Origin of the sequence: Bacillus paranthracis, from assembly GCF_001883995.1 — a bacterium.
Classification (GTDB): domain Bacteria; phylum Bacillota; class Bacilli; order Bacillales; family Bacillaceae_G; genus Bacillus_A; species Bacillus_A paranthracis.
In genome coordinates, this window is sequence record NZ_MACE01000018.1 from 345,107 (window position 1) to 575,792 (window position 230,686).

The 230,686-nt window shown below is 36.0% G+C and carries 266 protein-coding genes, 1 tRNA gene, 2 pseudogenes, 3 riboswitches and 1 other annotated feature (2 of these 273 cut by a window edge); of the genes and pseudogenes, 66 read left to right on the top strand and 203 right to left on the bottom strand.

Annotation, left to right across the window (positions count from 1 at the left end; genetic code table 11):
• From BAQ46_RS07870 to BAQ46_RS07880, 3 genes are all read right to left on the bottom strand, one after another.
• Positions 1-734 carry the 5' portion of an NAD(P)-dependent oxidoreductase gene (locus BAQ46_RS07870; RefSeq protein ID WP_000681095.1) on the bottom strand. The gene continues 145 nt to the left of window position 1, outside the view, so only the first 734 of its 879 coding nucleotides appear in the window; it begins with the start codon at positions 732-734; its stop codon lies off the left edge, out of view.
• 4 nt (positions 735-738) lie between these two features.
• Complete coding sequence (locus BAQ46_RS07875) at positions 739-1,875, bottom strand: serine hydrolase (RefSeq protein WP_071741823.1); 1,137 nt, start codon at positions 1,873-1,875, stop codon at positions 739-741.
• Positions 1,876-1,965: 90 nt separating this feature from the next.
• Positions 1,966-3,258 (bottom strand): GGDEF domain-containing protein, encoded by a 1,293-nt coding sequence (locus BAQ46_RS07880; RefSeq protein WP_001023204.1) that lies wholly within the window; start codon positions 3,256-3,258, stop codon positions 1,966-1,968.
• A 332-nt stretch (positions 3,259-3,590) separates the two neighbouring features.
• Between BAQ46_RS07880 and BAQ46_RS07885 the strand changes: the two genes are divergently transcribed.
• From BAQ46_RS07885 to BAQ46_RS07895, 3 genes are all read left to right on the top strand, one after another.
• Complete coding sequence (locus BAQ46_RS07885) at positions 3,591-4,208, top strand: nitroreductase family protein (protein ID WP_000180604.1); 618 nt, start codon at positions 3,591-3,593, stop codon at positions 4,206-4,208.
• Between the two features lie 289 nt (positions 4,209-4,497).
• Complete coding sequence (locus BAQ46_RS07890) at positions 4,498-4,716, top strand: hypothetical protein (protein WP_000100487.1); 219 nt, start codon at positions 4,498-4,500, stop codon at positions 4,714-4,716.
• A 196-nt stretch (positions 4,717-4,912) separates the two neighbouring features.
• Positions 4,913-5,284 carry a DUF3915 family protein gene (locus BAQ46_RS07895; protein WP_000468014.1) on the top strand — a complete coding sequence of 124 codons (372 nt, stop codon included), beginning with the start codon at positions 4,913-4,915 and terminating at the stop codon, positions 5,282-5,284.
• A gap of 97 nt (positions 5,285-5,381) precedes the next feature.
• On the opposite strand, the gene ptsP is transcribed toward BAQ46_RS07895, so the two are convergent.
• From ptsP to glcT, 4 genes are all read right to left on the bottom strand, one after another.
• Positions 5,382-7,094: a phosphoenolpyruvate--protein phosphotransferase gene (gene ptsP, locus BAQ46_RS07900; protein WP_000174221.1), complete on the bottom strand. Its 1,713-nt coding sequence runs from the start codon at positions 7,092-7,094 to the stop codon at positions 5,382-5,384.
• Positions 7,094-7,357 carry a phosphocarrier protein HPr gene (ptsH, locus tag BAQ46_RS07905; protein WP_000411079.1) on the bottom strand — a complete coding sequence of 88 codons (264 nt, stop codon included), beginning with the start codon at positions 7,355-7,357 and terminating at the stop codon, positions 7,094-7,096. Before ptsH ends, ptsP begins: the two co-directional genes overlap by 1 nt.
• A gap of 136 nt (positions 7,358-7,493) precedes the next feature.
• The gene (gene ptsG / locus BAQ46_RS07910) at positions 7,494-9,557 is read right to left on the bottom strand and encodes a PTS glucose transporter subunit IIABC (RefSeq protein ID WP_071741824.1); all 2,064 of its coding nucleotides are present in this window, start codon (positions 9,555-9,557) and stop codon (positions 7,494-7,496) included.
• 339 nt (positions 9,558-9,896) lie between these two features.
• Positions 9,897-10,745, bottom strand: a complete 849-nt coding sequence (gene glcT, locus BAQ46_RS07915; RefSeq protein WP_000073863.1) for a glucose PTS transporter transcription antiterminator GlcT — start codon at positions 10,743-10,745, stop codon at positions 9,897-9,899.
• A 165-nt stretch (positions 10,746-10,910) separates the two neighbouring features.
• Here glcT and BAQ46_RS07920 point away from each other — a divergent pair, with 165 nt between their 5' ends.
• Positions 10,911-11,717, top strand: a complete 807-nt coding sequence (locus BAQ46_RS07920; protein WP_000594235.1) for a Cof-type HAD-IIB family hydrolase — start codon at positions 10,911-10,913, stop codon at positions 11,715-11,717.
• A 70-nt stretch (positions 11,718-11,787) separates the two neighbouring features.
• Here BAQ46_RS07920 and BAQ46_RS07925 read toward each other — a convergent pair whose 3' ends face one another.
• From BAQ46_RS07925 to BAQ46_RS07955, 6 genes are all read right to left on the bottom strand, one after another.
• Positions 11,788-12,519 carry a GntR family transcriptional regulator gene (locus tag BAQ46_RS07925; RefSeq protein WP_012644586.1) on the bottom strand — a complete coding sequence of 244 codons (732 nt, stop codon included), beginning with the start codon at positions 12,517-12,519 and terminating at the stop codon, positions 11,788-11,790.
• The gene (gene nagB, locus BAQ46_RS07930) at positions 12,449-13,237 is read right to left on the bottom strand and encodes a glucosamine-6-phosphate deaminase (protein WP_071741825.1); all 789 of its coding nucleotides are present in this window, start codon (positions 13,235-13,237) and stop codon (positions 12,449-12,451) included. The genes BAQ46_RS07925 and nagB overlap by 71 nt, the downstream gene beginning before the upstream one ends.
• 4 nt (positions 13,238-13,241) lie before the next feature.
• Complete coding sequence (gene nagA / locus BAQ46_RS07935; protein ID WP_001983978.1) at positions 13,242-14,384, bottom strand: N-acetylglucosamine-6-phosphate deacetylase; 1,143 nt, start codon at positions 14,382-14,384, stop codon at positions 13,242-13,244.
• 208 nt (positions 14,385-14,592) lie between these two features.
• The gene (locus BAQ46_RS07940; protein ID WP_061132239.1) at positions 14,593-15,495 is read right to left on the bottom strand and encodes a ComEC/Rec2 family competence protein; all 903 of its coding nucleotides are present in this window, start codon (positions 15,493-15,495) and stop codon (positions 14,593-14,595) included.
• A gap of 78 nt (positions 15,496-15,573) precedes the next feature.
• A complete protein-coding gene (scpB, locus tag BAQ46_RS07945; protein ID WP_000376222.1) occupies positions 15,574-16,146 on the bottom strand; it encodes a segregation/condensation protein ScpB in 573 nt (190 codons plus the stop codon).
• A gap of 158 nt (positions 16,147-16,304) precedes the next feature.
• The gene (locus BAQ46_RS07955) at positions 16,305-17,048 is read right to left on the bottom strand and encodes a segregation/condensation protein A (protein ID WP_001199760.1); all 744 of its coding nucleotides are present in this window, start codon (positions 17,046-17,048) and stop codon (positions 16,305-16,307) included.
• A gap of 169 nt (positions 17,049-17,217) precedes the next feature.
• Here BAQ46_RS07955 and BAQ46_RS07960 point away from each other — a divergent pair, with 169 nt between their 5' ends.
• The gene (locus BAQ46_RS07960) at positions 17,218-17,313 is read left to right on the top strand and encodes a YjcZ family sporulation protein (RefSeq protein WP_000510194.1); all 96 of its coding nucleotides are present in this window, start codon (positions 17,218-17,220) and stop codon (positions 17,311-17,313) included.
• A gap of 98 nt (positions 17,314-17,411) precedes the next feature.
• Positions 17,412-17,930: a DUF309 domain-containing protein gene (locus BAQ46_RS07965; protein ID WP_000283586.1), complete on the top strand. Its 519-nt coding sequence runs from the start codon at positions 17,412-17,414 to the stop codon at positions 17,928-17,930.
• Positions 17,931-17,950: 20 nt separating this feature from the next.
• Here the strand turns inward: BAQ46_RS07965 and ribT are convergent, their stop codons facing one another.
• From ribT to BAQ46_RS07980, 3 genes are all read right to left on the bottom strand, one after another.
• On the bottom strand, positions 17,951-18,319 hold the full coding sequence (gene ribT, locus BAQ46_RS07970) for a GNAT family N-acetyltransferase RibT (RefSeq protein WP_000908397.1): 369 nt from the start codon (positions 18,317-18,319) through the stop codon (positions 17,951-17,953).
• Between the two features lie 68 nt (positions 18,320-18,387).
• Positions 18,388-18,570 carry a hypothetical protein gene (locus tag BAQ46_RS31030; protein ID WP_002028396.1) on the bottom strand — a complete coding sequence of 61 codons (183 nt, stop codon included), beginning with the start codon at positions 18,568-18,570 and terminating at the stop codon, positions 18,388-18,390.
• A 213-nt stretch (positions 18,571-18,783) separates the two neighbouring features.
• On the bottom strand, positions 18,784-19,221 hold the full coding sequence (locus BAQ46_RS07980) for a peptidylprolyl isomerase (protein WP_000853792.1): 438 nt from the start codon (positions 19,219-19,221) through the stop codon (positions 18,784-18,786).
• A gap of 187 nt (positions 19,222-19,408) precedes the next feature.
• On the opposite strand from BAQ46_RS07980, the gene BAQ46_RS07985 reads away from it, so the two are divergent.
• A complete protein-coding gene (locus BAQ46_RS07985) occupies positions 19,409-20,275 on the top strand; it encodes a DUF1002 domain-containing protein (RefSeq protein WP_000850502.1) in 867 nt (288 codons plus the stop codon).
• 30 nt (positions 20,276-20,305) lie between these two features.
• Here BAQ46_RS07985 and BAQ46_RS07990 read toward each other — a convergent pair whose 3' ends face one another.
• The 14 genes from BAQ46_RS07990 to dacF all read right to left on the bottom strand — a co-directional run bounded on the left by BAQ46_RS07990 (position 20,306) and on the right by dacF (position 30,928).
• On the bottom strand, positions 20,306-21,109 hold the full coding sequence (locus tag BAQ46_RS07990; protein ID WP_002022291.1) for a Cof-type HAD-IIB family hydrolase: 804 nt from the start codon (positions 21,107-21,109) through the stop codon (positions 20,306-20,308).
• Between the two features lie 96 nt (positions 21,110-21,205).
• Positions 21,206-22,678 (bottom strand): spore germination protein SpoVAF, encoded by a 1,473-nt coding sequence (spoVAF, locus tag BAQ46_RS07995; protein WP_000165582.1) that lies wholly within the window; start codon positions 22,676-22,678, stop codon positions 21,206-21,208.
• Positions 22,665-23,234: a stage V sporulation protein SpoVABEA gene (spoVAEA, locus tag BAQ46_RS08000; RefSeq protein WP_001254415.1), complete on the bottom strand. Its 570-nt coding sequence runs from the start codon at positions 23,232-23,234 to the stop codon at positions 22,665-22,667. Before spoVAEA ends, spoVAF begins: the two co-directional genes overlap by 14 nt.
• A 5-nt stretch (positions 23,235-23,239) precedes the next feature.
• Positions 23,240-23,590, bottom strand: coding sequence for a stage V sporulation protein AE (gene spoVAE, locus BAQ46_RS08005; protein WP_000384637.1), 351 nt, complete (start codon positions 23,588-23,590; stop codon positions 23,240-23,242).
• Positions 23,591-23,593: 3 nt separating this feature from the next.
• Positions 23,594-24,610 carry a stage V sporulation protein AD gene (gene spoVAD, locus BAQ46_RS08010; RefSeq protein WP_001241148.1) on the bottom strand — a complete coding sequence of 339 codons (1,017 nt, stop codon included), beginning with the start codon at positions 24,608-24,610 and terminating at the stop codon, positions 23,594-23,596.
• Positions 24,611-24,623: 13 nt separating this feature from the next.
• On the bottom strand, positions 24,624-25,082 hold the full coding sequence (spoVAC, locus tag BAQ46_RS08015; RefSeq protein ID WP_000147735.1) for a stage V sporulation protein AC: 459 nt from the start codon (positions 25,080-25,082) through the stop codon (positions 24,624-24,626).
• A 14-nt stretch (positions 25,083-25,096) separates the two neighbouring features.
• On the bottom strand, positions 25,097-25,513 hold the full coding sequence (gene spoVAB / locus BAQ46_RS08020; RefSeq protein WP_061132237.1) for a stage V sporulation protein SpoVAB: 417 nt from the start codon (positions 25,511-25,513) through the stop codon (positions 25,097-25,099).
• The gene (gene spoVAA, locus BAQ46_RS08025; RefSeq protein WP_000438355.1) at positions 25,506-26,126 is read right to left on the bottom strand and encodes a stage V sporulation protein SpoVAA; all 621 of its coding nucleotides are present in this window, start codon (positions 26,124-26,126) and stop codon (positions 25,506-25,508) included. The genes spoVAB and spoVAA overlap by 8 nt, the downstream gene beginning before the upstream one ends.
• A gap of 116 nt (positions 26,127-26,242) precedes the next feature.
• Positions 26,243-26,341 carry a methionine/alanine import family NSS transporter small subunit gene (locus BAQ46_RS08030; protein ID WP_000016826.1) on the bottom strand — a complete coding sequence of 33 codons (99 nt, stop codon included), beginning with the start codon at positions 26,339-26,341 and terminating at the stop codon, positions 26,243-26,245.
• Complete coding sequence (locus tag BAQ46_RS08035) at positions 26,341-27,867, bottom strand: sodium-dependent transporter (RefSeq protein ID WP_000450064.1); 1,527 nt, start codon at positions 27,865-27,867, stop codon at positions 26,341-26,343. The genes BAQ46_RS08030 and BAQ46_RS08035 overlap by 1 nt, the downstream gene beginning before the upstream one ends.
• Before the next feature lie 137 nt (positions 27,868-28,004).
• Positions 28,005-28,763 carry an RNA polymerase sporulation sigma factor SigF gene (gene sigF, locus BAQ46_RS08040; RefSeq protein ID WP_000350729.1) on the bottom strand — a complete coding sequence of 253 codons (759 nt, stop codon included), beginning with the start codon at positions 28,761-28,763 and terminating at the stop codon, positions 28,005-28,007.
• 12 nt (positions 28,764-28,775) lie between these two features.
• Positions 28,776-29,216, bottom strand: a complete 441-nt coding sequence (gene spoIIAB, locus BAQ46_RS08045; protein WP_001243400.1) for an anti-sigma F factor — start codon at positions 29,214-29,216, stop codon at positions 28,776-28,778.
• Complete coding sequence (spoIIAA, locus tag BAQ46_RS08050) at positions 29,217-29,567, bottom strand: anti-sigma F factor antagonist (RefSeq protein WP_000059133.1); 351 nt, start codon at positions 29,565-29,567, stop codon at positions 29,217-29,219.
• 170 nt (positions 29,568-29,737) lie between these two features.
• Positions 29,738-30,928, bottom strand: a complete 1,191-nt coding sequence (gene dacF / locus BAQ46_RS08055; RefSeq protein WP_000831986.1) for a serine-type D-Ala-D-Ala carboxypeptidase DacF — start codon at positions 30,926-30,928, stop codon at positions 29,738-29,740.
• A gap of 166 nt (positions 30,929-31,094) precedes the next feature.
• Between dacF and BAQ46_RS08065 the strand changes: the two genes are divergently transcribed.
• The 4 genes from BAQ46_RS08065 to BAQ46_RS08080 are packed head-to-tail and all read left to right on the top strand — an operon-like array spanning position 31,095 to position 34,492.
• On the top strand, positions 31,095-31,514 hold the full coding sequence (locus tag BAQ46_RS08065) for a GntR family transcriptional regulator (protein ID WP_000548033.1): 420 nt from the start codon (positions 31,095-31,097) through the stop codon (positions 31,512-31,514).
• A complete protein-coding gene (locus tag BAQ46_RS08070) occupies positions 31,480-32,361 on the top strand; it encodes an ABC transporter ATP-binding protein (RefSeq protein WP_000922153.1) in 882 nt (293 codons plus the stop codon). The genes BAQ46_RS08065 and BAQ46_RS08070 overlap by 35 nt, the downstream gene beginning before the upstream one ends.
• Positions 32,351-33,415 (top strand): ABC transporter permease subunit, encoded by a 1,065-nt coding sequence (locus BAQ46_RS08075; RefSeq protein WP_061132236.1) that lies wholly within the window; start codon positions 32,351-32,353, stop codon positions 33,413-33,415. Before BAQ46_RS08070 ends, BAQ46_RS08075 begins: the two co-directional genes overlap by 11 nt.
• Before the next feature lie 12 nt (positions 33,416-33,427).
• Positions 33,428-34,492 (top strand): ABC transporter permease, encoded by a 1,065-nt coding sequence (locus BAQ46_RS08080; RefSeq protein ID WP_071741826.1) that lies wholly within the window; start codon positions 33,428-33,430, stop codon positions 34,490-34,492.
• A 24-nt stretch (positions 34,493-34,516) separates the two neighbouring features.
• Here the strand turns inward: BAQ46_RS08080 and BAQ46_RS08085 are convergent, their stop codons facing one another.
• Both BAQ46_RS08085 and BAQ46_RS08095 read right to left on the bottom strand, forming a co-directional pair.
• Entirely contained in the window at positions 34,517-35,062 is a 546-nt protein-coding gene (locus tag BAQ46_RS08085) for a hypothetical protein (protein WP_000820919.1), read from the bottom strand.
• Between the two features lie 102 nt (positions 35,063-35,164).
• Positions 35,165-35,584, bottom strand: coding sequence for a MarR family winged helix-turn-helix transcriptional regulator (locus BAQ46_RS08095; protein ID WP_001003315.1), 420 nt, complete (start codon positions 35,582-35,584; stop codon positions 35,165-35,167).
• A gap of 158 nt (positions 35,585-35,742) precedes the next feature.
• Here BAQ46_RS08095 and BAQ46_RS08100 point away from each other — a divergent pair, with 158 nt between their 5' ends.
• Positions 35,743-36,414 (top strand): SIMPL domain-containing protein, encoded by a 672-nt coding sequence (locus BAQ46_RS08100; protein ID WP_001161455.1) that lies wholly within the window; start codon positions 35,743-35,745, stop codon positions 36,412-36,414.
• Positions 36,415-36,548: 134 nt separating this feature from the next.
• Entirely contained in the window at positions 36,549-37,838 is a 1,290-nt protein-coding gene (locus tag BAQ46_RS08105) for an NCS2 family permease (protein WP_071741827.1), read from the top strand.
• 35 nt (positions 37,839-37,873) lie between these two features.
• On the opposite strand, the gene corA is transcribed toward BAQ46_RS08105, so the two are convergent.
• The 9 genes from corA to spoIIM all read right to left on the bottom strand — a co-directional run bounded on the left by corA (position 37,874) and on the right by spoIIM (position 45,951).
• A complete protein-coding gene (gene corA, locus BAQ46_RS08110) occupies positions 37,874-38,836 on the bottom strand; it encodes a magnesium/cobalt transporter CorA (protein WP_033674161.1) in 963 nt (320 codons plus the stop codon).
• 62 nt (positions 38,837-38,898) lie between these two features.
• A complete protein-coding gene (locus BAQ46_RS08115; RefSeq protein ID WP_061132235.1) occupies positions 38,899-40,203 on the bottom strand; it encodes a pyrimidine-nucleoside phosphorylase in 1,305 nt (434 codons plus the stop codon).
• 7 nt (positions 40,204-40,210) lie between these two features.
• Positions 40,211-41,032: a purine-nucleoside phosphorylase gene (locus BAQ46_RS08120; protein WP_001078446.1), complete on the bottom strand. Its 822-nt coding sequence runs from the start codon at positions 41,030-41,032 to the stop codon at positions 40,211-40,213.
• A 12-nt stretch (positions 41,033-41,044) separates the two neighbouring features.
• Positions 41,045-42,229: a phosphopentomutase gene (gene deoB, locus BAQ46_RS08125; RefSeq protein WP_001046082.1), complete on the bottom strand. Its 1,185-nt coding sequence runs from the start codon at positions 42,227-42,229 to the stop codon at positions 41,045-41,047.
• Positions 42,230-42,653: 424 nt separating this feature from the next.
• On the bottom strand, positions 42,654-43,397 hold the full coding sequence (locus BAQ46_RS08130; RefSeq protein ID WP_001993299.1) for a FixH family protein: 744 nt from the start codon (positions 43,395-43,397) through the stop codon (positions 42,654-42,656).
• A 143-nt stretch (positions 43,398-43,540) separates the two neighbouring features.
• Entirely contained in the window at positions 43,541-44,431 is an 891-nt protein-coding gene (gene xerD / locus BAQ46_RS08135; protein ID WP_000390084.1) for a site-specific tyrosine recombinase XerD, read from the bottom strand.
• A gap of 6 nt (positions 44,432-44,437) precedes the next feature.
• Positions 44,438-44,668: a YqzK family protein gene (locus BAQ46_RS08140; protein ID WP_001250432.1), complete on the bottom strand. Its 231-nt coding sequence runs from the start codon at positions 44,666-44,668 to the stop codon at positions 44,438-44,440.
• Positions 44,669-44,771: 103 nt separating this feature from the next.
• Positions 44,772-45,227, bottom strand: a complete 456-nt coding sequence (gene fur, locus BAQ46_RS08145) for a ferric iron uptake transcriptional regulator (protein WP_000392655.1) — start codon at positions 45,225-45,227, stop codon at positions 44,772-44,774.
• A 106-nt stretch (positions 45,228-45,333) separates the two neighbouring features.
• Positions 45,334-45,951, bottom strand: coding sequence for a stage II sporulation protein M (gene spoIIM / locus BAQ46_RS08150; protein ID WP_223290733.1), 618 nt, complete (start codon positions 45,949-45,951; stop codon positions 45,334-45,336).
• A gap of 155 nt (positions 45,952-46,106) precedes the next feature.
• On the opposite strand from spoIIM, the gene BAQ46_RS08155 reads away from it, so the two are divergent.
• A complete protein-coding gene (locus BAQ46_RS08155; protein ID WP_000803491.1) occupies positions 46,107-46,658 on the top strand; it encodes a GNAT family N-acetyltransferase in 552 nt (183 codons plus the stop codon).
• A gap of 23 nt (positions 46,659-46,681) precedes the next feature.
• On the opposite strand, the gene BAQ46_RS08160 is transcribed toward BAQ46_RS08155, so the two are convergent.
• Positions 46,682-47,221 (bottom strand): NUDIX hydrolase, encoded by a 540-nt coding sequence (locus tag BAQ46_RS08160; RefSeq protein ID WP_000067038.1) that lies wholly within the window; start codon positions 47,219-47,221, stop codon positions 46,682-46,684.
• 74 nt (positions 47,222-47,295) lie between these two features.
• Here BAQ46_RS08160 and mciZ point away from each other — a divergent pair, with 74 nt between their 5' ends.
• Together mciZ and lolS are read left to right on the top strand one after the other, a co-directional pair.
• Complete coding sequence (gene mciZ / locus BAQ46_RS08165) at positions 47,296-47,424, top strand: Z-ring formation inhibitor MciZ (RefSeq protein ID WP_000870299.1); 129 nt, start codon at positions 47,296-47,298, stop codon at positions 47,422-47,424.
• Between the two features lie 53 nt (positions 47,425-47,477).
• Positions 47,478-48,392 (top strand): aldo/keto reductase, encoded by a 915-nt coding sequence (gene lolS, locus BAQ46_RS08170; protein WP_000747198.1) that lies wholly within the window; start codon positions 47,478-47,480, stop codon positions 48,390-48,392.
• 29 nt (positions 48,393-48,421) lie between these two features.
• Here lolS and BAQ46_RS08175 read toward each other — a convergent pair whose 3' ends face one another.
• The 3 genes from BAQ46_RS08175 to BAQ46_RS08185 form a co-directional block, all read right to left on the bottom strand.
• Entirely contained in the window at positions 48,422-49,249 is an 828-nt protein-coding gene (locus BAQ46_RS08175) for an aldo/keto reductase (RefSeq protein ID WP_000547999.1), read from the bottom strand.
• A 132-nt stretch (positions 49,250-49,381) separates the two neighbouring features.
• On the bottom strand, positions 49,382-49,903 hold the full coding sequence (locus BAQ46_RS08180) for a GrpB family protein (RefSeq protein ID WP_001227170.1): 522 nt from the start codon (positions 49,901-49,903) through the stop codon (positions 49,382-49,384).
• Positions 49,904-49,971: 68 nt separating this feature from the next.
• Positions 49,972-50,235, bottom strand: a complete 264-nt coding sequence (locus BAQ46_RS08185; protein ID WP_000727549.1) for a YqkE family protein — start codon at positions 50,233-50,235, stop codon at positions 49,972-49,974.
• Between the two features lie 201 nt (positions 50,236-50,436).
• Here BAQ46_RS08185 and BAQ46_RS08190 point away from each other — a divergent pair, with 201 nt between their 5' ends.
• Positions 50,437-52,026, top strand: coding sequence for a bifunctional metallophosphatase/5'-nucleotidase (locus BAQ46_RS08190; protein ID WP_000265584.1), 1,590 nt, complete (start codon positions 50,437-50,439; stop codon positions 52,024-52,026).
• Positions 52,027-52,149: 123 nt separating this feature from the next.
• Here BAQ46_RS08190 and BAQ46_RS08195 read toward each other — a convergent pair whose 3' ends face one another.
• On the bottom strand, positions 52,150-52,626 hold the full coding sequence (locus BAQ46_RS08195; protein WP_000151910.1) for a ribbon-helix-helix domain-containing protein: 477 nt from the start codon (positions 52,624-52,626) through the stop codon (positions 52,150-52,152).
• A gap of 121 nt (positions 52,627-52,747) precedes the next feature.
• On the opposite strand from BAQ46_RS08195, the gene BAQ46_RS08200 reads away from it, so the two are divergent.
• Together BAQ46_RS08200 and BAQ46_RS08205 are read left to right on the top strand one after the other, a co-directional pair.
• Entirely contained in the window at positions 52,748-53,746 is a 999-nt protein-coding gene (locus BAQ46_RS08200) for an alpha/beta fold hydrolase (RefSeq protein ID WP_000898953.1), read from the top strand.
• A 131-nt stretch (positions 53,747-53,877) separates the two neighbouring features.
• On the top strand, positions 53,878-55,197 hold the full coding sequence (locus tag BAQ46_RS08205) for a Na+/H+ antiporter family protein (RefSeq protein WP_000994774.1): 1,320 nt from the start codon (positions 53,878-53,880) through the stop codon (positions 55,195-55,197).
• 23 nt (positions 55,198-55,220) lie between these two features.
• Here the strand turns inward: BAQ46_RS08205 and BAQ46_RS08210 are convergent, their stop codons facing one another.
• Together BAQ46_RS08210 and BAQ46_RS08215 are read right to left on the bottom strand one after the other, a co-directional pair.
• Positions 55,221-56,084 (bottom strand): LacI family DNA-binding transcriptional regulator, encoded by an 864-nt coding sequence (locus BAQ46_RS08210; RefSeq protein ID WP_000201356.1) that lies wholly within the window; start codon positions 56,082-56,084, stop codon positions 55,221-55,223.
• 102 nt (positions 56,085-56,186) lie between these two features.
• Positions 56,187-56,666 carry a GNAT family N-acetyltransferase gene (locus tag BAQ46_RS08215; protein ID WP_000233414.1) on the bottom strand — a complete coding sequence of 160 codons (480 nt, stop codon included), beginning with the start codon at positions 56,664-56,666 and terminating at the stop codon, positions 56,187-56,189.
• 81 nt (positions 56,667-56,747) lie between these two features.
• On the opposite strand from BAQ46_RS08215, the gene BAQ46_RS08220 reads away from it, so the two are divergent.
• Positions 56,748-57,671: an alpha/beta hydrolase gene (locus tag BAQ46_RS08220; RefSeq protein WP_000819219.1), complete on the top strand. Its 924-nt coding sequence runs from the start codon at positions 56,748-56,750 to the stop codon at positions 57,669-57,671.
• Between the two features lie 10 nt (positions 57,672-57,681).
• Here BAQ46_RS08220 and BAQ46_RS08225 read toward each other — a convergent pair whose 3' ends face one another.
• Complete coding sequence (locus BAQ46_RS08225) at positions 57,682-57,927, bottom strand: DUF2552 family protein (RefSeq protein WP_061132231.1); 246 nt, start codon at positions 57,925-57,927, stop codon at positions 57,682-57,684.
• A 139-nt stretch (positions 57,928-58,066) separates the two neighbouring features.
• On the opposite strand from BAQ46_RS08225, the gene BAQ46_RS30020 reads away from it, so the two are divergent.
• From BAQ46_RS30020 to ribH, 5 genes are all read left to right on the top strand, one after another.
• Positions 58,067-58,273 (top strand): CDGSH iron-sulfur domain-containing protein, encoded by a 207-nt coding sequence (locus tag BAQ46_RS30020; protein WP_001151582.1) that lies wholly within the window; start codon positions 58,067-58,069, stop codon positions 58,271-58,273.
• A gap of 190 nt (positions 58,274-58,463) precedes the next feature.
• A riboswitch (FMN riboswitch) is annotated at positions 58,464-58,607 on the top strand.
• A gap of 311 nt (positions 58,608-58,918) precedes the next feature.
• Positions 58,919-60,031 carry a bifunctional diaminohydroxyphosphoribosylaminopyrimidine deaminase/5-amino-6-(5-phosphoribosylamino)uracil reductase RibD gene (gene ribD, locus BAQ46_RS08235; RefSeq protein ID WP_061132230.1) on the top strand — a complete coding sequence of 371 codons (1,113 nt, stop codon included), beginning with the start codon at positions 58,919-58,921 and terminating at the stop codon, positions 60,029-60,031.
• Positions 60,013-60,657, top strand: a complete 645-nt coding sequence (gene ribE / locus BAQ46_RS08240; RefSeq protein WP_000493917.1) for a riboflavin synthase subunit alpha — start codon at positions 60,013-60,015, stop codon at positions 60,655-60,657. Before ribD ends, ribE begins: the two co-directional genes overlap by 19 nt.
• Positions 60,658-60,669: 12 nt before the next feature.
• Positions 60,670-61,863 (top strand): bifunctional 3,4-dihydroxy-2-butanone 4-phosphate synthase/GTP cyclohydrolase II, encoded by a 1,194-nt coding sequence (ribBA, locus tag BAQ46_RS08245; protein ID WP_071741828.1) that lies wholly within the window; start codon positions 60,670-60,672, stop codon positions 61,861-61,863.
• A gap of 18 nt (positions 61,864-61,881) precedes the next feature.
• Entirely contained in the window at positions 61,882-62,343 is a 462-nt protein-coding gene (ribH, locus tag BAQ46_RS08250; protein WP_000230889.1) for a 6,7-dimethyl-8-ribityllumazine synthase, read from the top strand.
• A 24-nt stretch (positions 62,344-62,367) separates the two neighbouring features.
• Here the strand turns inward: ribH and BAQ46_RS08255 are convergent, their stop codons facing one another.
• The 8 genes from BAQ46_RS08255 to BAQ46_RS08290 form a co-directional block, all read right to left on the bottom strand.
• Positions 62,368-62,688: a hypothetical protein gene (locus BAQ46_RS08255; protein WP_000549777.1), complete on the bottom strand. Its 321-nt coding sequence runs from the start codon at positions 62,686-62,688 to the stop codon at positions 62,368-62,370.
• A 181-nt stretch (positions 62,689-62,869) separates the two neighbouring features.
• Positions 62,870-63,868, bottom strand: coding sequence for a biotin synthase (gene bioB, locus BAQ46_RS08260; protein ID WP_000815866.1), 999 nt, complete (start codon positions 63,866-63,868; stop codon positions 62,870-62,872).
• Position 63,869: 1 nt separating this feature from the next.
• Positions 63,870-64,679: a malonyl-ACP O-methyltransferase BioC gene (bioC, locus tag BAQ46_RS08265; RefSeq protein ID WP_000608932.1), complete on the bottom strand. Its 810-nt coding sequence runs from the start codon at positions 64,677-64,679 to the stop codon at positions 63,870-63,872.
• Entirely contained in the window at positions 64,672-65,385 is a 714-nt protein-coding gene (locus BAQ46_RS08270; RefSeq protein ID WP_000661275.1) for an alpha/beta fold hydrolase, read from the bottom strand. Before BAQ46_RS08270 ends, bioC begins: the two co-directional genes overlap by 8 nt.
• Entirely contained in the window at positions 65,382-66,569 is a 1,188-nt protein-coding gene (bioF, locus tag BAQ46_RS08275; RefSeq protein WP_001077309.1) for an 8-amino-7-oxononanoate synthase, read from the bottom strand. Before bioF ends, BAQ46_RS08270 begins: the two co-directional genes overlap by 4 nt.
• Positions 66,535-67,263 (bottom strand): ATP-dependent dethiobiotin synthetase BioD, encoded by a 729-nt coding sequence (gene bioD / locus BAQ46_RS08280; RefSeq protein WP_000012488.1) that lies wholly within the window; start codon positions 67,261-67,263, stop codon positions 66,535-66,537. The genes bioF and bioD overlap by 35 nt, the downstream gene beginning before the upstream one ends.
• Complete coding sequence (gene bioA, locus BAQ46_RS08285) at positions 67,263-68,651, bottom strand: adenosylmethionine--8-amino-7-oxononanoate transaminase (protein WP_061132226.1); 1,389 nt, start codon at positions 68,649-68,651, stop codon at positions 67,263-67,265. Before bioA ends, bioD begins: the two co-directional genes overlap by 1 nt.
• Positions 68,652-68,773: 122 nt before the next feature.
• On the bottom strand, positions 68,774-69,130 hold the full coding sequence (locus BAQ46_RS08290) for a hypothetical protein (protein WP_000726889.1): 357 nt from the start codon (positions 69,128-69,130) through the stop codon (positions 68,774-68,776).
• 141 nt (positions 69,131-69,271) lie between these two features.
• Positions 69,272-69,492 (top strand) — a binding site (T-box leader).
• 277 nt (positions 69,493-69,769) lie between these two features.
• On the opposite strand from BAQ46_RS08290, the gene nhaC reads away from it, so the two are divergent.
• Positions 69,770-71,143: a Na+/H+ antiporter NhaC gene (nhaC, locus tag BAQ46_RS08295; RefSeq protein WP_000253748.1), complete on the top strand. Its 1,374-nt coding sequence runs from the start codon at positions 69,770-69,772 to the stop codon at positions 71,141-71,143.
• A 49-nt stretch (positions 71,144-71,192) separates the two neighbouring features.
• Here nhaC and cpdB read toward each other — a convergent pair whose 3' ends face one another.
• Positions 71,193-73,535 (bottom strand): bifunctional 2',3'-cyclic-nucleotide 2'-phosphodiesterase/3'-nucleotidase, encoded by a 2,343-nt coding sequence (gene cpdB / locus BAQ46_RS08300; protein WP_071741829.1) that lies wholly within the window; start codon positions 73,533-73,535, stop codon positions 71,193-71,195.
• A gap of 365 nt (positions 73,536-73,900) precedes the next feature.
• On the opposite strand from cpdB, the gene BAQ46_RS08305 reads away from it, so the two are divergent.
• Together BAQ46_RS08305 and BAQ46_RS08310 are read left to right on the top strand one after the other, a co-directional pair.
• Entirely contained in the window at positions 73,901-74,680 is a 780-nt protein-coding gene (locus BAQ46_RS08305) for a GDSL-type esterase/lipase family protein (RefSeq protein WP_071741830.1), read from the top strand.
• 72 nt (positions 74,681-74,752) lie between these two features.
• A complete protein-coding gene (locus tag BAQ46_RS08310; protein ID WP_000445819.1) occupies positions 74,753-75,199 on the top strand; it encodes a MarR family winged helix-turn-helix transcriptional regulator in 447 nt (148 codons plus the stop codon).
• Between the two features lie 24 nt (positions 75,200-75,223).
• On the opposite strand, the gene BAQ46_RS08315 is transcribed toward BAQ46_RS08310, so the two are convergent.
• The 7 genes from BAQ46_RS08315 to argC all read right to left on the bottom strand — a co-directional run bounded on the left by BAQ46_RS08315 (position 75,224) and on the right by argC (position 81,389).
• On the bottom strand, positions 75,224-75,421 hold the full coding sequence (locus tag BAQ46_RS08315) for a hypothetical protein (RefSeq protein ID WP_000291952.1): 198 nt from the start codon (positions 75,419-75,421) through the stop codon (positions 75,224-75,226).
• 58 nt (positions 75,422-75,479) lie between these two features.
• A complete protein-coding gene (locus BAQ46_RS08320) occupies positions 75,480-76,040 on the bottom strand; it encodes a DUF2062 domain-containing protein (protein ID WP_002028428.1) in 561 nt (186 codons plus the stop codon).
• A 177-nt stretch (positions 76,041-76,217) separates the two neighbouring features.
• Positions 76,218-77,168 (bottom strand): ornithine carbamoyltransferase, encoded by a 951-nt coding sequence (gene argF / locus BAQ46_RS08325; RefSeq protein WP_000108891.1) that lies wholly within the window; start codon positions 77,166-77,168, stop codon positions 76,218-76,220.
• A gap of 12 nt (positions 77,169-77,180) precedes the next feature.
• Positions 77,181-78,341, bottom strand: a complete 1,161-nt coding sequence (gene argD, locus BAQ46_RS08330; RefSeq protein WP_061132222.1) for an acetylornithine transaminase — start codon at positions 78,339-78,341, stop codon at positions 77,181-77,183.
• Complete coding sequence (gene argB, locus BAQ46_RS08335) at positions 78,338-79,105, bottom strand: acetylglutamate kinase (RefSeq protein WP_001286784.1); 768 nt, start codon at positions 79,103-79,105, stop codon at positions 78,338-78,340. The genes argD and argB overlap by 4 nt, the downstream gene beginning before the upstream one ends.
• An 11-nt stretch (positions 79,106-79,116) precedes the next feature.
• Complete coding sequence (gene argJ, locus BAQ46_RS08340) at positions 79,117-80,340, bottom strand: bifunctional glutamate N-acetyltransferase/amino-acid acetyltransferase ArgJ (protein WP_061132221.1); 1,224 nt, start codon at positions 80,338-80,340, stop codon at positions 79,117-79,119.
• Between the two features lie 11 nt (positions 80,341-80,351).
• Positions 80,352-81,389: an N-acetyl-gamma-glutamyl-phosphate reductase gene (gene argC, locus BAQ46_RS08345; RefSeq protein ID WP_071741831.1), complete on the bottom strand. Its 1,038-nt coding sequence runs from the start codon at positions 81,387-81,389 to the stop codon at positions 80,352-80,354.
• Positions 81,390-81,612: 223 nt separating this feature from the next.
• Between argC and BAQ46_RS08350 the strand changes: the two genes are divergently transcribed.
• Positions 81,613-81,798, top strand: a complete 186-nt coding sequence (locus tag BAQ46_RS08350) for a YqzH family protein (RefSeq protein ID WP_001003229.1) — start codon at positions 81,613-81,615, stop codon at positions 81,796-81,798.
• Between the two features lie 29 nt (positions 81,799-81,827).
• Here the strand turns inward: BAQ46_RS08350 and BAQ46_RS08355 are convergent, their stop codons facing one another.
• Entirely contained in the window at positions 81,828-82,622 is a 795-nt protein-coding gene (locus tag BAQ46_RS08355; RefSeq protein WP_000147804.1) for an SDR family oxidoreductase, read from the bottom strand.
• A gap of 9 nt (positions 82,623-82,631) precedes the next feature.
• A complete protein-coding gene (locus tag BAQ46_RS08360) occupies positions 82,632-83,585 on the bottom strand; it encodes an MBL fold metallo-hydrolase (protein WP_071741832.1) in 954 nt (317 codons plus the stop codon).
• A 165-nt stretch (positions 83,586-83,750) separates the two neighbouring features.
• On the opposite strand from BAQ46_RS08360, the gene proI reads away from it, so the two are divergent.
• Positions 83,751-84,590 carry a pyrroline-5-carboxylate reductase ProI gene (gene proI, locus BAQ46_RS08365; RefSeq protein WP_000027256.1) on the top strand — a complete coding sequence of 280 codons (840 nt, stop codon included), beginning with the start codon at positions 83,751-83,753 and terminating at the stop codon, positions 84,588-84,590.
• A 52-nt stretch (positions 84,591-84,642) separates the two neighbouring features.
• Here proI and sdaAA read toward each other — a convergent pair whose 3' ends face one another.
• The 4 genes from sdaAA to rnz form a co-directional block, all read right to left on the bottom strand.
• The gene (gene sdaAA, locus BAQ46_RS08370) at positions 84,643-85,521 is read right to left on the bottom strand and encodes an L-serine ammonia-lyase, iron-sulfur-dependent, subunit alpha (RefSeq protein WP_000489462.1); all 879 of its coding nucleotides are present in this window, start codon (positions 85,519-85,521) and stop codon (positions 84,643-84,645) included.
• 18 nt (positions 85,522-85,539) lie between these two features.
• Positions 85,540-86,199, bottom strand: a complete 660-nt coding sequence (gene sdaAB, locus BAQ46_RS08375; protein WP_000877446.1) for an L-serine ammonia-lyase, iron-sulfur-dependent subunit beta — start codon at positions 86,197-86,199, stop codon at positions 85,540-85,542.
• A gap of 45 nt (positions 86,200-86,244) precedes the next feature.
• Complete coding sequence (locus BAQ46_RS30410) at positions 86,245-86,382, bottom strand: hypothetical protein (protein WP_154214285.1); 138 nt, start codon at positions 86,380-86,382, stop codon at positions 86,245-86,247.
• 560 nt (positions 86,383-86,942) lie between these two features.
• A complete protein-coding gene (gene rnz / locus BAQ46_RS08385; RefSeq protein WP_000397443.1) occupies positions 86,943-87,866 on the bottom strand; it encodes a ribonuclease Z in 924 nt (307 codons plus the stop codon).
• 189 nt (positions 87,867-88,055) lie between these two features.
• Between rnz and BAQ46_RS08390 the strand changes: the two genes are divergently transcribed.
• Entirely contained in the window at positions 88,056-88,307 is a 252-nt protein-coding gene (locus BAQ46_RS08390) for a DUF3932 family protein (RefSeq protein ID WP_000656490.1), read from the top strand.
• A 32-nt stretch (positions 88,308-88,339) separates the two neighbouring features.
• Here BAQ46_RS08390 and BAQ46_RS31525 read toward each other — a convergent pair.
• A pseudogene (locus tag BAQ46_RS31525) lies at positions 88,340-88,489 on the bottom strand (DNA polymerase IV); the annotation flags it as partial.
• Between the two features lie 42 nt (positions 88,490-88,531).
• Positions 88,532-89,770, bottom strand: coding sequence for a DNA polymerase IV (locus tag BAQ46_RS08400; RefSeq protein WP_001208839.1), 1,239 nt, complete (start codon positions 89,768-89,770; stop codon positions 88,532-88,534).
• A gap of 144 nt (positions 89,771-89,914) precedes the next feature.
• Between BAQ46_RS08400 and BAQ46_RS08405 the strand changes: the two genes are divergently transcribed.
• Positions 89,915-90,115 (top strand): hypothetical protein, encoded by a 201-nt coding sequence (locus tag BAQ46_RS08405; protein WP_000842869.1) that lies wholly within the window; start codon positions 89,915-89,917, stop codon positions 90,113-90,115.
• 43 nt (positions 90,116-90,158) lie between these two features.
• Here the strand turns inward: BAQ46_RS08405 and BAQ46_RS08410 are convergent, their stop codons facing one another.
• Complete coding sequence (locus BAQ46_RS08410) at positions 90,159-91,277, bottom strand: tripeptidase T (protein WP_071741833.1); 1,119 nt, start codon at positions 91,275-91,277, stop codon at positions 90,159-90,161.
• A 127-nt stretch (positions 91,278-91,404) separates the two neighbouring features.
• Entirely contained in the window at positions 91,405-91,950 is a 546-nt protein-coding gene (locus BAQ46_RS08415) for a GNAT family N-acetyltransferase (protein WP_001993297.1), read from the bottom strand.
• Positions 91,951-92,140: 190 nt separating this feature from the next.
• On the opposite strand from BAQ46_RS08415, the gene prli42 reads away from it, so the two are divergent.
• The gene (gene prli42, locus BAQ46_RS30370) at positions 92,141-92,233 is read left to right on the top strand and encodes a stressosome-associated protein Prli42 (RefSeq protein ID WP_000549038.1); all 93 of its coding nucleotides are present in this window, start codon (positions 92,141-92,143) and stop codon (positions 92,231-92,233) included.
• Between the two features lie 72 nt (positions 92,234-92,305).
• Here prli42 and BAQ46_RS08425 read toward each other — a convergent pair whose 3' ends face one another.
• From BAQ46_RS08425 to BAQ46_RS08530, 19 genes are all read right to left on the bottom strand, one after another.
• The gene (locus tag BAQ46_RS08425; protein ID WP_000281163.1) at positions 92,306-92,545 is read right to left on the bottom strand and encodes a DUF3894 domain-containing protein; all 240 of its coding nucleotides are present in this window, start codon (positions 92,543-92,545) and stop codon (positions 92,306-92,308) included.
• A 66-nt stretch (positions 92,546-92,611) separates the two neighbouring features.
• On the bottom strand, positions 92,612-93,172 hold the full coding sequence (locus tag BAQ46_RS08430; protein ID WP_001146559.1) for a L,D-transpeptidase: 561 nt from the start codon (positions 93,170-93,172) through the stop codon (positions 92,612-92,614).
• A 16-nt stretch (positions 93,173-93,188) separates the two neighbouring features.
• Positions 93,189-94,157 (bottom strand): aromatic acid exporter family protein, encoded by a 969-nt coding sequence (locus BAQ46_RS08435; RefSeq protein WP_000472680.1) that lies wholly within the window; start codon positions 94,155-94,157, stop codon positions 93,189-93,191.
• Positions 94,158-94,257: 100 nt separating this feature from the next.
• A complete protein-coding gene (locus BAQ46_RS08440; protein WP_000590218.1) occupies positions 94,258-94,980 on the bottom strand; it encodes an amino acid ABC transporter ATP-binding protein in 723 nt (240 codons plus the stop codon).
• Entirely contained in the window at positions 94,973-95,632 is a 660-nt protein-coding gene (locus BAQ46_RS08445; protein WP_001046921.1) for an amino acid ABC transporter permease, read from the bottom strand. The genes BAQ46_RS08440 and BAQ46_RS08445 overlap by 8 nt, the downstream gene beginning before the upstream one ends.
• A 36-nt stretch (positions 95,633-95,668) precedes the next feature.
• Positions 95,669-96,448 (bottom strand): transporter substrate-binding domain-containing protein, encoded by a 780-nt coding sequence (locus tag BAQ46_RS08450; protein ID WP_000735471.1) that lies wholly within the window; start codon positions 96,446-96,448, stop codon positions 95,669-95,671.
• Positions 96,449-96,743: 295 nt separating this feature from the next.
• Positions 96,744-97,157: a BrxA/BrxB family bacilliredoxin gene (locus BAQ46_RS08460; RefSeq protein WP_001998211.1), complete on the bottom strand. Its 414-nt coding sequence runs from the start codon at positions 97,155-97,157 to the stop codon at positions 96,744-96,746.
• A gap of 143 nt (positions 97,158-97,300) precedes the next feature.
• A complete protein-coding gene (locus tag BAQ46_RS08465; protein WP_000366594.1) occupies positions 97,301-97,708 on the bottom strand; it encodes a YjdF family protein in 408 nt (135 codons plus the stop codon).
• Between the two features lie 120 nt (positions 97,709-97,828).
• Positions 97,829-98,293 (bottom strand): NUDIX hydrolase, encoded by a 465-nt coding sequence (locus BAQ46_RS08470; RefSeq protein WP_014481752.1) that lies wholly within the window; start codon positions 98,291-98,293, stop codon positions 97,829-97,831.
• A 69-nt stretch (positions 98,294-98,362) separates the two neighbouring features.
• Positions 98,363-99,067 (bottom strand): DUF421 domain-containing protein, encoded by a 705-nt coding sequence (locus BAQ46_RS08475; RefSeq protein WP_000550968.1) that lies wholly within the window; start codon positions 99,065-99,067, stop codon positions 98,363-98,365.
• 105 nt (positions 99,068-99,172) lie between these two features.
• Positions 99,173-100,351 carry an FtsW/RodA/SpoVE family cell cycle protein gene (locus tag BAQ46_RS08480; RefSeq protein WP_000831200.1) on the bottom strand — a complete coding sequence of 393 codons (1,179 nt, stop codon included), beginning with the start codon at positions 100,349-100,351 and terminating at the stop codon, positions 99,173-99,175.
• A 341-nt stretch (positions 100,352-100,692) separates the two neighbouring features.
• Positions 100,693-102,012, bottom strand: coding sequence for a dihydrolipoamide acetyltransferase family protein (locus BAQ46_RS08490; RefSeq protein ID WP_000257652.1), 1,320 nt, complete (start codon positions 102,010-102,012; stop codon positions 100,693-100,695).
• Positions 102,013-102,027: 15 nt separating this feature from the next.
• Positions 102,028-103,011 (bottom strand): 3-methyl-2-oxobutanoate dehydrogenase subunit beta, encoded by a 984-nt coding sequence (bfmBAB, locus tag BAQ46_RS08495; RefSeq protein WP_000290076.1) that lies wholly within the window; start codon positions 103,009-103,011, stop codon positions 102,028-102,030.
• A gap of 13 nt (positions 103,012-103,024) precedes the next feature.
• Positions 103,025-104,026, bottom strand: a complete 1,002-nt coding sequence (gene bfmBAA, locus BAQ46_RS08500) for a 3-methyl-2-oxobutanoate dehydrogenase subunit alpha (RefSeq protein ID WP_000852555.1) — start codon at positions 104,024-104,026, stop codon at positions 103,025-103,027.
• 27 nt (positions 104,027-104,053) lie between these two features.
• Positions 104,054-105,475, bottom strand: coding sequence for a dihydrolipoyl dehydrogenase (gene lpdA, locus BAQ46_RS08505; protein ID WP_001051291.1), 1,422 nt, complete (start codon positions 105,473-105,475; stop codon positions 104,054-104,056).
• 4 nt (positions 105,476-105,479) lie between these two features.
• Positions 105,480-106,583 (bottom strand): butyrate kinase, encoded by a 1,104-nt coding sequence (buk, locus tag BAQ46_RS08510; protein WP_000115774.1) that lies wholly within the window; start codon positions 106,581-106,583, stop codon positions 105,480-105,482.
• An 87-nt stretch (positions 106,584-106,670) separates the two neighbouring features.
• Positions 106,671-107,771, bottom strand: coding sequence for a leucine dehydrogenase (locus tag BAQ46_RS08515; RefSeq protein ID WP_001162675.1), 1,101 nt, complete (start codon positions 107,769-107,771; stop codon positions 106,671-106,673).
• Between the two features lie 34 nt (positions 107,772-107,805).
• Entirely contained in the window at positions 107,806-108,705 is a 900-nt protein-coding gene (gene yqiS / locus BAQ46_RS08520) for a phosphate butyryltransferase (protein ID WP_000763079.1), read from the bottom strand.
• Between the two features lie 195 nt (positions 108,706-108,900).
• Positions 108,901-110,973, bottom strand: a complete 2,073-nt coding sequence (locus tag BAQ46_RS08530) for a sigma-54 interaction domain-containing protein (RefSeq protein ID WP_000811008.1) — start codon at positions 110,971-110,973, stop codon at positions 108,901-108,903.
• A 136-nt stretch (positions 110,974-111,109) separates the two neighbouring features.
• Between BAQ46_RS08530 and BAQ46_RS08535 the strand changes: the two genes are divergently transcribed.
• Positions 111,110-111,343 carry a DUF2627 domain-containing protein gene (locus BAQ46_RS08535; RefSeq protein WP_001190187.1) on the top strand — a complete coding sequence of 78 codons (234 nt, stop codon included), beginning with the start codon at positions 111,110-111,112 and terminating at the stop codon, positions 111,341-111,343.
• 49 nt (positions 111,344-111,392) lie between these two features.
• Here BAQ46_RS08535 and BAQ46_RS08540 read toward each other — a convergent pair whose 3' ends face one another.
• Positions 111,393-112,121, bottom strand: coding sequence for a glycerophosphodiester phosphodiesterase (locus BAQ46_RS08540; protein WP_000172565.1), 729 nt, complete (start codon positions 112,119-112,121; stop codon positions 111,393-111,395).
• 50 nt (positions 112,122-112,171) lie between these two features.
• On the opposite strand from BAQ46_RS08540, the gene BAQ46_RS08545 reads away from it, so the two are divergent.
• Entirely contained in the window at positions 112,172-112,318 is a 147-nt protein-coding gene (locus tag BAQ46_RS08545; RefSeq protein WP_001247671.1) for a YycC family protein, read from the top strand.
• A 253-nt stretch (positions 112,319-112,571) separates the two neighbouring features.
• On the opposite strand, the gene spo0A is transcribed toward BAQ46_RS08545, so the two are convergent.
• The 14 genes from spo0A to accB all read right to left on the bottom strand — a co-directional run bounded on the left by spo0A (position 112,572) and on the right by accB (position 127,098).
• Positions 112,572-113,366 carry a sporulation transcription factor Spo0A gene (gene spo0A / locus BAQ46_RS08550; protein WP_014297988.1) on the bottom strand — a complete coding sequence of 265 codons (795 nt, stop codon included), beginning with the start codon at positions 113,364-113,366 and terminating at the stop codon, positions 112,572-112,574.
• A gap of 287 nt (positions 113,367-113,653) precedes the next feature.
• A complete protein-coding gene (gene spoIVB, locus BAQ46_RS08560) occupies positions 113,654-114,952 on the bottom strand; it encodes a SpoIVB peptidase (RefSeq protein ID WP_061132215.1) in 1,299 nt (432 codons plus the stop codon).
• Positions 114,953-115,070: 118 nt separating this feature from the next.
• Complete coding sequence (gene recN, locus BAQ46_RS08565) at positions 115,071-116,810, bottom strand: DNA repair protein RecN (protein ID WP_000947749.1); 1,740 nt, start codon at positions 116,808-116,810, stop codon at positions 115,071-115,073.
• A gap of 266 nt (positions 116,811-117,076) precedes the next feature.
• Positions 117,077-117,526: an arginine repressor ArgR gene (gene argR / locus BAQ46_RS08570; RefSeq protein WP_001032581.1), complete on the bottom strand. Its 450-nt coding sequence runs from the start codon at positions 117,524-117,526 to the stop codon at positions 117,077-117,079.
• A gap of 142 nt (positions 117,527-117,668) precedes the next feature.
• Complete coding sequence (locus tag BAQ46_RS08575) at positions 117,669-118,508, bottom strand: TlyA family rRNA (cytidine-2'-O)-methyltransferase (RefSeq protein WP_001274742.1); 840 nt, start codon at positions 118,506-118,508, stop codon at positions 117,669-117,671.
• A 3-nt stretch (positions 118,509-118,511) separates the two neighbouring features.
• The gene (dxs, locus tag BAQ46_RS08580; protein ID WP_061132214.1) at positions 118,512-120,404 is read right to left on the bottom strand and encodes a 1-deoxy-D-xylulose-5-phosphate synthase; all 1,893 of its coding nucleotides are present in this window, start codon (positions 120,402-120,404) and stop codon (positions 118,512-118,514) included.
• A gap of 302 nt (positions 120,405-120,706) precedes the next feature.
• Positions 120,707-121,597: a (2E,6E)-farnesyl diphosphate synthase gene (ispA, locus tag BAQ46_RS08585; RefSeq protein ID WP_000150360.1), complete on the bottom strand. Its 891-nt coding sequence runs from the start codon at positions 121,595-121,597 to the stop codon at positions 120,707-120,709.
• A complete protein-coding gene (gene xseB, locus BAQ46_RS08590; RefSeq protein WP_000428423.1) occupies positions 121,597-121,827 on the bottom strand; it encodes an exodeoxyribonuclease VII small subunit in 231 nt (76 codons plus the stop codon). The genes ispA and xseB overlap by 1 nt, the downstream gene beginning before the upstream one ends.
• Positions 121,817-123,175, bottom strand: a complete 1,359-nt coding sequence (xseA, locus tag BAQ46_RS08595; RefSeq protein WP_000415266.1) for an exodeoxyribonuclease VII large subunit — start codon at positions 123,173-123,175, stop codon at positions 121,817-121,819. The genes xseB and xseA overlap by 11 nt, the downstream gene beginning before the upstream one ends.
• 26 nt (positions 123,176-123,201) lie before the next feature.
• The gene (gene folD / locus BAQ46_RS08600; protein WP_000226726.1) at positions 123,202-124,062 is read right to left on the bottom strand and encodes a bifunctional methylenetetrahydrofolate dehydrogenase/methenyltetrahydrofolate cyclohydrolase FolD; all 861 of its coding nucleotides are present in this window, start codon (positions 124,060-124,062) and stop codon (positions 123,202-123,204) included.
• Positions 124,063-124,085: 23 nt separating this feature from the next.
• Positions 124,086-124,478, bottom strand: a complete 393-nt coding sequence (gene nusB, locus BAQ46_RS08605) for a N utilization substance protein NusB (RefSeq protein WP_000830249.1) — start codon at positions 124,476-124,478, stop codon at positions 124,086-124,088.
• A 347-nt stretch (positions 124,479-124,825) separates the two neighbouring features.
• Entirely contained in the window at positions 124,826-125,218 is a 393-nt protein-coding gene (locus BAQ46_RS08610) for an Asp23/Gls24 family envelope stress response protein (RefSeq protein WP_000807630.1), read from the bottom strand.
• Positions 125,219-125,240: 22 nt separating this feature from the next.
• On the bottom strand, positions 125,241-126,593 hold the full coding sequence (accC, locus tag BAQ46_RS08615) for an acetyl-CoA carboxylase biotin carboxylase subunit (RefSeq protein WP_000592876.1): 1,353 nt from the start codon (positions 126,591-126,593) through the stop codon (positions 125,241-125,243).
• 16 nt (positions 126,594-126,609) lie between these two features.
• Complete coding sequence (gene accB / locus BAQ46_RS08620) at positions 126,610-127,098, bottom strand: acetyl-CoA carboxylase biotin carboxyl carrier protein (protein WP_061132213.1); 489 nt, start codon at positions 127,096-127,098, stop codon at positions 126,610-126,612.
• A gap of 469 nt (positions 127,099-127,567) precedes the next feature.
• Between accB and BAQ46_RS08625 the strand changes: the two genes are divergently transcribed.
• On the top strand, positions 127,568-127,756 hold the full coding sequence (locus tag BAQ46_RS08625; RefSeq protein ID WP_002081027.1) for a hypothetical protein: 189 nt from the start codon (positions 127,568-127,570) through the stop codon (positions 127,754-127,756).
• 98 nt (positions 127,757-127,854) lie between these two features.
• Here the strand turns inward: BAQ46_RS08625 and BAQ46_RS08630 are convergent, their stop codons facing one another.
• The 9 genes from BAQ46_RS08630 to BAQ46_RS08670 are packed head-to-tail and all read right to left on the bottom strand — an operon-like array spanning position 127,855 to position 133,377.
• Positions 127,855-128,511 carry a SpoIIIAH-like family protein gene (locus tag BAQ46_RS08630; RefSeq protein ID WP_000914701.1) on the bottom strand — a complete coding sequence of 219 codons (657 nt, stop codon included), beginning with the start codon at positions 128,509-128,511 and terminating at the stop codon, positions 127,855-127,857.
• A gap of 15 nt (positions 128,512-128,526) precedes the next feature.
• Complete coding sequence (spoIIIAG, locus tag BAQ46_RS08635) at positions 128,527-129,189, bottom strand: stage III sporulation protein AG (RefSeq protein WP_000368876.1); 663 nt, start codon at positions 129,187-129,189, stop codon at positions 128,527-128,529.
• Positions 129,179-129,811, bottom strand: coding sequence for a stage III sporulation protein AF (gene spoIIIAF / locus BAQ46_RS08640; protein WP_001161050.1), 633 nt, complete (start codon positions 129,809-129,811; stop codon positions 129,179-129,181). The genes spoIIIAG and spoIIIAF overlap by 11 nt, the downstream gene beginning before the upstream one ends.
• Positions 129,812-129,823: 12 nt before the next feature.
• Positions 129,824-130,996: a stage III sporulation protein AE gene (gene spoIIIAE, locus BAQ46_RS08645; RefSeq protein ID WP_000943695.1), complete on the bottom strand. Its 1,173-nt coding sequence runs from the start codon at positions 130,994-130,996 to the stop codon at positions 129,824-129,826.
• 10 nt (positions 130,997-131,006) lie between these two features.
• Positions 131,007-131,390 (bottom strand): stage III sporulation protein AD, encoded by a 384-nt coding sequence (gene spoIIIAD, locus BAQ46_RS08650; RefSeq protein ID WP_077317075.1) that lies wholly within the window; start codon positions 131,388-131,390, stop codon positions 131,007-131,009.
• Positions 131,391-131,413: 23 nt separating this feature from the next.
• A complete protein-coding gene (gene spoIIIAC, locus BAQ46_RS08655; RefSeq protein WP_000020914.1) occupies positions 131,414-131,617 on the bottom strand; it encodes a stage III sporulation protein AC in 204 nt (67 codons plus the stop codon).
• Between the two features lie 14 nt (positions 131,618-131,631).
• Positions 131,632-132,147 (bottom strand): stage III sporulation protein SpoIIIAB, encoded by a 516-nt coding sequence (gene spoIIIAB / locus BAQ46_RS08660; RefSeq protein ID WP_000238697.1) that lies wholly within the window; start codon positions 132,145-132,147, stop codon positions 131,632-131,634.
• Positions 132,141-133,067, bottom strand: coding sequence for a stage III sporulation protein AA (gene spoIIIAA / locus BAQ46_RS08665; protein WP_000665885.1), 927 nt, complete (start codon positions 133,065-133,067; stop codon positions 132,141-132,143). Before spoIIIAA ends, spoIIIAB begins: the two co-directional genes overlap by 7 nt.
• Positions 133,068-133,095: 28 nt before the next feature.
• Positions 133,096-133,377: a YqhV family protein gene (locus BAQ46_RS08670; RefSeq protein ID WP_000816054.1), complete on the bottom strand. Its 282-nt coding sequence runs from the start codon at positions 133,375-133,377 to the stop codon at positions 133,096-133,098.
• A 186-nt stretch (positions 133,378-133,563) separates the two neighbouring features.
• Between BAQ46_RS08670 and BAQ46_RS08675 the strand changes: the two genes are divergently transcribed.
• Positions 133,564-134,142 carry a GNAT family N-acetyltransferase gene (locus tag BAQ46_RS08675; protein WP_001190073.1) on the top strand — a complete coding sequence of 193 codons (579 nt, stop codon included), beginning with the start codon at positions 133,564-133,566 and terminating at the stop codon, positions 134,140-134,142.
• Complete coding sequence (locus BAQ46_RS08680; protein WP_000645558.1) at positions 134,123-134,443, top strand: hypothetical protein; 321 nt, start codon at positions 134,123-134,125, stop codon at positions 134,441-134,443. Before BAQ46_RS08675 ends, BAQ46_RS08680 begins: the two co-directional genes overlap by 20 nt.
• A 34-nt stretch (positions 134,444-134,477) precedes the next feature.
• Here the strand turns inward: BAQ46_RS08680 and efp are convergent, their stop codons facing one another.
• The 4 genes from efp to BAQ46_RS08700 are packed head-to-tail and all read right to left on the bottom strand — an operon-like array spanning position 134,478 to position 137,104.
• Positions 134,478-135,035 carry an elongation factor P gene (efp, locus tag BAQ46_RS08685; protein WP_000626512.1) on the bottom strand — a complete coding sequence of 186 codons (558 nt, stop codon included), beginning with the start codon at positions 135,033-135,035 and terminating at the stop codon, positions 134,478-134,480.
• Positions 135,036-135,056: 21 nt separating this feature from the next.
• A complete protein-coding gene (gene pepQ, locus BAQ46_RS08690; protein ID WP_000411051.1) occupies positions 135,057-136,118 on the bottom strand; it encodes a Xaa-Pro dipeptidase in 1,062 nt (353 codons plus the stop codon).
• Positions 136,119-136,122: 4 nt separating this feature from the next.
• Positions 136,123-136,563, bottom strand: a complete 441-nt coding sequence (gene aroQ / locus BAQ46_RS08695) for a type II 3-dehydroquinate dehydratase (protein WP_000757087.1) — start codon at positions 136,561-136,563, stop codon at positions 136,123-136,125.
• 52 nt (positions 136,564-136,615) lie between these two features.
• A complete protein-coding gene (locus BAQ46_RS08700) occupies positions 136,616-137,104 on the bottom strand; it encodes a YqhR family membrane protein (protein WP_000076575.1) in 489 nt (162 codons plus the stop codon).
• A gap of 244 nt (positions 137,105-137,348) precedes the next feature.
• Here BAQ46_RS08700 and BAQ46_RS08705 point away from each other — a divergent pair, with 244 nt between their 5' ends.
• Together BAQ46_RS08705 and BAQ46_RS08710 are read left to right on the top strand one after the other, a co-directional pair.
• Positions 137,349-138,269 carry a DUF1385 domain-containing protein gene (locus tag BAQ46_RS08705; protein WP_000797107.1) on the top strand — a complete coding sequence of 307 codons (921 nt, stop codon included), beginning with the start codon at positions 137,349-137,351 and terminating at the stop codon, positions 138,267-138,269.
• A gap of 79 nt (positions 138,270-138,348) precedes the next feature.
• Positions 138,349-138,750 carry an SA1362 family protein gene (locus tag BAQ46_RS08710; RefSeq protein WP_001014446.1) on the top strand — a complete coding sequence of 134 codons (402 nt, stop codon included), beginning with the start codon at positions 138,349-138,351 and terminating at the stop codon, positions 138,748-138,750.
• Here BAQ46_RS08710 and BAQ46_RS08715 read toward each other — a convergent pair.
• From BAQ46_RS08715 to splB, 3 genes are all read right to left on the bottom strand, one after another.
• Positions 138,747-139,409 carry an HAD family hydrolase gene (locus BAQ46_RS08715; protein ID WP_071741834.1) on the bottom strand — a complete coding sequence of 221 codons (663 nt, stop codon included), beginning with the start codon at positions 139,407-139,409 and terminating at the stop codon, positions 138,747-138,749. The genes BAQ46_RS08710 and BAQ46_RS08715 overlap by 4 nt on opposite strands.
• A gap of 53 nt (positions 139,410-139,462) precedes the next feature.
• Positions 139,463-139,891, bottom strand: a complete 429-nt coding sequence (gene mntR, locus BAQ46_RS08720) for a transcriptional regulator MntR (protein WP_001143073.1) — start codon at positions 139,889-139,891, stop codon at positions 139,463-139,465.
• A 144-nt stretch (positions 139,892-140,035) separates the two neighbouring features.
• The gene (splB, locus tag BAQ46_RS08725; RefSeq protein ID WP_000802120.1) at positions 140,036-141,061 is read right to left on the bottom strand and encodes a spore photoproduct lyase; all 1,026 of its coding nucleotides are present in this window, start codon (positions 141,059-141,061) and stop codon (positions 140,036-140,038) included.
• Positions 141,062-141,332: 271 nt separating this feature from the next.
• On the opposite strand from splB, the gene BAQ46_RS08730 reads away from it, so the two are divergent.
• Positions 141,333-142,175 carry a hypothetical protein gene (locus BAQ46_RS08730; RefSeq protein WP_061132211.1) on the top strand — a complete coding sequence of 281 codons (843 nt, stop codon included), beginning with the start codon at positions 141,333-141,335 and terminating at the stop codon, positions 142,173-142,175.
• Between the two features lie 28 nt (positions 142,176-142,203).
• Here the strand turns inward: BAQ46_RS08730 and BAQ46_RS08735 are convergent, their stop codons facing one another.
• The gene (locus BAQ46_RS08735; protein WP_000514079.1) at positions 142,204-143,040 is read right to left on the bottom strand and encodes a lipoate--protein ligase family protein; all 837 of its coding nucleotides are present in this window, start codon (positions 143,038-143,040) and stop codon (positions 142,204-142,206) included.
• A 170-nt stretch (positions 143,041-143,210) separates the two neighbouring features.
• Here BAQ46_RS08735 and BAQ46_RS08740 point away from each other — a divergent pair, with 170 nt between their 5' ends.
• The 6 genes from BAQ46_RS08740 (at position 143,211) to BAQ46_RS08765 (ending at position 146,495) form a co-directional block, all read left to right on the top strand.
• On the top strand, positions 143,211-143,594 hold the full coding sequence (locus BAQ46_RS08740; RefSeq protein ID WP_000108655.1) for a rhodanese-like domain-containing protein: 384 nt from the start codon (positions 143,211-143,213) through the stop codon (positions 143,592-143,594).
• Positions 143,595-143,846: 252 nt separating this feature from the next.
• The gene (locus BAQ46_RS08745; protein ID WP_061132210.1) at positions 143,847-144,824 is read left to right on the top strand and encodes a LacI family DNA-binding transcriptional regulator; all 978 of its coding nucleotides are present in this window, start codon (positions 143,847-143,849) and stop codon (positions 144,822-144,824) included.
• 96 nt (positions 144,825-144,920) lie between these two features.
• Entirely contained in the window at positions 144,921-145,502 is a 582-nt protein-coding gene (locus BAQ46_RS08750; RefSeq protein ID WP_061132209.1) for a TetR/AcrR family transcriptional regulator, read from the top strand.
• Positions 145,503-145,573: 71 nt separating this feature from the next.
• Complete coding sequence (locus BAQ46_RS08755; protein ID WP_044793815.1) at positions 145,574-145,906, top strand: DMT family transporter; 333 nt, start codon at positions 145,574-145,576, stop codon at positions 145,904-145,906.
• Position 145,907: 1 nt separating this feature from the next.
• Positions 145,908-146,222 carry a DMT family transporter gene (locus BAQ46_RS08760; protein ID WP_000312623.1) on the top strand — a complete coding sequence of 105 codons (315 nt, stop codon included), beginning with the start codon at positions 145,908-145,910 and terminating at the stop codon, positions 146,220-146,222.
• A 15-nt stretch (positions 146,223-146,237) separates the two neighbouring features.
• Positions 146,238-146,495, top strand: coding sequence for a DUF3975 family protein (locus tag BAQ46_RS08765; RefSeq protein WP_000265386.1), 258 nt, complete (start codon positions 146,238-146,240; stop codon positions 146,493-146,495).
• A 16-nt stretch (positions 146,496-146,511) separates the two neighbouring features.
• Here the strand turns inward: BAQ46_RS08765 and BAQ46_RS08770 are convergent, their stop codons facing one another.
• The 12 genes from BAQ46_RS08770 to gcvT form a co-directional block, all read right to left on the bottom strand.
• The gene (locus BAQ46_RS08770; protein ID WP_001998230.1) at positions 146,512-146,700 is read right to left on the bottom strand and encodes a hypothetical protein; all 189 of its coding nucleotides are present in this window, start codon (positions 146,698-146,700) and stop codon (positions 146,512-146,514) included.
• Between the two features lie 400 nt (positions 146,701-147,100).
• Positions 147,101-147,694, bottom strand: a complete 594-nt coding sequence (locus BAQ46_RS08780) for an ABC-2 transporter permease (protein ID WP_000811438.1) — start codon at positions 147,692-147,694, stop codon at positions 147,101-147,103.
• A 13-nt stretch (positions 147,695-147,707) separates the two neighbouring features.
• A complete protein-coding gene (locus BAQ46_RS08785) occupies positions 147,708-148,331 on the bottom strand; it encodes an ABC-2 transporter permease (protein ID WP_000595360.1) in 624 nt (207 codons plus the stop codon).
• 69 nt (positions 148,332-148,400) lie between these two features.
• Positions 148,401-149,033, bottom strand: a complete 633-nt coding sequence (locus BAQ46_RS08790; protein WP_001186581.1) for an ABC-2 transporter permease — start codon at positions 149,031-149,033, stop codon at positions 148,401-148,403.
• Between the two features lie 14 nt (positions 149,034-149,047).
• A complete protein-coding gene (locus BAQ46_RS08795; RefSeq protein WP_001249552.1) occupies positions 149,048-149,716 on the bottom strand; it encodes an ABC-2 transporter permease in 669 nt (222 codons plus the stop codon).
• Positions 149,697-150,569, bottom strand: coding sequence for an ABC transporter ATP-binding protein (locus BAQ46_RS08800; protein WP_000891296.1), 873 nt, complete (start codon positions 150,567-150,569; stop codon positions 149,697-149,699). The genes BAQ46_RS08795 and BAQ46_RS08800 overlap by 20 nt, the downstream gene beginning before the upstream one ends.
• Before the next feature lie 3 nt (positions 150,570-150,572).
• The gene (locus BAQ46_RS08805) at positions 150,573-150,947 is read right to left on the bottom strand and encodes a GntR family transcriptional regulator (protein WP_001021352.1); all 375 of its coding nucleotides are present in this window, start codon (positions 150,945-150,947) and stop codon (positions 150,573-150,575) included.
• 116 nt (positions 150,948-151,063) lie between these two features.
• Positions 151,064-151,255, bottom strand: a complete 192-nt coding sequence (locus tag BAQ46_RS08810; protein WP_000535935.1) for a hypothetical protein — start codon at positions 151,253-151,255, stop codon at positions 151,064-151,066.
• Between the two features lie 70 nt (positions 151,256-151,325).
• Positions 151,326-151,529, bottom strand: a complete 204-nt coding sequence (locus BAQ46_RS08815) for a DUF3929 family protein (protein WP_000262495.1) — start codon at positions 151,527-151,529, stop codon at positions 151,326-151,328.
• A 361-nt stretch (positions 151,530-151,890) separates the two neighbouring features.
• Positions 151,891-153,366, bottom strand: a complete 1,476-nt coding sequence (gcvPB, locus tag BAQ46_RS08820) for an aminomethyl-transferring glycine dehydrogenase subunit 2 (RefSeq protein ID WP_000795699.1) — start codon at positions 153,364-153,366, stop codon at positions 151,891-151,893.
• Positions 153,363-154,706: an aminomethyl-transferring glycine dehydrogenase subunit 1 gene (gene gcvPA, locus BAQ46_RS08825; protein WP_000903231.1), complete on the bottom strand. Its 1,344-nt coding sequence runs from the start codon at positions 154,704-154,706 to the stop codon at positions 153,363-153,365. Before gcvPA ends, gcvPB begins: the two co-directional genes overlap by 4 nt.
• Positions 154,707-154,726: 20 nt before the next feature.
• Positions 154,727-155,827, bottom strand: coding sequence for a glycine cleavage system aminomethyltransferase GcvT (gene gcvT, locus BAQ46_RS08830; RefSeq protein WP_061132208.1), 1,101 nt, complete (start codon positions 155,825-155,827; stop codon positions 154,727-154,729).
• Positions 155,828-156,218: 391 nt separating this feature from the next.
• Between gcvT and BAQ46_RS08835 the strand changes: the two genes are divergently transcribed.
• Positions 156,219-157,901: a DEAD/DEAH box helicase gene (locus BAQ46_RS08835; protein WP_001100025.1), complete on the top strand. Its 1,683-nt coding sequence runs from the start codon at positions 156,219-156,221 to the stop codon at positions 157,899-157,901.
• Complete coding sequence (locus BAQ46_RS08840; RefSeq protein ID WP_071741835.1) at positions 157,888-158,682, top strand: YqhG family protein; 795 nt, start codon at positions 157,888-157,890, stop codon at positions 158,680-158,682. The genes BAQ46_RS08835 and BAQ46_RS08840 overlap by 14 nt, the downstream gene beginning before the upstream one ends.
• A 63-nt stretch (positions 158,683-158,745) precedes the next feature.
• On the opposite strand, the pseudogene BAQ46_RS31655 reads toward BAQ46_RS08840, so the two are convergent.
• The 3 genes and pseudogenes from BAQ46_RS31655 to BAQ46_RS08860 all read right to left on the bottom strand — a co-directional run.
• A pseudogene (locus BAQ46_RS31655) lies at positions 158,746-158,960 on the bottom strand (IS3 family transposase); the annotation flags it as partial.
• A 450-nt stretch (positions 158,961-159,410) separates the two neighbouring features.
• The gene (locus tag BAQ46_RS08855; protein WP_000946274.1) at positions 159,411-159,818 is read right to left on the bottom strand and encodes a hypothetical protein; all 408 of its coding nucleotides are present in this window, start codon (positions 159,816-159,818) and stop codon (positions 159,411-159,413) included.
• A 138-nt stretch (positions 159,819-159,956) separates the two neighbouring features.
• Complete coding sequence (locus BAQ46_RS08860; RefSeq protein ID WP_000032699.1) at positions 159,957-160,184, bottom strand: hypothetical protein; 228 nt, start codon at positions 160,182-160,184, stop codon at positions 159,957-159,959.
• 73 nt (positions 160,185-160,257) lie between these two features.
• Between BAQ46_RS08860 and BAQ46_RS08865 the strand changes: the two genes are divergently transcribed.
• Together BAQ46_RS08865 and BAQ46_RS08870 are read left to right on the top strand one after the other, a co-directional pair.
• Entirely contained in the window at positions 160,258-160,374 is a 117-nt protein-coding gene (locus tag BAQ46_RS08865) for a GTP pyrophosphokinase (RefSeq protein ID WP_071727059.1), read from the top strand.
• A 140-nt stretch (positions 160,375-160,514) separates the two neighbouring features.
• A complete protein-coding gene (locus tag BAQ46_RS08870; protein ID WP_001073109.1) occupies positions 160,515-161,147 on the top strand; it encodes a VC0807 family protein in 633 nt (210 codons plus the stop codon).
• A gap of 67 nt (positions 161,148-161,214) precedes the next feature.
• Here BAQ46_RS08870 and BAQ46_RS08875 read toward each other — a convergent pair whose 3' ends face one another.
• From BAQ46_RS08875 to comGA, 10 genes are all read right to left on the bottom strand, one after another.
• Complete coding sequence (locus tag BAQ46_RS08875) at positions 161,215-161,415, bottom strand: YqzE family protein (RefSeq protein WP_000106079.1); 201 nt, start codon at positions 161,413-161,415, stop codon at positions 161,215-161,217.
• A 38-nt stretch (positions 161,416-161,453) separates the two neighbouring features.
• The gene (gene aroK / locus BAQ46_RS08880) at positions 161,454-161,951 is read right to left on the bottom strand and encodes a shikimate kinase AroK (RefSeq protein ID WP_000836626.1); all 498 of its coding nucleotides are present in this window, start codon (positions 161,949-161,951) and stop codon (positions 161,454-161,456) included.
• A 119-nt stretch (positions 161,952-162,070) separates the two neighbouring features.
• Positions 162,071-162,721: a 2OG-Fe(II) oxygenase gene (locus BAQ46_RS08885; protein WP_061132206.1), complete on the bottom strand. Its 651-nt coding sequence runs from the start codon at positions 162,719-162,721 to the stop codon at positions 162,071-162,073.
• Positions 162,722-162,896: 175 nt separating this feature from the next.
• Positions 162,897-163,268: a competence type IV pilus minor pilin ComGG gene (gene comGG, locus BAQ46_RS08890; protein ID WP_061132205.1), complete on the bottom strand. Its 372-nt coding sequence runs from the start codon at positions 163,266-163,268 to the stop codon at positions 162,897-162,899.
• Positions 163,265-163,735: a competence type IV pilus minor pilin ComGF gene (comGF, locus tag BAQ46_RS08895; protein WP_000923058.1), complete on the bottom strand. Its 471-nt coding sequence runs from the start codon at positions 163,733-163,735 to the stop codon at positions 163,265-163,267. The genes comGG and comGF overlap by 4 nt, the downstream gene beginning before the upstream one ends.
• Entirely contained in the window at positions 163,705-164,007 is a 303-nt protein-coding gene (gene comGE, locus BAQ46_RS08900; RefSeq protein ID WP_000829518.1) for a competence type IV pilus minor pilin ComGE, read from the bottom strand. The genes comGF and comGE overlap by 31 nt, the downstream gene beginning before the upstream one ends.
• Positions 164,000-164,455 (bottom strand): comG operon protein ComGD, encoded by a 456-nt coding sequence (comGD, locus tag BAQ46_RS08905; RefSeq protein ID WP_000810398.1) that lies wholly within the window; start codon positions 164,453-164,455, stop codon positions 164,000-164,002. Before comGD ends, comGE begins: the two co-directional genes overlap by 8 nt.
• Entirely contained in the window at positions 164,452-164,751 is a 300-nt protein-coding gene (gene comGC / locus BAQ46_RS08910; RefSeq protein WP_071741836.1) for a comG operon protein ComGC, read from the bottom strand. Before comGC ends, comGD begins: the two co-directional genes overlap by 4 nt.
• A gap of 11 nt (positions 164,752-164,762) precedes the next feature.
• Positions 164,763-165,794 (bottom strand): competence type IV pilus assembly protein ComGB, encoded by a 1,032-nt coding sequence (gene comGB / locus BAQ46_RS08915; RefSeq protein WP_061132157.1) that lies wholly within the window; start codon positions 165,792-165,794, stop codon positions 164,763-164,765.
• Positions 165,787-166,830, bottom strand: coding sequence for a competence protein ComGA (gene comGA / locus BAQ46_RS08920; protein ID WP_001013206.1), 1,044 nt, complete (start codon positions 166,828-166,830; stop codon positions 165,787-165,789). Before comGA ends, comGB begins: the two co-directional genes overlap by 8 nt.
• A gap of 205 nt (positions 166,831-167,035) precedes the next feature.
• Here comGA and BAQ46_RS08925 point away from each other — a divergent pair, with 205 nt between their 5' ends.
• From BAQ46_RS08925 to BAQ46_RS08935, 3 genes are all read left to right on the top strand, one after another.
• Entirely contained in the window at positions 167,036-167,731 is a 696-nt protein-coding gene (locus tag BAQ46_RS08925; RefSeq protein WP_000434103.1) for a helix-turn-helix transcriptional regulator, read from the top strand.
• Positions 167,732-167,856: 125 nt separating this feature from the next.
• On the top strand, positions 167,857-168,099 hold the full coding sequence (locus BAQ46_RS08930; RefSeq protein ID WP_000440714.1) for a DUF2626 domain-containing protein: 243 nt from the start codon (positions 167,857-167,859) through the stop codon (positions 168,097-168,099).
• A gap of 107 nt (positions 168,100-168,206) precedes the next feature.
• On the top strand, positions 168,207-169,601 hold the full coding sequence (locus tag BAQ46_RS08935; RefSeq protein ID WP_001094339.1) for an L-cystine transporter: 1,395 nt from the start codon (positions 168,207-168,209) through the stop codon (positions 169,599-169,601).
• A gap of 174 nt (positions 169,602-169,775) precedes the next feature.
• Here the strand turns inward: BAQ46_RS08935 and BAQ46_RS08940 are convergent, their stop codons facing one another.
• Positions 169,776-170,183 (bottom strand): hypothetical protein, encoded by a 408-nt coding sequence (locus tag BAQ46_RS08940; protein ID WP_000877912.1) that lies wholly within the window; start codon positions 170,181-170,183, stop codon positions 169,776-169,778.
• Between the two features lie 87 nt (positions 170,184-170,270).
• Positions 170,271-170,486 carry a DUF3912 family protein gene (locus BAQ46_RS08945; protein WP_001008331.1) on the bottom strand — a complete coding sequence of 72 codons (216 nt, stop codon included), beginning with the start codon at positions 170,484-170,486 and terminating at the stop codon, positions 170,271-170,273.
• Positions 170,487-170,740: 254 nt separating this feature from the next.
• On the opposite strand from BAQ46_RS08945, the gene BAQ46_RS08950 reads away from it, so the two are divergent.
• Positions 170,741-171,052: a hypothetical protein gene (locus tag BAQ46_RS08950; protein WP_001093243.1), complete on the top strand. Its 312-nt coding sequence runs from the start codon at positions 170,741-170,743 to the stop codon at positions 171,050-171,052.
• 36 nt (positions 171,053-171,088) lie between these two features.
• Here the strand turns inward: BAQ46_RS08950 and BAQ46_RS08955 are convergent, their stop codons facing one another.
• The 5 genes from BAQ46_RS08955 to BAQ46_RS08975 form a co-directional block, all read right to left on the bottom strand.
• Positions 171,089-171,577, bottom strand: a complete 489-nt coding sequence (locus BAQ46_RS08955) for a hypothetical protein (RefSeq protein WP_000764271.1) — start codon at positions 171,575-171,577, stop codon at positions 171,089-171,091.
• A gap of 147 nt (positions 171,578-171,724) precedes the next feature.
• Complete coding sequence (locus BAQ46_RS08960; protein WP_000817964.1) at positions 171,725-171,985, bottom strand: DUF3966 domain-containing protein; 261 nt, start codon at positions 171,983-171,985, stop codon at positions 171,725-171,727.
• 96 nt (positions 171,986-172,081) lie between these two features.
• Positions 172,082-173,140 (bottom strand): undecaprenyldiphospho-muramoylpentapeptide beta-N-acetylglucosaminyltransferase, encoded by a 1,059-nt coding sequence (gene murG, locus BAQ46_RS08965; RefSeq protein WP_071741837.1) that lies wholly within the window; start codon positions 173,138-173,140, stop codon positions 172,082-172,084.
• An 18-nt stretch (positions 173,141-173,158) separates the two neighbouring features.
• The gene (gene metH, locus BAQ46_RS08970) at positions 173,159-176,557 is read right to left on the bottom strand and encodes a methionine synthase (protein WP_071741838.1); all 3,399 of its coding nucleotides are present in this window, start codon (positions 176,555-176,557) and stop codon (positions 173,159-173,161) included.
• The gene (locus BAQ46_RS08975; RefSeq protein WP_000770344.1) at positions 176,557-178,389 is read right to left on the bottom strand and encodes a bifunctional homocysteine S-methyltransferase/methylenetetrahydrofolate reductase; all 1,833 of its coding nucleotides are present in this window, start codon (positions 178,387-178,389) and stop codon (positions 176,557-176,559) included. Before BAQ46_RS08975 ends, metH begins: the two co-directional genes overlap by 1 nt.
• Before the next feature lie 70 nt (positions 178,390-178,459).
• Positions 178,460-178,569, bottom strand: a riboswitch (SAM riboswitch).
• A 203-nt stretch (positions 178,570-178,772) separates the two neighbouring features.
• Positions 178,773-178,882: riboswitch (SAM riboswitch) on the top strand.
• A 93-nt stretch (positions 178,883-178,975) separates the two neighbouring features.
• Here BAQ46_RS08975 and metI point away from each other — a divergent pair.
• The 4 genes from metI (at position 178,976) to BAQ46_RS08995 (ending at position 182,613) form a co-directional block, all read left to right on the top strand.
• Positions 178,976-180,088, top strand: coding sequence for a cystathionine gamma-synthase/O-acetylhomoserine thiolyase (gene metI, locus BAQ46_RS08980; RefSeq protein ID WP_000103875.1), 1,113 nt, complete (start codon positions 178,976-178,978; stop codon positions 180,086-180,088).
• Positions 180,085-181,218, top strand: coding sequence for a cystathionine beta-lyase (metC, locus tag BAQ46_RS08985; RefSeq protein ID WP_071741839.1), 1,134 nt, complete (start codon positions 180,085-180,087; stop codon positions 181,216-181,218). The genes metI and metC overlap by 4 nt, the downstream gene beginning before the upstream one ends.
• Positions 181,219-181,376: 158 nt before the next feature.
• The gene (locus BAQ46_RS08990; RefSeq protein ID WP_000379161.1) at positions 181,377-181,889 is read left to right on the top strand and encodes a cysteine hydrolase family protein; all 513 of its coding nucleotides are present in this window, start codon (positions 181,377-181,379) and stop codon (positions 181,887-181,889) included.
• Positions 181,890-182,322: 433 nt separating this feature from the next.
• Complete coding sequence (locus BAQ46_RS08995) at positions 182,323-182,613, top strand: ArsR/SmtB family transcription factor (protein ID WP_000894375.1); 291 nt, start codon at positions 182,323-182,325, stop codon at positions 182,611-182,613.
• Between the two features lie 143 nt (positions 182,614-182,756).
• On the opposite strand, the gene BAQ46_RS09000 is transcribed toward BAQ46_RS08995, so the two are convergent.
• Both BAQ46_RS09000 and BAQ46_RS09005 read right to left on the bottom strand, forming a co-directional pair.
• A complete protein-coding gene (locus tag BAQ46_RS09000) occupies positions 182,757-183,869 on the bottom strand; it encodes a class I SAM-dependent methyltransferase (RefSeq protein WP_071741840.1) in 1,113 nt (370 codons plus the stop codon).
• 9 nt (positions 183,870-183,878) lie between these two features.
• On the bottom strand, positions 183,879-184,508 hold the full coding sequence (locus tag BAQ46_RS09005) for an MBL fold metallo-hydrolase (RefSeq protein ID WP_000871248.1): 630 nt from the start codon (positions 184,506-184,508) through the stop codon (positions 183,879-183,881).
• Positions 184,509-184,678: 170 nt separating this feature from the next.
• Between BAQ46_RS09005 and BAQ46_RS09010 the strand changes: the two genes are divergently transcribed.
• Entirely contained in the window at positions 184,679-184,852 is a 174-nt protein-coding gene (locus BAQ46_RS09010) for a DUF2759 domain-containing protein (protein ID WP_000524853.1), read from the top strand.
• Positions 184,853-184,932: 80 nt separating this feature from the next.
• Here the strand turns inward: BAQ46_RS09010 and glcK are convergent, their stop codons facing one another.
• The 14 genes from glcK to BAQ46_RS09080 form a co-directional block, all read right to left on the bottom strand.
• Positions 184,933-185,916 carry a glucokinase gene (gene glcK, locus BAQ46_RS09015; RefSeq protein WP_061132152.1) on the bottom strand — a complete coding sequence of 328 codons (984 nt, stop codon included), beginning with the start codon at positions 185,914-185,916 and terminating at the stop codon, positions 184,933-184,935.
• Positions 185,917-185,935: 19 nt separating this feature from the next.
• The gene (locus BAQ46_RS09020; protein WP_000949156.1) at positions 185,936-186,136 is read right to left on the bottom strand and encodes a YqgQ family protein; all 201 of its coding nucleotides are present in this window, start codon (positions 186,134-186,136) and stop codon (positions 185,936-185,938) included.
• Between the two features lie 103 nt (positions 186,137-186,239).
• Positions 186,240-186,818, bottom strand: coding sequence for a 5-formyltetrahydrofolate cyclo-ligase (locus BAQ46_RS09025; RefSeq protein ID WP_061132151.1), 579 nt, complete (start codon positions 186,816-186,818; stop codon positions 186,240-186,242).
• Between the two features lie 104 nt (positions 186,819-186,922).
• A complete protein-coding gene (gene rpmG / locus BAQ46_RS09030; protein ID WP_001265616.1) occupies positions 186,923-187,072 on the bottom strand; it encodes a 50S ribosomal protein L33 in 150 nt (49 codons plus the stop codon).
• Between the two features lie 69 nt (positions 187,073-187,141).
• The gene (locus BAQ46_RS09035; RefSeq protein ID WP_071741841.1) at positions 187,142-189,496 is read right to left on the bottom strand and encodes a sugar phosphate nucleotidyltransferase; all 2,355 of its coding nucleotides are present in this window, start codon (positions 189,494-189,496) and stop codon (positions 187,142-187,144) included.
• A gap of 379 nt (positions 189,497-189,875) precedes the next feature.
• The gene (phoU, locus tag BAQ46_RS09040; RefSeq protein ID WP_061132149.1) at positions 189,876-190,532 is read right to left on the bottom strand and encodes a phosphate signaling complex protein PhoU; all 657 of its coding nucleotides are present in this window, start codon (positions 190,530-190,532) and stop codon (positions 189,876-189,878) included.
• Positions 190,533-190,696: 164 nt separating this feature from the next.
• A complete protein-coding gene (gene pstB / locus BAQ46_RS09045; protein WP_000226683.1) occupies positions 190,697-191,512 on the bottom strand; it encodes a phosphate ABC transporter ATP-binding protein in 816 nt (271 codons plus the stop codon).
• 28 nt (positions 191,513-191,540) lie between these two features.
• Positions 191,541-192,407 carry a phosphate ABC transporter permease PstA gene (gene pstA / locus BAQ46_RS09050; RefSeq protein WP_001242539.1) on the bottom strand — a complete coding sequence of 289 codons (867 nt, stop codon included), beginning with the start codon at positions 192,405-192,407 and terminating at the stop codon, positions 191,541-191,543.
• A 1-nt stretch (position 192,408) separates the two neighbouring features.
• A complete protein-coding gene (gene pstC / locus BAQ46_RS09055; RefSeq protein WP_000323875.1) occupies positions 192,409-193,359 on the bottom strand; it encodes a phosphate ABC transporter permease subunit PstC in 951 nt (316 codons plus the stop codon).
• A gap of 27 nt (positions 193,360-193,386) precedes the next feature.
• Positions 193,387-194,304: a phosphate ABC transporter substrate-binding protein PhoX gene (gene phoX, locus BAQ46_RS09060; protein WP_000871259.1), complete on the bottom strand. Its 918-nt coding sequence runs from the start codon at positions 194,302-194,304 to the stop codon at positions 193,387-193,389.
• 322 nt (positions 194,305-194,626) lie between these two features.
• Positions 194,627-196,750, bottom strand: a complete 2,124-nt coding sequence (locus BAQ46_RS09065; protein ID WP_071741842.1) for a peptidoglycan D,D-transpeptidase FtsI family protein — start codon at positions 196,748-196,750, stop codon at positions 194,627-194,629.
• 109 nt (positions 196,751-196,859) lie between these two features.
• A complete protein-coding gene (locus BAQ46_RS09070; protein ID WP_071741843.1) occupies positions 196,860-198,137 on the bottom strand; it encodes an MFS transporter in 1,278 nt (425 codons plus the stop codon).
• Between the two features lie 116 nt (positions 198,138-198,253).
• Positions 198,254-198,865: a superoxide dismutase [Mn] gene (gene sodA, locus BAQ46_RS09075; RefSeq protein ID WP_001052031.1), complete on the bottom strand. Its 612-nt coding sequence runs from the start codon at positions 198,863-198,865 to the stop codon at positions 198,254-198,256.
• Between the two features lie 221 nt (positions 198,866-199,086).
• Positions 199,087-199,160, bottom strand: a tRNA-Ile gene (locus BAQ46_RS09080).
• 242 nt (positions 199,161-199,402) lie between these two features.
• Here BAQ46_RS09080 and BAQ46_RS09085 point away from each other — a divergent pair.
• From BAQ46_RS09085 to ispG, 3 genes are all read left to right on the top strand, one after another.
• The gene (locus BAQ46_RS09085; protein ID WP_071741844.1) at positions 199,403-200,167 is read left to right on the top strand and encodes a DUF1189 domain-containing protein; all 765 of its coding nucleotides are present in this window, start codon (positions 199,403-199,405) and stop codon (positions 200,165-200,167) included.
• A gap of 53 nt (positions 200,168-200,220) precedes the next feature.
• Positions 200,221-200,586 carry a hypothetical protein gene (locus BAQ46_RS09090; protein WP_000825406.1) on the top strand — a complete coding sequence of 122 codons (366 nt, stop codon included), beginning with the start codon at positions 200,221-200,223 and terminating at the stop codon, positions 200,584-200,586.
• A 164-nt stretch (positions 200,587-200,750) separates the two neighbouring features.
• The gene (ispG, locus tag BAQ46_RS09095) at positions 200,751-201,854 is read left to right on the top strand and encodes a flavodoxin-dependent (E)-4-hydroxy-3-methylbut-2-enyl-diphosphate synthase (protein ID WP_011040674.1); all 1,104 of its coding nucleotides are present in this window, start codon (positions 200,751-200,753) and stop codon (positions 201,852-201,854) included.
• Positions 201,855-201,934: 80 nt separating this feature from the next.
• Here ispG and BAQ46_RS09100 read toward each other — a convergent pair whose 3' ends face one another.
• From BAQ46_RS09100 to BAQ46_RS09115, 4 genes are all read right to left on the bottom strand, one after another.
• Positions 201,935-202,348, bottom strand: a complete 414-nt coding sequence (locus BAQ46_RS09100; protein WP_001054512.1) for a Fur family transcriptional regulator — start codon at positions 202,346-202,348, stop codon at positions 201,935-201,937.
• 13 nt (positions 202,349-202,361) lie between these two features.
• Positions 202,362-203,195 (bottom strand): metal ABC transporter permease, encoded by an 834-nt coding sequence (locus tag BAQ46_RS09105; RefSeq protein WP_071741845.1) that lies wholly within the window; start codon positions 203,193-203,195, stop codon positions 202,362-202,364.
• Complete coding sequence (locus BAQ46_RS09110; RefSeq protein ID WP_001059652.1) at positions 203,195-203,965, bottom strand: metal ABC transporter ATP-binding protein; 771 nt, start codon at positions 203,963-203,965, stop codon at positions 203,195-203,197. Before BAQ46_RS09110 ends, BAQ46_RS09105 begins: the two co-directional genes overlap by 1 nt.
• 180 nt (positions 203,966-204,145) lie before the next feature.
• On the bottom strand, positions 204,146-205,024 hold the full coding sequence (locus tag BAQ46_RS09115) for a YitT family protein (RefSeq protein ID WP_000435966.1): 879 nt from the start codon (positions 205,022-205,024) through the stop codon (positions 204,146-204,148).
• Positions 205,025-205,174: 150 nt separating this feature from the next.
• On the opposite strand from BAQ46_RS09115, the gene BAQ46_RS09120 reads away from it, so the two are divergent.
• The gene (locus BAQ46_RS09120) at positions 205,175-205,429 is read left to right on the top strand and encodes a DUF2624 domain-containing protein (RefSeq protein WP_001048963.1); all 255 of its coding nucleotides are present in this window, start codon (positions 205,175-205,177) and stop codon (positions 205,427-205,429) included.
• A 26-nt stretch (positions 205,430-205,455) separates the two neighbouring features.
• Here BAQ46_RS09120 and BAQ46_RS09125 read toward each other — a convergent pair whose 3' ends face one another.
• Entirely contained in the window at positions 205,456-206,352 is an 897-nt protein-coding gene (locus BAQ46_RS09125; RefSeq protein ID WP_000912469.1) for a deoxyribonuclease IV, read from the bottom strand.
• A 230-nt stretch (positions 206,353-206,582) separates the two neighbouring features.
• Positions 206,583-207,893, bottom strand: a complete 1,311-nt coding sequence (locus BAQ46_RS09130) for a DEAD/DEAH box helicase (protein ID WP_000194027.1) — start codon at positions 207,891-207,893, stop codon at positions 206,583-206,585.
• A 180-nt stretch (positions 207,894-208,073) separates the two neighbouring features.
• Between BAQ46_RS09130 and vrrA the strand changes: the two genes are divergently transcribed.
• Positions 208,074-208,811, top strand: coding sequence for a VrrA/YqfQ family protein (gene vrrA / locus BAQ46_RS09135; RefSeq protein WP_071741846.1), 738 nt, complete (start codon positions 208,074-208,076; stop codon positions 208,809-208,811).
• 89 nt (positions 208,812-208,900) lie between these two features.
• Positions 208,901-209,851 carry a 4-hydroxy-3-methylbut-2-enyl diphosphate reductase gene (locus BAQ46_RS09140; protein ID WP_000706669.1) on the top strand — a complete coding sequence of 317 codons (951 nt, stop codon included), beginning with the start codon at positions 208,901-208,903 and terminating at the stop codon, positions 209,849-209,851.
• 41 nt (positions 209,852-209,892) lie between these two features.
• On the opposite strand, the gene BAQ46_RS09145 is transcribed toward BAQ46_RS09140, so the two are convergent.
• The 23 genes from BAQ46_RS09145 to prmA form a co-directional block, all read right to left on the bottom strand.
• The gene (locus tag BAQ46_RS09145; protein ID WP_000036211.1) at positions 209,893-211,014 is read right to left on the bottom strand and encodes a Nif3-like dinuclear metal center hexameric protein; all 1,122 of its coding nucleotides are present in this window, start codon (positions 211,012-211,014) and stop codon (positions 209,893-209,895) included.
• On the bottom strand, positions 211,011-211,718 hold the full coding sequence (locus tag BAQ46_RS09150) for a tRNA (adenine(22)-N(1))-methyltransferase (protein WP_001006536.1): 708 nt from the start codon (positions 211,716-211,718) through the stop codon (positions 211,011-211,013). The genes BAQ46_RS09145 and BAQ46_RS09150 overlap by 4 nt, the downstream gene beginning before the upstream one ends.
• Before the next feature lie 165 nt (positions 211,719-211,883).
• Entirely contained in the window at positions 211,884-212,240 is a 357-nt protein-coding gene (gene cccA / locus BAQ46_RS09155) for a cytochrome c550 (protein ID WP_000828145.1), read from the bottom strand.
• 385 nt (positions 212,241-212,625) lie between these two features.
• Positions 212,626-213,753 (bottom strand): RNA polymerase sigma factor RpoD, encoded by a 1,128-nt coding sequence (rpoD, locus tag BAQ46_RS09160; RefSeq protein WP_000764060.1) that lies wholly within the window; start codon positions 213,751-213,753, stop codon positions 212,626-212,628.
• 59 nt (positions 213,754-213,812) lie between these two features.
• A complete protein-coding gene (gene dnaG, locus BAQ46_RS09165) occupies positions 213,813-215,609 on the bottom strand; it encodes a DNA primase (RefSeq protein WP_000528216.1) in 1,797 nt (598 codons plus the stop codon).
• 672 nt (positions 215,610-216,281) lie between these two features.
• Positions 216,282-216,425, bottom strand: coding sequence for a hypothetical protein (locus BAQ46_RS30415; RefSeq protein ID WP_154644226.1), 144 nt, complete (start codon positions 216,423-216,425; stop codon positions 216,282-216,284).
• 35 nt (positions 216,426-216,460) lie between these two features.
• Complete coding sequence (locus BAQ46_RS09180; protein ID WP_000368943.1) at positions 216,461-217,273, bottom strand: pyruvate, water dikinase regulatory protein; 813 nt, start codon at positions 217,271-217,273, stop codon at positions 216,461-216,463.
• A gap of 29 nt (positions 217,274-217,302) precedes the next feature.
• On the bottom strand, positions 217,303-217,935 hold the full coding sequence (gene ccpN, locus BAQ46_RS09185; protein ID WP_000583759.1) for a transcriptional regulator CcpN: 633 nt from the start codon (positions 217,933-217,935) through the stop codon (positions 217,303-217,305).
• 107 nt (positions 217,936-218,042) lie between these two features.
• Positions 218,043-218,789 carry a DNA repair protein RecO gene (gene recO / locus BAQ46_RS09190; RefSeq protein ID WP_000487010.1) on the bottom strand — a complete coding sequence of 249 codons (747 nt, stop codon included), beginning with the start codon at positions 218,787-218,789 and terminating at the stop codon, positions 218,043-218,045.
• A 33-nt stretch (positions 218,790-218,822) separates the two neighbouring features.
• Complete coding sequence (locus tag BAQ46_RS09195; protein ID WP_000883924.1) at positions 218,823-218,966, bottom strand: YqzL family protein; 144 nt, start codon at positions 218,964-218,966, stop codon at positions 218,823-218,825.
• A 176-nt stretch (positions 218,967-219,142) separates the two neighbouring features.
• Positions 219,143-220,048 carry a GTPase Era gene (gene era, locus BAQ46_RS09200; RefSeq protein WP_001080241.1) on the bottom strand — a complete coding sequence of 302 codons (906 nt, stop codon included), beginning with the start codon at positions 220,046-220,048 and terminating at the stop codon, positions 219,143-219,145.
• Positions 220,041-220,439: a cytidine deaminase gene (locus BAQ46_RS09205; protein ID WP_001014347.1), complete on the bottom strand. Its 399-nt coding sequence runs from the start codon at positions 220,437-220,439 to the stop codon at positions 220,041-220,043. Before BAQ46_RS09205 ends, era begins: the two co-directional genes overlap by 8 nt.
• A gap of 99 nt (positions 220,440-220,538) precedes the next feature.
• Positions 220,539-220,892, bottom strand: a complete 354-nt coding sequence (locus BAQ46_RS09210; RefSeq protein WP_000715482.1) for a diacylglycerol kinase family protein — start codon at positions 220,890-220,892, stop codon at positions 220,539-220,541.
• Entirely contained in the window at positions 220,889-221,359 is a 471-nt protein-coding gene (ybeY, locus tag BAQ46_RS09215) for an rRNA maturation RNase YbeY (RefSeq protein ID WP_000054692.1), read from the bottom strand. The genes BAQ46_RS09210 and ybeY overlap by 4 nt, the downstream gene beginning before the upstream one ends.
• Complete coding sequence (locus tag BAQ46_RS09220; protein WP_000946450.1) at positions 221,356-223,500, bottom strand: HD family phosphohydrolase; 2,145 nt, start codon at positions 223,498-223,500, stop codon at positions 221,356-221,358. Before BAQ46_RS09220 ends, ybeY begins: the two co-directional genes overlap by 4 nt.
• 193 nt (positions 223,501-223,693) lie before the next feature.
• Complete coding sequence (locus BAQ46_RS09225; RefSeq protein ID WP_000840516.1) at positions 223,694-224,653, bottom strand: PhoH family protein; 960 nt, start codon at positions 224,651-224,653, stop codon at positions 223,694-223,696.
• A 3-nt stretch (positions 224,654-224,656) separates the two neighbouring features.
• Positions 224,657-225,856 carry a sporulation protein YqfD gene (gene yqfD, locus BAQ46_RS09230; protein WP_000792485.1) on the bottom strand — a complete coding sequence of 400 codons (1,200 nt, stop codon included), beginning with the start codon at positions 225,854-225,856 and terminating at the stop codon, positions 224,657-224,659.
• A 296-nt stretch (positions 225,857-226,152) separates the two neighbouring features.
• Positions 226,153-226,446: a sporulation protein YqfC gene (gene yqfC, locus BAQ46_RS09240; RefSeq protein WP_000732266.1), complete on the bottom strand. Its 294-nt coding sequence runs from the start codon at positions 226,444-226,446 to the stop codon at positions 226,153-226,155.
• A gap of 107 nt (positions 226,447-226,553) precedes the next feature.
• Positions 226,554-226,997: a GatB/YqeY domain-containing protein gene (locus BAQ46_RS09245; RefSeq protein ID WP_000054571.1), complete on the bottom strand. Its 444-nt coding sequence runs from the start codon at positions 226,995-226,997 to the stop codon at positions 226,554-226,556.
• 15 nt (positions 226,998-227,012) lie between these two features.
• Positions 227,013-227,186 carry a 30S ribosomal protein S21 gene (gene rpsU / locus BAQ46_RS09250; RefSeq protein WP_000048061.1) on the bottom strand — a complete coding sequence of 58 codons (174 nt, stop codon included), beginning with the start codon at positions 227,184-227,186 and terminating at the stop codon, positions 227,013-227,015.
• A 394-nt stretch (positions 227,187-227,580) separates the two neighbouring features.
• Positions 227,581-228,933: a tRNA (N(6)-L-threonylcarbamoyladenosine(37)-C(2))-methylthiotransferase MtaB gene (gene mtaB, locus BAQ46_RS09255; protein WP_000108677.1), complete on the bottom strand. Its 1,353-nt coding sequence runs from the start codon at positions 228,931-228,933 to the stop codon at positions 227,581-227,583.
• 6 nt (positions 228,934-228,939) lie between these two features.
• A complete protein-coding gene (locus BAQ46_RS09260; protein WP_001190152.1) occupies positions 228,940-229,689 on the bottom strand; it encodes a 16S rRNA (uracil(1498)-N(3))-methyltransferase in 750 nt (249 codons plus the stop codon).
• 144 nt (positions 229,690-229,833) lie between these two features.
• On the bottom strand, positions 229,834-230,686 hold the 3' portion of the coding sequence (prmA, locus tag BAQ46_RS09265; RefSeq protein WP_000872108.1) for a 50S ribosomal protein L11 methyltransferase. The gene runs 86 nt beyond the window's last position; 853 of the gene's 939 nt are visible here — the last part of the coding sequence; its start codon lies beyond the right edge, outside the window — the gene reads right to left on this strand; its stop codon occupies positions 229,834-229,836.

Genomic DNA, 230,686 nt, shown 5'->3' on the forward strand with positions numbered 1-230,686 from the left:
ATATCTTTCATAAAATGCTTTACATAAAAACCTGGTTCAAAATCTCCCTTTAACATTCGAGGAGCTAAATTACTTAATGACCAGCTACCTGCTGCTCCCGTTGAAATACTCTCCAATACTTTATCAGGATCTAATCCAGCCTTTTTTGCATAAGCAACAGCTTCACATACTCCAATCATATTAGAAGCAATCGCAATTTGATTGCACATTTTTGTATGTTGTCCACTTCCAGCAGGCCCTTGCAACTGAATATTTGTTCCTAGTTTTTCAAATAACGGTAAACATCTATCATATATTTCTTTCTCTCCACCGACCATAATTGCGAGTCTTGCTTCTTTCGCACCAACGTCTCCTCCAGATACAGGTGCATCTAACGTATATACATTCTTACTTTTACCGGCTTCATTAATACGTTTTGCCAATGTTGGTGTAGATGTCGTGAAATCAATTGCGATCGTACCTTCATTTGCATTCTCCAAAATTCCATCTATCCCAAAGTACACTTCTTCTACATCATGTGGATACCCAACCATAGTCATTACAACATCAACTTGCTTTACTAACTCTTTCGGTGTATCACACCAATTTGCACCATCTTGTACTAAAGAGTCTGTTTTCGATTTTGTTCTATTATATACATATACTGTATGACCGTCTTGCATGAAATGACGCACCATACTTTTTCCCATTACACCAATACCAATGAAACCAATTGATACATTTTTATGTTTCATTTTCTCATCCCCTTTGTTCTAATAAATCACTTACCATCTTTCGGAAATCTTTATTGAAGTCATCATCCATACTATTTTTCACATTTGAAAATAAAATAACAAAAGTCCCTTTTTCTTTATTAAAATTATTGAAAGTGTTCCAACCAGATAGTACACCATGATTATGAAAATAATCCGGATATATGTAAAAACTAAATGCATATTTTCGTTCTGGTGAAGGTGAAAACATCGCTTGTATACTTTGTTCAGAAAGAAGTTTTCCATTTATAATTGCTTCGTCTAATTTCTTCATATCTCCAACTGTCGTATACATCTCACCACAACCATATAGCCAATCTATGCCTACCTTCTGCGCTGGTACAAGCTCTTGATTTTTTTTCACATAACCCTTTGTAAAATTTTTATCTCCAGGTACCATATTTCCCATACCAGATTCATACATATCTGCTTTTGTAAATATATTTTCTTTTATATAATCTCCTAAAGTTTTTTTCGATATATGTTCTATTATATAGGCAAGCACCATATAATTATAATCTGTATATCTCCAACCTGTTCCTGCAGGAAATTCTAAATTTTGACGTCCAATCCAATTAATTAACTGTAAACGGGAAGCAGCATTAACATTGCCTTTTGCGTGTTCAGGTAAACCAGAGGTATGCGTTAATAAATGATATAACGTAATATTTTTATTCTCCGGAAATGAAGGAATATATTTATTTACATTATCTTGAATATTTAGCTTACCTTGATCCTGCAGTTGTAAAATAGATGTAGCCACAACTGTTTTCGTAATAGAACCGATACGATATTTTGTGTGAGGCGTATTTTCTATTTTATTTTGAACATCAGCATACCCATATCCTTTATTCAATATAACATGCTCTTTATCTGTTACCAAAACTGTTCCATTGAATTGCTTTCCGACTAAATATTGATCTAATTTTTGAGATATGCTAGCGTAATCAATTTGCTTTTCTTTTTCTTCTTCTATATTCTCTTGTACTTCTGATTCAACAGCAGGATTCACCTTAGTTGTTAATTCTTTATTTTCCTTTATATTAGAATTATAGAGAAAATAGTATACTCCTCCACAAACTAAAGCACATATTGAAACTATCATCATTATTTTTTTTATCATTTTGTTCCTCCATAATTCCTTCGTTCAAAATCCCCCCTACACTCTATTATCAAGTAATAAAAAAAAATCGCAACAATTTGTTGCGAAAAATCACTTTTTTTCTTTTCTATATACACACACTTGATTTTTCCCATTTTTTTTCGCTTCATATAATGCAATATCCGCTCGTTGCATTAATTCTTCTCTTGTAATCCCTTTTTCATATAATGCAACTCCAAAGCTCGCTGTTAATTTCGAAATTCCTGAGAATTGCTTTGTTTCAATGAAAAATCGTAATGATTCCGCAACTTGAAATGCTTCTTTTTCTACTGTATTCGTTACTAAAATAATAAATTCTTCTCCTCCCCACCTAGCAAATACATGTTGCTGCTCCACTTTAGATTTCATGAGCTCTGCAAGCTCAATTAATGCTAAGTCACCAAAATCATGGCCATACGTGTCATTTACTGCTTTAAAATTATCTATATCAAATAAAATAAGTGCTATGTTTTCATTATTACGCATCGCATTATCCCATTCTGCCTCGAGTATTTGTTGGAATTTCAAACGATTATAAATCTCTGTTAACGAATCTATCATAGCAAGTCTTTCTTGTTCTTGATAGATTTCATCTAATTCGGTAATCTCTGTACACTTCACAATAAATCTTGATAAATCTTCTGGCAATGGTGTCGCACGCAATAAAAAAGTTGACACTTCCCCTTCATAGTTGGACATCTTAATTCTTCTATCGTATGATAATGTATCATCTAACCATGTTATATCATGAGTTGTTGAATAGTATCCATTTTCTCTAATAAGATGTTCAGCAAATACTAAATGTTGCTCACGATAAGCAAACAAATTTTCATATCCGAAAAACTCTAAAAAATTTGTATTACAATCAACAATCTCATCGTCTTCTACTATAAATAATAGATCATTTCGAAAATCAAACATCGTTTGAAGTAGTTCTTGTTGCAAACTTACTTGCCGCACTAAAGAAAGCTGATATAAACTTTTATTTACTTCCTCTAACACCATTTGCGGAGTCACAGGGGCTATCACAATATTACGTATTCCTAACGTAAGCACCTCTGCAAACTCGCTTGTTATTTGTTGATCCCAAATGACAATAAATGTACTCTGTGGATTATACATATTCTTTATATATTTTATTTGAGAAAAATCTGTTACATACATAATTACAATATGTGGTTTAGTCCTCTGAAATAATACTTCTCCTTCTTCAAAACTATTTGCTATAAACATACATTTTGGATGGATATTTTCTATCGTTTGTTGATGTGTGCATCCATTTTCTATATAAAGGACATTTAACTGAAGATCTTGTAATACATTTTGGAAAACCGTATTCTCTAATAAAAAATGTAGTATGTTCATCACTAGTCTTCACTCACTTCATATATCTTGTTCTACAGAATTCCTCACAAACATTTTATAAAAAACTGTTCTCTAAAAACTTTAATGAGTGAGGGATACATGTTAACAAGCTAATTGAGAATGTTATCTTTGCTTTTTCACTCTATAAATTCCTTTTTTAGTGTATGATTATAGGAATTGTATCGTTTGTATGAATGCCCTAGCTTCCGCTTGAAAACTTGACAATTAAAATAAAGATATTATATTCTTAAATTCGATAACTTACAAAATGTAAGTAGAATATATTACATGTATTTTTTTCATAATTTGATATGTAATTTGGAGGATATATAATGACAAACGAAAACTTTTTTAATGTTTTATATGAACGCACATCTACACGTGCATTCAACCCAGAGAAAGAAATTTCATCTACAGAGTTACACGAGATTTTAAAGGGAGCTGCTCAAGCACCTTCCGCTTGGAATTTACAGCATTGGAAATTCCTTGTATTCCAAGGTGAAGATGTACAGAAACGATTACATCCAATTGCTTATAACCAACAACAAATTCTTGATGCTTCTGCTGTAGTCGCTATTTTAGGTGATTTAGAAGCTTATAAAAACGTTGAACCCGTTTATGGTCCAATTGTAGAACAAGGATTTATGAAAGAAGAAGCAAAAGAACGCTTAGCTAAAAATATTGAGTCTGCATATGCCCGTGAGCAATTCCCAAGAGATGCAGCCTTTTCAAATGCATCTTTAGCAGCAATGCAACTTATGCTTGCAGCTAAAGCAACTGGCTGGGATACTTGTGCGATTGGTGGTTTCAACCCACAAGCACTTACAGAAGAATTCAATGTTTCATCTCGCTACGTACCAATTATGCTTATTACAATTGGGGAATCAACTTTAAAAGGCCATCCTGCACCACGAATGAGCGTAGAACAAGTGAGTGAATGGGCAAAATAATAAAGCGAAACTTGAATCAGTGTGAGGGTCTTACTGCCCTTTCATACGAATAAAAAAGAAACGAAGGTAATTTCATTACCTTCGTTTCTTTTTTATTCTGTCACACATCCGTAATACTAAAATGTATGATTCGACATCCACACATAAAAAACAGTAAATTTCATGCTATTCACATACATATAAATGACGTTTCGTGTCGAATTTTGTTAAAGCATCGAAATATAACCGTGTGTTTTTGTTACAATTATGATACAATGATAACAAATAGATAACAAGAGAGGGATTTTCATTGAGTTCATACGGAAGCTTTATTGCACTTTTATGTTACATAGTAACTGTACTGCTTCTATATTTTATTGGCGATGCTGCAAATATTTCAGTTTTACAATTTCCAAAAGAAGAAGCATTCCAATTAGAATCAGAAAAACATACTGCACGATCCATTGTACCGCTACTGTTAGCTCTTCCTGTATATATCATCGTTTTATATAAAAGCAAAAAAGTGTAAAGGCTACCTATTTCATTCATTTCGGTGGTCTTTACACTTTTTTGTGATATCTATCCTATTTTAAACATCATTCCGTAATAAACACCCAGCTAGTCTTTTAAAATGAGAAATTCCCCTAGAAAAAATTCCACTCTCTGTCCAGTCACTCACTACCGAACTTACATAGATTATAAGTGTGAAGGGGGTGATGAGGATTATGTTTGGATCATTTGGATGCTGTGATAACTTTAGAGACTGTCATCATCATGAAAGAGAGTGCAGACATCATGAGAAAGAGAAAGAGAAAGAAGTAGTTAGACCACAACAACCAGCTGTATGTAACGTACTTGCTAGCATTTCAGTTGGAACAGAGCTTTCTCTATTAAGCGTTAAAGGTGTTGGATCTTTCAACAATGTAATTTTTGAAGGTTTCTGTAACGGTGTTGCTCTTTTCTCTGCTTTAGCTCGTAATAACAATGACAAAGATAACAAAGATAACAATAAAGACGATAAGCACAATCAAAACCGAAATACTTTTACTGGTATTTTACGTGTATGCCCAGCTGATATCGTTGCTATCGCTATCTAATTTTGTTCCTTATCTTCAAAAGTAAGAAAATAAGTTTTACTTTTCTCATAGAAAAAACCTGAGACCGATTTCAAATCGACTCAGGTTTTTTTATTGATTATATACTTTTAACTAGTTCAACAACTTCTTCAGCAGTTGACATCATTAATGCTTTTTCTGCTAATGTTTCCATTTCTGCTTTTGACAACTTGCTTAGTTGTGTTCTTGCAGGAAGAATAGATGTTGCACTCATACTGAACTCATCTAAACCTAATCCTAATAATAATGGGATCGCAAGTGAATCTCCCGCCATCTCACCACACATACCAGCCCATTTGCCTTCTTTATGAGCAGCATCGATAACCATTTTTACAAGACGTAAAATAGATGGGTTATATGGTTGGTATAAGTAAGATACTTGTTCGTTCATACGGTCTGCAGCCATTGTGTATTGAATTAAGTCGTTTGTTCCGATAGAGAAGAAATCAACTTCTTTTGCAAATTGATCTGCTAATACTGCTGAAGCTGGGATTTCAACCATCATACCAACTTCAATAGAATCAGAAACAGTTGTACCCGCTTCTACAAGTTTTGCTTTCTCTTCTAATAAGATCGCTTTCGCTTGACGGAACTCATCAAGAGTTGCAATCATTGGGAACATAATTTTTAAGTTACCGTATACGCTAGCACGAAGTAATGCACGAAGTTGTGTACGGAACACATCTTGCTCATCAAGACATAAGCGAATTGCACGGTATCCTAAGAATGGGTTCATTTCTTTTGGTAAATGTAAGTATGGAAGCTCTTTATCTCCACCGATGTCAAGTGTACGAACAACAACAGGTTGACCTTCTTTTACACCTTCAAGAACTGCTTTATACGCTTCGAACTGCTCTTCTTCTGTTGGAAGATTGTCACGGCCCATGTATAAGAATTCTGTACGGTATAAACCAACGCCTTCTCCGCCATTATCGATAATACCTTGTACATCATTTGGTGTTCCGATATTTGCAACAAGCTCAACGTGATGTCCATCACTTGTTACAGTAGCTTGATCTTTTAATTTTGCCCATTCAGCTTTTTGCTCTTCAAATTTCGCTTTCTTTTCTTCAAACGAGCGAAGAGTTTCTTCTGATGGATTAACAATTACTTCTCCATCTAAACCATCGATGATTACGATATCGCCGTTTTGGATTTTCTCCATAACAACTTTCGTACCAACAACAGCTGGAATTTCCATAGAGCGAGCCATAATTGCAGAGTGAGATGTACGTCCACCGATATCAGTTGTAAAACCTTTTGCATACTTACGGTTTAACTGAGCTGTATCAGATGGTGTTAAATCTTCAGCAATAATGATTACTTCTTCAGAAATTGTACCAGGATTTGAGAAGTTAATGCCTAGTAAATGTGCAAGAACACGTTTTGTTACGTCACGAATGTCCGCAGCACGTTCTTTCATATATTCGTTATCCATGTTTTCAAACATAGAAATAAACATTGATGCAACTTCATCCATTGCAAATTCAGCATTTACTTTTTCACTATTTACTTTATCTTTTACTGGGTTTACTAGTTCTGGATCATTTAACACTAATAAATGTGCTTCAAAGATCGCAGCTTTGTCAGCACCTAGCTCAGCAAAAGCGTGGTCTTTAATAGCTTCTAATTCAGTTTTTGCTTTCTCAAGCGCAGCTTCTAAGCGTGCAATTTCTGCAGCTTCGTTTGTAATTGATTTCTTTTCGATGTTAAATTCAGGATTTTCAAGTCTGAAAGCCTTTGCAATAGCAATCCCACTTGATGCAGCGATCCCTTGAATGTTAAGAGTCATTATTCTCCTAATCCTTCGTTTTTCATAGTTTCTTCGATAGCTGCTAGTGCTTGAGCTGCATCATCACCATTTGCAGTGATTTTAATTTCCGCGCCTTGTTGAATACCTAAAGACATAACGCCCATGATTGATTTTAAGTTAACGTTCTTTCCGTTATACTCTAAGTTAATGTCAGAACCAAATTTGCTTGCAGTGTTTACAAGTAGAGTTGCTGGACGAGCATGAATTCCTGAGTCGCTAGTTACTTTAAAGATTTTTTCCATGATAATTTATCTCCTTTAAATTACAGTATTTTTTTAGTTGTATAGACGTGAGTACTACATCATCTATTGTATATAATAGGCGATGTTCGGTCAACCACATCACCTATTATAATTATAAACATTTTGCGTCAAATTCCTACTGAATGTCAATAATAGCGTTTTCGCCCTTCTTAACATTTCCATCTTTTTTCAATTCGACTTGCTGCCCTTGCTGTAAATTCGTAAATACAATTGGTGTAATGATAGATGGTGCATTTTCTTTTACAAATGCAAGATCTACTTTTAATAATGGTTGTCCTTGTTTCACTTTGTCACCTTGCGCTACAAGTGCTTCAAAACCTTCACCATTTAATTTTACAGTATCAATACCGAAGTGGATTAAAATTTCTTTTCCACCTTCAGATTGAATACCAATTGCATGCTTTGTAGGGAATACGTTGACAATTTCACCATTAACTGGAGAAACTACTGTTCCTTCTGTTGGCTCAATTGCAAATCCATCTCCCATCATTTTTCCTGAGAATACTTGATCCGGCACTTCTGTAATAGGTAGGATTTTCCCTTCAATTGGTGAAACGATTGTTTCGTTTTCATCAACTTTTTGAGGAGCTTCTTCTACTTTTACAGGCTCTGCTTTTTCAACATGAGGTGTACGACCTGACATAATATCATGAATTTGTGATTTTAATGTGTCAGATTTCGGTCCAAAAATAGCTTGAATGTTATTTCCAACTTCAAGTACACCAGCTGCTCCAAGTTCTTTCAAGCGATCTTTATTTACATTCTTTTGTTCGTTAACTTGAACACGTAAACGAGTAATACAAGCGTCTAAAGAAGCAATGTTTTCTTTACCACCAAATGCTACTAATACTTCACGAGGAAGTTCACCAGCTTCTGCTTTTCCTGTACCTTCATTCCCATTTGCAACTTCACGGCCAGGTGTTTTTAAATCCCATTTACGGATTGCAAATCGGAATCCGAAGTAGTAAATAACCGCTAGTACAAGACCAACAATAATTACCCACCACCATGCCGTACGGCCTGGTAGTACACCGAATAATAGGAAGTCGATTAAACCACCAGAGAATGTCATACCAATTTTAACACCTAAAATTTGCATTGTCATAAATGATAGACCAGCGAATACAGCGTGAATTCCGAATAATACTGGTGCTACGAATAAGAATGAAAATTCAAGTGGCTCTGTAATACCTGTTAAGAAAGATGTTAATGCAGCAGAACCTAAAATACCAGCTGCTAATTTTTTATTTTCTGGACGTGCTTCATGGTACATTGCTAAAGCTGCCGCTGGAAGACCGAACATCATGAACGGATACTTACCAGTTGTAAATGTACCTGCTGTTAATTCTACACCGTCTTTTAACTGTGCCATAAAGATTTTTTGGTCACCACGAATTAATTCGCCAGCCGCATTTGTATACTGACCGAATTCGAACCAGAACGGTGAATAGAAAATGTGATGTAATCCAAATGGAATTAGTGAACGTTCAATTAAACCGAAAATAAATGCTGCTAACGTTCTATTTGCATCAATCATTTGATGTGAGAACGTGTTTAAGCCACCTTGAATGTATGGCCAAACGAAGCACATGATAATACCTACTATTAAAGAGAATGTTGCAGTTGCGATCGGTACGAAACGCTTACCTGCAAAGAAACCTAAGTATGATGGTAATTCAATGTTGAAGTATTTATTATAGCAATATGCCGCTACTATCCCGACGATAATACCACCAAACACTCCAGTTTGTAGCGTTGGAATTCCTAATACGTTTGCATACGCTGGATCTGCAAATCCAACTTTTACTGGGTCTGCTCCAGAACTTGTTACTTTCACTAGCTTATCTACTTCTAAGAACACACTCATCGTTTTGTTCATAATTAAGTAGCCAACGAATGCTGCTAAACCAGCTACTCCGTCTCCACCAGCTAAGCCAATTGCTACCCCAACTGCGAATAGTAATGCAAGGTTAGCGAAAATAATATCACCAGATTGTTCCATAATTTTTGCTACCATTACGAACCAATCTGCTTTTAAAGCAGGAATAACATTTGTTAACTGTGGATTTTGAAATGCATTACCAAATCCAAGTAAAATACCTGCTGCCGGTAAAATCGCTACTGGAAGCATAAGCGCTTTTCCGACTTTTTGAAGAACACCAAAGATCTTCTTAAACATGGAAACCCTTCCTCTCTTATCTATATTGATACCTTCCGACAAACGCCAAAAAGGCATGAGGAAAAAAAGATAGAACGATAGCTATACAAAGGGTAGTATATCCCTTTCTCTAGCTTACATTCCTTACTTTTCTCCACTCATGCCTGATCGAATCAGTAACACGTGTCAAAAATAGGTTTACGTATAAGTTCACTATAATTAAGGCAAACGTTTTCGTTTTATACCTTAATGTGTTTGTCGAAATTTGTATAACTTTGCAATAGTTATTATACATAACTATTGTAAGCGATTCAATGATTTTTTTTAACGTTTTCATTTTCGACAAAAATATATGTCATTTTACACATGCTCTGCCTTCACTAAGCGCTGCAGGTGCATCGTTAAATATATACTCTCTGCTTCATAAACAGGAAGTTGCAATTCTTTTTGCATAACCTTAACTAGCTTCCAAGCTAAATTATAACAGACAGGATATTCCGCCTTTAATAAATCAGCAAAACTTTGCGATTCCTCTACTTTTTCTCCTTTTTTCACCCTCTCAATAGCATATTGAAGATGACGAATAAGGCGTAAATAGTGAATACTTTCTTGGTCTAATGTAATTTGTAAGTTCGTCTCAATTAAAGATACAAGCTGTGCGATGAGACGGGAGTTTTGATTAACTGAAGATAAATCTGAATTTGTAAGTGAACTGTAAATATGCAGTGCAATAAACCCGATTTCTCCTTCTGGCAATGTAATTTGCAAACGAGAATTTAAAAGGTTTACAACACCTTCAGCAATTTTATATTCCTCTGGATAGAGCATTTTCGTTTCAACTAAAAAAGGATTATCAATTGTAAACCCTTGTTTTAAACGCTTAATTGCAAAAGAAATATGATCTGTTAAAGCGATATGAATATGTTCATTCAATGGGGATTTTGCTTTTTCTTGAATATAGAACATAATATCATTCATTAATTCAATTAATTTTTCACTCACATGCGGAACTAGCAGTTTGTATTGTTCACGATCACGTTCATTTTTTAGAACAAACATTTTTTCAATTTGTTCTTGCTCCAATACATCTTTCGCTTTTTTCCCAAATCCAATTCCTTTACCAATCACTACTACTTCCTCATGTTCAGGATGGCTAGCAATGATGACATTATTATTTAAAACTTTTTTAATTTCTAGATAATTACTCATATAACACCACCCTCGTACTTAAATAGCCTGCTTTTATGTTACAGAATATTCTTCTTTGTCGTCAATGTAAAACATCTACCATTTCATAAAAATTCATTTTTTAGACATGTTTATATATGATGCGTATAATGTAAGAGCAACTGTACATAGAAAGGAGATAACAACATGATTAAAATGTTTGTAAGTGATATCGACGGTACAATGATGCAACACGGAGGTTTAATTGACGAACAGGATATTGTAGCACTTCGTAGTCTTGCTGAACAAAATGTGATTCTTTGTTTCGCTTCTGGCCGACTTGATAATGAAATTGCAGACTTAATGAAAGCTGTAAATACAAATTTCCACCGCATTAGTGTTAATGGTGTTTTTGTATATACAAATGAAAATAAGCAGCTATTATCTGCAACTTTTGATTCCAGCATTCTTCCTGAATTGTTACACATGACGAATGAAGATCCTTATTTCCGTTATGTTAGTGATGAACATAATTACTACATTGAAGAAAAAACACCGTTTATTCACGAACTTGAGCAACAAGTAACGATGACTTCTGTCGAAGAACCAAATTTATTACAGAAAATAGATGATACAATTTTCCCGAATAAAATTTCTGTCGGTGGCACAAAGGAGAGCTTACAACTCCTTCAGAAAAAAATTGATGAAAAATTTCATGGAAAAGTTAGTACGTTCATTTCAGCAGAACAATGCTTAGATGTAATGCCACCTAATATTAGTAAAGGTTCTGCTATTTCTGTTTTATTAAAAGAGTTTCAATTACAACCAGAGGAAGTTGCTTGCATAGGGGATTCTTATAATGATATTCCAATGTTTGCTCTAACTCCTCACAGTTTTGCTATGGCTCAAGCAGATGACGCAGTAAAAGAACACGCTCACTATGTAGTAAATACAGTTAAAGATGCTGTTAACCACGTAATTGCTCATAATAAAAATACGACTCACTCCTTGTAAGGATGAGTCGTATTTTTTCTTTACATGTTAAACAATTTGACATTTACTGTACTTCACAAACTGAAATATATTATTTGTTACGTGCGATGTTTGTAATAAACTTATAACGATCTCCACGATAAATACATTTCACATACTCTAACGGTACTTCACCTTCTGAATATGACCATTGACGCATGACAAGCACTGGCGCCTTTTTAGGAATATGCAGATGTTCCGCTTCATTATCCGTTGCAATTGAAGCTTCAATTGATTGAGTAGCGCTAACAAGTTTGAAGCCCAGTTTTTTCTCTAAATGTTCATATAAAGATTGTTGCAATATTTCTTCGTTAATATCTTTTACAAGAGCTGGCGACAAATATGTCGTCTCAAAAGCAATCGGTTCATCGTCAGCTAAGCGAATACGCCTCACTTCATAAACCGACTCTCCCTCCTGTATTCTCAGCCGGTCTGCTATTTTCACAGTAGCTGGAACTAGGCGGAAACTTAATAATTGACTACTTGGGTTCATCCCACGAGAAATCATATCTTCCGTGAATCCTGTCATTCCTTGCAGTTTTTGTTCCACTTTCGGAAGTTGGACAAACGTACCGATTCCACGTTTCCGATATAAATAACCTTGTTCCACTAAATTATTAATCGCCTGTCTGATTGTCATACGACTCACTTCGAACTTATCGCAAAGTTCATTCTCAGATGGGATTTTATCTCCCGGCTTCCATTCGCCGTCCTCAATTAGCTGTTTCACCCACTCTTGAATCTGATAATAGATCGGAAATGGTGAATACTTGTCGATGTTCATCAGCAATCGCCTCACTGCATAAAGATAGAGCTTCTTGATCAGCGATTACGGTTACATTCGGATGACGTTGTAAAACTGTAGCAGGACACGCTTCACTATATGCACCTTGCAATAATTCTTTAACAGCTTCTGCCTTTTTAGAACCCATAGCAACAAGTAGAATTTGTTTCGCTTTCATAATGCTTCCAATTCCCATTGTAATTGCATGAGTTGGCACATCTTCTTCTTTTTCGAAGAAGCGAAGGTTTGCTTGGCGTGTAGATTCTGTTAATTCAACAATGTTTGTTGGAGAATTAAACGGTGTTCCTGGTTCGTTAAATCCGATGTGACCGTTTTCACCGATTCCAAGAATCTGTAGGTCAACTGGGTTAGCAACTAGAATGCCCTCGTAACGTTTGCACTCTTCCTCTAAATCACTTGCCATCCCGTTTGGTACATAAGTTTGTTTAAATGGAAGATGATCAAACAACTGTTCTTGCATGAAATAGTGATAGCTGTTTTTATCTTCATGTGGTAAATTTACGTACTCATCTAAGTTTACAGTGGTTACACGGCTTGTATCAAGTTTATTTTTTCGCATTTCTGCATAAATACCTAATGGAGAGCTTCCTGTAGCCATTCCTAATGTTGGATTTTCTTTTGTTTTTACAACTTCTTCAATTAATTTATAACCTGCTTCTGCTAGTTCTTCTGGAGTTTTTACAACAAGAATATTCATTTCATTACTTCCCTTCCTTCATATGAATTCCTAAACGAACCGTATCATATACATGTAAATCTTCATTCATCACAACAAAGTCTGCATCTTTTCCTACCGCTAATGCACCTTTATTATTTAATCCAAACTCTTCTGCTTGGTTCACTGATGTCATTAGTACTGCATCTTCGATTGAACAACCTGTAAATTCAATTACATTTCGGAAAGCTTGATCCATTTTTAGAATACTACCAGCTAACGTTCCATCTTCTAATCGAGCACTACCATCTTTTACATGTACTGGCTGTCCGCCAAGCTCATATAATCCATCTTCAAGACCTTTTGCACGCATTGCGTCAGTAATAACACTTACTTTTTTCGGTCCTTTTAATTTATATGCTAATTTCACCATATCTGGGTGAATGTGAATACCATCTGTAATTACTTCAACCATTACATCTGGATTTAATAACACATGACCAACAACTCCTGGTTCACGGTGATGTAATCCACGCATTTGATTGTATAAATGCGTTGCATGTGTAATGTTTCTATTTTTTAGTTGCGCATCAATTGCATCTGTATGCCCCATTGTGCCGACAACACCAGTTTCAGCAAGATACTGCTCAAACTCTAACGCTCCTTCTTCTTCAGGTGCGTATGTTACTAATTTAATTAAATTTCCGCTTGCTTCCTGCCATTGTTTAAATTGTTCAATATTCGCAGGAACAATATGTTCAAGTGGTTGTGCACCTGCACGTTTTTTTGAAACATACGGTCCTTCTAAGTGAATATATTCGAAATGCGCTCCTTTTTCTTTCGCTTCCTTCGCAGCATGTAGTGCTGCTTCAATTGCTTCTGGAGCTTGTGTCATTGTTGTTGGGAAGTAAGTTGTAACTCCTTCTTTTAACATTTCTTTCCCTAGAGTTACTAACCCATCGCTATTTGCATCCATCGCATCAATATCGTATCCACCATGAATATGAACATCAATCATACCTGGAATCACAATTTTCCCTGCCGCATCTAAAACAGTTTCATTTTCTTGTGATACATATTGAGCCATCAAACCAATTTCTTTAATTGTTTCTGCGTAACGAATAAATCCGTTTTCTACTACTTCTTGACCTGTATAAATTTTGGCATTGATGACAACTTGCGTTTTCATTTTCATCGATCCTTTCCCATGAAATACCTACTTGTTATTATTACCTTATTCGCCTAATTCCATCTTAATATATGCACGAGTAGTTGTCTATACATTCTAATGAAATTTCCTCTTTGCTTAACAAAAAGGAAGCTTAGTACGTCTCTCGCAATTATAATATATGTTATTCATTTTTTCCAAAAAGGAACTATATCATCTAACGTATGAATCACTTAAGTAATGGCATTAATCCGCTAGACCCTATTGTAATATGTTCGCCGTCTGTTTCTATTTCTACCGTACGTCTATTTGTTCCATACATCATTATACCACGCCGTTTTAATCGTCTCACTACACTTTGATGCGGATGCCCATACGGATTTTTGCTACCATAAGAAAGAATCGCGAACTGTGGTTCTACCTTCTTTATAAACCTTTCACTTGTTGAAGTATATGAGCCATGATGTCCCACCTTTAGCACATCTGCATGTACATCAAATTGCTTTAATATTTCAGTTTCCGTCCGCACATCAGCATCACCCATTAGTAAAAAATCTGCCTTACCATACCGAACCTTTAATACAATTGAAGATTCATTATTTTCATCTTTGGACTTCCCATTGTTTAATACTTGTATGGAAACATGCGGATCTAGCGGTATGTATTGGCCCTCTTTTACTGAAATGAAAGGGATTCCCCTTTTCTTTATATGATTTCGATACGTATGATAAGTGAGAGAACTATATGTTTTTCCACTATCTAATATAAGTGATACCGGCATTTGCTCTACAATCGGAATGAGCCCTCCAATATGATCCATATCAGGATGAGTACTGACGATAGCATCTAAATGGTTAATTCCTTTTTCAATTAGCTTTTGGATGATAACCTCACCAGCTTCATAAGGTCCTCCATCAATTAACATCGTTTGTCCATTTGGCAATATAATAAGTGTTGCATCACCTTGCCCAACTTTTAAGAAACTCACTTTCATTTTACCAAAATGTTGCCGCTGCATATGTAAAGGAGACGCGGTATGAATAGACATCATATACCTTTTTGCCGATGCACTATTTAAAGAAAAGCATAACAAAACAGAAACTAATAATAAAATACTTCGTATACCTCTCATAACTCGTCTCCTTTTTTCAATTAGTATGGCACGGTATATAATTGATATACAAAAAAAGCTTAGCAAAATGCTAAGCTTTTATTTCGATATCTCTTGTAAAGAACCAAAGAATAAATCCGCTTCATTCATTTGTTCGTTTTCTTCAGAAAGCGGAGGTAAATCATCTAATGTTTTTAATCCAAATGTGTCTAAAAATTCTTTCGTCGTTCCATATAAAATCGGACGCCCAGGTCCTTCTGCTCTTCCCATTTCTTTTATAAGTAAGTGTGATACTAACGTTTGTAACGCCTTATCGGTTTTTACTCCTCTAATCTCTTCCATTTCTGTTCTTGTAATGGGTTGACGATATGCAACAATTGCTAACGTTTCTAGCGCAGCCTGAGAGAGTGAAGCAGCTGTTGGGATATCTATTAGTTTTTGATAGTACGACGCATGTTCTTTCTTTGTAGCAAAACGATATACTTTTGCATACTGTACAATTTGCAAACCTCGGTGTGCACCTTCACATTCTTTTTGCATTTCTTCTAAAATATCGATTACTTCGTTTCCTTCAATTTCAAGGACTTTTGCTATTTGTTCAGGAGAAATCCCTTCATCACCAGAAACAAATAAAAGCCCTTCAATGATTGATTTCTGTTCTGTTCTATCCATCTTACGAGCTCCTTCCTCCTATTTTCTCCATAAAAATACACATCAAAAAACCGAATCACAATCAATGCGTTCGGTTCAATATTTTTTCTCTTGTTCCAAACGATACATTCAAACCTAGCATGAGATATACTATTTCTATCCCATTTTCCATACTAACTCTATGCAGATTTAGTATAGCTTGATACGAAAATTTCATCAAAATTATGTTCTTGTTCAATTACGATTTGTTGATTTTTCATAAGCTCAAGAACCGCTAAAAATGTTACAACCATTATTTCCCGTTCATCATCAACAAACAAATCATAAAAACTTTGACGACCACCTTGTATTTCTAACAGCTTTAAAATATCCGTCATACGCTGTTCAATTGGTATTTCTTGACGAGTAATACGTGTTGTCACAGGTTTCTTTGCTTTTTTACGGCGCATTAATTTTTGAAATGCCGCTAGCATATCATATAACGTAACATCAAGAGGCAAGCTTGTCTCCTCTTCTTGTTGCAACGATGTAAAATCAATTGGCGGACGTGTATATAGCTGTGCTCTTTCTTGTTCTCTTTCTTTTAGTTCAGTAGCAACTTGCTTATATTTCTTATATTCAATTAACCTCTCCATCAATTCTTGACGAGGATCATCTATAAAGTCATCACCGTTATCAAGTACATCTTCTTCATGTTTCGGCAACAACATTTTACTTTTAATTTGTAATAACGTTGCAGCCATTACTAAATACTCACTTGCAACATCTAATTGTAGTTCTTTCATCGTATGAACATAAGATAAATATTGCTCTGTAATTTCCGCTACAGGAATATTATATATATCAATTTCATAACGATGTATTAAATGTAACAATAAATCTAAAGGCCCTTCAAAAGCCTCTACTTTAAAATTATACTGCACAAAGCATCCCACCACATTTTTTCTATAACAACATAAGTATAGAGCATACTCATGTTCTATCCAACCTTTTTAAGAAATTTAATTAAAAATAGACCTATGCCTATGGCATCATGCCCACCACTTCATATGATAACAGTGTAGTAAGAACAATGTAGGAGGTCAAAAAACTATGGGTCACGTTGATTGTGGTTTTAGCGGTGGGTTCGCATTACTTGTTGTATTGTTTATTTTACTCATTATTGTAGGGGCAGCTTGCTTCTGCTAATATGAACAATAACGACTAGGGAGAAATTCCCTAGTCGTTTATTGTTCATATTTCTATGATAAACTTATACTTATAACCGTTAGATAGGGGCGAAGAAAATGTATCCTACGGAATACATACAGTTTTTAATTCATTTTCACGGAGATTATGATTATTTTGAATGCCACGAAATACTGGAAGAATATTGGAAAACAAAACCGAGAGGAAATCGGGATCATTATTTAGTCGGCCTCATTCAAATTGCAGTTTCTTTATACCATCACAGACGCTCTAACTGGAATGGCGCAGAGAAGATGATGAAAAGCGCCATAACGATTTTAGAAAAAAACAGTGCACATTTACTTCGTTTAGGAATAAATGAGGCACAACTTCTGTTCTTACTCAAAGATAAATTGCAATCTATCCAGAAAAAAGAAAGTTTTACACCGTTATTTTTACCATTGTCGGATACAACATTAGAAAAGTACTGCATAGAATTATGTCAGAAACAAAACCTTCCTTGGAAAGACGTGAATGCTACTTCTAATGAATTTATAATACATAAGCACACATTACGTGATCGAACAGAAGTCATCGCTGAACGAAACGAACAATTACAAAAAAGAAAGCAGAGATAATAAACTACTTATCTCTGCTTTCACGAATGTATATTTTGTTCAAGCCCTTTACACTTTTTGCAAAAACTTGCTGTTTGCTCATTTCCGCAAATTGTAAATTCAAGAAATTTACTCTTTAACTCTTGAACCATCTTCGTCCCAATACCCATATGACGGTGAGATGGATTCACACTCAAATGCTGAATTTCCAAAACTTGATTCTCTTTTTTTACAATCCCCATTATCCCAACAAAATCTTCGTTTTGTTTCCACAAATACAATTGCCAATCATCCTTTGCTTCATAATCTTTCATAGTCAATTGTAATGTTTTCACATCTTTTTCAGTTGGCATAAATGAAAGAAGCCCCATTGCAATCTTTTCATAACTTTTTTTAAAACGAATTAACATAACCCTTATCCCTTCTTACAAAAGTTACAAACTATTAAATCCCCTCAATCACTCTTTTCATATCACATTCATTTTACAATATTTTCAACAGAGTGAGAAGAGCTTAAAACAACTTGATAATCATACAAAGCGAAAAGAAGAAAGTCAAATATACATTTCATTACTATTTTTGTTAAGTAGATAAAAGAAGAAACACTGTTATATGAAAGTGAAAAGAAACATCCACCGCTCATTATCACTTCACTATTCATCACCTTAGAGCAGATGAATTCTAGCAAAATGAATGTAATAAACAACTTTTATTGAAATGTGTAATCTACTGTATTCTATGTAATTTGTTAATATTTTGTTCTCATAAGCGACTTATTTTCACTACAATCACATTACTACTTGTATCATGTACCGTAAACGAAATACCCATTCCTATTAAAAAAAGAGAGCAATAGCTCTCTTTTCTCATTCACTTATTCTTCCCAAACTTTAACTTCTTTCATTACATCACCTTGACGCATGTTTAATACTGTTTCAATACCGCTTGTTACTTTACCGAATACAGTATGTACACCATCTAAGTGTGGCTGTGGCTCATGAACGATAAAGAATTGGCTACCGCCTGTGTTACGGCCAGCATGAGCCATAGAAAGTGATCCTACAAGGTGTCTATGAGGATTTCCATCAGTTTCACATGGGATAGAGTAACCTGGGCCACCCGCACCTGTTCCTGTTGGGTCTCCACCTTGGCTTACGAAGCCAGGAATAACGCGGTGGAATGTCACACCATCATAAAATCCTTGCTCTGCTAGTTTTTTAAAGTTTTCTACTGTTTTTGGTGCCTCTTCTGGGAAAAATTCCAAATCGATTTTTTCACCATTTTCCATTACTATGTATCCTAAAGTTTTCATACGTATATGTCTCCTTTCAACTATCTCAGCACTATATTACCACATTCATGACTAGAAACAAAAAGAATCCGACAATCTACATACTTCTTTTTTGAAATGTGGAAAAAGCTAGGTGACAAATAAGAAATATATACTATAATAACTGTGTTGCCCGAAAATTTTAGAAAGAGAAAGGGAGCGATTTTTCGTGAAAACGAAATTACTAGCTCTGCTATTAGCTGTAGCAGTATTTATTATGCCAACAGCTTCGTTTGCAGACATCATCGAAGGAGAATCAATTGTTACACTAGGAGAAAACTTGTCTGAACAACAAAAACAAGATCTGTTAAAAGAAATGAAAGCACCAAAAGATGCTACAATTATTACTGTGTCTAATGCGGAAGAACATAAATTTCTAGAAGGGATTGTTCCAAAAGCGCAAATTGGTACGAGAGCAATTTCCTCTTCTATGATCACATACACAAAGCCAGGTTCTGGTCTCATTGTACGTTCAAAAAACATTAATTCAATAACAGATGCAATGTACACAAACGCACTTATTACAGCAGGTGTGAAAGATGCAGAAATTCAAATTACTGCACCATTTAAAGTTTCTGGAACTGCTGCTTTAACTGGTTTAATGAAAGCCTATGAGACAACATCAAACAAAGCAATTCCTGAGGAAGTAAAAAAAGTAGCCAATGAAGAAATGGTGCAAACATCCCAGCTTGGCGATAAAATTGGTGAAGAAAAAGCAGTTCAACTTGTTGCGAAAATTAAAGAAGAAATTGCGAAAGAGCAGCCAAAAACGACTGAAGATTTACGTTCATTAATTAAAAAAATTGCGGATCAACTTGGTATTACATTAACGGATGAACAGTTAGATAACTTAGTTGCTCTATTTGATAAAATGAAAAATCTTAACATTGATTGGAATCAAGTTGGCAGTCAGTTAAATAAAGCAAAAGAACACGTTTCTGCCTTTTTAGGATCTGAAGAAGGGCAAAGTTTCCTAGATAAAGTGAAAGATTTCTTCTCAAGTATCATTGATTTTGTTAAATCGTTATTCAAGTAAAAAGAAGCTCGCTAGTAGCGAGCTTCTTTTTTATACAAGTAACGGCAATTTCATAATAGCTTCTTCAACCGAACGAACAATATGATTCGCTTTCTCCTTCACATATGGATGAGCATGGTGCAGAGTAAATGAATGCGGGGTTACTTCAAACATAGAAATATCATTGAAAGAATCTCCAATGCATGCAACTTCATTTGCTTCAATTTGCAAATGTTCCATTAGTCGTCTTAAAGCACTCCCTTTACTTACTCCCCTTGGCATAATGTCAACATAGCGTTTACCAGACATAAAAACTTCCGCTTCATTCTGAAATGTATCTCGTAATTCTTGATCTAATGCTTCAATTGTCTCTTCTTCCCCAAAAACAAACAATTTCGCAGGATGTACAGTTTTACCAAATTCCTCTTCTAACGCTTCAATTTCAGCGATATGCACGCCCATATACGCTTCAAAATTATGGTGATGTTCATTCTTCCTTTTTGTATATCGCTGCTCATTTGCACAAACAATATCCGCTAGTCCTTTTTTATGTATATATCGATATATTTCCTGGGCAACCGTATTTTCAAAACTCGATTCATAAAACAAATTCCCATCCGGAAGTAACATTGTCGCTCCATTTAAGCCAGTTGTGTAATATGGGAATTCAAACCTATTTACGACTTCATCAATTCGATGAGTAAAGCGGCCTGAGGCAAAACAAATATTTGTCCCTTTTTCAGCTAACCAACAAATTGCACGTTCATCTTCTTTTTGCATATGATTTACATTGTAAACGAGCGTGTCGTCTAAATCACTTACAAATAATTTAATCATGTCCTCTTCCCCTTCCATACACAATATCTACTCTAAGTGTACACAAAAAATGTTTGATTTTTGTTAAAAAACAATAAATTTTTGCTAAAAAAATAAACGGGTGTATAATCCCGTTTATTTTTGTCTTTTTACATTTTGAGGTCTTACAATACTTGGTCGTACTTTTAAACTAGACATCGTCGGACGGAGTAGAATTTTTGTTAATGCGCCCCAATCAAATGGTAAAAACGGCCATAAATAAGGGGTTTGCAAACTTTTTATAGACGTTAAAAATAAAATCAATATCGTCATACCAATTACAAAGCCCATCTCATGGAAGAGACCTGTTAAAATAATAACAAATAATTTTCCAACCTTATTCCCTAGCCCTAATTCATAGCTCGGTGTTGCATAAGCACCGATCATAGAAACTGCTACATACAAAATAACTTCTGGTACAAACAAACCTACATCGATTGCTATTTGACCAATTAATATGGCAGAAATTAATCCTGCTGCTGACGATAACGGCGTTGGAGTATGAATGGCTGCCATCCTTAAAAATTCAAGTCCTACTTCTGCCATTATCACCTGTAATAAAATTGGTAAATGTGTCATCTTAGTCGGTCCAATAAAAGCAAGATTTTCTGGTAAAAGAGTTGGATCAAATACAAACACTAACCAAAACGGTAGTAAAAACAAGGAGAATAAAACACCTAAAAAGCGTACCCAACGTAAAAATGTTCCGACAGCTGGATTTTGTCTAAACTCTTCTGCATGCTGTAAATGATGAAAATATGTTGTTGGCGTAATCATAGCACTCGGTGATGTATCAACTAGTACTAGAACATGTCCTTCTAATAAATGATTTGCTGCTACATCCGGTCTTTCTGTATATCGAATAAGCGGGAATGGATTATAGCTTTGCTTTACAACAAATTCTTCCACTGTTTTATCCGCCATCGTAATGCCATCGACATCGATGTTATTTAATTCTTGTTTTATAATCTTTACTAAATCTGGATTTGCAACATCTTGTACATATGTAATACAAATATCCGTTTGCGATCGATCCCCTACTCGAATAATTTCATTTCGAAGACGTGGATCTCGAATTCTTCTACGAATTAACGCTGTATTTACAACGATATTTTCAACAAATCCATCCCTCGCACCGCGTACTACTTTTTCAGTATCTGGCTCTGTCGGTGTTCGTCCTGGATAGCTACGAACATCTATCACGAACGCTTCTGTTTCGCCTTCCACAAATATAACAATAAGCCCTGATAACGCTTGAAGCATTACTTCATCCATCGTTTTCACTTTACTTACTTGCTGATGAATTAAACGATTCTCTAAAAGCTTTACAGTATCTTCTTCAACATCCCTTATTTCATTCGTATCCACAGCTTCTTCTAAAATAGGAATAATATAATTTGTATCACAAAGTCCATTTACGAATAACACTGCAATTTCTTTATTCAAAATTTGAAATTTACGAATACCAACATCAAATGTGACGCCTAATCCAGCCGTTTGTTTTAAATAATTTTCATTGTCACTTATGAAAGTTGAAATCGGAATATCTATTTTTTTAGGCTTCGTCATAAAATCCACTCCTTTCCAAAATTAACTGAATTGCTTTTTTCGTAATTGGTGAGCCTCTCTCCCATTCATCGTTTCCACACATCTTACCAATATCACCCACACCAACAATGACGGGAACATTCAAATCATCTAAACAATAAATTGTATCTCCGCTAATTCTGCCAATTTCACCATCTGGAAGTCCAAATTTATCAACACCATATTCCGTTAAATTCCCGTTCCGATCTACACTTACATCTACACGTGCCCATTCCCAATGGTGTGTATTAGACGCTACTGCCAAAATCCCAAGTACATCAATTTGTTTATGCGTGGCTACATATTTTAAAGCTTTTTCACCAGATCCTTCTCCAATAAATCCACTGTCATCAAACATGACAAATACAGGGTCATATGGCGTTTGCATAATAAGCTCAACAACTTTCTTCCCTGTCAATTTGGTTGGATTACTTTGTGATGCTGAAATACACCTTCCCCCAAATTCCTTCGTTAAAAGCTCAATTGTTCGCTTTGCATATTCATCTCCATCTGTGACCAAAACAACCCTTCGTCTCATTTGATTTATCCTTTCGGTTTACATATAAGTGCTACAAAAAATGAAAATAATATTGCTGCTGAAATACCTGCAGACGTTAAACTAAACATACCCATACCAATCCCTATATATCCGTGTTTCTCTGCAGCATGCATTGCCCCGTGTAATAGGGAATGTCCAAAACTTGTAATAGGAACTGTCGCCCCAGCACCAGCAAACTTTATAAGCTTATCGTACAATCCGAATCCATCTAAAACTGCTCCTATCACTACAAAGGTAGCCATTAAATGGGCTGGTGTTAACTTTGCGAAATCTAACAATACTTGCCCAACTACACAAATAGCGCCTCCTACAAGAAATGCATATATATAATCCACAATTCACTCTCCCTTCACTCTCTCAAATACGACACCATGTGCAATTGTTGGAATTGTTTCTTTTTGCTGCATCATCATCGGGCTTAATAACGCACCAGTAGCAACGACAAAAATTCGTTGTAAATTCCCTTTTTGCATCTCGCTTAATAAATGACCATATGTGACAACAGCTGAACAAGCACAACCACTACCACCAGCAAATACTTCTTCTTGACCGGGATCATAAATCATTAATCCGCAATCGTTATATATATGCCCAATATCATAACCTTCTTCCAGTAACAGTTGTTTCGCAATTGGTGTCCCAATAGCTGATAAATCACCGGTAACAATCAAATCGTAATCGGCTGCACTTCTCTTCAAATCCTCAAAATGTTGCTGAATTGTATGAGCTGCAGCAGGTGCCATCGCCGATCCCATATCTAAAGGGTTCGCAATTCCTAAATCTTGCACTTTTCCAATCGTAGCCGCCTTGATTTTAATGGCACTTTTTTCTTTACTAATTAATATGGATCCCGCACCTGTAACAGTGGAATTTGCTGTTCCTGGTTTTTGTCCCCCATACTCTGTTGGATAACGAAACTGTCTTTCAGCTGTTGCATTATGACTACTTACCGTCGCTAAAACACGATTTGCGAATCCGCCATCTATAAAGGCTGATCCGACCGCTAAAGTCTCCATCGAGGTCGCACAAGCACTAAACATGCCTAAAAAGGGAATTCCCCACTTACGCGCAACGTAATTTGCTGTTACTGTTTGATTTAATAAGTCACCCGCTAAAAAGAAATCAATTTGTGATGTTTCTACATTTGCTTTTTGCATGACTTGTTGAATAGAATCTGACATTAATCTTCGTTCCGCAAGCTCCCAGTTTTCCTCTCCGCAATGTAAATCATCATATGAAATATCAAATTCCTTTCCAAGAGGGCCTTCAGCTTCTTTTGGACCGACGGCAGTACCGGTTGCATTCACATAAATATCATTTTGAAATACCCACGTTTGTTTTCCTGTCAACCTCATACTAGCCCCTCCTTTAAGACATAAAAATTTTAAAAGTATATCTTATTAACCCAATAATGTACGCACCGACAACACCAAAAACGATTACACTTCCCGCTAGCTTAAACATGTTTGTAGCAACCCCAAGTACAATTCCTTCACTCTTATGCTCTAGCGCAGCACTTGCCATAGAATTCGCAAATCCCGTAACAGGTACGGCCGAACCTGCTCCAGCAAATTGACCGATTTTATCATATACACCACAACCTGTTAAAATCGCCGATAATAGTACAAGAGTTGCGACTGTTGGATTCCCTGCCTCTTGTTCACTAAAATGAAAATAATGTATATAAAATTTCATCAATACTTCTCCGATTGTACAAATGAATCCACCTACAAAAAATGCCTTAACACAATTTATAAAATAATTTGGCTTCGGATGGTATTCCTTCACTTTATTTACGTAATCGTCCTTTAGTTTTCGCCCTGTCATTTATATATTGCCTCCTACTTTACGAAATAAATCCAGTGAAACAACGAGCCTATTACTTTTCCAAATACAAGAGCAACGAGTAAAACAACAATCTTCCCCTCTACCCCTACTCGTTTCGCTAAAATAGGTAGAACATTTAACACTTCCGTTAATGCGGCAGCGAGCATTCCAATGAATGTACCACAAAATATTCCTAATATAACAAGCCAATATTGCGATGTTTGAAATGTAATGTTTTTCAAACTACACCAAGCTCCTGTTAATGTACCTGCAATAACTGCCCACTCAAAATATTGAATGTGCTTTCCACTTCTCGTTAATTGAGCTAGACGAGGGATTATACCAAGTACAGCTAAAAACGCAACATATCCGCTACCTACAGCAATTCCTCCTGCTAAAGCAATTAAAATAACGAATCCAGACTCAATCATCGGTAAGTTGTTTCATATTATCCTTGTTTTCATGAACAATTACATATTGGTCAAGTGATTGCTGGTATTGGAACATCTCCACTTCTAACGGACTCGGCTCTTCATTAATACGCTTTTGAAATACATGATTAAAAAATAAAACCATGCCTAGCCCAAGACCTAATGAATAAGGAATTTGAAATAAAAGTGGTTGCGCCTTAAATTCTCCCGTAATCATGTAATATAACCGTTGGTGCACTTGTTGCATGCTTACATCTTCATGAAAATATATGATGGCAAGAGCTGCTCCAATGAAAAGTAACAACCATACAAGTCCGAAAAAAATCGGATGTACTTTCTTTTTTTCATATATAATTTCAACAAGAGTTTGTCCAGAACCGAGTAAATTAATTTGTATATGAGCGGTTTTTCGCCTAATAATCTCAATTATTTTCATAACATCAATTACAACATGCGTTTTATCACGCGCTGTAATTTTATAAATTACCTCATCCTGTAACGACTGAACTACTGCAGCATCTCCGGCAAGTTGAGCAACATCTCCCAGCTTTACTTCATACGTAGGAGAAACTTTTAATCGATTACGCATTTTAATATAAATTGTTTGTTCCAATTTCCATTCACCTCTTCACTCTTCCTCGTAGTTGTAGTATGGTTATTCAATTTTTTTCTAATACAATTTTTTCATAAAAAAACATCTGTACCATTTCGGTACAGATGTTTTTTAGTTTATGCTTTTTTCTTAAATAAATTTGCAATGCTTAATGCGAGCCCTCCCCAAATGACTACTATTCCAATAACCATCATCATAATCGCTGATCCACTCATTATGAAACACCTCGATCTTTCCATTCTTTTTCAAGCTTAGCAGAATCTGAATGTATTTGTGCATTCCATTTCTTTAAACTAATGATTAGCGCAATGATAAGGAACGCTGCTGCAATTGACCAACCATATGTTACGACAAACTCCGTTGGGTAACCTCCATAGTTCTTTTTAATATTTTGGATTGTACCATCAATTAACATGTACCCTAACATAAGCGGAGTAATAACGAGTAAACTCACTCTCCAAAACGTCCCTAACTTAATATCAGATACGAAGTTTGCGTGATTTTGATAAACTGGTAAACGACGTAAAATGAGTCCTATCGTAACTACTTCCGCTAGAGCAATTGTAATTAATCCGAAGTTATTAGCGAAGTAATCCACAACATCTAGGAACATAAGCCCGCCACGTGTCGCAAAAACGAGAGAAACGAGTACGAGAAGCGTCCCCATAATTCCAATTGTTTTTTGGCGACTTAAGCTGAACTTTTCAGATACAGCAGCAAAACATACTTCCGCAAGCGAGATGAGGGATGTAATTCCGGCAACCGTTAATGATAAGAAAAATAATACGCCAAATAAAGGTGACATCGGTAATTCATTAATAATTTGCGGGAATACTACGAACGCAAGCCCTACACCAGCACTTGCCACTTTATCAACTGGTACTCCCATATTATTTGCCATAAATCCAAGAGCCGCAAAGACCCCAATCCCTGCTAATAATTCAAATCCTGAGTTTGCAAATCCAGTAATAAAGGCATTATTTGTTGTATCTGAGTTTTTCGGTAAATAACTAGAATACGTAATCATAATTCCAAATGCTAAAGATAAGCTAAAGAAGATTTGACCGTAAGCAGCAAGCCATACTTTTCCGTCAAAAATACGACTCCAATCTGGTTTAAAGAATGCATCTAATCCTTGCATTGCACCTTCCATCGTCACTGCACGAACTACGATAATAAGGAACATAACAACTAGTAAAGGGATGAAAATACGGTTCACAACTTCGATTCCTTTTTTAACTCCTTTAAAAGCAACACCAAGCACAATAATCCAAACGAGAGCTAGTGGAATTAATACTTCCGGTACGAGCCCTCCAAACTGTCCCGGTTTATCTGCAACATGTAAATACTCTTTAAATAAAAATGATTCCGTATCTTTCCCCCATGCGCCAGTAATTGCAAAATACGTATATGAAATAGACCAAGCAATAATTACTGCATAATATGTTGAAACGATAAATGTTACACACATTTGCCACCAACCGATAAATTCAGCACGCGGATGAATACGGAAGAACGTAAGTGGTGCTGAACCACGGTGACGGTGCCCAAGAGCAAATTCAAACGCCAATAATGAAATACCAGTCGTTAATAATGCGAATAAGTACGGTAAAAAGAATGCGCCTCCCCCATTTTCATACGCCGTATAAGGAAAACGCCATATGTTTCCTAATCCAACGGCAGAGCCGACCGCTGCAAAAATGAATCCAGCCCTCGTTCCCCATTGTTGCCTCGTTTCCATATTTCCTTCCCCCTTTGTGACAAGTTCATAATTGGATTATATTTTAAATTTACTAAATTATCAATAAATTCTGTTAATTTTTAAGAAAGTTTACAATCTCCTCCTATTAAAGTCATAAAAAAAGATCGAATAGATAACTATTCATCTATTCGATCTTTCATCTGTTTTAATATTTTCTTTTCAAGTCTTGAAACTTGCACTTGCGAAATACCTATTCGCTCTGCTACTTCTGATTGAGTTTGGTCTTTATAATAGCGTAAATATACAATTAAACGCTCTCTCTCATCTAATTCTCTAATTGCTTCTTTTAAAGCAATTTTATCAAACCATTTCGTTTCAGATTGATCTGCAATTTGATCTAAAATAGTAATTGGATCTCCGTCGTTTTCATACACCGTTTCATGTATGGATGAAGGGGCACGACTTGCTTCTTGCGCCAGAACCACTTCCTCTGGCGTTAGTTCTAACGCTTCAGCTACTTCATTAATCGTTGGAGCCCTTCCGAATTCTTTCGAAAGCTCATCTCTCATCTTTCGAATTTTGTTTCCTGTTTCTTTTAAAGACCTACTTACTTTCACTGATCCATCATCACGTAAAAATCGTTGTATTTCGCCAATAATCATGGGAACTGCATATGTTGAAAATTTCACGTCGAAAGATAAATCAAATTTATCTACCGATTTTAAGAGTCCAATACATCCAATTTGAAACAAATCGTCTGGTTCGTATCCGCGATTAAGAAAACGTTGCACAACCGACCATACGAGACGCATATTACTTTGAACAATTGTATCTCTTGCTTGTTGATCTCCATCTTGACTTTTTTGAATTAACGCTTTTAGCTCGTGGTCCTTTAACTGAGGTTTCTTCTTCTCATTTTTGACCTCTATGTCCATAGGCTATTCTCCTTAATTGCATAGAGCGTTACTATTTGATAAGTATTTTGTCAAATGGATTGTTGTCCCGAAAGATTCGTTTGAAATAACTTCTACTTCATCCATAAAATTTTCCATGATAGTAAATCCCATTCCGGAACGCTCTAATTCAGGTTTAGTTGTAAAAAGGGGTTGTCTCGCTTCATCTAAATTAAAGATGCCAATCCCTTCATCTCGAATCGTGAGTTTCACCATTGCTTCTTCCAAAATTACAGAAATATAAACAACACCTTCTGCATTTCCTTCGTACCCATGAATAATTGCATTCGTAACCGCTTCTGACACAACTGTTTTAATCTCTGTAAGTTCTTCCATCGTAGGATCTAGTTGTGCAATGAAAGCAGCTACTGTAACGCGAGCGAACGATTCATTTTGACTTAACGCTGAAAATTGAAGGTTCATTTCATTTCTCATTTATGCCACCCCCAACGTCGCGAGCGCATGCGCTTCACTTTCTTCTAAGCGAACAATTTTAAATAAGCCCGACATTTCAAATAAACGTTTAACAGGCGGTGAAATTGCACAAACAACCATTTCTCCACCTAATCCCTTTACATGCTTATATCGGCCTAATATAACACCTAAACCAGAACTATCCATAAACGATAAGTTCTCTAGGCTCAAAACAATATGATGAACACCATGTGTCTCAATCATATCTGTTACTTTCGTTCGCAACTCTTCAGCAGTATGATGATCTAATTCACCCGCTAGCCTCACACATAGGACGTCACGTTTTACTTCTAATTGCATGGAAAGACTCACACGATTTCCTCCTTATGCTCAAACTTTACTCATTTACATACATAAAGATTTTCGTGATACAACATAAGAATCCTTCCTACTGACAAAAGAAGAACTATTTCGCCATAAAGTGAAACCATTCAGCAATTATTTACTTACATACGAATAGAAAAGCGGCAAAATATTTGCCGCTATTTTGATGTTGAAAACATCCCAAAACTTCTTTTAAATAACTCCCACCAGCTCGCTGCAGCAACATCTTCTTTTGCTACAATTGTTTGTTTTAATAAAACATCTTGATCTTTTTTTATAACAAGTGTACCAAGCGCATCGCCCTTTTTAATCGGCGCTTTCACTTTCTTTTCAGCAATTACTTCTTGCTTTACCTTGTCCATATTTTCGCCCTTCTTCATAAGAAGAGATACATTATCTGACGCAACTAAATCTACTTTTTCTTTTTTCCCTTTTCCTACTTGGACAGTCTTAATTTTTTCGCCTCGTGTATACAATTTCTTTGTCATATATTGACCAAATGCGTAGTCAAGAAGCTTCGTTACTTGATTGTTCCGTTCTTTCGATGTAGGTGCTCCCATAACAACTGAAATAACACGCATCCCATTCTTTTCAGCCGATGCTGTTAAACAATATTTTGCTTCTGTCGTAAAGCCCGTTTTTACACCATCTACTCCAGGATAAAAACGCACTAACTTATTCGTATTAACGAGCCAAAACTTCTTATCCGTATCTTCACGTAAATAGTCTTCGTATTTTCCTGTGTATTTGCGAATAAGTGGGTACTTCATCAATTCTTTCGCCATTATAGCCATATCATTTGCTGTGGAATAATGATCTTTAGCCGGAAGACCTGTCGGATTTTGAAAATGAGTATTTTTCAGTCCTAAATCTTTCGCTTTTTTGTTCATCATATTTACAAAACCTTCTTCTGAACCAGCGATATGCTCTGCTACTGCAACAGACGCATCATTTCCAGATGCAATTGCAATACCCTTTAGCATTTCATTTACGGTCATCTCTTCTCCAGGCTCTAAAAAGATTTGTGATCCACCCATTGAAGCTGCATGCTCACTTGCTCTCACTTTATCGGTCAGTTTTAGTTTTCCTTTTTCAACTTGTTCCATAATTAATAGCATTGTCATAATCTTCGTCATACTAGCAGGCGGTAATTTCTCATTTGGATTTTTATCAAACAAAACTTTACCTGTATCTTGTTCAATTACGATTGCTGACGACGCTTGTTCTGCTAACTTCGGCGTTGTTTCTTCTGTTTTATCCTGCTTCGTCTTCTCAGATTGTGCGAAACTAACTGAAGTACCAGAAAGCAATAACATGAAACAAACAAGTATTCCAAAAACTCGCTTCATGACTAACCCTCCATTCTATATCAAACCTATTTTTTCCAATTCACTGTTTTTTAATACCATATTTTTCTAACATTTTCAGTTGACAAACAAATTCATCACCTTTATTGTATTAAGTGTATTACTCGAAATAGTACACTTAATACAAGTTAGAAAGGAGACATTGCTCTTGCATATTCAACTTGATCCAAGAAGCAACACTCCGATATGGGAACAAATTGTTCAAAATATAAAAGAACTCGTATTAAAGAACATGTTAGCTCCAAGTGACAAACTACCTTCTGTACGAGAACTCGCTTCTTTACTCGTTATAAATCCAAATACAGTGAGTAAAGCGTATCAAGAGTTAGAGCGACAAGGGATTATTGAAACATTACGAGGAAAAGGAACATTTGTATCCCAATCGATTACTCCAACATTAGACGAAAGGAAAATCGCTATGGTTGAAAAGCAATTTCATCAATTACTATTAGAAGCCTCTTATCTTGGTGTTACGAAAGATAAAATTCATGATTGGATAGATTCATACTATAAAGAGATTGGAGGAAATGCGGATGCTGAAAGTGACAAGCTTGAAGAAAACAATTGATAATCAAACGATTTTAGATGATGTTTCTTTCACATTGCAAAGAGGGAGTATCATCGGATTACTCGGAAGAAACGGTGCGGGGAAAACAACTTTATTACGAACGATGGTCGGCATTTTAGACCCTGATGAAGGGACTGTTACATATGAAGATACAAACGTTCATCAGTGTCCTGAAATAAAGCAAAAAATCGTATATGTTCCGGATTCTACTAACATATTGAACGGATATACGGTAAAAGAAATTGTAAAGTTTTACAAAGAGGTTTATACCGCATTTGATGAAGCATATTTCTATGAACTGTTAGAACGTTTTAACTTACCAAACAAAAGAATTCGTAGTTACTCAAAAGGAATGAAAGCACTGCTCGCCATCATTTTAGCTGTTTCTACAAAAGCAGAATATATCATTTTAGATGAACCGACAAATGGACTTGATCCTATCGTGAAAAGGCAAATTTTACAGTTTCTCGTTGGAGAAGTTGCAGAAAAAGAGATTACCATTTTCATCTCCACTCACCATTTAGATGAAGTGGAACAAATTGCAGATACAATCATTATATTAAAAGGCCATACTATTTCGTCTATTACATCACTAGACGATGCCAAATCACGATTTGCTAAAATCCAAGTAGCTTATGAACGTTCACTACCTCAAAAACTAGAAAACTTAAGCAATATTAAAATATTAAATCAAACAGGAAAAGTATATACAATCTTAATCGAGGGAAATGTAGCTACAACACTGGAAAAGTTTTATAAAGAACAACCACTGCTCATTGAAGAATTAACAATGTCGCTTGAAGATGTCTTCGTTACGACACTGGAGGAGGATGGGTATGTTTCATAAGGCGTTATGGATGTGGAATTGGAAGCGCGGGAAATATGCTGTGTTACTATTCTTCTTTAGTTCGTTTTACTTGTTACCTTTTGGCTACTATAAAAGTGCTCAGCAACAACTTGATGCGTATTATGAATTACAAGAAAAGGGGAAACAGTATTATTATTTTTATATTTTTTCTTCAGGAGAAAGTAATAGTTTTTGGTTAACTATTCTTATTATCGCTTTAGCCTGCTTATTGATAGGATGGGAACGCAGCTACCAATCTAATACACTACTTATGACATTGCCATTTAAAAGAAAAGATGTTTTCTTATCAAAATGGGCTTTCGGTTCATTTTGTATTGTGGGCTCATTACTTATCAATTGGGTTCTTATGTATGTTATTTATAGAACAACGATTCATTTTGATTATCAATCTTTTAGTCCGTTTCATCGATACTTTCTTTATGCGATAGTTTCTTATGTTGCAGTCTATACAGCTTCCTTATGTATCGGTACTTTTACTGGAAGCATCGTTTCGCAGATTATTTTTTGTGTTCCATGGTTACTAGCAGGGGTTACATTTATTACATTACTATACACTTTTACAACTAACCATTTATACGCTGCAAATATTAAAAATGAAAACTTATATCGACAACTTTATGAAATCAATCAAAAAACAAATACAGCTGCACCAATTAGTCATTTTTCTATCAATTATTACTATGATCCGGAATCCCGTAAGATCGAGAACAATCCAACTGCTTTAAGAGATCCAGCATCTCATATATATTATTCAGCAAAATCAATGTTAGTTCCGATTTTTTATACATTAGTTTACTTACTACTTGGAACATATTTATATACAAGATCACCAAATGAAAACACTCAGAAGATATTTATGTTCCAAAAGAGTTTACCGATATGGATATGGGGCTCAACCATTTACTTTGCATTACTAGGCGGCTATAAAATAAACCATTTTAATTTCCTACCTAGTTACTATGTCGGTTTGTTTCTAACCGGAATCATTACTTATGTTATATTATCACGCCTAACAAATTATAAAGTTTTTTAAAGGAGAGATCCTATGTTTCAAAAAGCACTGTGGCTAAGAACGTATCAACAAAGTAAATATGTTGTATGGTTATTTTGGCTCGTCAGCTTCTATACTTTGTCATATCAATACTATATGACTTCTATTCAAGAGCAACAATTTCTAAATGACAATAAAAAGTGGAACTATGTATATCATTACCATTTTGATTTAACACTTCTAGATTCTGTTCTGCTGTTAGGTAGTGTACTTATCGTTCTAGCTTGTACGTTAATTGGATGGGAAAGACAAAATAACGCTAGCGACTTGTTATGGTCTATGCCCTTTAAACGTTCGCACCTTTATATAACAAAGTGGTTATTTGGAATCTGTAATATCGTCGCAGTTGTCATTTTAAACTGGGGGCTATTTGCTATTATGAAAAAGTTAACTTTTCATAATAAATATCAAGTATTCTCTCCCTTTCATAGTTATTTTATATACATGTTAATTGTATTAATCGCTATTTATACAATTACCTTATGTGTAGGTACAATTACAGGGAATATTATATCGCAAGGATTTCTCACTACAACTATATTAATCTTTCCAGCTTTACTTCCATCACTTATCTCCGGAGTCATTGCTGTTCACTCAAACACTGAATTTCATGAAGACAACAGCCTTATACATGATGTGATGGAAAACATACGTATCTCTAGCCCAGCAGAAGATTTTCGTATTTACTTTAATTATGATCCACAGAGCGCTTATACTGATCAAAATGGAGTACGTCATAACGAACCAAACTTTACAAAGATTCCACCGGCAAAAACATTGATTGGACCTATTGCACATATTATTCTTTTATTACCACTCGGTATATATTTATATGCCTGTTCAATCAATGAGCGAAATGGTAACTATCTATTATATCCAAAGTTACAAAAGTTAGTAATGGCATGCGCTATTTTCTTTGGTGGGATTGTTGGAGGTTTAATACTAAGTCGAGCGCACTCATTGTCCAGCTTTTACATCGGATTTTTAGTAACTAGTTTCATTACGTATTTCTTCCTACCTAAAATATTAAAATGGAAAGTCTCTTGGAATTTTAAATAAAATAGCCTCCTCTCGATGAGGAGGTTATTTCACATTTTCTCTTCTTTTCCCATACTCTTTTTCTTGTTTCGTTCCAAACCCGTCACCATTTGCGACAATTTGATCTGTTGGAGCAACTATACTTTCAGCAATTCTCCATTCTCCACCTTGTTGAATAAACACTTGCATAAAATAATTCATTCCATTTAATTGATACGGATTTTCTTTTTTTACTTCATAACGCGCTGCAACATAATACACTTGCACATTCTCAGCCTCAAACTTAGAAATATATTGTGATAATCTCGGGATGTACTGTGATGCTTTCTGAAGTGGAAGTTGTTTTACTTTTACAAGAGAAGATTTCGTTACATTGCTTATCGTATCTTCATGCCGAATGTTATCACTGTGATGAAATAAAATAGCATTCTGCATAGAGCGAATCCATAGTTTTGAATATAAAACAGGTTGCTTATTTGAAATATGTTGTAATTCTTTTTGAACGACTTGAAGAGGTGTTGCGGCATCCGCGAATTGATGAAAGCAGAAAAAACTTCCAATCATAATGAAAAGCGTACAAATACGTTTCATTATTTTTCACTCCGATTCTTTTTAATTAAAGTATTGGAGTTTCAAAATGTTTTTATTCAAAAGAAAAAGGATAGGAAAGCTGTCGCTCCCTATCCTCATTTATTATAATACGCGGCCAAATAGCTCTAACACCATTTCTATTTCTTGGTCGCTCCAACCTTTAAATCTCTCTTTATAATATTCTTTTCGTACAGCTTCTAGTTTTTCAGTTACTTCTCTTCCGTGTTCTGTAATTTCTAAGTACACGATACGACGATCTGAATTAGAACGTTTTCTTTCTACTAATCCTTTTCGTACAAGACGATCTGTAACAGCAGTAATATGACTGGAGGTTACGTTTACTTCACTCGCAATTTGCGAAGCCATCTGTGGACTGTTTAAAAATAACGCGCGTAATACAGAAAATTCATTATATGGCATATGTTCTGCAAAACGTGTATTAATATCATTTTGTAATAAACGTATCATCTTTCGAAATGATCCGGATAACTCTAAAATCAGTGTTTCTCTTTTTTCGTTCACTAGCCTCGTCCCTTTTTTATCATATTTACACATATTATAATCTATAAATACCCTCGTTGTATATGCTTTCTTTCTTTAACATTCCCATTTATGTAACTTTTTCATACAAATTTCTTTTTTGTTCACACATATACATATAAAAAGGATGGTGATGGAAGATGCAAGGTGGAATGAATCCTTATTTACACAATGTACGCACAGCTAATACTGGTAAAGAAGCGACTATTACTGTACAAGGTGAGGGTGTTGTCAAAGCGAAACCAAATGTTGTTATACTAACACTTGGCATTCGAACTGATAGTAAAAATGTGAAACAAGCGCAAGAAGAAAATGCAGTACAATCAAAACAATTGCTGGATGCACTTAAACAGCTTGGTATCGCTGATAAAGATATAGAAACGATTTCTTATACGATCACTCCTCAATACGAGTATGTAAATGATAAAGCATTACTACAAGGATATCGGGTGGAACATTTGTATGAAATTACCGTTTTAAATGTACAAAAAGCAGGGGAAGTATATGATATAGCCGTTTCAAATGGAGCAAACGTAGCAAAAGGTTTACGGTTTCGAATATCTCACCCAAATAAATATTATGAGCAAGCTCTCATTCAAGCTCTGCAACAAGCTGTAGAAAAAGCTCGTGCTATTGCGAGTACATACAATTTAAACATTAATCCTGTTCCACTCTCATTCGTTGAAGAATCTGCTCAATTACCAAGGGAAGTCGCGTCCTATGCTACTTTACATGCACAAGCGTCTCCTCCCATTCAATCGGGAGAATTAGAAATCATTTCTACAATACGGGCGATTTTTACGTATTTATAAATAATTTCATTTATAAGTAAACGTTATCATTTTCCTTGTTGTAAAAACATGATGTTCTGATATAATAAAGGACGGTGAGCTCTTACGAAAGAGATATCACGGGTGGGAGAGGGATATGAAAAAGAAGGTTTAACATGAAAGGAATACTTGAAAGAACATTTAAATTAGGTTTACACGAAACATCACCAAAACAAGAAGTTTTAGCTGGAGTTACGTCATTTTTTACGATCGTATATATTATGATTGTAAATGCATCCATTTTATCCGATGCTGGCATTCCTCTTGAAGCTGGAATTTTAGCAACTGTTTTCAGTTCATTTGTCGGATGTCTGCTCATGGCATTTTGGGCAAATGCACCTGCTATTCTTGTCCCTGGTATGGGTGTAAATGCATTCTTCACGTACACTGCTGTCCATACGCTCGGATTAGCTTGGCAGGAAGCATTAGCAGCTGTCTTCATCTCTGGTATTATTTTTGCAATTGCTGCGTTTACACCAATCGCTCGCGTGCTTTCAGTATCGATTCCAAAGTCACTAAAGGAAGCTATCACTGTCGGCATCGGATTATTTTTAGCATTTATCGGATTGCAAAAAGGTGGTTTAGTCGTTTCGAATCCAAATACTGCTGTTGCAATGGGTAAATTAAGTAGCCCTGTCGTTCTTGCGACCGTGCTTACTCTTATCGTTGCACTCGTATTATTTATTCGTAACGTACGTGGAAACTTTTTATGGACGATTGCAATAGGAACTGGTATTGCATGGCTGTTTGGCCTTGTTGATACAAGTCAAATCGGAAATAGTTCATTCTCATTCGCTAATTACGGCGATGTGTTTGGGGCTATGTCATTTGGCAAACTTTCTTCCTTACCATTTTGGATTGCAACATTCTCCTTAAGCATGGTGCTTATTTTTGAGAACATGGGACTTCTGCACGGTTTATTAGAAGATGACCGTAAATTCCCACGTGCTTACCAAGCCAATGCAATTTCAGCAATGACATGTGGTCTATTTGGCACAAGCCCTACCGTATCAACAGTAGAGAGTGCCGCAGGTATTACTGCAGGCGGAAAGACAGGTCTGACGTCTATCGTTACAGGGTTGTTATTCTTTGCATCACTGTTTGCACTTCCGTTTGTCAAACTAATTCCTGATAGTGCCATTGCACCAATCTTAATTATTATTGGCGGCCTGATGATTACAAGCATTCAACAAATTCCTCTGAACGATTTTTCAGAAGGATTTCCAGCATTCTTAATTATCGTCATGATCCCGCTCACATATAGTATCGCTGATGGCATTGCGTTCGGATTTATTGCTTATCCTATCTTAAAAGTTGCTCTTGGAAAGCGTAAAGAAGTCGCACCGTCTATGTATATCATTACATGCTTATTCTTAGCCATGTTCGTATTACATGCTATTGGTTAAGTAAAAACACCGAGGAATTTTCCCTCGGTGTTTTTTTATTTAAACCATCCTTTTTTATAAAACCAAGCCATCATGCCGCCGCCAATTAGTGCCATAATAAGTAAACAAATAAAATAACTATATTGTCCACCAAGCTCTGGCATATGCGTAAAGTTCATTCCATATACTCCCGCAATAAATGTTAATGGCATGAAAATAGTCGAGAATACAGTTAGTGTTTTCATAATGTTATTCATATGATGCGAGTTTAATGAAAAATAGCTATCTCGAATATCTGCTGTTAACTCCCGGCTTGCTTCAATCATTTCGGTCAATTTAAGCAAATGATCATGTATATCTTTAAAATAAATTTCATGATCACTTATACCGTAAAAACGAGTCGAATTTAAAATACGATACAATAAATCACGCATCGGAATAATTGTACGTCTTAACTTCGATAAATCTGCACGTATATCAAATACTTCTTCTAGTACACTTCCTGCCGTTTCACCCGTTAAATTATCATCAATTGCATTTAAATGATCCTCAATGTAATATACAGGCGCAAAATAGTCATCTACAATTTGATCGATAATTGTATGCGCTACGTGCAGGGGACTATTTTTAATACGCTTCTTTTCTCCAAGCGTTTTCCATACTCTTTCAATTGCATTGTTATGAGAAAAGTGGAAAGAAACAATATAACGATCACTAATAAATAAATCAATCTCGTGAGGTTCTAATCCATCCTCACCAAATGCATGAAGAACTAAAAAGTTATATCCATCATAAAAATCAACTTTTGGCCTCTGTACATATTCTATGCAGTCTTCAATTGCAAGGGGATGGAACTTAAAATAATCTTGCAAAATGTATGTATACTCTTCTTTCGTTGGCTTATATAAATCTAGCCAATACCATACAATATGGTCTTTCTTTGTTTCCTCTAGCGAAACATCATATAATACTTCATCTGTTTTTGTTATTGCACAAATTCTAATCATATTTTCACCCATTATTATTATAAACAAAAAATAGTAAAAAAAGCCAAGGAGAAACACTCCCTGGCCCTTCTTTATTATTCAGTAACGATGCCGTGCACTAATGTTGGTGCATCTACATGCTCTTTAGAGATCTTCATGTTCTCATAAATTTTTGCTTTTACGTCTTCTACATTTTCACGGTTTGCGTAAATGGTAACAAGGGATTCACCTTTTTTCACGCTGTCCCCTACTTTTTTACGAAGCATTAAGCCAACTGCTAAATCAATTTCAGATTCCTTCGTCGCACGTCCTGCTCCTAAAAGCATTGCTGCTGTTCCGATTTCATCTGCAACGATTTCTGATACATAACCGTCTTCCTTCGCTTCCACTTCAATTTTAAATTGTGCTTGTGGTAATTTAGAAGGATCATCAACAACAGATGCATCGCCGCCTTGCGCTGATAAGAACGTTTTAAATGATTCTAGCGCCTTACCGTTGTTTATTACTTCAATTAATTTCTCACGTGCATCTTCTAGAGATGAAGCTTGTCCAGCAAGGTATACCATTTGACTTCCAAGCGTTAAACATAACTCTTCTAAATCTTTCGGTCCTTTACCTTGTAATGTATCAATTGCTTCTTGTACTTCAAGTGCGTTACCAATAGCCTCACCAAGTGGTTGACTCATATCAGAAATAACAGCCATCGTATTACGACCAACGTTATTACCAATGCGCACCATTGCTTCTGCTAAACGTTTTGCATCTTCATCTGTTTTCATAAATGCACCTGCTCCAGTTTTTACATCAAGAACAATTGCATCTGCACCAGCAGCAATTTTTTTACTCATAATTGAGCTTGCAATAAGCGGAATTGAGTTTACTGTTGCCGTTACATCACGAAGTGCATACAATTTTTTATCCGCAGGTGTTAAGTTTCCACTTTGACCAATAACTGCGATTTTATTTTCATTTACAAGACGCATGAATTCATCATTTTCGATTTCAACATGGAATCCTGGAACTGCTTCTAATTTATCAATTGTACCACCAGTATGTCCTAGACCACGTCCAGACATTTTTGCAACCGGTACACCTAAAGCGGCTACTAATGGACCTAATACAAGTGTTGTTGTATCACCAACGCCACCTGTCGAGTGCTTATCTACTTTTACTCCTTCAATAGCTGATAAGTCGATTGTATCACCGCTATTTACCATTGCCATCGTTAAATCTGCACGTTCTTGATCGTTCATATCTTGGAAGAAAATTGCCATTGCAAGTGAACTTACTTGATAATCAGGAATATCACCATTTGTATATCCTTCAACAATAAAGTTAATTTCTTCTGTCGTTAATGCATGTCCGTCACGTTTTTTTGCAATTAGGTCCACCATTCTCATTGTGAGGTCACCCCTTCATTTGTTTTACGATTGCTTTTACTAATGCTAAGAAGTTAGCTTTAACACGTTCTGTCGTTTCGATTACTTCATCGTGGTGAAGTGGCTGATCTAAAATACCAGCTGCCATATTTGAAATACAAGAAATACCAAGTACTTTCATACCAGCGTGACGCGCTACAATTACTTCAGGTACTGTTGACATACCAACTGCATCTCCACCAAGTGTGCGAAGCATACGAATTTCAGCAGGTGTTTCATATACAGGACCTGTCATTCCAACGTATACCCCTTCTTGTACTTTAATATTTAAGTCTGCTGCAACTTGTTTCGCCATTTCGCGAAGCTCTACTGTATATGATGTAGACATATCAGGGAAACGTACACCCATTTCAGAATCATTTGGTCCGATTAATGGATTCGTACCCATGAAGTTAATGTGATCTGAAATTAACATAAGATCGCCTGGTTCGAATGATGTATTTACACCACCAGCTGCATTTGTTACAACAACTGTTTCTACTCCTAGTTCTTTCATAACACGAACTGGGAATGTTACTTTTTGCATATCATATCCTTCATAGAAGTGGAAACGTCCTTGCATTGCTACTACTGTTACACCTTGAAGTGTACCGAATACTAGTTGACCTGCATGGCCTTCTACAGTGGAAACTGGGAATTCAGGGATTTCACTGTAAGGTACTGTTACTGCATTCTCGATTTCATCCGCTAATACACCTAGTCCAGATCCAAGGATTAGTCCTACTTGTGGTGTCTCTTGAAATTTCTCTTTTAAATATGAAGCTGATTTTGTAATAAGTTCACGATTCATTTGTTTATCCCCCTATTTCTTTAGCTCGTTTAAGAAGCTTGTTCCGTATTCTGGCATTTTCACACCGAAGTTTTCTGCTACAGTTGCACCAATATCAGCAAATGTTTGACGAAGTGGTAACTCTTTTCCGCCTTCTTTCATGCTTGGGCTATATGCTAATAACGGTACATATTCACGTGTATGATCAGTACCATGATGCACTGGGTCATTACCGTGGTCTGCTGTAATTAATAATAGATCATCTTCTTTTAGTTTTTCGAATACTTCTGGAAGACGTGCATCATATTCTTGCAGAGCTTCTCCGTATCCTTGTGGATCACGACGGTGACCGAATAATGCATCAAAGTCAACTAAGTTTAAGAAGCTAAGACCTGTAAAGTCCATATTTAATGTATCTACAAGCTTATCCATTCCATCCATGTTAGACTTCGTACGAAGTGATTCAGTTACCCCTTCACCATCATAGATGTCAGAGATTTTACCGATAGCAATCACATCATAATCACTATCTTTTAATTCATTCATTACTGTACGGCCGAATGGTTTTAATGCATAGTCATGACGGTTCGGTGTACGTGTAAAGTTTCCAGGCTCCCCAACGAATGGACGAGCAATAACACGGCCTACCATGTACTTCTCATCTAACGTTAATTCACGTGCAATTTTACAAATTTTATATAACTCATCAAGCGGCACTACTTCTTCGTGTGCTGCGATTTGTAGTACGCTATCAGCAGAAGTGTAAACAATTAAAGAGCCTGTTTCCATTTGTTCTTGACCAAGTTCATCAAGAATTTCAGTTCCAGAAGCTGGTTTATTACCGATGATTTTACGGCCTGTTTTTTCTTCTAATTCATCAAGTAATTCTTTTGGGAATCCTTCTGGGAACACTTGGAATGGTGTATCAATGTAAAGACCCATGATTTCCCAGTGGCCTGTCATTGTATCTTTACCAGTAGATTTTTCTTGCATTTTTGTATAATATCCAAGTGGTTTTTCTACTTTAGAGATGCCTTTCATTTCACGAATGTTACCAAGACCTAATTTCACCATGTTAGGCATTTGTAACCCATTCATATGTTCAGCAATGTGACCAATTGTGTCAGATCCTAAATCACCAAATTGTTCAGCATCTGGTGCTTCACCGATTCCAACAGAGTCCATTACGACTAGGAATATACGTTTATATTTATTCATAACTGCGACCTCCTATAAGTTCAGTTCTACTTCTTGTAGTATGTTCAAAACGCTATAAAGTGAAACTGTTCTCCATAAGAATTATCTTTCGTTCTCATTATCAAACAGTACTTCTTTAAATCATTCTCTAACCTATTTCGTTTACCTTGAAACGACTCAAAAACATTTCTAGTTTTTTCTAAGTCAGATGTCAGACATCTGATACTGATATCATAACATGTTTACGCTTTCTTTTTAATACATTTTCGTAGAATTTCTCATTTTCTTCACACTTCTATTGTAATCCATTATGCACAGAAGTGCTAATCATTTTATGATTTATTTCTTCATATAAAGTGAAATTTTAATCAGTAGCGGTTTTGTTCTTTCCCACTAATCATTTTCAGAATAAAAATAAAAAAAGCAGCTCTAAAGAGCTACCTTTTTATTTTACTTCTACTGTTTCTTCTTTATGTTCATGCAATTCGCCTTTTTTAACATGAACTTTCACTTTGTAAGAACCCTTTTCTTTGAAAGTATGTTTCGTTTCATACTCCCCTTTATTTCCTTCTTTTGCTGGAATGAATTCGTGTTTTTCCACACCATCTTTCCAAATTTCAAGTTGTACTTCAGCACCAGTTAAAGCTTCTTCTTTTTGTTTTAAATGAACTTTCATTGTTGATTCAGCATTTGCTTTTATGTCACCAGCCATAAGGTGAATCATTGTATCGCTTTTATGATCACCATGTCCTGCACCATGATCACTATTTTCTTTTTTCGCATCTTCTACTTTCGCATTTCCTACAGCCACTTTTACTTCTGGCATAACATGCATTTCACGCGCATTTGTGTGAGCGATAATATGGTATACGCCATCCGTCTCGAACGTTTTCTCTACAGCATAAACACCCTTTCCTTTATGCTTACCTTCTAGCATCTCGTGCTTTTCGTCGCCAGCTTTCCAAATTTCAAACTTTACATCATCAGCATCTGTTACCTTTTCTTTTCCTTGTGTAACAAGTGCTTGTACTTCTGTTTTTTCACCAGGTTTAATTTCTTTCGGATTTGTTTGAACTGCTACTTTTACAGCTTCTAGTTTCTGTTCTTTTTTCGGTTCTTCTTTGTTTGTATTACAGCCAGCCAATGCTAGCATCGCGATAAATAAAGTCATAATAAGTTTTTTCATCATCATTTCCTCCTTCATACTTTATTTAGTATAGAGGAAATACATTGTAATATTCTAGTCTTCTGCTGAAAACAATGTACGAAATGTTTGTGAAGTTTCTGTGAAGTGCTATAGCCTTTTGAATCTATGAAAAAAGAGCATAGTACCTATGCTCTCGGATGAAACTGTTTATATACATCTTTTAATCTAGTTTTTGAAACATGCGTATAAATTTGTGTCGTTGAAATATCTGCATGTCCAAGCATTTCTTGCACAGCACGTAAGTCTGCTCCATTTTCTAATAAATGCGTAGCAAAAGAATGACGCAATGTATGAGGTGTAAGCTCTTTTTCAATATTTGCTTCTTTCGCTAATCGTTTTAAAATTTTCCAAAATCCTTGTCTTGATAATCGATTGCCATGATGGTTTAAAAAGAGTGCATCTACTACTTTTTTCCCCATCAATTCTCTTCTTCCCTTTTCAATATACTTTTGAATCGCTTCCGTCGCTAAACTTCCTAGTGGAATAATTCTTTCTTTATTCCCTTTCCCTATGCATCGAACAAATCCCATCGTTAAATGTACATCTTCTAAATTTAATGCAATTAATTCTGAAACACGAAGTCCTGTTGCATATAATAACTCTAGCATCGCTTTATCACGAACCCCAAAAGCGCTCGTCATTTTTGGTGTCTGCAGTAACGCCTCTACTTCATCAACTGACAATACTTTCGGTAATTTCCGTTCTCCTTGCGGCGTTTCAATATGTACGGATGGATCGTGCTCTACCGCTCGTTCCCGAAGTAAAAATTGGTGAAACGAACGAATCGATGCAATATGACGTGCTAATGTTTTCGAAGATTTTCCGTTTTCTTTTAAGTGCTGCAGAAAGTTAACAATGTGCAAGCGTGTCACTTCGTGAAAGCTTTTCGCTTGTTCTACATTTTGCAAATACTTTACATAACTTTTTAAATCACGTTCATAAGATACTACTGTATTTTTCGCTAGTCCTTTTTCAACAACCATATAATGAATAAAATCTTTTAATTGATCTTCCAATCTACACTACTCCCCATTTTCATAGAAAAACATCATTCTATTTACGAAAGCATCCTTTGCCGGCTCTTCATTCCCTGATACTTTTTCTACAGTCTCTTCTTTTGGCTTTTCATAACGATGATAGCTTTCATATTCTTCATTTATCCATAGTATAGCGAAATAAAACAAAATCGTACAACTTGTAAATAATAAAAATACTTTTATCCCATCAAAAGTTAATTTTAAAGCTCGGCGCATTGTAAATTCCTCCAAAATATAAGTTATTACAACATATGCCAAGCTTTCACCAATTTATACCTTATTCAAATAAAAAACCTCTTCCTAGTTAAATAGGAAAAGGTTATTTTTCATCCGTTTCATTTTCTTGACAATTTTTACAAATCCCATGGAATGTTAAACGATGATCCTTCACCTTAAAGCTCCAGTCATGTTCTACTTTCCTTTCCACTTCACCAAGTAAATCTTCTTGTATTTCTTGTACAGCACCACATTGTGTACAAATCAAATGATGGTGGAAACGCTGCGCACCTTCTTGGCGTAAGTCATAGCGTGAAACACCGTCTCCGAAGTTAATCTTATCGACAACTTTTAACTCAGATAATAGTTCTAAAGTTCGATAGACGGTTGCTAATCCGATCTCTGGCGACTTTTCTTTTACAAGGAGGTAAACATCTTCTGCGCTTAAATGATCTTCTTCATTTTCTAGCAGCACACGAACTGTTGCTTCACGTTGCGGTGTTAATTTGTAGCTCGCTGCATGTAATTGCTTCTTAATTCGTTCAATTCTTTCTTCCATTCGGTACTACTCCCTCCTCGCCACTCTTACACCATTATATCAGAAGAAGGGCTTCTGTCAAAAGAAAAACAATAAAAACAAATTGATAATTATTCTCATAAAGTATTTATTGTTTATTAATAGCCTCAACGACTTCTTTCATTAAAACTGGTGATGCATAAGCCTCTACACTAGAAGCAAGAGCTAACACCGCTCCAATTACAAGAAAGAAGCATGTATAACGGATCAATAATGGTAATAGCGGCTCAGTTATTTTTCGGATAAATTGATGCCTAATCATGCGTAAGGAAAAACTTGCGGCAATTGTTGTCATAACGAGAAATACTGGGATGATAATGAGATTTTGTGGCAATACAGAAACGAATGCTAATAATAATCCATTCCATCCATGCTGACTTACTAAGAAACCTACTGTAAATCCGACAACTACTCCTTTTGCAAATAATAAAATAAAAATGAGTGGCAATCCAATAATTGAAATCCCTAAAATCCAAATAAATCCAATGTATTTTAATTGTGAAAAGTAACTTTCTCGAAACATTTCGCCTGCAATAGCAAATTCTCCTTTAGAAACTTGTCCAAAAAAACGTTGCAAATAAAATGATAAATCTTGTTTTTGATTTAATTGTAAACTATTTACAAGAATTGCTCCAAATATTACTCCCATCAATAACAAAACAGCGTTAAATATATATAATGAAGAGTTTTCCTGTATGTGAGACATTACACGGTCTTGCCAAGTTTTTCTCCACATTTTTCTTCCCTCCGTTCACACTCTTACTAAAAATGTATGAAAGAAAGAAAAAAGTATGACGAATTAACATTGAAATTCCGCTCTACTTTGCTAAACTAAAAAGTAGAGAATAGGAGGGATTTCTCTTGAAACCATTATTATTAGATTTTCCAACATTATTTCAAACTGAACGCTTACAGGTTCGTAAGCCATTTCCAGGTGATGGTGCAGAAGTGTATGAAGCAATACAAGCTTCTCTAGAAGACTTAGTACCGTGGATGCCAATTAACGCTGAAACAGAAGAAAGTGCTGAAGAAATCGTTCGTAACGCTCACGGACAGTTTTTACTTCGTGAAACACTTGATTTTCACTTATACGATAAAGTATCTGGTACATTCATCGGAGCTATAACGCTCAAGCCTGAAAACTGGGATATTCCAAAGTTTTCACTTCACTTCTGGCTACATAGCGCTTATACAAAACAAGGCTATATGACCGAAGCTGTGAAAGGTGCCATTCAATTTGCCTTTGATAAGCTAAGCGCTCGAAGAATTGAAATTCGTATTGATGCAACAAATACAAATGCATGTAACTTAGCAGAACGTTTAGAATTTATTCTAGAAGGTACAATGGAAAATGATTTCATAGCACCAGATGGTAGCTTACGTGATGCACGCGTATATGCAAAAATTAATTAAAAACACTCGCCTTTGGCGAGTGTTTATTTTTGTAGTTGTAAATATTGTACTGCAAACATCGTCTTCGCATCGTGAATACGAAGATCTTTCATAAGAGTAGTTGCTTCTTCTAACGATACTTCCATTAATTCCACAAACTCGTCTTCATCTAACGCAGCTTTATTTTCTTTTTTCGTCAAACCTGTCGCTTTATATACATATAAAATTTCATCTGCAAATCCTGGAGATGTATAGAAAGAAGTAATAAGCTCCATATTTTCACATACATAACCTGTTTCCTCTTCTAATTCACGAACTGCTGTCACCTCAGGTTTTTCACCTGGTTCTAACTTGCCAGCCGGAATTTCTATAATCGCCTTTTCAAGCGCTTTACGATACTGCTCAACAAGCACAATTTTCCCCTCATCAGTAATAGCAATAATAGCAACTGCACCAGGGTGATTTACAATTTCACGTTTACTCATTGCTCCATTTGGTAATACTACATCATCAACACGAACTTTTATAACTCTACCATCAAAAATCGGCTCAGTTTTTACTGTTCTCTCTGCAAGATTACTCATACTACTTCATCTCCCTGTTCTATTTCCTATTCTTTCCTCATACATTTTACCACATTGAAAGGAGCGTGATAGAAATGAAAGTTTATATTTTACCAAATCGCGTCACTTTAGTCGGAAAAGCATGGCAAATTCGCCATAAGCTAAAACAATATGGCAAAGAGTATACAACTGTACAAGAGTGGATTACAGCAACTAAAAAGTAAACGTTTGTCAACCTCTTTTCCCTTGCGTACAATAAGGAGAAGGAGGTTGAACTATGAAAAAACGTCAATTAGGAAACTCAGATTTATTTGTGACAGAAATGGGACTTGGCTGTATGTCCCTCGGTACATCTGAAACAGAAGCCCTGCGTATTATCGATGAAGCAATCGATTTAGGAATCAATTTTTTTGATACAGCGGATTTATATGATTATGGATTAAACGAAGAATTTGTTGGAAAAGCCTTAAAAGGAAAACGAGACCAAATTATCCTTACAACGAAGGTTGGGAATCGATGGACAGAAGAAAAAAACGGCTGGTCTTGGGATCCTTCTAAAAATTACATAAAGGCTGAAGTGAAAGAAAGTTTACGTAGACTTCAAACTGATTATATTGATCTTTATCAACTTCACGGCGGGACGATTGAAGATCCTATAGATGAAGTAATTGAAGCCTTTGAAGAATTGAAAAAAGAAGGTATCATTCGCCATTACGGTATTTCTTCTATACGTCCAAATGTCATCCGTGAATATGCACAGCGTTCAAATATCGTTAGTGTTCTAATGGAATATAGCCTTTTGAATCGTCGCCCTGAAGAATGGTTCCAGCTTCTTAATGAACATCAAATTAGCGTCATTGCTCGCGGACCACTTGCAAAAGGAATATTAACTGATAACAATACAAGAAAGATAGAAAGAGTAAAAGAAAAAGATTACCTTTCTTATTCTTACGATGAATTATATGCGACGCTTGCGAATGTAAAAGAAATAATTGGAGAAAACTCCTTAACTGGAACAGCTATTCAATATTGCTTACATAACGAAACTGTTGCAGCTGTTATACCTGGTGCAAGCTCTATTGGGCAATTACGAGAAAATGTACAAGCTAGTAAACAAACAAAGTTAACAACAGCAGAATATACACAGCTTCAGCAAATTGTGAAATGTGATACGTACGCATTACACCGATAAAAAGACGCTACCATACTGGTAGCGTCTTTTTATAACGTATCATATTTATCAGGATTCGTTCCTACATGTAAATTACGATTTAACGTATTAATTTGAGTCATCTCTTCTTCTGTTAATGAAAAGTCAAAGATAGAAAAATTCTCCTGAATGCGAGATGGTGTAACAGACTTAGGAATCGTCACAATCCCGCTTTGAATATCCCACCTTAATATAACTTGCGCAGGTGTTTTTTCATATTTAGTAGCAATGGCCTGAATAATCGGGTGCTGAAATACTTCTCCGCCCCTCATTAATGGACTCCATGCTTCCATTTGAATTTGCTCACCTTGACAGAAATTACGCAATTCAAATTGTGTTAACATCGGATGAAGTTCCACTTGGTTTACCATCGGCTTTATTTTGCAATTTGGTAATAGCAGTTCTAAATGATGTTTATGGAAGTTAGAAACACCAATCGCGCGCACTTTACCTTCTTCATACAGTTTTTCTAATGCTCGGTACGTATCAACATACTTCCCTCTTATTGGCCAATGTATTAAATATAAATCTACATAGTCCATTTGTAATTTTTTTAAGCTTTTCTCAAACGCCTCAAGTGTTTCCTCGTATCCTTGATCATCGTTCCAAACTTTTGTTGTAATAAAGATGTCTTCTCTCGGAATTCCTGATTCACGAACCGCTTCTCCGACACCGCTTTCATTTTCATATACAGTTGCTGTATCAATCGAACGGTATCCAACTTCTAGCGCTGTTTTTACTGCTTGTTTTACTTCGTCGCCTTCTTTCGCTTTATAAACGCCTAAACCAATCATCGGCATTTTTACGCCATTATGAAGTGTAGTTGTTGGAATGTGCACAGTCGTCTCCCTTTCATCATTACATTTTTTTATAAGCCACCACTTTATTTGAACAAGATTCAACCAAAAAGTCAAAACATATGTACAGTTTACATAATAAACTTATATACTTTCTAAAATAATGCGAACTCATTAATTAACATTATTTTCCATCCATTTCTTCGCTTTTTCATCAACATTACGTACAAACTCAGTTTTCCCTTCCGAATATAACGCACCATCATATGTATACTTTTCAGCTAATTCTTTCTTTAAAGTTGCATATGCCTCAGCTTCTTCACAATGAGCCATCATATAATCACGAAATGCTAAATGCCTTACTATCTCAGGGTTTCCTTTTTCAAACACGTGTAGGTGATACGAGCGTTTTTCCTCCGTTCCATGAATAAAATAACGGCGTCTTGAAATACCATTCTCCCCTTTTACGATATAGCCAAGCTCTTCAAAACGTTCATTCCACCTATCTACTCTGTCGATACTCTCTACTTCCATAATCATATCTATAATTGGTTTCGCTGCCAGTCCTGGCACCGACGTACTTCCAATATGATGGACCTTCACCTTTTCTGGCATCGCCGCTTTTAATCTTTCAGCCTCCATTTGAAATTTTTCACCCCAATGATTTTCATGCGGAACAACTACAATTTTTCTCATTCTAACTCCCCTTTTCTTACAAGCTCGTCAAAAAAATGATCAGCGTTATTCACTGATCATTTTCGTTATTATTTAAAGTCTTTCCAAGTAAGGTTACTTTCACTTAACAGTTCTTCAAATGATTTATTCTTTTCACGTTCTTTTTGTTCTTGGCGCTTTCTTTCCTGTTCAGCTGCCACTTTTTCCTCTTCTCTCACTTGCAACTCTTTCTTCTTATTCTTTAATTGCTGCATGAGTGAATCATTTAATTGATCACCTAATGTAAGCGACTCTTTCTTTTGTTGATTCACTTGCGCTTGTCTTTGCATTTGTCTTTGTTTCTTTTTCTTCATACTACTCACCTTTTACTTTTTTCTCCATTATAGTAGATACACAATGAACTCGACAATAAAAAAGGTCCTTTACTCTATTATTCACTTTTTGTAAATATGTTAATTTTTCGAAAAAACTATTTTTTTGTATAGATATAATCCTATGAATCTATTAAAATTATGTCGTATGATGTCAGATTATAAAAAAAGGAGAATTAGATTATGTGGAAAAAAATCATTCCTGCTGTTGCCGTTTTAAGCACCATTACTTTTTCAACCGTATTTGCTGCTCCCCCATCCCAGACTCCAGCTGAACAAAACCGCTACATAGACGTACAAATGCTTGGTATTAATGATTTCCATGGACAACTAGATACTGTTAAAAAAATTAATAACAAAGAAGCTGGTGGCGCTGATTACTTAGCTACTTATTTAAAAGAACGTAAAAAGCAAAACCCGAATACACTTCTCGTACACGCTGGCGATATTGTCGGAGCTAGTCCACCAGTTTCAGCATTGTTACAAGATGAACCAACGATTGAATTTTTAAATGACTTAAAATTTGATGTTGGTACAATCGGTAACCACGAATTTGATGAAGGTATTGATGAAATGAAACGTCTCATTTACGGTGGCTATCACGAAAAAACAGGGAATTTCAAAGGTGCAAATTTCCCTTATGTCGCTGCAAACTTCTATAATAAATCCACTGGCCGCTTATTTTTACCGCCATTTACTGTAAAAATGGTAAATGGTGTGCCTGTAGGATTCATTGGCGTAGTTACAACTGATACACCAAATGTCGTGATGCCTACTATGCTTAAAAATGTAGAAATCACTGACGAAGTAGAAGCAATTAATAAATCAACGCAGCAATTAAAGCGTCTTGGCGTTAAATCCATTGTCGTCCTTGCTCATGTCGGTGGAACAACAGATGAGTCTGGTGTGACAAATGGAGACCTTACTCGAATTGCAAATGAAACAGATCCGGAAGTTGATGTTATTTTTGGTGGGCATAGTCACACGTATGTAAATGGTACTGTAAATAATAAACTAATCGTCCAAGCGAACTCTTACGGAATGGCTTTCTCAGATGTAGATGTAACAATTGATCGTAAAACAAAAGATATTGTAAAGAAAAAAGCTGAAGTTGTTACAACATACCATGAAGGTGTAGAACCTGATAAACAAGTAAAGAAAAAACTAGATCAATATAAAGAAAAAATTGCACCGCTTGTAAATGAAGTTGTCGGAAAATCTACAGCACCTATCGACCGTAAACAAAATGATGCTGGTGAGTCCACTCTTGGAAATTTAGTTGCCGATGCCCAGCGCCAAACGATGCAAACTCAAATCGCACTTATGAATCCGGGCGGCATTCGTAATGACTTAGATGCTGGCGATATTACATGGGGCGAATTATACGGCATTCAGCCTTTTGGAAACCAATTAATTAAAGTAGATTTAACAGGTCAAGATATTCGCGACATTTTAAATCAACAATGGCAAAAAGGAACGACGAGAATGCTTCAAATTTCAGGTATTCAATATACGTGGGATGCAAATAAACCAAACGGTGAAAAAGTTACAAATATACGTTTAACAAACGGTGAAGAATTATCTCCATCTAAAACGTATAGCGTAGTGGCAAATGCCTTTTTAGCTTCTGGCGGTGATGGATTTGTATCATTTAAAAATGGTAAAAATCCAGAGACTGGTCCAAACGACTTTGAAGCGCTAGTCGATTACGTAAAACAATTAAAAGAACCTATTCAGCCAATTATCGATGGTAGAATTCAAAAAACAAATTAAGTACACTCATAATAAACAATCTTAATTTTTCATCGTAAAAGATACACATAAACCTTTTATCCGTCATATATGTGAAACCTAAAAAGGATACTCGTTCTTACAATGAACATAGTATCCTTTTCTTTATTTATCAATATGTGATGTGTTGTTAAAATCATATTGTTGTAAAAATTGTTGTAACGCCTCTTCTACAAGTTTAGATTTTTGAATTCCTTTCGATTCTGATATAACGTCTAGTTTTGCTAATATTTCTTTATTAATAGAAAAGGTACGTTTCTTTTTTTCTGTACTTATATTCATCATGGGGGCAATTACTTCTTCTTTCTTTCTTAATAACTCATAAATACTTTGTAATTGTTCATAAATTAATAGTTGATAATCCGTTTTCGCATATTGAAGGGCTGTCGCTTCTTGGAGTTGTAAGTGACGCGGTTCTTCTCCATCTCCTACAAAAATACGCTTTTTCTGTTCTCCATCATATTCGTATCCAATCAATCTTAATTTCTTCGATAATGTATACGGGCTTATTTCAAGACGTTTTGCTATAATAGCGATGGATTCACGCCTATTTAAACAATCGATAATTTCTCCAATCGTCACAATTTCCCTCCTCCCATATTGAAATGACACTAGTATGGTATGTTACAATGATTTTCTAACAGTATATGCAAAACGAATAGCCTGTGCGATTCATACGATTTTAGAAAAGGAGGTTTTCAATATGCTTTTTCGTAGCAATACCCCGCAGTTCTATAATGAAAATAAAAAACTCATTCCCAATAGTATCGCTACGATGGAAAGCGTTATGATTAACAACCGAAAACAAACTCTCCTTATGCGCGGGCAAAACGTAGAGCAGCCTATTTTATTATGCTGTCACGGTGGACCAGGCATGGCACAAATCGGATTTATTCGTCATTTTCAAAAAGAATTGGAGAAACACTTCATCGTAATTAATTGGGATCAGCGCGGGGCAGGTAAATCCTTTTCAATGAAAGATTTCGGAGCAAATTTTACAATCGAACAATTCATTTCCGATGCAAAAGAAGTGATTCAATATGTACTTAAAAAGTTCAATAAACAGAAACTATTTCTCGCTGGTCATTCTTGGGGAAGTATTATCGGGCTTAACATAGCACACTATTATCCACAATATATCGAGGCTTATATCGGTATTGGGCAAATTGTACATATGAAACAAAACGAGGAATTACTATATCAGCATTTAATTCGTTCTGCAAAAAAATATAATCATAAAAAAGCATTAGCGTCCCTTTTAAAATTAGGAAAACCGCCATTTTTAGATACGAGACGCCTTATTATTCAAAGAAAATGGCTTGGCACATTCGGAGGTGCAATCCAAAACGGATCTTCCTTTTCTTTCATACGAAAAGGCTTCTTTTCTCCCGAATATACACTATTAGATTGGTTCAAGTTTCTCGCAGGAAATTTAAAATCTGGCGTTTTATGGGAAGAAATGTTGACAATCGATTTCTTTTCTTCTATTACGAGTTTATCTATTCCAGTTTATTTTTGTTCTGGTCGCTATGATTATCAAACTCCTTATGCACTCGTTCAGGAATATTGTGATGTAATAGAAGCACCGATAAAAAAGATGATTTGGTTCCCAAATTCAGCACATTCTCCTGATTTAGAAGAGCCAGAATTATTCGCTCGTTCTTTACAATCCATTAAACAAGAGCTAGCTTTTCACCATTAGTAACAAAAGGCTCTTTTACATTTCATAAGAAACAATTTATAATAATATGTCGCAACTATGTATAAATCTAGCAAGGTGATTCATATTTCCTTGCCTTAACACAATAAAATTTTGGGGAGATTACATTTATTATGAATGCTGTACTCATTGCAGTAGCAGTTATGCTATTGCTTAGTTTGTTACGTGTCCAGGTCATTGTCGCCATCATTGTTGGAGCTTTAACAGGCGGACTTATCGGTGGACTCGGTATTTCAGAAACGATTAACACTTTTACAACTGGTCTTGGAAACAGTGCTCCAATCGCTTTAAGTTATGCAATGCTTGGTGGTTTCGCTATTTCTCTTTCCAAAACCGGACTTCCAGATGCTATGATTCAAACTGCATTAAAGTGGATTGGCAATGAACAAGACACGAAAAAACAAGTTTACTCTAAAATACTTATTCTATTTATCATTTTAACGATGGCTTGTTTCTCACAAAATGTGATTCCTGTTCACATCGCTTTCATCCCCATCTTAATTCCAGCACTTTTAAAAGTATTAAATGAGCTGAAAGTGGATCGCAGACTTGTTACATGTATTATTACATTCGGATTGATTACTCCTTATATGTGGATTCCAGCAGGATTCGGAAAAATTTATCATGATGTATTACAAACAAATGCTGCGCAAAGCGGTCTTACATTTGATGTCGCACTTATTCCAAAAGCAATGACCATTCCAGCAATCGGTATGATTATCGGATTATGTGTGGCAGTATTTATTACGTACCGAAAACCTCGTACGTATGAAACAGAACAAATTCATACTACTGAAAATGAAATCGTTCCCTATACAAAACGAAGCATTACTTTCGGGCTAGTATCTATCTTAGCTACATTAACTGTTCAATTAGCAACAGAATCAATGATTTTCGGCGCTCTAGCGGGGATTATCGTTTTATCAGTTAGTGGTAGTCTACCTCTTAAAGAAGCTGATGCAATTTTAACAAGCGGAATGCGTATGATGTCCTTTATCGGATTTGTTATGATTTCTGCCGCTGGGTTCGGAGCTGTTCTTCGAAAAACAGGACATGTTGAATCTCTTGTACAAACGAGTGCACATATAATTGGGAATAACAAACCACTCGCTGCATTTCTTATGCTTGTAATTGGACTGCTCGTTACGATGGGGATTGGATCATCTTTTTCAACCATCCCTATTTTAACAACAATTTTTGTACCTCTTTGTATTCAGCTTGGATTTAGTCCAATGGCCACCATTGCAATTATCGGTACAGCCGGAGCGCTAGGAGACGCAGGATCTCCAGCATCAGATAGTACACTTGGACCAACATCCGGTTTAAATGCTGATGGTCAACACCATCATATATGGGATACGTGTGTACCAACTTTTTTACATTACAATATACCGTTACTTATATTCGGCTTTATTGCCGCAATTACATTATAAAAGGTGCGTTTTATACGCACCTTTTACTTTTTTATTTTTCCCTTTAATTGTTGCAATGCTATTTTCCCATTTTCTTCGATACAACTTTCCATTTGCATAAATGACGGACCTGCCCACTCACTGTCTATACTCCCGTTCAGTCCAATAATTTTCAATTTATCCGGTATACGGATATTTAATTTTTTTGCTGCTCGAATTAACTCAAAGGTAATCTTATCACTTGAAGTTACAATTCCATCTATATACGGATAAGTTTGCAATAATGTAACAAACTGTTTATTCGTATACCCTTGTACACATTCTTCTCGATAAGAGATTCCTTCCTCCCAAACAGCGTCTAAAAATCCTGATATGTACTCTTCCATTTCTTCACTATCTTCGCCCTCACCGAAATAAGCAAGAAAGTGACAACCTTTTTCTTTTAATAAAGAGACCGCTCTTTGGCCACTTTCATAATAATTTGCATGAGATTTTTTTTCATCAATCACAACAAACGGAAGTGGAATTTCTCCTATACTTTTAAAAACGGATCTTGTCAAAATAACACCTGCAACGTTATTTTCCTTCAACATATGTATGTATCTATCTTTATTCTCTATATTACAAACAATAATTTGATATCCTTCTTTATACGCTATTTCCTCAATACAATGTAGCAAAGTGATGTTTGATGGGTCATATAGATTATCTACAAGTAATGCAATTATCGTTGAATTCTCTTTAAATAGTGGCTTTGCTGCACTATTTGGCCTATAACGTAATTCCTCAATTGCTTCCTTTACTTGTTTTACTGTGTCCTCATGAACGTATCCTTTTTCATTTATAACTCGTGAAACGGTTGCGACTGAAACACCTGCCAATTTTGCAACATCACGTATAGTTGCCACATCGTCACCCCTTAATATGGTAATAGATTACAATTTTACGGTAACCTAAATTACAATATTCGTCAAGGTTAATAATTTATATTTCTGAAAATTGTTACATCATTACACTAAACTATATTCTAATTGAATTTCATGTAAAATCGGGATATTATCATACCCGATGCGCGGAATTTCTTTCTTTATTTTTCGTGCCTCTTCCACCGCATTTACATATAAATTCGTCATCAAAAAATTACGTTTTTGGTAAAAACGTAACGCATTCATATTATCATTTGTTGTTATAAGCCAAACCTTCCTGCACCGTTCTTCTTCTGCAACTCGTAATACACAATCCACAAGTTTTGTCCCTATTCCTTTTCTTTCTTCAAAGCTATCTAACGATACAATTTCGCACATATTTCCGATCAATTCATACGTTACAATTCCGATTATTCTGTCTTCTGAGAGCGCAACAAATCCTGGCAACTCTTCTAACTGATGTCCCTTACCACGTGAAACCATCAATGAACTCCCCCAGTTCTCACACATGAACATTCGGATTGTTTCTTTCATCGCTGGCGTAATTTTTTGTATATGCACCATTTCCTATTTCTCCCCTTTTCTATCCTTGTGATACAATATAAGTGTATCACATGTAACGGTATTTGGAGGATGAGGTAAAGTATGAAACGTTTTTTTGCAGCATTGTTTACTATACTAGGTGCGATAACTGCCCTTGGGATTTTCTTTACAAATAAGGTGATGTACTTAAAGAAAAAAACAGAGGAAGAAATACTCGAAAGAGAAACGAAAAAACATTTTCGTATAGAGGATTTTGAAGCTCTTCATAAAGAAGAAATTCATATTCCTTCGCAATTCGGATATGATCTTCACGGATATTACATTCCTGCTGGTCATTCCAATAAATTTATGATTTTCTGTCACGGCGTAACTGTAAATAAAATGAACTCTGTAAAATATGCAAGGTTATTTTTAAACAGAGGATATAATGTCGTTATTTATGATCATCGTCGTCATGGTAAGACTGGGGGAAAAACAACAAGCTATGGATACTATGAAAAGCATGATTTAAAATCTGTAGTTGACTGGCTAAAAAGTCGTTTTGGAACAAATATAACACTCGGTATTCATGGTGAATCGATGGGAGCTGCAACACTTCTTCAGTACGCAGGACTTGTAGAAGATGGTGCTGATTTCTATATTGCAGATTGTCCTTTTTCTGATTTCTACGGACAATTACAGCACCGTTTAAAGGTTGAATTCCATTTACCGAAATGGCCTTTATTACCTTTAGCAAATGCTTTCTTAAAAGTGCGTGACGGTTATACGATTCGTGAAGTTTCACCAATCGATTGTATAAAAAACATTAACAATCCCGTCCTCTTTATTCATAGTAAAGATGATGATTATATTTTAGCTGATATGACGAAAGCGCTCTATGAAGCGAAGGAAAACAATAAACAACTTTATATTGCAGAACACGGCGCACACGCTTGCTCTTATAACGAAAATAAAGAAGAGTATGAAGCAGCCGTTGATCAATTTTTAAACTCATATGTAAAAGAAACAAAAAACAGGCTTGCATAAGCCTGTTTTTTTATTGCGCTAAAACGTCTGTAACTTGTTCCATATTTTCAGAAATCCACTTTATTGCATCATCTAGCGTTGGAAATTCTGTCGTTTGAAATGTTACCTCATCTTGCAGTAACCAAACATCCTTTAACTCTTGTCCTACACCAGCAATGGACCAGTGTAACAAACTATATGGATGATTATCATTCAAAAATGAAGCCCACGTGCGCTCATTTGCAATATTTCGTAATGTACGTAATTGTTTATCCATCTTTCGTCACCTTACTCTAGTCAGTTATAAAAAACATTATAACACTCTCTTCTCTTCCAAAGAAAGTGCTCTTTTCATATTGTCAAGTACTTCTCTTGATTATATGATGAAATTAAGCGTTTGGGAAGGAGGGATAGCGTTGGCTAAAGTACAAATTAAAGTAAATGATAATGGCTCTTTTCGCGTTACAGGGGACGTGGAATTAGTTGATTCACAAGGGAATGTATTCCCAGCAAAACCGGCATTTTCTTTGTGCCGTTGTGGTTTATCAAAAAATATGCCTTATTGCGATGCTTCGCATAAAGGTAAATTCGAATCTGTTGTTAGAGCACCAGAGGCAGAATAATTTTACATGTGACATGCACATTTTTTTGTGCATGTTTTTTCTTTTTAGCAACTCCGTTATATTCCTTCTCCTTACAACATTTCTAATACTTTTGTCTCCATCTCAGCCTACATATATTTTCACACAATTCTTCACATTCGAATACTTTTTACTAGCCTTTTATTTTTTTTGTGCTATAATTTGAGCAAACAGCATCCTTCGGGGTCGGGTGAAATTCCCAACCGGCGGTGATGAAGTGCAAACTTCTAAGTCCGTGACCCGTTTTCAACTCGAAAACGGTGGATCTAGTGAAACTCTAGGGCCGACAGTATAGTCTGGATGGGAGAAGGATATGTTTTCTAGTAATTTTATATAGCGAATACACTTTTATTTCAGTATGCATATTTTTATAGATTCAATTCAAATCTATATATATGTTTTATTTTGTATACTTATCTTTCTATGCTGAAATAAAAAGATACGACTAGCGTTTGAAAAATTTGATATTTTTGCTAGGTTTCTTCCTTATGCCAAAATATCAATCATCGTTAGGTTTCTTTCCTATACTTTCGTATTCGAACTATATTTCTAGAAATCACGTCTCCCAAACCCCAAGGATATTAAAATCCTTGGGGTTTTTTGATTTTTTTAGGAGAGGTGAAGAAAATGACAGATCAAGAATATATGAGGATTGCTCTGCAATTAGCAGAAGGAACATCTGGGCAAACAAGTCCAAATCCTATGGTTGGTGCTGTTGTTGTAAAAGATGGAAACATCGTCGGTATGGGAGCTCATTTACGTGCTGGTGAAGAACACGCAGAAGTTCATGCTCTTCATATGGCTGGTGACAAAGCAAAAGGAGCCACCGTGTATGTAACACTTGAACCGTGTAGCCATTTTGGAAAAACACCACCTTGCTGTGAATTGCTCATCAAAAAAGAAGTCAAACGGGTTGTAATTGCTACTCTTGATTGCAATCCTCTCGTTTCTGGTAATGGAAAAAAAAGATTAGAGGAAGCTGGCATCGAAGTAACTACCGGTGTTCTTGAAGCAGAAGCAGTTTTATTAAATCGCTACTTTTTTCACTACATGAAAACGAAACATCCATTTGTAACAATAAAAACAGCGATGAGCTTAGACGGAAAAACAGCAACCGTAACCGGTGAAAGTAAGTGGATTACAAGTGAAGATGCACGAGCTGATGTTCATCAATATCGTCATACACACGATGCAATTCTTGTTGGAGTGAATACAGTTATAGCTGATAATCCACATTTAACAACAAGAATTCCTAACGGGGGGCAAAATCCTATACGCGTTATTTTAGATACCCATTTACGAACGCCACCATCTTCTCATGTCATAACAGATGGTTTAGCACCGACATGGATTATAGTTGGTAAGGATGTAAATCCAGAGAAAATAGCTTCTTATGAATCTGAAAATATAGCTATATTCCAAATGAAAACGAAACAGATTGAAATACAGGATGTTTTACACCTACTCGGCGAAAAACAAATTCTTTCTCTTTTCGTCGAAGGTGGTCAAACCGTTCATGCAAGTTTCTTACAAACAAAGTATTTCAATGAAATTGTAACTTATATAAGTCCAAAATTAATTGGTGGAAAAAATGCCCCTACTTTATTTGGCGGCAATGGTTTTTCAACATTACAAGATGCACTTTCCTTGGAAATTCAAGAGATGAAACAAATTGGCGATGATATAAAAATTGTTGCGCATGCCCGAAGTGAGGTGATGGAATGTTTACAGGAATTGTAGAAGAATTAGGAACGATTGCAAACATGCAACAAAGCGGCGAAGCGATGAAGTTAACGATTCATGCCAATAAAATTTTATCAGATGTTCACTTAGGTGATAGCATCGCGGTTAACGGTATTTGCTTGACTGTAACGAGTTTCACAACAACTTCATTCACAGTAGACGCAATGCCTGAAACGATGCAATCAACATCACTTCGCATGCTTAAACCACAATGCAAAGTAAATTTAGAACGTGCAATGGCTGCAAACGGACGATTCGGTGGACATTTCGTTTCAGGTCATATCGATGGCATCGGAACGATATTAAACAAAAAACAACACTATAATGCCGTCTATTACAAAATAGCTATTTCTGATGAATTGCTACGCTATTGTTTGCATAAAGGGTCCATTGCTGTTGATGGAACGAGTTTAACAATATTTGATATAGACGAATCTTCCATTACAATTTCACTCATCCCGCACACAGTAAGTGAATCTGTTATCGGAGAAAAGAATGCCGGTGACATCGTAAACATTGAGTGTGACATGATTGGTAAATATATCGAACGCTTTATTTCTAAACCAGTAAAACGAACAGGTTCAATGACCGAAAGCTTTTTACAAGAAAACGGATTTCTATAAGGGGGAAGCATTATGTTTCATCGTATTGAAGAAGCTCTAGAAGATTTAAAACAAGGAAAAGTCGTGATCGTATGTGATGATGAAAACCGTGAAAATGAAGGCGATTTTATCGCTTTAGCAGAGTATATTACGCCAGAAACAATTAACTTTATGATTACACATGGACGTGGTCTCGTTTGTGTACCAATTACAGAAGGGTACGCAGAACGTCTACAATTAGAACCAATGGTAGCTCATAATACAGATTCGCATCATACTGCATTTACAGTGAGCATTGATCATGTTTCTACAACAACTGGGATTAGTGCTCACGAACGTGCAACTACGATACGAGAAATGTTAAATCCTGCATCAAAAGGTGCTGATTTCAATCGTCCCGGACATATCTTTCCATTAATTGCGAAAGAAGGTGGTGTCTTGCGCCGGGCTGGTCATACAGAAGCTGCTGTCGATTTAGCACAGCTCTGCGGAGCAGAACCAGCTGGCGTCATTTGTGAAATTATTAATGAGGACGGTACGATGGCACGGGTACCTGATTTACTACAGTGCGCAAAACAATTTGATATAAAAATGATTACAATAGAAGATTTAATTGCTTATCGCCGCCACCATGAAACATTAGTGACGCGAGAAGTGGAAATTACATTACCTACAGATTTCGGTACTTTCCATGCAATTGGCTATTCTAATTCCTTAGATTCGAAAGAGCATATTGCACTCGTAAAAGGTGATATTTCAACAGGAAATCCTGTACTTGTACGCGTTCATTCAGAGTGCTTAACAGGAGATGTATTTGGCTCGTGCCGATGTGATTGCGGACCACAACTCCATGCTGCACTTGCTCAAATTGAGCGTGAAGGAAAGGGCGTTCTTCTTTATATGAGACAAGAAGGACGAGGCATTGGGCTTCTGAATAAGCTTCGCGCTTATAAGTTACAAGAAGAAGGATTCGATACTGTAGAAGCAAATGAAAAGCTTGGCTTCCCTGCTGATTTGCGGGATTACGGTATTGGCGCTCAAATATTAAAAGATTTAGGTTTACAACATTTACGATTATTAACGAATAACCCAAGAAAAATTGCTGGCTTACAAGGTTACGATTTAGAAGTAATCGAGCGTGTACCGTTACAAATGCCAGCAAAAGAAGAGAATAAAACGTATTTACAAACGAAAGTAAACAAATTAGGACATTTACTAAACTTATAATTAAAGGAGAGATTTATTATGGTATTCGAAGGTCATTTAGTTGGTACAGGATTAAAAGTTGGGGTTGTTGTTGGACGTTTTAATGAATTTATTACAAGTAAATTACTTGGCGGCGCTTTAGACGGATTAAAGCGTCACGGTGTAGAAGAAGCTGATATCGATGTTGCTTGGGTTCCTGGTGCATTTGAAATTCCTTTAATCGCTAAAAAGATGGCGAATAGCGGGAAATATGATGCTGTTATTACGTTAGGCACTGTCATTCGTGGTGCTACAACACATTACGATTACGTTTGTAATGAAGTAGCAAAAGGTGTTGCATCTTTATCACTACAAACAGACATCCCCGTTATTTTCGGTGTATTGACGACTGAAACGATCGAGCAAGCGATTGAACGCGCGGGCACGAAAGCTGGTAATAAAGGCTATGAATCCGCCGTCGCTGCAATTGAAATGGCTCACTTATCAAAACAATGGGCATAAAAAAAGAGGCTGCGGCCTCTTTTTTTATTTCTTCACTTTTCTCCGTACATCTTTTATTAATTCATCCATTGTCTTTCCTTCTGTTTGTATACGCAGCGTCTGTGCTGTTTTCCATACATTCTCTCTTTTCTTCGCTTCTTCTATAATAGTAATTTCTTTTCGTACTTCCTTTAAATCTTTCCCTTCTGTTTTCAATCCAAAATGTTCAGCTTTCGTTCGAAAATGTTGTTCAATTCGTTGTTGCATCTCTTTTTGTTCAGGATTTTCGGCGGCCTTAACTGGATCAGCGCTTATCGCTTTTAGTAAAATGAGACAAGTCATAATCGCTAATATATATTTGTGCATGTAAAATCCTCCAACCCAATGTAAATTACATATTTACTATGTACAATTGGGGCTTGGAAAATTCGTCCACCAAAATTCTTTTTTTCGCTCAAAAGCCACTAGTATCAAGCATTCACAACTATTTATTACATTTTATTTACAAAAAAAAGCAAACTCTTTTACAAGTTTGCTTTTTTCTATCTTATAATGCACATTCCTCAATCTCAAATCCTAAATCTTCAATCATACCCCAGTCTGCAGTCGGTTCTTGTCCAGCTGTCGTTAAGTAGTCTCCAACAAAAATAGAGTTTGCTGCAAATAAACCGATTGGCTGTACAGAACGTAAATTGATTTCACGCCCTCCTGAAATACGAATTTCTTTCGTTGGGTTTACAAAGCGCATCATCGCCAGTACTTTTAAACATTCTACTGGTGTTAACTCTTTTTGTCCTTCAAGCGGCGTACCCTTTACAGCAACAAGGAAATTACATGGAATTGAATCGGCATCTATACGTTGTAATTCGAATGCAATTTCAGCACGCTCTTCTATTGTCTCCCCCATTCCAAAGATCGCTCCTGAACATGGTGAAATACCCGCTTGTTTCGCTTTTTGAACTGTATCAACACGATCGTCATACGTATGAGTGGAGCAAATACTTTCGTAATTATTCGCATGTGTATTTAAGTTGTGGTTATAACGGTGTACACCCGCTTCCGCTAAACGTCCTGCTTGATCTTCGTTTAAGAAACCTAAACAACAACAAATCTTCAAGTCTGTCGTTTCACGAATCTCTTTAACTGCTCCAATTACGTGATTTACCTCTTTATCAGTCGGACGACGACCAGATGCCACAATACAATACGTACCCGCTTTACGGCGAATTGCTTCGTGCGCTCCTTCTACAATCTTTTCCTGCGTTAGCCATGCATATTTATCAATCGGTGCTTCTGAAATAATAGACTGTGAACAATATCCGCAATCTTCAGGGCATAATCCAGACTTCGTATTAATAATCATATTTAATTTTACTTTCTTACCAAAGTGATGGTGGCGAATGATATACGCAGCATTCATAATTTCTAAAATCTCTGTATCGTCAGCCTCTAATATCGCTATTGCATCTTCTTTCGTAATCACTTTCTCTTCTACTACGTCGTATGCAAGTTTTTTCCAATCCCTTTTTGTTTGTACTTGTTTCATTTCATCTCTTCCCCTCTTTTGTTATATGCACAAATAAAGCATGATACGTTGCCATTATCCCTTCATTTCCCGTGAAGTCTCTTTCGTATATGCGAAGCATCGCACGAAAGAGTGAGGGACTTTGACAATATGATTCTTCATTACTATTGGTCGCTCCTACTTTACGAATAGAATGTAGAAACTCCCTAACTTCTGTAAATCTCTCTATGTAACACGTTTCAGAAACATGTACATCCCCTGTTTCTATCTCACATATATGGCGCAACTGATTTTTCGAATAAAAACGTTGCCCAATCGATGTTTCATTTTGTATATTTTTTTCTTCTTTCGCCCGCTGGAACGAAGCATGCAATTCTTGAAATGTTTCCTGTCCAAATGTTGAAAAGAGTAATATCCCCTCTATAGATAAATGACGAAATAAATTTCTTATCACTTGTTTTAAATCATTTAGCCATTGAAATGTGGCATTTGAAATAATGACATCATACGTTTCTTCTAGTCGTAATCTTTCGATATCCTCACAATAAAATGTTACATTGTTTATATTTTGTCTAGTTCTCGCAACTGCAATCATACTTTCAGCAAAATCAATAGCTGTAATTTGTGCTTTCGGAAATAAGTTTGATAATTGCTCTGTAACATATCCTGTCCCGCATCCAAGTTCTAAAATACGTATCGATGAATTTGCACTATATCGCCGATTCAATGTAGAAAGTAATGAATGCGCCATCTTTTTTTGTACATTTGCATATTGATCGTAGGATACAGCTGCCACGTTAAATCGTTTTTGTAGTAACGTTTTGTTAATCATGTCGTATCCCCTCTACAAATTGAATGATTTCATTTGCGCAATATTCGAAATTCGTTACGCATAATGCATGTCCAGCCTCACTTACTACCTTGAGTGTGGCAGTTTCATTCTCAGCCATACTACATGCTGCAGACAATGGGCATATTACATCCCTCTCTCCGTGAATAAGTAGTATAGGGACGTTAATTTCTTTCAATGCTGCTCTCATATCTGTTTCTATTAAATAATCCAAACCGAATTGTAAAGACTGCATAGAATCACCTTTAAAATGTTTTACGATGTCTTCAAAACTTTTATTCTCTTTCAACTCATCTTTCGTAAACATATTTTCATAGAACCGCTTGAGCGTATCTTCTTTCCTTCTCTCCAAATTTCTTTTCAGCCGTTCTACATGCAAAGTATTCCATCCACTACTATAGTCACTTGTATTTGTAAATTTAGCAGTACCACCAATTAGCACGATACCCTTTGCCTTAATTTTTTTATAAGCTTGAATTGCCGCTAATGCTCCTAGTGACCATCCAACTAAAATTACATTTTCATCCTGTGCTACATCTATAATCCTGTTCGCAAACTCACTTTGTTCTTTCACGTTACGCCAATTAATGCATTGAACAGGATATCCTTTAAAATGGGGAAGTACTAAATCCCAAATATTTTCTTCCATTCCCCATCCAGGGATAAAAATAATCTTCAGCTCTTTCATACGAAAAGCTCCTCTTCTTTCGCAATGTGAGTAATTCGGTCAATAGCCCATTTTAAATCAGCTATTGTATGTTGCGATGTAACTGCAAAGCGAATTCGAGAACTATTAATCGGTACAGTTGGCGGACGAATTGCAATAGCCGCAATACCTACCTCTTGTAACCTTTTGCTAAACCGTAAAGCATTTTCATTTGAACCGACTACAATCGGTATAATATGAGTTGAACTATTCCCTATATCAAATCCAGCTTCTCGTAATTTGCTCCTGAAGTATTCTCCATTTGCTATAAGATTCTCTCTTCTCTTATGATCTTCTTGTACAATTTCAATTGCTTTTTGTACCGCTCCTAACGTTCCAGGCGGTAATGCAGTAGTAAAAATAAAACTTCTCATCATATTGTGTAAATACTCTATATAAATTGCATCGCCTGTCAAATACGCACCATAACACCCTAAAGCCTTGCTAAACGTCCCCATATGTATATCAATTTTTTGAGAAAGATCTTTTTCTATATGAGACAACCCTGCTCCATCAATTCCATATATTCCACTCGCATGCGCTTCATCCACTAAAATAATTGCCCCGTATTTCTCTTTCAGCTCTACTAACTCCCTCAAATACGCAGTATCACCATCCATACTAAAAACAGTATCTGTTACGATTAATTTCCGCTTTTCAGGTGACGCTGTTTTCAATAACTTCTCTAAATGATCCAAATCATTATGACGATACCTTTTATGCTCTGCCCCACTTAATATAATTCCATCAACAATGCTTGCGTGATTTAATTTGTCACTAAACACAATATCGTGACGACTCACTAATGAAGAGATCACTCCAATATTTGCGGTATATCCACTATTCACAACTAAGGCTTTTTCAGTGCCTTTCCAATCGCATATACTTCTCTCAACCTCTTCATACAGTGAATAGTTTCCTACCACGAGCCTTGATGCTGTCGCCCCAGTTCCATATTTTCTTGTACATGCGATAGCAGCTTCTTTTAACCTTTCATCTCCAGCTAACCCTAAATAATTATTTGACGCTAAATTTAGCATCCTTTTCTCATCTCGAATAAGCCATGTCTCTTCTGCTTGTTCTGTTACATGCAAATTACGATACTGCTCTCGCTCATGTAATTGTTGCAATTTAGATTGAAGATGTGTGCGCCACGTTTGATTCATTTCGGATAAGCTCCTCTAATTTTGAAATCATTATATATTCTTTAGCAGATTCCAAGACTTCTTCTCTTGTAAACTCACCTGCAAAGAATGGTAATAAACCTAAAACCGGTACCCCACTTAGCTCTTCAATCATTTCTTTATTTTCTTGCACTCTTTCCATTTCGCATTCTTTGCAGCCAGATAAAATGACACCTGCTACTGTTAAACCATATGCCTTTGCGTAAGCGATCGTTAAAACTGTATGATTTACTGTTCCTAATGTAGGGCGTGCTACTACAATAAGTGGAAGTTGTAATTCTTTTGCGAAATCAATTACTAAAGCATCCTCTGTATATGGAACAGCTAATCCACCTGCTCCTTCTACAAGTAGACTATTAAAATCTTTCAATCGTTCATTATAGTGATGAATAATGTCTTTTAACGTTACTGTCCTTCCAGCTCTTTTCATGGCAAGTCTCGGGGCAAGCGGCTCTTCAATAGAGTAAGGGCAAATTTCATCTTCTTTTGTCGGTACACCTGATAATGCCTTTAGCCTTGCTGCATCTCCTTCTGGATTTGATGCAACATGTCCACTTTGTAACGGTTTATATACCCCGATGTTATATCCCAGTTCTCTAAATACACCTGCTAATGCACCGGCGACTACAGTTTTCCCCACTTCAGTATCCGTTGCTGTTATAAAAAAGCCACTCATTATTCTCCCTCCGTAACATCCGAGATTGCTTTATACAAAATACGTAACATATCATCAATCTCATCAATTGTAGAAGCAAGAGGGGGCATAAACACAATCGTATTACCGAGCGGGCGCAAAATCATACCTAGTTCTCTTGAACGTTTACATACTTGAACACCGACTCTCTCTGTCCATTCAAACGCTTCTTTCGTTTCCTTATTCTTCACAAGTTCAATTCCAACCATTAACCCGCATTGACGAATGTCCCCTACATGTTTATATGCAAAGAGGTCTTCTAATTGCGTCGCCACATATTCTGTTTTACGTGCCACCTCTTCTATTAAATTTGTTTTCTCGTATAGTTCTAGATTTGCAATTGCTACCGCACACCCTAACGGATTCCCTGTATAACTATGTCCGTGGAAAAATGTTTTTTGTTCTTCATAGCCTCCTAAAAAGGCATTATAAATTTCATCTGTCGTTACAGTAATTGCAACTGGTAAATATCCGCCTGTTAAACCTTTTCCGGCTGTCAAAATATCCGGTGTTACATTTTCATGTTCACATGCAAACATTTTTCCAGTACGCCCAAATCCAGTCGCTACCTCGTCTGTAATAAATAGAACATTATATTTTGTACATAAATTACGTAGCCCTTTTAAGTATCCTTTTGGCATTGTAATCATACCGCCAGCACCTTGCATTAAAGGTTCTACAATAATCGCCGCAATCTCTTCATGTTTATCTTTCAGCAGCTCTTCCATTTCTTCTAAATGTTTTTTTACAATTTCCTCCTTATTATTTCCATAAGGAGAACGATATGTATATGGATAAGGCATTTTAATTGCTTCAAATAAAAGCGAACTATACACTTGGTGAAACAAGTCTATTGCTCCCACTGAAACAGCTCCAATTGTGTCACCATGATACGCTTCTTTTAATGTAACAAATCTTTGTTTCTTCGTTTTTCCTTTATGCTGCCAATATTGAAAGGCCATCTTAATTGCAATTTCAACAGCGCTAGAACCGGAGTCTGAATAAAACACTTTCTTCAAACCTTCTGGTACAACTTCAATTATTTTTTCGGCTAATAAAATAGATGGAACGTTAGCAAGCCCTAACATAGTAGAATGGGAAATTTTATTTAATTGCTCACGAATTGCCTCATCTAGTTCTGGCACTTGATGTCCATGAACATTTAACCAAATAGACGAAACACCGTCCCAATATTCATTTCCATTTACATCGTATAGCTTTCTTCCCTCTCCCCGTTCAATAATGACAGGATCTTCTTCTAAATAATCCTTCATTTGTGTAAATGGATGCCATACATAGGCTTTATTTTTCTCCGATAACTCTTCATATGTATATGATGGTTTGTCAGTCGTACTCTTACTAAAAGTCACAATTGTCACCCCTAATGTTAACTAGTTTATAAATATAGTTAACATTAAATCTAAATGACTGTCAATTATTTTTAAATCAAGTAGTTCTTAAAAAAGAACAACTTATCATAAGATAAGTTGTTCTACTTTCCATGTTGTATCTTTCCGATTTCTAAAATAATCTCTTCGTCTTTTTTTCCTTCTGTTTCAATTCCAAGTTGTTTTGCATGTTCAATCAATAGATCATGGCGCTTCTCAAATCTTGCGGTATTTACTTCTTTCGCAACCTCTTCTTTTGTTTTTCCTTCCGTAGAAACCCCTAGTTTATCAGCTGCTTTTTCCATCGACTTCTTCTCTTCAGCTTCTTTCGCTTTCTTCACTTCTAACTGCTGTATTTGCTTTTGCTTCGCCTGCTCTGATTCAGCTGCAAAAGCTGTGTAAATGCCAGCACTTCCGCCAATGACTAGTAAAGTGGTAAAAAGAATTATTTTTTTCTTCACTCTTTCCTCCCCTTTCAAATTCATTATAACGCACATTTTCATAGGATTAAAATCGTTCTCCTTTATTTCCCTAAAAAATTATTGAATATTTTTATTGACATGTGAGACGAATATATGATAAAAATTTAACTAACATCATATGAATCGGCATTGATAGGATTTAGTAGTATTTCGATTTCTGCTTTCAGAGAGCTGGTGGTCGGTGCGAACCAGTACAGAGCGAATTATGAATTACCCCCTGGAGCTTCTTTTGCGAAACGTAAGGAGTAGTGAAAGACGGTTATAGACCGTTATATCTAAAGAGTGGTGAAACGACACTGTTTCACAATTTAGGGTGGTACCGCGAACTTTTCGTCCCTGCATATATTGCAGGGGCGTTTTTATTTTATTAGCGCATATCATACGACCCTTTATTTTGTGATACATTCATTTCACAAGCTAGGGTGGTACCGCGATTTCTTCGTCCCTGCATAATTATATGCAGGGACGTTTTTTTATCCATTCATTTCCGTATCATATTAAAGAAACAACAATTACCGGTAATTTGTCACAAAATTCTAAAATTTAGAAGGAAATAAACAATATTGGCGAATTTTATATAAAAAAGAGCTATTTTAGATTACTTAGGAGGGGAAAACAATGGTTTCAAAAATTGAATCTGTTCTTTTAACAGTATTTATCTTTTTCTGCATTGGCTTTAGTGTTATTCAATTAGAAGTTTCACCACACATCCCAATTTTATTTGGTATCGTTTTTTTATTAGCATTTGGATTTATGAAAAAAATTGATTGGTCTACGATGGAAAAAGGAATGATAAGTAGTATTTCAGCTGGTATTCCATCTATTTTTATATTCTTACTTGTAGGCGTATTAATTAGTGTTTGGATCGCTGCTGGAACAATTCCAACTTTAATGGTATACGGCTTCCAGCTTGTATCCCCAAAAATTTTCATTCCAACTGTTTTTGTTGTTTGTGCAATTGTTGGAACAAGTATCGGTAGTGCCTTTACAACTGCCGCAACTGTAGGACTTGCCTTTATGGGCATGGGTAGTGCTCTCGGATACGATCCTGCTCTAATCGCTGGTGCAATTATTTCTGGTGCATTCTTTGGAGATAAAATGTCTCCTTTATCTGATACAACAAATTTAGCGCCAGCTGTAACGGGTGTAGATTTATTTGAGCATATTCGTAACATGCTTTGGACAACAGTTCCAGCTTTCATTATTGCTTTTATCGCATTTTTCATTTTAGGAAGCGGTACTAGTGGAGACGTTGACTTCACAAACTTCATTAGCACATTAGAGAAAAATGCAACGATTTCTATCTTTACACTTATTCCAATTTTATTACTGTTCCTATTCGCATTTAAAAAAGTTCCAGCAGTTCCAACATTACTTGCTGGAATTATAGTAGGGATCATTATCCTATTTATATTTAAACCTAGTACTTCTTTAACTGATTTAATGAAAATTATGCAAGACGGTTACGTTTCTAAAACGGGTATGAAAGATATTGATAGCTTATTATCTCGCGGTGGCCTGCAAAGTATGATGATGTCAATCGCTCTTATTTTCCTAGCTCTTTGTATGGGAGGATTATTACAAGGAATGGGTATTATTACGCAGCTAATGAATATCATCTCTAGCTTCGTAAAAACTAGCACACGTTTAATTATTTCTACTGCTTCAACTGCAATCGGTGTGAACTTCTTACTTGGTGAGCAGTACTTATCTATCGTTTTAACAGGACAAGCATTCGCTAATAAATATGATGAAGTCGGTTTAGAACGTCGTAATTTATCACGTGTATTAGAAGATGCAGGTACAGTTATTAACCCGCTCGTACCATGGGGAGTAAGTGGCGTATTCTTATCGAACGTCCTTGGCGTTCCAACTTTTGATTACGTTCCATTCGCAATCTTCTGCTTAGCTTGTCCAGTTGTAACAATTATCGTCGGCTTTACTGGATTTGGCCTTTCATGGAAGAAGGAAAAAGCTGTAACACTTTCATAATATATCAAAAAGGATTACCTGAATCGGTAATCCTTTTTATATTTCTCCACTATCTATTTGCTTTCTTTCTTCTAAATAACAGAAGGAATCCTGCTCCAACAAACGCCAAACCTGCTCCAATTGTAGAAACAACACTTGTACCTGTTTTCGGTAAATCACGTTCTTCTTTCTTTTCACTTACAGTTGTTGTTTCTTTTACGTTTTGATTATCCGTTGTAGTTTGTCCAGATCCTGTATTATTACCTTCATCTGTTGGTGGTGTCGTTGGATTTTCTCCATTATTTCCTTCACCTGTTGGTGGTGTCGTTGGATTTTCTCCATTATTTCCTTCACTTGTTGGTGGTGTCGTTGGATTTTCTCCATTATTTCCTTCACCTGTTGGCGGTGTTGTTGGATTCTCTCCACCAGTTTCTTTATCATCATCGTTCTTCTTCGTTATATCAATTGCATATTTAGCAAATTCATTTTCAGATGGTCCAACATATGATATTTTTCCATCTTTCTTTATATACTTTTGTGCATTTGGTGAAGAATCGAATGTTGTATGTAATTTATCGGCAACAATCGGTTTAAACGTCCAATTTTTATCTGCTGCTGGATCAATAACTGGCGTTTCTTGCATATACTTCACAATGATTTGACGCGTTTCATCTTGTGATTGGTATACAACCTCCCCTTTGCTTACACCCGGGAACGTTTGGCTACTTCCACGATAGTTATTTGTAGCGACGATAAACTCTTGATTGTCAGCTACTGGCTTACCTCCATATGTCATATTTATAATACGATTCGTATTAGCATTTATAACTTTTCCATCTTTATCGTATTTCGCTGGTTGTGTTACATCAATTTCGTATTTTAAGCCATCTAAAATATCAAAGTTATATGTAGGGTATCCGATATTTACTAATGGCTGTTCTTCTGTTTTCTTTGGATCAATTTGATTAAACTGACCTGCAGACATTTCAAGCCATTCTTTTACTTGTGCCCCATTTACTTTTACAGCATATAACGTATTTGGATATACATATAAATCTGCCACGTTTTTAATCGCTAACGTTCCAGCTGGAATATCCGTATAATATGTAGCACCGTTTCGGCCACCCGCTTTAAATGGTGCTCCTGCAGATAAAACTGGAATTCCTTTATATTTGCTGTACTGTCCATTTTCAGCAAATAACTTTTCTACATACCATTTTTGTGCATTTGTCACAAGTTGTACAGAAGGATCATCTTGTACTAATGAGAAATAACTATTAATTGGCGCTGTCGTTTTTCCTACAGCAGTATTCACATAATCAATTGTCGCTTGGTGATCATCTTTAATTTCATTAACTAAATTTTGATCAGATTGTACGAGTGGGTTTCCTTTACTATCAGCAATCGGACGAAGTTGCGGCTTCGATTGCTCTTTTTGTACTTCCCATTTTCCATTTACTTTTTTCAATTGCATATCTATAATACCTAAGTTACTTCCAAAGACACCAGGCATTACAACTGGAACACCATTAAATACGTCCTTCACTTCAGTATGTGAATGTCCCATTAATACCGCATCTACACCAGGAACTTCTGTTAAATAATACGATGCGTTTTCCATGCCAACGTTGTAACCACTCTTATCAACACCTGAATGCGCTAGTGCAACGATAACATCGGCACCTTCTGCTTTCATTTTTGGCACCATTTTTTTCGCTGTTTCAACTATATCTTTTGCTTTCACTTTTCCTTCTAGATTTGCTTTATCCCAGTTCATAACTTGAGGTGGAACAAATCCCATTACGCCAATTTTCACTTTTTGTTTTTGACCTGATTCATCTTCTACTTCTTTTTCAAAAACATGATATGGTTTAAAGTAATTTTGATCATTCTCTTCATTATTATCTTTATCATCTTTATAGACGTTCGAGTTAATAACCGGGAATTCTGTTTTACTAATTACTTTGTTTAAATAATCTAAACCGTAGTTAAATTCATGATTCCCAAGAGAGATGACGTCATACTTCATTAAATTCATTAAACGATATAATGGGTGCGTATAACTAGGATCCACAGGCTTCTTCGGATCATTTATTTTATTCGCTACATAATCTCCAAGCGGTGTCCCTTGTAATGCATCCCCATCATCAAACAGGACAGAGTTCTTCGCTTCTTCACGCGCTTTATTCACAAGTGTTGCAGTTTGCACGAGACCTACTTTATTATCGGTTTTCGTTTGATAATAATCGTAATTCATTAAGTTAACGTGAATATCTGATGTTTCTAGAATTCGTAAGTTAACCGTACTCTCCCCAGTTTGCTCATCCGCATGAGCTGTTGCTGGCAATACTTGCGGCGCTATAACACCAATAGCAAGAGTTGCTCCAGCTAGCATTTTTTTTGACTTTTTCACAAAAAATCCCCCTTATACAATTACCAAAGAATAATGAAATGAATTTCTAGCATTCTCTAACCACATACCTTTTTTCTTCTAGTAGATACACGATTTTCATTTCACCCTACGCTAACGAGTAGTCTCCTTAAACGATCCATTAATGGAGACTAGCAATTAACGGGAGATAAAGCTCCCACTATGTAGAATTTCACCTTATCTGACATTATCATATATAATGTACTTTCATATCGTCAATATTTTTTGACATACTTCTACAAATTTTCTGTAAAGTTATTGTAAACTTTTCATAAACATATAATATGCCCTTACATTGTTAATACTGCTGAATATGATACAATTACCAATTACAAGGAGGATGAATTATGAAAAAAGTCATCTTAACAATTGTTTGTCTCCTCCTTCTAATCATTTCTTATTCTTATTTTGAAAAGAACGATGAGACAAAACAAAATGAACCCGAAGAAAAAACAGAAAAAACATCTACTCCAAGTTGGATTGATAAGCAAACAAACGATTCCTTTTATCATCTCGTACTAGGTGATTCGCTCGCCAAAGGATATGGATCGACACAAGGTGGATTTGCTGAATTAGCCTCTAAACAAATAGAAGCACAAATTCATAAACCAATTACTGTAGAAAACCTTGGGATAAACGGTCTTACAACAGATCGTCTCGCTAAAAAGGTTGAATCAGAAGATGTAAAGCAAAAAATTAGAGCAGCCAATATTATTACAATTAACATTGGAGGAAATAATTTATTTCGCTTAAATCGTAATGTCGGTGTTATAGACGGTATTAAAATGTTAAATAAAGAAAAAGCTCATTTTGAAGCGGATGTAAAAAATATTGTAAAGACAGTCCGAGATCAAAATCCGGATGCTTTACTCATTCTTTCTGAACTCTATAACCCGTTACAACTCGATGACTCCATCGCAAGTTATGCAGATATGTTTTTAGACGGATGGAATGAATCCGTTTATTCCATTGCAAAAGCAAATCAACCATCTATCGTTTTACCAATTCGCAAATTAATATCGAATGATAAGAAAGATTTACTCTTTGACCAAGTACACCCAAATGATAAAGGCTATTCGATTATTGCCGATTCCTTTACAAAAAAAGTGTTGGCCTACAAATATTAAAATTCGCATGAAACAATTCTATTTTTATAACATGTCTTTTTTGTTACAATGAGAGTGGAAGGGGGCCTTTATATGGAATCACGCGAGTGGGAACGTATTGTTGATCATCTTCTTTCGCTAGTGCCTCTTTTTTATCGCAAATTTATGCTTCCTGGAGAATTTTCTTCTCAAAGACATATGCCGCCATCACATACACAAGTATTACTGCTTCTGCATGAAAATGGCACATTAGCAGTTTCCGAAATCGGCAAGCGGCTAGCGATTTCACGGCCTAACATGACACCTCTATTAAACAAACTGATCCAAGAAGAACTAATAGAGCGTCATTATAGCGAAAAAGATCGACGGGTCATTTTAATTTCCCTGACAGCTGAAGGGAAATTGTTAGTAAATCAGTATCAACAATTCATTTTAGACAAATTAAAAGAAAATTTCCAAACGTTATCTGAGGAAGAACGTGAAAAACTCATTCACTCTCTTCAAACCATTCAAAATTTAATTTTGAAAACAAACGTATAAAGCTGCTTCTAAATAGAAGCAGCTTTATGATTCGTAATAATTGCCATAGTATACATTTGAATATGGCCATGTCGTTAAATATGGTTTTTGATCTTGCGTAGGTTGTTGCGATGGTATTTGCGGTAGTTGTTGTTGTCGATATAATTCATATTGCCTACTCGTATCATAAACCGGATAATAATTTACATATGGATATACTTGCGGTACGTAATAATAATACATTCATTCTCTCCTCCTTTTTCTTAAACATATTCAAAGGAGAAAATGAGTGTGACACTCTTTATATTTGCATGAGTGGTTCTCTCACTCTTTTCTTTCTGTTCTTCAAACGTAACTTACGGTTCTTTTCATATAAATAATGCACAACGAAATATGAAACTACACCAAACACAACCCCTAAAATCGTCATTCCAATTAATACATACACTTCACTCTGTAATAAGCTCTTTAATATCGTAAAAATGTGACTTGAAAACAAGTCCGATATTGTAAAGGGTTCATGATGTATTTTTTGCACATGAAATGGATAAATCATTTTCCCTAGCGCATACGCAAGCGGAAATAAAACTACTGGGAGAAACGATATTTTTCCAATAATATTGCCAATCACCGCGGCAGGAAAAGATCCCTTTGCTAACCTGACGATTGGATAAAATATTAAATAGACGAGCGATGCTGTATATATAACCAACATCTCTAAACCAAAACCAATCGCAAAACCTAACGATACTTTCTTCGCTCCTTCTGGTGATCGAAGCAACTTATAATATTGAAACTTTAATATTCTCCACATCCGCTGAAAAAACGAATATGTTTTCTTAGTTGTTTTCACTCTCATCATCTCTTTAACTATATTTTTATACCTAGTATGCCCTTACACACCCCGAAAAACAAATTTCATTTCCTCTTTTATTATAGATGATATCGAAATAGTTAACTAAATATACATATGACATTTCAATAAAAAAAATACACCTCCAATTGTTATTTGTGTCTCACAACTGGAGGTGTACATCATTTAGGAAAGCTCTTCTACATTTTTAAATAAACTTACTAATAATGCTTTTTGCGCATGCAATCGATTACCGGCTTGCTCAAATACGATAGATTTTGGCCCATCTATAATTTCGCCTGTTACTTCTTCTTCACGATGGGCAGGTAAACAGTGTAAGAAGCGATATGTTTGCTTCGCATGCTTAACAAGTTCATTATTGATTTGGTATGGTTGAAACAACGTATATTTCTCTTCTTCGCCCTCTTGCCCCATGCTCATCCAAACGTCAGTATAAATGAAATCTGCTTCATTCACCGCTAATTCAGGGTTATGCAAAATTTCAATTTCAGCTCCTGTTTCCTTGGCAATCGCTAACGCTTTTTTTACAATCTCTTCATTCGGTTCATACCCTATAGGCGTTGCAACAGTCATATGCATTCCAACTTTTGCACTCGCTAACAACAATGAATGACATACATTATTTCCATCACCTACGTAAGCCAATTTTATTCCTTTAAATGTATTTGTTTCTTCGTATATTGTCATTAAGTCTGCCAATGCTTGACAAGGATGATGGTCATCCGTTAATCCATTAATAACAGGTATGCTCGATTCTTTTGCAAGCTCTTCTACATCCGCATGTGAGAATGTACGTATCATAATCCCGTCAATATACTGCGATAATACTTTCGCAGTATCTGAAACAGTTTCTCCTCTTCCCATTTGCATCTCTTTTCCACTTAAAAACATACCATGTCCCCCAAGCTGTACCATTCCTGCTTCAAAAGATACACGAGTACGAGTTGAATGTTTATCAAAGATAAGACCTAATATTTTGCCTTGCAGTAAAGGCTCTTGCTTATTCTTTTTTAAATATATTGCGAACTCAATTAAAGAAATAATTTCTTCTTGCGTTAGTTCTTCTAATGTTAAAAGGTCTTTCGTATTTAATTTCGGTACTTGTACAGTTGACATGAAAATTCCCCCTTATATGATTGATACGTTTTTTGTACAAACTACTTTTTTTATCATATATACTGCCTGTTCTAGTTCTTCATTCGTTACAATAAGTGGCGGTAATAGTCTTATAACATTAGGTCCTGCTTGTAATACGAGAAGTCCTTCTTCTTCTAGTTGTTCTATAAAACTTGCAACTTCATGCGTACATTCAATTCCAACCATAAGCCCCTTACCACGTATATTTTGAATACATTCGACATGTCGTAATTCCTCTTGCAACTTCTGTAATACGTACTCGCCCTTTTCCTTTACTTCTTTTAAAAACGATGGTCTTTTAATTATTTGCAATACTTCTTTCGCCGCAGCCATTGCAACATAATTTCCACCAAACGTTGAACCATGTGACCCTGCAGGAAACGATATTCCAAGTTCTTTCCGGCCAATCATTGCTCCAACTGGAATGCCATTTCCAAGCGCCTTAGCAGTAGTAACGATATGAGGTGTTATTCCCATTTGTTCGTAAGCAAATAATGTCCCTGTTCTTCCGATTCCTGTTTGGACTTCGTCTATAATAAATAAGGACCCGAACTTCTTACATAATGCTTCAATCGCTTTCAAAAAAGATAGATCAGCAGGTATGACTCCTCCCTCTCCTTGAACAACTTCTATCATTACTGCCGCAACTTCTTCATTCATTACTTCCTCTAATGCCTTTATATCGTTAAATGGTGTATGTAAAAAAGATGGAAGGAGCGGACCAAATCCTTCTTTCACTTTATTTTGTCCCGTCGCACTCATCGTTCCGAATGTTCTACCGTGAAAAGATTGCTCGCATGTTACGACGAGAGATTTTTCAGTATGCTTACGGGCTAGCTTCAAAGCAGCTTCATTCGCCTCTGCCCCGCTATTACAGAAGAACACATAATCTAATGCTATGTTTTCTGTTAATAATGACGCGACTTCTTCTTGTAAGCTGTTTGTAAACAGGTTAGATATATGCCATATTTCATGCAGTTGCTCTTGTACAGCTTTCATAACAGTAGAATGACAATGTCCTAAATTACATACACCGATTCCTGATGTGAAATCTAAATATTGCTTACTGTTATTATCAATGACTTTCGTTCCTTTTCCCTTTACAAACTCAATCTTTCTTCTCCCATACGTTTGAAAAAGATGACTTGTCATGCAATACTCACACCCCTCGTTACCGTCGTTCCGATACACTCACCTGTAACCTCGGTAAAATCCTTCATCCCATTTACGATACTAATCTTTTGCACTCCCATTTTTAATGATGCTAGTGCTGCCTGTACTTTCGGAATCATCCCACCGGTAATAACACCGTTTTCTATAAAATTAACAATCTCAAATTCGTCGGTTTTCTTTACTAACTTTCCTTCATGCAATACCCCATCTACATCTGTAATAAAAATGAGTTCTTTTGCAGATAATGCGGCCGCAATCCCAGCTGCAGCGGTATCCGCATTTATGTTATAAATCTCATTATCATTTATGCCGACCGGAGCAATAACAGGAATATAATTCATATTTATTAATCCTTTTAGTAAGGCCGTTTCGACATACCTTACTTCTCCCACATATCCTATCTCCTCACTGACAGGTTGAACTTGAAGTAGATTGCCGTCACATCCTGAACAACCTACCGCTCGTAAATTATGCTTTTGTAAATTCATTACGAGTTTTTTATTCGTACTTCCACATAACACCATTTGAACAACATCCATAACTTCTTTTGGTGTTACCCGTAATCCATCTCTTTTTTCTACGTTGATGTTACAATCTTTTAATTGGGCATCAATTTCTGGGCCACCACCATGAACAATCACTACTTTATACTTCTGTTGTAATTTCTTTATGCAATCAAAAAACACATCATTTAATTGATCCAACATACTACCGCCGCATTTCACTACAATATAATCGCTCATCTTCCCTCTCCTTATGTACGATAACAAGCGTTTATTTTCACATATTCATAACTTAAGTCACAGCCCCAAGCTGATCCGGTCTCTTCACCTAAATGTAAATACACATCAATGACTATTTCATCTTCTTGTAATCTCTCTTTCATTTCCTCTTCAGAAAACATTTGAGGTTCACTATTTTTCAGCACAACGATAGATTGAAGAGTAATATCAATTGTATTTGGATTAATCGCTACTTCACTTTGTCCAATGCTGCTAATAATTCGCCCCCAGTTTGGGTCTTCACCATGTATTGCTGTTTTCACAAGACTCGAACCGACTATTTGTTTTGCGATTTTCTTTGCCTCTTCATTCGTTTGAGCTCCTAGCACATTTACTTCTATTAACTTCGTAGCGCCTTCACCATCTTGTGCAATTTTTTTTGCTAAATCTTCACATACCTTCTGTAAGGCAAATATGAAAGTTTCCCAATCTGCATGTTCCATATCGATTGGTTTCGTTTCTGATAATCCACTTGCCATAGCGATGACCATATCATTCGTAGAAGTATCGCCATCCACCGTAATTTGATTAAATGTATGATTCGTTATTTGTGATAATGCGGTTTGCAATACGTCATGCTCTATATGAGCGTCTGTCGTAATAAAACTTAGCATCGTTGCCATATTTGGATGAATCATCCCTGAACCTTTCGCAACACCAGCAATCATCACTTTCTTTCCATCAATCATCATCTCATAGCAAGTTTCTTTCGTTATAAGATCCGTCGTTAAGATTGCTTCAGAAAAAGAATGAGCTTCATTTTCTTCCTTCGCCGGGATAAGAGTTGCAATTCCCTTTCGGATTATATCCATCGGCAACGGAACACCAATTACACCTGTTGAAGCTACTGCAACATAATTTTCTTTCACTCCAAAATGTTCCGCCCCTAATGCACGCATCTCGTATGCATCTTGTAATCCTTTCATCCCTGTACAAGCATTTGCATTTCCACTATTGACGATAATAGCTTGTAATTTCCCCTCAGTCGTTATACTATCCTTCGTTACTTGCAAGGGGGCTGCTTGTATTTGATTTGTTGTATAAACAGCAGCACATGATGCTGGTGTATCACAAACGATTGCCCCTAAATCCTTTTTCTCCTTTTTCAAACCAATTGCATTGCCAATGGCCGAGAAACCTTTTGGAGTTACAATCGAACCATTTTCTACTTTTGTAATAGACGCTACTTTAATCATCATGTCCCCCCTTATAGATAAAGCGGCATATGTTGTAAACCTGTTGTTTCTTCTAGTCCCGCTATTATGTTTGCATTTTGAATTGCTTGCCCAGCCGCACCTTTCATCATATTGTCTATAACAGAAACGACTGTCACTCTTCCTGTTCTTTCATCGTAAGCTATCCCCATATCACAATAATTTGAGCCCCTCACTTCTTTCGGACTTGGAAACTCTCCTTGCAGACGAATTCGAATGAAAGGCGATTGTTCATACGTTTCTTCATATAATTTTTGAAGTTGTTCTATTTCCATTTCTCGTTTTACTTTCGCATAAAGTGTAACCATAATCCCCCGTGATATCGGTATTAAATGTGTACTAAACGTGATTGGCTTCGTTTCCCTATTCCACTCCGCAAGCATTTGCTCAATCTCAGGAACGTGTTGATGCTCATTTACTTTATAAATACGCAAGTTATCGTATAACTCAGGAAAGTGAGTCATCGTTGTTGGCGTTTTTCCTGCTCCAGATACTCCTGATTTCGCATCAATAATAATCGAATCTTCTTCAATTATGCCGCTACGAACTAATGGCAATGTCGCTAATAATGCAGCTGTAGCAAAACATCCTGGGTTTGCAATTAAATTTGCATTTTGAACCTCGGACCTTTTCCATTCACTTAGCCCATATACAGCTTTACTAAGAATTTCTTCTTTTGCAGCTGCCCTTTTGTACCACTGTTCATATATGAAAGGATCTTTCATACGAAAGTCTCCAGATAGGTCAATTACTTTTAAACCTACTGCTAATAATTTTGGAGTTAGCTCTGCTGATACTCCTGCCGGGGTTGCCAAAAATACAATTTCTGCTTCTTTCACTATTTCCTCCGCATCAATTTCTTGTAACGTATGAACAAGAACATTTTGAAAATGCGGATATACATTTGTTATACACTCGCCAACTTGTGAAAAAGAATGGAGAGATGTTATCGAAAAATATGGATGTTGCTCTAATAACCGAATTAATTCAATACCTCCATACCCAGTTGCTCCAATAATCGCGACCTTCATATGCTCCTCCTCATATCGATTCTTTAAATTAAGTATGATTATAATATTGTATATTTATAGAGTCAATTAAATATTTATAAATTTTACAAACTTAAAAAACTTAATTTTACTAGAAAAATAATATGCACAACCGAATTTTTATACAAAAATAGTGCATAGTAGTTTTTTTATTTCACTTCAAGTACAATAAAACAATACATACGTACATACAGGCGAGGAAAACATGAATGAAAAATTAATTGAGAAAATGATTATAAAAAGTTTTCAGCAATATCAATGTAGTCCTATGTCAAATGAGGATCAGGAAATGCTTGTTAAACATATTCAAGCAATAATTCATTCAAATACTAAAATTGATGTATACGAGGCAGTTGAGGATATCGTTTACGATTATGTGACTGGAAAATAAAAAATAGGAGATTTCCATATGGAAATCTCCTATTTTTTACTTAATGATTTACCTGCAACACGCTCAAATAAACCTGGGAATAAAGCATACAGTTTCGGACCAATGCCCATCCATTTCGGTAAATTTACTTCACGCTTTTTCGTTTGCATTGATTTTACAATTTGCTCTGCTACATATGTTGGTTTTAACATGTATCGTCCCATATTTTTCACATATGTACCGGATTGATCAGCTATTTCAAAAAAGTTTGTATCTATCGGACCTGGATTAATCGCTGTTACGAAAACATTCGTACTAGACAACTCCATGCGTAAACTATTCGTAAATCCTAGTACTGCATGTTTCGTTGCTGCATACGCACTCGATTTCGGCGTTGCAATTTTCCCAGCAAGTGAAGCAATATTAATAATATGCCCTTCGTTTCTTTTCACCATATAAGGTAGTACCGCTTTCGTGCAAGCTACTAATCCAAATACATTTACTTGGAACATATCTTTCACTTCATCCATTGACGCATCTTCAAACGTTTTAAAAATACCAAATCCCGCATTGTTTACTAATATATCAATACGTCCTACCTCTTGTAATACTTTTGAAAAAACAGATTGTACTTCCGTCTCTTCACTTACATCTAATACATAATAATAGCAAGGCGTATTATAAGTTTCTTTAATTTTGTCTGCTAGCGCTTTTAATTTCTCTTCTGTTCTAGCCATTAATACTGGAGTCGCCCCCTGCTCTGCAACTTGCATTGCAACTTGCTCTCCAATTCCACTAGAAGCACCTGTAATGACGATTACTTTATTTTGTAAACGTCCCGTCATTGCTGTCACCTACTTTGCATAATAAATCAATTGTTGCGAAGATTCATCAATCATCACTTGTTGATTATATGCTAAAAAGTCTAATTGTCCAACCGTTTCTGAAATAGTAAGTGGCAATTGTTCCTTATACAATACCGGAAATAGTTTTACACATACTTCAAATGCTGTCATTGGTTTTTCCTTTAATAACTCAAGCACTTTAAATGCACGTGTTTCTTGCTTTTGTAATCTCGTTTCAATAAGTTGTTTCACATGGAGAACATCTTCTCCATGTCCTGATAAAATGCGCGAAATATTCATTTCACTTAAACGCTTTAACGTTTGATTATATTGTAATAACGGGCGCGCCCTTTCTGTTTGTCCTTCATATGGTGGTTCTAATATTGGATTCGAAGAAATATGACTAATGAGAGCATCCCCTCCAATTAGTATTCCATCAGATTCTCTATATAATGAAATATGAGTGGAAGCATGACCTGGTGTTTCAATTACTGTAAAACCAGGCATTGAATCAATACGATCTCCCTCTCTCACAGTATGCGTTAACGATCTATTACAAGAATATTTCAATGTCCTTGTCGTCAATAACGCCTCGTCTTTCAAAAACGCTGCTGGAACACCAAATTGCAAGGCTGTCTCTCTAAAAAACTCATGATACCGCTTTAAAAACTCTGGATTTTGCGTAATCCACGGCTCGTTCCAAGGATGTCCAATAATGTTCGTTTTCTCAGAAAATATATTTAAAAGCCCACAATGATCCGCATGATGATGCGTAATGACTACTGTTTCAATATCTTCTAGCCCATATCCTAATGCACCTAATTGACTCTCTAACGCACTTCTTGCCTCCTCTGTATTCGTCCCTGTATCAATTAATGTTAATGTCTCCCCCTCAACTAAAAACACATTTACAGTTTCAACTGCAAATGGCACAGGAATCTCCATTCGGTGAATCGCCGTCATGCTTAGCCCCCCTGTCTCTTTCCGGTTCAAAAATGAATACTTCTTCAGTTTACAACTTCTATATATATTTGTCATTATTTTCAGATAAAAAGAGGTGTTTCCTATTTAAAAACGAATGTATGTACATTTATAAGAATTTCTAACCAAATTTAAAGGAGGAACATCATGTCTATTCAAAACATTTCCTTTCTCGGTGCAGGCTCTATTGCTGAAGCGATTATTGGTGGCTTATTACATGCAAACGTTGTGAAAGGCGAACAAATTACCGTAAGTAATCGTTCTAACGAGACAAGGTTGCAGGAGCTACATAAAAAATATGGCGTCAAAGGAACACATAATAAAAAAGAACTACTTACTGATACAAATATTCTTTTTCTAGCCATGAAACCAAAAGATGTTGCAGAAGCGCTTACCCCTTTTAAAGAAGACATACATAATAACCTGCTTATTATTTCGTTATTAGCAGGTGTTTCTACTCATTCAATTAGAAATCTACTTCAAAAAGACGTTCCGATTATTCGTGCCATGCCAAATACATCTGCAGCTATTTTAAAATCAGCTACTGCTATCTCGCCTTCTAAACATGCAACAAAGGAACATATTCAAACTGCCATAGCTTTATTTGAAACGATCGGTCTCGTCTCTGTTGTAGAAGAAGAAGATATGCATGCTGTCACTGCATTATCTGGAAGTGGGCCTGCTTATATTTATTACGTAGTAGAAGCGATGGAAGAAGCCGCAAAAGAAATCGGTTTAAAAGAAGATGTTGCAAAGTCACTTATTCTTCAAACAATGATTGGTGCTGCTGAAATGCTAAAAGCAAGTGAAAAACATCCTTCTATTTTGCGAAAGGAAATTACTTCTCCTGGTGGAACGACCGAAGCAGGCATTGAAGTATTACAAGAACATAAATTTCAACAAGCACTTATTTCCTGTATTACACAGGCAGCGCAACGATCACATAACCTTGGGGAAACGTTAGAACAATTAACAAAAGAAAAATAAAAAATGGAGCTCAATCTTACTTGAGCTCCATTTTTTTATAAACATATATTGTTTAGTTATTCGTCTTCCCAAAAATCTCTTCTTGCAGACGACGACCAGTCGGTGTTGCTGCAAGTCCACCTTCAGCTGTTTCACGAAGTGCTACTGGCATCGTTTGTCCAATTCTAAACATCGCCTCAATTACTTCATCACATGGAATCGTACTCGTTACACCAGCTAATGCTAAATCAGCTGAAATCATCGCATTTGCAGCTCCTGCTGCATTACGTTTTACGCAAGGTACTTCTACAAGTCCTGCAACAGGATCGCATACTAAACCAAGCATGTTCTTTAATGAAATTGCCATCGCTGTAGCTGCTTGGTCTTGTGTTCCACCAGCCATTTCAACTGCAGCTGCAGCTGCCATTCCACTTGCTGAACCAACTTCAGCTTGGCATCCTCCCGCTGCACCAGAAATACAAGCGTTATTCGCAACAACCATACCGAAAGCTCCCGCTGTAAATAAGAATTCAATCATTTCTTCACGTGTAGGCTGCAATTTTTCTCTTAGTGCAAATAGTACACCTGGCACTGTTCCAGCAGACCCTGCTGTTGGTGTTGCACAAATAATTCCCATCGCTGCGTTTACTTCATTTGTTGCAACAGCTTTACTCACTGCGTCCAAAATCGTATCTCCAGATAAGCCTTTTCCACTCTTCATATACGCCTGAACTTTTACAGCATCTCCACCAGTTAAACCAGTTGGTGATTTCACTCCGCGAATACCACGTTCTACCGCTTGCTCCATCACGACTAAGTTCTTTTCCATACCAGCAATTACTTCTTCACGTGAAATACTTCTTGTTTCCATTTCACATTGAATCATAATTTCTGCGATTTTTACATTTTGTTCTTTAGCTTGCGCCACTAGTTCCGCTGCGTTCCGAAACATGGTGTGTCCCCCCTGCAATTATTCCATAATAGTTACTTGACAAATATTTTGTTGCGCTTTTATTTCTTCAATCACTTCATCTGCTAATATTTCATCTGTTTCGATGACCATAAGCGCTCTTCTTCCTTTTTCCTTACGAGAAACACTCATTGTACTAATGTTAATCTCGTGTTTCGCAAGGATTGAAGCTACTGCTGCAATAGCACCGAAGCGATCGTTATTTACAATAAGTAGTGCTGGACTCGTGCCTGATAATTGAAGATCGAATCCGTTTAATTCTACAACTTCAATTTTACCGCCACCAATTGAGCAAGCAACAACTTCAATTTCTTCTTCACCTTTATACAAACGAATTCTCGCTGTATTTGGGTGAGGTGCATTGGCATCCTCTTCAATAAATTCCACTTCAATTTCGCGCTCTTTTGCTATCTCTAGCGCCTCTGGAATACGTAAGTCATCTGTTTCAAACCCTAATATCCCACCTATTAGCGCTACATCTGTACCATGCCCACGATACGTTTTTGCAAATGATCCATATAATGAAATGCTTACTCTTTCTGGTTCATGACGAAACAGCTGGCGAGCAACTTGCCCCATTCTTGCTGCGCCTGCTGTATGTGAACTTGATGGACCAATCATAACTGGACCGATAATATCAAATACTGAGCGATACTTCATCATAACTCCCCCTAAACCTCTATGAAAAAATTTTTTACTATTCTATTAAGCTACCAAATCGGTTGCTTTTCCAGTTGTACTACGAATTTGTTCCGCTATACGAATTGGATCGTTTTTGAATAACAGTGAAGCGATATATCCTGAAATAATACCAGTTATAATATGAAATAAGAAACTTAGCATTACCTTCATTTACACATAATATAAGATAATCTACAGTAAAGTCTTGTAGCAATCCAAAGTTTAACACAGAACCCCTTACAAGCATAGCATAAACAAGTGAAACGCCCATTGCTTTCATACCTTTTGATGCCTTAAAGCTAAAAAGTGAAAAAGGCTTCATACAAATAATAGTAATGTCCTTCCTATTATAATTTCCATGTTGCCCTCTCACAATTTATTCAACTTCACTTGTTATGATAAACGTCTCAAACACATGTAGCCTACAGTAAATTATAATCTGTCCTCATTATAGCTTGTTTTTAATAAAACGCTTACTTTTAATGAATTTTAAAAGTTCTGAATAACAATCCATTTTTGCTATTTGTACTACTTGTATGTCGTCCGACTTATATAACAGTTTTTCTAAACAATCGATACTATGTTGTTTCATCTTATATCTTTACATCATTAAAACTTTCTGTTTCATCCTATATAAGCGTAAAATGATAACAGTTTTATTTTTATTTTTTTTTAGAAATAAAAAAATGGCAACCTTTCGTCACCATTTTTTCACAACATTATTATCTGTCCACTGGAAATGATTTTAAATCTGTAGCTATTTCTGTATTAGAAAATAGCTCTCTTGCCTCTTTCAATAATTCCTTATATGTATCCCCTTGATAACGAGAACTAATATGAGTTAATATTAATCGTTTTGCATTTGCCTGAAGTGCAATACTTGCAGCTTGCTTAGATGTGGAATGAAAATAATCATAAGCTTGTTGTTCATCTTCTGCTGCAAAAGTTGCTTCATGAACAAGTACGTCAGCGTCTTGTGCTAGCTCTCTACTCGCTTCACAATATCTCGTATCACCTAAAATGGTAATAATTCTTCCCTTTTGAGGTGGGCCGATAAAATCTTTTCCGTTTAGTATCGTACCATTTTCCAATTCAACCACTTCTCCATCTTTTAAACGTTTAAAGAGTGGACCTGGTTTCACGCCCATCTCCAGCAATTTATCGACTAAAAGGGCGCCTTGTATATCTTTCTCTATAATACGATACCCAAAACATTCAATACCGTGTGACAATCTTTTCGTTTCCACATGAAATTCATTATCTTCAAACACAGTACCTTCTTCTGTTATCTCAACAATTTCAAGCGGGTATTTTACATGTGTCGTACTTACTGATAATGCGACTTCAATAAATTGTTTAATTCCTTTTGGTCCATACACTGTTAAAGGTGTAGTCCCTCCTTGGAACGAACGGCTTCCTAATAAACCAGGCAATCCAAAAATATGATCACCATGTAAATGCGTAATAAATATTTTTTCAATGCGGCGTGGACGTACTGATGTATGTAATATTTGATGTTGTGTCGCCTCGCCACAATCAAATAACCAAGTCTGTCCTCGTTCTTCTAACAATTGCAAAGCAATTGCTGAAACGTTCCTTCCTTTCGAAGGAACACCTGCACCAGTTCCTAAAAATACAAATTCCACTTTCTTTCCTCCAGCTCTTTATATAATCTACCTTTCATCTTACGGAATGTTATTTCAAATGGCAAATCGAATTTACATAACCAATCATCTAGACAACTATATATCACGAACGTTATACTCAAAAAACTTAGCAATCGTTCGTGTTTTATGTTAAAATGATTATACTACATTTTAAGGGAGCGTTTTATTATGAAAGAAGCATTTCGTTTACAAACTGATTTTTCATCTTCATTTGATCGCTGGGTAAGTTCTTTCGTGTCTGATCACCCAGCACAATTAGAATGGACGACTTTGAAAGAATTAATCCATGAATATACAACAACACATACAAATGACTCGTTACCAACATATATTTCTTCAGCTTTCACATATTACGCACAACGCGTTTCAACAGCAAATAACTCAGAGATTGTTATTTTTGAAAATCATACAATCTCTTAATCTATCGTAAAAAGCACTGGTTACAGTGCTTTTTATTTATACTTATTTAGCAAATCGGCATATTCCGTCAAAAAATTTGTATACATACTTAAATCAAATTCATCTAAAATTATCTTTTTACTTGAGTTATTATTAAATAATTGTTTTGCTTGTAGTGCCAAAACGACAATTTGTTTTTTATAAAAATAGAAAGTGTCATGATATTTACAGCTTCATGACACCTTCTACATAAACTTATTTTCTAATTTTTGCTGAAAAGACTTTTCTTGCTTACGTAATAATTGACTACCTCGTTGTAAAAGCGGCATTCCATACTTATCATTAATTTGATCAATGACAGCAAGTAGCGGCTCTTCTTTCGCATCTTCTTCAAATGAAAACAAATCTAATTGCTTCACCGATTCAGTCTTCCACTCTATTTCAGTAGCTGTAACACCTAATAAACGAACGGAATCGCCATCCCAATGTTGCTTCCATAAACGAGAGGCCGCTTGAAAAATATCTCGTTCTTCCCAAATGGCATTTTTCAATTGCTTACTCCTCGTTACTGTCCGCCTATCATGATATTTAATCATAATTTGAATATTATAGCTGACAAGAGTTCGCTTTTGTAATCTTTTACTCACTGATTTTGATAGCCTTTCTAACATATCAAGTAATTCTTTTTCTTCATCCATATCCTTTGAAAAAGTCATCGAATTACCAACGCTTTTATGTTGTCCCATTTGACTCGGATCAACTTCTCTATCATCCACACCTTTCGCCCTTCTTTGTAAATCAACACCATGCTTTCCAATTTTAGCGCGAATGATATGTTCATTTCCTTTTGCTAACTGTTCAATTGTTTGTATATGAATATCTTTTAATTTCTCAGCTGTTTTTTCTCCAATTCCATGCATCGCTCCAACCGGAAGTGGCCAAATCATTTCTGGAATATCTCGTTTTCGGAGCACGGTAATACCGAGAGGCTTTTTCATATCAGAAGCTGTTTTTGCTAAGAAAAGGTTCGGAGCAATCCCGATGCTACACGGAAGCTGCAATTCTGTTAATAACGCCTGCTGAATCATCTTTGCTATTTCAAGAGGTGAACCGAGTGCGTAACAGTCTGTAATATCTAAATACCCCTCATCTATTGAGACTGGTTGTATTTTTTCCGTAAAACGGGAAAGAATTTGAAACATTTGAAATGAAGCTTCGCGATATAATGTAAAATTAGGGCGCCTTACAATTAATTGCGGACATAACCTTTTCGCTTCCCAAAGTGGCATCGTTGTACGTATTCCATATTCTCTCGCCTCATAACTACATGTTATGATAATTCCTTTTCTTTCTTTTTCATTTCCAGCAACCGCTAACGGCTTCCCTTGTAACGATGAGTCATGAGCAATTTCAACAGATGCGAAAAAACAATTCATATCTACATGTAAAATAACACGACCTTTTTTTGGATACATTTCTCGCATAGTACTCACCCCCTAATCAGAACGTTCGTTCTTTTATTATAGCAAATTTTGCACAATAATTATAATTATTACTTGTTCTTTTCCATCATATTTATTGCTATAATTTAAATGAAGTGGATATTTTTGTAATTAGGGGTGATTATTATGAAATCAACTGATAAACTCAATTATACGTTTCTCATAATTATACTAATCGTCGCAATCAATTATTTACTTCTTCCTATATTTGATATAAACATAGCTGGTTTCTTTCCTCGTCTAGTCCATGTAGTAACAACTTACATACTGCCATGGATTTTCTTGTATTGGCTTATCCGCCTTGTAAAAGCAATCGAATCAAAGTAAAAAGCGTGTAAATCACAATTGATTTACACGCTTTTTTGTTATATTATTTCGCTACTTCCTCTATGATTGCAACAACTAATTCTGCTGTTTTCGCTAATTCTTCAACAGGAATCTTTTCGTTTGTTGTATGAATTTCTTCATAACCAACTGCTAAGTTAACTGTTGGAATTCCGTGTCCAGCAATTACGTTTGCATCACTTCCGCCACCACTTTGGTGAAGAGAAGGTGTACGACCAATTTTTTCAGCTGCGCGTTTTGCAACTTCTACAACATGATCGCCATCAGCAAATTTAAATCCTGGATACATAACCTTTACTTCAACATCTGCTTGGCCGCCCATTTCTTTTGCAGTTGTTTCAAATGCTTCTTTCATTTTCGCAACTTGTACTTCCATTTTTTCATTGATTAAAGAACGCGCTTCTGCAAAGATTTGTACATGATCGCAAACGATATTCGTTTGTGTACCACCTTCAAAACGTCCAATATTTGCAGTTGTTTCAGAATCAATACGACCAAGTGGCATTTTCGCAATTGCTTTTGCTGCGATAGTAATTGCAGATACACCTTTTTCTGGTGCTACACCAGCATGAGCTGTTTTCCCGCGAATAATCGCATTCACTTTCGCTTGTGTTGGAGCTGCAACAACGATTTCGCCAACTTTCCCATCGCTATCTAACGCGTAACCATATTTCGCTGTAATGCGCTCATGATCTAATGCTTTTGCACCAACAAGACCAGATTCTTCTCCAACTGTAATAATAAATTCAATTGTACCATGAGGGATATTTTTTTCTTTTAAAACACGGATTGCTTCGAACATGGATGCTAATCCCGCTTTATCATCCGCCCCTAAAATCGTAGTACCATCTGATACGATATATCCATCTTTAATAGAAGGCTTAATTCCATTACCAGGAACTACTGTATCCATATGAGAAGTAAAGTAAATTGTATCAACACCATCTTTTGTTGCTGGTAATGTACAAATTAAGTTACCTGCACCATGCCCAGTAACAGCCATTGTATCATCTTCAAATACTTCTACACCTAAATCTGTAAATTTCTTTGTTAATACTTTGCAAATTTCTGCTTCAAATTTCGTTTCAGAATCTACTTGTACTAACTCCATAAATTCATTTACTAAACGTTCTTGATTAATCATAAGACTGCGCCTCCTGCACTACCATTATGTATGTAACACTATTAATTATAACAGAATTTCGCAAAAGTTTCGAAATACAAGACAAAAAACAGACGGTTTATATGTCTAGATAACCATCTGCTTTCTATTACTCATTTAACAATACCCAGCGCATATGATCTTCCCACACTCCATTAACCATTAACATCTTCCTAGACACGCCCTCATACTGAAAACCTATCTTCGTTACGACTTGTATAGATGCTAAATTTCGTGGCATAATCGGTGCTTCTATACGATGTAATTGAAATTCCTCAAAAGCAACTTGAATCGCTTTTCTAAGCGCTTCTGTCGTATAACCTTTGTTTAACTCTTCCTTATCTAATTTATAGCCGAGTACACAAGATTGGTAAATTCCACGAACAATTAAATTAAATGAAATACATCCAATTATTTTCGTATCATCACCTTTTTTAAAAATCCAAAGTCTGATGATTTTACCTTCTGCGATCTCTTTTCTATCCTTTTGTAACTTTTTCTTTTGATAATCTAACGTAAAAAAATCATCCGGTCTATACTCTTCCCAGGCTTTTAAAAATTCACGATTTCTGTCGTAATATTGAAGAACTTTTTCAGCATACGACTCATCAATTTCCCTTAAATGTAAACGATTTGTTTCATATATTTTCATCATCGTATCTCCATTCTTCAGCTTGCATAACAAAAAACTTATACCCTATCATTCTTATATATTCTCTACGTACATACAAATTTCCTGTTATACTTTACACACACTTCTCGAATTTTGTCATTTCTCTCCCCCTTGTCCACAATATCATTTCTCGTTACAATGATATTGTACTGATTTGCAAGGAGGTTTAACGATGCATAAAAAAGCTCAAAAAGTTATGATTTATGTAATGCTAATTTCTATGCTTGTAACAACATTACTTGCTGGCGCAAGTATGTTTTGGTAAAAAGGACGATCTGTTCGTCCTTTTTTTACTTTTTACACATAATAAAATAAACCATCTCGAAATCGAGATGGTTTATTTTATGTAAAGCACAATCGCTACAATACTAAAGAAAAATGACATTACAAGTGCTATCACAAAACTTGTATATTGTTTCTGCTGAAATGCCCCAATAACAAAAGTAAGATTAAGTAATGCCATACATACAATCGCTACAAGATAAGAACATATATTAAAAGTTGCCAATATGAATGTAATAATAAATAGAAATCCCATAAAAAACTGCATATACGAAAGTTTTGGATTCAAGTACATATGAGCAACCCCTTTATCTCATTTTATCTTTCTATACTCTCATTAACGCATGGTTATGTACACATGTCAAGACAACTTATTACAATAGAAAAAGCCAACTTTTCCGTTGACTTTTTCATATGCAATGGCTCCTTTTTCTTTTGCCAATTGCTGAAATGACTTTTTCGATTTTACAATCCATACTTTCGTTCCAATTGGAATGCGATCAAATAAATATTCCACATCATTTTTCTTCATTCTTATACATCCTTGTGAAATATACTTTCCAATTGAACTCGGTTGGTTTGTTCCATGTATTCCATATTTACTCCCATCAGTTCCTCTTGCATTAAATCCCATCCACCTAGATCCAAGTGGATTTTTCGGTGATCCCCCAGGAATATTCTTCGCAATATAATATGGGTCCTTTGCTTTCATTACAATATCAAAAGTTCCCTCTGGGGTTAATTCATTTGTTTTTCCTGTCGCGACTGGAAAAACCTTTTGAATCTTTCCATCGTCAATATAAGCTAGTTTATTCGTCGCTTTATTTACAATAATGAAAGGATCACCGGCACGCGGATTATCACCAAGAGGCCAAATAGGCGATAAAGAAAGACATAATAGGAAAGAGAGAAGATACGGCATAGATAATTCCTACCTTCTATATAAGTTCTTTTATATTATCCTTTCCTTTAAAGCGACTTTTAATGAGTAAATATTGTTCCATTTCGTATACAAGTTGAACAAGTTTCGCACGTATCTCAAATTCTTCACGTGTAGCCGGCAATGGCATATCTCTAAATAATTCTCGCATTTCTTGAAGCTGCCTTAAAGAAATAACCCCGGTACTCTGAGGGCTAATAGCATTTCCAATGTTTTCAACCACATCCGCAATCATGTCCGCTTGTTCATATGTCCATGATAAAGAAGCTGCTAACGGAATCATTCGCTCTAAAATTTCGAATTGTTGCATACGCATATTGAAATAGCGATAGTAATAGTCATCTTCTCGCATAAATGCATTCTCAAGTTTCTTAAACGATAAATCTCTAGCTTCATTTAGCATCTGTTCAGTTTCAATAAGTTCTGCTCCGCTCCAACTACTTTCTCGGTTTCGTAAATATACAACCATTTCAAACAAAATCGTTTTAAAATTATTTTCTATTTTACCTTGATACTCTTTTAGCTTATTTTCACTACTTGGCATATACATATTTACTAATAGAGCCACGCTAATCCCTATCGTTAATATCGCAATTTCATTCCCAACAATAAGCCATGTAATTTGTTTCAATGAATATAGATGCATCACAATAACTGAACTCGTAACAATACCTTCTTGAATTTTAAACATGACTGCAGTCGGAATAAATGTAAGTAATAGTACGCTAATTGCTAGTGGTGTATATCCAATTGTTTCAAAAATACAAAATGCGAACACCATTGATAATACACAGGCTAAAAAACGGTGTAACGACACTTGAAGTGATTTACGTTTCGTATTTTGTACGCATAATATAACTAAAATACCCGCTGAACTATAAAATTCCAACCCTAATAACTGTGCAATAAAAACGGCTGCGCCTGTCCCTATTGCTGTTTTTACTGTACGGTATCCAATTTTGAACATAGCATTGCTCCTATATGTATAAACGTATTTACAGTTAGTATAAAAAAAGGATGACACAATGTCATCCTTTTCTACTTATTATTCACGTAACCTTTACATATTACAATATCTTTTGTAAAAATTGTTGCGCACGCTCACTTTTCGGTGCTGCAAAAAATTCTGCTGGCGCACTATCTTCTACAAGCTTTCCACCATCTAAAAAGAGAACACGATCTGCTACTTCTTTTGCAAATCCCATTTCATGTGTAACAATCGCCATTGTCATTCCTGTCGTAACTAATGATTTCATAACTTCTAACACTTCTTTTACCATCTCTGGATCTAGTGCTGATGTCGGTTCATCAAATAACATTACTTCTGGTTCCATTGCTAACGCTCTTGCAATTGCTACACGTTGCTTTTGTCCTCCCGAAAGACGATTTGGATACGTATCTTTTTTATCTAATAAGCCGACCTTTTCTAACAGTTTTTCGGCTTTCTTTTCAGCTTCTTGTTTCGTTACTCCTTTTACATTGATAGGAGCATACGTAATATTTTCTAATACAGTCATATGAGGAAATAGGTGAAAATGCTGAAATACCATTCCGACATTTTCACGAACGTGCATAATATTCGTTTTTGGATTCGTTACTTCTTCCGTTCCAATCCAAATGTGACCATTTGTCGGTGCTTCTAACACATTCATACAACGTAAAAATGTTGATTTCCCTGATCCAGACGGTCCAATAATTGCTACTACTTCCCCTTTTTCAATCGTTGTTGTAATCCCTTTTAATACTTCGTTTTTTCCAAATGATTTATGAAGGTTTTCAATTTTAATCACTTTTCTTCATTCTCCCTTCAATTGCCTTCCCGACTAATGTAAGAATAATGACTAGCATATAATAAATGAGTCCAACAAAAAGTAATGGTTCAAGGTATTTAAAAGTCTCCCCGCCTACGATATAAGCACGACGCATTAAATCCGTTGCTCCTATTACTGTTACTACAGCCGATTCTTTCGTAAGTGTCGCAAACTCGTTTACAAGTGCCGGTAATATATTTTTTAAAGCTTGAGGAAAAATGATATTTCGCATCATTTTTCCGTATGGAATTCCTAAAGCCATCGCCGCTTCTGTTTGTCCTTTATCAACCGCTTGAATGCCGGCACGGATTACTTCTGACATATATGCACCTGAATTTAAGCTAAATGCAAGTACAGCTGCTAAGAATGCCGGTATTTCATAACCAATTATTTGCGGGACACCGAAATAAATAATCATTAATTGCAATACAAGTGGTGTACCACGGAAAATTGACGTATAAAGATCTGCCGCTATATTTAATGCTCGTATTCTAGCAATTTTGCAAAGTGCTAATAACGTCCCTAAAAGAAACCCTGCTAAAGCTGATACTGCTACAATTTTCAAAGTAACTTCTAGACCTTTTAATATATATGGTATCGAAGGCGTAATCGCCGAAAAATCTAAGTTCATTCTTTTCATTCCCCTCACAGAAAAGTGAAAGGCAGCTTATTTTTCGCTGCCAAACCATTTCTTCACTAATTTATCCATTTCTCCATTTTCTTGCATTTTTTTAATTACTTTATTAAATTCAGCTGTTTTATCACTGTTTTTCGGAAGGGCAATTGCTGCTCCAACTTCTTCTGGAGCTTCTTTAATTTCAATTCCTTGTAAATCTTTCATTTTCTCTAAATAATTTTTAGCAACTGTGTCTTCTATAATTGCAGCATCAAAACGACCAGCTTTAATTTCTTGTACGATTTCTGGTATACGGTCACGTCCCTCAACTTTGAAATCTACTTGCTTTTTAAATTCTGCTGCTTTCTCTTCTTGAATAGATCCTGTTTGTACCCCTACTTTTTTCCCTTTTAAATCCTCTATAGATTTAATGTTAGAGTCTTTTTTAGAAACGACCATGTTTTTCGCAACAAAGTAAATATCTGTGAAATCAACATTATTTTTACGCTCTGCAGTTGGCGTCATACCTGCCATTACGAAATCAACTTTTCCTGAGCTAAGAGATGCTAATAAACCACCAAAATCCATATCTTTCACTTTCACTTCATAACCAAGTTCTTTTCCGATATATTTAGCAACATCAACATCAAAGCCGATAATTTCATCACTCTTTGAAGCTTCTACGTATTCATATGGTTTATAATCTGCTGAAGTCCCCATAACGAGTACTTTTTTATTTTTTCCAGTAGCCTTTTCTTCCCCATTACTACAAGCACTGAACATACTTACAATTAAAATAAGTGCAAACGATATTGATAATAACTTCTTCATCTTTCTTCCCCCTAATAATGTATATTTAAAAGTTTAATAGAATATTTATTCGATGTTTGTATTGTATCAGCACTTTTATTTTTATGCAATATATAAAATAAAAATAAATATAAAACGAGTTAAAATACAGTTATCCGTGTATAAAAAGATGCATAAAATAACAAAACTATGCATATCCCAAAAATTTTAATACGAAATAAAAAAAGGCGGTACATCCACTTGAGTATGGACGTACCGCCTTTTCATTTATTTTTATAAGGACTTATAATCAGTTGGGATGAACCACCTCCACTGATTATAGTTCTTCGCAATTCTCTTCGAAATACGATTGTAGTTTTGCAATAACTTGCATCGGTTCATGACCTTCAATTTCATGACGCTCTACCATCGTTACAATTTTTCCATCTTTTAATAAAGCAAATGATGGAGAAGATGGTGGATACCCTTCGAAATATTCACGAGCTCTTGCTGTCGCTTCTTTATCTTGACCTGCAAACACCGTTACAAGGTGGTTAGGACGTTTATCATAATGTACAGAATGCGCAGCAGCAGGACGAGCAATACCGCCTGCACAACCACATACAGAGTTTACCATTACAAGTGTTGTTCCATTTCTTTTAAACGCTTCGTCTACTGCTTCTGGCGTCGTCAATTCTGTATATCCAGCAGAGACAATCTCTTCACGCGCTTGGCGGACAACATCATTCATAAAAAAGTTAAAATTAATCAATCTTTTCCCTCCTCTAAAACTACCTATTTGTATCTTACCAGTTAATGTTTATGAAATACAAGTAAGTTTACTTGTATTTCAGCATAGAAAAGGTGTTAGAGCTCTTGCTCTAACACCTTTTCTCAATGACCACGATGTTTTTGCTTTGCTTTTTGTACTTTGATTAAACGTCTTCTTTGTTTTTCAGCCTCTCGCTTCTCCTTAGATTGCACTTTCTTTTCTTGTTTATGCAGTTCATAAGATAAGCTAATTGCCTCTTGCGCCTTAGTAAAGCGGTTTACATTTACTTCTTTTGCAGCTTGTCGTATGATTCGCTTTATATTTTTGGGACGCTGTTTTTCTTTCACTTCCACGCCACATTTTGCAAAGTGCTGAAAATACGCTAACATTGAACCGTTCACAAATATAAGCACTTCTTCGTCTGAAGGTTCCGTTCCAAAAATATATCTCGCTCCATACAACTTCCCTTTTTCTTTACATGTAATGATTCCAACAAAAAATTGGCCATCGTGATATACTGTCAAATCCATTGACAGCCCCCCCTAAAAAAATTAGAAATACGGGACATCCCGGAGGGGAAGGTTACTGACATGAAATCATGCGTCTGGACTACCAACCAGAACTGTGTTTTTGTATTTCTTTCACTATTATTATATCTTTTTTTCCATAATCTTCATATATTCACTAATCATTTTTTTATGCGACCCAACAATATAGTCAGGTAGTTCTGTTAGTGGGAAGAATTTAAGCTGAACCGCTTCTTCTTTGTTCATAACAAAATCTCCATCGTATTCGTCCGTATAATAAGCGGTCGTTACAGATTGAAATTCATCACCGTTTGCTAATTTTGTAAAATAGTTCGCTCCAGAAAACACATTGATTAATCGTAGGTTCTTCACCTTTATTCCTGTTTCTTCGTATACCTCACGAAAAGCAGTTTCTTCTGGTGATTCACTAAGCTCCATTAATCCACCAGGCAGCCCCCATTTTCCGTAAGGCTCTGTTCTTTGTTGTAATAATACATATCTATTTTCATTTATAACGAGTACAACAGCACCAACTAAAATTAAAGGGCGATGACCAACTATTTTCCGTAATTCTTCTACATATCCCATCGTATCCCTCCTTTTTCGTTGTCCACACTATTGTATCATATGTATGAAACGACAAAATGCGTATATTTTTCATTTTTTTAACAAAATATTTATTTTATGTGTTTCATCTACTGTAGCTAACAAAATGGATTCAACTTCTGCGTTTTTCTCTAGAAATTCTCTCGCCCATTCTTCTGTTTTCCCTAATAATGCAAGAACATCTTGCTGAATGCTCCCATCCTTTACTAATACAAAAGAAACTGGAGATTTTTTTCCCGCCACTTTTAGATCAAGTCGGGAAACTGCCTCATATTCTGGATACCGAAATATAGAAACGACACCGTTCGCTTCCCATAATGCTAATTTGATTGTTTGAATATCGCTCACATTTCGCATACGAAGTTCTGAAAATAAATATTCCACGGTAATTCTCGCTTTTTTCAAATTGCTAAAATCAATGGAGCCGTTGTGTATAAGAATGATAGGTGCTGGCTCTAAAAAGCGTCTCCATCTATCCCACTTCAACATTAAAACTGAACTTATAATATGAAGTACAACGAGTATAAACGTTGTAATCATCGAGCCCATTAATCCTACTTTTTCATCAGACAATGCGTTAGAAATATTCCCGCCAAGCAATAACACCAATACAACATCTAAAAAGCGAAGTTGTGCGATGGACCTTTGCCCCATCGCTTTCGCAACTAATATTAAAAATATGTATGCTATAATAGCCCGAATAACCCATTCACTATTAGAAAGATGCCGTGCTCCCTCAAAAATATGCATATGCATCACTTTGCACTCCTTACATCCTAAACTGCTAGTCTGTTTTAGTTTGCAACGTTTATGAGTATATATGTAAAAAAGCTGGTTCGTTTAAAAACGAACCAGCTTTTTTTACTTAACGGAAAACATATACTTTTTATACGTTTTTCGTACCGATAATATGAGACCCATCATAATCATATTCGAGAACAAGGAACTTCCCCCATACGATAAGAAAGGTAATGCAATCCCTTTTACAGGCATTAATCCAACAATCATACCGATATTTTGGAATATTTGAACCGTTAATATCCCAATTGACCCAGCACATAATAATGTACCGAATAAATTATCAGCAGAATAACCGATAATAATTGTTCTATATAGTAGTAATAAGAACAAGAATACAACTAACGCTGCTACGATAAATCCACCTTCTTCGGCAATTGTAGCGAAAATAAAGTCTGTATGCTTCTCAGGGATATAAACATTCCCTTCGCCAAACCCTTTCCCTTCCATACCGCCACTACCTACAGCTAAAATTGATTGCTGTGTTTGATAACCTTGATCTGTATGTTCAAATGGATCTAACCAACCTAAAATACGTGATTGTTGGTGCGGTTTTAGTAGCGTAACTAACTTATTAAAGAAGAAATCCTCATACCTTACGTAAATAAATATTAACGTGGATAGTATGGTGACTGGAATAACTGTACATAACGCTATCAATTTCTTCTGAATACCTGACATAAATAAAATACATGCAATGGCAGCAGCGTATAAGAACACCATCCCCGTATCCGGTTGGCTATATACAACAGCCATAGGCGGGAGGGATACTAGCATAATTTTACCTACTAATTTTAAGTCCGTTTGAAATGTCCTTGCCATATACTGCGCATTATGTTTCACTGCTATACTTGCTACTACGAGAAGCAATGAAATTTTGAAAAACTCAGATGGCTGAATTTGTCCAACTAACGGAAATACAAACCATCTTTTTGCACCTAATTTTTCAGGTGTGAAATTGGAAACCGGTAGTATTTTCAAAAGAATAAGTGAAGCAAATCCAACGATATAAAGTGGCCAAGACAATTTTTGTAATTGATCTAAGTCGATGCTTGCAACAAGCAATAACAATACAACCCCAATTATGTAGTTCAAACCTTGTTTCATCGCAAAGTTTGCCTCTCCATATTGGCCAGTTTGCTGACTGCTATATATAGCAGCTATACTTGTAACACATAATGCTAACAAAATTAAAATTAATTTTACATCTAAACTTTTTAGAAACTCGGTACTTCTTTTCATGACATCCTCCTGAAACATTGTTACAGCAAAATAAAAAACCAGGAGTCAACATTCTTCATGTTTTGACGACTGATTACACATTATCTATAAAACACTTATATAGAATAACTCTCTTTTTCATACAATACAATATATTATACTACAGTTTCGTCAGTAAGATTTGCCAAAAAAATTATTCTTTTCTTATTTTATATCCATATACCATATATCAGCAATGTATTTTCATAAATTCCTAATACATAATGGTTCATTGTAAGATTACTGGGAAAGGTATTATACATATAGTAGGATGTAGATGAAGAAATAAGATGATAAAAAGCTCGCATAAGCGAGCTTTTTATTTAATATACAGATGTATTATTTTCTGACGTATTTTCTAAAATTTCTTTTACACGTCCTAAGAACTTACCACAAATTAAACCATCTAGTACACGATGATCAAGTGATAAACATAAGTTAACCATGTCGCGAGCACCGAACATACCATTTTCCATAATTACTGGGCGTTTTACAATTGATTCAACTTGTAAAATAGCCGCTTGTGGGTAATTAATAATACCCATAGATTGAACAGAACCGAATGATCCTGTGTTATTAATTGTAAATGTTCCGCCTTGCATTTCGTCCGCTTTTAACGATTTCGTACGTACTTTTCCCGCAAGTTCTGTAATTTCACGAGCGATACCTTTAATTGTCTTCTCGTCCGCGTGTTTAATTACTGGTACAAATAGTTCGTCCTCTGTCGCAACAGCGATAGAAAGGTTAATATCTTTCTTCTGAACGATTTTATCGCCAGCCCACATTGAATTAATTTGAGGATACTCTTTTAACGCTTGTGCTACTGCTTTTACGAAGAAAGCAAAGAACGTTAAGTTAAAGCCTTCGCGTTTTTTGAAATCACCTTTAATTGAATTACGGTATGACACAAGGTTTGTCACATCTACTTCAATCATCATCCAAGCGTGTGGCGCTTCGTGTTTACTACGTAACATGTTCGCTGCGATTGCTTTACGTACACCTGTTACTGGAATTTCGATATCGCCAGGCATTGTTGGTACAGAAACTGGTTTCGCAGCTTCTACTTTTTGTGCTACTGGCGCTGCTTTTGGTGCTTCCGGACGCGCTTCTACTACTGCCGCTACCGCTTCCTCTTTCTTCGCCGCACCTGCTTGCGGAATATTTCCTGATTCCACTAGCTTTAAAATATCTTTACGAGTGATACGGCCGTTTGCTCCCGTACCTTCTACTAGATCTAAATCAACGTTATGTTCACCTGCAAGTTTTAACACAGCTGGTGAAAAACGAGGTTTTCCATCAGTTGGTTGTTTTGCTTTCGGTGCTTTTTCAGGCGTAGCTACTTCTGCCTTTGGTTCTTCTTTTGTTTTTTCCTCAACAGCTGTTGCTGCTACTTCATCTGCGCCTTCTACTTGAATCACACAAACTACTTCACCTACAGCTAACGTATCACCTTCACCAGCGATCAACTCTTTCACAATACCAGTGAAAGAAGATGGTACTTCAGCATTTACTTTATCAGTCATTACTTCTGCAAGCGGATCATATTTGTTTACGTGATCGCCAACATTAACGAGCCATTTACTAATTGTACCCTCTGTAACGCTCTCCCCGAGCTGAGGCATTGTAATATTTTCTACAGCCATGTATAGTCCCCCCGATTAAAATTCCGCAAGTTCACGCATTGCTTTTTCAACTTTATCTGGATTTACCATAAAGAATTTTTCCATTGTTGGTGCATATGGCATTGCTGGAACGTCTGGACCTGCAAGACGCGCAATTGGTGCATCTAAATCAAATAGACAGTTTTCAGCGATAATTGCTGCCACTTCACTCATAATACTTCCTTCTTTATTGTCTTCTGTTACAAGAAGAACTTTACCTGTTTTAGAAGCTGCTTCAATGATTGCTTCTTTATCTAATGGATATACAGTACGTAAATCAAGAATATGTGCAGAGATGCCATCTTGCGCTAACTTTTCAGCTGCTTGAAGAGCAAAATGAACACATAATCCGTATGTGATAACAGTAATATCATCACCTTCACGTTTTACATCTGCTTTTCCGATTGGTAATACGTAATCATCTTCTGGCACTTCACCTTTAATTAAGCGATATGCACGTTTATGCTCAAAGAATAATACTGGATCTTCATCACGAATTGCAGCTTTTAGTAAGCCTTTTGCATCATATGGTGTAGAAGGGATAACGATTTTTAAACCAGGTTGGTTTGCAAACATCGCTTCTACAGATTGCGAATGATACAATGCACCGTGAACACCGCCGCCAAATGGCGCACGAACTGTGATTGGACAAGTCCAATCATTATTAGAACGGTAACGAATTTTTGCTGCCTCAGAAACAATTTGGTTTACTGCTGGCATGATGAAATCCGCAAACTGCATTTCAGCGATTGGACGCATTCCATACATTGCTGCACCAATTGCAACCCCAGCGATTGCAGATTCTGCAAGTGGTGTATCTAGCGCACGATCTTCACCAAATTGATCATATAATCCGTGTGTCGCTTTAAATACGCCACCTTTTTTACCAACATCTTCACCTAAAACGAATACTTTCTCATCGCGTTCCATTTCCTCGCGCATTGCTAATGTAATAGCATCAATATAAGACATTACAGCCATGAAACGTTCCCCCCTATTCTGCGTATACGTGCTTCAATGCATCTTCAGGTGCTGCATACGGAGCATTTTCTGCATATTCTGTTGCTTCGTTTACGATATGCATAATTTCGTCTAACATTTGTTTTTCTGATTCCTCAGTTAACACGCCAACCTCTTTTAAATAAGCAGCAAATGTTACAATTGAATCATTTTTCTTCGCTTCTTCTACTTCTTCTTTATCACGATAAACGCGATCATCATCGTCACTTGAATGTGCTGTTAAACGATATGATACTGTTTCAATTAAAGTTGGACCTTCACCACGGCGGCCACGGTCTGCTGCTTCTTTTACAGCTTTATATACTGCAAGCGGATCGTTTCCGTCTACTGTATATCCAGGCATACCGTATCCAATTGCACGGTCTGATACATTTTTACATGCTAATTGTTTTTCAACTGGAATAGAGATTGCGTATTTATTATTTTCACACATAAAAATAACAGGTAACTTGTGTACGCCAGCAAAGTTTGCACCTTCATGGAAATCACCTTGGTTGGAAGAACCTTCACCGAATGTAACAAACGTTACTAAATCTTTCTTTTCCATTTTTCCAGCTAATGCAATACCAACTGCATGTGGTACTTGCGTTGTTACTGGAGATGAACCTGTCACAATACGATTTTTCTTTTGACCGAAGTGACCAGGCATTTGACGACCACCAGAGTTTGGATCTCCAGCTTTCGCGAAACCAGATAGCATCAGTTCTTTCGCTGTCATACCAAACGCTAGTACAACACCCATATCACGGTAGTATGGTAATGCATAATCTTTCTCTCTATCAAGAGCAAATGCTGCTCCAACTTGTGCTGCCTCTTGTCCTTGACAAGAAATTACGAATGGAATTTTACCAGCACGGTTTAATAACCACATACGTTCGTCGATTTTACGTGCAAGTAACATCGTACGGAACATTTCTAATACTTGCTCATCACTTAAGCCAAGCTCTTCATGGCGCTTTTCTTTTACTTCTGCCATTTTTCATAACCTCCTAAATCCACATTTTTATGCATGTAACGCTTTTCCATCTACAGCTAATGCTGCTTCACCAATCGCCTCAGATAATGATGGATGCGGATGAATTGTATGTGCTACTTCCCAAGGTGTTGCATCAAGTACTCTTGCAAGACCCGCTTCAGAAATCATATCTGTTACATGCGGTCCAATCATATGAACACCGAGAATATCATTTGTTTCTTCATCAACTACAAGTTTTACGAAACCATCTGATTCGCCGTATACAAGCGCTTTTCCGATTGCACGGAATGAGAACTTACCTACTTTTAGCTTATAGCCTTTTTCTTTCGCTTCTTGTTCTGTTAAACCGACAGAAGCAACTTCCGGACTGCTATATACGCATTTTGATACCATAGAATAATCAATTGGTGTAACTTCTTTACCAGCAATATGTTCTACTGCAACAATTCCTTCATGAGAAGCAACGTGAGCAAGCTGTAAGCCACCAATTACATCACCGATTGCGTAAATATGAGATTCTTTCGTTTGATAAAACTCATTTGTTTGAATGTATCCTTTTTCCACAACGATATCCGTATTCTCTAAACCAATATTTTGCGTATTGGCTTGTCGTCCTACAGATACAAGCATTTTTTCTGCTTTAAATTCTTTATTCTCACCGTTATGTTCAGCTTGAATTGTTACTCCATTATCTTTTACCAATGTTTCTGGTAATACTTTTGCACCAGTTACCACTTTAATACCTTTTTTCTTGAATAGACGTTGCATTTCTTTTGAAACGTCTTGGTCTTCTAGTGGTAGTATCGTTTTCGCATACTCTAATACTGTAACTTCTACACCGAAGTCAGCAAGCATAGATGCCCACTCAATACCAATTACACCGCCACCAACGATAATAATCGAGCTAGGAAGCGTTTCCATTTTTAGGGCATGATCAGAAGACATTACATACTCTCCGTCTAATTCTAAACCTGGTAATGAATTCGGACGAGAACCTGTTGCAATAAGTACATTTTTTGGAATTAACATTTCATTCTCTTCTCCACTTGCAAGTTCAACTGAAATTGTCCCTGGCATCGGAGAGAAAATAGATGGGCCAAGAATACGGCCAATACCTTCAAACACATCAATTTTACCTTGTTTCATTAAGTGCTGAACACCTTTATGAAGTTGCGTTACAATCTTCTCTTTACGCTCTTGTACTTTCGCAAAGTTTAGTTCTACATTACTTGCAATAACTCCGAACTCTTCGCTTTTTTTAGCAGTTGCGTATACTTCCGCACTACGTAAAAGGGCTTTACTAGGAATACATCCTTTGTGTAAACAAGTACCACCAAGATTTTCTTTTTCAACAAGTGCAGTTTTTAACCCTAGTTGTGATGCACGAATTGCAGCAACATATCCACCAGTACCGCCGCCAACGATGACTAAATCATATTCTTTTGCCATTATCTCAACCCCTAGCTACCGTTTCTTTTTCACGTACAATATATTCTTTTGGAGCTTCTTCTTCACGTAGTACACGAAGTGCCCCTTCTGCTAATGCTTGTAATTCATCTTCTCCTGGATGTACGATAACATCTGCAATCCAGTCTACTCGTTCTTTTATTTCATCAACAAGGATTTTACTGTAAGCAAGTCCACCAGTTAATACGATTGCATCGATTTTCCCGTGAAGTACAGCGCTAGCTCCGCCAATCTCTTTTGCAACTTGATATGCCATAGCTTTATAAATAAGAGTTGCTTCAGGATCACCTTTTTCAACCATTTGTTCTACTTTAATCGCATCATTTGTACCGATAAGACTTACAAGTCCACCTTGTCCGACAAGTTTTTTAATCATTTCATCTCGGTAATACTCACCAGAGAAACACATTTCTACTAGTTGCCCTACTGGTACTGTACCAGCGCGCTCTGGACTAAATGGGCCTTCTCCGTTTAAACCGTTATTTACATCGATTACTCTTCCTTTTTTATGAGCACCAACTGTAATACCTCCGCCCATATGTGTAACTAATAAATTTAAATCCTCATATTTGTGATTTAACTGTTCAGCTACTTTACGAGCAACTGCTTTTTGATTTAATGCATGGAAAATACTTTTGCGTTCCATACCAGCAATACCACTTATACGAGCAATAGGCTCCATTTCATCTACAACGACAGGGTCTACAATGAATGCCGGAATATTTAATCCAGAAGCTATTTCATATGCTAAAATGCCCCCAAGGTTTGAAGCGTGATGACCGCTAAAACCATTTTTTAAATCTTCTAACATCGCATCGTTTACTGTGTATGTTCCGCCTTCGATTGGACGAAGTAATCCCCCACGGCCACAAACTGCGTTTAATTTTGAAATGTTAATACCGTGAGAATGTAGAACTTCTAAGATCGTTTCTTTACGAAACTCATATTGGTCGATAATTCGCTTATATTTTCCAATCTGTTCTTCGTCATGACGAATAGTTTCTTCTAAAACGGGTCTTTCATTATCAAAAACACCAATTTTTGTGGATGTACTACCCGGATTAATAACAAGAATTCGATTTACAGACACTGTTGCTACCTCCACTAATAAATTCAAAAGGAGGTGGAAACCTCATAAGAGGTAACCACACCTTTTGTAAAAGTAATATATGAATGATTAGCGACGGCTAATAATGTCGTGACCGTTGCGTAAGTATGTGCTACGAGAGTTTTTCAAGCTTGCAATGCGCTCTTCAGCTAGACGATCAGCTGCTACATAAGTTGCAATGCCATCGCGTTTTGAAATTTCGATTACTTTTGCAATTGTGTCATAAATTGATTCTACGCGTTTTAATGCGCGTTCTCTATTGTATCCATATAACTCGTCTGCTACGTTAATTACGCCACCTGCATTAATTACATAGTCTGGTGCGTATACAATACCCATTTCATGAATGATGTCGCCGTGACGATCTTCTTTTAATTGGTTATTTGCAGAACCTGCAATTACTTTTGCTTTAAGTTGTGGAATAGTTTCGTCATTAACTGTTGCGCCTAATGCACATGGTGCGTAAATATCACATTCAACACCGTAAATTTCATTTGGCTCAACTGCTGTTGCACCGAATTCTTCTACTGCACGTTGTACAGCTTCTTTATTAATATCTGTAACGATTAGTTTTGCGCCTTCAGCGTGTAAATGTTTGCATAGGTGATATGCTACGTTACCAACACCTTGAACAGCAATTACTTTTCCTTCTAAATTATCAGTACCGAAAGCCTCTTTCGCAGCAGCTTTCATACCACGATAAACACCGTATGCAGTTACTGGAGATGGGTTACCAGAAGAACCGAATGATGGTGAAATACCTGTTACAAAGTCAGTTTCTTCGTGGATAATATCCATATCATCTACTGTTGTACCAACATCTTCAGCTGTAATGTAACGTCCGTTTAGTCCTTGAATATAACGACCTAATGCACGGAACATTGCTTCGCTCTTATCTTTACGTGGATCACCGATAATTACTGTTTTCGCACCACCTAAGTTTAAACCAGCTGCTGCGTTTTTGTATGTCATCCCTTTTGCAAGACGCAATGCATCTTCAATCGCCGCTTCTTCAGAATCATATGTCCACATTCTTGTTCCACCAAGAGCAGGTCCAAGTGTTGTATCATGAATTGCAATGATTGCTTTTAAACCTGATTCTTTATCTTGACAAAATACTACTTGCTCATAATCATATTTTTCTAAGTATTCGAAGATTTCTAATGCCATTGTCGTTTCCCCCTAATGTTTTACCCTATTTGGTTTATTTTGAAGCAGTGGCAACTGCCAATGCTAATGAATATACTTTTGTTTCTGCTGAATCAGCACGAGATGTTAAAACAATCGGTGCTTTTGCGCCAGCAATCATTGCTCCTACTTTTGCATCCGCAAAGTATACGAGTGATTTATATAGTACATTTCCAGCTTCAATTGTTGGGACGAGTAAAATGTCTGCCTTACCTGCTACATCACTTACTATGCCTTTATGTTCTGCTGCAATTTGTGATACTGCATTATCTAAAGCAAGTGGTCCATCAACGACACAATTTTTAATTTGTCCGCGGCGATTCATTTGAGTTAACATCGCTGCATCAATTGTCGCTTGCATCGCAGGATTCACAACCTCTACCGCTGCAATTGGTGCTACCTTCGGCAAATCAATTCCTATTGCCCGGGCAACTTCTACAGTATTTTGTATAATAGCAGCTTTTTGTGTTACATCAGGTGCAATGTTCATCGCTGCATCTGTAACAAAAATGAGACGATTGTAGTTTGGAACTTCAAATGCTGCAACGTGTGAAAGTACGCTACCTTTACGAAGTCCCCACTCTTTATTTAATACAGCCTTCAAAATATTTGCTGTTGGGATGTTCCCCTTCATAAGCACATCTGCTTCGCCATTTCTTACAGCTTTAACAGAAAGTTCTGCAGCCTCAGCACTTGACTGTGTTGCAATCACTTCAATATGTTCTGAAGTTTGTAAACTATGTTCTTGTAGCATCCCCATTATTTTTTCTTGATTTCCATATAGACGAAATTGAGCTAGCTGTAATGTAATTGCTTTCGCTACAGCTTCAATTACTTCATGATCTTCAGCTACTGCTACAGCCACAGTTTTTTTAGGCTGGCCTGCCGCTTGATCAATTAAGTGTTCTAACTTCATATTTTGTAATCAACCCTTTCCGTCGTCCCTCGTCTTTTTATTAAGCAAATACCGTGCCAACTTTCAAAAGTGGTCTTACCAATAATGAAAACGCATTCAAAACACAGTAAAATCAATACTTTGGAAAATAACAAAAGATTCTGTCTTATTTTGTCGCTTTTTGTATACCATGCAATAAATTGCACGGTACGCAATTTATTGCATGCTATTTTTTGCACACTCATACTTTTCTAGCTTGTAATATAAATTTCGAACCGAAATTCCTAACGCTCTTGCTGTTTGTGTTTTATTTCCACCAAATCTCTCTAAATATTCATGAATGATATTCCCTTCAAACTCCGTCACTAAATGCTCAAGTGGCTTTTCTTCTAACTCAGGCAATAAATGAGCTTGTTTTGACTCCACTTGCTCTTCGTTATGTAATGGCGGTAAATGTTGTACATCAATATAGGTCTCGTTATAATTCATAAAGATAATAGCTCTCCCCAAAATATTTTCAAGTTCCCTCACATTCCCTGGCCATTCATATGATTGTAAATATGAAATAGCAGAATTAGTGAGCCCCTCTATATTTCGGCCATAATCTTGGTTGATTTTTTGAATTAATCTGTCTGCGATTGCCGGTATATCCCCTTTACGCTGACGAAGAGATGGAATTTGAATTGGAATTTTATTTAATCGATAATATAAATCCTCCCTAAACTTCCCTTCTAGAATGGCTTTTTCTAAATTCACGTGCGTCGCTGCAATTACTCTGACATTGATAGGGATCGCTTTCGTTCCACCAACTTTTACAATTTCTTTCTCTTGCAAAACGCGAAGGAGTTTCGCTTGCGTATTTGCAGATAGTTCCCCTATTTCATCTAAAAAGATGCTGCCGTTATTCGCTTCCTCAAAGAATCCACGTTTTCCCCCTCTTTTCGCGCCAGAAAACGCCCCTTCCTCATAACCAAACAATTCACTTTCTAACAACGTCTCCGAAATAGCTGCACAATTTACACGAACAAACTTATTATATTTCCGATTACTTCCATTATGGATAGCATGCGCAAACAATTCTTTACCTGTCCCTGACTCCCCGCGTAACAACACTGTTGCTGGTGTATTCGCCCCCAGTTTCGCCTGTTCAATAGCAGCCGTTGTTTCATCTGAATTTCCGACAATGTCATCAAATGAATATTTCGCTTCTAACGTTCGAATGATTTGCCTTGCTCTATTCAGTTCATTTGTTAATTTTTGAATTTCTGATACGTCGCGAATTACACCGACGCTCCCTTTCAATATTCCATCCACAATAACTGGTGCTACGTTTACAATTACATCTCGCTTTTTTTGTCCGATTTTCATATGTATGCCTCGTACCGCCCTACGCGTTCGAAGTACTTTCATATGCATACTTTCACCTTCTACAATATCAGTTGTAGCCGGCTTTCCAATAATGTCCTCTTCTGTTAAACCTGTTAATTTCGTATATGCAGGGTTAATTACTAACCCTCGACCTTTTTCATCCACGACCGAAATGGCTTCCTCAGACGAGTTAATAATCGCCTCAAGTAACGTTTGAATCTCCTTTAAATCTGTAACTTCTTCCGCAAGATCTACAACCTCTGTTATATCTTTAAAAATCGCAAATGCCCCTTGCACTTCTCCTCCCTCTTTTAATATTGGAATACGGGTTGTAATAATTTTCTTTCCATTCTCAAGCGTCAGTTCATAATTTACTTCTATTTGTTTCGTACGTATAATACGAAGCAACTTACTAGTCGGAATAACTTCTAAAATATATTTCCCTACCGCATCTTCTTTTTTATATCCGATAATACGTTCTGCACTTTTATTGAATAGGCGAACTTGTCCTTCTTGATCAATCACTATCATACCGTCATGCGTAGAGTTTAAAATTAAATCACCTTGCTGCGTTTGCTCTTCTAACTTTCCAATTAAATTTTCCTTCTCATGTGCTAATCTCGTAACAATTTTTGCAATATCACCTGGTATAAGAAGAGTATCTTTATGCTTTTTCTTTAATAAATCTTTATGTAAATCATCGTCACCTGTCATATCAAACATTACATCAATGTGCATAGAAAGAAACGGAGTCACACTCTCTCCAATTGCAATCCCGTATTCCTTTGCCATCTGTAACCCTTTTGCTATCGGATTTATATCAATAATCCCTATAATTTGAAATATATTCGAACTCTGTAACAGACGCAGCAGTGTACTACCACCTTCACCTGCACCAACAATTAAAACTTTTTGTTTCATATATTACACTTCCTCTCGGAGTATCTCTGCAAAATTTTTCACACCCTTATCTTACTCGTTCAGCCCCCTCTTGACAAACCCCCTTTTCATATAACATCATTAAAATAAACAAAATAATCTGAAAAGGAGCGTTTATATGCAGCGTTACCTTGCTCTATTATTAGCACTCATCCCTATTTCATTAGCTGTGTTTGGCATTAAGTTAATGAGAGATACCGTATTCGGGATTTTATTTCCTCCACTCTCTATACTATGGTTACAATTTTTAATCGGGGCTCTCTGCTTCGCGCTCGGATTTTATATCTTTGGTGGTTTCGTCTTACACCGAGATCGTAAACGAAATAAAGTACAAGCTCGCTTTCGAAGATAGGAAAGCCCTACTATTTACAAATAAAAAAATGAGACCGTTACAAGCGGTCTCATTTTTTTATTGGCAATAATGCTCTTGCCGTTTCAGGATAATCCGTAATAATCGCCGAAATATTCATATCAAAATATTTACGCATAAGTGTTTCTTCATTAATTGTATAGGGCCGAACCTCTACATCACTTTCCATCGTTAGTTCGGCAACAGCATCTTGAAGATAACGATAATTAGGATGCACTGCTGTAGCCCCCATTTTTTTTGCATATGCCCACGGACTATGCAAACCTTCGCGATATAAAATCGCTGTTTGAATATCTGGAGCCATCATATGACACCTTTTCATACTGTAATGATTAAATGAAGAAAATATAACACGATCTTCTAGATTAAATTTCCGTACAAGCGTTATAACTTCTTCTTCTAAACCTCTGTATGGAATTTTATTATTTTTAAGTTCAATATTAAGTAACAACTCTGTTTTTTCAATCCATTTTAACACCTCTTCTAAAAGAGGTATTTTACAAAATCCTACTTTATCACCAAATTTATAACTCGCATCTAATTTACATAAATCCTCATATACATAATTTCGAACCGCACCTTTTCCATTCGTTGTCCGATTCACTGTTTCATCATGAATGACGACAACCTTTCCGTCTTTCGTTAATTGAACATCCAGCTCAATTCCATCTGTCTTAAAAGATTCAGCTGCTTCAAATGAAATCATCGTATTTTCTGGGTACGTTCCCGCTGCACCACGATGCGCAAATATAAGAGTCATCCTCACTCCCCCAATCTTATGCTATACTATACGAAAAAGGAGGTACTTCTATGAGACCATTACAAATTTCTCCAGACACTGCAGTCCGCCTATCAAAAGCACTAGGTGTTCCACTTGAACAACTTATGCATATGCCGCAGCACATTTTAATTCAAAAGTTAGTTGAATTAGAAAAACAAAATAAAGACGAAGAATAATACAGTCCTGTTTCGCAGGACTTTTTATTATTTTCTATTATATCATGGATGGCTTCCTTGCTAAAATCCCTCATTGGATATACCATGATTCAATTTAACCTTCACTTCGAACATGTACAATAAAAAGACCAACGAATTCTAACATTCATTGGTCATTAATTAAAAAGTTCATTGGTTTTAAATTTACTATCGAGTATACATTTCAAGAATTATTAAGCTTTATTAAAACTTAAATCCCTTACTTCTTCTATTCTCAGCTAGCCTTATGTTCAAGTCTCAACTTATCCGCAACCATTGCGATGAACTCAGAGTTCGTAGGTTTTGCTTTTGACATAGATACTGTATAACCGAATAAGGACGAAATAGAATCGATATTCCCACGACTCCATGCTACTTCAATTGCGTGACGGATTGCACGCTCGACACGGCTTGCTGTTGTATTATATTTCTTCGCGATATCTGGATACAATACTTTCGTAATAGATCCCAGTAATTCGATGTCATTGTACACCATAGAAATTGCTTCCCTTAAGTACATGTACCCTTTAATATGAGCAGGCACACCAATTTCATGAATGATACTCGTAATGCTTGCATCTAAGTTTTTCGGTTTTCCATCTACTGTTGTTGCTGATCGGAAAGATGGCAGTGGACGTTTAATAGTAGCGTTCGCTTTACCGCTCACTTGACGAATATGACTCGTTAAATTCTCCATATCAAATGGTTTTAATATGAAATATGACGCACCTAAGTCAACTGCTTTTTTCGTCACATCTTCTTGTCCAAACGCTGTCAACATAATTACGCTAGGCTGTCTTAACCTTTCAATATGGCGCATTTTCTCTAGTACAGCTAACCCATCTAAATGTGGCATAATAATATCTAATACAAGTACATCCGGCTGCTTATCTTTTAATAAATTTAAACACTCTTGACCATTATAAGCAGTACCAATTACTTCCATATCCTCTTGAGCAGCTACATAACTCTCTAGCATTGATACTAATTCTTTATTATCATCCACAAGACATACTTTAATTTTCTCCACAGCTTTTCCTCCCTTACCGAATCGATTCTCCGACATGTGTATCCTTCTAGGCTACATGAATTGTTCGACAATTGTGTGAAAATTCCCTTTTAAAGTTTGTTACTTTCCGATAAAATCACAAAAAAATATGTTTATCGTTTAATTATTCCTTTTCGCAACACATTCCATCATAGAAAAACAACGAAACGTTCAACCCTTTCCTTTTATTTTACAACAAAAAACACCTCTTGCGGAGCTTTTACAAAATTTCAACGAATTTTTCAATAGAAAAACGAGCTAATTATTAATTAGCTCGCTTTTCTTTCTTGATTATAAATGTTAATTCCAGCCTCATGTAACATCCATTCAATATGAACACCATATCCTGATGTTGGATCATTTACAAATACATGTGTAACAGCGCCAATTACCTTTCCATTTTGTACAATTGGACTTCCGCTCATCCCCTGTACGATACCACCTGTTTTCGCTAATAAACGTTTATCTGTTACTTTTATTACCATGCCTTTTGTTGCCGGAAACTTTTGCGGTACTGTACTCACAACTTCAATATCAAACGCTTCCACTTTATCTTGATCAATAACCGTTAATATTTTTGCCGGTCCTTCTTTTACTTGATGAGATAGTGCAATAGGCATCGCTTTATCCATTACGCCATTTGTCATATTTGTATTCAATTTGCCAAAAATACCAAATGGACTATTTATTGTAATATTGCCAATCACTTCACGATCAGGTGAGAACCTCGCTAATTTCTCCCCTGGATTCCCATGACTACCTCTTTCAATTGATGTAACTGTCGAACGCATAATTTGTCCATCTTCGACTTGAATCGGCTTTTTCGTATCATTATCAGAAATAACATGACCAAGTGCCCCATATTTCATAGAATCAGGATGAACAAATGTCATTGTTCCGATTCCAGCTGCCGAATCACGAATATATAAACCAATGCGATAAGACGATTCTCCACTGTCTTTTTGTGGTGTTAGTTTAGTGCGGATATGCTTTCCATCCCTTAGCAAAACGAGATTAAGCGGTTCACCTGTTTCCCCACTATTATGAATAAATGGTGCTACATCACTCATTCTTTCAATTGTTTTACCATTAATTTCAGTAATCATATCTCCAATTTGCACACCAGCTGTTTCACCAGGAGATACTTTCCCTTTTTCAGTTTGAATTAAATGATGGCCTACAACAAGTACCCCTTTTGTGTTTAACTTTACACCAATTGATTGTCCACCTGGAATAACTTTGAAATCTTTTAATACTCTCACATTTACTTTTTTCACTGGAAAACCAGCAAGCTGAAACACCATATCTGCTTCACCATTTTGATGAGAATTTACCATAAGTCCTTGTTTTTGTTCATTTGAACTTACTGTAAACACATGACGATCTGTAGATGAAGCTTTAAATACTGGTAATGAAGCTATTTCTGATTGTTGTCCTTCAAAAACAACAAGTTGCTTCGGAGATGAAATAAACGTCCGAAGCGGTTTAAAACACCCAATAAAAACTAAAGAAACAAGGAGAAAAATACCTATTATTTTGCGAAATCTTTCTAATTTCAATTTGTTCACTCTCCTCGCTCCTACCCCACATTCAGCCTTTTGGCTTCACTTTTTAATCTCTCCTTGCAATGCTTTATTTATAACCGGAAGAATTAAGAAATCATCATTTGAGAAAAAAAGCTATCCATTACTGGATAGCCTCTGCTGTCTGTTTAAAATGATGCGCTTGCGTAAGTAATTCTTTCGCATGTTCTGTCGTTAAATCTGTAATTTCCACACCAGAAATCATTCGAGCTATTTCTGTTACTTTATCCTCCATAGTTAAAACGGTAACTGATGTAATTGTTCGATCATTTGCTACTTGTTTTCGAATAAATAAATGCGAATCCGCCATTGAAGCTACTTGAGGTAAGTGCGTAATACAAAGTACTTGTGAGTTTACTGATACTCGATAAATCTTTTCCGCAATAGCCTGTGCGACCCGGCCACTTACACCAGTATCCACTTCATCAAAAATAACAGATGCAACACCTTGATGCTTAGAAAAAATGCTTTTTAAAGCTAAAATAATACGGGATAACTCTCCGCCAGAAGCAACCTTTGAAAGTGGTTTTAGCGGCTCACCCGGATTTGTTGAAATATAAAATTCCACATGATCGTAACCATCCGCTGTAAGTCTTACCGGTGCTCCCTCCACGAGAGGCTCTTCTGCATTTCCTTCTCGCTTCATAATTCTCACTTCAAATTTTGTTTTTTCCATATATAATTCTTTTAATTCCTGATGAATGGCATTTGTAAGATGCTCTGCAAGTTCATGACGCATATTACTTAACAACGTTGCTTCTTTCAGAATAACACTTTCTAATTCCTTCAACTGTTTCTTCGTCGTTTCAATATGAACGTCTTTATTTTCAATCGTAAAAATTTCTTGTTCAATTTTATCAGCATACGCTAAAATCTCTTCTACAGTATTTCCATATTTTCTCTTTAGCATACGAATTTCATTTAAACGCGTTTCAATTTCATCTAAGCGATTCGGATCATATTCCATCATATCGAGCTTTTCTCTTAGTTGATAGGCAACTTCTTCTAATAAATAATAACTATTGGCAATGGAATCATGATTTTCTTGATACACTTCATCTAAATGTGTAATACTCTCCATTTGTCCCATTGCGCTTCGTACATTATCTAACCCTTGTCCGTCAGCACTTAACGAGCGATACGCATCCCCTAATGCTTTGTAAATTTTTTCGAAATTAGAAATTTGCAATCGTTCTTCAGTTAAGTCATTTTCTTCATCTATCTTTAAATCCGCTTTACGGATTTCTTCATGCTGAAATTGAATTAAATCTAAACGATGTGCCATTTGTTGTTCATTTTCACTTAACGATTTCAACTGTTTTTTTAATTTCTCATAGTCAGCATATACGTTTTGGTATATATCTAATTGTTTAACGATACGCTCTCCATCAAAATGATCGAGCATAAATAGATGACGTTCTTCATTCATTAAGTCTTGCGTTTCGTGTTGTCCATGAATATCAACAAGTGTTTTTCCAATTTCTTTTAATACACTAAGGGTAACTAGTTTTCCATTTACACGACATACACTTTTTCCGTTTGCAGCGATATCACGCTTCAAAATAATCATGCCGTCTTCTATTTCTATATCCAACTCTTCTGCTTTTTCAATACATGGATGCTTATCATCTTCCACATAAAATAGCCCCTCTATCTCAGCTTTTTCTGTTCCGTATCGAACAAATTCTGCTGAACCACGGCCACCTACAAGTAAACTAATCGCATCAATAATAATCGATTTTCCGGCCCCTGTTTCACCACTTAAAACCGTTAATCCTTTTTGAAAAGAAATATTTAATGCCTCAATAATAGCAAAGTTTCTAATCGATAATTCCGATAACAATGCCCCATTCACCTCGTTATAAACTAATCCCCTATGAAGGGCTTTTCTCAGTTCTTTATTCAAATAGTCATACTATATGTTTGTATGTATAAATTACTTTTCTAACCGCTCCATTGTACCAAACATTTGTTTTACGGGTCAATCCACCTATTTCCTAATTTTATTCAAAGAAAATATTATATTACAATTAAGAATTCACGTTTTTAACCAATAAAAATATCCTGTTCACTTTCCACTTTACAGAGGAAAGCAAACAAGATTTTTTATTACAGCATATTTAAGAAACGATCAGAGACAACACCTGTATCTTCAGGTGTACGGCAAATAATTAAGCAAGTGTCATCACCACAAATGGTTCCGATGATCTCATCCCACTCTAAATGATCAATAAGTGCTCCAAGTGAATGAGCGTTACCAGGCAATGTTTTTAGCACAAGCATATGTCCTGCCGTGTCTAATTTTACAAATGAATCCACTAGATTACGTTTTAATTTTTGTAACGGGTTAAATCGTTGATCTGCTGGCAAACTATATTTATAGCGACCATCATGTAATGGCACTTTCACTAAGTGCAATTCTTTAATATCGCGCGATACTGTTGCTTGCGTTACATTAAATCCCTCATTACGTAAAATATCAACTAATTCATCTTGTGTTTCAATTTCTTTGTTCGCAATAATTTCCCTGATTTTAATATGGCGCTGACCTTTATTCATACATTTGCACCTCACACTATCTCTTACCATAGTTTAAACATTGGTATACTTCACTTATTTATGTTAACTTATAATTCGTTACTTGTACACAATTGTTTTTACAATCATTATACAATTACAACAAAAAGAGGAACAACATATGTTATTCCCCTTTCCCTTTTTGTTTTAGGACATCATGTGCCTCTGTAACTACTTGCTCAACAGAAACTGGAGAATGATTTTCGCCATTCTCACGTTCACCATGCCATTTCAGATGAATTAAAAATTCAATATTACCATCCCCGCCCGTAATTGGTGAGAATGTTAAGCCTTCTACGTCGTATCCTTCTTTTATAGCAAAGTCGACAATCATTTCTACGACAGCCTCATGTACTTTTCGATCGCGAACGATACCCTTTTTACCAACTTGCTCTCTTCCAGCTTCAAACTGCGGTTTAATTAACGCTGCTACATCCCCATTCGGCATAAGCATTGTTTTTAAAACTGGCAATATAAGTTTTAATGATATAAACGAAACATCGATACTAGCAAATTGCGGTAAACCACGTTCTAAGTCTGCTGGTGTTACGTAACGGAAGTTCGTTCGTTCCATTACGACAACGCGCTCATCTTGACGCAATTTCCACGCAAGTTGATTGTACCCTACATCTAATGCATAAGATAATTTCGCTCCATTTTGAAGCGCGCAATCGGTAAAGCCACCAGTTGATGAACCAATATCTATCATAACTTTATCTTGTAAATCAAGATGAAATGTCTCTAATGCCTTTTCAAGTTTATAACCACCACGGCTTACATACGGCATAACTTGCCCCTTCACCGTAATCTCTGTATCTTGTGGGATTTTCTCCCCTGGCTTATCCAATCTCATCTCATTCGCATATACAAGGCCGGCCATAATGGCGCGTTTTGCTTTCTCACGTGTTTCTATAAGCCCTCGCTCTACTAATAGTACATCTACTCTTTCTTTTTTCGCACTCATTTGTTACGCCCTTTTTTGTTTTGATGGAATCATTGTATGAATTCGGTCTACAACAGCATCTGTCGTTAAACCGATTTCTTCTAATAATTTTGGTACACTACCGTGTTCTATGAAACGATCTGGAATACCCATTCGTTCAACTAACGCACTATGGTACCCGTTCTCAGACGCAAATTCAACTACTCCTGTTCCAAAACCACCAATTAAGCAAGCTTCTTCAATCGTTAAAATTGGTATATTTTTTCCTAAGAGATCATGTAAATATGCTTCATCCATTGGTTTAATGAAGCGAGCGTTCACTACTTTCACTGAAATACCAGCCTTTTCAAGACGCTCAGCCGCTTCCATTGCCATTGGTATTGTCGTACCAAATGTTAAAATAGCTGCTTGTGTACCTTCTTTTAACGTTTCCCATGAACCGATTGGAATCGCCTTTAATTCTTCATCCATATGAACGCCAAGTCCATTACCTCGCGCATAACGTAATGCGATTGGTCCATCTTCATATTGCATCGCCGTGTACACTAAATGTTGCCCTTCATTTTCATCTTTTGGCATCATAAGTACCATATTCGGCAAGTGGCGTAAGAATGAGATGTCAAATACACCTTGATGCGTTTCACCATCTGCTCCTACTAAACCAGAGCGATCAATTCCGATGAAAACATTTAAATTTTGGCGGCATATATCATGAACAACTTGGTCATAAGCTCTTTGTAAAAATGTTGAATAAATAGCTAAGAATGGTTTCATACCTTGCGTTGCCATACCCGCTGCCATTGTTGTAGCATGCTGTTCTGCAATACCTACATCAATCATACGATCTGGGAATTCTTTTTGGAATTTCTCAAGTTTCGATCCAACAGGCATTGCAGGTGTAATTGCAACGATACGCTCATCCGTTCTCGCTAACTTAAGTACTGTTTCACTAACAACAGCACTCCATGCTGGTGCAACTTCTTTCGGTTTAACGAAGTCACCTGATTCAATTTTATAAGGTCCTGTTCCATGCCAAGTGCCAATAACATCACTCTCAGCTGGTTTGTAACCTTTTCCTTTTTTCGTAATAACATGAACAAGCACTGGGCCTTTTGTTTTCTTTGCATATTGCAACGTTTCGAATAACTTTTCATAATCATGTCCATCGACTGGACCTAAATATGTAAAGCCTAACTCTTCGAAAAAGACACCAGATACTAGTAAATATTTAAGACTATCTTTTATTTTCTCTGCTGTCGCAGCAACTTTCCCACCGACAGCTGGGATTTTCTTCAAAATATACTCTAGCTCATCTTTTACCCAATGGTATTTTCCTGCGGTACGTAGACGTCCAAGCACATTATGAAGCGCACCAACGTTTGGCGCAATTGACATTTCATTATCATTCAAAATAACAATCATGTCTGTTTTTTCATGTCCAATATGGTTCAATGCCTCTAAAGCCATTCCGCCCGTTAAAGCGCCATCACCAATGATTGGTATAACATATTCTTTCGTTTTCTTTAAATCACGTGCTAGAGCCATTCCCATTGCAGCAGATAATGATGTCGAGCTATGGCCAGTTTCCCATACATCGTGCTCACTCTCACAACGTTTTGGGAAACCACATAGACCTTGATATTGCCTTAATGTGCCGAATTCTTTTGCACGTCCAGTTAAAATTTTATGTACATAGGATTGATGTCCTACATCCCATAAAAATTTATCTTTCGGACTATCAAATAATTTATGCAGAGCAATTGTGAGTTCTACTACACCTAAATTAGGCGCAATATGTCCACCTGTTTGAGAGAGCTCTTCAATTAAAAACTTACGAATATCCTCACTCAATCCCTCTAGTTCACTGATAGACATCTCTTTCAAAAAACTAGGGTTTTGAATTTGCGTTAGATCCACATGGATCACTCACTTTCATTTCATAATCTGTCAACATGTCAAATATTATAAAAAACATTTACACAAAACAAGAAATTCTCTTTTTTTATTTTTCACCTTGTCCTGCTATTAACCAGTCTATTGCGCCCTAATCTTATTATAAACCATATTTCTTTAGGCGATGAAAAAAATAGCCGCTAACACGAAGTGATAACGGCAATGTAATCTACATATATTTTTGCCAATAACAAGAAAAGAAAAACCTTTTCCTACATTTATATCATAAAATGATGAATGACTCAACAAATGAAAACGCTGTTATATTAGTTATTACGTTTTGCAATCAAATCGCAAATAGATAGTAAATATTCATCTTGTAATTGCAAGGAACTAATAGCATCTTTTGCTTTTGCAATCGTTTCTTCTAAAATATCCTTTGCTCTATCTACAGTAAATAACGTCGTATATGTGCTCTTTTCGTTAGAAACATCACTACCAATCGGTTTTCCAATCTCTTCTTCGGTTCCTTCCACATCTAAAATATCATCTCGGATTTGGAAAGCTAGGCCGATATATTTCGCAAACTCAAGTAATTTTTCTTCCTGTTCTTCTGTCGCATCAGACAGTATCGACCCTGCAAGTACAGCGAATTCAAGTAGTTTTCCAGTCTTATGCTTATGAATATACTCCAACTCATCGATTGTAAGCTGTTTCCCTTCCGCTTCCATATCTGCCACTTGTCCGCCAACCATTCCTTCTGGCCCTGCCGCTTTTGCAAGCTCAAGTACAAGTCTTACTTTTTTCTCAGCAGAGATTTCCTTTTGTTCATATGCCATAATAACTTGAAAAGCATATGTCAACAAACCATCTCCTGCTAAAACTGCCATCGCTTCACCAAATACTTTATGATTTGTGGGCTTCCCTCTTCTTAAATCATCATCATCCATACAAGGTAAATCATCATGAACTAACGAGTATGTATGTATCATTTCAAGAGCACAAGCTGCACCTACACCAAGATTTTTTTCTTTACCAAACGCTTGTAATGTTGCAAATAAAAGTAACGGGCGGAGACGCTTTCCACCCGCTTCCAAAGAATATGCCATCGCTTCACGAAGTACATTTGGACATTGTAATTCATTTGCATAGCTTACAAGCTTCTCTTCTACGAAAGTTTTACTTTCTTTCAAAAAAGTATCAAAAGCAATTGTCACTATGCTTCATCTCCTAAAGCAGTAAACGGTTCAAGCTCTCCATCTTCCCCAAGAATAACTGCCATTTGTTCTTGTACGTTCTTCAACTTCTCATCACACAGCTTAGATAATTCCATACCCTCTTTAAAATAAGAAATTGCTTCTTCTAAAGGTACGTCACCTTGCTCTAATTTAGAAACGAGGTGCTCAAGTTGCGAAATTGCCTCTTCAAAGCTTAATTTATTTTCCATTATTCAATTCACGCTCCTCTATTCCTGATACGCTACAATCTAATATTCCATCTTGTAATTGAACTGAAACAGCATCTCCAAGGCTAACATCTTTCACACTTTTTAACACTTGCTTCTCTTCATCATATACAAGCCCGTACCCTCTCATCATTACTTTAAGCGGACTTAGCGCTTCAAGTTTTTGAGCAGCTCTTACAAAGGCAAATTCTTTCGTTTGGAGTAACGTTTGCATTTCACGTTGCAATTGCTTTTGCAATGTTTCAACTGCTACCTTTGTTTGCATAATTTTTTGAGATGGGTGGTGCTTCTCTAAATAAAATGAAAGCTGTTTTAACTGATTTACCTTTTTATCAATATAGCGCTCTTTCGCTAACACAAGCTGTTCTAACGCTCTATCCAATTGCTCTTCTTTTTGCTCATATACTTGTCTTGGATAACGGAACGCATAAGATTTTTGCAATACTTGTAGTTTTTCTTCTTTTTTATGTACTAACTCTCTCATTGCTCTTTGCAACCTTAGAGTTCTTTGTAATACCTTTTCTTGTAACTCGATAATATTAGGCGCTGCCAGCTCAGCCGCTGCAGTTGGTGTTGGTGCTCTTAAATCGGCAACAAAATCCGCAATTGTAAAGTCTGTTTCATGGCCTACTGCTGAAATAATAGGAATCTCACTCTTGAAAATAGCTCTTGCAACCATTTCTTCGTTAAACGCCCACAATTCCTCAATAGAACCTCCACCGCGCCCAACGATTAGGACATCTATCCCTTCCATTTCATTCGCTGTACGGATCGCTTGTACAATTGAGGGAGCTGCTGACTCCCCCTGTACAAGTACTGGAAACACAATAACATTTCCAATTGGATAACGACGTTTAATCGTTGTTATAATATCACGAATCGCTGCTCCTGTTGGTGACGTAATCACACCTATTGTTTTCGCATAAGGAGGGATTGTTTTTTTATAAACTTGAGAAAACAATCCTTCTTCCTCTAAACGAACCTTTAATTGTTCGTAAGCTAAATGCAGGTTTCCGACTCCGTCAGGCTGCATGTCTTGAATATAAATTTGATAAGAACCACTCGCCTCGTAAACAGAGATTTTCCCTTTCACGAGTACCTTCATCCCATTTTCAGGTCTGAATTTAATATTACGATTATGACCCGCAAACATAACCGCTGCGATTCTTGCATTTTCATCTTTCAATGTAAAATACATGTGGCCACGGCTATGATTTTTAAAGTTGGAAATTTCACCTTTTAACCAAACAGACTGTAAATGCGGATCATATTCTATTTTTGTTTTTATATAGCGTGTTAACGCTGTAACGGTTAAATATTGTTTCTCCATTTCTCTCTCCTCATAGCCGACTCAAATTATTTACAAACGACACCTGCACGCTTAGCCGATTCAACAGTATTATGAAGAAGCATTGTGATCGTCATTGGACCAACACCCTTTGGCACAGGTGTAATGTAACCTGCAACATCTAGCACGTTGTCAAAGTCAACATCACCACAAAGTTTCCCTGTTTCTAAACGGTTTACACCAACGTCGATTACAACTGCTCCTTCTTTTATATAATCAGCTGTTACCATTTTAGGTCGTCCTACTGCTACGATTAAAATATCAGCTAATTTCGTTAACTCTTTCATATTTTGCGTCTTAGAATGACAGTATGTGACAGTTGCATTTTCATTTAAGAACAATTGTCCCACTGGCTTGCCGACAATATTACTTCTTCCAATTACTACAACATGTTTTCCTGAGATATCAAGATTTGTTTCTTTTACTAACTCTACAATACCATGCGGTGTACATGGAAGGAATGTATCTTGTCCCGTCATCATACGTCCTACGCTGATTGGGTGAAATCCATCTACATCTTTTTCTGGTGAAATTCTTTCAATGATAGCTTTTTCTTCAATATGTTTTGGTAAAGGTAATTGCACTAATATGCCATTAATGCGGTCATCGCCATTTAAGCGATCGATTTCAGCAAGCAAACGCTCCTCCGTAATTGTTTCAGGAAATTCAATTAGCTCTGAATAAATTCCTACTTGTTCACAGCCCTTTTCTTTTCCTTTTACATAAGAACGAGATGCTGGATCTTCTCCAACTAAAATAACTGCTAATCCTGGTACAATCCCTTGCTCTTTCAACTTCACAACTTCTTCTGTTAATTGTGCTCGTTTTTTCTCCGCAACTTCATTTCCTTTGATGATTACTGCTACCATTTTAAGATTCCCCCTTAAAGAAATTACAGTGTATCTTTTATATTAGATAAAACGCCGTTAATAAAACGACGAGATTCCTCATCCCCAAATGTTTTAGCAATTTCAATTGCCTCGTTAATTGTTACGTTGTGTGGAATTTCTTCCATGTATTTCATTTCATACACAGCTACACGTAAAATACTGCGATCAACAATACTAATACGCTCAAGCTTCCACTTTTTTAAATTTTGACGAATCGCTTCATCAATTACTTCTTTATTTTCTACAAAACCTACAACAAGTGATTCTAGAAACTCATTTGTTTCTTCACCTTCATCTAGCGTGTTTTCCACTGCTACTTTCGGTTCTAATTCACCTGTAATATCCATTTGATATAATGCTTGCATAGCTCTTTCTCTAGCCGTCCTACGTTTCATTGTAACTCTCCTTTATGCTTCAAGTCTTTCCTTATGCTTTGTTATATTATTATAATTTATAAGCCGTCAATTCACTTACTCTTACAGTTTTCATTGATTTTCCAACCTTATAATACAATGATAATAACACAATTTATCGTTTCACACACGGGTTACAAGGCTGAAAAATAATAAAAAGATTAACTTCAAGTTCCATATCTTATCACAATGTACGTTTTTTGGTAAAACGAAACATTTTCTTTTTTATTTCTCATTTTTTGAAATAGTATAATAATTAGAGGGTTATAATTTGTGAAGAAATGAAACGATAAAAAAGATGCCTATGTTACTAGGCACCTTTTTCATTCTTACACTGGTTCGATTTCTGTTTTTTGTGTTTCGAATGTTACGCCAACGATGTGAACATTCACTTCTTTTGGCTCAAGCCCTGTCATTGTAAAGAGTGCTTGGCGAATGTTGTCTTGAATCTTTTGTGCAACAACTGGAATTGCTACGCCAAAATACATTACAACATAAAGGTCAACGATAATATCTTCGTTTGCTAATTCAACCTTTACACCTTTACCATGATTTTTCTTACCTAACTTCTCAACAACATCTGTAGCAAAATTACCACGCATTGCCGCTACGCCTTCTACCTCAGCAGCTGCAATACCTGCGATTACTTCAATTACTTCTGGTGCAATTTCTACTTTACCAAGAGTTGTATCTTGACCCATATCTAACATATGTTCAGCCATGAAAAAAACCTCCTTTAATGTATCACTGCGTCACAAGTTCATGCTCTTCCAAAAATTTCGTATTAAACTCACCTTTTACAAAATCAGGATGATCTAACAATTGCAAATGGAACGGGATTGTTGTATGTACGCCTTCAACGACAAACTCACTGAGTGCACGCTTCATTTTTGCAATTGCCTCTTCACGTGTTTTTCCGTGAACAATTAATTTAGCAACCATCGAATCATAGAAAGGTGGGATTGAATATCCCGGATATACAGCTGAATCGACGCGAATACCAAATCCGCCTGGTGGCAAGTACATTTCTACTTTACCTGGAGATGGCATAAATTTTTTGGCAGGGTTTTCCGCATTAATTCGGCATTCAATTGCCCAACCATTAAATTGTACTTCTTCTTGCTGTAACGATAACTTTTCTCCAGAAGCAACAAGAATTTGTTCTTTAATTAAGTCTACCCCTGTTACCATTTCAGTAACTGGATGCTCAACTTGGATTCTCGTATTCATCTCCATGAAATAAAAGCTTTTCGTTTTATATTCATAAATAAACTCAACCGTACCAGCACCTGTATAATCAACCGCTACCGCTGCTTTAACTGCCGCCTCACCCATCTGCTTACGCACATTTTCATCAAGTGCTGGTGATGGACTTTCTTCTAGTAGTTTTTGCAAGCGGCGCTGAATCGTACAATCACGCTCTCCTAAATGAATGGCATTTCCGTGTGTATCTGCCATTATTTGAATCTCAACATGGCGGAAATCTTCAACGTACTTTTCTAAGTATACACCAGGGTTCCCAAAAGCGGTACTAGCTTCTTGCTGTGTAATTTGAATTCCTTTTACAAGCTCCTCTTCATGACGCGCAACACGAATACCTTTTCCGCCGCCACCTGCAGTCGCTTTAATAATAACAGGATATCCAATTTGATTCGCAAGTTCGATCGCTTCTTCGGTATTTTTAATAATTCCTTGTGAACCTGGTACAATCGGAACCCCTGCTTCTTTCATTGTATCACGAGCAACGTCTTTTGTGCCCATCTTTGAAATAGCTTCTGGACTTGGACCGATAAAAATTAAGTTACACTCACGGCATAACTCTGCAAAATCTGCATTCTCTGCTAAAAATCCGTATCCCGGATGAATTGCATCGCAGCCTGTTAACTTCGCAACACTAATAATGTTCGTCAAATTTAAATAGCTTTCTTTCGAAATCGTTGGTCCTACACAATACGCCTCATCAGCAATTTGTACGTGAAGTGACTCTTTATCCGCTTCTGAATAAATTGCGACTGTTTCAATATCCATTTCTTTACAAGCACGAATAATTCGTACAGCGATTTCCCCACGATTGGCTATTAATACTTTTTTTATCATCACAAAGACTCCCTTATTACGCTTTTACAAGAAATAGCGGTTGTCCATACTCAACAAGCTGTCCGTTATTAACAAGAATCTCAACAATTTCTCCATCTATATCTGCATCGATTTCGTTAAATAACTTCATAGCCTCGACAATACATACGATAGAATCTTTCGATACTCTATCCCCAACACTTACATATGGAGGCGTATCAGGAGAAGAAGAAGAATAGAATGTACCTACCATTGGTGATGTAATTTTATGTAGGTTTTCATTCTGAACAGCTTTTTTCTCTTCTTGTTTTGGCACTTCCACTTGTGCTGCCGCTACTGTCGTTTCAACTTCAACAGGTGCTACTGGTTGCACGGCTTGTTTTGCTACAGGCGCTTGCACCGCAACAACTTCATTGCCACGCTTTTTCATTTTGATTGTCGTACCATCTTTTTTGTATTCAAATTCATCAATATTAGAGCTATCAATTAATTTAATTAATTCACGAACTTCTTGAATTTTAAACATGTAAAATCCACTCCCATACTCTTGTTTGTCCCGTTTTTACAGATTTCTCTTCACTAAAACTAGATTGACTGTAAAAATACGATGTACTCTATTAGAAAATGCATTTCATTTACTAATAGAAATAGTTACTATTTCCATCTTACGATAAATTTTTTAAACATTCCAATTTATATTTCTTTATAATAAATCGAAACTCCTGTAAAAATATTATTCCAATAAAAATTTATTACCTAGTAATAATACCAAGTTTCACACAAAATTGGCAAGACCACTTCCGAAAAAACATTCCTTACTTTTCAAAATACTATAAAGTAAACCTACCATTACCGCTTTACTCGTCACCTCATCTATAGTCAATAACGTATTTTTACCAAATATTATTTTTTTGTTTACACGTCGTTCATCATTCCTTCATATAAGAATAGTATGTTCAAAGTGTAGAAAATATATCGTATCGAGGTGTGGACATATGATATGGCTCATTCTCTTCTTACCTGCCGTAATGGTCTGGGCATTCGTTCTCTTCATCCACGTCAAATCCGGAAAAAGTAATCATCACTACCATGAACCGCTAATCTTTTACTCACAACGTATTTCTCCGTTCCGAGTTGAACATAGTAAAAACAAAGACGAAACAGAAAAAAGCTATCGAAAATGATAGCTTTTTTCTATTATTATTTTTATCTAACTATTTTCAAACAATCCGATTACTAAAAACGAATAATCCGCGGAGGAATTCCCCGCGGATTATTCGTTTTATTTTGTTGGTGGATCAAATTTTACACCTACATCTTTTGATCCGCCTTCACTTCTTACAAGTTGTATAATTTTATTCGCTTCTTTTTGTGAATGTTTTGCTGCTTTTACAGTTACTTTAATGTCAGTTCCATCAGCTCTTACAAGGGCATCTTTATATCCACCTTGAGATTTAATTACTGTCTCAAGTAATTCTTGCTTCGTTTCCATTGTAGTGATTGCATCAAAATTTTCTTTCGCTTTATTCTTTTCTGTTGCTGAAGCTTTTGTTGAACTCATCACTTCTTGTAATTTTGCTTTTTGTTCACTTCGCTGATCTTCCATTTGCATACGTAATGCTGTGAAATTTTCATCACTTGATTGAACTGTTACGTTAGCTTCTTTTTTGCTTGTTTCTTTTGTAGCACTCTCTTTTTTATCTGTTTCTTTGTTTGTTTCTTTATTTGATGTTTCCTTGTTTGTATTTTCTTTTTTAGGCGTTTCTTTAGGTGCTTCGTTTGTTACTGCTTTATCAGTACCTTGTTTTTCTTGTCCAATCTTTTCACCTGTTGCCGGCGATGCTGTATTCATTTTGTCTGGAGTTGTTACGTAATACACAGATAGTACAACAACTAAACTTAACATCGTTAATAGCCAAACCGTTTGTTTTTTTAACACTTTATTTCCTCCCTATCAATTTTTCGGTGAAACTGAAACGCGATGGGCTGGTACATCTAGTAGCCGTATGACAGCTTCTTTTACCATCGCTTTAACTTGTATATTATCCACTCCCTTTGCTACGACAAGAACACCTCGTACTTTCGGTTTCTCTGTTCGTAAAACAACGGGAGTTTCTTTATCCCCTTCACGTATAATGACTGTCTTTTCATCAAGAGACTCGTCTTCTACTTCCCTCTTGCCGCCTGTTTTATCTGTTTCACCTGTTGTTTGTGAACGTTTCACTGTATTTTTTTCTAATATTTTTTCCTCTGATGAATCTAAATTCACATTAATCGTTACATCTTTTACTCCTGCTATTTCTTCTAAGGCTGCTTTTAATTCTTGTTCATACGCTTTTTCATATTTTTCTACATTTGACATATTATCATTATTTTTTTGTCCAAAAGTTGGTACATCTTTTTCCTGGTTTTGAGTTTTTTGTTCTTTAAATACAGGTACTTCTTCTTTTTTACTTGAAAAAAAACTACTAGAAAACATAAGCAACATTCCAAGTATGAGTAGGACAAGTAAGAACTTAGGTGTTACCTTTTTTCCCTTCTCATTACTTTCTTTTTCATCTCCATTCAATAAGTTTCGAAAAAATGAGAACTTCGAATTTTTATCTTTATTGTCCATTTACTCTACCTGTCCTCCCTTCCATTTGAACTTGGATTTGTTTATTCTCTAGTTGCCACCTGCTTGAAAAGAAGTCTTTCATTTCTCCATTCGTTTCCTCTACTTTTTTCGGTGGTTCTTTCGTATTAATTTCAACTGGTTTTACTGTTTCGATTGCATCATTTTTACTACGTTCTTTTTCTTTCAACGTCACAACAACAGATTGAATATCTTTCGCTGACTTTACTTCCGCTGTGCTTTCCGCTGCGACTATTTGTATTTCAGAGACTGACATACCATACTGTTTCTCAAACTCTTTTCCTACTTCTTTTTTCATTTTGGTAGCCATCTCTTCTAAACTATATGCACGTGTTAGAGCTTGTATTTCTTTTTTCTTCGAATCTATTGAATTTTTTACAGATCCTTCTGCTACGTACTTCTCTTCATTAAAATTTGCGATTACTTCATTTACATCTGTTTGCAATAGTTTAAATAGAGGCGTTAAAATTAAAACAACTAATAATAGACTTACAACGAATTTAACGTACTTTTGCAAATTGGAATTTGGAAGAATAAGATGAAGCATTGTCGCTAAGAGTAAAAAAACGATAATATTTCTAATCCACTCTGTAACAAATTGCATACCCTTCACCTCCTACCGCATCATAAGTGTAATGTTCCCCGCAGCAATAATAATTGTGATACTTAAAAAGAACATAAACGATACGATAGCTAAGCAAGCAAATACATAAATAATGCTCCGTCCAATGATATCTAAACATTGAATAATTGCTCCGCCGCCAACTGGTTGCAATACTGCTGCTGCGAACTTATAAATAAATGCAATGCAAAAAATTTGAATCGCTGGAAAAGCGACAATTAAACATAGAATGACGAGTCCGATAATTCCGACTGTGTTTTTTAATAATCCCGACGCACTAATAACTGTATCCGCCGCCTCTGTAAACATTCTTCCTACTACGGGAATAAAGTTTCCTGTTACAAATTTAGCTGTTTTCACAGCGATTCCATCCGCAACAGCTGTCGCTGTTCCTTGTACAGATAATACGCCTAAAAAAATCGTTAAAAAAATACCGATAATCCCGACGCTAACGTTTTGCAGAAGCTTGGACAATTTCGTAACTTTATATTGATCACTCATCGTACTTACAATACTTAATATCGTTGCAAGTAATAAAAGTGGTAGAACGATATAATTCATCAAAAGCCCACTCGTATTCATTAAGAAGATGATAATCGGATGAAAAAACGATACGGATACAACACCACCACCTGTCGCTATGAGTGCAAGCAAGATAGGCAATAACGCTAATATGAAATCTACCATTGTTTGTATCGTTTCTCTTGCATATGTCATAACGACATAAAAGCTATTTAAAGCGAAAATAATTAGTACCATATATACAACTGCATCGGCTATTTTGCTTACGCTACTCTTTGAAAATGCAGATTGCAGTGATTGCAACAATGCACTAAAAATTGTGAGCATAATGAGCGTTCCGAGTAGTTTCCCATTTGCAACAAGTTCGTGAAATAAGTACTTTAATAAACCTAGCATCCACTCTTTTATAGAGATTTCTTTTTCTCCCTTTACAAACTCCATAAAGCTACCTTTTTGACTCTCTGGTAAGTAACCTCCATATTTTGTAACAAGCCCGTCCCAAAATTGCTTCACATCTTCAATTCCGAGCTTATCCAATTGTTGATCAACGACGTTTGTCTCTACAGGAGAAGCTTGTACAACAACTGGTAAAGAAAAGAAAAGGAAGCAAGCAAATAGCAGCTTAGCTCCAAACCCCCTCAACATTCACTCCCCCTTATCCCGTCGGTAAAAATCCGAGAATAGTTTCAATTACAACCGTCAAAATAGGGATCGCCATAACGAGAATTAAAATCTTTCCAGCTAATTCAATTTTCGAAGCGATTGCCCCCTGTCCTGCATCCTTTGTAATTTGCGCTCCAAACTCAGCGATATAAGCAATCCCAATAATTTTTAGCAACGTTTCTACATATACGTTGCTAACTTTCGCTTCACTCGCTACTCTCTCAATCATTTGTAAAATAGCGTGAATTTGATCGATTAAAAGAAGGAACATTACGCTACCTACGAACACAATAAATAATGACGTAATGCTAGATTTATGCTGATTCAATACAGCCGCTAAAAACGTAGCAACGAGGCCTAATCCGACAATTTGTATAATTTCGATTCGAACCGCCCCCTTTACTGGAAGAGAAAGACACTTTTAATCTTGTCGAATAGTGTATTAATTAAAAATGCGACATGAAATAAAATAACGACAAAACCGACGAGGATAACCCAATTTGCAATATCCTCACGCTTTAATTCTTTTAGTACAGTATGAATGAAAGCTAAAACAATGCCGATTCCGGCGATTTGAAATATTAATCCAACATCAATGGACATCGCCTTTCTCCCCCCTATAGCAGTAAAATTACAATAAGTAGCCCCGCTAGTACTCCTAAGCTCTTAATCATCTTTTCATATTGCAGCTGTAATGCTTTCGCTTCTTCTTCTTCTCTCTCTAAATGTGTAATACATAACCGAATATGTTTTTGTTGTGATTCACGATCATGTTGTCCGAGCGTTTCACCAAATTGCTGCAAAATCTCATACTCAGTTTGTTGAAATGCTGTTAGCTTCCAATTTTCTTTCAAACTATCTATCCAAGCTTCTCTAACTGTTTGTTCTCCACTTTCTAGCCTGCTAGCGAAACTTTGAAATATCCAATTTAACGGCTTCGGCATTTGTTTCACTAATCGCTCAGCGGCTTCAGACAATGGTGTATGCCCGTACATAATTTCTGCCTCTAATGATTGCAGTGCCGCTTTTAATAATCTAAGTTGCCTCGGTCTCTCACTGTATCTTTTGGCGTATGAAAACCCGAAAAAGGTGCTGACCGCAACGATTAACACTGCACCAAATATTTTCACCATACGCCCTCAGCCTTTCTATGAGGTAATACCGGTTTTCCATATTTATCTTTCACTTGCATAACTGTTCCTGGCCCTCTTGCTTTTGACAATTCCACAAACCTATCAAAAATGCCGAGCTCTAGCACTGCCTTTAATGATGGGCGTTTCACAACATCATCATAGGAAAATCCATGTGCACTTATAAAAAGCTGAACCCCTGCATGTACAGCCTCCATAATTGCTTCACTATCTTCTTTACGACCAATTTCATCCACAATTAATATATCTGGGCTCATAGAACGGATCATCATCATCATTCCTTCAGCTTTTGGACATGCGTCTAACACATCTACTCGTGTGCCAAAATCATACTGCGGAATTCCTTTCACACAGCCAGCAATTTCTGACCGTTCATCAACAATCCCTACTTTACACGAAGGTATTTTCGAAGCACTTACACCTTGACTCATGCAACGTGCTACATCTCTTAAAAGTGTTGTTTTCCCCGTTTGCGGCGGGCCAATTACCATCGTGTTTAACCATCGTGATTCATACAAATACGGTAAAAGTGGTTCAGCAATCCCTATTTTTTGACGAGCAATACGAATATTAAAAGAAGAGACATCTCGAATCATTTTCACTGTGCTTTTTTCTGTAATAACTTTTCCTGCTAAGCCGATTCTGTGACCTCCTCGGAGTGTCACATACCCACGCTTTAATTCTTCTTCCATTGTATAAATTGAGAAGTGACTTAACTTATTCAATAAGTAAATAGCATCCTCTGCTGTAACGATATAGTCATAAAAAAACACTTCACCTTGAGCAATACACTCTAGCGGTCTTCCAATTCGAACACGGATTTCCTCTAGAGCATCGTACTGCTTACAATTTTCCACTAACTGCTTCATCGTTTTTGGTAAAACTTCTAATACTTCTTTCATCAGCTTCGCCCCACTATACTCGACTTACTTATTTCAACAACGCGATAAAAATGCAGCCAATTCCAAGCGCTAGAAAAAAGAGTTTCAAGAAAGAGATCTCACTTGCCACACTCGCTATGCCTATTGTCATTGTTAAAATTAATACGGTCGGTCCAACAAACGCCAACATACCATTTATAAACAATGCTTTCTTCGCATCATTCACATAAAGCATAAGCAAAGCGGCGAATATTTCCGCGCTACCTGAAAACAACCGAAGCAGCCCCATTACAAGCACAGATGTTTCCATTGCCGCTAGCCACTGTTTCATTCTCCCACCTTCTCCCATAACGGTTACTAGTGCGTGTGCTAAAAAAGAATATATTTGTACAACCATATGCAGAGGTTGTCTATTTCAGAATTAAAAACATAATTTTTATCTACCGTCTATAATAATTTGAATATTCTTAATAATGATGGTATTTTATGGTATATTTATTGAAAAGGAGGGAAAATGATGCAACGAGTTACTTTATTACCACTCGATTTCCGTTATGCAAATGCGATTTTCAAGCTATCAAGTGATCCACATGTAAAAAACGCATTAGGAATAAAAGTAGAAACAATCGAAGACACGAAAGCATTCCTTCTTTTCGCCATAGAAGAAGAACGCCAAAAGAAGTCTTTATCGAGAGTGATTGTAAATGCAGAGAATGAAATAATTGGTCTCACCACACTTAAACATATTAATTACGAGAAGAAACAATCTCACATTGGCAGCTGGCTCGGCTATCCATACTGGGGAAAAGGATATAATGAGGCTGTAAAAAAAGAAATTTTTAAGATTGCTTTTTTAGACTTACAACTTTCCTATGTATTTGCTGGTGCTAAAACGAATAATATTCGCTCTTTAAAAGCACAAGAAAAACTACCTTATATTTCATTACATGTGGAAAACAAGTTTCCATACGAACACGCTGCACTAGAGAAAGAAGTAAGGTCATCTTGCTCTCTGCACGTCGTGTCACGTGAAAAATTTTTAAACTGGTTGGAATTACAAAATGAGGAGGAAAAATATGAAGGCATTGAAAATTAATTTAACCGTTGTAGTAGAATTAGCTCTTATTTATCTTTTTTCATCATTGGTCGGCTGGTCATTCATGGAAGCCTTTTTCCTTGGTAGTTTAGCAATATTTGCAATTACATGGCTAATTATTATGAGTAATCATAGAAACAACATTACGGATCACGCAATCAGTAAAACACTGACTGGCATTGAAACTGGTGAAATAAAACCATTTCAAATTATTTTAACTCCATATATTATGGGTACCCTTTCACTTGTCTTCGTTAGTTTTGTTATAACAGCGATTTATTATTTGCCCTATTTTCTATAAAAAAGCACTCGTGATAATCACGAGTGCTTTTCTACTATGCACGAGAAACGTATTTACCTTCACCAGTGTTGATGATAAGTGTTTCGCCTTCGTTAATGAAGATTGGTACTTGTACAACAAGGCCAGTTTCTAATGTAGCTGGTTTTGTTACGTTAGAAGCAGTATCACCTTTAATACCTGGCTCTGTTTCTGTAACTTGTAATTCAACTGTGTTTGGAAGTTCAACACCAAGTACTTCGCCTTGGTAAGTCATAATAGATACTTCCATGTTTTCTTTTAGGAATTTAAGCTCGCGCTCGATTTGTTTTTCACCAAGTTCGATTTGCTCATAAGTTCCGTTATCCATAAATACGTGAGACTCACCGCTTGCGTATAAGTATTGCATACGACGGTTTTCGATGTGTGCTTTTTCTACTTTCTCACCAGCACGGAATGTTTTCTCTTGAACAGAACCTGTGCGAAGGTTACGTAGTTTAGAACGAACGAATGCAGCACCTTTACCTGGCTTTACGTGTTGGAAATCAAGTACTTGCCAAAGGCCATTATCCACTGCAATTGTTAAACCTGTACGAAAATCGTTTACTGAAATCATGTAAAAAAATCCTCCTGTGTATTACAAAATAATAAGTTCTTTTGGTGATTTCGTAATTACTTCATTACCTTCACTTGTCACAATGATATCATCTTCAATACGTACGCCGCCAATACCTGGAATATAAATACCTGGCTCTACTGTTACAGCCATACCTGGTTCAAGTACTGTATCAGAACGGAATGCTAAACCTGGTGCTTCATGGATTTCAAGACCGATTCCATGACCAGTAGAATGTCCGAAGTATTCACCGTATCCTTTTTCCGTTATGTAATCACGCGTTAACGCATCCGCTTCACGGCCAGTTAAACCAGCTTTAATACCGTTCACACCACGTAATTGTGCTTCTAAAACGATATTATAAATTTCTTTCAATTTATCAGATGGTTCACCAACTGCAATCGTACGAGTAATATCAGAGCAATATCCTTTGTAATAAGCGCCGAAGTCTAATGTAACGAAATCTCCTGTTTCTATCACTTTTTCAGATGCCACGCCGTGCGGTAATGCCGAACGAAGACCTGAAGCAACGATAATATCAAACGAAGAAGATGTTGCTCCTTGTTTTCTCATGAAAAATTCAAGTTCATTTGACACTTCAATTTCAGATACTCCCGGGCGAATGAATGATAGAATATGTTCAAAGGCAGCATCTGCAATCTGTGCAGCTTCCTTTAATATCTTAATCTCTGAATCAGTCTTTATCAAGCGTAACTTTTCTACAAGCCCAGAAGTTGGGATAAATTCAGCATCGATCGCTTCTTTATGAGCTGAATAAGAACTATATGTAAGAGTATCTTGCTCAAAGCCAAGCTTTTGAATTCCTAATTCTTTCACTTGCTTTGCAACTTCATCGATAATTAATCCCGCATGCTGTACAATCTCGTATCCAACCGCTTGTTTAGTAGCTTGCTCTACGTAACGGAAATCTGTAATAAATTGAGCGCGGTTTTTCGAAATGAGTACAACACCAGCTGTTCCTGTGAAGTTAGCCATATATCTACGACTATGTTCATTTGTTAATAAAATACCGTCAATACCAGCCTCATCAAATGCACTTCTTAATCTTTCGATTTTCTCCATTACTTTATGCCTCCCTCAATTTCTCCATTAATGCAAATAACGCTAACTTATAGCCATAAAAACCAAATCCAACAATTTGTCCCGCACAAACAGCTGCCGTCACAGATTCGTGACGGAACGACTCACGCTGATGAATGTTAGAAATATGTACTTCAATAACAGGAATCGAAATGCTTGCAATTGCATCTCGAATCGCATAGCTATAATGCGTAAATGCTCCAGGATTTAAAATGATCCCTTCATATATATCTTCCGCCTCATGAATACGATCGATAATCGCACCTTCATGATTCGATTGGAAACATTCTAACTCCACTCCCATTGTTTCTGCTTCTTGCTTCATATCTGCTTCAAGTGTCGCTAGCGTGCCCTTTCCATATACATTTACCTCTCTGACACCGAGGCGATTTAGGTTAGGACCGTTTACGAGGAGTACCTTTTTCATATGCTTAAAACTCCTTAATATTAAATGTCTATATAACATTTTAACATAGGAGTTACTTGTTTGAATAGTTTGTCTTCTCTTCCCCTTCTCGCTCGGCCTTATTGGTATTTACTGCGTAAGAAACAGAGTATGCTATAAATACACCATACAATATAAAAATGCATATCGTCGTCACAATTGTTTCTTTCGGTAAATGGAGTGCACTTTTAATAGCAGGCGCTATTAACCCCACTCCGAAAAATAGTAACGCCCACCAAAATAGACCATAAATAATCCCTGGCAGAATTCCTTCAAACTTTGCCAAAAACGCTTTATACAAAAAGGCAATTAAAATCGAAAGTAGTCCCATACAAACAATTCCTGACACATTTCCCCATACCCCTTCTTTCCAACTTCCAAAGGCAAATGGTAGAAGTAAATAGTTCGGTCCCGCTTCTGTAAATGAAAATATATGAAGAAAATACCATATTCCTCCCCAAAAGAGTCCACCAAATAAACCAATTTGCACAAAATTTCTTGTTCCTATATGTTCTTGACTCACATCAACACCTCCGCTCAATAGTATGCCCGAAACTATTTTGAACCATGTTTAAATACTGCGAAATTTGTCTATAAAAAGAATAAGAAATGTCCGACTCTCGTAACATTTTTCCTTGTCATCTACTTGTATTTGTCGATAAAATAAAGGAAACTCGGTGATTGTCTTATTTCAAAACGACAGAACCCAGTATGACAATTGCCTCTTTTTCTACATAAGAGAGAAACAAATACAGGTTGGTGTTAACATGGCAGAAGAGTCAAAACAAATATATGGCGGGCAAGCAGTCATAGAAGGAGTTATGTTTGGCGGTAGAGAATATACTGTTACAGCGGTTCGTCGTAAAGATAAATCGATTGAATTTTATCGATTACCACGCGTTCGTAATAAAGCATTATCTATCCTGAAAAAAATTCCATTTTTACGAGGGATTGCCGCTATTGTGGATGCAAGCGCGAACGGGGCAAAACATTTAAACTTTGCTTCAGAACGATTTGATGTTCACCCAGAAGAAGATGAACAAATTGCAAATAAAAAAGAAGAACAATCGAAGTTAACGATGGTATTAGGAGTTGCAGCAGTTGGGGTTTTATCTTTCATATTCGGTAAAGTCATTTTCACAGCAGTTCCTGCATTACTAGCTGAATTAACGAGACCGATTTTCCCATCTCATACAGGGCAAATCATTGTCGAAAGTGTCATTAAGCTCCTGTTATTACTGAGCTATATATACTTTATTTCTTTAACGCCACTCATTAAGCGGGTATTTCAGTACCATGGTGCGGAGCATAAAGTAATTAATGCCTATGAGAATAATCTTTCATTGACTGTAGAAAATGTTCAAAAACAAACTCGCCTTCATTATCGTTGTGGCAGTAGCTTCATTATATTTACAGTCATTATTGGAATGTTTGTTTATTTCCTTGTCCCTACAGATCCACTTTGGGCCAGAGTGGTAAACCGAATTTTATTAATTCCAGTCGTTCTCGGTATTTCTTTTGAAGTGTTACAATTTACGAATCGATTACGCGATATTCCAGTATTACGCATACTTGGATATCCCGGATTATGGCTACAACTATTAACAACGAAAGAACCAACAGATGATCAAGTGGAAGTAGCCATTGCATCGTTTGAAGAATTATTACGTTTAGAAAACAAACAATAATTATTTAAAAATGGTGTTCAACTCCTTTCCTCATCGTTAATATACTAATTTTAATATATGTTTTTAGGAGGTGTTCCTTATGAACGGTCGTTCGTTTACTTTCGCTATATTTGTGCTTATTATCGGATTAGCAATATTCGGCCTTGTTTCATCTGTCATTACAGATCCAATGGGAGTGTTAAGAAATATTGGTATCATGTTGGCTGTCGTTGGTATCTTTTATTTACTCTACAAAATGTTTACAAACTCTAGCGGTTCAGCAAATTCGCAAAGCTCATATAAGCGCGCTGCAAAACAATCGAGCCGCAAGCATGGGAAACAAAATGTAGCCCCCCTAAGCAATTCTTTCTTTAAATCAAACGCTTCTAATGACAAAGGGAAAAAAGGGAATCTTTCTTCTTTAAAGCGAAAAAGAAAACAATCTCATTTAACTGTCATTGAAGGTAAAAAAAACAAAAAGAAAGACCGTGCTTCCTTTTAGGAAATACGGTCTTTCTTTATATTTTGCAGTACTTCTTTCAAGCTTTTATCTTTCATACTTTCAATTCGAAGATGATGATTTTCAAAGGGTAAATTCCGTGTTACATCATTCGGTACAACAACGCACGTTAACCCTGCCGCAATTGCTGCTTTCAATCCGTTTAACGAGTCTTCAAATACAACGGCTTCAGACGAATCTATCCCTAAACCTTCTATTGCCACTCGGTAAAGTGCTGGATCTGGTTTTACCTTCTCAACATCTTCTCTCGTTTTAATGACTTCAAAATAATCTCGAATTTGTAGCTCTTCCAAAAAAGGAATAACCCATTCTCTAGATGAACTGGAAGCTAATGCGATTTTTAATCCCATTTCTTTCGCTTCTTGTAAGTATTCTTTTACCCCGTCACGAGCTTCTGTTATTTTCATTTTCTCTTTATGTAAAGTTTTCACTTTTTCTTTTAATGCATGCTTGTTAAACTTCTCTTTTAATTGATCATTTAAATATGCATACAGTACATCATCTATCGTTCCAATACACTTTGCAAATTCCTCTAAAGGTAAATCTCCACCATACTCACGAACGGCGTCTCTGAAAGAGTGAAACCATATTGTTTCTGTGTCTACAATTAATCCATCAAAATCAAAAATAATTGCTTTCATAATTCTCCCATCCTTTTCGATTGAAATAAAAAAGGAAACGACATACGTTCCCTTTAATTACTTTTCTCTTCATTTGCTTTTTGAACACCACGAAGTGTTTCCACTCGAACCTCATCTTGTTCAAAGTATTGCACTAAATCACCAATGCGATCAATTGCTTCCCAGCTTAAATGATGTTCAATTCCTTCTACATCATTGTAAATCTTACTTTCATCCACACCGATAATACGCATAAATTGCTCTAGCAAGTCATGACGGTATACGAGACGTTCTCCAATTTTTTTACCTTTTGATGTTAATACAAGCCCTCTATATTTTTCATAAATTAGATATTCATCTTTGTCTAATTTTTGCACCATTTTTGTTACAGAGGATGGATGTACACTAAGCGCTTCAGCAATATCAGATACGCGGGCATAACCCTTTTCATCAATCAACAAATAAATTTGTTCAATATAATCTTCCATACTAGGGGTAGGCATCGGTTTCCTCCATCCAATTTCATTTTGCTCATTCCGTACGAAGCAATCAATAAAATGATACACCAGAAAGAATAACGTGACAAGTTGAAAACAAGCCTAAATATATAAAACAAAAAAGAATCTGTATTTGCATACAGACTTCTCTTAAGTAAAGTATTGTATTTCTGCATCAGGGAAAAACTTATATATATAACCTCTTATCGTTTCTTCCAATACTTCCGCATCATCTTTTTTATATACGTATTTCCCAATGCCGTACCGTCCCCATTTATATTTACGCTTCTCTTCATCCATTTCAAGCTTCGTACTCGGATAACGCTCTTGAATGACCTTTTTTGCTGGTTTTGTAAAGCGATGTTGAATTAATTCAAATGTTAAATTCGGTATGGACAAATCTTTTAGTGCATTGTACAGTCGTTCAAATAATTCACGGTATCCTTCTTCCCATCCTTCATGCATATAAAGTGGCGCAACTATAAAGCCAAGTGGATAACCAGCACCTGCTACTTTACGTGCTGCTTCAATACGCTCTTCAAAGGGTGACGTCCCCGGCTCAAAATTTTTAATTACATACCGTGAATTAATACTAAACCTAAAACGAGTTTTCCCATTATGTTTTGCATCTAACAAATGATCAACGTGCGAATATTTCGTAACGAAACGTAAACGCCCATGCTCACTTTCTCCAATAAATTCGATCGCCCGCTTTAATGCATGTGTTAAATGATCAATCCCAACGATATCTGATGTACAAGCAGCTTCAAACCTTGTTATTTCAGGTGCTCTTTCATCCATATATTGCTGTGCCTTCTCAAATATTTCATCAAGATTCACATACACGCGAACGTAAGGCTTACTCCCAAGTGTCGTTTGCAAATAGCAATAATGACAATGTCCCATACACCCTGTTGCAAGCGGAATTGCATATTCAGCTGACGGTTTTGACGTATCAAATTTTAATGTCTTCCTCACTCCAACGACAAGTGTCGCCTTTGCATTGCGATACTTTTGCAAATCATTTTCACCCGGCAAATTTCTAATTTGATTATGGGATGTCGTTTCACGAATCTCTAGTCCCATCTTCGTAAACTTCTCATACAGCTCTTTTCCAAGTGGATATTCAAGTGCCTTCGGTTCAAAGTAAACGAGTTTTGGCATAAACGGTTTCATATACTTCCCTCCTCTCGTTAGTATGGGGAACGTGGAAAAATTAAAACGCATTAAAGTTTTCCACGTTTTAACAGCCTTTCAAAAGGCTGTTTTTCTTCTGTCTAATTTTACAAATTGAAAAATTTCATAAAGAAAATAAGAAAAATGCAAAATAATTAAAGTTAATTGTTGACGTGATGCTTTTATTATCGGTATCATAAATCTTCGTGAGCAATTATTTTTCGTTATACGATTTTTTTATTATTACTGAATTTTTGAGAGGAGAAATTAGATGTCAGTTAAGAAGAAAACGCAAGTACGCACCGGCAAAATGGTACGTGAACTAATGTTAGCAGACGAAGATGTAAATGCTTCGCTAATTATGGTATATAGTGAAAACGGTGTAAACGCAGAAATTAAAATCGAGGGCTTAACGCCGAAATGTAACGAAGAATTATTTTTGAGCGGAAACGTGGATTGGAACAAGAGTGTTATTTATAAAATTGTTGATTTCACTGGAAACGCTGAAGTTGGTAAAGTTACATTAACAGCGATGAACAAAAATAATGTTTCTCTAGAAATAGAACGCGTTATGTGGAGTAAAGAAAATAAAGAGGCTGCTGAACAAGAAGAAACAGTTGTAGAAACTACTCCGAAAAAAGAAGTAGTTGTAGAAGCTCCAAAAGCAGTTACACCTGCTCCAAAGCCTGTTACACGTGTAGAAACACCTGCTACAGCACCAACACCGAAGCCTACTCCGGCACCGAAGCCAGTAAGTGTAGAAGCAGCTGTGGAATTATCTACTCCAGCACCTGTGAAACGAGAAGTACCAACTCCGGTTACAAAGCAAGAGACAGCACCGGTCGCGCCTGCAAAACCGAAGCAACCTGCTTTGACTGAAACAAATTCAAAACTACAAGAAAATTATGTGAAACTCGTGAAAAAGACAATTGAAGTTTGTCAAGATTACGAGCTTGGCATCGACATAGATGATTCTATTGAAGGCTTAAAAGAAGAACTACAAAGCCAAGGTATTAGCGTTACATTTGACAAAGAAATTATGGACGTTGTCAATCGCCTTCGTTCTTTACAAGATAAAGGAATCAAAGTAGAAAAAGTACTTAATTTACTATAAAAAAATAAGAGGCGGCAATTGCCACCTCTTATTTTTTATAATTCCATTCTTTACTTTCATACTTTTCTTTTGCTAACGTTTGCACTTCATGTAATTGTTCTTCTGTTAATTCATACGGAACAAGCTCTACATCTAATCCTTTTTCAAACCCAACCTCAAACGCTTTAATTAACTGCTCGATTGTAAACGTACGGTCTGTTAATTCATTAATTGCTACCGCTTTAGATGAGAACATACTCTTCATACGTTCTTTCACACGTTCATTCGGGAATAAAAACAGATCATATAACTCATCTAAATCTATTTCTAATGGAATCGACCCGTGCTGTAAAATAACGCCTTTTTGACGTGTTTGCGCACTACCTGCGATTTTTCTTCCTTCTACTACAATTTCATACCAAGACGGCGCATCAAAACATACGCCTGAACGTGGATTTTTTAAATTTTCACGATCTGCTTCTGTTTTTGGAACTGCATAATACGCTTCTAACCCTAATGCTTTAAAACCATCTAATAAACCTTGCGAAATAACACGATACGCTTCTGTAACTGTTTTTGGCATATTTGGATGATCTTCAGACACAATAACACTGTACGTTAATTCTTTATCATGTAGTACACCCCTGCCGCCTGTTTGACGACGAACGAATCCATATTTCTTTTCGTTAACTACATCCATATTAATATCTTTTTCAACACGCTGGAAATATCCGACTGTTAATGTTGGTACTTCCCATTCATAAAAGCGAATAGTTGGTGGCATTTTCTTTTCACTTTGCCAATTTAATAGACATTCATCTAACGCCATATTAAATGCCGGTGAACATTGACCAGAGTTAATATAACACCATTTTTCTTTTCCCATCCTGCACCTCATATAACCAATTATTTTTCACATTCTCTAGTCTACCAAATTCGACAAAATTTGTGAAAGAATACGAAATTTCTTCTTATATACAAATGAATCTGTTGCATAAATACATACGGGCATTATAATATTGAAAGTAGGATAAGAAAAAAGGGAGCGATAGAATCGTGTCAACAACTTGGATTATTTTATTAGCCGTAATCGTAGCGTTCATCGGTTACACTGTATGGATGTATTTCTATCAGAAGAAATTAATTACAACACTTTCAGAAGAAGAGTTTCGCGCTGGCTACCGTAAAGCACAGCTTATCGATATTCGCGAAGCAGACGAATATACTGCAGGGCATATTTTAGGCGCACGTAACATTCCGTTATCACAAATTCGCCTTCGTCATAAAGAACTTCGTAAAGATCAACCAGTTTACTTATACTGTCAAAGTGGATTCCGTACCGGTCGTGCGGCTCAATACTTAAAGAAACAAGGCTACAAAGATTTCTACCAATTACAAGGTGGATTTAAAACGTGGACTGGAAAAATTAAAAAGAAATAATAACATACAAAAACTAGCTGAATAATTCAGCTAGTTTTTTCATTTGAAAACTTTCCACGTTATTCTCACACATTTTGACAAAAATTCTTTTATAGACGCAAGAAAGACCCCTATCATTCTCACGCCCAAATAAAAAGGTTACGCGAATAACAGAAGTCATATTTATAACATAGTTTGTGAAAAGCTTTTCAGGTCAAGATTTTTTTCATTCTTATTATTTTCCCTTTATAATAAGAGGAAGAGGTGATACATATGGCCAATATAAAACAAATTGCAAAAACCGCTGGTGTATCCATATCAACTGTTTCTCGCGTCCTGAATAATCACCCTTACGTAAAAGAAGAAAAACGTAAGCGTGTTCTAGATGCTGTTGAAGAATTGAACTATGCCAAAAATATAAATGCTATTCATTTAATAAAAGGAAAAACATATACGATCGGTGTTATGCTCCCTTTCATTAACCTTCCATACTTCAGTACCATTATTGAAGGAATCGGTAACGAAGCGTTAGCAGCTGGATATCACATTAATTTATGTCAAACGAATTACGATAGTATCGAAGAAATTCGTGTTCTGGAAATGATGAAAATGAAACAATTCGACGGGATGATTATTTGCTCTCGAACGAGTTCATGGGAACAAATTGAAACTTTCGCAAAATTCGCTCCTATTATTTCATGCGAAAAAATGCACCACCCCCTCATTTCATCTGTCTACGTAGATCATTATGAAGGCTTCCGTCTCGGCACCGCCTATTTACTCAATAAAGGTCATGAAAAAATCGGGATTTGTTTAGCAAGAAAAACAAGTGTAAATTCTATGGAACGTGAAAAAGCGTTTGCTGATACACTTCGTAACGAAGGCAAAACGTTACATCCCGAATGGATTTTTCACCAATGCTATACAATGCAAGACGGTGCACAAATACTCCATCGTATTGTAAACATGAAAAATCGTCCAACCGCTATTTTTACAGCGAACGATCAAGTTGCAGCTGGTTTATTAACAGAGGCTCGAAAGCAAGGTCTTCGAGTACCCGAAGATCTTGCTATCCTCGGATTTGATAATCATGAAATTTCAAAGGCGTTAGAAATTTCAACAATTGAACATCCCGGTCTCGAAATGGGCTCACATGCGTTTTCTTTATTCCATAAACAAATCCAAAGCGAGCAAATTATCGGGAACGCAAAAGAGCTTTCATTCCATTTAATCGAACGAGATACTGTCTAATAAGAGCGTTACCTATAGCGCTCTTTTTCAGCTCTTCACCTATTGACTTTATATTTTTACTCGCATATAATAAACCTAACGAACGGTAGGTAGGGGATGAAAATGACAGCAAACCGCATTAAAGCTGTAGCACTTTCTCATTTCGCACGCTACGGCTACGAAGGAACTTCATTAGCAAATATTGCTCAAGAAGTCGGGATTAAAAAACCATCAATTTACGCACACTTTAAAGGAAAAGAAGAGCTATATTTTATATGCTTAGAATCCGCTCTTCAAAAAGATTTACAGAGCTTCACAGGCGATATCGAAAAGTTTTCCAATTCGTCTACTGAAGAATTGCTCTTACAGCTACTAAAGGGCTATGCAAAACGATTTGGTGAAAGTGAAGAATCAATGTTTTGGTTACGAACTTCTTATTTTCCGCCTGATGCATTTCGCGAACAAATTATTAATAAAGCAAATGTACACATTGAAAACGTCGGAAAACTTTTATTCCCTGTATTTAAAAAAGCAAGCGAACGAGATGAGTTGCATAACATTGAAGTAAAAGACGCCTTAGAGGCTTTTCTATGCTTACTTGACGGTCTTATGGTTGAACTACTATACGCAGGTTTAAATCGTTTTGAGACACGTTTAGACGCTTCTTGGAAAGTATTTTGGCGTGGACTTTCAAACTGACGGATTGCTCCTTTGCAATGCGTCGTTTTTAAGCCCTTTACCTAACGACTGGTAGGAAGGAGAAATGACATATGGCATGGATTTATGTAATCTTAGCTGGTATTATTGAAATCTTTTGGGTAATTGGATTAAAACACGCGGAGGCTCCACTTGAATGGGCTGGTGTTGCGTTATTAATTACAATTAGTTTCGTCTTATTATTTAGGGCTTATAAAGATTTACCTGTTGGTACTGTATACGCAGTCTTCACTGGAATTGGAGCTGGTGGAATCGTTCTTACAGAAATTTTCGTTTTCGGAGAGCCATTCTCTATCGTAAAAGTATTATTAATTGGTTTAATCTTCTTTGGCGTAATTGGTTTAAAGCGAGTAACAGAAGAAAAAGAAGAGAAGGAGGCCGCATAAAATGGCTTGGGTATTTTTAATTCTAGCTGGTATTTGTGAAATTATTGGTGTACTCTTTATGAAAGTAGCCACTGAAAAGAAAGGCTGGGCACCAAAAGTTATTTTAATCGCTAACTTCGGCGTAAGCTTCTTCTTCTTATCCCTTGCGATGAACACATTACCGATGGGAACTGCTTACGCGATTTGGACTGGAATCGGAACTGCCGGAAGTGCACTTCTAGGCATCCTTATTTTCCGCGAATCAGCGGATTGGCGTCGTCTTGCTTTCTTAAGCTGCATTCTATGCGGCGCTGTTGGCTTAAAACTATTAAGCTAACGTGAGGTGAATGTCATGTGGAAAGAAAAAGGGAAGCAACTGTTAGCATGGATCACACTTAGTATCGTCATTCTATTACAAATAAGTTTTCACATAATAGAATGGTTGTTTCATAAAGTAGTATCCATTCTCACATTCCTTCCTAACATGACACTTGAAATAATATCAATCGTCTGGTCCATTATTGCCTCCATTGCAATCGTCATTATATGGAGTATCGCCAGGCTATGGAATAAGTTATTTAAAAAGGACAGTTCTTCTGAAAAAGAGTAACTGTCCTTTTTTATATTCATTCAGACTTTCTGTAGAAGTTTGATGTGATAAGACAAAGAAGACCAACTATGACAATACTTATACCAATCACTTTATGCAAACTAGGAAATAACGGTGGTATATCTGAATAAACATTTTCTAATATGAGACCGATTGAAACGAAAAATACCCCTATTCTATATAACCATTTTCTTTTGTTCATCATTCTCCCCTCCTAAAATTTTTCATACACTCCTTTCTTTTGGACATACTACCTAAAAAAGGAGTGGATAATATGCAAAATTCTATACATAAGCAAATCCTATTTTTATTTTTCCTCTTTCTTATTCTCGTTATCGTTTTCAGCTTTATATTACATACTCCAAAAGATGTTGTACCGAATAGCCTCTCTGTTTATAAAGTGAAACTTTAATCAGTGGGGGTTTTGTTCATCCCCCACTGATTATTAGTTGAACCAATCGGACTTTTACGGACAGTTGATCCCCCACCTAACTTCTTTGCTTCCACTGAATTTTGAGGTGGGGGTCTTACTGCCCGTTAAAGCGGGATAAACTTTTACTTTCCTATTGTCGCTATTGAAGAAGGTGCCTTACATAAGGCACCTTTTAAAATTCTCTCTTCTCATACAATTTCACTGAAACGAAGATAGATATTATAAACATGCATATTGAACTAATGAATAACACGCTGTTATATAGTTGAATTTGTTCCATGCTGATTTCAAAGAACATGGTACCAATTGCTGTCGGTGCTATTAGTATGAAAAACGTAATAAAAGTAGCTTTTTTGTAGCTAACCCAAAACAACATCGGTAAGACAAAACTTAAATATATAAAAACAAAACCAGAAATCGTAATTACTGTTGTCGTTATAAATTCAACAGTTCCATCTTCAAACCGATTAATTACTACAGGACTAGACACTATCATACTTATAATAAAAATAATAAGTGCCATTATGTATTTAGCTAACACAATTTGCGTTCTTGCTAGTGGTAAACTATTTACTATTACTTCACTATTATATTTTTTATCGTCATTAAATGTTCTTAAAATTGCTATAACTGGAATTATAGCTGACATAATTATGTAAAAACTTTTCATGTCTATTAATGTCATATACATGAAAAGAGGATATATTAAGTGCCATATTAAATACTTCCATTGCACGATAAAGTCTTTTATTATAAGTTGCTTCACAATCGCTCCCTCCTTATAAATCACGCTCATTGTATAAGTTAATTGAGAGTAACATGGATATAACATACAAAATAAGAAGCCCTGCTATAAAACAAATATTTACGACTAGACTCGTGCTCCAAGCATTTTCTACATCTAACCATTCACTACTTACAATCACTCCACTTAATCCACCAACTATAATTCCCATAAAATAAGCAACCTGTTTCGAACTGCTATATTCTACCGAAAATTCAATTGGTAGTACGATCATGCTATAAACCAATCCTCCCGTTATTCCGCCAAGAATCTCTCCCCACAGCATAAATCCAGTTATATGTTCATTTTGCAACTGAATTAGACCAACTAAAAGTGAGAAAATCACACCTAAAAGAACTAAAATGCTTACAAATACGTATTTTGCTACGATAATGTCTTTACGATCAAACGGTAAACTATTTAATATTTTTTCACTCTTACTTCTAGCCTCATAACTGGTCGACCATATCGTTCCAAGGATAGGTATAGATATGCTAAGCTTCAAAAGAAAATTGTCGCTACCAAAATCAACAATTATCAGGAAAAGCAAACATATAAAACTAATAAATCCCAACTTTCTTTGCAACATCATATCTTTGAAAACTAGTTGCTTAATCATATATTACACCTCACTAAACTCATTCCTTAACATCAATTATTCATTTTTATATAAGGCCAGTCATAAGTATTAAAGCTCTCTCTTTTTAAAACTCACAATAGCTACAAACATTGAAGCTAAATAACTTACACACGCGCCTATACTTAAAACACTTACAACTAATAGCACATTTGAAGTTCGAAAAATCATTACCATAAGCCTTTCATCCGTAAATATATTGCACATAAATCCTAGTAAACCTATTATAGGAAAAAGCATAACTAATCCCAGCATAGTAACCGTTCGCTTATCCTCACTATATTTTATGGGAAGGATCATAACAGCATACAGAATAGAAAAGAAAATAGCTATAAATGCTGCATACCAAGGAATATTTATATTCTCTTTTAATACACATACAGGTAGTACAAAGAAAACGAATGTAATGATTAAGCTGAATGCCATAAAAAATAGTGTAGATATGTATTTCGCAATGACAATATCTTTTCTAGTAAAAGGTAGACTTACTAATATTTTTTCCGTACTATTTTTCTCTTCATTTGATAAAGAGATTGAAATCATCAAAAGACATATAGCAAAACAAACATACGCCATTTGAAATGGTTCTATAGAGTTTTGGAATGCTCCGTATATTGGTAAGATCAAATAGATAAGAAACATTTTTCTTTGTAAGAAAAACTCCTTCAAAATCAATTGCTGCATGGTAATTCCCCTCTCTATAAATCACGCGCTCCATAAATTTTAATTGTAAGAAACATAGAAGCGATATAAATACTGACTAATGCAATGAATCCAACTATAAATACACCAATATGCAGAGGATTCATAATCCAATCAAGGAATGAAGGTGCTACTTCCTTTATTCCATCACTAATAAATATCCAAAGTATCCCGCTAACTATTATTGAAGCTGCTGCTATTATACTTATTACCGCCTTTGATTTTGTAACATAATACATAGGGGAAAAGGTGACCATCCAAAATACGGCATAAACAATTCCATTTATTACTTCATACCATGAAATCTCAATATAAAGCTTAGGATAGTATGCACCGATATCACCAATAACAGCGATACACCTTATAAGAAAAACAACTAGCATAGTAGAAATCATGCCCCCTACAATGAATATTGCACAGGAAATATATCTAGCAATTATGATATCCTTTCTACTTAGCGGTAAGCTATTAATCATAATGTCACTTGTATTCCGTTCATCTATTATGATTAATATAATAACTGAGGAAAGAGTTATAAATACACAACTCATAGGAAACAGCATTCTATCACCGTTTTCAAATAAAAAGAATATAAAGGGTATAGTAAGATACACTGGCCATATCCCTCGAAAAAAGAACAAATCTTTATATACGAGCTGACGCATAGGCACCCCTCCCTTTCGCAGTGTAAACGATAATATCATCTAATGTAGGCTTTTCTAGTACAACCTCATTTCCAAACCAGTCAATAATTGCTTGTTTATCCTTCGCTAAACCTTCAAAACCAAATTTATTTTTTCGTAATCCAACAAATAGTTCTTTTCCTTCTCGATCTAATAAATCATTACTTCCTTTTACGATTACGTAGTTCTCCATCAAGTCTTCTTTTTCACCAGTAAATATAATTTCTCCATCGTTGATAAACGTAATATAATCTGCAATGCGCTCTAAATCTGTTGTAATGTGCGTTGAGAATAATACCGATACTTCATCTTCCATTACAATTTCTTGCAACATATCAAGTAATTCACTTCGAACAACTGGATCTAATCCTGCTGTTGGTTCATCCATGATGATAAATTCTGCGTGGTGCGAGAGCGCAATGGCAATCGCAAATTTCATTTTCATTCCTTTTGATAATTCTTTAATTTTTTTATACTTCGGAACTTGCAATCTATGCATATACGATTGATACTGCTCTTCATCCCACTTTTTATATAACGGTGCAATAATACGCTTCATTTGCTCACACGTTAAATCTTCGTAATAATGATTTTCATCATATACAAAGCCGATATTTTGCTTTATTTCCTTTTCGGCTTTCTTATTGTCCTTGCCAAAAATTTTTATATCGCCGCTATCTTTTCGAATTAAATTCATAATCATTTTGATCGTCGTACTTTTCCCGGCCCCATTCGGTCCGACAAATCCCATAATATATCCGCGTGGTAATGTAAAACTTATATTTTTTACTGCAAAATCTTCATAGCTTTTACATACGTTTTTTAACTCTAACATCTCTTATTCCCCCTCATATAAACACGCAATCATCTGCTGTAATTCTTCAAGTGAAAGCTGTAACGCTTTACTTTCATTTACAATCTCTTCCGCTTTACTTTCCAATAGACGAAGCCTTTGTTCTTTTAATAGTTCATTATTTTTACGTGAAACATAAGTCCCCTTCCCAGCAACAGTTTCTATATATCCTTCTTTCTCAAGCTCCTCGTACGCACGCTTCGTAGTAATTACACTAATCTGTAATTCCTTTGCTAAGCTACGAATAGACGGTAATTGGTCTCCACCCTTTAAACCACCATTTAAAATAAGCTGGCTTAATTGTTTTCTTATCTGTACATAAATAGGGTCTTGGGAAGAATTCGAAATAATAATATTCATGTTTTCCTCCAGTGTGTATATACTGTATATACCTTATATATACAGTATATACACAACATCCTATTTTTGGCAAGAAAAAAAGACCAACATTTTCCTGTTGGCCTTTCGTATATGTATCACTTTTCAAAGCGATCTAACATCTCATCTCTCATTCCGAAACTCACTACCGCAATTCCTACATACATAAACAGAAGGAACGCCGGATGAACTGTGTTGTACCAAGTGCTATCAACAATTAAATAAATCGTTAATGCCACAACAAGAACAAACGCTAAGATAAACATATAAAAGTGTCTTGTACTACCCATGATAAACTCCTCTCTTCTCACTTCACCATTCAACAGTATATTTTATCGAATAATTCGATATGACTCAAGGTTAACTTTCTGTTATGTAATCAAGTTCCACCTTTACAATGTCCTCACATGCTATTGAAATGATCGTTCCTTGCTTATCAATTGCCGTCACTTCTCTATTATCCATTACACGATGCGCTACTCTTTCTAGTACTTTTCCTTGATCTCGGTAACAAAATTCTTTTACATCTTTAATTGTTTCTCCATTTTCTAAATGGTATACCATCCTATAACATCGATATCCCACACTTTCACCCCCGTCTTGCTCGTTTTTTCACATATACATAAAAATGAGTAATTTTTGCCTCATCACACCTTCTTAATTTCAATAAAATTCTAACAAAAATAAATACTTTTATCAAACTGACTTTTTCAACAAAATCACCTATAAAACTGCTTCTTTACACCATTATGAAACAAAAAATATAAATTTTTAACATTTTCTTCACCACTTCTGCATAAAGTGAAACTTTAATCAGTGGGTGTTTTTGTTCATCTCTACTGATTACCAGGCCACAAATTGCGGAACAAATTCTCCATACAAAAAAAGAACTCGCATATAGCGAGTTCTTCCTTTGTTATTCTAATCAAACTTGTACAGGAGCTGGCTTTTCATAACGTAAAACTGGTTTACGTGCAGCCATCGTTTCGTCTAAACGTTTAATGACTGTTGTATGAGGTGCTTCTTGTACAACTTCTGGATTTTCTTCTACTTCTTTAGCAATTTGAATCATCTTATCAATGAAACCGTCTAATGTTTCTTTTGATTCTGTTTCCGTCGGCTCAATCATAATACATTCTTCCACATTTAATGGGAAGTAAATTGTTGGTGGATGGTAACCGAAATCAAGCAGACGTTTTGCGATATCTAATGTACGTACACCAAGTTTCTTTTGACGACGACCTGATAATACAAACTCATGCTTACAATGTCTATCGAATGGAAGATCATAAAATGGTGCTAATCTTCTCATCATATAGTTCGCATTTAATACCGCATACTCTGTTACTGCACGCAAGCCATCTGGCCCCATAGAACGAATGTATGTGTATGCACGAACGTTAATTCCGAAGTTACCATAGAATGGTTTTACGCGCCCAATTGCTTCTGGACGATCATAGTTAAAGTGATAGCCATTTTCCGTTTTCTCTAAAATTGGTTTTGGTAAGTACGGAATTAAATCAGCTTTCACACCTACTGGACCAGAACCTGGTCCACCGCCGCCGTGAGGACCTGTAAATGTTTTATGAAGGTTTAAATGCACAACGTCAAATCCCATATCTCCTGGGCGCGCTTGGCTTAATACTGCATTTAAGTTTGCACCATCATAGTATAATTTACCGCCTGCGTTATGGACGATTTCTGCCATTTCTAAAATATTTTCTTCGAATAAACCTAATGTATTAGGGTTTGTTAACATAAGTGCTGCTGTTTCTTCATTTACAACACGTTTTAAATCTTCTAAGTCAACAAGACCATGTTCATTTGATTTTACTGTAATTGTTTCAAAACCAGCTACAGTTGCAGATGCTGGGTTCGTTCCGTGAGCAGAGTCAGGAACAATTACTTTCGTACGGTTAAAGTCACCATTTGCTTCATGGTATGCACGAATTAACATTAAGCCTGTCCATTCTCCGTGTGCACCAGCTGCTGGTTGTAATGTAACAGTATCCATACCTGTAATTTCAATTAAATGCTCTTGTAAATCGTACATTAATTCCATTGCACCTTGTACTGTCTTTTCATCTTGCAGTGGATGAATATTTGCAAATCCTGCGAAACGAGCTACACTCTCATTAATTTTCGGATTATATTTCATCGTACAAGATCCAAGTGGATAGAAACCAGAATCAACACCGTGGTTACGGTTTGAAAGTGCTGTATAGTGGCGCATAATATCAAGTTCAGATACTTCTGGTAGCTCTGCATCTTCTACTCGAATATAATCGCTCTCAAATACATCTTCTAGTTTCACTTCTTCTACATCTAATTTTGGCAGGCTATATCCTATGCGTCCTTCTTTACTTACTTCAAAGATAAGTGCTTGGTCTTGGTTCTTCATTGGATAGCCCCCATTTCGTTTACAAGTGTGTCAATTTCCTCTTTTGTACGAAGCTCAGTTACTGCTACAAGCATATGGTTCTCATGCTCTTTATAATCACGGCCTAGGTCGTAACCGCCGATAATATTCTTTTGTAATAATGCATCGTTTACTTCTTTCACTGGGCGCTTGCAATCTACAACGAACTCATTGAAGAATGGTCCAGCAAATGTAACTGTGAAGCCTTTCGCTTCAAATTGACGTTTTGCATATTGTGCTTTAGAAATGTTTTGACGCGCCATTTCTTTCACACCTTGTTTACCAAGTGCCGTCATTGCAACAGAAGCTGCTAATGCATTTAACGCTTGGTTTGAACAAATGTTAGACGTCGCTTTATCACGGCGAATATGCTGTTCACGTGCTTGTAACGTTAATACAAATCCACGTTTACCATCTGAATCTACAGTTTGCCCGACAAGACGTCCTGGAATTTTACGCATGAATGCTTTCGTCGTTGCAAAGTAACCACAGTGTGGTCCACCAAACTGCGTTGGGATACCAAATGGTTGTGCATCACCGATGACAATATCAGCACCAAATTTTCCTGGTGGTGTTAATGCGCCTAATGATAATGGATTTGAAGAAACGATAAATAATGATTTTTGTTGATGAACGATTTTTTCAATATCAGCTAATTTTTCAACTTGTCCGAAGAAGTTTGGATATTGAACGATTACACAAGCAACTGTATCATCTACTTCACTTTGTAATACGTCTAAATCTGTTACACCATCTTTATGATTAATTTCAACAACTTCAAGATGTTGACCTTTTGCATACGTTTCAAGTACAGCTCTTGATTCTGGATGAACTGCGCTAGATACAAGAATTTTCTTTTTACGAGTATGGCCAGCTGCTAGCATTGCCGCTTCAGCTAAAGCTGTACCTCCGTCGTACATAGAAGAGTTTGCTACATCCATTCCTGTTAACTCACAAATCATTGTTTGGAATTCAAAAATTGCTTGTAATTCCCCTTGTGAAATTTCCGGTTGGTATGGCGTGTAAGCTGTATAAAATTCTGAGCGAGAGATAACATGATCTACAATTACTGGAGCATAATGATCGTATACGCCTGCTCCTAGGAAAGAAGCGTATTCTTTTAAGTTCGCATTTTTACTAGCCATTTGAGATAACTCTTTTAAAAGCTCTGGCTCTGATTTTGCTTCTTTAATTTTTAAATCCCCTTTAAAACGAACACTCTCTGGAATATCAGAGAATAACTCATCGATCGTTTGAACGCCGATCGTTTGTAACATTTCTTTTTTGTCTTCTTCTGTCATTGGAAGATAACGATGCAACATGAAATCTACCCCTCTCCCCGTTACTTTGAACGTTTATAAAATGGTGTTGGAACAACTACTGCTTTGACGCGTTTATTACGAATTTCAATTTCTACTTCTGTATCAACTGCTGCGTATTTTACATCAATTAGTGCTAAACCAATGCTTTTCTTTAACGTTGGAGATTGTGTACCACTCGTTACTTCCCCAATTTTTTCTTCTCCAATAAATACAGGGTAATGCGTACGAGGAATTCCACGTTCAATTACTTCGATGCCGACTAACTTACGAGGTGCACCGTTTTCTTTTTGCTCTTTTAACGTTGCTTTTCCAAAGAAGTCTGCTTCTTTATTTGGTTTTACCGCAAAGCCAATTCCAGCTTCAATCGGTGTAATATCTTTTGATAATTCTTGACCGTAAAGTGGTAATGTTGCTTCGAAGCGAAGTGTATCACGAGCACCTAAGCCACATGGTTTTAAGCCTTCTTCTGCTCCAACTTCAAGAAGTTTCTCCCAAAGTTTTGCAGCATCTTCACTCTTACAGTAAATTTCAAATCCATCTTCACCTGTATAACCTGTACGAGATACAAGTGCTGAAATTCCATCTACAAGAATATCGTTTTTAAATTTAAAGAACTTAATTTCTTTCAAATCTTCTGACACAACTTTTTGTAAAATGCCTTCTGCTTTTGGTCCTTGAATTGCAAGCTGTGCAACTTCACTAGAAACATTGACTACTGTCGCATCGCCAATTACATGGCTAGCTAACCATTCGTAATCTTTCTCGATATTTGATGCGTTGATAACTAATAAATAGTCTTCTTCACCACGTTTGTAGATTAATAAATCATCTACTGTACCACCATTTTCGTAGCACATTGCTGTATATTGTGCGCCCCCTACCTTTAAGGTAGATACGTCATTTGTAACAACACGTTGTAAAAATGCTAAACTATCTACACCTTTTACCTCAACTTCTCCCATGTGAGACACATCGAACAAACCTGCCGCTGTACGTACAGCTTCATGTTCTTCTTTAATGCTTGAAAATTGAACTGGTAACTCCCAACCACCGAAGTCGATTGTTTTCCCACCATACTTCGCGTATACATCAAATAACGGTGTACGTTGTAATGTAATCATGATCTCTCCCCCTTATGCTCTGACAAATCAATAAAAGTTGTTACTCATTTCTAAACATTTTCATTCTAAAAAGATAGGATATACGGAATCTCATTATATTTTTTTATGAAAGCGTAAATAAAAAATCACTTTCTTGGATAAAATACGAAAGATTCCACACATTTCACACCATTATCCTAACATTATTCGCTATATTTCATCAATATTCTAGCATAAAAAATAATTTAGAATTTTTTACGCTTAATCTTATTACATACAGTTTTTAAGATTTAGTCCTTTATCTTTACTTATTGTTTACCTTTCAGTAAGTGTAATAGCGCCTTATTACAAGGCTTATATAGTAAAGATTTTTTCATAATTACTTTAGTTTATAAAAGGTGGGAGAGTCGTAATGAATGTCGATATTTCCATAGATCGAACGTGGCAAAACAATTTTTTAAATAGAATTGATGAAGATGGTCCTTGGACAAACTGGGATTTATATCATTTAGCTTATGAAACAGAAAAATCATTACTTGTTCCTACTTTTGATGGATTACAAGCACCGAAACATTTATCCCATTTCACACCACTTCCTCATCAATTAGAAGTCGCTCAAAATGTTATTGAACAAATGAATGGTAAAGCGATTCTAGCAGATGAAGTAGGACTTGGAAAAACGATTGAAGCTGGACTTATTTTAAAAGAATATATGGTCCGCGGCCTTGTGAAAAAAGTACTTATACTCGTTCCAGCCTCTCTCGTATCACAATGGGCATACGAATTAAATACAAAGTTTTTCATTCCAGCTGTAGCTCAAAAGAAAAGCTACTCGTGGGAACAAGCCGATGTGATTGTATCATCAATTGATACTGCAAAACGTTCCCCACATCGTGATATCGTTTTGAACTTAGAATATGACCTTATTATTATCGATGAAGCACATAAACTTAAAAATAATAAAACAAAAAACTATGAATTTGCACAGCGATTAAAAAAGAAATTTTGTTTATTATTAACCGCTACTCCTGTTCAAAATAAGATTGATGAAATCTTCAACCTTGTTTCTTTATTAAAACCAGGACACTTAGGCAATCAATCCAATTTTGAAGAATATTACGCTTCAAAAAATCGTTCAGCCGAATCTGATGAAGATTTAAAAGCTCTTATTAACAAAGTGATGGTCCGAAATCGGCGCCATAATACTGGGATTGATTGGCCAAAGAGACATGTACGTACAATTTTTGTTGAGTTTAATAAAGAAGAGCAAGATTTATATAACAATATTGAAAATTGGCGAGGACAAGATGCATTCACATCAGCTTTCTCATCGTTAACTTTAAAACGGGAAGCGTGTAGTAGTCGCGAGGCCGTTTACTATTCATTAAAAAAACATGTAGAAAAACGACAGAAGGAAAATGAACATTACGTAAAAGATCCGCATATCGATGTGCTAATGGACAAAATTAACCGTATTCCTTTTAACTCAAAAGCAAATAAAGCGCTAGAGCTTATAAAAGAAATTGACGATAAAGTCGTCATTTTCACAGAATACCGAGCGTCACAAATGTACTTACAATGGTTTTTACAACAGCACGGTATTTCTTCTGTCCCATTCCGCGGCGGATTTAAACGGGGAAAGAAAGATTGGATGAAGGAACTTTTCCAAAATCATGCGCAAGTGCTAATCGCAACGGAAGCTGGTGGTGAAGGAATTAACTTACAATTTTGTAGCCATATGATCAATTACGATTTACCATGGAACCCAATGCGCCTTGAACAAAGAATCGGACGTATTCACCGCCTTGGTCAAAAGAATGATGTTCATATTTATAACTTAGCTACAAAACACACTGTGGAAGAACATATTTTGAAACTGTTATATGAAAAAATTAATTTATTTGAGCGTGTGATCGGTGAACTTGATGAAATTTTAACGAGAATTAATATGAAAAACATCGACGCACACATTCAAGAAATATTTGCGCAATCAAAAAGCGAAGGAGAAATCCGAATTAAGATGGAAAACTTAACATCTATTATCGACTTTGCGAAGCGAAATGAAGCTGAGGTGCAAGGCTATGCAGCAACATGAAATTCATAATTACTTATACAATTTTTTTGAGGCGAATAACTGTGAAATTTTAGAACGTTCTCCTCATCTATTGGATGTGCAATTAACAATTGAGATGGATAAATTATTAATGAACCGTCCTTTTTATTGGCACTATCTTGAGAAGACAGGAGGCGTACCGAATCCGATGCGCCTTACTCTTATTACAAATCCAGAAAATGAAGAAAACGATGGTGAACTTATTCACTACGGTTCACCACGTCTTCATCAAATTTTTCAAACGACAAAAGAATTAGGCTCTTACATACGCTTATATGAGGAAGTACGGCATAGCGGAGCAACACATACACCGCTCCATCCGTGGCTCGGTGTAAATATAAAAGTTTCCTATCAATGTGATCGAAAAAAAGATATCCTCCACTCGATTGGCATTCATCTTATTTCTGGCACAATGATTGCAAACTTTCATGAAACATTAACTAAAATTAAACTTACACCGAAAATACCTGACTTTTGTTTTACGCTCTCGCCTATTATTAAACCGCAAAGCGGTTTACAACGTATAGAGGATGCTTTAAAAAATATTATTGCAGAAGATGACCATACGTGGGCGAAAGAAGCAAGAGTGCGCTGGAATCACGATTTGGACCTTTTAAATCGTTTTTATGAAGAAAGTGATGAACTTCCTGAAAGCTATGAAATTGAAAAACAAGCACTGCAAGAACAATATGAACCCCGCATTACAGTACAAATTATTAACGGTGGACTCTTTTATGTTACCGCGAATCGTTTTCTAACTTAAAAAGCCCCTTCATTTTTGAAGTGGCCCCCGAAAACGGAACATATATCAAAATACCTAAACCATCTATTCCCTAAATTCTTTAGAGGATAGGTGGTGTAATTTTTCTTTAATTCGCACACAATTGTAGTAATAAATTTATTCTAGCACACTCTTTCGCACAGTTATATTGGATACTTTTATTATCTCTTGCGAGTAGAAACTTCACTTTTCAAATGACCAAAGAAGCTTTACATGACGGCATTATCATGACAATTTCCTCTCCGGGACATGCTGGTGATAATGTCGTTTTCTTTGGTATACGCTTGAAATTTTTTCGCTGTATAAATAGGACATCTTTTACTTTTCGGCCTCTCATTGCTTATTTTAATGTCTTTATCACTAATATCAGTGTTTATGATTCGCTGATGACATAACTAATGATTTCATGATTAAAGGCATCCATGATTGTTCATAAATACAAGGTACGCTCTCCGAGTTAAGAAATTTAAAGAAATAACTAAAAATAAAATAACAATATATATTTCTCATAGGATGGCTTCAACAAAAATTGCAGACCGAATTATAGTTTTTAAACAAGCAGAGATCATTGAAACAGGTACCCGTGATGAACTCATGATCTTAGAAAAGGAATATTATCGATTATATACAATGCAGTCTGATTAGTATAATTCAAAGAAAAATGAAAAATCATTGGTGTAGAAACATTCCTACATCAATGATTTTTCGATTTAACCAGATGAGTTTCTTTTTAATTCTTTATATTTAAAATGTATATCATCCTTAACAAAGTCATCTACATGTCCTTTTATCCCTTTGTATGTACGTGTATTAAGTTTTCCAGTTTTCCATTGTTGGTGTAATTGCTTTAATACTTCCTTTTTCAAAAAAACAATCAATTCTTTTTCATGAATCCCTTGTTCTACGGCAATTTCACCTAATGACTTGCCATTCTGTATAGACTTACTATATTCTTCTTTAGGGATATTTAGGAACTTGTATAATTTTTTATAATTATGTTTATATCGAAAAGTACTATTATCCTCATGTGAAGTCATGTTACTTTTAGCCTCTACAAATACTACGGAAGAAAAGTTCAAACCTAAAAATGCCAAAATTATAATAAAACTTCTTAACATTATATTACCCCTTCCTATTTTTTAGTTCCGCTTATTATTTAACAAATTTTAACAATTTATATCTTTCAAAATACACCCTTATTTTCAGCTATAGACACCATCCTTATACAAAAAAATAAGAGTAGCCAATGGCTACTCTTACTCACTCACATATTTTTGAAACATATCATGGATGCCTTTATTTACTAGGTTCGAGATCTGCTCGTCAGATTTATTCGGATAACGATCACGCAATCTGATAGATGCCTTCACCATTAAATTTTCTAATACAGAACGGCCGCCTTCTCCATAAATAATTTCAGCATATTCAACAAGCCTTCCATCCTCTACTGTCGCTGGATTATGATTGAAGAAAAATTTACTCATTGCCTCCACCTCTCTCTTTTGATAACGTTTACATTTATATAAATTATTTATGTTATTTATTTCACAATATTGTATGCATGTATATTTAATTAGTTTCATTATAAAGCAACATATCGATAGTAAATATGTGATTTTCCGTCTATTTTGTGAACAAACTAAAAATGAAAGCGTTTCCTTTATTGTATACTAAAAAAACTTACTACGCTAGGGGTATTTTTTTCAATCTACTAAACATATACTTTTTCTTTTTCTTTTTCTTTTTCCACTAAACCTTATACAATTTTCAGAAATTATATTATAAAATATATGTATGACTTAAGGAGGCTGTATATGAATCAAAATAAAAAAGCTATATTAGATCTTGTCTTTTATCTCGTAATCCCATTCCTCATTTGGAAATTTGCAAAACCTTATATCGATCCTTATTACGCAATGTTACTTTCCTCTGTTCCGGGGATTATTTATACACTGTATACCTTTAAAAAAGAAAAACAGTTTAACGTAACAGGGTTCTTTATTTTAATTACACTCATTTCTAATACAACGGTAGATCTATTATCTGGATCAGCTGAACGAATGTTGTGGAACGATGCGTATTATCACATCGTACTCGGTATTATCGTTATATGCACAATTTTTATAAAAAAACCACTTATGTTATATTTCGCAGCAGATATTGCTGCACTGCAAGGCCATGACCGTGATAAAAGTCGTGAACTGTATCGTGATAGTCGTATCTATCCAGCATTGCAATATTTAACGCTCTTTTTCGGTCTACAATTCATATTAAAAAGCTTCTTAAAAATTTATTTCATCTCTGTTTTCGGTGTAGATGGCTACGGTGAAATGAGAGCAATTATGACTGCTGTTGGATGGGGCATTTCCATTTGTATCGGAATTGGATTTGTCTGGGTGAACAATAAAATACATGCCGTTACAGAAGAAAAAGAGTCTATGCAGTAAATGAAAATCCCCTAGTAGTACGATGCTACTAGGGGATTTTCATTTTGCTACACATATTACGAAATCTTTAACTTGATTTTTTTCTTTTATTTTTTACGTTTTGATAAAACAAAGCAGCACTTAGCGGCATAACACCAAACCACTTATTCATAAATGGCTCTTTTTCAGCACGACGTTGTTCTTTCTTTTGTTTACGATCTTCTTTTGGAGCATCCATATACGACACAAACTGCTGTGTCACAAAGCGAACATAATCATTAGTAGACATATTATCATCACCTCTACTTGATTAGTATGTCCACTTTTTTATTCATTAATCTTTTCTTTTAATTCATCCATAATTTGCTTTACAGACTTATTCGTCGTATCGATATGAATATGAGCCTCTTCATAATAAGCTCGGCGCGATTCGAATTTCGTTACAAATGCATCTATATCTTTCTTCTGAAATAGTGGCCGTGTCGTATCTTCACGAAGCCTTTCTGCAATTACATGTGGATCACAATATAAATACACGACAGTTCCATTTTCCTTCATCCACTTGCGGTTTTCCTCTCGCTCAATGATTCCGCCGCCAGTTGTAATGATTACATTTTCAACAGGTAGTGAACGTAACATCTCACTTTCATATTCCCGAAAAGCCATTTCACCTTCTTCGGCAAAAATATCACGAATCTCCTTCTCTTGCTTCTCTTCAATTTTTTGATCTGTATCTATAACATCCATATGAAGTTCTTTACTTAATGCTTTTCCAATTGTTGTTTTCCCAGCTCCCATATAGCCGGTTATGTATATAGATTTCATTTTCGTTCCTCTCAATCGTCATGTATTACTTGTTATTATAACGAAAGATGCTACTTTATTTAATAAAAAAACGTTTTGTTCTTCTTATACACTGAAGAACAAAACGTAACATACTCGCTTTATCTATAAGTACCTCTTCTCACCCACTGTGTTGCAATCCATTTCTCACCTTTCGTTACAGGTGCCCCTCCGTGTAACGTAAGCTCATTTAGTGATTGATCTTGATAGAAATACTCAAAGTATACTGCCATTCCCTTTCTAGGGTGCACAGAAAGATTTAATTTCGGAAAGAAAGTTTCTCCGCCTTCTTCTACATCATTTAAGTACATGACAAGCGTACTAATACGATTATTAGCAGCGGATCTACTATGTTCCGCAAAATAATCATAGTGTGCTTTATATTGTTGATCCACTTCATAATTTAAAATGTGTAATCCTTCTCCATGCGAAACAGGAACATTCATGATAGATGAAATTCGTTTTTCAATCTTCGCAGTAAGTTCATTATCATCTAAAAATGCACCACTACTCGTTCGAATATCATTTACATCACGTGATGAACCAACTTTAGAACGTGCTAATTTATTTTTAGACAATTCAATTAATTCATCACACTCTTCATCACTTAATACATTTCCTAACACGACAATAAGAGGTTCTTCGAATTTTGAAATAATTTGTATTTCCCTATCTTCTGTCATAATTGCATTTCCTTTATGATCAAAAATAGTTTGTTCCTTATTTTCACCTATTTGATTATTGTTTGTCATTTCCCTATTCTCCCTAAAAATAATGATTGGATAGCATGAATATATCATATTCTTTCTACCTTTCTCTTTTTTGAGAAAATTTAAACTTTTAATTGTTTTATTTATCCATTTCCTTTTAAAAAACAGCCTATTTTCAAATGATAAATCATGGTTTTTTATCCATATATTTCACATACTATCCTTCTATCCAATCGAATATTTTCTCATCTTTTTTTCTATACCGAAAGCTTACTTTATAGAAAACTTCCTGTTTTATTTTGCACTGCAATGAAACGAGAATAACGTCGTTTTCAAATACGTAATTTCCACTCGCTTCGCCCTTTTCATATGAAAAGAAAAAAGTATCTTCCTTTTCTTTTTGCCGTAAGTCTTTTTTTATATTTGTAATAGATTGATTTAGTATTTCCTCCAGTACAAACTTTTGCTCTATTTCAATATAAAATTTTTTATCTATAAGCAACATATTCGTTTCGTATATAAAGAACGAAGTGAATAATATAAGAAAAATGATTGTTCCTGGCATCGTAAATCCATCTTGTTTTATCATACATGTATTCCCATTTCGCTATACCTTATAGCTACACCTTCATATTTTTTCCCGCTCCTATCTTTCACATTGATAAAGAGCAAATGAGGTGTTACTTCATACGAAACCATTTCAACATTTTGTAATATAACTTCTCTTCCGCGCATGTTCACTTTTCTTATAAGGTGATTATTCAATTTTTCATACGTCACTTCATCTCCAGTGCGAAGACGGAAGCGCAACATACTCTCTCTATTTTCAGGAACTATTTTTTCCACAAATGATACTTCACGAAACTCTAACTGTACTTGTCCTACAAACACATCCCATTCCCAATTATTTAACCCTTTTGATTGCTTGTTTTCTATTCCAATAAAGCTTAAACGTGGTAAGAGTAAAAAGAAAAGTGATAACAGAAAAAAACATACGATCATTTCAATTAATGTAAATCCAACTTCTAATTCATTTTTTCTCCCGCATAAAAGCATTGTTCCATCATTTTTCCTTTCACATCTTTCCACATCGCACAAACTTCATTTCCTCCCCAATATGTGTAATATACATTTCCATTTATAACTTTTTCTTTCTGTTGTTTTGCCTCATTCTCATACATATATAAAGCTGCTTCTTTTTTTAATAATACAAATGCCTTATAACGAATTTGTATGTTTTTTCGTTCTTGCATAATCAATACTGTTTGCGGAAGTAGTAAAGATACCATCATCATTACTATACTTAATGCTACAAGCATTTCAGCCATCACTGACCCTTTTTGACATTTCACGATACGTAAATCTCCCTCTTCCAAGCTGGAATACAATCTCATATTTATAACTTCGATACGAAAGTAAAATCGTGCCACCTCTATTAATATTCCCACTCGGATTATATGTCATCGGATTTGGAAAAGTATTCAAATCCAATTGTATATCGCTATCATATTCTCTTTTAATGATAGAATGATCCGTACTCGATTCCCCTATATAATACATATGTCTATCTTTATGCCATCGTAATGTATAGTGTTTTTGACGATTTATGGCTAATTGTTGCATATACAAAATATCATTTGAAAACTGTCTTAAAAATTGTTCAATTTTTTGTTTTTCATATAATGAATGTACATGAAAATACGTGACCACACTTAGTACAGAAATGGCAAATAAAACGAGTAGCATTTCTAAAAGTGTAAAACCTTTTTGCTTCACTGTTTCCCACTTGTTACTGTGCCATCATTGGAAATATGAATCTCTTCACCATTCGGACACTTATCAGCTGTAATATATTTATCATCACTTAACTCTTTTAGTGTAGGAATTTTATTATGTTGTAGTTGGTATACTTGTACTTGTGCTTCTATAGATTTCACATAGGCTTTACATCCTTTTCCTTCAACGGATGAACGCTGCGTAACTACATTAGGAATAATTAATAGTAATAATACAGTTATGACGACCATAACTAATAACATTTCTAAAAGGGTAAACCCTTCCTCATTCTGCATGTAAATGCCTCCTATATAGAATTCATCATTTGAAACATTGGCATAATCATCGCTAAATACATAAGAACGACTATTCCTCCAATACACGTAAATAAAATCGGTTGAATAATCACTAACATACGGTTAATTTTTTGCTCCATCTTTTCCATAATCAGATCACTATAATCACCTAATTCAATCGCCAAATTACCGTTTGCTTGGCCATGTGTAATAATATAAGAAAGTTCTTCCTCATAATATCCACTTTTAGCAATAATAGATTGCAACGATTCTCCTGCAATTAATTGGCGTTCAATTCGACCCGCTTCATATCGAAAAAACGGATGGTATTTTTGTTCCATCATTATTGTTAGAGCCTCAAGTACTGATAGCCCACCGTGTAATAAACCGCTCAATTGAGTAGCGAAATAATGTGAATGCTTTAAAATAAGAAATGTTTTTACGAGGGGGATACGAAGCATAATTTTTACCTGCTTCATATGTGGGAGTTTCCGAAAGTAAAATATATATAAACTACAGCCAATTGTAACGATAAAAATAGTGCTAAAAATAAGATAAGGTAGTAGCTTAATTGCACTTAAAATTTGCTCTGTAAATAACGGTGCTGTAGAACCAAATGAACTATATACCATGTCAACTTGTGGTAATAAAATGCAGTTAAAAATCAAAATCATGATTATTAAAAAGAACGCCAAAAACATAGGATACTGCATTATTTTCATCATATCTTTCCTATACTTATCCTTTTTATAAAGAAGTGCACTCCCTTGTTGCAACGCAAAAGAAATATCACCATGTTGCTCGGCATAAAATAAATAGCTTAACATCTCCTGATGAAACTTTAATTGATGAAAAGAATCGTGTAGACTTTTTCCATTTTTTAATCCATCAATCATGCGCTGCAATTGTACTTTCTTTTCTAAAGGTAATTGAAACCGTAAAAATTCTAATGCCTGCAAAAGAGAGTATCCTTTTTCTAATAGTTCTCCTAATCGTTTCAGTAATATTACTTGATCACTTAAACTCCATATTTTCTTAAACATAAACATCCTCTTCTAAAAATCCTAAAGCGTATCCTTTTCGCAACGAAGACTCTAATGTCTCATGCTTGTACGTGACACATTCCCCGTTTGCTTCTTTAATCGCTTGTTTTAACTCATATCCATATAACAACTCATAAATACTCGCTTGCCTTACTTGCCTCATTGATTTACATACAGTTGAGCACTTTCTTTTACAAAACGGACACTTCAATTCAACAAGTCGCTGTGCAGCTATAGCCAATAAAGATTGTTCAATCTCTTGCCTTGTTATGCCAAAGTCCATAAACCGAAGTATTGCTCCTTTCGCATCATTCGTATGCAGTGTCGTCATTACTAAATGGCCAGTCAAACTTGCTCTTATAGCGATTTTTGCTGTTTCTTCATCACGAATTTCACCCACTAAAATAACATCTGGATCATGACGCAAAATAGCCTTTAGTCCCGCCTCATATGTGATACCTGCTTTTTCATTTATTTGAATTTGTAATACATCGTCATTTCTTTTTTCAACTGGATCTTCCAGTGTAACGATGCGGCGTGTTTTCTTTTTTCTAATTACCTCTAATAATGCATACATTGTTGTTGTCTTCCCCGATCCAGTCGGTCCAGTAAATACGAGTAACCCATGGGAATAATGTAAAAAAGAAAGTAGTTTCTTCGCTGTACTTGGAAATAACGAAAGATGAGATAACGGCTGAATAGATGCTTGTAAATGAAGACGAATAACGAGACTTTCTTGATATACAGTTGGAAGCGTGGAAAGACGTAAATACACTTCCTGTCCATCCATTTGTAAATACAGTGAACCATTTTGTGGCTTCCGCCTCTCCCCTATATCCATGGATGCTAAAAATTTAAAGTGTGAAACAAGTTTTTCTCCAAATTCCTTTTCAATGTATTGTTTCGTCATTAAATCTTTCCCTATGCGCAGTTGAATCACTACATCCTTCTTCCGGGGCACAATATGTAAATCCGAAGCTTGTACCCTACACGCCTCTTTCAAAATCGTATTCGCAAAGCTTTCAATTCCATTCATCATTTTTCCCTCCCCACTATGTATATAGCATGAAGAAATCCATCTGAAAAATCGGTATTTTTGCATTTTCACTAGATAAAAAAGGAAAAATATGTTTGTGAAATTATGAACAATTTCCGAATTATTGTCTAAAATTACCTATACCCATGTTTATCTGTATTATAATGTTATTATCTTGGATAAAGTGATAAAGGTGGAGATCCTCATGGAACAAGCTTTAAAAATTACAGGTGTTTTAGCTGACCCAACTCGTTATTACATTTATAAATATATTTCTCAAAAACATAGTTACGTAACTGTACAAGAAATTGCTGATGAGTTTGACATTCATCCAAACGTAGCGCGTTTACATTTATCTAAATTAGAAGATGTTCATATGCTGAAATCTGAAACGAAGAAAACTGGAAAAGGCGGACGACCAAGCAGATTATATGTATTATCTGAAGATGTTATCCAATTACAATTCCCATTCCGTGATTATCAATTATTAGCAAAAATAGCGTTTAATTCTTTACTTAGCCTTGGAGCTGCTGGTGAAAAAGCGCTCTACGAAACAGGGAAACAATTCGGGGCCGAATTAATGCAACAACATATGCAGCGCTTAAATGTGAGCGAAGATGCTTTAACAGTGGAGCAAAAAGTTCAAATTGCAAAGGAAGCCTTTTCAACAGCTGGCTTATCACCTGCATTTGAATTAAGTGCAGATGGAACAAAAATTTTCTATGATGTACACAATTGTCCATTTAAAGAAGTTGCTGTCCATCACCCAACTGAAATTTGTAATATGCACGGAGATATGATGAAAGGGATTTTTGAAATCCTATTCCCTAACACGGAATTAACACGAAATGATAGTTTACTAGATGGATGTAAATCTTGTAATTATAAACTAACAATTTGATTTCTCATATAAAAAGAAGCCAATTATAATTGGCTTCTTTTTATATGAACGAATATTTACAATAGTAAGAAAAATAAACTATAATGAAGTGAGGTTTACTTTTTTTAGAAAAGGAGGGAGATGGCATGGAGCGCATGTTTCGCGTTCTCGGCTTTTGGACTGGAATTTTCTCGGTTATGTTTTACGTAGGGGATATGCATTCGACTGCACTACTATTTTTAGGACAAACAGGATTCTTCGTACTTTTAAGCTATTTAAATTTAACAGAGCGTATGTATATATACGTATTCGGGGCATATTTAACTGTTTTCTTCATAGGATTTACATACTACACGACATTTTTACTTGTCCCTGGGGCTGGACATTAAAAGATGGCATTTTGCCATCTTTTTTTTAATTCCGGAATTCCCTAGTTGACTTATAGGTTTTATTGATTTATATTCTATATAACAGATTGGAATTAGGGGGAATCATCATGAATACACTGCTTGTCGGAATTAACGTTGCAGTCATGCTCATTTTAGTTGGCGTATTATATTATATGCAACGTAAGCATGTATCTTTTAATAAACGTGTATTTACCGCTTTAGGAGTCGGAATTATCTTCGGTCTTATATTACAATTTATTTATGAGCCAACTTCTAAAGTAATTATTGAATCAAATACTTGGTTTGGCTTAATCGGTAACGGTTATGTGAAGTTACTTCAAATGATCGTTATGCCACTTATTTTAGTATCTATTATTTCAGCATTTACAAAATTACAGTTAACGAAAAACCTTGGTAAAATTAGTGGTCTTATTATCGGAATTTTAATTCTGACTACAGGAATTGCTGCAGCTGTCGGTATCGCTGCAAGTGCAGGATTTGATGTTTCTGCAACTGGTCTGCAACAAGGTGATGCAGAATCTGCTCGTCTGAAGCTAGTTGAAGAAAGATTTACTTCTATTGAAAAAACAACAATTCCAGATAAATTATTAGAGCTGTTACCTACAAATCCATTTCTTGATTTAACAGGTGCTCGTCCAACTTCAACAATTTCTGTTGTAATATTTGCAGCATTTATCGGTATCGCCTTTATAGGTGTAAAACGAAAATATCCAGAACAAGCAGAGCTATTTAAGAAAATGCTTGATGCTGTATATGCAATTGTAATGCGTATGGTAACCTTAATTTTACGTCTTACTCCATACGGCGTATTAGCTCTTATGGCAAAAACAGTTGCTGGTAGCGACATAAATGCTATTTTAAAACTTGGTAACTTCGTGTTAGCGTCTTACGTGGCACTTATCGTAATGTTCGTTATCCACTTATTATTAATTGCTCTATCTGGTTTAAATCCAATTCAATATTTGAAAAAGGTGTTCCCTGTATTAACATTTGCATTCACATCTCGCTCTAGTGCTGGTGCAATGCCATTAAATATTGAAGCTCAAAAAGAAAAACTTGGTATTTCTGAAGGGATTGCAAACTTCGCAGCCTCATTTGGAGTATCTATCGGACAAAACGGTTGCGCAGGTATTTATCCAGCAATGCTTGCAATGATGGTCGCTCCAACTGTAGGAATTGATCCATTACAACCACAATTTATTTTAACTTTAATCGCTGTCGTTGCGATTAGCTCATTCGGTGTTGCCGGCGTTGGTGGCGGTGCAACATTCGCAGCGTTAATCGTACTATCTACAATGAACTTACCAATCGGTATTGTCGCTCTTGTTATCTCAGTTGAACCATTAATCGATATGGGGCGTACAGCTCTTAACGTAAGTGGTTCTATGACAGCAGGTCTTATTTCTAGTAAATGGCTTGGTGAATTAGATCAAGATACGTACAATCAAGATGATACAAAAACTGGTGAAATTGCTTCATAATGAAAAGGACGCTAACAAAACGGTTAGCGTCCTTTTTTAGTTCTTTTCATCTTCCTCTTTATCTTTTATACATAAGGCATAACATATTGTTTCAAACACTATGTACAGATATAAAGAAATTACACCGTTTTTCATTTTTTTAATAACTATTAATTATAAACTACAGATTAACTATTATTCCTCACCCGCAAACTGTAAAAATTCTTCCAACCGCTCCTTTAACTCCTCCTCTATCTCACAATAAGATTCATCAACAAGTTCACCACTTAACTTACTTCCCCAAAACCTTATTGGAAGCGGTACTCCTAAAAAATAACTACAACATTCCCAGATAGGAACTGTATAAAATTCAACCATCTTTCCTTCTTCATCTAATACAGCTATCGAAATTGATGAAGAATATCCTGTTTCAAAAGGATTTTCTTTATCTCTGATGAGTTCTATAAATAATTCCATGTTTTTTTCTATGTACAAATGTGAATAATCTTTAAAAAGTTTAAATGCTATTCTCTCTATTTCCTTCTCCATGCATTGAATGTTCTCTTTTAACTCCAATGTAAAATCTCGTTCTGTATACTTCATCTCCGTCTCCTTACACATAGAAAAAGAGAATACAATAACATATTCTCTTTCCTCACATATACTTCATTATCTCACAGCCCGTCCTTTTCACAAATAACCATTTTGTTCGCACCATTTATGAAATTGTCCTACGTCTACTCCAACTAACACGATATCCTTTAGCTCTACCTCAATGATTTGTTCTCCAATTACAATAGCAAACTGCGATTCTAATTTTGTCTCGTTTTTCTTTACAATTCCAATTCGGTTCCGATGCGGTCCATCTTTTATATATGCTTTTTGTCCTACAATATCAAAGTTCAAGATCTTCACCTCTTTTACTGCGCTCAAATTGGAAATACGATCTCCACCTCGGAAAATTTCCTTTCATTGCACTATTTCTCTATATATATGACGAAACAATAAAAGAGTCCTTCCTTCTTTACAATTATTTTTTCTTTGTTTCATTTTTGTGATTGAAACGTAAAGTTTATAATAAAATACACTTGGAAGCGCTTTCTATGTAATTTTTTATGTTATAATGTATAAGTAGAACTTCGTAAAGAGGGTTAAAAAAAATGAATACAAAAATGATAAAAAAAGTAATTGAAGCATTAAAAGTATATGGCTTTCAGAATGTATCATTCTGTGACAAAACGAAGCAATTTTTATTTCATAACGAAACAGATATTATGAGCGGCTATGCAGAAATAACATATAGTAGTCAATTTGAAAAATTCAACGTACAAATTCATCCTATTGAAACGCATCACCAAGCAGAGTTACAAGAGGTTGAAAGACATATACAAGCCTGTATAAGAAAAGTGGAATATTTAAACGCACTTCTTAGCGGACAAACGAAACTAGATGATAAAATTATTATAATGTAAAAAAAGAACGTGATAGTCTCACGTTCTTTTTTTACATTATACATTCATCTTTTCTTTCAGTTGTAATCCTGTAATAGACTCTAATACATCCATTGCTTCTCCAAATGTCATGTCAAAAATTGTTTTATCTTCTATGTATGGAAATTGTCTGAAACGCTTTTCTAACATTTTCACAGCATCCGACGTAAAGTGTGCACTATCGATGCCAAATTCTGTTTCAAGAAGAACGATCCAATCTAACACATGAAAACCTAATCCATTTACGAATGAAATAAGTTTTTCTTCTGACTGTGAAGATAAGAATACGTGTCGTTCCATCTCACTAAAAAGTTCTTCTCCTAAAATATCAGCTAATTCATCATCATGTTCGCGGTCAATGATTTCTTCATAACCATAATCATCTACAAGCTCCTCAACTTCTTCACTATCTGCAAAAAGTAATTGGCTAAGAAGTGCCTCTTTCTTAAATTCGCTATTTTGTACGACTTCTAAAAAGCTCGTTTCCCATCCATTTTCTAATTTCATATTATGTACTCCTTTATATATGTTTCTTATCATCACTGTACCCAAAAGATCACTTTTATAACCTTTTAGATAGTTACTATTATTTCACATGATTCATAACATAAGATGCAAATTCTGCTACATCTCCTTCAAAAAAAATCCCCATCTTTAAAACTTATTTGCGTTTAAATGATGGGATGCCTCATGGTCTTCTTTTATTTTTTGTTTTTTATAACTTTCATCAGCTAACATTTCTAGTTCTGCTGTTATTTCTGATTTTTCAAGCTCTCTTTCTTGCGAAAACTTCCTTGAAATATAAACAATAACACTACCAACGTACAACACAAAGCATATAATAAGTGCAGTATTTTCATAGAGACTTAGCTCCAACACAGTCACTCCTAATCCATTCGTATTTTCACGCTTCATTAATTGGAATTTCCCTACTAATCCATTTGCTATTGTAACATAAAAACACCGTTTCTTGGAATCTTTCATCCTACTAAAAGAGGCATGATTGTTTCATCATGCCTCTGAAATATGTTGAATGATTGTTTGAATTGCTTCTTTTCCATTATATTTTTTTAGAGCTGTTCTATACACTTCATTATTTTGATTTAATTCTTCGACATGCCTTATAAGAGATTTCACAGTCACATCTTCTTCATACAATACGGAAGCATATCCTTGTCTCTCAAAAGACTCCGCATTTAGTATTTGATCTCCACGACTTGCAAATTTCGATAGTGGAATTAAAACCATCGGCTTTTGCAATGTTAAAAACTCAAAAATGGCATTAGAGCCCGCACGTGAAATAACAAAATCTGTTATGGCTAATATATCTGGCAGTTCTCCGTGTACATACTCAAATTGTTTATATCCTTCTTTATTTTGTAAACTATCATCAAGATTACCTTTTCCGCAAAGGTGAACAATTTGATATTTTTTCAGAAGTTCTGGTAACGCTTCTCGAACCGTTTCATTAATTTTTTTTGCGCCCAAACTTCCTCCCATGATTGTAATAACTGGCTTTTTACGTGAAAAACCTAAAAATGCTAAACCTTTTTCACGATTTCCCTTTAGTACTTCTTCACGTACAGGAGATCCTGTATAAATTACTTTTTCTTTCGGTAAATGTTTCGCAGCTTCTTCAAATGTAACAAATATTTTTGAAGCGAAACGGAGCGCAATTTTGTTTGCTAGTCCTGGCGTCATATCAGATTCATGTAATAAAACTGGTACCCTGTTTAACCATCCTCCAATTACGACTGGTACAGATACGAAACCACCTTTTGAAAAAATTACATCTGGTTTTAGTTTTCGAATCCTTACATACGCATCCATAACACCCTTCATCACAAGAAAAGGATCTTTTATATTTTTTAAATCAAAATAACGGCGTAGCTTTCCGCTCGCAATACTATAGTACGGAATGCCTTCCTTTTCTATAATCGTTTTCTCAATTCCTTGATGAGAACCAATATAAGAAATATCCCAATTTTGTTCTTGTAAATGTGGAATGATGGCTAAATTAGGTGTTACATGCCCTGCCGAACCGCCACCTGTAAAGACTATTTTTTTCATACGTCTCCCCCTTCTAGACTATAATACACTAAAATATCTTGCCTCGGGGTGAGAAAATACCATAGCCGTTACAGACGCTTCTGGCTCCATCATAAATCCTTCCGTTAATGAAATACCTATTTCCTCTGGATGAATTAAGCGAAATAACTTTTCTTGATCTGCGAGTTCTGGACATGCTGGATAACCGAAGGACACTCGTATCCCTCTATATTTCGTACGGAAGCGTTCTTCCATCGTCAATTCTGGCGAATCTGGAATCCCCCAGCGATCGCGAATGAGCATATGTGTTTTTTCAGCAAGTCCTTCTGCTAGTTCAAGCGCTAACGATTGAATAGCATGACTGCGTAAATAATCACCTTTCGCCTTCCACTCTTCAGCAATGTCACGAACACCTTCTCCAACCGTAACAGATAGGAAAGCAACATAGTCCATCTCATCTCCAACTGGGCGTAAATAGTCACCCAAAGTACGATATGGTGCTTTTCCTTGTCTTGGGAATGTGAAACGCTCTATAACACGCGTATGATCTTCTGGATCATATATTACAATATTCTGTCCGTCGCTTTGCGCTGGGAAAAATTGATACACTGCTTTCGGTTTTAACCAAGATTGTCCTTCCTGCAATAATTCATCTATTAAATCATTTAATTCATGCGCTCTTTTATCTCCCTCTCGCAAAAGTTTCTTCACACTTCCCTTTAGGCCAAGGTGATGTCCAAGCAGCATTTGTCTATTTAGAAATGGCGCGAGATGTGAAACCGGAACATCTCTTAATACAATTCGTTTTGTTGAATCCGGCACGATAACCTCAGCCTTCGGCAATGGCTCAATTACTGCTGGAATTTCTACTTTCTTCTCTTCTTTTGTTACGATATGAAGATGACGTTCTTTTTTATCCTGCTTCATCTTCTCACGCTCTTCTTCTTTTTGAAGCTTATTAATAATATCCAGCCCCGTCATCGCATCACTCGCATAACATACGAGCCCTTTATAAGATGGCGAAATGCGATTATCTGTAAATTTTCTCGTTAACGCTGCCCCGCCTACAACAATTGGAATATCAATATCCGCCGCTTTTAAATCTTCAGCAGTCGTTACCATTTGTTGAGCCGATTTTACTAATAAACCAGAAAGACCTATAATATCAGGCTTCTTTTCTTGTACTTCTTGCACAATTCGATCCGAGCGAACATTAATTCCTAAATTAATAATCTCATATCCGTTATTTGCTAAAATAATTTCAACGAGATTTTTCCCAATATCATGCACATCACCTTTTACAGTTGCTAATAATACTTTCCCTTTTTTCGCACTATCGCTAGATTCCATATGTGGCTCTAAATAACTTACAGCAGCTTTCATACTTTCAGCACTTTGCAATACTTCAGCAACGATAAGCTCATTATTATTAAATAATCGTCCTACCTCATCCATTCCTGTCATAAGCGGACCATTAATAATATCCAAAGGTTTTCTTCCTTCTGTAAGTGCGAGACTTAAATCTTCGTATAAACCTTGTTTCGTACCTTCTACAATGTAATTTGCGAGCCTTTCATCAAGTGTTAATGTTTCTTGGACAACAACATCTTTCTTTTTTGCCACGCGATAGAAGTTTGTAAATTTCTCCAACGTCTCTTGCGTCGTTTCAAAAAGCAATGCATCTGCAAGGCGTTTTTCTTCATCAGGAATTGACGCATAGCGCTCTAATTTTTCCGTATTTACAATCGCGTAATCTAATCCTGCTTTCGTTGCATGATATAAAAAGACGGAATTTAACACTTCGCGACCAGCTGGTGGTAAACCAAATGATATGTTACTTACACCTAAAATCGTTAAACACTCTGGTAATGCTTCTTTAATAAGGCGAATCCCTTCTATCGTCGCAGCCGCCGAGCCAATATACTCTTCATCACCTGTCCCTACAGGAAATACAAGTGCATCAAAAATAATATCTGATGGGCGTATACCATATTTCGTCGTCAATAACTCATAACTTCTTTTCGCAATTTCTAGTTTTCTTTCCGCACTTACTGCCATTCCATCTTCATCGATTGTTCCAACTACAATTGCAGCACCATATTTACGAAGAAGCGGTGTCACTTTTTTAAATCGCTCTTCTCCATCTTCTAAATTAATTGAATTAATAACAGCTTTCCCTTGAATATAAGTAAGAGCTCGCTCCATCACATGTTCATCTGTTGAGTCAATCATAATCGGTACTTTTAACACTTTCGTAACCTCTGCCAAGAAGTTTTCCATATCTTCTATTTCATCGCGATCCGGGTCTGCCATACAAATATCAATAATATGAGCATTTTTCTTCACTTGCGCTCTAGCGATTTCAGCAGCCTCTTCAAATTTCCCTTCTGCTACTAATCTTTTAAATTTACGTGATCCAATAACATTTGTTCTTTCACCAACAAATAACGGTCTCATAGAGTCATCATATTGCAGTGCCTCTAATCCACTAACCCCATGTCCCGCTCTCTCTTGCTGTTCACGAGGTTTAAGAGACGTTAATGCGGATTTCATTGCTTTTATATGTTCTGGTGTTGTACCACAACAACCACCGATAATATTAACCCATCCTTCTTCTGCAAATCGCTTCACTTTCTCGGCAAGCGAGGATGGAGATTCATGATAATGTCCATCTTCATCAGGAAGACCTGCATTTGGATAACAAGAAATGTAACACTCCGATAAATCAGATAGAGAACGAATATGGTCTCTCATAAACTCCGGACCAGTCGCACAGTTTAATCCAACAGATAATGGCTTCATATGTTCTACCGATAAGTAAAAAGCCTCAATTGTTTGCCCAGCTAGAGTCGTTCCCATCGGTTCAATCGTTCCCGAAATCATGATAGGTACAACTGTATTTAGTTCATCAAAAGCCGCTTGAATTCCAATATAAGCAGCCTTCACGTTACGCATATCTTGACTCGTCTCAACGAGTAATACATCCACTTCTCCTTTCAACAATCCTCTTGCCTGCCGTGTATAAGCTTCAATTAATTCTTCAAACGTTACACCACCAGTAACACTAATCGCTTTCGTTGTCGGTCCCATTGCTCCCGCAACATATACTTCCTTCCCGCTTTCTTCGACTGCTTGCTTCGCTAAACGTGCTGCCTTCTCATTTAGCTCCTCGTCTAAATGAGATAACTCATAATCACTTAGTACAATATTGGTTGCCCCAAATGTATTTGTTTCAATAATATCCGCTCCAGCTTCAATATAGGCTTTATGAATCTTTAAAATAACATCTGGTCTTGTTTCTACTAAATACTCATTACACCCTTCGTACTCCTCTCCTCCGAAATCTTCCGCAGTTAAGTCCTCTTGCTGGATCATTGTTCCCATTGCACCATCTAATAGTAAGATGTTATTTTGTAATTTTTCTTCTATACATTTCATCAATTAATACCTTCTTTCACTTCTTGCTTTTCTCTCACATATTTAACAAGATGTTCTGTAATTTCATATTTTAAAAATGGTGTAATAAGATAAATGCCGTTAAAGTATTTCATCGCCGCATCGATCAATTCTTGAGAAATACGAATCCCTTCCTCAATTGCTGCCTCTTTCGTTTCATGTCCATCCATTCTCTCTCTTACTGCTTCAGGTAAAGTAATACCGGGCACCTCAAAATGAAGAAAATCTGCATTCCGTTTACTTATTAATGGCATAATTCCAATAAAAATAGGTTGTTCTAAATGCTTTGTCGCTTCATACACTTCTTCAATTAACGCGATATCATAGATTGGCTGCGTTAAGAAATATTCTGCTCCAGCATCTATTTTCCGTTCCATTCGCTTAACCGCTGCTTTTAAATGTCTTACATGCGGGTTAAATGCACCGCCCACAGAAAACCTTGTTGCCGGTCCAATGGATTTCCCTAAAACGGAACGCCCATCGTTCATTTCTTTAATCATTTTAATGAGCTCGATAGAGGACAAATCATATACAGAAGTGGCACCTGGAAAATCACCAACGCGCGCTGGATCTCCAGTTAAAGCTAACACTTCTTCCATGCCTAACGCTGATAATCCTAGTAAATGAGATTGTAGTCCAATGACGTTATGGTCTCTACATGTTAAGTGCGTCAATACCGGAATATCATGCTTCGTTAATAATGCTCCCATTGCCATATTCGAGATACGGGGCGATGCTAATGAATTATCTGCTAGAGTAATAGCATCTGCTCCAGCTCTTTTCAATGCTCTTGCACCTTCAAAAAACCGCTGCGTATCTAACGTTTTTGGTGGATCTAATTCCACTACTACGGTCGTTTGTTTTTTTGCTTTCTCTGCTAAAGTGACATGAGCTTTTGAACGTTTCTCATGTGTATGAACTACTTTCGGTCTTTGAACCGTATCCTTTTCTATTACAGGCGTAACATTTAGAGTAGCACGTTTCATACTTTCAATATGTTCTGGAGTCGTGCCACAACAACCGCCCAATAACCGAATACCTTGCTCAATAAATTTCGGTGTCATCGCTTCAAAATAAGCTGGACTTCCCTCATATACGTATCGTCCCTCTACATAATTTGGGAGACCTGCATTTGGATATGCTGACAAGTAACCATTTTTCGGAATCGATATCATTTTAAAAGCTTCCGTCATATGAAGTGGCCCTAGTTGGCAGTTCAATCCAACAACATTTGCACCGTAATCTAAAAGTTGTTTTAATATTTCATTTACATCATTTCCATTTTGAGTCGTACCCGCCTCATGTAACGCCAATTGCGCTACAATTGGAATATTTGTTTCTTTTCGTAACACCTGGACAGCATGAAGTAATTCAAACTCATCATAAAAAGTCTCTAATAGCAGTCCATCAACCTGTTCTTCTAATAATGCACTTGCCTGTTCCAGTAACATAAATTCTCGCTCCATATCAGTTGTCGTAACCGCCCCGATATGTTTCATACCACCAATTGTGCCTAAAATTGCATTTCTGTCTGTAACAGATGCTTTCGCCAGTTTTACTGCCGCTCTATTAATTTCAGTAACTTGATTTTCTAATCCATACATACGTAATTTCGCTTCATTTGCTCCGTACGTATTTGTTTGAATCACATCTGCCCCAGCCGCTACATATTGCTTATGAATCGATACAATTAAATCTGGATCAGATATATTCAATTCTTCAAAACTACTTTGCAAACCATGTGAATGTAATAACGTCCCAACCGCACCATCACCTATTACAATTCCTTTTGATAATAAATCTAGTAATTTCACAAATCTCCCTCATTTCTATCAATATAAAAACCCCCTCTTCACTTTGAAGAGGGGGACATAATCGATCCTCCTCTTATTATGCAAAACATTCGTTTTGCAGGTATTAGCACCGTTTCAAACATTTCGTTTGAAGGTTGCCGGGTTTCACAGGGCCTTTCCCTCCACCGCTCTCAATAAGAGTTTGTCTTTATTATTTTATTTATGTAGCTAAAAGGAAATGCGTTCCCCTTTTAACAATGTTTGTTAATTTTTTTATAAATTTAGCACGCACAAATACAAAAGTCAATGACACTTGCGGAAAAATAAAAATTATTTAAAATAAAGTTGCAATTCAATTATCTTTTGTTGTAAAGTTAAAAACATAATAAAATTTCATACGAACATTCTTATCTAGAGAGGTAGAGGGACTGGCCCTATGACGCCTCAGCAACCATTAACATTTGTTAATAAGGTGCTAATTCCAGCAAATTGTGAAAGATTTGACAGATGAGAAGAAGACTCTATTCAAACCGAAAGCCTTCTTCTTAGAAGGCTTTTTTATTTTATATTCAACTAATGGTTCAATTTAAAAAGGAGGAATTTTCACATGTCAACTATCGAAACAAAATTAGCGCAAATCGGAAACCGGAGTGAAACTACAACAGGAACTGTTAATCCACCTGTTTATTTTTCAACTGCTTATCGTCACGAAGGAATCGGTAAATCTACTGGATTTGATTATTCACGAACTGGAAATCCAACGCGCGGCCTATTAGAACAGGCAATCGCAGACTTAGAATGCGGTGAACAAGGTTATGCCTGTAGTTCAGGGATGGCAGCCGTTCTTCTTGTCCTTTCCCTATTCCGCTCTGGAGACGAACTTATTGTTTCTGAAGATTTATACGGTGGCACTTATCGATTATTTTCTGAGCACGAAAAAAAGTGGAACGTTCGATGTAGATACGTAAATACACAATCTATTAAACAAATTGAGCAAGCCATCACAACGAAAACGAAGGCTATTTTCATAGAAACTCCAACTAATCCATTAATGCAAGTTACCGATATTGCCGCTGTTGCAACTGTAGCGAAAAGACACGGACTACTTCTTATTGTAGACAACACATTCTACACACCTTATATACAGCAGCCATTAACAGAAGGTGCCGATATTGTACTTCATAGCGCAACGAAATATTTAGGTGGTCATAACGATGTACTAAGCGGACTTGTCGTTGCAAAAGGAAAGGAACTTTGTGAGGAAATCGCTCATTATCATAATGCCTCTGGTGCGGTCTTAAGTCCATTTGACTCATGGCTATTAATCCGTGGTATGAAAACGTTAGCGCTTCGCATGAGACAACATGAAGAAAATGCAAAAGCAGTTGTTGCTTATTTAAATGATGAGGATGGGGTGACAGATGTATTTTATCCTGGAAGAGGCGGCATGATCTCGTTTCGTCTGAAAGATGAAACATGGATTAATCCATTCTTACAATCTTTATCCTTAATTACATTTGCCGAAAGTCTTGGTGGTGTTGAAAGTTTAATGACATATCCAGCAACACAAACACACGCTGATATTCCTGAAGAAATTAGAACAGCAAACGGTGTATGTAATCGTCTTCTTCGATTTTCCGTTGGTATTGAAAATAGTAACGATTTAATTCAAGACTTAAAGCAAGCCATTAAACTTGTAAAAGAAGGTGTAAGAATATGAGTTATTCTATAGATACACTCTTACTGCACAACCAATATAAACATGACTCGCAAACAGGAGCTGTTAACGTTCCCATCTATAACACATCAACATTTCACCAATTTGATGTAGATACGTTCGGGAAATATGACTATAGCAGGTCAGGCAATCCAACTCGTGAAGCTCTTGAAGACATCATTGCTTTATTAGAAGGCGGAACAAAAGGATTTGCCTTCGCATCAGGAATTGCAGCGATTTCTACTGCATTCCTCCTCCTTTCACAAGGTGATCACGTACTCATTTCAGAAGACGTATACGGAGGAACTTATCGAATGATAACTGAAGTTCTCTCCCGTTACGGTGTTTCACATACATTTGTTGATATGACCAATTTAGAAGAAATAAAGCAAAACATTAAGCCAAATACAAAACTCTTTTATGTAGAAACACCTTCCAATCCACTTTTAAAAGTGACAGATATTCGTGCTGTTTCTAAACTTGCAAAATCTATTGGCGCCCTTACTTTTGTTGATAATACATTTTTGACACCACTATTCCAGAAACCACTTGACCTTGGCGCTGATGTCGTTCTTCATAGTGCCACAAAATTCATTGCCGGTCATAGTGATGTTACTGCCGGATTAGCAGTTGTAAAAAATACTGATCTCGCTCAAAAACTTGGCTTTTTACAAAATTCATTCGGCGCTATTCTAGGCCCGCAAGATTGTTCTCTCGTACTTCGTGGTCTAAAAACATTGCATGTACGTCTTGAGCATTCAGCTGCTAATGCCAATAAAATTGCACACTATTTACAAAAGCACGCTAAAGTTCAAAATGTCTATTATCCAGGATTACAAACACATCTTGGATTTAACATTCAACAATCTCAAGCTACATCAGCAGGAGCTGTCCTATCTTTCACTTTACAATCAGAAGACGCACTTCGCCAATTTTTATCAAAAGTAAAATTACCTGTCTTTGCGGTTAGTTTAGGGGCTGTCGAATCGATCCTTTCCTACCCAGCTAAAATGTCACATGCAGCACTATCGCAAGAAGCTCGTGATAAAAGAGGGATTTCAAATTCATTACTTCGGCTATCCGTCGGTCTTGAAAATGCCCTTTCTTATGTAGAAGAGCCTGTAAATGCATAGAGCGAAAAGAAGATATGAAATTAAATTTTCATATCTTCTTTTTATGTTTTCGATTATACTTTTTACTTTTCGTATAGTTCATAAAAAAAGAAAGAGTACACCCATTTCCAAGTAATGAATTAATTGATATATTAAGAAGTAAAAAAGGGGCAAAAATAATGGATACTTGTGCAGATATTTTAATCGTTATCGATCTACAAAATGGAGTATGTTATAGCGAAGAACATTTATTTGACTTACAAAATTTACTTACAAAAGTAAATAAAAGAATTTCTTCATACAGAAAATCAAATAAACCAATTCTTTTCGTTCAACATTGTGATGATGATTTAGTACCTGAAAAAGAACTTTGGGCTATTCATTCAGATTTAGATGTTCAAAAACAAGATTTTTTTGTAAGAAAAACACATGCCAATTCTTTTTATAACACAAACTTGAAAGAGATTTTAGATCAATTATCTGTACATCGTATTGAATTTTGTGGTGCCCAAACAGAGTACTGTATGGATACCACGATTAAATTTGCCCATGGACTAGGGTACGAAAACTTCATGTTCCAGAAAGCAACCTCTACGTTAAATAATCCATTTATGTCCGCAAAAGAGACAATTGATTTTTATGAAAATATATGGAACCACAGATTTTTAAAATTGATGAAAGATGAAATCTAGAATACATAACTAACATCTTGGTAATTCTAAGATTTATCAGCTATATTCAAACATTTCATTTTCACCATAAAGAAGCTGACTACATTCGGCTTCTTTTCTTTTAACCTGTTTTATATTCTATATATAACATTATAATTCCTTTGTCATATTATTTTAAAAATTTCGTATATTCATTTGAAAGAATAAGAAAATCATGATAAAATTGTGTTACAAATATATCTATATCTTTCAATTTTTAAAACGCATCGAAATTTTCACCCAAAAATGTCATTTTACAAAACCGTGCTAAATTATCTACTTTATTTACATCAGGGTCTCTTTTCTTACAATTTCTTTACTTTAGGAATGTTTTTCTGCAACAACTGTTTTCTTTTCTTTAATTTTTTGGTATGTATAGTATGGTATAACAGCTCACACGGAGGTGGAAAAGAACATGTTAGAAACCTTTCAAAAAGAAATAGAACTATATGAAAGCAATGCAGAATTATTGAAAGTACTTGCTCATCCTGTTCGCTTATGTATTGTAAAAGGATTAATTGAACGCGGTCCAAGCAACGTTTCTACAATGTACACTGGCTTAAACATGCCACAATCTACAATTTCACAGCATTTAGCAAAGTTAAAAAGTGCTAAAATCGTTTCAAGTGAAAGAAAAGGATTGGAAATTTATTACAAAGTAGAAAACGAGACAATTATTCAACTCGTTCGCGTATTATTGGGTTAGGGACTCATAGACAGAAAAAAAGGATGTATTTTATATTTTTCATCTCATATCTTTAATATAAATATATATCATGAGAGGAAATATATGATGCTACATAAGTCGTATTAAAAAACAAGACACAGAACTATGCTGTGTCTTGTTTTTTATATTTTCAAATACCGATCCAAGTGTAACTGTTGCATATGTTTCGTATGTATAACAACATCACATGCACTCCCTAATCCTCCGCTCAAAATCATAGAATGAACTGCACGATTTTGTTTTTGAATTTCAGAAAAAGGATCCCGATCTTGATGATTCGTAAGCAGCTCTAGTATTCCTGCTGCTAACAAAAACTCAGATTGTTTCTTATGCCATACCATATTCATACCTTGCAGGCTAAACATTTCTTTCAGTTCGTCCCAATGAATATGAGTAGTAAGATCCATTTCACCTGGATACGCTAAAGGATTACGAATTAACTTATGCTCATAATATCCTCGTAAACTACCTTCTTGATGTGCAGGATGCATCCATTCTTCTTTTGTATATCCATAATCAACTGTAATACATACACCTCGTTGAAACCATTTCGCAATTTCTTTTATATATTCTTCCATCGCAATCGGCACTTCAAACCGCTGTCCTTCAGCAAGATGAATATTATATTTCAATAAGTATCGGCCAATTGTTTTATGTAATGGCCTACATACTTCTGCAAGTTTCCCTTCCTCTGTGTACGTAACACGTACTTCATACAATATTCCATTTCTCTTCTCAATTACTTCAACAGGAAATGCATCAAATAACTCATTCGAAAAAAGAATCCCTTCAAACGATTCTCCCATTTCATTATGCGATCTATAATATGACACATTAGAAAACAAACAAAGAGTCTTTTGCTGCAATTTTCTATGAAAAGGGCTCATTTCAATCATTGAATAGTTTAAATCAATAAAGGTTTCCGGTGATAATTGCTTCCATTCTTGTAAAACATCATAAGCAAACCTTCCTGTCCCCCCACCAATCTCACAAATATGTGGAGTAACTTCACCATTTTCAACAAGACGAATAAAAAACTTAGCAAAAGTTTTTGCAAACACAGAGGATACGTTGCTACTTGTAAAAAAATCCCCTTGTCTTCCTATTTTTTCACGTTCTTTCATATAATATCCATGTTCCTCTGCATATAATGCGAGGTTCATATATGTACTGTATGAAATTGAATAATCCTTTTCTTTTTCCATCCATTCTTTTAAAATGAGCTCCATCCCCATACTAGCTCCTTACTGTAAAAATGGATTATTTTCTTTTTCAAAACCAATGCTTGTTTCTGGACCATGTCCACATAACACCGCTGTTTCATCAGGTAATACAAATAATTTCTCTTCAATACTTCCAATCAACTCTGCAAAACTTCCACCAGGTAAATCTGTTCTTCCAATACTCATTTGGAATAATACATCTCCAGAAAATACAGCATTCGCCTCTTTACAGTAATAAGAAATACTGCCTGGAGAATGTCCTGGTGTCTCAAAAATTTCAAAGTTAAATGAACCAATTGCTAATGCACCTTCTGCATCAATAATATGATCAGCTGGTTTTGCTGTAATGCTGCGATTCATCATAAAGATTTGAGAACCATTTACAGTTGCATCGCCTAACCAATCTGCTTCTTCTTTATGTACGTACACAGGAATATGAAAAGCGTCTCTTACCGCATCAACAGCACCAATATGATCAAAGTGAGCATGTGTTAATAAAACAGCCAGTGGCTTTAATTGTTCTTCTTGTAAATATGTAACGAGCTTCTCTCCTTCGTGACCAGGATCAAAGATAATACACTCATTTTGCTCATTCGTTAAAATATAAGCATTTGTTTGTAATGGGCCTAACGGCATTTGTATCCATTTCATATGAAAATCTCCTCCAATTATTAAACTTACTTTCAATGATACAACATTTTTTTCTCTTAGGAAAAGAAAGGATGCTATCTCGACAATCATTTTTAAAACATGTACAATATAAAAGAGTAAATATTCCAAAAACTCATATTAAGGAATGGGTAGACAGAGGAGGATATTGTATGGGCCTTGTTATTATTTTTACGCTTGTCACTCTGTTAGCTGTATTTGCTACGCTTAGAACACTTCGCGAAAAGAATTTTCTCGCGGGCGGCTTTGCAATTGCAACTGTACTCGTTTTCGGATGGTTTACAATCATGACTGTTCTATATAACGGGTACCCACCAGCAGCTTAATTCATTTACATGCTCGTCTTCATCAAGATTTCGCACAAAAAGAGGAAGGGTTTCCCCTTCCTCTTTTCATACTTCACAACTTATATCATCTTCGCTTCGTATTTGTGCTTTTTTACAAGCCAAGCTCCTCCGATAACACCTGCATCATTACCAAGTGTTGCAATAGCTAACTTCGTGCTCTTTACAGCACGTGAGAAAGCATATTGCTCAAAATAGCGTTGAATTGGTTCTAAAAGTGCATCTCCAGCTTTAGAAACGCCTCCGCCAATAACGATTTTCTCTGGGTTCAACGTGCTAGAAAGGTTCGCTACAGCTAATCCTAAATAAGAAGCTACCTTTTCTACTACTTCGCCTGCTAGTTCATCACCTTGTCCATGTGCTTCAAATACGTCTTTTGATGTGATACGTCCTTCTTCTGCTAACATAGAACGTAGAATACTTTCTTTATCAGTCTCTTGTATTTTTTGCATAGCAACACGCACAATACCTGTTGCAGATGCTACAGTTTCTAGGCAACCAGACTTCCCGCAATTACATGGGAAAGCATTCTCTGTAACGACTGTAATGTGTCCGATTTCACCAGCAGCACCGCTTACGCCGTGTACAATCTCTCCATTGGCAATTACACCGCCGCCAACACCAGTGCCAAGCGTCATACAAATTAAATCTTTTGCTCCTTCACCAGCACCTTTCCACATTTCACCAAGCGCTGCTAAGTTCGCATCATTATCAATCACAACAGGTAATCCTGTTTCTACTTCTAATAAATCTTTTAACGGATAGTTCTTCCATCCTAAGTTAACCGCTTCATAAATCATTCCAGACGCCACGTGTACAGGGCCAGGAGCTCCCATACCAATACCGATTAACTTACTTTTTAATTCGCCTAACTCTTCTAACTTTTTATCAATAGCTTTCGCTACATCAAGTGTAATATGTTTTCCTTGCTCATTTATATTCGTAGGGATTTCCCACTTATGTAAAATTTCACCGTATACATTAATAAATGCTAATTTAATCGTTGTACCACCAAGGTCAACACCAACTAACCATTTCTCTTCCATGTTACTTACCTACCTTTATCTAATTCTTATTTAGCTCTTTTTGAATTTCTTGCTTCAATAAAAATAAAGCTGTTTGATAGTCTTGTGAATCGATTAGCTGTGATTGATTTAATTCACGCAATTCATCTTGCATTAATTGTAAATCTGCAATTCGATCTCCCGTATAAATAATCGTACCAAATTTCTTTAGCAATTGCTGAATATCATATATAGATAACATTTCATCACCCTCTATGCTCACTTACTATAAAAAATTATAATAAGAAAACGTTCACATATTTTATTATAATCAAGAAGAAAAAGTCTCGTCAATTTTTATTTGTCTATACAAGCCCATTTTTAACCATTGTTCCTTTTTCTGTAATAATTTTTTCTATATTTTTATCAAACGGCTCTATTGGAATATGGTCTACCATTTGAAAACTATAAGCTAATGATAGCGTTTTCCCTTTATAATGCATGAGATAACGATCATAATAGCCACCACCATATCCAATCCGTTCTCCTCGCTCTGTATAAGCTACACCTGGTACAATTTGAAGGTCAATTTCATCTGCATTCACTTCTTCCGTAAGCGCTGGAATTGGCTCACGTAAATTCATATACACTGTTTCCAATTGATCAAAATTACTAATTTGCCTAAAGGACATTGTTCTTGTTTCTTTATTACACTTCGGAACAACAACTTTCTTTCCTTCTTCCCAAGCTTTTTCGATAATAGGATATGTATTCACTTCATTTTCCATTGAAAGAGTGATTCCAATTGTTTTAGCTTCAGCCCACTCTTTTTGTGCATACAACGAAAATGCAATTTGCTCTGATAAAGTTGTATACCGTTCTTTTGATAAAGAATTCATGTGCTCTATTATTTGTTTACGTAAACGTAGTTTCTCTTCTCTCACACATTTTCCCCCTCACAGTGATACTTTGCTCTACGATGATAGTGTATCACTTTTAAGAGAGGAATCGAATAAAAAAAGAAACAGTAGGAAAATATTCCTACTGCTTACTTTGTTTCACGGTGTAACGTAGACTTCTTGTCACGCTTGCAATACTTTTTAAGCTCGATACGCTCAGCGTTGTTACGTTTGTTTTTCTTTGAGATATAGTTACGATCTCCGCATTCTGTACATGCTAGAGTAATATTCACACGCATTCTTATTTCCCTCCAGTACTAATAACTTAAATCAGACTATACTATAATACCACTTTTAAAATAAAAATTCTACACCTTTTGATATTGTCTAATTTTTTCTATAAGATTTTTCATGTTTTCCCTTGCTATTACTGGGTTTCTAGCATGTGAATACACTAAAAATTTCGGTTGTTTTGTGTCAGAAACGATATAAGACCACTCTTTTTCGGTATATTTGAACTGTACTCCTTCAAATATGCCTTCTTCCTTCCTTTCGATATCAGCCAATAATTTCCTCATCACCTTCCCTTTTTCATTCCACGAACATACAACTTCATCACAAAGTAAATAAAGCGGCGGGGATTGCTCTACTATGCTGAGAAAGGTTTTTCCCTGCAATGCTATTAACTCGAATAATTTTCCAATTCGATATAAAATATCTCGCTTCCATCTCGCTTGAAACGATTTTTTTTCATCCTGCGTATAAAATAGAAGATAACATTCTCCTAATTTCAAAGACATTGGGTAAATATTTCCTGCCGATTCCAGTAATAAATCTGGAATATCAATCTCTTCAAAATCCGTCCCTTGGTAAATATTACTATGATTATCATATAACTCGAAATAATTTCCTTGCTCTGAAAACATAAGCGCCATATTTGCTTTACTTGATTTCATTAAAGCTTTCACATGATCCTTTTGTTCACCAGCATAAATCCACGTAACTGTGCATCCGAGTCTTTGCAAAAAGAGCATAAGCAAATGTTGTAACATATCATTTCTCTTATTAATAAGAAGATGGAACTTCTGTTTTTTTATTTTCTCAATATCAATACGCTCTAATACAGCCTCTATATAATTATGTAAAGAAACGTGTACTAGCTTATTCCGCCCCATTTCCTTCTCACATACGTAATAAAACGACTCAGACATATACACTTGTTCTATCGCTTTTTGCTGCTTATACGTTAACTGTGCCCCATCCTTACCATACAACTTTATAACAATCTCTTTTTCTTTTTCCGCTTGAATGAAAACCCCGCCCGCACATTGCAAATCTTGAATGCTGTACTGAAAAAGTGATTCGTTCATTTCTTTGCATTCCATCGTATGAATCCCAATACCATGAATTGCATGAAGAAAAAGATTTTTATAAGAAGTCGTTTCTATATGTTCTTGACTCCCGATTAATATACTTTCCCCTTTTGTAAAAAGAGATCCGTACGCCATCGCAACCTTTACAATAAATTGAGGCGTAATCTCCACATTACCTCTTCCTACAATGCGGCTTTTTTGCAACCATCCTGCACTCTTCTCACTTTCTTGAACACCAGCCGATCCTACTACCGAATGACTATCAATCGCCTTATATGGCCATAGTTTTCCCTTTTGCTTAATTACCGTACTTTTCCCTATATGACAATGGTCCGCTACAATGCTTTTTTGAAACAATGTAACATCATCTTCCACCATTGTATGTTCTCCTATTGTCGTTTCTAGTAACTCACAATATTTCCCAATGTGCACATTTGCAAAAATAATACTCTTTTGAAGATGAGAATAACTTGAAACAACACTATTTTTCCCGATAATAGAGTATGGCTCAATTACAGATCCAGCACCAATTCTTACTCCTTCACCAATAAAAGAAGGACCGTGAATTTTCGTTCCTTTTCCAATCGTTACCCCTTCTCCCATCCATACCATCGGTAATACTTCCGTATACGGGATAGGTACTTGCAATTTTTTCGTTAACAAATCAAATTGTGCTTGTCGATATTGATCAAATGTACCGATATCTAACCAGTAACCTTCTGACAAATATGCAAATAATGCGTTCTTATTTGCCAATAACGGAAACACATCTTGACTAAAATCAAAAAATTCTCGGGGCGGTATGTAAGAAAAAATTTCTGGCTCCATAATATATATACCTGTATTCACAATATTAGAGACTACTTCATTCCAACTCGGTTTTTCTATGTATCGTGTAACCTCTTGTTCTTTGTTCATTACAACTAAACCAAATGAGAGTGGATTTTCTACTTCCTTTACAAACATAGTTACCATTCTTTTCTTTTGTTTATGAAACGTAATTCCTTCTGATAATTGAAAATCAGTTAACGCATCCCCACTTATGACAACAAACGGTTCATCCAAAAATTTTTCCGCTTGTTTAATACTCCCTGCAGTTCCAAGCGGTGGAGAGTCTTCAAAGTAGTACAAGTTAACGCCCCATTTGCTACCGTCACCAAAATATTGCTTAATAGCTGTACTCATATACTGAACAGTAATTGCAATCTCACGTATACCATGCTGACGCAATAATTCAATGTTGTATTCTAAAACTGGCTTTTCTAATAATGGCAACATCGGCTTTGGAGTATTACATGTTAATGGTCTAAGGCGTCGTCCTTTTCCTCCAGCTAAAATAACCCCCTTCATATACTTCAGCCTCCACTTATATAATGTTCAGTAACTTCATATACGATATGTATATTATCTACCCAGCATTAACTAGCAGTATAAAATAAAGTGAAACTTTAATCAGTGGAGGTTTTCTTCATCCCCTACTGATTATTAGCCTTGACCAATCGGGCCGACAGGCAGTAAAGTTCCCCTTATATACATTCACCTTTCAACAACTGAAGAAAGCGCTTACTATTAACTTTTAAAATATTACTTAATAAGCGAATAACATATACGCCCTATTTTTTCCATTATATTATGATACATCTTATCATCATAAACTAAAGGAAACAACGAGCTTTTTTTGTCATGTTTTGACTAAAAAAAGCAGGTGATGTTTCACCTACTTTTTTCTTTATTCATTTAATAAGTAATGCTTTCCCTTTACTAAATAAAAAACATTTTCAGCAATATTTGTAATATGGTCTGCTACACGTTCGATATATCTCGCTACAAAGGATAATTGTGTAATTTGTGTAATTGCTTCTGGTTGTTCTGGAACTGCAGATATAAATTCACGAATCGCTTTCCCATATATTTCATCAACAGAATCATCCATTTCGGCAATTTGCTTCGCAAAAGTTAAATTTTCTTGCTCATATGCATCTAGCGCTAACTGTAACATCTTATTTGCAATCGCAAACATCTCATCAAGATTGTGCAAACTAACAGACACGTCTTTTTCCCCGAGACGAATGGTTGATTTCGCAATATTAACAGCATGATCTGCAATCCGTTCTAAATCTGTCGCTGTTTTAATTGAAATGAAAATCCTTCTTAAATCACTCGCTACAGGTTGCTGCTTCGTAATGAGCATAAGCGCAAGATCATTTATTTCCTCTTCTAAATTATCCATACGATAATCACCATCTATTACCTCTAACGCTTTCTCTACATCCTTTTTATGAAGCCCTTCCATAGCAAGCAATAAAGCTTCTCTCGCTAGTTCACCAAGCTCAATCACTTTTTGCTGTAACGTTTTTAAATCACATTGAAATTGTTCTCGTACCATTGTTTCTTCCCCCTTAATATTATGTGCCACTATATATAACTCTCCTACCTAGCCTACTTATAATAAACCTTAAGATAGGAGAAGTATTACTTCTCCTATCTTAAGGTAAAAATAAGAAATACCCTCTGTTAAGAGGGTATTTGCTCTTAGCCTTGCTAGCGACATCAACCGAATCGGCCTGTAATATAATCTTCTGTACGCTTATCTGAAGGTGTCGTAAATAATTTATTTGTATCTGTATACTCCACAACTTCTCCACTTAAGAAGAAAGCAGTTTTATCTGAAATACGCGCAGCTTGTTGCATGTTATGCGTTACGATAACGATACTAAAATCTTTCTTTAACTCTTGAATTAATTCTTCTACTTTTAATGTTGAAATTGGATCTAGTGCTGATGTTGGCTCATCCATTAAAATAACGTCTGGTTCAATCGCTAAACAACGTGCAATACATAGACGCTGTTGCTGTCCACCAGATAAACCGTATGCATTATCATGCAAACGATCTTTTAACTCATCCCAAATCGCTGCTCCACGTAAACTTTTTTCAACAATTTCATCTAACGTTTTCTTGTCGCTAATCCCATGAATTTTCGGGCCATATGCTACATTTTCATAAATAGATTTTGGAAATGGATTTGGTTTTTGGAACACCATTCCTACATGTGTTCGTAATTCTTCAACTGGATATGATTTATCAAATATATTGCGCTCTCTATATTCAATTACGCCTGTAGTTCGCACGATTGGTACTAACTCTACCATACGATTTAATGTTTTTAAGTACGTTGATTTACCACAACCACTTGGCCCGATAATTGCTGTAACTTCATTCTCATGAATACTTAAGTTAATATCTTTTAAAGCATGGTCTTCTCCATACCATAAATTTAAGTTTTTCGTATCAAATACTACTTTCTTTGGCGCAGTCTCGATTTTCTCCTCGTTTTTCACCTGTACATTTACTACTGTTGCTACCATTTGAATTCCCCTTTCATCCATTTCCAACTTATTTTCGATTTCGTAACCATAGGACAACTATATTGATCAAGAGCAACAAACCTAACAAAACAATCATCCCAGCAGCTGCTACATACTGAAATTCTTCCTGTGGTCTACTCATCCAATTAAAAATTTGAATTGGTAAAACTGTAAATCTATCAAACATACTAAACGGAACATAATTTGCAAATGCAAGTGCCCCGATAACTAATAACGGTGCCGCTTCTCCAATCGCTCTTGATATCGCTAACGTACAACCTGTTATAATTCCTGGGAACGCATATGGCAATACAACTTGATACATCGTTTGCCACTTCGTAGCACCTAACCCGTAAGAAGCTTCTAATAATGACCTCGGTACAGATCGTATCGCTTCTTGACTCGCTACAACAACTGTCGGTAAGACGAGTAAGCTCATCGTCAGTGCCGCTGCAATAATACTCTCACCTAAGTGAAGAGCGTATACAAAAATGGTTAAGCCGAGTAATCCAAATACGACGGAAGGTACTCCCGCTAACGTTTGATTATTAATTTCTATTACCTTTTTAAATATAGATTCCTTCGCATATTGCTCTAAATAAAGAGCAGTTCCGACCCCAAATATAAAGGAGAGTGGTATAACAATACTCATAAATAATATTGTTCCTGACAAAGCTGCAGCAATCCCAGCTTCTTTCGGATTACGCGAAGCGAAGTTTGTAAAGAAATCTAACGAAAGGTAACTGACACCTTTTTCAAAAATTTGAAAAAGCAAAATAAGCAGGATTACTATTGAAAACAAAATTGCCATATAAAATAACAATTTGTAAATTCGATCTTTAAAAAAACGTGATGCCATATTTTCTTGTATTTTTTTATGATTCAACATGCGCATATTATGTCACCCTCCTAAAGCGGCGCATAATAAACTGCGAAATGATGTTCATTATAAAAGTAAACAAGAATAACGTTGCGCCTACAGCGTACATGCTGTAATAAGTAATTGTTCCATGCGGAGCATCACCTAAACTCACTTGCACAATATAAGCTGTTAACGTTTGAATAGAGTGTGTCGGATCGAGAGATACGTTCGGTGTGGACCCTGCTGCAATTACAACGATCATCGTTTCACCGATTGCTCTTGAAGCAGCTAATATAATCGCTGCCATAATCCCTGCGAAAGCTGAAGGAAACACGACTTGTTTTACCATCTCAAACCGAGTTGCTCCAAGTGCCAACGAAGCTTCTTTCGTTCCTTTTGCTACAGCTCTCATTGCATCTTCAGACAGAGATGCAATTGTAGGTATCATCATAAAGCCAATAACAATACCTGGACTAATCGCATTAAAAAACTGTAAATCAGGTATAATCCGTTGTAAAAGCGGTGTAACAACTGTTAATGCAAAAAAGCCATATACAATTGTCGGGATACCTGCTAATAGTTCTAACATCGGTTTTAATACTTTTCTTACACTGTTTGAAGCATATTCACTTAAAAATACGGCACACGCTAAACCGATAGGAACTGCTACGCACATAGCGATTGCTGTTACAAGTACCGTTCCACATATAAGTGGTAATATACCGAATTTAGGATTTTCAAAAAAAGGTAACCATTCTTTCTCTGTCAAAAAGGAGAGCAATGATATTTTTTTAAAAAACATTATTGTTTCATTAGAAAGCGTAAAAATAATTCCAAGTGTCGTCGCAATAGACACGCTAGCAATTATTTTTAGTAATAATGGAACGATTCGATTGATTCGCTGCGTTTTTTTTCTATGTTTTGTATTTCTTTCAATCAAATGTTGTACAGAAAATGTAATTTGACTTTTGTCATTATAAGCCAAAGATGAAAACCCCTTTCCACCCTGACATTACCTTTTTATTTCTGTTAACATCCGCAGCTGTTCATTGTATTTTTCTTTTGGTAATTTTACATATCCAACCTCTTCAGCAAGATTACCAACATGCTGAATCATAAACTCAATATAATTTGCTACATTCATTTTATTTCGGATAGATGCATGATTCACATAAGCGAATAGCGACCTAGATAACGGCTTATACTCACCTGATTGGATGGTATCTTTCGTCGGAAGTACACCATTCACTTTTATTGCTCTCACCTTATCTCGATTGGCCATATAATAAGCATATCCTACAAAACCAATGGCATTTTTATCATTCATTACCCCTTGCATAATAACTTGATCATCTTCAGACAAAGAGACTTTTTTTACAATGCGACTTTTTTGTAAGATGACATTTTGAAAATAATCATACGTACCAGAGTCTACACCTGGCGCATAAAACTTTACCTGTTCACGTGGCCATGATGAATGAATTTGTGACCATCGCTTTTCACTTTCATCTTCACTCCATAATAGACGTAACTCGTCTACCGTCATATTATCTACCCAAGTATTTTGACGGTTCACAACGATCGTAAGGCCGTCATAAGCGACTTCAAACGGTGTAAACTGAATGGAGTTTTTCTTCATTTCATTTTCTTCCACTTGTTTCATTACTCTCGAAGCATTATTTATATCTACTTCTCCTTTACTGAAACGATTAAATCCTCCTCCTGTCCCAGAAACACTGATGGAAATTTTCACGTTTGGATGCACCTTTGTATATTCCTCCGCTACTGCTTCTATAATAGGAAAAACCGTTGAGGATCCATCAACTCTCACTTCTCCCATTTCATTCACAGCAAATGCAGTAGACGTGCCAACATAAAAGAAACATGTAGACAGTATGAAAACTTTAATTGATGCACTTATCCATTTCACGTGTTCTTCCTCCTAGAAGTAACCGGAAATAACAGGATTACAGATATAAGAATACTGCTAAACTATTAATTCGGTTTTAATTGTTTGTAAAAGTTTTGTAAAGTTCCACAAGAATCAACATTAGGTAAATTATTAATCCGTAGCCACTGTTCATCTTCACTGAGGATTGGTCCATAACTTCCATAGTGAATGCATACGTATTATTTGCAAGGTCCCTTAAAATTCCGATATGATCTGCTTGTCCACTTTATTAAAACGTATGCATGAATCAAAAAAAAAAGCACACTATCTTTTCAGATAGTGTGCTTTTTTTACAACTTTTTTATTCATCATCTTGCTTTTTATTTTTCTTATCTATTTCCTCTTGTGTAGCTTCGCCATTTTCTACCTTTTTCAAATCAAAGTACGCGTCCATAATGTCACGACTGATATATCCGTTAATACCTGATTTATCATCTACCCAAGGGACAACAACAGAAAATGCTACTTCAGGGTCTTCAAGTGGCGCATAACCTACTAATGTTAAGTTATATGTTTCTTTACGCTCACCGTTTGCTTTTCTACCAATCTCTTTATCTCCGCCATACACAGTTTGAGCTGTACCTGTTTTACCAGCAGCTTTATATGATGCGCCTGTAAAGTATTTCGCAGCTGTACCACCAGACTCATTAAATACTTGTCTAAATCCTTCCTGAACACGTTTAATTTGTGATTCAGGCATATCAATACGGTTTAGTACTTTTGGTTCCATTGAGTGAACGACTTTTCCAACTTCGCCTTGTTTCGCTTCCGGTTGACGAATTTCTTTTACAACTTGCGGCTGCATACGGTAACCACCATTTGCAATTGTTGAAACATACTGTGCTAATTGAAGTGGTGTATATGTGTCATACTGTCCAATTGATAAATCTAATAAGAAACCAGGCTGATTTCCTCTACCTATTTGACCCGCAGATTCGTTTGGTAAATCGATACCTGTTTTTACACCAAGTCCAAACTGTCCGAAATAATAGCGCATCGTATCAAATGCTTTTTTTGGTACATCTAACGTACCACCTCTCACATATTGAACACCTGCGATATTCATCGCTGTTTTAAACATATATACGTTAGAAGACATTTTTAATGCTGTCAGATCATTAATAGATCCCATCGTCTTCCAAGAAGATTTTTTCGGCGTTCCTTTCAATACGATTGGTTCATCCAGTTGGTAGGAACCCGGTTGAATCGCTTTTGTTTGATATCCTGTAAGTACTGTTGCACCTTTTACAGTTGATCCCATCGGATAAGAACTTGTCATCGTTCCTAATGCGAAATCTTGCACTTTCGTTTCGCCATTTTCTTCCACTAACTGTTTCCCTGCCATAGATAAAACTTCACCATTTTTTGGATTCATCATTACAACGAATGCGCGATCTAAAAGAGGTTGTCCCCCTTTATATCTCAATAAATTTTTCGTGATAATTTCTTCTACACGCTTTTGTAATTCCATATCAATTGTTAAATTCAGATTGTTACCACTTTGCCCTTTTGATACATTAATCGTTTCTAAAATATTACCGTTTTTATCCGTAATATTTCTCACTTCCGCTTTATTACCGTGCAAACTATCTTCATATTGCTGCTCAAGATAACTTTTCCCTACGCGGTCATTTCGATTATAATCACGAACAAGATAGTAATCTAGTCTTTCTCTCGGTAAGCCTTCGTCAGAAGTTGTTACACCTCCAAGTACACTTCGGAACAAATCGCCATCATATGCATATTTTCGTTCCCAATCGACACTTGTATCTACTCCCGGCAATTGCGCTAAATTTTCACTAATAATCGCATATTCTTCATCTGTAGCATCCTTTTTAATGACTTGTGGCGTCATCGCATATCCGCCGTCCATTTTGCTTTTAATCGCTAGCACTTCTAAATCTTTTGCGGATAATTGATTCACTTCTTCTTCTGTCACGCGATTTCGTTGACGCTCATCTAATTCTTTATCGTCAATTTTTTTATCTTTAAACTCTTGACGATCTTTTTTCGTAATTTTTTCTTGCGCTTCTTCTTTATGAATAGCAAGCCAATAATCTTTTTTATCGCGATCTGTTAATTTATCTGTCGGTACTTCAATCAAATCTGCTAATCTTTTCGCTGTTTCTAAGCGAGCCTCTGCAGTTGATCCTTTCATTTTTGTAAATGTAATCGTACGTACAGCTGCATTATCTACTACAGCTCGCCCATAACGGTCAAATATTTTCCCACGTGGTACAGGATTACTTATCGTCGAGTTTTCTTTCCTCTCCACTTCATTCTTATATTCCTCACCGCGAACAATTTGTACATAACCAAGCCTTACAATAACCGCGGAGAACATTAAAAACACGCAGAAAAACAGCACGTTTAACCGAAAAGGAACGTGAGTCTTTTTCTTTTGTTGTTTCTGCTTCTTGCCCATACAAACCCCCTCTACCAACAGCTATGTAATTTGAAAGGGACACCTTCATACAGGTGTCCTCACTGCTGTCTTACATCTTTTTCTATTCTAGCATAAAACAAACGATAAGTTAACCTTCTGGTTCTGTTTGATTCTGCGTGGTTCCTTGCGCTACGACACTTGTGTTCCCTGCATTTCCTTCATCATATTTGACATTTTTAACTGCAAAATAAATAAGAAAATGTCCAGCACCTAAAATACATAGTAAGACAGGTAAACTCTTTTCAGGCGGAAAGAATAATACAGCACATAAAAAACTTAAAACTGAACAAATTCTCCCGGCATTTAACCATAATTCTCGGACAACAACATACTCTACACGCCACTCTCTCGCATTTTTCGCTCTACCAATTATATCATATGTCATCGATCCATATGGAACGAGTAAAATAGGGTATGCAATCGCAATGCATGCTGCATAAATAAGTAATTTTGTGTATGTAACATTGAATATAACTAAAAATACAACAGCATATAAAATAATGCCTCCAAGTAAAATTGCTTTTTTTCGCCACTCTTTCTTTAACATACGGGCGACTAAATAGTAACATACAAATGATACAGCAGAATTTACTAAGCTATATTTCCCTAATGCAAGCTCACTATCGGTTGCTAAGTACACATATACTGAAATAACAAAAATGAATGTCCCCTCTCTCAATCCTTGGAAAAAATGAGCGTGTGTAATTCTCCCCCAATTTTTATCAATCCGTCGCTCTTTCAAAACTTGTGTAACCTCATAACGACCTTCACATTCTCTCTTAGATACAAAAAAGCTTAAAACGACAGCAATTGCAAATAACAATAACGAGAGAAAGAATATGACCGTATAACCACTCCACTTCTCCATACGTGAAATTGTGTATCCAGCTGCTATCGGTCCAATCATGCCAGAGAAGGATGTAAGAAGCCCAAGAAACCCGTTAAAGAAATCTCTTGTTTCTGGTTCTGTAATCTCAAATGTTAATAAGTTAAACGCGAGCCAGTAAAAACCATATCCGACTCCTAAAAGAGCCCCCATTAATAAAATATAGTGAGAAGCGCTTTTCCCCGCTACTAAAACAACGATAAAAAAAATCGCTAACGTGCCTACGCCTATTCGTAACAAGATCGAGCGATCAATACGCTTCGCTAATTTCCCACCTATAAGAAATGTGAGGGGCTGCAATACAACGCTGGCCAAATTATACAAGCCGAGATTCACATAATTTTGTGTTTGTTTCCATAAATAAATGTTAACAAACGTATTCGATAAAGAAATTGCGAGCGTGTATAAACCTCCAATGAGGAGTAATAACACTAAATCCCGATTCACTTCAACGTCACCAATTATATGTTTCCACTTCATACACAACTCTCCTTTACTTCATGTTCTAGTCTTCCAAAGACAAGCTCAATTATGTAAAAGGAAAGCATAGAAAAAAGCTAGGAGCATTCTCCTAGCTTTTTCTATCGTTATTACAATTATTTTGCTTCTTGGTAACGTTTTTCAGCAGCGTTCCAATCTACAACGTTCCAGAATGCACCGATGTAGTCTGGACGACGGTTTTGATAATTTAAGTAGTAAGCATGTTCCCAAACATCTAAACCGATAACTGGAGTTTTACCTTCAGTTAGAGGAGAATCTTGGTTTGGCGTGCTTGTTACTTCTAACTCACCATTATTTACTACTAACCAAGCCCAACCAGAACCGAAGCGAGTTGCGCCAGCTTTTGCGAATTCTTCTTTGAATGCATCGAAGCTTCCGAATTTCGCTTCAATTGCAGTTGCAAGTTCGCCTACTGGTTGTCCGCCGCCGTTTGGAGATAAGATTGTCCAGAAGAATGTGTGGTTAGCATGTCCGCCACCATTGTTACGTACTGCTGTACGGATTGCTTCTGGTACTTCGTTTAAGTTTGCAACTAATTCTTCTACGCTTTTGTCAGCTAATTCTGCATGACCTTCTAAAGCAGCGTTTAAGTTTGTGATGTACGTGTTATGGTGCTTTGTATGATGGATGTTCATTGTTTCTTTGTCAAAGTGAGGCTCTAAAGCATCATACGCATAAGGTAAATTTGGTAATTCGTGTTTTGCCATTGTTATATTCCTCCCAGTTTATGTATTGCCACTTAAGTGACATACAACTACATTCTACCCTAATTGCCATAGGGTGCAAACAAATAAATCACATTGTCTTGCTATCATTAAAGTAGCAAAATTCCCACTTCTTTTCAATTAAAATGCTCATATATTTCATAAAAAAAGCTCCCTTCTACAAGGAAGCTTCCTACTGACATAATAAACAGGTGAAATGGATATGGACCCTGTAGGACTCGAACCTACGACCGGACGGTTATGAGCCGTCTGCTCTAACCAGCTGAGCTAAGGGTCCACAATTATGTATGTAATAATACATCAAATAAAGGAATTCCTATCGGATATACCCTTTAAGAAATGTAAGATAAATTTACCATATAGAAAAGAAAACTGTCAATTGTATTTTTTTCATTTAAAAGAAGAAAATTAATAAAAAGAAATTTAGTTATCGCTACTATATGTAAATATAATATATCTTGAGATTCCCTAGATTCCTACGTTACAATGATTTTATACATACATAAAGGAAGTGAATCTATGTCCATATTTGCCCAATTAGTCAAAAGCGTATATTCGCCTAAAGATATGGCGCTATTCCGTTTTCAAAAAATCGGAAAAACCATTTTGTATATTATGCTACTTTGTCTAATCACTACTATTCCAAGAACATTCTTTTACGGTAGCTTTATCCAAGATAGTGTTACTATGGTAAATCAAGCAATTGAAAAAGATTTACCTGATTTTAAAATCGAAAATGGTGAACTAAAAGCTGATATTGAACAACCTATTCAAAAAGAAGAGGGAGATGCTCTTTTCGTATTTGATCCAAATACAACAGATATCGAAAAGTATCAAAATAAAACTGGTTTATTTATTTTAAAAGATAAAGTAGTTTCTATAGGAAATGGCCAGACGCAAACATACTCCTACAATGATTTATTAGGGACATCTCTTGAGAAAAAAGATTTGCAAGATTTCATTTCTGTATTCGATAGTATTTATCCAATTTTATTAGCTGTTATCGGAGTGTTAGTATATCTATTCCAATTGTTCATTACTTTCTTAGGAATTACTTTACTTGCGTTTATCGGTTCTGCTATGAGTGGTCAACGTAAATTATCTTATAAGCAAGTATGGACGTTAACTGCCTACAGCTACACAATTCCAACCATCTTCTTTATGATTATGGATTTATTCAAAATCGTTGTACCTGGCTCAACATTCATTTATATCGCAGTTGTTTTAATTGTCCTATACTTAACAATTAAAGAAGTTCCAAAACCGAACGAAAAAAATGCCTAAATAGGCATTTTTTTTTTGGACAAGCATATATTCCTAGCAAAGGAGTGAAGAATATGAAGAGATTAGGTATATTCTTATTCGTGCTTGTTCTTGGTTATATATTTTATTACGATATAAAAATCGGCACTTTACCGATGTTAAGTTCATATAAAAAGACAAATGCGGCCGAAACGATAAAACAAGAAAGTACAAATACAAAACAAAAGAAAGAAAACAAAGCGGAAAAAGAAACAGATGTCACTTATAAAACAATTGAAGTCAAAACAGGTGATACGGTTCTTTCCATTACAGAAGCGATTAATAAGAAGAAAATTCCTTCTATCGAAAAAGTAATTGATGATTTTAAACAATTAAATAAAAATACACCTGCTACAAAAATACAACTTGGAAAGTCTTATAAATTCCCGTTATATCAATAAGCAATCACTTAATCCTTGTCAATTACATAAAGGCGCTGATACAATAGTAAAAGTGAAACCGAGCACTTCGGTTTCTATAGCCCTGTATCACGTATACTATCATTGATATAAGGGACTAAATAAGAAACTTCTTTTATAAGGAGAGCGATCTATTCGTGAATGAAATGACTCATCGTACAAAAACACGTCCAGTTAAAGTCGGTAATTTAACAATTGGCGGTAATAATGAATTAATTATACAAAGTATGACAACAACAAAAACACATGATGTTGAAGCAACAGTTGCTGAAATTAAACGTTTAGAAGAAGCTGGCTGCCAAGTCGTGCGTGTTGCTGTTCCAGACGAACGCGCAGCAAATGCTATTGCTGATATTAAAAAACAAATCAACATTCCACTTGTTGCTGATATTCATTTTGATTATCGCCTTGCTTTAAAAGCAATTGAAGGCGGCATTGATAAAGTACGTATCAATCCAGGTAACATTGGTCGTCGCCATAAAGTAGAAGCTGTTGTAAATGCAGCAAAAGAACGTGGTATTCCAATCCGTATCGGTGTAAACGCAGGTTCATTAGAGCGTCACATTTTAGAAAAGTACGGATACCCAACTGCAGATGGTATGGTTGAGAGCGCCCTGCATCACATTAAAATTTTAGAGGACTTAGATTTCCATGATATTATCGTATCTATGAAAGCCTCTGATGTTAACTTGGCAATTGAAGCATACGAAAAAGCTGCACGTGCTTTTGATTATCCACTACATTTAGGTATCACAGAATCTGGAACGTTATTTGCCGGAACTGTAAAAAGTGCCGCTGGTCTTGGAGCAATCTTAAGTAAAGGCATCGGAAATACACTACGTATTTCATTAAGTGCTGACCCAGTTGAAGAAGTAAAAGTTGCGCGTGAACTATTAAAGTCATTCGGCCTTGCATCTAATGCAGCAACACTTATTTCTTGTCCAACTTGCGGTCGTATTGAAATTGATTTAATTAGCATCGCTAACGAAGTGGAAGAGTACATTTCTACACTACAAGTACCAATTAAGGTTGCAGTACTTGGCTGCGCCGTAAATGGTCCTGGGGAAGCTCGTGAAGCTGATATCGGTATTGCCGGCGCGCGCGGAGAAGGACTATTATTCCGCAAAGGGCAAGTCGTTCGTAAAGTACCAGAAGAAATAATGGTAGAAGAACTGAAAAAAGAAATCGACGTAATTGCTGCTGAAATGGCTGCTGAACGAGAAAAAGAAAAAGAAACACAAGAACAATAAAAAGAAGGTTGCCCACAACATTTGTGAGCAACCTTCTTTTCTACGTAAAAAAGCTCGTCAGTTATAGAACTAACGAGCTTTTACTTTGCACATTTTGGACAACGTCCGTATATTTCAAACTTATGACCTGTTACTTCATAACCATTAAAATCTTTATTCATAAAATCCATCGGGCAAGAAGTAATCTCTTTCGTCCCTCCGCAATCTAAACAAATAAAATGATGATGATGTTCCATAATAGAACATGTAAAACGAAAATGTTTTTCACCGTTTAATTCCGTTTGTTCTAAAACACCGATTTCAGCAAACACCGTTAAGTTACGATAAATCGTGTCAAAGCTAAGACCTGGATAATCATCCTTCATATGCTCTAAAACGTCCTTCGCTGTTAAATAACGATTGTGAGCTGCAAATAACCTGAGCATTTCTTCCCTTTTCCCAGTATGTTTGTATCCTTTATCTTTCATTAGGCGTAAAGCTTCTGTTAGATTCATATCTATCCCTACTTTATGCAGTTTTTTTCTTTTTCCATAAAATCGCACCAATTAAAATAAGAACCGCTATCATAACAATTGTACCACCTGGTGCTAAATCAAGTTGATACGAAGCAAACATTCCACCAATTACTGCAATTTCACCAAATAAAATGGAGAAGAAAATTGTTTGTTTAAATCCATTCGCAATACGAATACTTGCTGCAACTGGTAACGTCATTAATGATGATACGAGAAGAACCCCCACTACACGCATTGATACCGCAATGACAAGCGCAACCAATATAATGAAAATAAAGTGAATCCACTTTGCACTCAAACCGGTTGATACAGCGTATTCTTCATCAAACGATAGTAAAAATAACTCTTTGTATAATAAAGTAATCATTACAATAACAACAATTGCTACAATGCCGATAATTATTAAATCCGTACTTGTTACAGCACTTACACTACCAAATAAATAACTAAATAAATCTGTGTTAAACCCATTTGCAAGTGAAATAAAAATAACGCCAATCCCCATTCCTGCTGAAAGAATAATTGGAATTGCTAATTCTTGATAATGTTTATATACAGTACGTAGTTTTTCAATAAGTAACGCCCCACCAATAGAAAAAATCATCCCCATATATAACGGATTTAAAAATCCCCCTGTGAAAATTGTTTTTTCTAGTAGTAAACTTGCAGCAATACCCGATAATGTCACGTGGCTTAATGCATCCGCAATAAGCGACATGCGGCGAATGACAACAAATACACCGATAAGCGGCGCAACAAGTCCTATTAAAATTCCTGCATATAAAGAGTTACGTAAAAAGTCATATTGTAAAAAATCTTGTATCATTATATCCTCCCGTGATGCTCATGCTCGTGTTCTAAACGATGAACATGGTGTCCATATAAGACGGACATTTCTGCATCTTCTAACTCTCGGAACTTTTCTACATTTCCATGGAAATGTAAATGTTTGTTTAAGCATGCAACATGTGTTACTTTCTCGGTAACAGCTCCCATATCATGCGTAACGAGAATTAATGTGATTCCTAGCCTTTTGTTTAAATCCTCTAATATCTCATAAAAACTTTCTACATTCTTCACATCAATTCCAACAGTGGGCTCGTCCAAAATAAGTAATTCAGGATCACTAACGAGCGCACGAGCAATAAATACGCGCTGTTGTTGTCCACCAGAAAGTTCTCCAATATTACGCCCTTGAAACTCACTCATTCCTACATCAGCAATCGCTTTTTCTACCTTTTTCTTATCGTTTTTCGTAAAAAAGCGAAACAGCCCTTTTTTCGAAACGAGTCCCATTGACACAACTTCAAACACAGTTGCCGGAAAACCAGAATTAAAGCTATTTGCCTTTTGCGACACATAACCAACTTTGTTCCATTCTTTAAACTTCTTACTATCAACACCAAACAAACGAATGCTTCCCTGTTTTGGCTTTAAAACGCCTAATAAACATTTTAGCAAAGTGGATTTCCCTGAACCATTTGGCCCAACTAAACCTAAAAAAGCTCCCTTCGGAACTTGCAAATTTATATCTTCTAACACATTTCGATCTTCATATCGAAATGACAATCCTTCTATTTCTAATATATTGTTCATAGCATCTCACCTATTTTAATTCAGAATGATTCCGATTTATATCTATTTGAATTATAGTACAGCTTATTATAGTTGTAAACCAATCTGCCTAAAATATATCTACTTTTTCAAGAAACCTTACTATTATAACAAAAAGCAGAGAAAAATTCTCTGCTTTCAAAAGATATTATAATTAATTTTTTAGTGAATAGCCGATTTAAACTTACCACCATTTGTCTCTTGTGTACTCATAATCGTAACAAACGCATTCGCATCAATTTCATACACAATTGATTTTAACTTTGTCACTTCTAGACGTGTTACCACTGCATAAATAACTTCTTTTTCTTTATCCGTGTAACCGCCTTTCGCTACAAGCTTTGTAGTTCCACGACCAAGACGATGCAAAATCGCATTTGATACTTCCTCATATTGATCTGATACAATTAAAACAGCTTTCGTTTCATCTAAACCTTGAATGACTGTATCAATTGTTTTGAATGCAATGTAGTACGTCATAACAGAATACATCGCTTGTTCCACACCAAATACAAATGCTGCCCATGCAAAAATGAATAAGTTCACAAACATTACAAATTCGCCTACGGAGAAAGGTAATTTTTTCGTTAATAAAATACCCATAATTTCTGTTCCGTCCATTGATCCACCATGACGAATAACAAGCCCTACACCAAGCCCTAAAATAAGACCACCAAACACTGTCGCTAAAATTGGCTCTGTTGTAAATGGCGGAACAGCATGTAACGTTGATTCAATAAACGCTAAAGCTACAATACCGAACGCCGAAGATAACATGAACGTTTTTCCAATTTGCTTATAACCCGAATACATAAATGGGATATTGAGAATAACGACTAAAGTAGAGAAACTTAACCACCAAATATTAGGAGTAAGATAATCTAATATAAGAGAAATACCAATAATTCCACCATCAATAATTTTATTTGGCATTAAAAATAATTCAATCGCTACCGCTGCGCATGCTGCTCCAAAAATAATCATAACTAAACGATACATAAGATGGATAACACTTTCTTTTCGATGTTGCTTCTGCTCCATAAGTCCTCCCTTATACTCTTTTTCTATAGTTTTGTCCTTATATTATAACATACGCTTCTTTTTCTCATGAAAAAAGAAGCCCTATATGAATATGTACAAGCTACGTACTCATATATTTCGATAGAAGAACGTGTGAAGGAGGATAACTCGATGAACCTCATTAAACAACTTGTAAATAAAAAATTAAATCATATTTCTACAAAGGAATTATTGAAATATAGTAAAGAATATGATGTTCCAATTACGACTGCACAAGCTGATCAAATTGTTGGACTTATGAAAGGAAAGAATATTAACATTTACGATAATGACGAACGACTAGCGCTCTTAAAACAAATAGCTCAAGTAACCTCGCCCGCTACTGCCCAACAAGTAAATACTTTATTTCAACAACTACTAAAATAAGGAGGGGATATTCCCCTCCTTATTGCTTATTGCGCTTTAATTTTCTCAAGAAGCCCTTCATCAAAAGTACCATTTTTCAGCATTTCGATTTCCAATTTATATGGCGGCTTCTTGTCCTTTTTATCTTCACCTACATATGGTGTTTCCAGAATTTTTGGTACGTGCATTAATTGCGGATGATGCACAATATGATGCAATGCTTTATAACCGATATGACCGAAACCGATATTTTCATGACGGTCCTTTCCTGCGCCGCGTACATTTTTACTATCATTAATATGAAGTACTTGTAAACGATCGATACCAACAATCTTATCAAATTCGTTTAATACACCGTCAAAGTCATTTACAATGTCATATCCTGCATCGTGCGTATGACACGTGTCAAAGCATACCGATAGTTTTTCATTATATGTTACACCATCAATAATTTTTGCAATTTCTTCAAAGCTACGGCCGCATTCTGTTCCTTTTCCTGCCATCGTTTCTAACGCAATGTTCACCGTCTGATCTGGCGTTAATACTTCATTCAGTCCTTTAATAATTTGTTGAATGCCAGCGTCTGCCCCTGCACCAACGTGCGCACCTGGGTGAAGAACGATTTGTTTTGCCACACCTAATGCTGATGTTCTTTCAATTTCCATACGAAGGAAATCTACACCTAATTGGAATGTTTCTGGCTTCGTCGTATTTCCAACATTAATAATATATGGCGCATGTACGATAATCTCTTCGATACCGTTTTGTTCCATATGTTTTCTTCCTGCTTCTATATTCAATTCTTCAATTGGTTTTCTTCTCGTATTTTGCGGTGCACCTGTATAAATCATAAACGTCGTTGCACCGTATGAAACAGCCTCTTCACTTGCTGCTAATAACATTTTCTTACCACTCATAGAAACATGAGATCCAATCTTTAACATACAATCACCTCTTCAATATACAATAGATATAATGATAGCATAATTTGTAGAAATATGTAGTGAATTGTTTGTTCACAAAAAACGCACTACATAAATTTATACGACTATTTAAACAGACTATACTCTTCATTTACATTATCTAGATGAAGCGAAACTTTAATCAATATTTTCTATCCATATTGATTACGGCTCTCACAAATAGCTGGATAAAAAAAGATAAGGGAAATCCCTTATCTTTTTTTATTGCTATATTTTCTTTTCACTTTGTCACGTTCTGTTGCAAGTTTACGTTTATAGTTTGGTTTTACTTTTTTCGGTTTTTTAACAACTTTCGTTGCCATAACATCAAGTTCATCATTTGGTTTTTTACGGCTCTTACGACGACGACGTTCACCTAAATCTGCCCACTCATCTCCACGTAAATCTACATGTTTAAACTCGATATGACGTTGTTTTTCTAAACTATCTAACGCTTCTTCGTTTGCTGGATCATAAATCGTCACTGCAATACCTGAATAGCCTGCACGTGCTGTTCTTCCCACTCGGTGAACGAAGAAATCTAAATCTGATGGAAGTTCGTAGTTAATAACATGACTAATTCCTTCAATATCAATACCACGAGCTGCTAAATCAGTTGCAACAATATATTGGAATTCAAGGTCACGAATTTGTTTCATCATTTTTTTACGATCACGAGGTGATAAATCTCCGTGAATTCGTCCAACTTTTAAGCCGCGTTCCGTTAATCCGTCAGCAACTTGATCTGCCATTTTCTTCGTATTCGTGAAAACAACTGCTAAATACGGCTTAAATTGTAGCAACATTCTTTTCACTAAATCAATTTTGTTACGATGTTTAGAAGGCACTAAATAATGCTCGATATTTCCAGCCGCAACTTGTTTTGGATTGATATGAATATGCTCTGGATTCTCCATGTATTTCTTCAGAAACGGTTTTAGTTTTTGAGGAATTGTTGCAGAGAAAACTAACATTTGCAAGTTTTTAGGCATGCGTGCTGCAATCTTATCTACATCATGAATGAATCCCATATCAAGCATTAAGTCTGCTTCATCGACAATAATTGTATTTGCTTTATGAACAAACAGTGCTTGTTCTTCTACTAAGTCTTTAATACGTCCTGGTGTTCCAACTACAATATGAGGTTGTTTTTTCAACTTTTCAATTGATCGTTGTTTATCAGTTCCACCAATTAAACAACGTGCTGTAATCATTTGATCTTCCGCACAGAACTTTGTTAATTTCACGATTTCTTCGTAAATTTGTTGTGCTAACTCACGAGTAGGCGCTGTAATAACAAGTTGTACTTCTTCACGACCTGGGTTAATTCTGTTCAATGTAGGAAGTAAGTATGCATGTGTTTTCCCAGAACCTGTTTGGGATTGTCCAATTACACTTACACCTTTTTTCACGACCGGGAAAATTTTCTGTTGAATTCCTGTCGGCTCTGTAAAGCGTAGTTCACGAACTGCATCTATTAAAAATGGTTTAAAATCATACTGTGTAAAAGTTTGTTGTGTCATAAGTTACACCTTCTTTCTAAATTTCTACTGCGCGCACAAATCAGTCAAGTCTACATTATATCGAAATCTACAAGTAAAATCCATCTTTAGTTTAGGTTTTTACTTCAAAAACTAACCTTCTTCCCTCTTATTGCATATTGTATGTGTATATACCTAACTGAAGAAAGGAGGATTTCTCACATGTTTCCAAAATCCCCCATGAGGCAAATGTATCCGAATCCAGGGCAGCAACCTTATACACCATATCCAATTCCACAACTACCACCGATGGCACAAAAAAAGAAAGGATTTCTTGCTAAACTCTTTAAAAAACACGATCCAACCGAAGCTTTCATGCAAATGGTTCCGCCTTATCGACAAATGGAAGGACCGCCAATGATGCACCAGCAACCGCCACCTCAATATCGACAGCAATATCAGCAACAATATCAACAGCAATATCAACAGCAATATCAACAGCAATATCAACCATACATGCAGCAGCATCCCGAGCAAATGATCCCTCCTCAAATGTATGAATCAAACGACACGCGCGGCGGTGCAGCAACTACAGACACATCAAGTAGCGGCATCGGTAGTTTTTTTTCGAATTTAATTTCGAATCCAACTAATATGATAAATAATATCGAAAAAGTATCACAAGTCGTTCAATCTGTAAGCCCTGTCGTCGAACAGTACGGTCCCATTATGCGTAACCTACCAAGCATTGTTAAAATTCTAACCTCTGGAAAAAGTACGGAAGAAAATCCAACCGAAGATCAAACTGAAGACGTAACAGAAAAGGTTGAGGTAGCAACTCCACATCCTCCATCCAAAAAAAGAAAAAGAAAAAAAATGGTGATTGAGCCAGTCATAGAAAAAGAAGTACGAGAGGAGCCTGTTCAAAAAATAGCAACAAAACCAAAACTATATGTGTAACAATCCTTTGTTTTCTATCCACTCCTCCTTTATAATGTAAAAGACTATGCACAAAAGTATCCCTTGTTTAGAAGGAGAGGATTACTCGTATGAAAATTGTTAAAATTTCCCCTCGTGGTTATTGCTACGGTGTTGTGGACGCGATGGTTATTGCACGTAACGCCGCATTAGATACATCATTACCAAGACCTATTTATATTTTAGGTATGATTGTTCACAACAAACATGTAACAGATGCGTTCGAAGAAGATGGCATCATCACACTAGATGGTCCAAGTCGATTAGACATTTTAGATAAAATCGATTCTGGTACTGTTATTTTCACTGCACACGGTGTTTCTCCAGAAGTTAAACAACGTGCAAAAGAAAAAGGTTTAACAACAATCGATGCCACTTGCCCAGATGTTACAAAAACACATGACCTTATTGAAGCAAAGAAAGCTGAAGGTTACCATGTCATTTATATTGGCAAAAAAAATCATCCAGAACCAGAAGGCGCAGTTGGTATCGCACCTGACATCGTTCATCTTATCGAAAGAGCCGATGATTTAAAAACATTAGAAATTCCAACGGATAAAATTTTAGTTACAAATCAAACAACGATGAGTCAATGGGATGTTCAACATTTAATGGAGGACATTCAGAAGAAATTCCCAACAGCAGAGTTCCATAAGGAAATTTGTTTAGCAACTCAAGTTCGCCAAGAAGCGGTTGCCAAACAAGCTGATGTTGCAGACTTAACAATTGTTGTTGGTGACCCGAAAAGTAATAACTCAAACCGTTTAGCACAAGTATCGCAAGAAATCGCTGGTACGAAAGCATACCGCGTTGCGGACGTAAGTGAAATCAAATTAGAATGGCTACAAGGTGTCGAGAACGTAGCTGTTACAGCAGGCGCTTCTACTCCAACACCAATTACAAAAGAGGTTATCGCTTTCTTAGAGCAATATGACCCAATGAATCCTGCTACATGGGAAAGAGTTCGAAAAGTACCGTTACAAAAAATATTACCTCGTGTAAAAGTGAAAAAAGAACAATAATAAAAACCGTTGCCTATATGAGCAACGGTTTTTTATTTTTCTTATACAAATGTAAATGGATCTGTATGTAACTGCGAAGCATGAATATGTACATTCAGTTTCTTTGCATCTGCTTTTTCTTGTAATTGCTTTTGTACACCTTGCTTCATTACCTTTTCAACGTTATGTCCTGGGTCGACGATATTTAAACCGAGCATCATCGCATCATGGGCAACATGATAATACATGTCACCTGTTACATATACATCCGCACCTTTAAATTTAGCTTGATTGATGTATTTGTTACCATCGCCACCAAGTACAGCTACTTTGCGCACTTTATCATCTAATTTCCCAACAACTCGCGCACCCTTTACATCTAACGATTGCTTTACATGTTCCGCAAACTGTCCAAGTGTCATTTCTTCTTGTAAATACCCTATTTTTCCAAGCCCTAACGTTTCACCTTTGTTATCAAGTGGATACACATCATAGGCTACTTCTTCATATGGATGTGCTGTTACCATTGCTTTAATCACTTTTCGTTGTAATGAAGCTGGAATAATCGTTTCGATCCGCACTTCTTCTACGCGCTCTAACTGTCCAGTTTCCCCGATATAAGGATTTGTCCCCTCTTGAGGTACAAACGTACCTGTACCCTCGCTATTAAACGTACAGTGACTATAATTGCCGATATGACCAGCACCTGCGTCTCCTAATGCTTTTCGTACTTCTTCTGCATGAGTTTCAGGCACAAACACAACAATTTTTTTCATTTCTTCTGCATATGTCGGTGCCAAAACTTCTGTATTTTGCAATCCTAACGCCTCAGCAAGTAAATCATTTACCCCGCCCTTAGCAACATCCACATTTGTATGTGCGGCATAGATTGCAATATCATTTTTAATACACTTTTCAATAATTTTCCCATATGCCTTATCTGTATGAATCGCTTTTAGCGGGTTAAAAATTAAAGGATGATGCGCAATAATGACATTCGCTCCTAATTGAATTGCTTCATCCACAACTTCTTCCGTTACATCTAACGCAATTAATACGTGCTGCACGGGTTTATTAAGCGCTCCAATCTGCAAGCCAATCTTATCTCCTTCCATCGCCAAATGCTTCGGATACATACTTTCAAATAACGAAATAATTTCATGGCCATTTGGAATTTTACTCATGATAAAACCTCCCCTATCATTTTCATTTTCGCTTCTACTTCCGCACGCTTCGCTTTTGTTTCTTCAGAATCAGCCGCACGTTCTAACTGCTTTAAAATATTTTGGAAGTTTTTTAATTCTCCTTCCCACTTTTCAACGAAAGCTTCACTTTTTTCTTTCATTAAAAATGGTCCCATAAATAATTCAGCCTGTTTATTTTCAGAGTAAGGAACCGTGATATTTCCTCGCTCCCCTACTAAAATCTCGTAAATTTTCCCATCTTCTTTTACGATTTTTTCATGGATAAGCTCCCATCCATTCGCAATAAACCATTCACGAATGTGATGCGCTGCAATATTCGGCTGTAAGATTAAACGTGTTACACCTTCTAATTTTTCTTTACCACTTTCTAAAATATCACGAATTAACGCTCCGCCCATTCCGGCAACCGTAATTACATCTACTTCTCCTGGCGCGATAACAGCTAATCCATTCCCTTTACGCACATCTACTTTATCTTGTAAGCCACTTTCAGCTACAGTTGCCTGCGCAGAGCGAAATGGTCCATCTACAACCTCTCCAGCAACTGCTTTAGTAGCAATATTATTTATAATTGTATAACACGGTAAATACGCATGATCCGATCCAATATCGGCAACTGTAGATCCTACTGGTATTTCACGCACAACTTCTTCTAATCGTTTTGAAAGCTTTACTTCATTCATGTATTTCCATTACTCCTTCTCTTGTCAGTCTGTCTCCATGATAATGAATTTATAGTAGTTGTTGCAAGCCTATAACAACAATTCACTTCTCTATCATTCATCGTATTTTAGAAAATATAGAAAAACAAGCCTTTTGCTTAAGCAAAAGGCTTGTCATACGGAACTTTATTTTTTCTTCGATAACCAATCAGCTACTTTAGCGGCTTGATCAGCTGGAACTATATTCGGTGGCATATTTCCTTTTCCTTTCGAAAGAATTTCTTTAATTTCATCCTTTGAAAGTTTCCCACCAATTTTTTGTAAATTAGGTCCTACCGCCCCTTGTAACTGATCACCGTGGCAGCTCGTACAGCTTTGCTTCACAATATCCTCTGGCTTGGATGCTGTTTGTGCTGGCTTCCCGCCATTTTTTGCATCAGCTAACTCTTTAGATTTATTTAGCCCCTGAAATGAAAATACAAACATAACGATAATACCCAATGCTGCAATAAGAGCGAACGGAATCAGCGGATTACGTTTCATATCTCTTCTCCCCCCTCTATACCCCTAAATAGTTAGATGATTCAGTCATTTCCATTGTACTTGAAAACGCTCTATCAGAAAAGAGTAAACTACTAATCGTTAAAAATATTCCATAAATTCAGTTTATTGTTTTTTATTGTTATATCGCTTATTATTTCGATAATTATTAACGTTTCTCATCATATTTTTCACTTTTCTACATATATTTTTGTATAGAATAAACAAAATTAATCGAAAAATCGAAAAATGAGCATTTGCAAATCAAAAGACAATTCTGTAAAATAAATTACAAGAAATTGTAATCGTTGCTGACAGCTAAAGTTTAACAAAAATTAACAAAATAAAAAAGTTTACTTCACAAAAGTGAAGTAAACTTAAAGGTAGCCTATTCTAAGAAATCCTTAAGACGCTTACTACGGCTTGGATGTCTCAATTTACGAAGTGCTTTTGCTTCAATTTGACGGATACGTTCTCTCGTTACGCCGAATACTTTCCCAACTTCTTCAAGCGTACGAGTTCGTCCATCATCTAAACCAAAACGAAGACGTAGAACATTTTCTTCACGATCTGTTAGTGTATCTAACACATCTTCTAATTGTTCTTTTAGCAATTCATACGCTGCATGGTCCGCAGGCGATGTTGCTTCTTGGTCTTCAATGAAATCACCTAAATGGGAGTCATCTTCTTCACCAATCGGTGTTTCAAGAGAAACTGGCTCCTGTGCAATTTTCAAGATTTCACGTACTTTTTCTGGAGCAAGATCCATTTCTTCACCAATCTCTTCAGGAGATGGTTCACGTCCTAAATCTTGTAATAATTGACGTTGTACACGAATTAACTTATTAATCGTTTCAACCATATGAACTGGGATACGAATTGTTCTTGCTTGGTCTGCAATCGCACGTGTAATTGCTTGGCGAATCCACCAAGTTGCATACGTACTAAATTTGAAACCTTTACGATAATCGAACTTTTCAACCGCTTTAATTAGACCCATATTCCCTTCTTGGATTAAGTCTAAGAAAAGCATACCACGGCCCACGTAGCGCTTTGCAATACTTACTACAAGACGTAAGTTTGCTTCTGCAAGACGACGTTTCGCTTCTTCATCGCCTTCTTCAATACGCGTTGCAAGTCGAATTTCTTCTTCTGCAGATAGTAAATCTACACGACCAATTTCTTTTAAATACATACGAACAGGATCGTTGATTTTAACCCCTGGTGGTACACTTAAATCATTGAGGTCGAATTCTTCTTCCGATTTTGCTATTTGGCGATTATTAGGGCCTTCGTCGTTGTCATTGTCGCCAACTAAGTCAATCCCTTGTTCACCTAAATATTCATAGTATTCATCCATTTGATCGGATTCAATTTCAAATCCATTCATGCGTTCTGCAATCTCTTCATATGTAAGAACGCCACGTTTTTTTCCGAGCTCAGTGAGTTGTTCTTTCACTTGCTCAAGGGTCATTTCAGTTTCAATTTGTTTAGAACGAGCTGGTTTGTCAGCCATCTGTTCCCCTCCTTACGCGAGATACAAACATTCATTATACTAAAAATTTATCAAAAAAGCTATTTTCTCGCTTTTTGATTTTGTAAATATGCTACATAATATTTAGCAGCCTCTACAGGATCTGTTTTTTCCATTTGTTTTATCTTGAAGATGATTTCCATCTTTTCAAGTTTTTCTTGATGACGTCTAAGCGTCTCCAAATGGCCTTGTAACACTTCTTCTGTGTATTCTGGATTAATAAATTCATCCGTCGAAATATCAGTAATAATATTTTTCAACTTTTCATCAGAGAGCCAACTTAAAAATGTTCCGACTGAAGGTTCATTTCCCTTTTCATAATATGCGTATAGTTCATATAAAATCCCTTTATGTTCTTCTGTATGAAAATCTTCTATGTGGGATTCCATACGAACGGCCACTTCTGGACTTTGCAACATATGGTAAATAATTTCTCTTTCTGCCCTTTCAAAACCTGTTAACTTCGGTTTTGTTTGAACAATTTGAGACGGCTTAGAAACCTGCTTTACTTGTTTTTGCTGTACCTTTTGTTCTTTGCGATATTGGTGCAATTGATTCAAAAGTGTTTCCATTGAATACGAAAATTCTTGCGATAATGACTTCAAATATGATTCTGCCTGCATCGCATCCTGTAACAACGATAACTCTTTTAAAACACTTTTCACATACTCTTCTTTGCCCGACTCATCTTGCAAATTTTTCCCTAAACGCAAATAATTTATTTTAAAACCAACAAAACTTATACTTGATTTCACAAGATTTTCAAAAGCAGTTGTCCCATATTGTTGCACATATTCATCAGGATCAAGCTTATCTGGCAAGGATGTAACTTTCACTTGGCAACCAACTTGCAACAATAATTGCCCTGCTTTCATCGTCGCTTCTCGCCCTGCTTTATCACCATCATAGCAAAGAACAACAGTTTCAACGTTACGTCGCAGAAGTTTTGCTTGTTCTTCAGTTAAAGCTGTTCCCATTGTCGCAACAGCTTCTTCCACACCACTTTTTACCGCAGCTAGTACGTCAGCATACCCTTCAAAAAGGACCACTTGCCCACGTTTTCTAATAAACGGCCTCGCTTGGTGGAAGTTATACAACAATTTACTTTTGTGAAAAATTGGTGTTTCTGGGCTATTTAAATATTTCGGAGTGTCATCTCCTAATGCCCTTCCACTAAACGCTATCACTTTACCTTGTAACGTATAGATTGGAAACATAACTCTTCCACGGAAGCGATCATAATGACTACCATCCTTCTCGCTTCTTATGAGAAGACCAGCTTGTTCCATACTTGATAGCGATAAACCTCTTTTTTGTAAGATTTTCGTTGCTGCATCCCAAGCAGGTGACGCATAACCAATTTCAAACTTCTCAATCATCTCTTTTGTAATACCACGTTTTAACAAATACGAAAGTGCTTCATTTCCTTCTTCTGTATTTACTAATAAATGATGATAATACTTTTTCAAAAGTTCATGAGCCTGTTGCATGATGACAGTGTCATCAGATATGTCTTCTTGTTGTCCTTGCCCTGATGTATACTCTGCAACCGCAATTCCATTTCTTTCACCTAGCTTTTGAACAGCTTCGGTAAAAGCCAGTCCTTCCATTTTCATTAGAAAGGAAAATACATTTCCACCTTCTCCACATCCGAAGCAATGAAAAATTTGCTTGTCAGATGAAACAGAGAATGAAGGAGAATTCTCACCATGAAACGGACAAAGGCCGAAATAGTTACGTCCCTGTTTTCTAAGTTGAACGTATTCACCAATCACTTCGACAATATCGGATGATGTCCGAATTTGTTCAACAACTTCTTCAGGAATTCTGTTCCCCATAACTCCATCTCCGTGTCGTATTTTGTATTCGATATAAATTAAAAAATTCCTTTATAATTCGACAATATTTTTTCTAAACTTATTAGAAAATGTTGTCGATCACGTTATCAAGCGATTTTGCAGACCCTTTTCTGCGTAACTTCGCAGATACGTACCTACTATATAAAATTGTATCCATTTGCTCATCTATTACAAATGTACCTCATGGAGACAATACATATGCACTTTTTCATAAGAAGACTAGCAAGCATCATATCCTATGTGATCACGAGATCTGTTTTTTGCATGTTGATACATATAAAGAAATCAACTTTTGCTTATTCAGCATCTACATAGATCCAAATTCCCTCGCTGCTTCCTTAAACGATGAGCATACGATGTGACAAACAAAATTTTGACATGAAATTTCGTTCCAGCTCGCACAATTGTCAGCCTTCACAGTATATGCATCTGCATCAACTCATACCATATTGATGTTTTGCATATTTCTGTATTCTACATCCCTTCTGCGAATCCTTCCATAATGTGCGTTTTCTTGTATAGATTTTGTCGATTTAACGTAATTACATGTCATTTCTTAAATCCTATCCCTAGTTTATTCTGAAAAATTAAAGTCTAAACGTAAAATATAGGTTTTTATCACAATTTTTTATTATAATATATTTTCTTCAACTACGCTACATATCCCTTTATTTTTTCATCTTCTATTTCAGGATAGCGAAACCCTACCTTTAGCATAATAAAAAGACCGAAAAATATAAGCATAACCACTTCGCTATCATCTATTACGAAATCAGCAGGCACTGTGTTTCTCACGAGCGAAAAAAGCACATTCACCTTTGGTAAATGTGCTAAAACATTTTTTGGTTTTGCACTGCATTCACAATAATGTTAGCTGTTTCTTCAATCGCTTTGTTCGATACATCAATTACTTGACAATTTATTTTACTAACTACATTCTCAAAGTGATCAATCTCTTCTTTAATACGATTAATATTGGCATATGTTGCTCCATCACTTAGTCCAAGTGATTTCAATCGCTCTTTTCGAATATGATTTAACTTCTCTGGCGTAATTTTCAAACCAAAGCATTTTTCTTTAGCCACTTGATATAATTCTTCAGGCGGATCTACTTCTGGTACTAGTGGTACGTTGGCAACTTTCAAACGTTTGTTATGAGCTAAATATTGAGAAAGTGGTGTTTTTGATGTGCGCGAAATCCCAATTAACACGATATCTGCTTTTAAAATACCCCGTGCATCTCTACCATCATCATACTTCACAGCAAACTCAATCGCTTCAATCTTTTTAAAGTATTCTTCATCTAACCTACGAACAACACCAGGCTCATATCTAGGCACTTGCCCGGTAATTTCTTCAATTTGATCGATTAGAGGACCAATAATATCATATGCCTCTACACCTTCTTTTGCAGCCTCTGTCACTAAATATTGGCGCATGTCAGGCTTTACTAACGTAAAACAAATAAGTGCTTGATTGCTCTTAGCAATCGAAATCACTTCTTTTAATGTCCCTGTATCTTCTACATACGGCACACGTCTAATATCAGGAGCAAATGGGAATTGCCCCATTGCTGCTCGAACAACCAAATCAGCCGTTTCTCCTACAGAGTCAGATACGACATATACGATTTTATTATCCATTACATTACCTCACTTTAAACAAATTACACTTATTCGTTATTTACTAAGTTTACAAACGCACGTGTAATATTTGTTTTTGTAATTCGTCCAACCACTTCTAAACCTTGTTTCGTATCTTTTACAACTGGCATCGCATCAATCTGTCTTTCTATTAATTCCATCGCAATATCATATAAAGAATCTTCTCTACGACACATCGCAATGTTTGGCATCCTTGTCATGATAATATTAACCGGAAGTGAGGTTAAATCCTGCTTCCCTAAGCTAGCTCGTAATAAATCTTTACGAGATACAACGCCTACTAATAGAGTCGATTGATCTACAACGAATAATGTACCTACATCCTCTAAAAACATAGTACAAATCGCATCGTATACCGATACATTTTTATCAATTACAACCGGTCTAGATTGATAATCTTGTACTTTAATTTTCTTAACAGCTTCAGATAATAACTGCCCCCCAGTTTTACCCGTATAAAAATAACCTACGCGTGGACGTGCTTCTAAATAACCAGCCATCGTTAAAATTGCTAAGTCTGGTCTTAGCGTTGCACGTGTTAATCCCAATTGCGCAGCAATTGACTCCCCTGTAATAGGACCGTGATCTTTTACAATCTGAATGATATGTTCTTGCCGTTTATTCAGCTCTATGATAATCACCACCTTTAATGCACAACGAAAAAAGTTATACTATCTCTTAAATATTATATACTAAATATGCTATTCGAAAAAGAAAGGATGTAAAAAGGACCGTATACGGCCCCAAATTATATTTGAAACTTATCAAGTTGTTCTAAGAAACGTCTTGATTTCAAATAAATCCCGCAATATTCATCATAATATGTATTCAATACTAAACGCATTTGTTTTTTTGTGCTATCCTTCACTGATACATTGCCAAGTCTATGTAAATCGAAGTGGTAGAAAAGACGTAATAATTTATGAACGGCTTCCCCCACTGGTATACGATACTGATCTTGCTCAGCATGACGTGAGCACAGAAAACCGCCCTCCCTAACAGAGAAGGCGACAAAATCTGTTTCTTGATGACAAATCGCACATGTATCAAAGTACGGGCGCATCCCTAATACCGGAAGCATTTTCGTTTGATAAATTAATGATAATACTTCTGGATCAACACCCTCACACATATAATGCAACGTTTGATATAACATTTCAAATAAATATGGATTATGTTTTTTATCTTCTGTTGCTTTATCAGTTAACTCAACAATAAATGATGCATAAGCAGTTAAAAATATATCCTCGCGAATTTCTTTCATAGTTGAAATAATCTCGCCTTGTTGCAAAGTTCCAAGTCCAGATCCCATTTGAATAAGAAAATGACCATGTGTCATAAGTTGCGAAACAGATGCTAACCGGCTTTTCGGTTTTTTCGCTCCTCTTGCCATTGCACTTACCTTACCCAATTCTCTTGAGAATATTGTAACAATCTTGTTCGTTTCTCCGTAATCTGTCGTACGGATAACGATGCCCTCAACTTTTTGAAACATGTTCGTCACCATCCAAGGTTTGAACAAAACGGGTCAAGAAATTGGAGAGTCTAGATGCGCTAGCTCCTCTTCATGTTGATCCATCTCATCGTTTACGTCTTTTTCCATTTCTTTCAAAAGCAAATACGTCTCAATGCTTCCTGTTTTGGAGAAAAACTTCCAGGTAAAATCTAGCATAAGAATCCACCTTTCTCAATAAGCGTAGCCTATAAACCAATTTCCTTTGTTGTTATTAAATTGACCCATTTTGTCCATTTTCATGTGAGAAAAATTTTTCCTAATTTATCAAAACTCGTAAAAACCAATAATCAGCGGATGAACAAAACATCCGCTGATTACAGCTTTACTCTATTTTAATACTCGTCTTCGCGGAAACCAAGGTCACGAAGCTGAGACATTTTATTACGCCAATCTTTTTGCACTTTTACCCATACTTCTAAAAATACTTTAGAACCAAGTAATGCTTCAATATCAAAACGAGCTCGCTTACCGACTTCTTTTAACATCTTCCCTTGTTTTCCGATAATAATCCCTTTTTGCGACGGACGTTCCACAACAATCGTTGCATTAATATAAACTGCCCCGCCCTCACGTTTTTGAATTGCATCGATAACAACAGCTACAGAATGCGGCACTTCTTCACGTGTTAAATGTAGTACTTTCTCACGAATAAGCTCTGCAATAATAAATCTCTCCGGATGATCCGTTACTTGATTATCTGGGTAGTATTGTGGTCCTTCCGGTAAATACTTTTTAATTGTACCAATTAGGGCCTCTACGTTATTACCGTCTAATGCAGAAATTGGTACGATTTCTGCAAAGTCATGTAATTTGCGATATTGATCAATTAGCTCTAATAATTGTTCTGGGTGAACTTGGTCAATTTTATTAATAACTAAAAATACTGGTTGTTTCGTTTCTTTTAACTTCTCGATGATGAATTCTTCACCACGACCAAAGCCTTCAACAGCATTCACCATAAATAGAACGATATCAACTTCTTTTAATGTCGTTTGCGCCATCTTCACCATGAAGTCGCCTAGTTTATGTTTCGGTTTATGTATTCCTGGTGTATCAATAAAAATTACTTGTGAATCATTTTCTGTATATACACCTTGAATTTTATTACGAGTTGTTTGTGGCTTGTCACTCATAATAGCAATTTTTTGACCAATAATACGATTTAAAAATGTAGATTTTCCAACATTCGGTCTGCCAATAATAGAGACAAAACCTGATTTATAACCTTTTCTATTCATGTAAATCCTCCGCTAAAAATGCTCCTGGTAACAATTCCCCGACTGTTGTCTCTTGAACGTCACCATGTAAATTTGATAGGTATACTTTCGTATCCTGTTTACATAATTCTACCATAACTTGTCGACATGCTCCACAAGGAGGTACTGGACGCTTCGTATCCGCCACAATTGCGATAGCTACAAACTCTTTATCTCCTTCAGAAACCGCCTTAAATAAAGCTGTTCTTTCTGCACAGTTACATAAGCCATATGAAGCATTCTCAACATTACATCCACGATATACTTTTCCATCCTGCGTTAATAATGCTGCACCTACTTGAAATTTAGAATATGGTACGTACGCTTGTTTACGCGCTTCGATTGCTTCTTGAATTAATTGTTGACCATTCATATTCCCGCATCCTTCCTGTTCACAGCTGTGAATAGATACACTCTCTTATTAAAGGCCTTTACGGCACCTTCAAAGCTTAAGAAAAGCTTTGGAATGCAACTATACCACATACGGTAAAAAGATAATAGCACCAATTATAACGGCTATTATCGCGAACAATAAAACCGCTCCCGCCGCGACATCCTTTGCGACTTTCGCAAAAGGATGTATATCGGTAGTCGCTAAATCTACTGTTTTTTCCACAGCCGTATTTACCATCTCTAAACTCATTACAATTCCTATTACAATAAGTAATACCATCCATTCTACTTTTGTAATATGGAAATAAAAGCCGCAGCATATAACAACAACTGCGGCTAAATAATGAATTTTCATATTTCGTTCATGACGAAGACAAAAGAATATACCGACTATAGCATACCCAAAACTATCTATAAGTTTTCCTTTTTTCATCGTCCTAATCCAAATGCTTCTAAAATTTCTTTTTGTCTTCCGAACATTTCTTTTTCATCCTCTTCTGTCATGTGGTCATAACCAAGTAAATGTAAAAAGCCATGTAACGCTAAAAAGCCAAGTTCACGATCAAAAGAATGTCCATACTCTTCAGCTTGTTCTTTCGCTCTCGGAATAGAAATAATAAGATCACCTAACATACGCGGCATCTCTACACCTACAATTTCCATTTCTCCTTCTCCCATTTCTTCCATAGCAAAAGAAATGACATCAGTAGGCTGATCCTTATCTCGGTAATCACGATTAATCTCGCGAATGCGTTCGTTATCTACAAATGTTACTGATAACTCTGCACCATCCTCTATTTTTTCCATTTGAGCTGCTTTTCCTAATATCTCACGAATTAAATTCACATACTCTTCTTTCACTTCTTCTGTTTCATCAATGAAATCAATTAATAAACTCATTCTTTCTCCTTATCTTCCGGTGGTTCCGGATATGTAATACGCGAATGGAAAATACCATTTAACGTTTCACATAACGTTTTTCCAACGATTTGTAGTTCCTTAAATGTCAAATCACATTCACTAAATTGCCCATCTTGCAGGCGATCTTTAATAATACTTTGTACTAAATTATTAATTTGATCTGGCGTTGGGTGATTCATAGAACGTACCGCTGCCTCAACACTATCCGCAATACCAACGATTGCCGATTCTTTAGAAGTTGCTTTTGATCCCGGATAACGGAACATCTCTTCTGTATATTTTTCTTTATCTTCTTTAATCGCCTTATAATAAAAATATTTCAGGAGCGTTGTACCATGGTGTTGTCCAGCAATATCGATAATTTCTTGCGGAATATGGTATTCTTCAAGCATCTTTACTCCATCGGTTACATGAGCAATGATAATATCTTTACTCGTCACAGGATCTAATTTATCATGCGGATTTTCAATTCCCATCTGGTTTTCAATAAAGAATTGTGGTTGTACTGTTTTTCCTACATCATGATAGTAAGCCCCTACACGCGCTAATACACCATTTGCTCCAACTGCTTCACAAGCCGCCTCAGAAAGATTTGCTACCATTACACTATGGTGATATGTCCCTGGCGCTTCTAATAAAATTCTACGCAACAGCGGATGATTCGGACTTGATAATTCCATAAGCTTCATACTTGATACAATTCCAAGTCCACTTTCTAAATATGGTAATATCCCCATAGCCAAAACGGATGAGATAATTCCTGAAAGGGAAGCCATTAATAATTGGGTACCAATTTCAAGAGGCGAAAAATTCCCATTACGTAATAATAATAACGCCGCCAAGACGACTACATTTAAGATTGAAACGAGTATACCAGCTTGTAAAATCATCGTACGACGATTTTTTTCTCTTAAGAAAATGCTCACTGATAATGAACTTAATAACACATAAATGCCTACACTATAATTTAGTGTACTTGTTACTCCTTCATTAAACATAATACTTCCGCACACAGAAAAAATCATACTTGTTAAAAATACAAATCGATCGCCAATCATTAGTTTTACAAGTATCGTTCCCATCGCAACTGGGACAACATACGCAATTCCTGCATATTCAAGCTTTTGAAACAAACTAATAATTTTCATTAAAACAATCGTGATAGACAAAATTGTAATATACGCTAAAATGTACGGTTTGTCTTCTCTTTTCCGCTGTAAAAATACTTCAAACTGTTTATGCATAAAGTATAGTAACACACCAATGAGCACCGCTAATCCAACATAAGGCTGAAAACTATTACCTTTTTCTAATAAACCGACTAATTTCAACTGATTATACATATCACTTGAAATTGTTTCACCTTCTCTAACAATAACTTGTCCTTGAAGAATATAAACAGGTGGAACTAAATCTTCTTCTGCTTTCTTCTTCTCTTTCGTTACAGCCGGGTCATAGAAATAATTTGCTGTAATCGCATATGATCCTAGCGCATTCACAGCTTCTTTCAATCCGCTATTCACATTCAGGCTTTTCATTTCATTAACAAATCGCTCTTTCGCTGCCATTTCTTCGGACATTTTAATATTTCCACCCATGATAACGCTAACAGACGTTAAAGCCGCATTCTTTGCTAATTCTAATTGATCCGGTTCTGCATTAATAAAGTATAATAAATTCTCATCCGATAATTCCTTCGTTAAATTAGATGGCAACTTCTTCTTCAACTTTTCTAATTTATTCGCATCGGTCATCTTTTTTTGCTCTTCAGGTCCAGCAGCTTTCATCTCCTGAATTACTTCATTCACCTTAGCAAAAACATCATTTACAATATCTACTCTATTTTGTTTATATTCACTTCTATATGTATATTGATCCCCGACTTTTTGAGCGGCCTCTTGTTTTTTTCTTTCCGTTATAACCTTATCTTCAATTTTAATAGGAGAATGAATTGTTTTTTTCGCAATAGAATACATATCAACATCTAATTGCTCTGGTTTCACATTATTCATAAGTGCGAAAAACAGCACTGCTCCTAATAAAACGTAAGAAATCCAACTTAGTTTTTTCGAATGTTGTAAATTACGAAACCACTTAGAAATTTCTTGAGATCTTAACATGATTTCAATACCTTCTCCTCTCTAGAAATAAAGTGAAACTATTTATAGCTTTCATTTCTTCTAGCCAACGATACTTTTAGGTAACATTTTTATACACCAGTACCTATAGTTTATTTCTCTTATCTTTTATGATAGTAAAAAATATGCCGTTCGCCAACCTTAATACAAAAAGAAATGATCCTGACAAATAGGATCATTCCATTTTATCATATGCCTCAATAATACGTTGTACCAGTGGATGCCTTACAACGTCCGTTTGTTCTAACGTAATGAATGAAAGACCTGATACACCAGATAAAATGTTAGCGGCTAGCGTAAGCCCTGATTTTACCCCCTTTGGTAAGTCTACTTGTGAAGGGTCCCCCGTAATAACCATTTTAGAACTAAAACCTAATCTAGTTAAAAACATTTTTATTTGTGCACCCGTTGTATTTTGCGCTTCATCTAAAATAACAAATGAATCATCGAGCGTACGTCCTCTCATATAAGCAAGAGGCGCGATTTCAATTACACCTCTCTCCATCATACGCTGCGTATATTCTTGTCCAAGAATATCGTGCAGAGCATCATACAATGGACGTAAGTACGGATCTACCTTCTCTTTCAAATCACCTGGTAAAAATCCTAAACTTTCTCCAGCTTCTACAGCCGGTCTCGTTAAAATGATTTTCTTTACATACCCTTGCTTTAAAGCTCTTACAGCCATTACTACAGCTAAGTATGTTTTCCCAGTCCCGGCAGGTCCTATTCCAAATACAATATCATTTTTCTTCATTGCATGAATATATCTTCTTTGTCCCATCGTTTTTACACGAATGGATTTACCTTTTGCCGTTTTAAAGATTTCTTCTTCATATAACTCTTCAAATTGAGCAATTTTCCCTTGTTGTGCGAGCTGAATTGCATACGCAACATCTCTTTCTGTAATTGACACACCTTTTCGAATAACAACAAGTAGTTGTTGTAAGATTTTTTCTACGAGTGTCACAGTTTCAACTGCTCCAGATGCATGAACAGTTTCACCTCTAGTTACGATTGATACATTCAGTTCCCGTTCAATTACTTTCAAATGAGCATCATTGACTCCAAAAAGAGCGATTGCTTCGTTAGTATTTTCCAATTGTTGGTTCATTTCTACTAATTGTTCTGCCATTACTCAGTCTCCTTGAATATCGGATTCGGATATTGGTTGTGGCTCTGCAATATTTTCAATCACAGTATAATGCAAAGTGACTTTTAGTTGATCCGCCTCAACCTCTTTACTCAAAATCTTATCACTTACAATCATAGCATGTTCATCCAATTTTTTCTTTAGTTCTTTTTCGGCCATTTCTTTCGCTACTTTCATTGCCTGTTTTTCTGTATATTCTCGGTTCGCCTCTTCCTCTTCTCGCACTACATCTTTTTCATATGCAATCGGCAGTGTAAAACCAAATAATTTCACATCATGTTTTACACTTTCCGTACGAGAACGTTTATACTTATCATGCTGAAATCCCCATATTTTTATTTTTGTACTCCCAAATGTAAGGTAATGCTCATTATACGTATTACCAGTATATACTTGAAATTGCGTCTTGAGTGGTACATTCACCTCAGATGTGTACCACGTTTCTCCATATACAATACCTTTCGCCGAAACAATGGTTGGACTCTCCTCATTACCGTATATCCCTGATACGAGAAGCTGCCCTTTTTCTACATGATCATTTTTTAAAACGACTGGTTTTCCAACTTCAACAAATGTTTTTGTAACAATCGCTTCTTTTTTTGCCACTAAATTTTGCGGCCTCTGTTCTTTTTCTTTTTTCGGCTCATTTTTTTCAACAATTTTAAAATGGTACGTCGTTCCCCTTACTTCTAGTCCTGCCCAAGTAATCGCATTAATATTGTCCGTCAAATGACGTTGTACATCTTCTACACTAGGCATTTGGAATTGTAATTTTCCTTTTTTAATACCCATTTTGTCCAATTCTTTCATCAATATATATTCTGTTTCAGGTTTCGCTCCCGTAATTTCAATTTTCCAAACCATATTCGATAATGCAATCATACCAAAGAAGAAAATTAAAAAACCAATTAAGAATCCACTATTTTTAATTAAGCGCTTATTCCAAAATGGAAAACCGTAACGCCCAATAAAATATAGTTTACACTCATTTTTTCTATAAATCGGCTTTATTTTTTTCACATCTCGTAATAGCATACAAAAGACTAACGTTTCATCGGCGATTTTCTTAACGTCCCAAACTAATAATTTTCTACGCACACATTCGTTAACAAACCGCTCCGCTCCTCTACCTTCAATTCGTACCTTCACATATCCAAGCCACTTTATAAACCATTTATTTTTCATCTACTACCTTCACTACCTTTCCAAAAGTAGACACACTACTTTTCACTTTAATTAGCAAAATAGCTCGTACGAAAATGAAATAAAGAGTTTTATTTTCCATAAATAGCGGGATAAAGTGAGACTTTAATCAGCCCTCACCAATTGGACTTTAATGGATAGCCCGACCCCCACCTAACTTCTTTGCTTTCGCTGAATTTTGAGGCGGGGGCTTACTGCCCATTAAAGCGGGATAAACTTAAATAGTAGGGACAAATCATTAGAATAAAGAAGAAAAACTTCACATACGGAAGTTTCCCTTACTTCTCTTTCTGTTCGTCTTCTAAAAACGTCACTTGCTCAATTATCCCTTCAAGCAAAAGTTCTTCCGGAAGGATTGTTTTAATAACAAAGGACTGCCCCTTAATCAATAACTGACCATGTTTTAACAACAATCTTACTTCTTTATCTGAAAACACTAATAAACCTCGATGATTTTCTATATAGATATGCACTTGCCCAACAAGCGTGATCCGAGGTAGATCCATTAGCACATCCACTGGTAGGTCTATTTGCTTCGTTAACCAATTCTTCATTTGTTCTAATTTTTTCATCCCAAAAGACCCCCTCTCATCCCATATGTATGAAAAAAGAGCTTGTAATATCACGTCCAAACTGAAAAAAGCATAAAAAAACGTCTCATACGAAATGAGACGTTTTTTTATGCTAATAGCTGGATAACCAGCTTATTCACAAGCGATCCATCTGTTTTACCTTTTACTTTCGGCATAACAGCAGTCATCACCTTACCCATATCTGCTTTAGACGTCGCACCAACTTCAGAAATAACTTGCTTGATTATATCAACTAGCTCTTCTTCCGTTAATTGCTCCGGCAAATATGCGCTTAAAATCTGAATTTCACTTTGCAGTTTATTAACAAGGTCTTCACGACCAGCTTTTTTAAATTCAAGGAGGGAGTCCTTATGCTGTTTTACTTCACGAGCTAAAACTGTTAGTTCCTCTTCTTCAGTAAGAGTATGCTGTAGTTTAATACCTTCATTTTGTAAAGCAGCCTTAACCATACGAATGACGGTTAATTTTTCTTTTTGTTTATTCTTCATCGCTTGTTTCATATCATCGTTTAAACGACCGAGAAGACTCATAACTTACACCCTCTCTTAGAATTTACGCTTTCTTGCCGCTTCAGATTTCTTCTTACGTTTTACACTTGGTTTTTCATAAAACTCGCGCTTTCTTGCTTCAGCAAGTGTACCAGTTTTAGAAACCGATCTTTTAAAACGGCGAAGTGCATCCTCCAAAGACTCGTTTTTACGAACGACTGTTTTTGACATTCTCTTTCCCTCCCTCCGAAACATCACACTTACATACTAACTCCAGCATGCAAAAAGAAACACTTCTTCAGCATGTCTTTTACGATTATAATACATTTTATCACTTCAGGTCAACTATTTGACAGAATAAAAGAAGAATAGATGCTCTTCCTTTTTCAAAAACTATGCAGATAGCTGTTATCTTTTCCCCTGAAGGCAACTATATTTTTGTCATTATACCTTTTTTCATGCAGAAACGTACGGAAAAACTACTCATTTCGTACATTTTCAGTACTTAACTTCTCCACTAAAAAAGAAAGCATGCAAATCGTTTCCGTTTGCATGCTTTTTTATCCCGATTGGTGCGGGCTAATAATGAGCGGGGAATGAATCCCACGCTCATTAAAGTTTCACTTTATGCGCTTGCTGATTCCTTTTTCACATCATCTTCAAGGACACGAACAAATTGCGCTTCGTTATATGGATAACCAGCTTTTGTGATTTTTACTTTCACTAATTTACCGATTAATTCTTCTGATCCTTCAAATACAATTTTCAAGTAGTTATCTGTATAACCTACATATAGGCCTTCACGGTCGCCCTCTTTAAATTGTTCTTCTGGAATAATTTCAAGTACTTCTCCTTCAAACTGTGATGCATACTCTTTCGCTAATTGATTAGATAGTTCAATTAAACGGTGAACACGATCATTCTTCACATCTTCAGGAACTTGATCTTCCATACGCGCTGCAGGTGTTCCTGTACGTTTTGAGTACGGGAATACGTGCAACTCAGAGAAGCGATTCTCTTTAATGAAATTGTATGTTTCCATGAATTCTTCTTCTGTTTCACCTGGGAAACCAACGATTACGTCTGATGTAATCGCAAGACCTGGTAACGCTTCTTTCAAACGATCTAAGCGCTCCTGGAAAAATTCCATCGTATATTTACGACGCATACGCTTTAATACAGTATTAGATCCAGATTGCAACGGAATGTGTAAATGACGTACAACTACTTCAGACTTATCTAACACTTCAATTACTTCATCTGAAATCTGACTCGCTTCAATAGAAGAAATACGAAGACGTTTTAATCCGTCTACTTCCGCTTCCATATCACGAAGTAATCCAGCTAAGTTATAATCTTTAATATCTTCACCGTATCCACCTGTATGAATACCTGTTAATACGATTTCCTTATAGCCTGCATCTACTAATTGCTGCGCTTGTTTAATAACTTCTTTCCCATCGCGAGAACGCATTAAACCACGCGCCCAAGGAATAATACAGAATGTACAGAAGTTATTACAACCTTCTTGTATTTTTAAAGATGCACGTGTACGATCCGTGAAGTAAGGTACATCCAGTTCTTCGTATACACGTGTTTTCATAATGTTGCGGACAGCATTAATTGGCTGACGCTCTTTACGGAATTCTTCGATGTATCCTAACATCTTTTCACGATCTTGTGTACCAACTACAATATCTACACCTGGAATCGCCATAATTTCCGCTGGAGATGTTTGTGCATAACATCCCGTTACACAAATAACCGCATCTGGGTTTTGACGAACAGCACGTCTAATAACTTGACGACTTTTCTTATCTCCCGTATTTGTTACTGTACATGTATTGATAACATATACATCAGCTTTCTTTTCATATTCAGTTCTTTCATATCCACCTTGTTTAAACAATTGCCAAATGGCTTCTGTTTCATAGTGGTTTACTTTACAACCTAACGTATGGAACGCAACAGTTGACATTGATCATCACCCCATCAATTCAAAATGATACGAAGCAGCACTTAACGCGTATAACGGCGCCGTTTCTGTTCTTAAAATTCTTGGTCCTAAACTACATGGTACAAATTTATGTTCACGAAGCGCTGTAATCTCTTCCTCAGCTAAACCGCCTTCTGGGCCAAATACAATCAATAGCTTTTGACCTGGTTTCATCATCGTTAAAGCTTTCGCAAAATTAGATTTCTCGCCTTGTTTCGCTTCCTCTTCGTAAGCAACAAGGCAAACATCATACTCACCACTCATTGACAGCAATTGTTTAAACGATGCTGGGGTGTGTACTTCTGGAATTTCACTTCTATGTGATTGTTCCGCAGCTTCTTTCACAATTTTTCTTAAACGCTCAACTTTTTTATCAGCTTTTTTCGCATCCCATTTTACGATAGAGCGAGATGCTTGAAATGGTAAGAATGCAGCTGCCCCAAGCTCAGTTCCTTTTTGAAAAATTAACTCTAGCTTGTCTCCTTTCGGCAGTCCACTTGCAATCGTCACGAAAACAGGAAGTTCACTTGACGTCTCTACCCATTCTACAATAGCCGTATGAATAAATTCACTGGTAATTTCATCAATTGAACATACGGCTGTTTTTCCGTTTACACAGCAATAAATGTGATCACCAGCTGACATACGCATCACTCTTGCTATATGATGTACGTCATCACCTACAATGCGAATACTTGTCTCATTTACATATTTCTCTTCTACAAAATAACGTTGCATATAATCACCTTAGTAGAGTTTCGTTCCTTTCGTAAGCCAATACTTACGAAAAGAACGAAACGTTATCATTTTTCATATAACAAACGGCAAGTCCCTCACCTTATAGTGAGAGACTCCCCTTTTCATTATAAACTAAAATCTACATTACGCATTTCGTGCAATAATTGCTACCCAATCTTCCATTCGCAACACTTCTTCAATTGTAAATCCAGCTTTTTCTAGCGCTTCAGAAATTACTTTTTCCTTTGCAGCAATAATGCCCGATGTAATAAATAATCCGCCTGACTTCACAACTCTTGCTGCATCTTCAGGGAATAAAAGAATAATTTCTGCTAATAAGTTAGCTACGATTAAATCAACAGGACCTTCAATACCCTCTAAAAGACTATTTTGTCCAACAGTCACGATATCATCTGTTTTATTTAAACGTACATTCATTTCTGCACTTTCAACCGCAACCGGATCTAAATCATATGCTTGAACAGAAGACGCACCTAGTTTTGCTGCTGCAATACTCAGCACACCAGAACCTGTTCCTACATCAATGATTGTGTTACCTGGCTGTACTGTTTTTTCTAAAGCACGGATACACATCGTTGTTGTTGGATGAGTTCCTGTCCCAAACGCCATACCTGGATCTAATTCAATAATTTTTTCTTCCGGAGAAGATGGTGTATATTCTTCCCAAGTCGGTACAATTGTGAATGTATCAGAAATTTGTACTGGATGGTAATATTTTTTCCAAGCAGTAGCCCAATCTTCTTCATTGACTTCGTTAACGGTAATATTTCCAGTACCAATTTCGATGTCGTAAGATGGAAGCACATCAATAGATGATTTTACACCTGCAATTGTTTCATGTAAAGAATCCGTTTGCGGGAAATATGCTTTTATTAACACACCTTCTGCCGGATACTCATCTGGGTTCAATGCATAAATTTCACCATATTGTTGCTCGCGCTCTTTCGTCAACTCCGCTGGGTCCTCAATCGCAACT

Coding starts and splice junctions, on each gene's coding strand:
- ribBA (WP_071741828.1), top strand. CDS start 60,670: ATGTTTCATCGTATTGAAGAAGCTCTAGAAGATTTAAAACAAGGAAAA.
- BAQ46_RS09035 (WP_071741841.1), bottom strand. CDS start 189,496: ATGAAGGGGGTTATTTTAGCTGGAGGAAAAGGACGACGCCTTAGACCA.
- BAQ46_RS08990 (WP_000379161.1), top strand. CDS start 181,377: ATGGATACTTGTGCAGATATTTTAATCGTTATCGATCTACAAAATGGA.
- comGB (WP_061132157.1), bottom strand. CDS start 165,794: ATGTTTAAGAAAATATGGAGTTTAAGTGATCAAGTAATATTACTGAAA.
- glcK (WP_061132152.1), bottom strand. CDS start 185,916: ATGGAAGAGAAATGGTTAGTTGGTGTTGACCTTGGTGGTACAACGATT.
- BAQ46_RS08875 (WP_000106079.1), bottom strand. CDS start 161,415: ATGTCTACTAATGATTATGTTCGCTTTGTGACACAGCAGTTTGTGTCG.
- spoVAC (WP_000147735.1), bottom strand. CDS start 25,082: ATGACAGGGCGAAAACTAAAGGACGATTACGTAAATAAAGTGAAGGAA.
- BAQ46_RS08815 (WP_000262495.1), bottom strand. CDS start 151,529: ATGGTATACCATTTAGAAAATGGAGAAACAATTAAAGATGTAAAAGAA.
- BAQ46_RS09195 (WP_000883924.1), bottom strand. CDS start 218,966: ATGCTAGATTTTACCTGGAAGTTTTTCTCCAAAACAGGAAGCATTGAG.
- splB (WP_000802120.1), bottom strand. CDS start 141,061: ATGAAACCGTTTATGCCAAAACTCGTTTACTTTGAACCGAAGGCACTT.
- argR (WP_001032581.1), bottom strand. CDS start 117,526: ATGAATAAAGGTCAGCGCCATATTAAAATCAGGGAAATTATTGCGAAC.
- comGF (WP_000923058.1), bottom strand. CDS start 163,735: ATGCTTTTATGCGGGAGAAAAAATGAATTAGAAGTTGGATTTACATTA.
- comGG (WP_061132205.1), bottom strand. CDS start 163,268: ATGATAAAACAAGATGGATTTACGATGCCAGGAACAATCATTTTTCTT.
- BAQ46_RS08470 (WP_014481752.1), bottom strand. CDS start 98,293: ATGGGATATGTAGAAGAATTACGGAAAATAGTTGGTCATCGCCCTTTA.
- BAQ46_RS08120 (WP_001078446.1), bottom strand. CDS start 41,032: ATGAATCGTGAACTTATTACAAAATCAGCTTCATATTTAAAAGAGAAA.
- BAQ46_RS09100 (WP_001054512.1), bottom strand. CDS start 202,348: ATGAATCTAACAGAAGCTTTACGCCTAATGAAAGATAAAGGATACAAA.
- mciZ (WP_000870299.1), top strand. CDS start 47,296: ATGAAAGTTTATATTTTACCAAATCGCGTCACTTTAGTCGGAAAAGCA.
- scpB (WP_000376222.1), bottom strand. CDS start 16,146: ATGGATAGAACAGAACAGAAATCAATCATTGAAGGGCTTTTATTTGTT.
- spoIIAB (WP_001243400.1), bottom strand. CDS start 29,216: ATGAGAAATGAAATGAACCTTCAATTTTCAGCGTTAAGTCAAAATGAA.
- BAQ46_RS08445 (WP_001046921.1), bottom strand. CDS start 95,632: ATGAACTTAGATTTTTCGGCGATTACGCCTTCGATACCATATATATTA.
- spoIIIAF (WP_001161050.1), bottom strand. CDS start 129,811: ATGCAATTTGTTACAGAGTGGATTAGAAATATTATCGTTTTTTTACTC.
- nagA (WP_001983978.1), bottom strand. CDS start 14,384: ATGAAAACGCAAGTTGTCATCAATGCCAAAATTTATACAGGTCAAGAA.
- BAQ46_RS08955 (WP_000764271.1), bottom strand. CDS start 171,577: ATGAAATTAGAAAATGGATGGGAAACGAGCTTTTTAGAAGTCGTACAA.
- BAQ46_RS08105 (WP_071741827.1), top strand. CDS start 36,549: ATGAAAGGAATACTTGAAAGAACATTTAAATTAGGTTTACACGAAACA.
- BAQ46_RS08925 (WP_000434103.1), top strand. CDS start 167,036: ATGGAACAAGCTTTAAAAATTACAGGTGTTTTAGCTGACCCAACTCGT.
- BAQ46_RS07980 (WP_000853792.1), bottom strand. CDS start 19,221: ATGAAAACTTTAGGATACATAGTAATGGAAAATGGTGAAAAAATCGAT.
- yqfD (WP_000792485.1), bottom strand. CDS start 225,856: ATGAAAAATAAATGGTTTATAAAGTGGCTTGGATATGTGAAGGTACGA.
- ribT (WP_000908397.1), bottom strand. CDS start 18,319: ATGTTAATTCGTTTTAAAAAAAGTTATGAAAAGATTGCAATGGGGCTT.
- BAQ46_RS08080 (WP_071741826.1), top strand. CDS start 33,428: ATGTTTCAAAAAGCACTGTGGCTAAGAACGTATCAACAAAGTAAATAT.
- cccA (WP_000828145.1), bottom strand. CDS start 212,240: ATGAAACGTAATCCGCTGATTCCGTTCGCTCTTATTGCAGCATTGGGT.
- bfmBAB (WP_000290076.1), bottom strand. CDS start 103,011: ATGGCTGTAATGTCTTATATTGATGCTATTACATTAGCAATGCGCGAG.
- BAQ46_RS31030 (WP_002028396.1), bottom strand. CDS start 18,570: ATGAATAGTGAAGTGATAATGAGCGGTGGATGTTTCTTTTCACTTTCA.
- BAQ46_RS08320 (WP_002028428.1), bottom strand. CDS start 76,040: ATGATGAGAGTGAAAACAACTAAGAAAACATATTCGTTTTTTCAGCGG.
- BAQ46_RS09010 (WP_000524853.1), top strand. CDS start 184,679: ATGGGCCTTGTTATTATTTTTACGCTTGTCACTCTGTTAGCTGTATTT.
- BAQ46_RS08070 (WP_000922153.1), top strand. CDS start 31,480: ATGCTGAAAGTGACAAGCTTGAAGAAAACAATTGATAATCAAACGATT.
- sigF (WP_000350729.1), bottom strand. CDS start 28,763: ATGGACATAGAGGTCAAAAATGAGAAGAAGAAACCTCAGTTAAAGGAC.
- BAQ46_RS08530 (WP_000811008.1), bottom strand. CDS start 110,973: ATGAAACAAAAAGTTTTAATTGTTGGTGCAGGTGAAGGTGGTAGTACA.
- BAQ46_RS09085 (WP_071741844.1), top strand. CDS start 199,403: ATGTCCATATTTGCCCAATTAGTCAAAAGCGTATATTCGCCTAAAGAT.
- dnaG (WP_000528216.1), bottom strand. CDS start 215,609: ATGGGGAACAGAATTCCTGAAGAAGTTGTTGAACAAATTCGGACATCA.
- BAQ46_RS08670 (WP_000816054.1), bottom strand. CDS start 133,377: ATGAAACAGTGGCTAGCGGCAATGGAAACATCTGTGCTTGTAATGGGG.
- BAQ46_RS09180 (WP_000368943.1), bottom strand. CDS start 217,273: ATGGATAATAAAATCGTATATGTCGTATCTGACTCTGTAGGAGAAACG.
- nhaC (WP_000253748.1), top strand. CDS start 69,770: ATGGTTTCAAAAATTGAATCTGTTCTTTTAACAGTATTTATCTTTTTC.
- yqfC (WP_000732266.1), bottom strand. CDS start 226,446: ATGAAAAAATTAGAACAAATGAAGAATTGGTTAACGAAGCAAATAGAC.
- metC (WP_071741839.1), top strand. CDS start 180,085: ATGAGTTATTCTATAGATACACTCTTACTGCACAACCAATATAAACAT.
- deoB (WP_001046082.1), bottom strand. CDS start 42,229: ATGAATAAATATAAACGTATATTCCTAGTCGTAATGGACTCTGTTGGA.
- BAQ46_RS08715 (WP_071741834.1), bottom strand. CDS start 139,409: ATGAAAGCAATTATTTTTGATTTTGATGGATTAATTGTAGACACAGAA.
- mntR (WP_001143073.1), bottom strand. CDS start 139,891: ATGCCTACCCCTAGTATGGAAGATTATATTGAACAAATTTATTTGTTG.
- BAQ46_RS08960 (WP_000817964.1), bottom strand. CDS start 171,985: ATGAAGCGTGAAAATACGAATGGATTAGGAGTGACTGTGTTGGAGCTA.
- prli42 (WP_000549038.1), top strand. CDS start 92,141: ATGCATAAAAAAGCTCAAAAAGTTATGATTTATGTAATGCTAATTTCT.
- ispG (WP_011040674.1), top strand. CDS start 200,751: ATGACTCATCGTACAAAAACACGTCCAGTTAAAGTCGGTAATTTAACA.
- BAQ46_RS08855 (WP_000946274.1), bottom strand. CDS start 159,818: ATGTTAAGAAGTTTTATTATAATTTTGGCATTTTTAGGTTTGAACTTT.
- BAQ46_RS08315 (WP_000291952.1), bottom strand. CDS start 75,421: ATGTATTATTATTACGTACCGCAAGTATATCCATATGTAAATTATTAT.
- BAQ46_RS08030 (WP_000016826.1), bottom strand. CDS start 26,341: ATGAGTGGATCAGCGATTATGATGATGGTTATTGGAATAGTAGTCATT.
- BAQ46_RS09105 (WP_071741845.1), bottom strand. CDS start 203,195: ATGATACAAGATTTTTTACAATATGACTTTTTACGTAACTCTTTATAT.
- BAQ46_RS08540 (WP_000172565.1), bottom strand. CDS start 112,121: ATGACTCTTATATTTGCGCATCGTGGTGCAGCGGGAACGTACCCAGAA.
- BAQ46_RS09245 (WP_000054571.1), bottom strand. CDS start 226,997: ATGAGTCTTCTCGGTCGTTTAAACGATGATATGAAACAAGCGATGAAG.
- BAQ46_RS08405 (WP_000842869.1), top strand. CDS start 89,915: ATGAAATCAACTGATAAACTCAATTATACGTTTCTCATAATTATACTA.
- BAQ46_RS08390 (WP_000656490.1), top strand. CDS start 88,056: ATGAAAGAAGCATTTCGTTTACAAACTGATTTTTCATCTTCATTTGAT.
- mtaB (WP_000108677.1), bottom strand. CDS start 228,933: ATGTCAACTGTTGCGTTCCATACGTTAGGTTGTAAAGTAAACCACTAT.
- BAQ46_RS08190 (WP_000265584.1), top strand. CDS start 50,437: ATGTGGAAAAAAATCATTCCTGCTGTTGCCGTTTTAAGCACCATTACT.
- BAQ46_RS08800 (WP_000891296.1), bottom strand. CDS start 150,569: ATGTTAGAGTTAAAAAACGTATGTAAAAGCTATGAAGATTTTGCAGTA.
- BAQ46_RS08760 (WP_000312623.1), top strand. CDS start 145,908: ATGGCTTGGGTATTTTTAATTCTAGCTGGTATTTGTGAAATTATTGGT.
- BAQ46_RS08930 (WP_000440714.1), top strand. CDS start 167,857: ATGGAGCGCATGTTTCGCGTTCTCGGCTTTTGGACTGGAATTTTCTCG.
- BAQ46_RS07940 (WP_061132239.1), bottom strand. CDS start 15,495: ATGAGAGGTATACGAAGTATTTTATTATTAGTTTCTGTTTTGTTATGC.
- BAQ46_RS09065 (WP_071741842.1), bottom strand. CDS start 196,750: ATGGGCAAGAAGCAGAAACAACAAAAGAAAAAGACTCACGTTCCTTTT.
- lolS (WP_000747198.1), top strand. CDS start 47,478: ATGAAAAAACGTCAATTAGGAAACTCAGATTTATTTGTGACAGAAATG.
- BAQ46_RS08085 (WP_000820919.1), bottom strand. CDS start 35,062: ATGAAACGTATTTGTACGCTTTTCATTATGATTGGAAGTTTTTTCTGC.
- BAQ46_RS08140 (WP_001250432.1), bottom strand. CDS start 44,668: ATGCGCCGAGCTTTAAAATTAACTTTTGATGGGATAAAAGTATTTTTA.
- BAQ46_RS08545 (WP_001247671.1), top strand. CDS start 112,172: ATGAGACCATTACAAATTTCTCCAGACACTGCAGTCCGCCTATCAAAA.
- BAQ46_RS08755 (WP_044793815.1), top strand. CDS start 145,574: ATGGCATGGATTTATGTAATCTTAGCTGGTATTATTGAAATCTTTTGG.
- nagB (WP_071741825.1), bottom strand. CDS start 13,237: ATGAATATTCTTGTTGTAAAAACTCCAGAAGAACTAGCAGAAGCAGGT.
- BAQ46_RS07885 (WP_000180604.1), top strand. CDS start 3,591: ATGACAAACGAAAACTTTTTTAATGTTTTATATGAACGCACATCTACA.
- BAQ46_RS08730 (WP_061132211.1), top strand. CDS start 141,333: ATGTCAGTTAAGAAGAAAACGCAAGTACGCACCGGCAAAATGGTACGT.
- era (WP_001080241.1), bottom strand. CDS start 220,048: ATGAATAGAAAAGGTTATAAATCAGGTTTTGTCTCTATTATTGGCAGA.
- recO (WP_000487010.1), bottom strand. CDS start 218,789: ATGTTTCAAAAAGTTGAGGGCATCGTTATCCGTACGACAGATTACGGA.
- BAQ46_RS09150 (WP_001006536.1), bottom strand. CDS start 211,718: ATGAATGAAGTAAAGCTTTCAAAACGATTAGAAGAAGTTGTGCGTGAA.
- sodA (WP_001052031.1), bottom strand. CDS start 198,865: ATGGCAAAACACGAATTACCAAATTTACCTTATGCGTATGATGCTTTA.
- gcvPA (WP_000903231.1), bottom strand. CDS start 154,706: ATGTTGCATCGTTATCTTCCAATGACAGAAGAAGACAAAAAAGAAATG.
- BAQ46_RS08430 (WP_001146559.1), bottom strand. CDS start 93,172: ATGCCGTATCTTCTCTCTTTCCTATTATGTCTTTCTTTATCGCCTATT.
- comGE (WP_000829518.1), bottom strand. CDS start 164,007: ATGGCTGAAATGCTTGTAGCATTAAGTATAGTAATGATGATGGTATCT.
- BAQ46_RS09260 (WP_001190152.1), bottom strand. CDS start 229,689: ATGCAACGTTATTTTGTAGAAGAGAAATATGTAAATGAGACAAGTATT.
- BAQ46_RS09005 (WP_000871248.1), bottom strand. CDS start 184,508: ATGAAATGGATACAAATGCCGTTAGGCCCATTACAAACAAATGCTTAT.
- BAQ46_RS08215 (WP_000233414.1), bottom strand. CDS start 56,666: ATGGTGCATATACAAAAAATTACGCCAGCGATGAAAGAAACAATCCGA.
- ybeY (WP_000054692.1), bottom strand. CDS start 221,359: ATGAGTTTATTAATTGATTTCATTGATGAAACAGAAGAAGTGAAAGAA.
- metI (WP_000103875.1), top strand. CDS start 178,976: ATGTCAACTATCGAAACAAAATTAGCGCAAATCGGAAACCGGAGTGAA.
- bfmBAA (WP_000852555.1), bottom strand. CDS start 104,026: ATGGCAGAAGTAAAAGAAAAGCGCCATGAAGAGCTTGGCTTAAGTGAT.
- ribE (WP_000493917.1), top strand. CDS start 60,013: ATGTTTACAGGAATTGTAGAAGAATTAGGAACGATTGCAAACATGCAA.
- BAQ46_RS08995 (WP_000894375.1), top strand. CDS start 182,323: ATGTTAGAAACCTTTCAAAAAGAAATAGAACTATATGAAAGCAATGCA.
- BAQ46_RS08860 (WP_000032699.1), bottom strand. CDS start 160,184: ATGAGTAAATTTTTCTTCAATCATAATCCAGCGACAGTAGAGGATGGA.
- BAQ46_RS09120 (WP_001048963.1), top strand. CDS start 205,175: ATGAACCTCATTAAACAACTTGTAAATAAAAAATTAAATCATATTTCT.
- BAQ46_RS08885 (WP_061132206.1), bottom strand. CDS start 162,721: ATGACAAACAATAATCAAATAGGTGAAAATAAGGAACAAACTATTTTT.
- corA (WP_033674161.1), bottom strand. CDS start 38,836: ATGGGTGAAAATATGATTAGAATTTGTGCAATAACAAAAACAGATGAA.
- BAQ46_RS08870 (WP_001073109.1), top strand. CDS start 160,515: ATGAATCAAAATAAAAAAGCTATATTAGATCTTGTCTTTTATCTCGTA.
- yqiS (WP_000763079.1), bottom strand. CDS start 108,705: ATGAAGTTAGAACACTTAATTGATCAAGCGGCAGGCCAGCCTAAAAAA.
- BAQ46_RS08115 (WP_061132235.1), bottom strand. CDS start 40,203: ATGAGAATGGTGGACCTAATTGCAAAAAAACGTGACGGACATGCATTA.
- argJ (WP_061132221.1), bottom strand. CDS start 80,340: ATGATTAAAGTAGCGTCTATTACAAAAGTAGAAAATGGTTCGATTGTA.
- BAQ46_RS07965 (WP_000283586.1), top strand. CDS start 17,412: ATGTATCCTACGGAATACATACAGTTTTTAATTCATTTTCACGGAGAT.
- BAQ46_RS08680 (WP_000645558.1), top strand. CDS start 134,123: ATGAAGGCATTGAAAATTAATTTAACCGTTGTAGTAGAATTAGCTCTT.
- BAQ46_RS08435 (WP_000472680.1), bottom strand. CDS start 94,157: ATGTTCAAAATTGGATACCGTACAGTAAAAACAGCAATAGGGACAGGC.
- bioC (WP_000608932.1), bottom strand. CDS start 64,679: ATGATTAACAAAACGTTACTACAAAAACGATTTAACGTGGCAGCTGTA.
- BAQ46_RS07925 (WP_012644586.1), bottom strand. CDS start 12,519: ATGAACATCGACAAGTATTCACCATTTCCGATCTATTATCAGATTCAA.
- BAQ46_RS08180 (WP_001227170.1), bottom strand. CDS start 49,903: ATGAGAAAAATTGTAGTTGTTCCGCATGAAAATCATTGGGGTGAAAAA.
- dacF (WP_000831986.1), bottom strand. CDS start 30,928: ATGAAGCGAGTTTTTGGAATACTTGTTTGTTTCATGTTATTGCTTTCT.
- pstA (WP_001242539.1), bottom strand. CDS start 192,407: ATGCGCATGTTGAATCATAAAAAAATACAAGAAAATATGGCATCACGT.
- ptsP (WP_000174221.1), bottom strand. CDS start 7,094: ATGACTCTTAACATTCAAGGGATCGCTGCATCAAGTGGGATTGCTATT.
- BAQ46_RS08935 (WP_001094339.1), top strand. CDS start 168,207: ATGAATACACTGCTTGTCGGAATTAACGTTGCAGTCATGCTCATTTTA.
- BAQ46_RS08130 (WP_001993299.1), bottom strand. CDS start 43,397: ATGATGAAAAAACTTATTATGACTTTATTTATCGCGATGCTAGCATTG.
- BAQ46_RS08865 (WP_071727059.1), top strand. CDS start 160,258: ATGCATGTATATTTAATTAGTTTCATTATAAAGCAACATATCGATAGT.
- nusB (WP_000830249.1), bottom strand. CDS start 124,478: ATGAAACGTAGGACGGCTAGAGAAAGAGCTATGCAAGCATTATATCAA.
- BAQ46_RS09125 (WP_000912469.1), bottom strand. CDS start 206,352: ATGTTAAAGATTGGATCTCATGTTTCTATGAGTGGTAAGAAAATGTTA.
- rpmG (WP_001265616.1), bottom strand. CDS start 187,072: ATGCGTGTGAATATTACTCTAGCATGTACAGAATGCGGAGATCGTAAC.
- BAQ46_RS08160 (WP_000067038.1), bottom strand. CDS start 47,221: ATGAGTAATCTTGCAGAGAGAACAGTAAAAACTGAGCCGATTTTTGAT.
- BAQ46_RS09130 (WP_000194027.1), bottom strand. CDS start 207,893: ATGACACAACAAACTTTTACACAGTATGATTTTAAACCATTTTTAATA.
- BAQ46_RS08425 (WP_000281163.1), bottom strand. CDS start 92,545: ATGTACTTGAATCCAAAACTTTCGTATATGCAGTTTTTTATGGGATTT.
- vrrA (WP_071741846.1), top strand. CDS start 208,074: ATGTTTCCAAAATCCCCCATGAGGCAAATGTATCCGAATCCAGGGCAG.
- BAQ46_RS07920 (WP_000594235.1), top strand. CDS start 10,911: ATGATTAAAATGTTTGTAAGTGATATCGACGGTACAATGATGCAACAC.
- BAQ46_RS08480 (WP_000831200.1), bottom strand. CDS start 100,351: ATGAAAAGAAGTACCGAGTTTCTAAAAAGTTTAGATGTAAAATTAATT.
- BAQ46_RS09070 (WP_071741843.1), bottom strand. CDS start 198,137: ATGAAGTGGAAACATATAATTGGTGACGTTGAAGTGAATCGGGATTTA.
- pepQ (WP_000411051.1), bottom strand. CDS start 136,118: ATGGAGAAAATCGAAAGATTAAGAAGTGCATTTGATGAGGCTGGTATT.
- BAQ46_RS09210 (WP_000715482.1), bottom strand. CDS start 220,892: ATGAAAAAAGGAAAACTTATAGATAGTTTTGGGTATGCTATAGTCGGT.
- BAQ46_RS08535 (WP_001190187.1), top strand. CDS start 111,110: ATGCAGCGTTACCTTGCTCTATTATTAGCACTCATCCCTATTTCATTA.
- BAQ46_RS08940 (WP_000877912.1), bottom strand. CDS start 170,183: ATGAAGTATACAGAACGAGATTTTACATTGGAGTTAAAAGAGAACATT.
- efp (WP_000626512.1), bottom strand. CDS start 135,035: ATGATTTCAGTAAACGATTTTCGTACAGGTTTAACAATTGCAGTGGAT.
- BAQ46_RS08400 (WP_001208839.1), bottom strand. CDS start 89,770: ATGCGAGAAATGTATCCAAAAAAAGGTCGTGTTATTTTACATGTAGAT.
- BAQ46_RS08475 (WP_000550968.1), bottom strand. CDS start 99,067: ATGCATATGCATATTTTTGAGGGAGCACGGCATCTTTCTAATAGTGAA.
- BAQ46_RS08785 (WP_000595360.1), bottom strand. CDS start 148,331: ATGATTAAGCAACTAGTTTTCAAAGATATGATGTTGCAAAGAAAGTTG.
- accC (WP_000592876.1), bottom strand. CDS start 126,593: ATGATAAAAAAAGTATTAATAGCCAATCGTGGGGAAATCGCTGTACGA.
- BAQ46_RS08185 (WP_000727549.1), bottom strand. CDS start 50,235: ATGAAGAAAAAGAAACAAAGACAAATGCAAAGACAAGCGCAAGTGAAT.
- comGC (WP_071741836.1), bottom strand. CDS start 164,751: ATGCAGAATGAGGAAGGGTTTACCCTTTTAGAAATGTTATTAGTTATG.
- BAQ46_RS08200 (WP_000898953.1), top strand. CDS start 52,748: ATGCTTTTTCGTAGCAATACCCCGCAGTTCTATAATGAAAATAAAAAA.
- spoVAB (WP_061132237.1), bottom strand. CDS start 25,513: ATGATTGAGTCTGGATTCGTTATTTTAATTGCTTTAGCAGGAGGAATT.
- accB (WP_061132213.1), bottom strand. CDS start 127,098: ATGTTTAAAATTCAAGAAGTTCGTGAATTAATTAAATTAATTGATAGC.
- ptsH (WP_000411079.1), bottom strand. CDS start 7,357: ATGGAAAAAATCTTTAAAGTAACTAGCGACTCAGGAATTCATGCTCGT.
- phoU (WP_061132149.1), bottom strand. CDS start 190,532: ATGGTACGAGAACAATTTCAATGTGATTTAAAAACGTTACAGCAAAAA.
- BAQ46_RS08270 (WP_000661275.1), bottom strand. CDS start 65,385: ATGAAAGAGCTGAAGATTATTTTTATCCCTGGATGGGGAATGGAAGAA.
- BAQ46_RS07895 (WP_000468014.1), top strand. CDS start 4,913: ATGTTTGGATCATTTGGATGCTGTGATAACTTTAGAGACTGTCATCAT.
- spoVAF (WP_000165582.1), bottom strand. CDS start 22,678: ATGACGAAGCCTAAAAAAATAGATATTCCGATTTCAACTTTCATAAGT.
- BAQ46_RS08735 (WP_000514079.1), bottom strand. CDS start 143,040: ATGGGAAAAGAAAAATGGTGTTATATTAACTCTGGTCAATGTTCACCG.
- spoIIM (WP_223290733.1), bottom strand. CDS start 45,951: ATGTCTCACATACAGGAAAACTCTTCATTATATATATTTAACGCTGTT.
- BAQ46_RS08100 (WP_001161455.1), top strand. CDS start 35,743: ATGCAAGGTGGAATGAATCCTTATTTACACAATGTACGCACAGCTAAT.
- spoVAEA (WP_001254415.1), bottom strand. CDS start 23,234: ATGAGACGAAGGGTTGTTTTGGTCACAGATGGAGATGAATATGCAAAG.
- BAQ46_RS08255 (WP_000549777.1), bottom strand. CDS start 62,688: ATGCACAAATATATATTAGCGATTATGACTTGTCTCATTTTACTAAAA.
- rpoD (WP_000764060.1), bottom strand. CDS start 213,753: ATGGCTGACAAACCAGCTCGTTCTAAACAAATTGAAACTGAAATGACC.
- BAQ46_RS08950 (WP_001093243.1), top strand. CDS start 170,741: ATGAATACAAAAATGATAAAAAAAGTAATTGAAGCATTAAAAGTATAT.
- gcvT (WP_061132208.1), bottom strand. CDS start 155,827: ATGATTACATTACAACGTACACCGTTATTTGATGTATACGCGAAGTAT.
- BAQ46_RS09145 (WP_000036211.1), bottom strand. CDS start 211,014: ATGAGTAAAATTCCAAATGGCCATGAAATTATTTCGTTATTTGAAAGT.
- BAQ46_RS08575 (WP_001274742.1), bottom strand. CDS start 118,508: ATGAGTGCGAAAAAAGAAAGAGTAGATGTACTATTAGTAGAGCGAGGG.
- bioB (WP_000815866.1), bottom strand. CDS start 63,868: ATGAAACAAGTACAAACAAAAAGGGATTGGAAAAAACTTGCATACGAC.
- BAQ46_RS08675 (WP_001190073.1), top strand. CDS start 133,564: ATGCAACGAGTTACTTTATTACCACTCGATTTCCGTTATGCAAATGCG.
- BAQ46_RS09020 (WP_000949156.1), bottom strand. CDS start 186,136: ATGTTATCTATATATGATATTCAGCAATTGCTAAAGAAATTTGGTACG.
- metH (WP_071741838.1), bottom strand. CDS start 176,557: ATGAAATGTATAGAAGAAAAATTACAAAATAACATCTTACTATTAGAT.
- BAQ46_RS08805 (WP_001021352.1), bottom strand. CDS start 150,947: ATGAATATTATTATTTCGAATTCTTCCCAAGACCCTATTTATGTACAG.
- ptsG (WP_071741824.1), bottom strand. CDS start 9,557: ATGTTTAAGAAGATCTTTGGTGTTCTTCAAAAAGTCGGAAAAGCGCTT.
- BAQ46_RS08035 (WP_000450064.1), bottom strand. CDS start 27,867: ATGGAAACGAGGCAACAATGGGGAACGAGGGCTGGATTCATTTTTGCA.
- spoIIIAE (WP_000943695.1), bottom strand. CDS start 130,996: ATGTTGAGGGGGTTTGGAGCTAAGCTGCTATTTGCTTGCTTCCTTTTC.
- spoIIIAA (WP_000665885.1), bottom strand. CDS start 133,067: ATGAAAGAAGTATTAGAAGTTTTACCAAAAACGATGAAGCAGTTAGTG.
- BAQ46_RS08410 (WP_071741833.1), bottom strand. CDS start 91,277: ATGATTAATCAAGAACGTTTAGTAAATGAATTTATGGAGTTAGTACAA.
- BAQ46_RS08310 (WP_000445819.1), top strand. CDS start 74,753: ATGGAATCACGCGAGTGGGAACGTATTGTTGATCATCTTCTTTCGCTA.
- BAQ46_RS08515 (WP_001162675.1), bottom strand. CDS start 107,771: ATGGCATTAGAAATCTTCGAATACTTAGAAAAATATGATTATGAGCAA.
- spoIIIAB (WP_000238697.1), bottom strand. CDS start 132,147: ATGGTGAAAATATTTGGTGCAGTGTTAATCGTTGCGGTCAGCACCTTT.
- BAQ46_RS08075 (WP_061132236.1), top strand. CDS start 32,351: ATGTTTCATAAGGCGTTATGGATGTGGAATTGGAAGCGCGGGAAATAT.
- BAQ46_RS08835 (WP_001100025.1), top strand. CDS start 156,219: ATGAATGTCGATATTTCCATAGATCGAACGTGGCAAAACAATTTTTTA.
- BAQ46_RS08795 (WP_001249552.1), bottom strand. CDS start 149,716: ATGCGTCAGCTCGTATATAAAGATTTGTTCTTTTTTCGAGGGATATGG.
- sdaAA (WP_000489462.1), bottom strand. CDS start 85,521: ATGTTTCGGAACGCAGCGGAACTAGTGGCGCAAGCTAAAGAACAAAAT.
- BAQ46_RS08205 (WP_000994774.1), top strand. CDS start 53,878: ATGAATGCTGTACTCATTGCAGTAGCAGTTATGCTATTGCTTAGTTTG.
- spoIIIAC (WP_000020914.1), bottom strand. CDS start 131,617: ATGTCCATTGATGTTGGATTAATATTTCAAATCGCCGGAATCGGCATT.
- fur (WP_000392655.1), bottom strand. CDS start 45,227: ATGGAAGAAAGAATTGAACGAATTAAGAAGCAATTACATGCAGCGAGC.
- BAQ46_RS09115 (WP_000435966.1), bottom strand. CDS start 205,024: ATGGAGCAGAAGCAACATCGAAAAGAAAGTGTTATCCATCTTATGTAT.
- BAQ46_RS07875 (WP_071741823.1), bottom strand. CDS start 1,875: ATGATAAAAAAAATAATGATGATAGTTTCAATATGTGCTTTAGTTTGT.
- BAQ46_RS09220 (WP_000946450.1), bottom strand. CDS start 223,500: ATGTTAAGATCTCAAGAAATTTCTAAGTGGTTTCGTAATTTACAACAT.
- BAQ46_RS08465 (WP_000366594.1), bottom strand. CDS start 97,708: ATGGATTTGACAGTATATCACGATGGCCAATTTTTTGTTGGAATCATT.
- BAQ46_RS08790 (WP_001186581.1), bottom strand. CDS start 149,033: ATGCAGCAATTGATTTTGAAGGAGTTTTTCTTACAAAGAAAAATGTTT.
- aroK (WP_000836626.1), bottom strand. CDS start 161,951: ATGAAATCTATATACATAACCGGCTATATGGGAGCTGGGAAAACAACA.
- BAQ46_RS08610 (WP_000807630.1), bottom strand. CDS start 125,218: ATGGCTGAACATATGTTAGATATGGGTCAAGATACAACTCTTGGTAAA.
- BAQ46_RS09205 (WP_001014347.1), bottom strand. CDS start 220,439: ATGAATGGTCAACAATTAATTCAAGAAGCAATCGAAGCGCGTAAACAA.
- BAQ46_RS07880 (WP_001023204.1), bottom strand. CDS start 3,258: ATGAACATACTACATTTTTTATTAGAGAATACGGTTTTCCAAAATGTA.
- bioF (WP_001077309.1), bottom strand. CDS start 66,569: ATGAATCAAACGTGGCGCACACATCTTCAATCTAAATTGCAACAATTA.
- argC (WP_071741831.1), bottom strand. CDS start 81,389: ATGAAGGTCGCGATTATTGGAGCAACTGGGTATGGAGGTATTGAATTA.
- spoIIIAG (WP_000368876.1), bottom strand. CDS start 129,189: ATGGACAATAAAGATAAAAATTCGAAGTTCTCATTTTTTCGAAACTTA.
- lpdA (WP_001051291.1), bottom strand. CDS start 105,475: ATGGCAAAAGAATATGATTTAGTCATCGTTGGCGGCGGTACTGGTGGA.
- BAQ46_RS30410 (WP_154214285.1), bottom strand. CDS start 86,382: ATGCTAAGTTTCTTATTTCATATTATAACTGGTATTATTTCAGGATAT.
- BAQ46_RS08490 (WP_000257652.1), bottom strand. CDS start 102,012: ATGGCTGTAGAAAATATTACAATGCCTCAGCTCGGGGAGAGCGTTACA.
- BAQ46_RS08765 (WP_000265386.1), top strand. CDS start 146,238: ATGTGGAAAGAAAAAGGGAAGCAACTGTTAGCATGGATCACACTTAGT.
- BAQ46_RS08840 (WP_071741835.1), top strand. CDS start 157,888: ATGCAGCAACATGAAATTCATAATTACTTATACAATTTTTTTGAGGCG.
- BAQ46_RS09140 (WP_000706669.1), top strand. CDS start 208,901: ATGAAAATTGTTAAAATTTCCCCTCGTGGTTATTGCTACGGTGTTGTG.
- proI (WP_000027256.1), top strand. CDS start 83,751: ATGTCTATTCAAAACATTTCCTTTCTCGGTGCAGGCTCTATTGCTGAA.
- rpsU (WP_000048061.1), bottom strand. CDS start 227,186: ATGTCAAAAACAGTCGTTCGTAAAAACGAGTCTTTGGAGGATGCACTT.
- BAQ46_RS08415 (WP_001993297.1), bottom strand. CDS start 91,950: ATGATGAAAATATATGAAACAAATCGTTTACATTTAAGGGAAATTGAT.
- BAQ46_RS08810 (WP_000535935.1), bottom strand. CDS start 151,255: ATGGGTAGTACAAGACACTTTTATATGTTTATCTTAGCGTTTGTTCTT.
- BAQ46_RS08305 (WP_071741830.1), top strand. CDS start 73,901: ATGAAAAAAGTCATCTTAACAATTGTTTGTCTCCTCCTTCTAATCATT.
- BAQ46_RS08225 (WP_061132231.1), bottom strand. CDS start 57,927: ATGGATAAACAATTACGTACATTACGAAATATTGCAAATGAGCGCACG.
- spoVAD (WP_001241148.1), bottom strand. CDS start 24,610: ATGAGGTTGACAGGAAAACAAACGTGGGTATTTCAAAATGATATTTAT.
- BAQ46_RS08750 (WP_061132209.1), top strand. CDS start 144,921: ATGAAAATGACAGCAAACCGCATTAAAGCTGTAGCACTTTCTCATTTC.
- argD (WP_061132222.1), bottom strand. CDS start 78,341: ATGACAAGTCATCTTTTTCAAACGTATGGGAGAAGAAAGATTGAGTTT.
- BAQ46_RS09000 (WP_071741840.1), bottom strand. CDS start 183,869: ATGGGGATGGAGCTCATTTTAAAAGAATGGATGGAAAAAGAAAAGGAT.
- sdaAB (WP_000877446.1), bottom strand. CDS start 86,199: ATGAAGTATCGCTCAGTATTTGATATTATCGGTCCAGTTATGATTGGT.
- BAQ46_RS08450 (WP_000735471.1), bottom strand. CDS start 96,448: ATGAAGAAGTTATTATCAATATCGTTTGCACTTATTTTAATTGTAAGT.
- comGA (WP_001013206.1), bottom strand. CDS start 166,830: ATGAATGGAATTGAAAGCTTTGCGAATACGATTTTGAAAGAGGCGTGT.
- BAQ46_RS08770 (WP_001998230.1), bottom strand. CDS start 146,700: ATGATGAACAAAAGAAAATGGTTATATAGAATAGGGGTATTTTTCGTT.
- folD (WP_000226726.1), bottom strand. CDS start 124,062: ATGGTAGCAGTAATCATCAAAGGAAATGAAGTTGCGGAGAAAAAACGA.
- aroQ (WP_000757087.1), bottom strand. CDS start 136,563: ATGAAAAAGGTACTCCTCGTAAACGGTCCTAACCTAAATCGCCTCGGT.
- BAQ46_RS07990 (WP_002022291.1), bottom strand. CDS start 21,109: ATGGAAGGGGAAGAGGACATGATTAAATTATTTGTAAGTGATTTAGAC.
- glcT (WP_000073863.1), bottom strand. CDS start 10,745: ATGAGTAATTATCTAGAAATTAAAAAAGTTTTAAATAATAATGTCATC.
- BAQ46_RS09225 (WP_000840516.1), bottom strand. CDS start 224,653: ATGGCAGAACAATTAGTAGAAATGAACCAACAATTGGAAAATACTAAC.
- BAQ46_RS08745 (WP_061132210.1), top strand. CDS start 143,847: ATGGCCAATATAAAACAAATTGCAAAAACCGCTGGTGTATCCATATCA.
- xseB (WP_000428423.1), bottom strand. CDS start 121,827: ATGGAAAATAAATTAAGCTTTGAAGAGGCAATTTCGCAACTTGAGCAC.
- pstB (WP_000226683.1), bottom strand. CDS start 191,512: ATGGTAGCAACAGTAGTAAATGTACAGGTGAAAAACGAGGAGAAAATC.
- argB (WP_001286784.1), bottom strand. CDS start 79,105: ATGAGCGATTATATTGTAGTGAAATGCGGCGGTAGTATGTTGGATCAA.
- murG (WP_071741837.1), bottom strand. CDS start 173,140: ATGAAAAAAATAGTCTTTACAGGTGGCGGTTCGGCAGGGCATGTAACA.
- BAQ46_RS08460 (WP_001998211.1), bottom strand. CDS start 97,157: ATGAATGATGTTGTCCGCCAAGCGCGTGAAGAGATTGTCTCTGCTGGA.
- ribH (WP_000230889.1), top strand. CDS start 61,882: ATGGTATTCGAAGGTCATTTAGTTGGTACAGGATTAAAAGTTGGGGTT.
- BAQ46_RS09090 (WP_000825406.1), top strand. CDS start 200,221: ATGAAGAGATTAGGTATATTCTTATTCGTGCTTGTTCTTGGTTATATA.
- BAQ46_RS08360 (WP_071741832.1), bottom strand. CDS start 83,585: ATGACGGCGATTCACCGAATGGAGATTCCTGTGCCATTTGCAGTTGAA.
- BAQ46_RS08355 (WP_000147804.1), bottom strand. CDS start 82,622: ATGACGGGACGTTTACAAAATAAAGTAATCGTCATTACAGGTGCTTCT.
- BAQ46_RS08710 (WP_001014446.1), top strand. CDS start 138,349: ATGAACGGTCGTTCGTTTACTTTCGCTATATTTGTGCTTATTATCGGA.
- BAQ46_RS08705 (WP_000797107.1), top strand. CDS start 137,349: ATGGCAGAAGAGTCAAAACAAATATATGGCGGGCAAGCAGTCATAGAA.
- BAQ46_RS08220 (WP_000819219.1), top strand. CDS start 56,748: ATGAAACGTTTTTTTGCAGCATTGTTTACTATACTAGGTGCGATAACT.
- bioD (WP_000012488.1), bottom strand. CDS start 67,263: ATGAGTGGCTTTTTTATAACAGCAACGGATACTGAAGTGGGGAAAACT.
- BAQ46_RS09110 (WP_001059652.1), bottom strand. CDS start 203,965: ATGAACAATATATTAGAAATAGAAGGATTGTCATTTCGATATGAAGAT.
- BAQ46_RS08350 (WP_001003229.1), top strand. CDS start 81,613: ATGAATGAAAAATTAATTGAGAAAATGATTATAAAAAGTTTTCAGCAA.
- BAQ46_RS08625 (WP_002081027.1), top strand. CDS start 127,568: ATGATATGGCTCATTCTCTTCTTACCTGCCGTAATGGTCTGGGCATTC.
- xseA (WP_000415266.1), bottom strand. CDS start 123,175: ATGGAGAAACAATATTTAACCGTTACAGCGTTAACACGCTATATAAAA.
- argF (WP_000108891.1), bottom strand. CDS start 77,168: ATGTCAACTGTACAAGTACCGAAATTAAATACGAAAGACCTTTTAACA.
- BAQ46_RS07960 (WP_000510194.1), top strand. CDS start 17,218: ATGGGTCACGTTGATTGTGGTTTTAGCGGTGGGTTCGCATTACTTGTT.
- gcvPB (WP_000795699.1), bottom strand. CDS start 153,366: ATGAAGAACCAAGACCAAGCACTTATCTTTGAAGTAAGTAAAGAAGGA.
- ribD (WP_061132230.1), top strand. CDS start 58,919: ATGACAGATCAAGAATATATGAGGATTGCTCTGCAATTAGCAGAAGGA.